Origin of the sequence: Lentzea kentuckyensis (genome assembly GCF_002150765.1) — a bacterium.
Classification (GTDB): domain Bacteria; phylum Actinomycetota; class Actinomycetes; order Mycobacteriales; family Pseudonocardiaceae; genus Lentzea; species Lentzea kentuckyensis.
In genome coordinates, this window is the sequence record NZ_MUYM01000003.1 from 1 (window position 1) to 168048 (window position 168048).

At 69.4% G+C, this 168048-nt stretch carries 96 protein-coding genes, 1 tRNA gene, 1 other RNA gene and 5 pseudogenes; 44 read left to right on the forward strand and 59 right to left on the reverse strand.

Annotated elements, in window-relative coordinates:
- Positions 1–48 precede the first annotated feature (48 nt).
- The 3 genes from B0F77_RS01985 to B0F77_RS01995 all read right to left on the reverse strand — a co-directional run bounded on the left by B0F77_RS01985 (position 49) and on the right by B0F77_RS01995 (position 3469).
- Positions 49–945, reverse strand: a complete 897-nt coding sequence (locus B0F77_RS01985; RefSeq protein WP_086661008.1) for a neutral zinc metallopeptidase — start codon at positions 943–945, stop codon at positions 49–51.
- A gap of 12 nt (positions 946–957) precedes the next feature.
- Positions 958–2160, reverse strand: a complete 1203-nt coding sequence (locus B0F77_RS01990; RefSeq protein ID WP_281252460.1) for a neutral zinc metallopeptidase — start codon at positions 2158–2160, stop codon at positions 958–960.
- A 187-nt stretch (positions 2161–2347) separates the two neighbouring features.
- On the reverse strand, positions 2348–3469 hold the full coding sequence (locus B0F77_RS01995; protein ID WP_281252461.1) for a neutral zinc metallopeptidase: 1122 nt from the start codon (positions 3467–3469) through the stop codon (positions 2348–2350).
- 207 nt (positions 3470–3676) lie between these two features.
- On the opposite strand from B0F77_RS01995, the gene B0F77_RS02000 reads away from it, so the two are divergent.
- Genes B0F77_RS02000 through nudC form a run of 4 tightly spaced genes read left to right on the forward strand, consistent with a single transcriptional unit; the run spans position 3677 to position 8937 of the window.
- Entirely contained in the window at positions 3677–5302 is a 1626-nt protein-coding gene (locus B0F77_RS02000; protein WP_086661010.1) for a DUF2207 domain-containing protein, read from the forward strand.
- 10 nt (positions 5303–5312) lie between these two features.
- Entirely contained in the window at positions 5313–6596 is a 1284-nt protein-coding gene (locus tag B0F77_RS02005; protein ID WP_086661011.1) for a M16 family metallopeptidase, read from the forward strand.
- The gene (locus tag B0F77_RS02010; protein ID WP_086661012.1) at positions 6593–7993 is read left to right on the forward strand and encodes a M16 family metallopeptidase; all 1401 of its coding nucleotides are present in this window, start codon (positions 6593–6595) and stop codon (positions 7991–7993) included. Before B0F77_RS02005 ends, B0F77_RS02010 begins: the two co-directional genes overlap by 4 nt.
- Entirely contained in the window at positions 7990–8937 is a 948-nt protein-coding gene (gene nudC, locus B0F77_RS02015) for an NAD(+) diphosphatase (RefSeq protein WP_086661013.1), read from the forward strand. Before B0F77_RS02010 ends, nudC begins: the two co-directional genes overlap by 4 nt.
- Before the next feature lie 18 nt (positions 8938–8955).
- On the opposite strand, the gene B0F77_RS02020 is transcribed toward nudC, so the two are convergent.
- Positions 8956–9951 (reverse strand): ArsR/SmtB family transcription factor, encoded by a 996-nt coding sequence (locus B0F77_RS02020; protein ID WP_086661014.1) that lies wholly within the window; start codon positions 9949–9951, stop codon positions 8956–8958.
- 136 nt (positions 9952–10087) lie between these two features.
- On the opposite strand from B0F77_RS02020, the gene B0F77_RS02025 reads away from it, so the two are divergent.
- Positions 10088–10480, forward strand: coding sequence for an SH3 domain-containing protein (locus B0F77_RS02025; RefSeq protein WP_143466525.1), 393 nt, complete (start codon positions 10088–10090; stop codon positions 10478–10480).
- A 90-nt stretch (positions 10481–10570) separates the two neighbouring features.
- Here the strand turns inward: B0F77_RS02025 and B0F77_RS50455 are convergent, their stop codons facing one another.
- The 3 genes and pseudogenes from B0F77_RS50455 to B0F77_RS50465 all read right to left on the reverse strand — a co-directional run.
- Positions 10571–10831, reverse strand: coding sequence for a hypothetical protein (locus tag B0F77_RS50455; protein WP_281252463.1), 261 nt, complete (start codon positions 10829–10831; stop codon positions 10571–10573).
- A gap of 69 nt (positions 10832–10900) precedes the next feature.
- Positions 10901–11023: pseudogene (locus B0F77_RS50460) on the reverse strand (FAD-dependent monooxygenase); the annotation flags it as partial.
- A 283-nt stretch (positions 11024–11306) separates the two neighbouring features.
- Positions 11307–11783: pseudogene (locus B0F77_RS50465) on the reverse strand (FAD-dependent monooxygenase); the annotation flags it as partial.
- Positions 11784–11830: 47 nt separating this feature from the next.
- On the opposite strand from B0F77_RS50465, the gene B0F77_RS02040 reads away from it, so the two are divergent.
- On the forward strand, positions 11831–12298 hold the full coding sequence (locus B0F77_RS02040; RefSeq protein WP_086661017.1) for a MarR family winged helix-turn-helix transcriptional regulator: 468 nt from the start codon (positions 11831–11833) through the stop codon (positions 12296–12298).
- Here B0F77_RS02040 and B0F77_RS02045 read toward each other — a convergent pair.
- Positions 12287–13306, reverse strand: a complete 1020-nt coding sequence (locus tag B0F77_RS02045; protein ID WP_143466526.1) for a DUF2399 domain-containing protein — start codon at positions 13304–13306, stop codon at positions 12287–12289. The genes B0F77_RS02040 and B0F77_RS02045 overlap by 12 nt on opposite strands.
- 54 nt (positions 13307–13360) lie before the next feature.
- On the opposite strand from B0F77_RS02045, the gene B0F77_RS02050 reads away from it, so the two are divergent.
- The 3 genes from B0F77_RS02050 to B0F77_RS02060 all read left to right on the forward strand — a co-directional run bounded on the left by B0F77_RS02050 (position 13361) and on the right by B0F77_RS02060 (position 15687).
- Entirely contained in the window at positions 13361–13978 is a 618-nt protein-coding gene (locus B0F77_RS02050) for a TetR/AcrR family transcriptional regulator (protein WP_086661019.1), read from the forward strand.
- The gene (locus B0F77_RS02055; RefSeq protein WP_086661020.1) at positions 13975–14715 is read left to right on the forward strand and encodes a maleylpyruvate isomerase family mycothiol-dependent enzyme; all 741 of its coding nucleotides are present in this window, start codon (positions 13975–13977) and stop codon (positions 14713–14715) included. The genes B0F77_RS02050 and B0F77_RS02055 overlap by 4 nt, the downstream gene beginning before the upstream one ends.
- Positions 14716–14793: 78 nt before the next feature.
- Entirely contained in the window at positions 14794–15687 is an 894-nt protein-coding gene (locus tag B0F77_RS02060) for a serine hydrolase (protein ID WP_086661021.1), read from the forward strand.
- A 62-nt stretch (positions 15688–15749) separates the two neighbouring features.
- Here B0F77_RS02060 and B0F77_RS02065 read toward each other — a convergent pair whose 3' ends face one another.
- Genes B0F77_RS02065 through B0F77_RS02075 form a run of 3 tightly spaced genes read right to left on the reverse strand, consistent with a single transcriptional unit; the run spans position 15750 to position 22437 of the window.
- Positions 15750–19778: a TIGR02680 family protein gene (locus B0F77_RS02065; RefSeq protein ID WP_086661022.1), complete on the reverse strand. Its 4029-nt coding sequence runs from the start codon at positions 19776–19778 to the stop codon at positions 15750–15752.
- A complete protein-coding gene (locus tag B0F77_RS02070) occupies positions 19775–20968 on the reverse strand; it encodes a TIGR02678 family protein (protein WP_086661023.1) in 1194 nt (397 codons plus the stop codon). Before B0F77_RS02070 ends, B0F77_RS02065 begins: the two co-directional genes overlap by 4 nt.
- On the reverse strand, positions 20965–22437 hold the full coding sequence (locus tag B0F77_RS02075) for a DUF2397 domain-containing protein (RefSeq protein ID WP_086661024.1): 1473 nt from the start codon (positions 22435–22437) through the stop codon (positions 20965–20967). The genes B0F77_RS02070 and B0F77_RS02075 overlap by 4 nt, the downstream gene beginning before the upstream one ends.
- Before the next feature lie 72 nt (positions 22438–22509).
- Here B0F77_RS02075 and B0F77_RS02080 point away from each other — a divergent pair, with 72 nt between their 5' ends.
- On the forward strand, positions 22510–23442 hold the full coding sequence (locus B0F77_RS02080) for a cobalamin biosynthesis protein (protein WP_086661025.1): 933 nt from the start codon (positions 22510–22512) through the stop codon (positions 23440–23442).
- On the opposite strand, the gene B0F77_RS02085 is transcribed toward B0F77_RS02080, so the two are convergent.
- From B0F77_RS02085 to B0F77_RS49585, 4 genes are read right to left on the reverse strand one after another with little or no spacing between them, the layout of a single operon-like run.
- Entirely contained in the window at positions 23350–24168 is an 819-nt protein-coding gene (locus B0F77_RS02085) for an SURF1 family cytochrome oxidase biogenesis protein (RefSeq protein ID WP_086661026.1), read from the reverse strand. The genes B0F77_RS02080 and B0F77_RS02085 overlap by 93 nt on opposite strands.
- A 4-nt stretch (positions 24169–24172) precedes the next feature.
- Entirely contained in the window at positions 24173–24721 is a 549-nt protein-coding gene (locus B0F77_RS02090) for a DUF1349 domain-containing protein (RefSeq protein WP_245847771.1), read from the reverse strand.
- Between the two features lie 5 nt (positions 24722–24726).
- Positions 24727–25458, reverse strand: coding sequence for a fructosamine kinase family protein (locus B0F77_RS02095; protein ID WP_245847772.1), 732 nt, complete (start codon positions 25456–25458; stop codon positions 24727–24729).
- The gene (locus tag B0F77_RS49585) at positions 25437–25895 is read right to left on the reverse strand and encodes a low molecular weight protein-tyrosine-phosphatase (protein ID WP_245847773.1); all 459 of its coding nucleotides are present in this window, start codon (positions 25893–25895) and stop codon (positions 25437–25439) included. The genes B0F77_RS02095 and B0F77_RS49585 overlap by 22 nt, the downstream gene beginning before the upstream one ends.
- 84 nt (positions 25896–25979) lie before the next feature.
- On the opposite strand from B0F77_RS49585, the gene B0F77_RS02100 reads away from it, so the two are divergent.
- From B0F77_RS02100 to B0F77_RS02115, 4 genes are read left to right on the forward strand one after another with little or no spacing between them, the layout of a single operon-like run.
- Positions 25980–26186, forward strand: a complete 207-nt coding sequence (locus B0F77_RS02100; protein WP_030472678.1) for a hypothetical protein — start codon at positions 25980–25982, stop codon at positions 26184–26186.
- A 36-nt stretch (positions 26187–26222) separates the two neighbouring features.
- A complete protein-coding gene (gene cobC / locus B0F77_RS02105; RefSeq protein WP_086661030.1) occupies positions 26223–27218 on the forward strand; it encodes an Rv2231c family histidinol phosphate aminotransferase CobC in 996 nt (331 codons plus the stop codon).
- Positions 27215–28036 carry a Nif3-like dinuclear metal center hexameric protein gene (locus B0F77_RS02110; protein WP_245847774.1) on the forward strand — a complete coding sequence of 274 codons (822 nt, stop codon included), beginning with the start codon at positions 27215–27217 and terminating at the stop codon, positions 28034–28036. Before cobC ends, B0F77_RS02110 begins: the two co-directional genes overlap by 4 nt.
- Positions 28033–28770, forward strand: coding sequence for a zinc ribbon domain-containing protein (locus B0F77_RS02115; RefSeq protein ID WP_086661031.1), 738 nt, complete (start codon positions 28033–28035; stop codon positions 28768–28770). Before B0F77_RS02110 ends, B0F77_RS02115 begins: the two co-directional genes overlap by 4 nt.
- On the opposite strand, the gene B0F77_RS02120 is transcribed toward B0F77_RS02115, so the two are convergent.
- The 27 genes and pseudogenes from B0F77_RS02120 to B0F77_RS50470 all read right to left on the reverse strand — a co-directional run bounded on the left by B0F77_RS02120 (position 28771) and on the right by B0F77_RS50470 (position 101049).
- The gene (locus B0F77_RS02120) at positions 28771–29298 is read right to left on the reverse strand and encodes an AfsR/SARP family transcriptional regulator (RefSeq protein WP_158102564.1); all 528 of its coding nucleotides are present in this window, start codon (positions 29296–29298) and stop codon (positions 28771–28773) included.
- Positions 29241–29618, reverse strand: a complete 378-nt coding sequence (locus B0F77_RS02125; RefSeq protein WP_086661033.1) for an AfsR/SARP family transcriptional regulator — start codon at positions 29616–29618, stop codon at positions 29241–29243. The genes B0F77_RS02120 and B0F77_RS02125 overlap by 58 nt, the downstream gene beginning before the upstream one ends.
- Positions 29619–29704: 86 nt before the next feature.
- On the reverse strand, positions 29705–30067 hold the full coding sequence (locus B0F77_RS02130; RefSeq protein ID WP_086661034.1) for a hypothetical protein: 363 nt from the start codon (positions 30065–30067) through the stop codon (positions 29705–29707).
- A gap of 127 nt (positions 30068–30194) precedes the next feature.
- Positions 30195–31142 (reverse strand): GNAT family N-acetyltransferase, encoded by a 948-nt coding sequence (locus B0F77_RS02135; RefSeq protein ID WP_086661035.1) that lies wholly within the window; start codon positions 31140–31142, stop codon positions 30195–30197.
- Positions 31143–31236: 94 nt separating this feature from the next.
- A complete protein-coding gene (locus B0F77_RS02140; RefSeq protein ID WP_086661036.1) occupies positions 31237–31497 on the reverse strand; it encodes a hypothetical protein in 261 nt (86 codons plus the stop codon).
- 28 nt (positions 31498–31525) lie between these two features.
- Positions 31526–32077, reverse strand: coding sequence for a hypothetical protein (locus B0F77_RS02145; RefSeq protein ID WP_086661037.1), 552 nt, complete (start codon positions 32075–32077; stop codon positions 31526–31528).
- Position 32078: 1 nt separating this feature from the next.
- The gene (locus tag B0F77_RS02150) at positions 32079–33149 is read right to left on the reverse strand and encodes a hypothetical protein (protein ID WP_086661038.1); all 1071 of its coding nucleotides are present in this window, start codon (positions 33147–33149) and stop codon (positions 32079–32081) included.
- A gap of 54 nt (positions 33150–33203) precedes the next feature.
- The gene (locus B0F77_RS02155) at positions 33204–33419 is read right to left on the reverse strand and encodes an MbtH family protein (protein WP_086661039.1); all 216 of its coding nucleotides are present in this window, start codon (positions 33417–33419) and stop codon (positions 33204–33206) included.
- Positions 33420–33476: 57 nt separating this feature from the next.
- Entirely contained in the window at positions 33477–33746 is a 270-nt protein-coding gene (locus B0F77_RS02160; RefSeq protein WP_086661040.1) for an acyl carrier protein, read from the reverse strand.
- An 11-nt stretch (positions 33747–33757) separates the two neighbouring features.
- A complete protein-coding gene (locus B0F77_RS02165; protein ID WP_086661041.1) occupies positions 33758–35377 on the reverse strand; it encodes an acyl-CoA dehydrogenase family protein in 1620 nt (539 codons plus the stop codon).
- Positions 35374–37044: an acyl-CoA dehydrogenase family protein gene (locus B0F77_RS02170; protein ID WP_086661042.1), complete on the reverse strand. Its 1671-nt coding sequence runs from the start codon at positions 37042–37044 to the stop codon at positions 35374–35376. Before B0F77_RS02170 ends, B0F77_RS02165 begins: the two co-directional genes overlap by 4 nt.
- Positions 37041–38762: a fatty acyl-AMP ligase gene (locus tag B0F77_RS02175; protein ID WP_086661043.1), complete on the reverse strand. Its 1722-nt coding sequence runs from the start codon at positions 38760–38762 to the stop codon at positions 37041–37043. Before B0F77_RS02175 ends, B0F77_RS02170 begins: the two co-directional genes overlap by 4 nt.
- 20 nt (positions 38763–38782) lie before the next feature.
- A complete protein-coding gene (locus B0F77_RS02180; protein ID WP_086661044.1) occupies positions 38783–40084 on the reverse strand; it encodes a condensation domain-containing protein in 1302 nt (433 codons plus the stop codon).
- Entirely contained in the window at positions 40077–40853 is a 777-nt protein-coding gene (locus B0F77_RS02185; RefSeq protein ID WP_086661045.1) for a thioesterase II family protein, read from the reverse strand. Before B0F77_RS02185 ends, B0F77_RS02180 begins: the two co-directional genes overlap by 8 nt.
- 67 nt (positions 40854–40920) lie before the next feature.
- Positions 40921–42378: an ArnT family glycosyltransferase gene (locus tag B0F77_RS02190; RefSeq protein WP_245847775.1), complete on the reverse strand. Its 1458-nt coding sequence runs from the start codon at positions 42376–42378 to the stop codon at positions 40921–40923.
- Positions 42375–43625 (reverse strand): MFS transporter, encoded by a 1251-nt coding sequence (locus B0F77_RS02195; protein WP_086661046.1) that lies wholly within the window; start codon positions 43623–43625, stop codon positions 42375–42377. The genes B0F77_RS02190 and B0F77_RS02195 overlap by 4 nt, the downstream gene beginning before the upstream one ends.
- Positions 43622–45073: an amino acid adenylation domain-containing protein gene (locus B0F77_RS02200; protein ID WP_158102565.1), complete on the reverse strand. Its 1452-nt coding sequence runs from the start codon at positions 45071–45073 to the stop codon at positions 43622–43624. The genes B0F77_RS02195 and B0F77_RS02200 overlap by 4 nt, the downstream gene beginning before the upstream one ends.
- Complete coding sequence (locus B0F77_RS02205; protein ID WP_086661048.1) at positions 45070–67899, reverse strand: non-ribosomal peptide synthetase; 22830 nt, start codon at positions 67897–67899, stop codon at positions 45070–45072. The genes B0F77_RS02200 and B0F77_RS02205 overlap by 4 nt, the downstream gene beginning before the upstream one ends.
- Positions 67896–70400, reverse strand: a complete 2505-nt coding sequence (locus B0F77_RS50810; protein ID WP_425435606.1) for a serine hydrolase domain-containing protein — start codon at positions 70398–70400, stop codon at positions 67896–67898. The genes B0F77_RS02205 and B0F77_RS50810 overlap by 4 nt, the downstream gene beginning before the upstream one ends.
- Positions 70374–71816 (reverse strand): annotated as a pseudogene (locus B0F77_RS50815) (amino acid adenylation domain-containing protein); the annotation flags it as partial. The gene B0F77_RS50810 and the pseudogene B0F77_RS50815, both read right to left, overlap by 27 nt.
- Positions 71793–91712: pseudogene (locus B0F77_RS02210) on the reverse strand (amino acid adenylation domain-containing protein); the annotation flags it as partial. The pseudogenes B0F77_RS50815 and B0F77_RS02210, both read right to left, overlap by 24 nt.
- 4 nt (positions 91713–91716) lie before the next feature.
- A complete protein-coding gene (locus B0F77_RS02215) occupies positions 91717–95277 on the reverse strand; it encodes a non-ribosomal peptide synthetase (RefSeq protein WP_158102566.1) in 3561 nt (1186 codons plus the stop codon).
- Between the two features lie 49 nt (positions 95278–95326).
- Entirely contained in the window at positions 95327–96310 is a 984-nt protein-coding gene (locus B0F77_RS02220) for a TauD/TfdA family dioxygenase (protein ID WP_086661051.1), read from the reverse strand.
- 25 nt (positions 96311–96335) lie between these two features.
- Entirely contained in the window at positions 96336–97274 is a 939-nt protein-coding gene (locus B0F77_RS02225; protein ID WP_086661052.1) for a TauD/TfdA family dioxygenase, read from the reverse strand.
- 77 nt (positions 97275–97351) lie between these two features.
- A complete protein-coding gene (locus tag B0F77_RS02230; protein WP_086661053.1) occupies positions 97352–97774 on the reverse strand; it encodes a FixH family protein in 423 nt (140 codons plus the stop codon).
- Between the two features lie 3 nt (positions 97775–97777).
- Positions 97778–99181 (reverse strand): hypothetical protein, encoded by a 1404-nt coding sequence (locus B0F77_RS02235; RefSeq protein ID WP_143466527.1) that lies wholly within the window; start codon positions 99179–99181, stop codon positions 97778–97780.
- Between the two features lie 47 nt (positions 99182–99228).
- Complete coding sequence (locus tag B0F77_RS50470) at positions 99229–101049, reverse strand: BTAD domain-containing putative transcriptional regulator (protein WP_086661055.1); 1821 nt, start codon at positions 101047–101049, stop codon at positions 99229–99231.
- Positions 101050–101350: 301 nt separating this feature from the next.
- Between B0F77_RS50470 and B0F77_RS02245 the strand changes: the two genes are divergently transcribed.
- Positions 101351–103150, forward strand: coding sequence for an AfsR/SARP family transcriptional regulator (locus tag B0F77_RS02245; RefSeq protein ID WP_086661056.1), 1800 nt, complete (start codon positions 101351–101353; stop codon positions 103148–103150).
- 176 nt (positions 103151–103326) lie between these two features.
- Positions 103327–103830 (forward strand): CAP domain-containing protein, encoded by a 504-nt coding sequence (locus B0F77_RS02250; protein WP_211293632.1) that lies wholly within the window; start codon positions 103327–103329, stop codon positions 103828–103830.
- A gap of 79 nt (positions 103831–103909) precedes the next feature.
- Here the strand turns inward: B0F77_RS02250 and B0F77_RS02255 are convergent, their stop codons facing one another.
- Entirely contained in the window at positions 103910–106678 is a 2769-nt protein-coding gene (locus B0F77_RS02255) for a tachylectin-related carbohydrate-binding protein (protein WP_158102568.1), read from the reverse strand.
- 263 nt (positions 106679–106941) lie between these two features.
- Here B0F77_RS02255 and B0F77_RS02260 point away from each other — a divergent pair, with 263 nt between their 5' ends.
- Together B0F77_RS02260 and B0F77_RS02265 are read left to right on the forward strand one after the other, a co-directional pair.
- Entirely contained in the window at positions 106942–116688 is a 9747-nt protein-coding gene (locus B0F77_RS02260) for a polymorphic toxin-type HINT domain-containing protein (RefSeq protein WP_086661059.1), read from the forward strand.
- Positions 116685–117197 carry a hypothetical protein gene (locus tag B0F77_RS02265; protein WP_143466529.1) on the forward strand — a complete coding sequence of 171 codons (513 nt, stop codon included), beginning with the start codon at positions 116685–116687 and terminating at the stop codon, positions 117195–117197. The genes B0F77_RS02260 and B0F77_RS02265 overlap by 4 nt, the downstream gene beginning before the upstream one ends.
- 46 nt (positions 117198–117243) lie before the next feature.
- Here the strand turns inward: B0F77_RS02265 and B0F77_RS47640 are convergent, their stop codons facing one another.
- Positions 117244–117408 (reverse strand): hypothetical protein, encoded by a 165-nt coding sequence (locus B0F77_RS47640; RefSeq protein ID WP_158102569.1) that lies wholly within the window; start codon positions 117406–117408, stop codon positions 117244–117246.
- Positions 117409–117840: 432 nt separating this feature from the next.
- A complete protein-coding gene (locus B0F77_RS02270) occupies positions 117841–121548 on the reverse strand; it encodes a 5'-nucleotidase C-terminal domain-containing protein (protein ID WP_086661061.1) in 3708 nt (1235 codons plus the stop codon).
- Positions 121549–122194: 646 nt separating this feature from the next.
- Here B0F77_RS02270 and B0F77_RS02275 point away from each other — a divergent pair.
- The 3 genes from B0F77_RS02275 to B0F77_RS02285 all read left to right on the forward strand — a co-directional run bounded on the left by B0F77_RS02275 (position 122195) and on the right by B0F77_RS02285 (position 127505).
- Positions 122195–125890 carry a YobI family P-loop NTPase gene (locus B0F77_RS02275; RefSeq protein WP_143466530.1) on the forward strand — a complete coding sequence of 1232 codons (3696 nt, stop codon included), beginning with the start codon at positions 122195–122197 and terminating at the stop codon, positions 125888–125890.
- A 366-nt stretch (positions 125891–126256) separates the two neighbouring features.
- Positions 126257–126976 carry a Shedu anti-phage system protein SduA domain-containing protein gene (locus B0F77_RS02280; RefSeq protein ID WP_086661063.1) on the forward strand — a complete coding sequence of 240 codons (720 nt, stop codon included), beginning with the start codon at positions 126257–126259 and terminating at the stop codon, positions 126974–126976.
- A 199-nt stretch (positions 126977–127175) separates the two neighbouring features.
- On the forward strand, positions 127176–127505 hold the full coding sequence (locus B0F77_RS02285) for a hypothetical protein (RefSeq protein ID WP_143466531.1): 330 nt from the start codon (positions 127176–127178) through the stop codon (positions 127503–127505).
- An 83-nt stretch (positions 127506–127588) separates the two neighbouring features.
- Here B0F77_RS02285 and B0F77_RS02290 read toward each other — a convergent pair whose 3' ends face one another.
- On the reverse strand, positions 127589–127936 hold the full coding sequence (locus B0F77_RS02290) for a Scr1 family TA system antitoxin-like transcriptional regulator (protein WP_143466532.1): 348 nt from the start codon (positions 127934–127936) through the stop codon (positions 127589–127591).
- A gap of 14 nt (positions 127937–127950) precedes the next feature.
- Here B0F77_RS02290 and B0F77_RS49600 point away from each other — a divergent pair.
- Positions 127951–128940: pseudogene (locus B0F77_RS49600) on the forward strand (cell division protein FtsK); the annotation flags it as partial.
- A gap of 368 nt (positions 128941–129308) precedes the next feature.
- The gene (locus tag B0F77_RS46900) at positions 129309–130427 is read left to right on the forward strand and encodes a recombinase family protein (protein ID WP_245847776.1); all 1119 of its coding nucleotides are present in this window, start codon (positions 129309–129311) and stop codon (positions 130425–130427) included.
- Here the strand turns inward: B0F77_RS46900 and B0F77_RS02305 are convergent.
- Positions 130406–130491 (reverse strand) — tRNA-Leu (locus tag B0F77_RS02305). The genes B0F77_RS46900 and B0F77_RS02305 overlap by 22 nt on opposite strands.
- A 65-nt stretch (positions 130492–130556) precedes the next feature.
- Between B0F77_RS02305 and B0F77_RS02310 the strand changes: the two genes are divergently transcribed.
- A complete protein-coding gene (locus B0F77_RS02310) occupies positions 130557–131624 on the forward strand; it encodes a bifunctional RNase H/acid phosphatase (RefSeq protein WP_086661098.1) in 1068 nt (355 codons plus the stop codon).
- On the opposite strand, the gene B0F77_RS02315 is transcribed toward B0F77_RS02310, so the two are convergent.
- Entirely contained in the window at positions 131617–132138 is a 522-nt protein-coding gene (locus B0F77_RS02315) for an NAD(P)H-dependent oxidoreductase (RefSeq protein WP_086661067.1), read from the reverse strand. The two genes, B0F77_RS02310 and B0F77_RS02315, sit on opposite strands and share 8 nt — an antisense overlap.
- A gap of 172 nt (positions 132139–132310) precedes the next feature.
- On the opposite strand from B0F77_RS02315, the gene rnpB reads away from it, so the two are divergent.
- An RNA gene (gene rnpB, locus B0F77_RS02320) (RNase P RNA component class A) lies at positions 132311–132693 on the forward strand.
- Between the two features lie 60 nt (positions 132694–132753).
- On the opposite strand, the gene B0F77_RS02325 is transcribed toward rnpB, so the two are convergent.
- The gene (locus tag B0F77_RS02325) at positions 132754–133953 is read right to left on the reverse strand and encodes a S8 family peptidase (protein ID WP_086661068.1); all 1200 of its coding nucleotides are present in this window, start codon (positions 133951–133953) and stop codon (positions 132754–132756) included.
- A 113-nt stretch (positions 133954–134066) separates the two neighbouring features.
- Between B0F77_RS02325 and B0F77_RS02330 the strand changes: the two genes are divergently transcribed.
- Both B0F77_RS02330 and B0F77_RS02335 read left to right on the forward strand, forming a co-directional pair.
- A complete protein-coding gene (locus tag B0F77_RS02330; protein ID WP_342746766.1) occupies positions 134067–135191 on the forward strand; it encodes a threonine synthase in 1125 nt (374 codons plus the stop codon).
- Positions 135192–135346: 155 nt separating this feature from the next.
- Complete coding sequence (locus tag B0F77_RS02335) at positions 135347–136921, forward strand: DUF6345 domain-containing protein (protein ID WP_086661070.1); 1575 nt, start codon at positions 135347–135349, stop codon at positions 136919–136921.
- Here B0F77_RS02335 and B0F77_RS02340 read toward each other — a convergent pair.
- Positions 136918–138402 carry an ABC transporter permease gene (locus B0F77_RS02340; RefSeq protein ID WP_086661071.1) on the reverse strand — a complete coding sequence of 495 codons (1485 nt, stop codon included), beginning with the start codon at positions 138400–138402 and terminating at the stop codon, positions 136918–136920. The two genes, B0F77_RS02335 and B0F77_RS02340, sit on opposite strands and share 4 nt — an antisense overlap.
- Before the next feature lie 39 nt (positions 138403–138441).
- On the reverse strand, positions 138442–138705 hold the full coding sequence (locus B0F77_RS02345; protein WP_245847777.1) for a hypothetical protein: 264 nt from the start codon (positions 138703–138705) through the stop codon (positions 138442–138444).
- A gap of 415 nt (positions 138706–139120) precedes the next feature.
- Here B0F77_RS02345 and B0F77_RS02350 point away from each other — a divergent pair, with 415 nt between their 5' ends.
- From B0F77_RS02350 to B0F77_RS02405, 12 genes are all read left to right on the forward strand, one after another.
- Entirely contained in the window at positions 139121–139399 is a 279-nt protein-coding gene (locus tag B0F77_RS02350; RefSeq protein ID WP_169730872.1) for a hypothetical protein, read from the forward strand.
- 3 nt (positions 139400–139402) lie between these two features.
- Complete coding sequence (locus B0F77_RS02355) at positions 139403–139870, forward strand: hypothetical protein (RefSeq protein WP_086661073.1); 468 nt, start codon at positions 139403–139405, stop codon at positions 139868–139870.
- On the forward strand, positions 139845–142709 hold the full coding sequence (locus B0F77_RS02360; protein WP_143466533.1) for an ATP-binding protein: 2865 nt from the start codon (positions 139845–139847) through the stop codon (positions 142707–142709). The genes B0F77_RS02355 and B0F77_RS02360 overlap by 26 nt, the downstream gene beginning before the upstream one ends.
- Positions 142706–144580, forward strand: coding sequence for a hypothetical protein (locus B0F77_RS02365; RefSeq protein WP_086661074.1), 1875 nt, complete (start codon positions 142706–142708; stop codon positions 144578–144580). The genes B0F77_RS02360 and B0F77_RS02365 overlap by 4 nt, the downstream gene beginning before the upstream one ends.
- Positions 144581–144592: 12 nt before the next feature.
- Positions 144593–145192, forward strand: a complete 600-nt coding sequence (locus B0F77_RS02370) for a hypothetical protein (RefSeq protein WP_086661075.1) — start codon at positions 144593–144595, stop codon at positions 145190–145192.
- 2 nt (positions 145193–145194) lie between these two features.
- Positions 145195–146193 carry a C40 family peptidase gene (locus tag B0F77_RS02375; RefSeq protein WP_169730873.1) on the forward strand — a complete coding sequence of 333 codons (999 nt, stop codon included), beginning with the start codon at positions 145195–145197 and terminating at the stop codon, positions 146191–146193.
- An 18-nt stretch (positions 146194–146211) separates the two neighbouring features.
- Positions 146212–146685 carry a hypothetical protein gene (locus B0F77_RS02380; protein ID WP_086661076.1) on the forward strand — a complete coding sequence of 158 codons (474 nt, stop codon included), beginning with the start codon at positions 146212–146214 and terminating at the stop codon, positions 146683–146685.
- Positions 146682–146876, forward strand: coding sequence for a hypothetical protein (locus B0F77_RS02385; protein WP_086661077.1), 195 nt, complete (start codon positions 146682–146684; stop codon positions 146874–146876). The genes B0F77_RS02380 and B0F77_RS02385 overlap by 4 nt, the downstream gene beginning before the upstream one ends.
- 34 nt (positions 146877–146910) lie before the next feature.
- Positions 146911–148308, forward strand: coding sequence for an RNB domain-containing ribonuclease (locus B0F77_RS02390; protein ID WP_086661078.1), 1398 nt, complete (start codon positions 146911–146913; stop codon positions 148306–148308).
- Between the two features lie 61 nt (positions 148309–148369).
- Positions 148370–149035, forward strand: a complete 666-nt coding sequence (npdG, locus tag B0F77_RS02395; RefSeq protein ID WP_086661079.1) for an NADPH-dependent F420 reductase — start codon at positions 148370–148372, stop codon at positions 149033–149035.
- Positions 149035–149796: a helical backbone metal receptor gene (locus B0F77_RS02400; protein ID WP_086661080.1), complete on the forward strand. Its 762-nt coding sequence runs from the start codon at positions 149035–149037 to the stop codon at positions 149794–149796. The genes npdG and B0F77_RS02400 overlap by 1 nt, the downstream gene beginning before the upstream one ends.
- A 50-nt stretch (positions 149797–149846) precedes the next feature.
- Positions 149847–150272 (forward strand): RICIN domain-containing protein, encoded by a 426-nt coding sequence (locus B0F77_RS02405; protein WP_086661081.1) that lies wholly within the window; start codon positions 149847–149849, stop codon positions 150270–150272.
- A 60-nt stretch (positions 150273–150332) separates the two neighbouring features.
- Here the strand turns inward: B0F77_RS02405 and pip are convergent, their stop codons facing one another.
- Both pip and panB read right to left on the reverse strand, forming a co-directional pair.
- Complete coding sequence (gene pip, locus B0F77_RS02410; RefSeq protein WP_086661082.1) at positions 150333–151274, reverse strand: prolyl aminopeptidase; 942 nt, start codon at positions 151272–151274, stop codon at positions 150333–150335.
- A 109-nt stretch (positions 151275–151383) separates the two neighbouring features.
- A complete protein-coding gene (gene panB, locus B0F77_RS02415; RefSeq protein ID WP_086661083.1) occupies positions 151384–152238 on the reverse strand; it encodes a 3-methyl-2-oxobutanoate hydroxymethyltransferase in 855 nt (284 codons plus the stop codon).
- A gap of 124 nt (positions 152239–152362) precedes the next feature.
- On the opposite strand from panB, the gene B0F77_RS02420 reads away from it, so the two are divergent.
- On the forward strand, positions 152363–152890 hold the full coding sequence (locus tag B0F77_RS02420) for a CAP domain-containing protein (protein WP_086661084.1): 528 nt from the start codon (positions 152363–152365) through the stop codon (positions 152888–152890).
- Between the two features lie 21 nt (positions 152891–152911).
- Here B0F77_RS02420 and B0F77_RS02425 read toward each other — a convergent pair whose 3' ends face one another.
- Genes B0F77_RS02425 through B0F77_RS02440 form a run of 4 tightly spaced genes read right to left on the reverse strand, consistent with a single transcriptional unit; the run spans position 152912 to position 157420 of the window.
- The gene (locus B0F77_RS02425) at positions 152912–153733 is read right to left on the reverse strand and encodes an alpha/beta fold hydrolase (RefSeq protein WP_158102570.1); all 822 of its coding nucleotides are present in this window, start codon (positions 153731–153733) and stop codon (positions 152912–152914) included.
- A gap of 16 nt (positions 153734–153749) precedes the next feature.
- Positions 153750–154397 carry a response regulator gene (locus B0F77_RS02430; RefSeq protein WP_086661086.1) on the reverse strand — a complete coding sequence of 216 codons (648 nt, stop codon included), beginning with the start codon at positions 154395–154397 and terminating at the stop codon, positions 153750–153752.
- 2 nt (positions 154398–154399) lie between these two features.
- The gene (locus tag B0F77_RS02435; protein WP_158102571.1) at positions 154400–155665 is read right to left on the reverse strand and encodes a sensor histidine kinase; all 1266 of its coding nucleotides are present in this window, start codon (positions 155663–155665) and stop codon (positions 154400–154402) included.
- Between the two features lie 42 nt (positions 155666–155707).
- Positions 155708–157420: an NAD+ synthase gene (locus B0F77_RS02440; RefSeq protein WP_086661088.1), complete on the reverse strand. Its 1713-nt coding sequence runs from the start codon at positions 157418–157420 to the stop codon at positions 155708–155710.
- A gap of 29 nt (positions 157421–157449) precedes the next feature.
- On the opposite strand from B0F77_RS02440, the gene B0F77_RS02445 reads away from it, so the two are divergent.
- Entirely contained in the window at positions 157450–159012 is a 1563-nt protein-coding gene (locus B0F77_RS02445; RefSeq protein WP_086661089.1) for an alpha/beta hydrolase, read from the forward strand.
- A 41-nt stretch (positions 159013–159053) separates the two neighbouring features.
- Entirely contained in the window at positions 159054–160535 is a 1482-nt protein-coding gene (locus B0F77_RS02450) for an alpha/beta hydrolase (protein WP_245847778.1), read from the forward strand.
- Here B0F77_RS02450 and B0F77_RS02455 read toward each other — a convergent pair.
- The gene (locus B0F77_RS02455) at positions 160490–162019 is read right to left on the reverse strand and encodes an MFS transporter (RefSeq protein WP_086661091.1); all 1530 of its coding nucleotides are present in this window, start codon (positions 162017–162019) and stop codon (positions 160490–160492) included. The two genes, B0F77_RS02450 and B0F77_RS02455, sit on opposite strands and share 46 nt — an antisense overlap.
- Positions 162019–162654: an LppX_LprAFG lipoprotein gene (locus tag B0F77_RS02460; protein WP_086661092.1), complete on the reverse strand. Its 636-nt coding sequence runs from the start codon at positions 162652–162654 to the stop codon at positions 162019–162021. Before B0F77_RS02460 ends, B0F77_RS02455 begins: the two co-directional genes overlap by 1 nt.
- A 41-nt stretch (positions 162655–162695) precedes the next feature.
- Between B0F77_RS02460 and glnA the strand changes: the two genes are divergently transcribed.
- Together glnA and B0F77_RS02470 are read left to right on the forward strand one after the other, a co-directional pair.
- Entirely contained in the window at positions 162696–164039 is a 1344-nt protein-coding gene (glnA, locus tag B0F77_RS02465) for a type I glutamate--ammonia ligase (RefSeq protein WP_086661093.1), read from the forward strand.
- 19 nt (positions 164040–164058) lie between these two features.
- A complete protein-coding gene (locus B0F77_RS02470) occupies positions 164059–167589 on the forward strand; it encodes an FkbM family methyltransferase (RefSeq protein ID WP_086661094.1) in 3531 nt (1176 codons plus the stop codon).
- The last annotated feature ends 459 nt before the right edge of the window (positions 167590–168048 follow it).

Here is a 168048-nt window from a genome sequence, read left to right on the forward strand (position 1 = left end):
CATGCGAAAAGCAGCTCGCCTTCGCAGCTCGCGTGCGGCGTCGCGTGGTTATGCGACCTGTTTTGCGTCTGCCGAGAAGGTGTTGCAGGCTGTTGTCGAGTTTGACTTGTAGCCTGCTGTTGCCCACTGTGCTTGGTTTGCGGATGAGCCGTGGGCGTTGTTTTCCGGCTTTTCTTCGATGGCGTACTGGAAGTCGTCCTGCGCCAGCCTTGCCAGGCTCGTGGTCACTGATCCTCGGCCTGCTGCGCTGGCCAGGAACATGCCCGCGAAGCAGTTTGCCTGGAGTTCGATTCTGCGCGACATTTCCAGGCCCGCTGGGGTCTTTTCACCTGCGTCGGTGATTTTCAGGTCGGCGGCTCGTAGCAGGCCGGTCAGGGCTTGTACGTGGTGGCCGTACTCGTGGGAGAGCGTGGCCAGGTGGGTTGCCGGGGCGTCGCCGCCGCCGTTGTCGCGCAGGCGGGCCGTGGGCATGTAGATCGTTCGGTTGCGGCCGCAGTAGTAGGCGACTGCGTGGTCGGATTCCGGGGCGGCGCCGCAGGGGCCGTCTTTCAGGTCTGGCGAGGCGTCCAGGGACGGCTTTTCGAACGGGAGGTTCGTTGCTGTCAGGAGGGGGCCCCAGGCTGCGTCGAGGCATTCGACGCCTGCTGTGTAGTAGGCGGCGAGTTGTTGGTCGGTGACGCCGAAGGGCGGCAGGGTGCAGGTTTGCTGGGGCAGGGAGGCCGGCTTTACCAGGAACGGGTGGTCTGCGAGGCGGTAGACGGCTCGCGGGCGGATCGGGGTGGTCGGCTCCGTTGTCGACGGGGACGGGGCCGGGCGGGAGCCTGCCAGGGCGTGGCCGGTGACGAGTCTGGGGCGGCTCAGTTGACCGATTCCTAGGACGAACGCGACCACCAGGACGAACACTCCCGCGAGTAGCACCGGGTTGTTCTTGGGTGGTTGGGTCACGTTCGCCCCTTTCTAGGAGACGGTGCCGGCGTCGGCTGCCCAGGTGTTGCAGGCCGAGGCCTGGTTCGTCTTGTAGCCCTGGTTCACCCAGTTCGCGTTGTTCTGCGGTGAGCCGTGGTCCTTGGTCGGGTAGATGTCGTAGTCGCCTCGGTTGCCTGCGTCGGACAGGGCGACCCTGATGACGTCGATGGGGATCGCTCCGTGCGACAACGGGGCCAGTGACATCCCGCCGAAGCAGGTTGCCTGTAGCTCCATCCGGCGGTTCAGGTCGAGGCCCTTCGGAGTATCCCACCCTCCGGCGTCGTACTGCGCGCGGTCCGAGGCTTTCAGCATTCCGGTGAGCCACTGGATGTGGTGGCCGTACTCGTGGGCCAGCTGGCCCAGGTACTTGCCGGGGTGGTTCGGGTTGTTCGGGTTGCGTTCGGCGGCGTAGGCGTTCGCCGTCCAGTAGATGCCGCCCTGGCAGTAGCGCGCGGTCTGGTCCGGGCGGACGGTGCCGCACGGGTATTGCGCGGTCTCGGTGATGATGTGCAGCTCAACGGGCTGGTACGGGAGGTTCGCGGCCTGCAGGGCCGGCTTCCACATGCTTTCGATGCACGGGAGCGCCGCGCGGAGGAACGTGTCCTGGCCCGCCGGGGAGTAGTCCATGGCGGGGAGCGGGCAGCCCGAGATCGTGTTCGCGCCGAAGCTCGGCTTCAGGAACGGGTGGTCCGCCAGTGCGTAGACGGCCTTCGCGCCTGCCTGGGTCTGGCCGGTGGAGGGGGTTTTGGACGACGACGGGCGCGATGGCGGGCCTGCTGTTGTCGTGGCCGGCTCGTCGGTGGTGGTGGGCAGGGTGAACGTGGGGCTTTGGGGCGTGTAGTTCGAGTAGCCCGTGTCCTTCGTCTTGTTGTTCAGGGTGGCCGCGAAGACGCCGACGGCGCCCAGGCCGAGGATCACCACGCCGCCCAGGATCAGCGCGACGATCGGGCCGTTGCTCTTCTTGCGCGGCTGCATCGGCGGGTACGGGCCGTAGCCGGGCTGGTAGCCGCCACCGCCGGGTGGGGCGCCCCAGGACGGTTGCGGCGGAGGCATGACCGGACCTGGTGGTGGCGGGCCGTACTGGCCGTACTGACCAGGGGGCGGGCCGTAGGACGGCGGCGGGCCCTGGGGTGGCATGCCGTAGGGAGGAGGCGGTGAGCCCTGTGCCGGCCGCTGCCCCAGTGGTGCGGGCATGGGCGGCGGGCCGACCGGGCGAGGTGGCGGCCAATTGCCCGGCGGCGGTGGTTGCGTCATCGCCTGAGGTCCCCCCATTGGTGAGCCTGGGTCGGGTACGAGCATATGCGGAGCGAGATCGCGTGTCCCCCGACCGGGCTAACGCGTCCCGTCCACGTCCATGAGACGCGCGGGCCGGGGGATCGGTTCACGAGACGTCGCCGGAGCTCGCCGCCCAGGTGTTGCAGGCCTTGATGTCGTTCTGCTTGTGGCCGTGCATCACCCAACGTTCGTTGTTCGGCGCGCTGCCGTGGTCCGGCCTGCGGTTGTAGTCACCGCGCTTGCTCGCGTCGGACAGGCCGGTGTTCACGACGTCCATCGGCACGACGTTCTTGTGCGAGAACGGCGCCAGCGTCATGCCGCCGAAGCAGGTGGCCTGCAGTTCCAGCCTGCGGTTGAGTTCGAGACCCTTGGGCGTGTCGAAGCCGCCGACGTCGTACTGGGCCTGGTCCGCGGCGCGCAGCAGGCCGGTCAGCCACTGGACGTGGTGGCCGTACTCGTGGCTGAGCTGGCCGAGGTACACGCCGGGGTGGCGGACCGTCGAGCCGCCCTCGTTCGAGTAGAAGTTGCCGGGCCAGTAGATGACGCCCTTGCAGAACATCGCGGTCGAGTTGGCCTGGCGCGAGCCGCACGGCGTCTGCGTGCTGCCGGTGAACACCTGCAGCTCGACCGGCTGGTACGGCAGGTTGGCCGCCTTCAACGCCGGTTGCCACGCCTTCTCGATGCACGGCAGCGCGGCCGAGAGGAACCGCTCCTCGCCCGCCGGGTTGTACTCCATCTTCGGCAACGGGCACGCGTCGAAGTCGTTCGCGCCGACGCCGGTGCCGAAGATCGGGTGGTCGGCGAGCTTGTAGACGGCCTTCGGGCCCACCGGGGTCGGCTGCGTGCTCGGCGTCCGGGTCGACGAGGTGCGCGTGGACGTCGTCGTGGTGGTCGTTGTCGTCGTGGTTGTGTAGGTGTAGGTCGGGCTGTACGTCGTGTAGTTCGAGTAGCCCGTGTCCTTCACCTTGTTGTTCAACGTCGCCGCGAACACACCGACGGCACCCAAACCGAGGATCACCACGCCGCCCAGCACCAGCGCCAGGATCGGGCCGCTGCTGCTCCTGCGGGACGGCGGCATCGCCGGGTACGGCGCGAAACCGGGCTGTGGCTGGTAGCCCCAGGTCGGCTGCGGCGGCGGCATCACCGGACGCGGCGGCGGCAGCGGTGCGCAACCAGGAGGCGGCATCGGCGGACGCAGGTGCGGAGGCGGGCCCATCGGCGGGCGCATGCCGGGCGGAGGAGGTCCTTGAGCTGGGCGGGGAGGCATCGGCGGCCGGTACGGCGGCGGTGCCGGCACGGGCGGCGGGCCAACCGGGCGTGGCGGCGGTCGATAACCGGGAACTCCGAGTGGTTGCGTCATCGCCGAAGATCCCCCAGATGGCGTCTGTACGAAAGTCCGCCGGAGCATATGAGGACTCCGCTATTGTCCGCAGCCGTGTTGAAGAACTGGGGAGTGGCGATCTTCGCCACCGCGGCGTTGACCTCTGCCATGGCTCTTGGCACGGCCGTCGGCGCGCTCGCGCAGCCGCTTCCCGGCACCGTCAGCACAGAGGTGCGGATGAAGCTGGAGCGCGACGCCAAGCTCACCGTCACCGAGACCGTCATCGTGCCGGACGGCAAGACCGTCAAGCGGACCGTCCCCTTGCGACTCGCGGTCGGCAACGATCTCGTGCGTCAGTACGAGGTCACCGACGCCAAGGTCGAGGGGACCGGCAGCGTCGACGTCAGCGGTGAGCAGTTCTCCGTGGTCCTCAATGGTGGGAAGGCCACGCTGACCTACGCGGTCGTCGGCGCGGTCGCCCCCGTCGGTGACGCGCTGGAGGTGCGCTGGCAGGTCGCGGGCGGCTGGGACACCGAACTCGACAAGGTCGCCGTCTCGTTCTCCGCGCCCGACTCACCGACGTCGGTGAACTGTCTCGCGGGCCCCGTCGGTTCGTCGCAGCCGTGCACCAGCGCGGACCTCGCGGACGGCAAAGGCGTGCGGGCGCAGGAGATCAAGCTCGCCGCGGGCGAGCGCGTCGACCTCGCGATCGGCCTGTCCGCCGGTGTCGTGCCGCCGAACGCGGTCGTGGTCGAGCAGTCCGGGCTGGCGGCCGCGTTCGCGCTGACCCCGGTGAGCGGCATCGCGCTCGGCGGGCTGCTGGTGTTGCTGCTCGGCGGTGTCGCGCTGCTCTGGTACCTGCGCGGCCGGGACGTCGCCGCGCTGTCCAGCGAGGTCGGCGCGGTCTCCGTGCTGGTGCGCGACCAGAGCGGCAGGGTCGCGTTCGCGTCGCCCGACGGCGTGCTGCCCGGCCAGGTCGGCACCGTCGTCGACGAGCACGTGGACGTCGTCGACGTGACGGCCACGGTGATCGACCTCGCGGTTCGCAACTACGTCTGGATCGCCGAGACGGACGGCCACGACTGGCGGATCGTGCGCCGCAACCCTGCCGATGCCTCGTTGTCCGGCTACGAGAAGGCCGTCTACACCGCACTGTTGCCCGACGGTGTGGACGCGGTGACCGTGTCCGAGCTGCGCGGCCGGGGGATCGACCTCGCGCGGGTCCGCGACGAACTGTACGCGGACGTCGTGGAGAAGCGCTGGTTCGTCCGCCGCCCGGACGCCGAGCGCAGCCTGTTCTGGTGGGCCGGCATCGTGATCGCGGTGCTGGGCGTGGCCGTCACGGTCGTGCTGGCGCTCACGATCGGCAACGCGCTGTTCGGGCTCGCCGTCGCGGTCGGTGGTGTCGCGCTCACGTTCGGCGCGCGGTCGATGCCCGCCCGCACCAAGCGCGGCAGCGAGTTGCTGGAGCACGTCCGCGGCCTGCGCGGGTACCTCCACGGCCTGACGCCGGACGACGTCCCCGAGGCCGACCGAGAGCTGGTGTTCTCGCGTTCGCTGCCGTACGCGGTGGTGCTCGGCGAGACCGAGCGCTGGCTCGCCACGTTCGGTCAGCAGGACCTTTACTGGTACGGCAACGCGTCCGACTTCCGGCGCAGCTTCCCCGCGTTCCTGGGGGCGCTCGACGGTGTGCTCGCCCAGGCGGGCCACCTGCGATCGCTCCGGGCGCCGAACCCGTAGGCTGGCGCACATGGCCTCACCCGAACTGCACAGGTTCACGTTGCCCAACGGCCTGCGGGTGGTGCTCGCCCCCGACGCCAGCGCACCGGTCGTCGGCGTCAGCGTGCACTACGACGTCGGCTTCCGCTCCGAGCCCGAGGGGCGCACCGGTTTCGCGCACCTCTTCGAACATCTGATGTTCCAGGGCAGCGAGAGCCTCGAGAAGCTGGCTCACTTCCGCCATGTGCAGTCGTCGGGCGGCACGTTCAACGGGTCCACACACCCGGACTACACGGACTACTACCAGGTGCTGCCCTCGGCGGCGCTGGAGCGGGCGCTGTTCCTCGAGGCGGACCGCATGCGCGCACCGAAGATCACCGAGGAGAACCTCCGCAACCAGATCGACGTGGTGAAGGAGGAGATCCGGCTCAACGTGCTGAACCGCCCGTACGGCGGGTTCCCCTGGATCCTGCTGCCGCCGGTGCTGTTCAAGACGTTCGCCAACGCGCACAACGGCTACGGCGACTTCGTGGACCTGGAGAGCGCCACGGTCGACGACTGCGCGGAGTTCTTCGACACCTACTACTCGCCGTCCAACGCCGTGCTGACGGTCGCCGGTGACCTCGACGTCGAGACCACGAAGACGTTGGTGGAGAAGCACTTCGGCGACGTGCCGGCGCGTCCGAAGCCGGAGCGCCCGTCGTTCGCGGAGCCCGCCCCGCAGGGCGAGGTGCGGCAGGAGCACGGCGACGCGCTGGCCCCGCTGCCCGCGATCGCGATCGGCTACCGCGTGCCGGACCCGGTCACCGACATCGACGGCTACCTCGCGTACCTGGTGCTGGCCGGCGTGCTGGCGGACGGCGACGGTTCGCGGCTGCAGCAGCGCCTGGTGCACCGCGAGGGCATCGTGATCGACCTGAACGCGGGCTGTGGCCTGTTCGGGCCGCTGGAGGCCCGCGACCCGGACACGTTCAGCATCACCGCGATCCACGCCGCCGAGGTCTCGGCGGACCAGGTCATCGCCGCGATCGACGAGGAACTGCAGAAGCTCGCGCAGGAGCCGCCGTCGGTCGAGGAGCTCGCGAAGGTCACCGCCCGCTGGGCGTCGACCATGCACAAGGAGCACGACCGGCTCACGAACCGCACGCTGGGCCTCGGCTCCGCGGAGCTGCTGTTCGGCCGGGCCGAGCTGATCTACGAACTGCCTGAGCGGATCGCTTCGGTGACCGTGGACGAGGTGTCCGCCGCGGCCAAGGCGCTGCGTCCGGACGCCCGCGCCCTTCTTCTCGTCAAGCCCACCGGAGGAGCCCAGTGACCGCGTCTGTTTCGGCGGCCAAGACCCACCGCACCGCCGAGGAGATCGGGCGCACCGAAGTGGGGCCGCGTCCGTTGCCGGAGCTGGGCTCGCAGAAGGCGGCCGCCGAGCTGTCCACTGTGGACACCGTGCTGCCGAACGGCCTGCGCGTCATCGCCGTGCGCCGCGCCACCGTGCCGATGGTCGAGCTGCGGCTGCGCGTTCCGTTCGCCGACCCGGCCGCGTCGAGCGTCGGTTCGGCGCACTCGGCGCAGGCGGAGATCCTCGCGAACACCGTGCTGACCGGTACCGCCACGCGTTCCCGCGTGCAGATCGACACCGAGCTGGCGCTGGTCGGCGGCGAGCTCGACGCCGTGGTCGACCCGGAGCGCCTGAGCTTCACCGGCAACGCCCTGGCCAGCGGCCTCGGCACCGTGCTGGACGTGCTGCGCGACGTGCTGACGTCCGCGTCGTACCCGGCGGACGAGGTGGAGCGCGAGCAGGCCCGCCTGGTCGAGCGCATCACGATCGCCCGGTCGCAGCCGAGCGTCATCGCGCGTGAGGCGTTGCAGAAGGTCCTGTACGGCGACCACCCGTACGCCAAGGAGATGCCGGAGGCCGACGAGGTCGCCGAGGTGTCCCGCGAAGACGTGGTCGCGTTGCACGCCAAGGCGTTGCTGCCGCGCGGCTCGGTCTTCGTGATCGTCGGCGACGTCGACCCGGCCGAGGCCGTGGCGCAGGTCGGCGAGGCGCTGGCCGAGTGGCAGGGCGAGGGCGAGGCCGTCCAGCTGCCACCGCTGCCGCCCGTGACCGGTGGCGACGTGCTGCTGGTGCACCGCGCCGGTGCCGTGCAGTCGCAGATCCGCCTTGCCGCACAGGCGATTCCGCGCACCGACGAGCGTTACCCGGCGCTGCAGCTCGCGAACCTGGTCTACGGCGGGTTCTTCTCGTCGCGGCTGGTCGAGAACATCCGCGAGGACAAGGGCTACACCTACAGCGCGCGCTCGCACCCCGAGTTCACCGTCCACGGCGCCACGCTGCTGGTCGACGCGGACACGGCTTCGGACGTGACGGCGGCGGCGCTGCTGGAGACCCGTTACGAGCTGGCGCGCCTCGGCATGGTCCCGCCGTCGGAGTCCGAAGTGGACGTCGCCCGCAGCTACGCGATCGGCACGCTGCTCACCACCACGTCCTCGCAGTCCGGCCTCGCGTCGTTCGTCGTCAACCTCGTCGCGCTCGGCCTGGGCATCGACTGGCTGGTGGCGCACCCGCAGCGGCTGCAGGCGGTCACGCCGGAGCAGGTCGCCGCGGCGGCGCTGGAGTTCTTCGCGCCGGGCAACTTCACCGGTGTGCTGGTGGGCGACGCCGAGCAGCTCAAGGCGAAGCTGTCGGCGTTGGGCGGGGTTGCGTTCCAGTGAGTTTCGACCTGGTCGGCCTGCCAGCGTTGTCGCGGTTCGCGATCGACCGGTGCGAGCCGTTGCGCGGCGACGAGGAGAAGCTCGCCGCGCTCTGGCCCAAGGCACGGATGATCGTCGTCGACACGCGGGGCCGCACGCTGGTGGCCGAGCGCGGCACGCGGATCGCCGACCGGCCCGCGACCGAGTTCGGCGACCAGCCGCCGGTGAACGCCGTCCTGCTGGGTGAGCAGGACGGCGTGGCGTACTTCGCCGTGCTGATGCCCGCCGAGGACGGCGAGCAGGTGCCGGCCAGCCGCGCGTGGGGTCCGCCGGAGCTCACGGACGAGGCGCAGTGGCTCGACCTGCGGCAGGCCGGTGCGACGCTGGACGACATGTCCGCAGGGCTCTTCACGACCGCGGCGGCGCTGTTCCAGTGGCACCGGCTCGGCAAGTACTGCGCCAAGTGCGGCGCGCGGACCGTGCTGGAGAAGTCCGGCTGGATCAGCGTCTGCTCGGGCTGCGAGCGCGAGGAGTACCCGCGTACCGACGCCGCGGTGATCTGCCTGGTGCACGACGGAGCGGACCAGGTGCTGGTGGCTCGCGGTCCGGAGTGGCCGGAGGGCCGGTTCTCCGTGCTGGCAGGGTTCGTCGAGGCCGGCGAGTCGCTGGAGGCCTGCGTCGCGCGGGAGATCCTGGAAGAGGTCGGGATCTCCGTGCGGGACATCCGGTACCTCGGGTCCCAGCCGTGGCCGTTCCCCCGGTCGTTGATGATCGGGTTCGAGGCCGTGGCCGATCCGGCGGAACCGCTGCGGCTCGCCGAGGGTGAGATCGCCGAGGCCAAGTGGGTCTCGCGGGACGACGTGCGGAAGGCGATCGAGGTGCCCGGCAGCGTTGCGGGGCTGGGGCTCGCCGGTGGCGCGTCGATCGCGTTCCGGATGCTGCAGAGCTGGGCGGCTTCGGCGTAGCCGGGTTGCGCGTCACGGTCACCGGATCCGAGGTTCGGACGAGGTGACCGCTGCCGCGCTCACCTCCTCGGCCGTCGGCATGCGTCCGGACACCAAGGCCTCGCCCAGCGTGGTCAGCGAGTGCACGGTCCGCTTGCCGTGCCTGGTCGTCCGGAGCAGGCCCGCGCCGCGCAGCACCCCGGTGTGCCGGCTCACCGACGCCGGTGACGTGCCGATGCGGCGGGCCAGTTCGCCGGTGCCGGTGCCGGTGCGGGCGCACTCCAGCACGGCGCGGCGGGTCGGGCCGAGCAACTCGTCCAGTCCGCTCGGCGCGGCTCCTGTCCAGCGGTCGGCGTCCGCGATCGGGTACACGAGCACCGGTGGCGGTCCGGGGTCGGCGAGCGTGTCCGGCCGGCGGCCGAAGTACGACGGCACCAGGCGCAACCCACGGCCGCGCAGGTGCAGGTCCAGATCGCGCGGAGTGTCGACCTCCAGCACGGAGCCGTCCCACCGGGCGTGCGGGCGCAGACCGGCGAGCAGCCCGTGCACGCCGGCGTCCACGAGGTCGCGGGCGCGGCGGGCGCGGTCGGCGTTGACGCTCTCCTGAACCACCCCGGCGTGCGGCTCGACGAGCACCGAGTGCAGGTGCCGCAGCACGTCGGCGAGCACGGCCGGTCCGCGCGGTCCGCCCAGCAGCTGCTCGACCCACGCGGGCAACGGTCTCAAACGCTCCAGCGCCACCGCCAGCCGGTGCGGTGGCGTCGCGCGCAGCGCCTCCAGCCCCGCCTCCAGTCCGTCGGCCGACTCCGGTGGCGTGAGCAGTTCCGACACCGGCACCAGCACGCGCAGCAGGCGCGGCGTCGGGTCGTGGCGGTCGAGCCGGTTTCGAACCGCGTTCATCCAGCCGTGGAATACCGGTGTGTGAACGCGGTCGCGTAAGCGGTAGCCGGCGAGCACCACCTCCCACAACGGGTCCGCGGTCGGCGCGACGGTCGTGCGCACGAGGTCGTCGGTCGTGAAATGAAAGCGCAGCAAGACATTCCCCCATTTCGAATCCCCTGAGCGCCATGATGGCCGCACCTTTTCGTTCTGGTGCAACACTCTTGAGAAGTTCACCCGTCGGGAGGAGAGTCGCTCCCTGCCAGGAGGAATTCCTACGAAGGGGGAGAACGTGCGAGGAATGGTGAAGCTGGCGGTGGTTGTCGCGGGGATGGCGCTTCCGGCCGTGCTGATCGCGGCTCCGGCGCAAGCGGCGGCGCCCAAGGGGGATGGCGTGTCGGTGCAGCACTACGCCTGCAACAGTTCGGTGGTGCCACCGAACCTGGACCCGATCTCGGCGATCACGGGTGCCAGCTCCGGCGCGCGCATTCGCACCGGCTCGTCCACGTCCTGCACGTCGGTCGGCTCGAGCGAGCCCTCCGACCGGCTGGACTACTACTGCTGGACGCTGGGCAACGACAACGCCACGTGGACCTATCTGCGGAACGTCCGCACCGGCAAGCGCGGCTGGACGCGTGACGACCTGCTGCCGGGTGGTGGCAGCAACTACCACTGCCCGCAGTAACACCCGCGGAAACGACCGGACGCCACGGCTTTACGGCCGTGGCGTCCCGTCCGCGTCTCGTTGACCGTCCTTTTGCGACAGATGGCTTGGTCAGGCGATCTGAGAGATGTAGCCGTCCGGACGGATGGTGGCCTCGGCACCGTTCAGCGCGATGGTGGTGCCCTTGCCGTCGGAGAGGTCCAGGTCTGGCACGAAAGTACCCGCCAGTGGATGGTCGCAGCCGGTCTCGTAACGGATGTCGGTGCCCTGGATCATCGCGGAGATGCGGGATCTGACCTCTGGCAGGTCGAGGAGATCGCTGAACAGGGTGTGGAGTTCACGTGACCGCGGGTCGGGGCGGGTGAGAGCCACCTGGGCCAGGGTGTTGCGCAGGACCCGATCGGCTACCGGGTGGCGTTCGGTGGTGTAGGAGTCGATCAGGTCGGTGTCGCCGGTGGCCAGTTTCCAGCCCAGGTTCAGGGCGTCCTGGAGACCCAGGTTGAGGCCCTGGCCGCCGAACGGAGAATGGACGTGGGCCGCGTCGCCGGCCAGCAGGACGTTGTCCTTGCGGTAGGTGGTGGCCTGGCGGGTGTTGTCGGTCCAGACCGGTGGCGGTGTGGACGGCGGTGATGCGGACGTCGTGGCCGCTGATCCGACGGAGGGCGGATTCGAGGATTTCCGGTGTCACGTCACGGGTGGTGGGCGGCCCGGCGTAGTCGATCAGCATGATGCGGCCCTGGAGCGGGCCTGAGGCGCAGATGCCGTTGGGGGTTCGATGCCAGCCGCGCGGCAGGTCGCCGTCGAGGTCGACGATCGCCTGGTAGCCGGTGAGCGTCGGGCCGGTGCCGGGGAAGTCGAAGCCGGCGAGCTTGCGGACGGTGCTGCGGCCGCCGTCGCAGCCGACGACGTAGTCGGAACCGAAGTCCAGGTCGGTGACTTCGACGCCGCGGTGGATCTGCACGCCGAGTTCGAGGGCGCGGGCTTCGAGGATTCGTTCCAGTGCTTGCTGGGACAGCATGACGAGCGGCAGACCGTCCAGTTTGAACAGTCCGGCGAAGTGGCCCGTGGCACCGGTAGGGCGCCAGGCGAGGCCGGCGGACTCCAGTTCGCTAGCGGCGTCGATGGCGGAGCCGAACCCGCGCATGGCGAGCATCTGGTAGGTGCGGCCGCTGATCATCTGGGCCTTGATGGTGTCGGCTTGGGTGGTGAGGCGTTCGAGCACGGTGGTGCGGACGCCCTGGAGAGCGAGTTCGGTGGCGAGCAGGAGTCCGACCGGGCCCGCGCCGACGACGGTGACGTCGGTGGAAGTTTTCATGCTCAACATTTGAGCGTGAAAACGTCGCACGGTCAAATCTGTTTTAGGATGGGCTGGTGACGGAGCCGATCTACTCGTGGCTGTACGTGCAGCAGGGCGTGGACGCCGTGAAGGCCGCGATGGGGCAGCGGATGGAGGCGGAGGCCGGGTGCTCGCTGCTGGAGCACGTGGCGCTCTACCAGCTGCGCCACAACGGCGGGCGGCTGCAGATGTCGGAGCTCGTGGAGTTGCTGGACGTCAGTCCGTCCGGCGTCACGCGCCTGATCGAACGACTGGTGAAGCGCGGGTGGGTGACGCGGGAGCAGCCGCCGGACAACCGGCGGCTGGTGTTCGCGGTGCTCACGGCCGAGGGTGAAGAGGCCTGCACCGGGACCACGGCGCGGGTGTACCGGGCGTCGCTGGCCGAGGAGTTCGCCGGGTTGCTGAACGACCGTGACCTCGCTGACCTGCGGCGGATCGGGCGCAAGCTGCTGGAGGGGCACGGGCGGTGGGACGTCAAGCGGTTCGCGCCCTCAGAGGAGTGACGGCAGCACGTGCTCCTCGGTGACCATCAGGCCCGTGGTGGCCATGGTGTCGGCGAGGTCCGGGTCCCAGCTCGCGGTTTCCGGGCGGATGTTGAGGGTCGGCAGCTCCACGCCGCGGGCGATCAGGGTGGCGACGGCCTCGCGGTAGTCGGCCGCTGACATGCGCCACGCCGTGCCGCCGGTCCAGGCGAGGACGTCGTTGGTGGTGCGGATGCCGTCGGGCGTGAAGTCGTTGTGGCAGCGGATGGCTCTGCCGTCGAGGTGGTGCCTGGCCTGGGGCGTGAGTCCGTTCGGGAGCACCATCAACGGTCCGGGCACGCCGGACTCGAGCAGGCGCGGGCTGCGGACGACGGTGATCTCCGCGGCGTCGAGGGTGTCGTTCAGCGTCAGGTAGCCCTGGGACGTCAGCACCGGGTCGCGGTACGCGTCGGGCAACACGCCGGAGCGTTCCCAGCTCGTGCCGGCCAGCGCCAGCGCCTTCCCGACGACGCGGGCGAGCGGGCGGCCGTCGTCGAGGTCGTTGCCGGCCAAGGCGAAGCGGGTCGTCCACCGCCTCGGTTCCTGTTGCAGGCGAGCGAGGATCTGCGCGGCCTGGTTCGCGATCATCGGCAGCGCGGGCTGCGGGATCTTGCCGTACCGGCGGACGTGCTCGATCCACTCGGCGGCCCAAGGTGCCTGCAGCAGGCCGTGCTCGCGCAACGCGAACTTCAGCACGGCGTCCGCGGTCGGCGCTTCCTCCGAAGAGGACATGCCGACCGGCTTGCCGTGCACGGATTCCAGCACCTCTGGCAGCGTGCTGCCGTGGGCGCGGAGGTGTTCGTCCAGGCGGGCCAGCGAGATCTGGCGGCGAGCCGGATGTGCCACCGGCTTGCGCAGCAGTTCACCGAGGGCGGTCGCGGTGCGCTCGTCCTCGACGCGGAAGCTGAACGCCGACCGGCCGCCGCCCTCCAGCGTCTCGCGCGCCAGGCGCCAGAACTCCTCCAGCTCGGGGCGGTCGTACTCGATCACGTCCCCCAATTTAGGCCTTGACAGAACGCGCTGGTGAGCGGACCGTACCTAACCATGAGCGTTCTGCCTAATCGTGATAGGCAAGCCGAACGGCGTGAGGCCACCCGAAGGGAAATAGTCGACGCCGCGTGGGAGATCGCGCGCCGCGACGGGCTGGGTGCCGTCACGTTGCGCGAGGTCGCGGCCATGATCGGGATGCGCTCACCGTCGTTGTACTCGCACTTCGACTCGAAGAACGCGATCTACGACGCGATGTTCGGCCAGGCCTGGACCCTCTACCTCGCCGAGGCGCGGGAGAACCAGGCGAAGCTGCCCGCGGCGCCGCGCGAAGCCGTGCTGGCGCTCGCCCAGCACTTCTTCGACTTCTCGCTCGCCGACGTCGCTCGCTACCAGCTGCTCAACCAGCGTTCCATCCCCGGCTTCGAACCCTCGGAAGCCTCCTACGCCCCGTCGGTCGAGGTGATCGGTCTGTTGCAGGACACGCTGCGCGGACTCGGGATCACCGACAGCGCCGACGTCGACCTCTTCCTGGCCATCTGCGGCGGTCTGCTCGACCGGCAGCTCGCGAACGAGCCCGGCGGCGACCGCTGGCTCCGTCAGCTGCCGCGCGTGATCGACATGTTCGCCGACGAGGTCGGTTTGCCAGGACCACCATTGAGGAGATCACGATGACCGCCGCACTGGACACGAAGCCCCGCACGTCCGCCCTCGACCGCGACACCGCGCTGAGACTCGCCGAAACCGAGTACCAACGGGTCGTCGCGCTGTTCGAAGGGCTCTCGGCGCAGGACTGGGCCAAGCCCACCGACTGCCCGGCGTGGGACGTGCGGGCGATGGCCGCGCACATGCTCGGCATGGCGGAGATGTCCGCGTCGATGCGGGAGAGCATGCGCCAGGTCAAGGCGGCGGAGAAGCGCGGCGGGGTGTTCATCGACGCGCTGACCGCACTTCAGGTGGTCGAACGCGCCGACATGTCGCCAACCGCCATCGCCGCCCGTTACGCCGAGGTGGCCCCTCGCGCGGTGAAGGGCCGGCGCCGCACGCCGTGGTTCGTGCGCCGGCAGAAGATGGGCGCCACGCAGGCGATCAACGGCCACGACGAGGCGTGGACGCTCGGCTTCCTCATCGATGTGATCATGACCCGCGACCCGTGGATGCACCGCGTCGACATCTCGCACGCCACCGGAGCTCCGCTGGTGCTGACCGCCGACCACGACGGCGTGCTCGTCGACGACGTGGTGCGGGAGTGGGCCACGCGGCACGGCCGCCCGTTCACGCTGCGCCTGACCGGGCCCGCCGGCGGGACGTGGGGCGAGGGCGGTCCGGAGCTGGAGTTCGACGCGGTCGAGTTCTGCCGCGCGCTGTCCGGCCGCGGGACCGCCCCGCTGGACACCGAAGTGCCCTTCTAGAGTCCACTCAGGCCGGTGGTGAAGGATCCGTCCCGAATACGGGGCATCCTCGGCGACACGTGAGACGTCTACTGGAACATGAAGAGAATTCGACTGCTCGCCGCAGGGGTCACGGCGGCGGTCACGGCAGCCTTTCTGGCGCCGCTGCCCGCGCATGCCGACCCTCGGGCTGAGATCGCAGCGGACGCCCAGGCGGCATTCGCCGTGTTCGACCGCAAGACCGGACGCACCACGATCGCCTGGGACGAACACAAGCAGTACCGTTCGGCGTCGGTCGTCAAGATCCTCATCGCGCTCGATTACCTGGAGAAGCGCGGTCCCGAGGCCGAGATCCCGCCGGCCGACCTGGTACGACTGGAGCCGATGCTGAGGTCGAGCGACGACAACGCGGCTTCGGAGCTCTGGGTCCAGGAGGGCTGGGAGAAGATCGTCGAACGCATGGTCGTGAAGCTGGGGCTCGAGGACACCGCACCGCCGGTCAACGTCGGATTCTGGGGCTACACGGCACTCAGCGCGGCTGACGTCGTCAAGATCTACCGCTATGTGCTCGACCAGGCACACCCGAAGTTCCGCGATTTCATCATGGGCAACCTGCACCAGGCGACGAAGTGCGCGACCGACGGCTTCGACCAGTCGTTCGGCCTGCCGAGCGTCGTTCACGGCGAGGTGGCCTTCAAACAGGGGTGGTCGCGGTTCGGTGACACGCCGCCCAGGCCGTGCGTCGAAAAGCCGAAGCCGCCGACCTACCCCGGTGTCGGCAAGGACGGCCCGGTGGGCGAGGGGCAGCGTTTGGCAGCTGATGTCGACCTGACGCGTCCGGCGATGCACACCACCGGCACCTACGGGCGCGACGACCGCAAGATCATGGTCGTGCTGACGCTGGAACCGGTGGGCACCACCTGGGACGTCTCCGCCGATCGGATCACCAGGCTCACGCGCGCCGTGCACCTGGCGGACCGCATCCTCGACTGATCCGCAGCCGGTCCCGCGCCCGCTGCCGATCAAGGACGAGTGGGCGCGGGACCGGTGCCCTTCTAGGGATCCACTCGGTCCAGCGCCGCGCCGTCCCACGTCGTCTGCGTGCACGCGACGCCACGGCCGTTCTTGGGCCGCAGCACGTCGAAGATGTGCATGCGCGGGATCTTGTCGGACACGCCCCAGCCACTCGGCCAGGTGATCACCCAGTCCATGTCGAGGTCGACCAGCAGGCCCAGCATGCGCGCGATGGTCGGGTCGTCGAGGCGTTCGAAGGCCTCGTCGAGCAGCACCAGGCGGAGCGGGTCGAACTCGTCGCTGACGGCGTCGTAGAAGCTCGCGGCGGCGGCGAACAGCGTCACGTACGAGATCAGCCGGGTCTCGCCGGACGAGAGCTGCCGGAGCCGCCGTTCGCGCGGGTTGCCGTCCGGGCCGGTGTCGGCGACGGTCACCGTGAACTGGTGCCACGTCCGGTAGTCGAGCGCCCGCGACAGGATCTCGGCGTAGCCACCGGTGTGCGTGTCGCGCTCGTTCTCGATCCGCTCGGTGAAGACGCGGCGCAGCGTGGCGTCCTGCTCGGGCGTGCGTTCGCCGAACGGAAGCCGGACGAGCGCAAGCGCTTGCCTCGTCTGGTCGTCGAGGGCGCTGGACGACTTCCAGGCCAGCTTGACGTGCACGCCCTGGCTGGACCGGGCCTGGCCGAGCACCTCGTTCATCCGCTTGGTGAGGCTCTCGGCGACGGTGATCTGGCCGCGCAGCCACTCGGCCAGGTCGCGGATCAGGTAGTCGGCGAAGATGCCCTGGTACTGCTCGTCGAGGAACCCGCGCTGCTCGGCCAGCTTCGTGGTGACCTGGCGGGCGGCCACGGCGACGGGCTTCGCGCCCTCCTCGCCGGTCACCGTCACGGTCAGCAGGCCCGCGTGTTGCTCGGCGGCGATGTCGTGGCTGCCGGCGAGGGAGGTCTGCAACGCCTGCAGCTTGGCGATCACGGTGGCCTCGGTGCCGCCACGGCGGTCGCCCGCGTCGGCGATGGCCTGCCGCACCAACGCTTCTTCGGGAGCTTCCGGGAACGCCGCTGCCAGCAGGCCAGGAGCTCGAACGGTCGCCTGGAAGTTCGCGGACGCGCGCGCCAGCGCCTCCTCGGCATCGGTGACCTGCGTGGAGTTGGTCTCCAGCAACGCTTCCAGCTTCGCCGCCTGCTCGCGCGCGGTCGTGATGCTCTCGCGCACGCCCTTGAGGTCCTCGCGCATCTTCTTGCGCGACTTCTCCAGCTGCGTGAGTTGCTCGCTGATCTCCTTGGCCTCGCCGCCGACCGCGTCGGTCAGCTCGGCCAGTGTGCCTGCCTGGGCCGCGTAGTCGACGCACCGGCTGTCGGCGTCGGCTTCCGCGGTCTGCCGGTCCGCGACGGCCTCGTGGTAGCGGTGCGAGGCGTCGGTGAGGTCGGAGATCGTGCCCTGGCAACGCCTTCGGACCGCGTCGCCGAGCAGATCGGCCGTCCGCTGGGCCTCGCTCGCCGCTGCCTGGGCCTGGCGCAGCGCTTCGGTGTCACTCGGCAGTCCGGCGTCGCCTGCCTGGCGGGTCAGTTCGGACCGTGCCGCTTCGAGGCGCGAGTTGGCGTTCTCCAGGGCCTCCCGCAGCTGGAACGTGCGCTGCTGGGACCGTGCCGCGGACTCCTCGGCGGCCTGGACGCGGCTGTGCTTGGCGATCAGCTCGCCGTCGCCGGGGAACGCCGCGACGTGCGCTTCCCAGGTGGCGACGTGCTCGTGGGCGCGGGCCAGTTCGTCCTCCGCGGCACCGAGCTGGGCGCGCAGGTCGGCCAGTTCCTCCTCCAGCGCGGTGATCCGGCGGCCACGGGCGGCTTCCCGCGCGCCGGCACCGATGAACTCGGCCTCGGGCTTGGTCCAGCGGCCGGTCAGCACGCCCGCGCGCCAGTCGCCGGTGGTGGTCATGTCGTCCAGCGACACCGCGCGCAGCAGGTCGGCGACGAACGTCTCCGGCACCGGCGAACCTTCGACGGCCGGCACCAGGAACTCGGCGAGCGACCGGCCGTCGACCGCGGGCCTCGGCACGGCCAGGATGTCGTTCAGTTCGGCGTTGGCAGGGGTCACCCAGGCGTCCAGCAGGCCGCTCGCCTGCAGCGCCGCCTCCAGTCCTGCCCGTTCCTCGTCGTTCAGCGACGGCGCGAAGTCCACCAGCCGGTAGAACGGCGCGCCGACGGCCGAATCGCGGTTCGCCGACGTGTACTGGCCCGGCACCGGCACCCGTTCGTTTCCCGAACGCAGGCCGATCAGCTCCTCGTCGAGCGTGTCGAGCCGTGCGCGCAGGTCGGTGCGCTGCTGCGTGAACGCGTGTGCGGCGTCGCGAGCGGCCTGCACCAGCGGGCCGACCCACTCGCGGGCCGTCGTGCTCAACGCCTTCGCGGCGGCCGGATCGGTGGTCTGGGGCAACGTCAGGGGGTGCGCGGGGCGTTCGTCGAGCAGCGGGCCGCTCGACGTCCACACCTCGACCTGCTCCAGCCAGGTCTGCACGACCTCGGCCAGTTCCTGCAGCTCCTGGTTGCGCAACGAGGTCGACTCGGTCGCGCCGAGCTGGGCGTCGCGGGCCTTCTGCCGCAACGACTCCACCTCGCGCTGCTGCGAGTCCAGCGCCAGTGCCTGTTCGTGCAGCGCCAGTGCCAGCGCACCTCGTTGGCGGGCAAGGGAAGCGATGCCCGAGGTCTGGTCGATCACCGACGACAGCGCGGTCAGCACGTCCTCGGTCGCGGCGGCGGGCGGCACGCGGCGTTCGATCGGCAGCGGGCCGGCCTCGGGGTCCGGCTTGGCGCGCACCGAATCCGTGGTCACGGTGGCCTCGGCGGCCGGGACCTGCGGCACGTCCGGTGCGAGGTCGGAGTCCATGCCGGCCAGGCGCAGGTTCTCGCGCAGCGGGTCGCTCAACGCATCGGCCGCTTGGAGATCCTCTGCCAGGCGCCTGAGGAGCCGCAGCACGTTGTCGACGGACGCGTCTTCCTGGGCCCGCTGGCGGTGGGCCGTTTCGAGCGCGGCGACAGCGCTGGATCGCTTCTCCGCCACCAGGTTCTCGCGCGTCTTGAGGTCCTGGAGGTCGCGGAACGCCGGCAGTTCCTTGAGCGCCGCGATGGTCTCCTCGGCCTGTTGCTCGCCGGTCTCCATGTCGACAAGTGCCTGCTCGGACGCCGAGCGCTCCATCCGCGTGACGTCCAGGTCCTGCGTGAGCTTCGACTGCTCGCGCCGCAGCTTCGTGACCGACTTCTCGGCGGCGTCGAGTCGTTCGGACGCGCTGCGCAGCCCGCCGAACGCGTAGTCGCTGTAGGTCTTGAGGAACGTGCCGAGCGCACTGTCTGCAGAGGACAGTCGCACGATGTTCTCGCGGATCGACTCCAGGTCGTCGAACGACGTCGCGAGCTGCTCGACCATCGCCTGGTCCAGCGGCGGCAGCGCGTCGCTGAGGATCTGCTCCAGCTGGCCTTCCAGCACCTTCAGGCCGACGTCCGGGTTGCGCAGCGTGCGCTGGAGGTGCAGCAGGTCCGGGTAGCGCGCGGCGGGCACGCCGTAGACGGCGTCGGCGATCTTCGCGCGGAACGCCTGTTCCTCGAACATGCAGTCCGCGCCGATGAGGTCACGCAGCTGCGCCGGGCCGTGCGGGACGCGTTCGGGGCCCGCGAGCTGGAGTTCCGTGCCGACGCGCATGGGCGTGACGAACCGCCACGAGTCCGTGATCGCCTGCGAGGTCTTCGACGCCTTCACGCCGAGGCCGCACGTCAGGTACTCGTTGCCACTGTGGTCGGCGGCTTCGCGGATCAGCTCGACCCACGCGTACCCGATGCGGTTCGGGCCGCCGTCGTAGTCGTCCAGCATCAGGCGCCGGATGCTGACCGTGTCGAAGCCCTTCGAGCCGAGCTGGCGCAGGTCGCCGTCCAGGCACAGCGGCAGCAACAGCTCCAGCGTGCGGGACTTGCCGGAACCGTTGGTGCCCTGGAAGATCGCGCGGCCACCGGAGAAGTCGAACGTCTGCTCGGTGTACTGCCAGATGTTGACCACGCCGCCGCGGTGCAGCCGCCACCTGCTCATGAAACGTTCTCCTCGTCGAACAGGGACCAGCTCGGTACTTCGGGCACCACAACGGGTTCCGGTTGTTCTCGTTCGGGATCGCCGTCGGGGGACGGCAGCCAGCGGTGCGCGGCCGCGCTGACCGACCACGCGCCTTCGTCGGTGCGCACCGCGAGACCCATGCGGCGCAACAACTCCGTCACCTCGGCGACCAGCCGGTCGAGGTCGTCGGTGAACTGCTTCGACCACGCGGCAGGGTAGTCCTCGACCAGACCGGCGCAGACCTCGCGGATGCGTTCGGTGGGGACGACGTGCCGGGCCGGCGGGTCCTCGTCCTCGCTGTCGAGCAGGTCGGGCAGGGCGAGCAACGTGATGCGCGCGACCGTGGAGACGCCGGGGAACGACAGGTCGGTCAGGAAGTCCTCGGGGTCGGCCGCCAGCACGCCCTCGACCCGGCACTCGGTGTAGAGGCCGAACGCCTGCTCCAGCAACGCGGTTTCCTTGCGCTGGTTGCGGCGCAGCCACTCCGCCTGCTCGTCCGGCAGGTCCGCGTACAGCACCAGCGGCGTCTCGACGAGCTTGCGCCGCACGGCGTGCTCGATGCCGCGCGGGCCGGGGCGGGCGGCCAGTTCGATGAGGTGGGCCGGGTCCTGGGCCTCGCCGACCGGGCCCGTGACGAGCTGGCCCAGCAGGTCCGTGTCGATCGTGATCAGGGCTTCCTGAGGGAGCAGGTCCTGGGCGACCGAACCCTCGGTTTCCTGGAGCACGCCAAGGGAGACGAGGTGGCGCAGGGCTGCTGTGAGCGCACGCCGTTCGGTGACGTCGTCCGGTGCGTCGATGCCTGCTTCCGCTGCGGCGGAACGGATGTCGGCGACCAGGCGGGACAGCAGCGTCTGGCGGCCGATGCCGGTGAGCACCGCGAGGGTGAGCGCGAGGTAGGCGTAGCCGCGCGGGGACATGCTGAGCACGCCGCGGGTGTCGTCGTTGCCGGGGCCGGACTTGTAGAGGCGCGCGAACCGTCGTTCCACCACGAGCCGGTAGCCGAGCAGGCCCGCGAACAGGTCCTGCAGCGTTGCCCGGTGCCGGTAGACGAGGCTGAGCAGCTCGCCGTCCGGGCCGTCACTGCGCAGGAGAGGCCTGCGCAGCAACGTTCGGGCGCAGCGCACCACGTTGGCGGCGTCGATGTCGGAGAGGTTGTCCAAGTGGTTCATTGCTTCAGGGCCACCGTCGCGTCGTGCAGGGTGAGCGTCCCGGCGGCCGACCTGATCTGCGTCGTCGTGCCGTGGGCGATCTCCAGTTTGAGGCCGCGCACGGGGTCGCTGGCCGATCCGCTGTCGTTCGGCGAGTCGCGCTGGGCCATCGCGAGCGTCAGCAGTTCGCAGAAGACCTCCAACGCGCCGTGCGTCAGCGTGGTGTTCTCCAGGTTTCCGGCCGCCTTGGTCAGTTCCGCGACGTGCCGCGCGCGGATCTCGTCCGCCTCACGGGCCTCCGCGAGCAGTGACTGCTCGGTCATCGGGTCGTCGAGGATCCTGCTCGGCCGGCCGCGTCCGCCCCGGTCACCTCTGCTGCGGACGCTGACCGTCACGTCGCAGACCGGGCCGTCGCGCCACGGCGTGCGTTCGTTGTCCGAGTCGTGTTCCGGCGCGGGGGAGAGGTGACGGGCGCTGTAGAGCCCGAACGCCGACGCGTAGATCTCGTGCGCTTCTTCTCTGGTCGAGTTGTCGAACCAGCCGGCGAGCTTGAGCAGCTCGGCGCGTCGTCCGGGGAGCAGGCCGCCGCCGGAGGTCGCTCTCTTGACGCTCGCCAGGAGGCTGCCGATCGCGCGGGCCGTGGCTTCTCTGAGCGCCGTGACCTGGCTCGGGCGGCCAGGGCGGTCGACGAACCAGTCCGTGAGCTCCTGCCAGTCCTCCGGCGTGCGGCCGCGGGCGCGTTCGACGTTGAGGCCGAGGTCGGTGCCGAGGAGCCGCAGGAGTTCGCTGCGGGCCCTGGTGAGTCCGGCGAGGGCCTCCGCGATCGGGGGCGTGTACTTCAGGACGTCCTCGACGACCCGCTGGATGTACTCGACCAGCAGGTTCCGGAAGCCCGCGATCTCCTCGGGCGCCAGGTGGTTCCTCGTGACGACCTGGCCGAGGTAGGCGTAGAAGTCGCGGACGGTCGCGGCGAGCTCGGCGTGCTGCAGGAACAGCGTGGTGACGCGTTCGGCGAGGAGTTCCTTGGTCTTGTCGCCTTCGTTGAGCAGCGCAACTGAGAGGCTGCCGCCCAGCTCGTTGAGGCCGCGTTCGATGGCGGGGAGCAGCTCGCGGGAGACCTCGCGGGCGCCTTCCGGGACCCGGAGCAGCTCGTCGACGTCTCGCTGGACGCGGACGGCGAGCTTGGAGACCTGGTACCGGACGCTGCCGTGCTGGAACTCGGCGATGCTGGCCGCGACGACCTCTCGGCGGCCCTGGACGAGGTTTCCCCACTCGACCAGCTGCTTGAGGCGGTTGATGACGTTCTCGATGCGGCTCTCGCCCTGTTCGACCTTGCCCTCACGCTCTTGGCCCGCGAGTGCGCCCGCGACCTCGCCCGCGCTGAGATCTGCCAGCAGCGTGGAGGTGAACAGCCGCATGATCGCCAGGTACGTGCGCTGGTGATCGCGCGCGTCCAGATAGGCGTACAGCTTCAGCCGCTTGTGCTCCACGAGCGGCCACCCTAATGCGCGCGCTGGTGTGATGCGGCGCTACCGTGCCTCCGACGAGCTGGGGAGGATGCCGTGGGCGCGGGTCGCGCGTTGGGGTTGTTGCTGGGCGTGGCGGCGGACGCGGTGTTCGGTGATCCACGCCGATTTCACCCGGTAGCGGCATTCGGCAGTTCAGCCGCGGCCCTGGAGAAGCGTATTTACGCCGACTCGCAGGCTGCCGGTGTCGCCTACACGGCCGTGTTGGTCGGTGGAACCGTGGCCGCTGGTGTCGCCGTGGAGCGCCTCGCTCGCCGGCACTGGCTGGCACAAACGGTCACCACGGCGCTGGCGACCTGGACGGTGCTCGGCGGCCACTCGCTGGCTACCGAGGGCACCTCGATGGGCCGCGAGCTCGACGCCGGTGACGTCGAGGCCGCGCGGGCCCGGCTGCCTCACCTGTGCGGCCGTGACGCTTCCCGCCTCGACACGTTCGGTCTGGCCCGCGCGACCGTGGAGTCCGTGGCCGAGAACACGTCGGACGCGGTCGTGGCGCCGTTGGTGTGGGGTGCGGCTTTCGGCGTTCCCGGCCTGTTGGGGTATCGCGCGGCCAACACCCTGGACGCGATGGTCGGACACAAGTCTGTGCGTTACCGGCGCTTCGGCTGGGCCTCGGCACGGTTGGACGATCTTCTGAACCTGCTGCCCTCGCGGCTGGCGGCGCTGCTGACCGTGGGCGGCGCACCGGTCGTGGGCGGGTCCGCCAGTCAGGCGCTGGAGACGTGGCGCCGGGACGCGTCCGCGCACCCGTCACCCAACGCCGGCCAGGTCGAGGCGGCGTTCGCGGGTGCGCTGGAGATCAGGCTGGGCGGCCGGACGGTGTACGCGCACGGCGTCGAGGAGCGGCCGGTGCTGGGCCACGGCCGCAACCCGGACTCAGGTCACGTGACGCGTGCCGTGGAGCTGTCCCGGGTCGTCGGCTTCGGCGCCGGCCTCATCAGCGCTTTCGTCGCTCTCTTCCGCAAGTAGCTCGGCGATCGACTTCTTGCGCTTGCTGCCCTCGTACAGCACGCCACCCGGCCGTGCCTCGCGGATGGTGAAGTACAGCCAGCCGCCGACCGCCATGACGCCGAACGCGATCCACTGCAGCGCGTAGGAGAAGAACGGCCCGGACTCGATCCGCGGGAGTGGCAACGTGTCGAGCGCACCCGGCTGGTTCTCGATCAGCTGGTAGTACCCGGGCTCGATGTTCGGGCCGACCGCGTTGTTGTTGATGGAGTAGATCTGCCTGCGGCCGTCCTGCTCGAAGGCCGGCTGGTCGTTCGACTCGTTCGGCCTGGCCAGCCCGATGAGGGTGACCTCTTCGGTGGGCGGTGCGGTGAAGTTCGGCGGCTTGATGCCGTTGACGGGCCGCACGTAGCCGCGGTCGATGAGGACGGTCTGGCCCGCTGTGGTCCTGAACGGCGTGATGACCTCGAAGGCGGCCTCGCCCTGGACGGTCCGCAGTCTGGCGAGCGCCTCGAGTTCGGGCAGGTAGCGGCCCTTGATCTCGACCTTCTGCCACTCGTCGTGCTGCACGCCGAACGGGACCGGGTCGCTCTTGAGCGACTTGGTGATGGCGGAGTTCTGCGCCTGGCGTTCGTCGTTGCGGCCGAACTGCCACGGGGACAGGAAGTAGATGCAGGCGCCCGCGAACACCCAGACGGCCAGGGTCAGCGCCAGCCAGCCCGGCTTGAGGAGGAACTTGAACCGCACGTCTTCACGGTAGTTGCGTGAGCTGGACCTCGTGGAACTGGGTCACGAACCCCTCACCCTCCGGGCTCGCCGCCATGATCCCGGCCTTGACCTCCCGCTCCGGCGGGAAGAACGCCTTGCGCAGCACGTCAGTGGGCTCCGCACCGTCGACCCCGTACCGCACCCACACCGCGTCGCCCTTGCGTTCCGCGCTGATCGTGAACCGCTCGAAAGGCGCGACGAGCGCCAGGTTCCAGTCCGAGAAACCCCTGGTCACGACCGTGCTGGCCTGCTGTTTGCCGTCGAACACCTCGACCCCGGCCTTGATCCAGTTCTCGCCGTCGATCAGCAGCCCGACGCCCGCGTGGTCGTACTGGGCCGCGTAGGCGCCGCTGAAGGTCGCGGTGATGGTGAAGTCGCCGGTCAGCGTCACGCCGAAGAGGTGACCGTTGTCGCGGATGATGCCGTTGCCGGTGAGGCGCCAGAAGTCGCTGTTGGGGTCGGCGTGCACGGTCAGGGGATCGGTCGACCACTTCCGCGGCTCGTTCAGCCACGTCCACCCGGTGAGGTCCATGGATCTCATCCTCGCAAAGCGGCGACCATCGCGGCCAAGACTTCTGATCGATATCCGCCGCCGAACAGCACGGTGTGCACGAGCAGCGGGAACAGTTGGTGCAGCGGCACGCGCGCCTGCCAGCCGTCGGCCAGTGGCGCGACCTCCTGGTAGGCGCCGAGGACGTGGTCGAGGAACGGGCAGCCGAAGAGCTGGAGCATGGCGAGATCGCTCTCTCGGTGTCCGCCGTGGGCCGCGGGGTCGATGAGCCACACCTGGCCGTCGGCGCCCCACAGCACGTTGCCGCTCCACAGGTCGCCGTGCAGCCGCGCGGGAGGTTCGGCGGGGCCGGCGAGCTCGGCGATTCGGGCGTGGATCTCGCTCACGTCGATGCCGGCGCGGCGTGCGTACGGCTCGATTCGCTGTGAGGCGAACCACTCGGGCCACGACGGCGCGGGCTCGTTGACCATCGGGGCCATGCCGATGGTCGCCTCGCGCGGGCCGCCGGGTGGTGGGGCGCCGAACGCGGGGGCGCCGGCGAGGTGCAGAGCGGCCAGACGGCGTCCGAAGGTCACGGCTGCCTGAAGATTCGGCATGCCGTGCGGGATCTCGTCGATCACCAACTTGCCCTCGGACGCCTCGTGCACGAACGGGATCGGCGGGCCGCCGTCCACGCGCAGCCAGCGCAGGCCGGCCGCTTCGGCGGCGGTCGCCTCGGGTGACTGGTGTTTCGTCCTCAGAGCTGTTCGCGGACCCACGCGATCAACCCCGGCATCGCCGCCTCCGTCATCGAAAGCACCTCGTCGAACCCGGCATCGTCGCCGTAGTACGGGTCCGGCACGTCCACGCCGTCGGCGTCCGGATCGAACGAACGGAGCAGCCGGACGCGGTCGGGATCGGCCATCCGGCGCAACGCGCGGGCGTGTCCGGAGTCCAGGGCCACCAGCAGATCCGCGTCCAGATGAAGGGAGGACACCTGCGCCGCCACGTGGTCGGTGGGATATCCGTTGGCCGCCAACGTCTTCAGTGCGCGCGGGTCTGCGGGGTCGCCGACGTGCCATCCACCGGTGCCGGCACTGGACACGGTGACGAAAGACGACAATCCTTCCCGGGACAGCCACTCTCTGAACACGAGCGCTGCCACGGGGGACCGGCAGATGTTGCCGGTGCAGACGAAGGTGACGTGGACCTGCATGTCGCGCAGCCTATGGGGTGCCGCCGCACGGTAACGCTCAACCGCTGTCGCAAGATGTACGGACAAACGACATGGAGGCCGCCCATGCAGACAGGTACTGACGTGCCCCCGCAACGGGAGATCATCGGGTGTACCGACGCCCTCGGGCGCCGTCGTGCGTTCGAGGTGTACCTCAACGAGAAGGGTCGCGTCTGCTTCCGCACCCCGCCCGGTGAGTCGGCGCAGCTCGACGCCTTCCAGCTGGACGAGCTGATCAGCCACCTCACCGAGCTCCGCCGCTACATGCAGTGACGCGGGGCTCTGCGCTGGTCGCCTAGAATCCGGGCGATGACCAGCCCAGACCTGCGCCACCACGGTGACGTCGACGCCGCACCAGGCCTTGCCGACTTCGCCGTCAACGTGCGGGTGCCGCACCCGCCCGATTGGCTGCGCGAACGGCTGGCCGCGGCGCTCGACGGCCTTGGAACCTATCCCTCGAAGCTGGCAGATGAGCGTGCCCGTGAGGCAGTCGCACGCCGTCACGGGCGCTCGCCGGACGAGGTTCTGCTGCTCAACGGTGCCGCTGAGGGCTTCGCGCTGCTGCCGAAGCTCGCGCCGCGCCGTGCCGCGATCGTGCATCCGGGCTTCACCGAGCCCGAAGTGGCCTTCCGCGACGCCGGAATTCCGGTGGAACACGTGCTGCTCGACGGCGACTTCAAGCTCAAAGACACGTACGTGGACGCCGATCTGACCGTCATCGGCAACCCGACGAACCCGACGTCGGTGCTGCACGAGGCCGTGAAGCTCAAGACGTTGCCCGGCCGGCTCGTCGTCGACGAGGCGTTCATGGACGCCGTGCCCGGTGAGCCCGAGTCGCTCGCGCACGACCCCGAGGTGCTCGTGCTGCGCAGCCTCACCAAGACGTGGGGCTTGGCCGGGCTGCGGGCCGGCTACTTCCTCGGCGACCCGGAGACGCTCCAAAGGCTGGCGCACGGCCGCCCGCACTGGCCCGTCGGCAGCCTGACGCTGGAAGCGATCACGGCCTGCTGCGAACCCGAGGCGCTCGAAGCCTCGAAGCGGTTCGCGAAAGAAGCGGAAGAGTACGCCGCGTTCGCCTTGGAGCAGCTCCAAGATCTGGTCGTGGTTCGGCCGAAAGCGCCGTTCCTGCTGATCAGGGCGCCGAGGGGCACGCGGGAGGCGTTGCGGGACAAGGGGATCGCGGTACGCCGCTGCGACACGTTCCCCGGACTCGACGACACGTATCTGCGCGTGGCGATCCGGCCGCCGCGGGAGTTCGCGGTGTTCGTGGACGCGCTGCGGGTAGTGATGGAGGAACTGGCTTGAAGCTCGCCGACGTGATCGCGGTGCTGGAGTCCGCGTATCCGCCGAAGACCGCCGAGAAGTGGGACGCGGTCGGCCTGGTCTGCGGTGACCCGGACGAGGAGGTCACCAGGGTCCTGGTCTGCGTGGACCCGACCTGGTCCACTGTGGACGAAGCGGTCGAGTCCGGGGCACAGCTGCTGCTCGCGCACCACCCGTTGCTCCTGAGAGGGGTCAACGGGGTTCCGGCCGACGACCCCAAGGGTGCGTTGGTGCACAAGCTGATTCGGAACCGCGCCGCCTTGTATTGCGCGCACACCAACGCCGACAGCGCGTCGCCGGGAGTGTCGGACGCGCTCGCGGACGCCATCGGGCTCATCGTCACCGGACCGTTGGAGATGTCGGACGACGACGTCGGCCTGGGTCGCATCGGCGAGCTGCCGGAGGCCGAACCGCTGCGGGTCTTCGCCCAGCGCGTGGCCGACGCGTTGCCCGGCACGGTGCAGGGCGTCCGGGCAGCCGGCGATCCGGAACGCCTGATCAAACGGGTCGCGGTGTGCGGCGGAGCGGGCGACAGCTTCCTCGGCACGGTGCGGCGCGCGGGCGTCGACGCCTACGTGACGGCCGATCTGCGCCACCACCCGGCGAGCGAGCACCTGGAGTCCGGCGGGCCCGCGTTGGTGGACGTGGCGCACTGGGCCAGCGAGTGGCCGTGGTGCGAGCAGGCGGCGGAGATCCTGCGGCAGGCCTTCGGCGGTAGGGTCGACGTACTCGTCTCCACCCGCCGGACCGATCCGTGGACAGTCGGTGCGACGAGCAAAGCAGTAGGAGGACTTGCGTGAAAGCCGATCCCGCAGTGCAGCGCAGGCTGCTCGACCTTGCCGAGGTCGACGCCGAACTGGCGCGTGTCACCCACCGTCGCCGCACGCTGCCCGAAATCGCGGAGATCGCCGAGGCCGAGCAGCAGGTCCGCGTGAAGCAGGACGCGCTGGTGGACGTCGAGACGACCCTCGGCGACCTCGACCGCGACGTGAAGCGCCAGGAAACCGAGATCGACCAGGTCCGCGCCCGCGAGGAGCGCGACCGCAAGCTGATGCAGTCCGGCTCGGTCGGCGCCAAGCAGCTCACCGACCTGGAGCACGAGCTCGCCACGCTCCAGCGCCGCCAGGGCGTCCTCGAGGACGACCTGCTGGAGCTGATGGAACGCCGCGAGGCCGTGGAGGCCAACGCGTCGTTCGCCCGCGTGGAGCTCGACAAGGCCCGCGCGACCCTGGAGGACGCCGCTGCCCGCCGTGACGCCGCTCTCGCCGACCTGGAGTCGACCGAGACCAGGCGCACCGCGGACCGCTCGGTGATGGCCAAGGGCTTCCCGGACGACCTGCTGAAGATCTACGACCGCCAGCGTGAGCAGCGCGGCATCGGTGCGGCGCCGTTCCAGTCGCGCCGATGCGGAGCGTGCCGGATCGAACTCGACCGCGGTGCGGTGTCGAAGCTGCAGGAAGCGGCGGCGGACGAGATCGTGCGCTGCGAGGAGTGCGGCGCCATTCTGGTCCGCGTCGCGCAACCGAAGGCCTGATCACCCGCCGGCCAGCTTGGCGGTCACCGTGTCGACCTGGGGCAGGCCGAACTGGCGGTAGAGCACCAGCGCGCGCTGCCAGTGCTCAGCGGCTCGGTCGTGCTCGCTCAAGGCGGCGTGGGCGTCACCGATGCCCTCGTGTGCTCGCGCGCGTTCGTGCAGTTCCGGCCCCGGCTCCAGGCCGAGCTCGGACACCAGCGCCTGCCGCGCCCGGCGGTAGGCCTCCAGGGCCTCGGACCGGCGTCCGGCCCGGTACAGCCCGGTCATCAGCAGCCCGTGCAACCGCTCCCGCAACGGATGCTCCCGCACCAGATCGGTCAGCTCACCGAGCACCGCCTCGTGCAGACCACAGGCGAGCTCGGCCTCGTACAGCGCCTCGACGGCGGCGAGGCGCTGTACGGCGAGTCCGCGTGCCCAGCCGGCGAGCACCGGCACCTCCACGTCCGCGAACGGGTCGCCCCGCCACAACGTCAGCGCGGCACGCAGCGACTCGATCGCGCGCTGCGGCTCCCGTTCCGAGGCCGCCACCCCCGCCTTGACCAGCGCCTCGAACCGCGCGGCGTCGACCTCGTCCTGCCCGGCCGCAGCCGGTAGCCGGTCTCGCTGAACGACAGCCGATCCGGGGTGTCCAGCGCACCGTGCAGCCGATGCAGCTGCAGCTGCAGCTTCTGCGCCGCCCGCGGGTCCGGCCGATCACCCCACAACGCGTCGGTCAGCACGTCCACCGGCACAGGCTGGTTCGCCCGCGCCAGCAACACCCCGAGCAGGGTCCGCTGCAGCCGGCCCGACAAGACCTCCACCCGGTCGTCGCACCGCACCTCCACCGGTCCCATCACGCGAAACTCCATGCGCCCCCCCACCATCCGGTCACGCTCTCCTCGGAGTCTCGCATCCGAGGAGAGCGCTTTCGGGCGTTCAGGACATCCGCGGCAGGTCAGGCCGTGTCGGTCGACCAACCGGAGCACCGGTCGATCCCGGGCTGGATGTTCACGCAGGCCTTGTAGTCGATCCGGGTCCCTTCGCTGTACGACTTGTCGTACTTGGCGCTCGAGTTGCACCCACCGCCCATGTCGTGTCGGTTCTCGGAGCCCCTGTTGATCCGGTACACGAGGTAGACGGGGTTGCCGTCGCAGCCCGTGTCGTACAGGCGGAAGATCTCGCCGTCCGATTGGAAGGTCGCCCTGGCCCCGGTGGTGCTGGCGCTGCTGTCCGCGTGCGCCGCCGGCATGGTCAGCATCGCGCCGCCGACGGCGAGCGCGAGCGACGCGCCGAGTGTGAGCGCTGCCTTCTTGATCATTATTGGACCGCCTCTGATTCGTTCGACGTCCTCCGGCTCCCCGGCCGGTGACATGAACAAGAATCTCGACGGCGCTTTCACCGGACTTTCGCGACGATGAAAGCGCCGACCCGGCGACCCGGCTCTGTCAGACGTCCAACGCCCAGCGCACGTACCTGATGTCAGGCACGAACCCGGTCCTCACGAAGACTTCGGGCGCCCCCACCGCACTCGCGGACTCGACGCGCAGGCTGGCCTGGTCGTATCCCTGCTCCTTCGCGGCCAGCAACGCGTGCGCCAGAAGCGCACTGCAAGCGCCCCGCCCCCGGTACTCCGGGACCGTTCCGATGACCATGAAGTGCGCGTCGCGGATGCCGGTGGCCTCCGTGTCCGCGTCCCAGGACATGGTGACCAGCAGGCTCACCGGCTTGTCCCCGTCCCGGACCAGGAAGCTGAGGCCCGGCCGGAACGTCTGGTTGGTGATCTTGTTCCGCCAGAGGTCCGAGGGCATCGGCACCGCTACCCCCGCGAACGACGCGTTCCGGGTGGCGCGGAAGTCCTCGTCGTTCTGCTCCGACCACGGCTCGACCCGCAGACCCGCGGGGAACGCGACCGGTCGGAGTTCGCGCAGTGGGTGCTCCATGCGCTGGTAGTAGCGACCCGGCGCGAAGCCGTGGGCGCCGAGGAGTTCGGCCACGCCGGCGATGTGCTCGGCCTTGTTGACGTCGATCGCGAGCTTCAGCGTCGGGTGGTGCAGTTCGTGCAGCACCTTCGCCGCCTCGATCCCGGCCCGCACGAGCGTCGTGCCGATGCCTCGGCGGCGGTAGGCGGGGTGGACGCCACCGTCCAGGAAGACCCGGTGGACCTCCTCGGCGGACGGCTTGTACTGGACCTTCATGTAGCCGACCATCGCGTCGCCGTCGAATGCCGCGAGGCTGCCGCGTTCCATGTCCGCGTACGGGTCGACGATCTCCGTGAGGGTGTCCTCGGCGGTGTAGTTCTCGCCGATCTTGTCCACGGTCTCGATCGCGTTGAGGAGGTCGGCCGACGACTGGGCGTCCTCGGCGGTGAGCGGACGCCACGTGAGTTCCTGCATGTGGGCGACCGTATTGGGCTCGGCGGCGGGCTGTCGCTCGATTAACGCCGAGAGGGGCCATCCACAACGGACAGACCCTCTCGTCAACGCGGTGTTACCTGTACCAAAGACCGATGGCGCCGATCTTGAGCGGCACGGCCCAGTGGCAGTCGTAGTCCCGTCCGAAGTAGATCTTCTCGCGTGCGACCGCCAGGGCGTTGCACTTCGCGCTGCCCCAGATGTCGTCGTTGTAGGTCTCGCCGCTGAACGTCCAGCCGCCGTCCAACAACACCGGCGCGGCGGACGCGGCCGTCGGTGCCAGCACTCCGAGCGCGAGAGCGGCCAGCGCTCCGGTCAACACCATGCTCTTCTTCATTTCCCCCAGCTTTCCTTCACTTTGTTCCTCAGTGCCAGGACCAGCGGCCTGGGCGGGGATTGCGGTGGCCGCGGATCAGCAGCAGCACGCTGACCGGGACCATCAGGATCAGTGGCAGCAACCCGAGCACCCAGGCCACCTCGATCGGCGGTCCGGGGCGTGGACCGACCGGGATCGAGACCTCGCCGCTGCCGTGCCCCTGCGGACCGTCCATTGTGAACTGGAACTTCCAGGTCCCCTCGTCCTCCAGCAGGAAGGTGTCGAGGCCCCAGCGGTCGCGCTGGCGCGGGTAGCGGGCCAGGTCGTCGCCGGGGGTGTTGGTGGCCTCGCCCGCGGGATTGACCATGAGCAGCTTGCCGCTGTGGTCGGCGATGCCGTCGGCCGGCAGGAAGGTGAAGTCCAGGGACTTGCCCGCCGACAACGGCCAGTCGCTGAACGAGACCTGCATCGTGTACGGACCGATGACCGCGGTTTCGGAGTGCACCGCCGGAACCGGGTCCACCGCGAAGGCCGGGGTGGCCGACAGCACGACCGCGGTCACCGCGCCCAGCAGGGCGGCGACGCGTTGGGAGAGACGCATGTCAGTTCACCTCCGCGCGGGGACCCAGGTTGCGCAACGGATGTGCGAACCACCAGCCGAGCCAGGCGGCCAGTGCCGCCAGCAGCACGCCGACCGCACCGGCGAACAGACCTGGTCTGCGGGTCATGTCGAACAGGTGGTCCTGCATGAGGTAGCTGAGCAGCAGCACCACGCCGGCCACCGCGCCCGCGGCGGGCATGACCACCTTGGGGGACAGCTTTCCCTTGCGGCCCATCGTCAGCGCCACGTCGAGGAGTACCGCGGCCACCGGCAGCAGCATCGGGTACATGATCGCCATCCTGGGCAGGCCGGACACGCCGTCGCGCAACGGCAGGCCGACGCTGCCCGCGTAGACCTCCGCGGCCCACGGCCCGAAGTACCAGTCCACGACGTGCAGCACGCCGAAGCACAGGCCGGTCAGGGTGACCCAGCCGGGACGGCGCACCACCCCGGCCACCAGCACCAGTGCCAGCACGTCGACCACGGTGATCGTCACCGACCTGGGCTGGGCCCAGAACAGCGCGAAGATCACGGTGGCCATGCTGGTGGCCACACTGACCACCAGGCCCCAGCGGCCCCACCGGTGTTCCCGCAGCCCGGCGAAGGCCAGGATCGTGCCCACGCAGATGCCGACGCCGCCGAGGGCCAGGCCGACGTGCGGGGGCGAGTTCAGCGTCACGTCGAAGCCGTAGATGGAGTGCCACCACAGGTCGCCCAGCCCGTATAGCAGTTCGATGGCCGAGCCGATCCCGGCCACCAGGAAGCCGACGGGAGCCCGGAAGGTGCCGAGCACGGTCACCGCGGCCGCGGCGCTTTCGGAGTCCTCGGTGCCGCGGCGTCTGTCCGCTGTGCGCCGCAGCACGATGTAGAGGCTGGTCAGCCCGGCGATCACCGGGGCTAAATAGATCAGCAGGTGGGAGGCTGTGAAGAAGGTGTCAGGGCCGACGTCGTCGTGCCACTGCACGTCCCACACCACCCCCAGGTTCTCGCAGAGGATCGCGACCAGCAGGATCCAGCTGCCGATCGCCTCCATCCGATCCGGGCGTTTGGCCGTGGTGCTCTCTTGCGCCATCACTCGTTCCCTCGGTAGGCGCCGTACATGATCAGCTCGGTGGAGCGGTTGCCGTCAGGAGGCGGCCTGCTGCTCCATCCGCTTGCGCAGGCTCAGCGGGCGCATGTCGGTCCACACCTCGCCGATGTGGTCCAGGCACTCCTGCTTGGTGCCGCGCTTGCCCTCGGCGCGCCAGCCGGCGGGCAGCTCGCGGTGCTCCAGCCAGATCGAGTACTGCTCCTCGTCGTTGAGCACGACCAGGTAGGTGAAGGGGTCGTTCTCGGTGGTCATCTTCTTACCTCCACAGTGGACGGTGTTGTTACTTTCCCGCGGTTTTCTATAGGGCTTCTATACGGTTGCGCGCTCGGTCAGCCGTTCCTGCAGCAGTGCGGTGAGCGCGTCGACGGTGGGGTAGTCCCACGCCAGGGTGGGCTCCAGCTCCAGGCCGTACTCGTCCTCGATCGCGCCGCACAACGTCAGCGCGTACATCGAGTCGAGGCCGTACTCGACCAGCTTCACGTCCGGCTTGATCTCCTCCGCCGGGCGTTCCAGGTAGAAGGCGACCTTGTCCAGCAGCCAGCCGCGCAGTGCGGCCTCGTCCGGGTTCTGGGTGCTCATGGCAGGTCCTTTCAGCTGAGGTGACGGCCGGTGAGGTCGAAGGCCCGGCCGGAGTGCTGGCGCGCCAGCAGTTCGGCGAACAGGCCGTCCCCGCCTTCGGTTTCGTGGCCGAGGCGGGTGGCGATGCGGCCGAGGACGGCGGGTAGCCAGTCCACGTCGCCGGACTGGTGCCGGTGCACGCCCAGACAGGCCGCCGCGGCCAGCAGCAGGGCGTAGCGGCGGGCCACGTCGAACGCGACCGGTTCGGCCAGCGGGGTCCGGTTGAGCGGGGACAGCGCCAGGCAGTCCGCGCGCAGCTCGTGCAGCTGTCCCAGCAGGAAATCGGCCAGGTCCTTGTCCACATCGGACAGAAGTGCGGGCAGGGTGGCCAGCAACGGGTCCTCGGGCCCGGCCAGGATCTCCAGGCCGGTGAAGTCCAGCTCCGGCAACGCTCCGCCCAACTGGAACAGCGCGTCCGGCGCGGGTGCGGAGTCCAGCCAGCGCCGGGCCAGCCGGGGCAGCTGCGGGATGATCGTCGCCTGGCAGACGGTCGCACCGGAGTGCGCCAGCGACGCCAGCGGCAGGTCACGCAGATGCTTCTGGAAGATCGCGTACGGGCCCTCGCGCAGGAACGACCGCGCGCCCAGCACCACGGACAGCCCGTCCAGCAGGTCCTGGGTGAGTTCGGGCACCAGGAACTTGGCCGCCGCGGTGTACACGCTGGTCTGCCGGGGCAGCAGGTGCAGCGCGCGGCAGGCCACCGTGCTCAGGCAGTCCGCGACGAGCAGGTCGGCATAGGCGTTGACCAGGGTTGCCTTGGCGTGCGGAAGATCGGCGACCCGTCGGCCGTAGAGCTTGCGCTCCAGGGCGAACCGGGTGACGGTGCGCAGCTGGGTGTCCAGGGCGCCGATGACCGCGTTGGTGAGCGTGGCCTTGGTGACCTGGAAGGCGCGCAGCACGGTTTCCAGCGCGCCGCCGGGGTTGCCGAGCACGGTGGACTCGGGCAGCGGGCAGTCGTGGAACTCCACCCCGCCGAGCCGGATCGCGCGCATCCCGCTGGTGCGGAAACGCGGCAGGAAGCGCACGTGCTCTCGGGGCAGCGCGGCCATGTCCACCAGCAGCAGGGAATGGCTGCGGCTGCCGGGTTCCGCGCTGGTGCGGGCGAGCACGGTGGCGGCGTGCGCGGCGGAGATGTTGTTGATGACCTCCTTGCGCCCGTTGAGCACCAGCCCGCGGCCGGTGCTTTCGGCGCGCAGGGCCGAGCGCACCAGGTCGTGCCCGGTGGCGAGTTCGGTGTAGGCGCCCGCGCTCTGTCCGCCGCGCAGCAGGACCTCGGCCAGCCACTTCTGCTGTTCCGCCGAACCGGAGGTCCACACCGGCACCGAGGCGATCAGGTTGATCGCGCCGTGGCCCAGGCCCAGCGCGGCGTCCCGGCGGAACAGCGGCCGCAACGCCAGCGCGAGCTCGTCGGCCTGGGTCAGCCTGCCGCCGAGGGACTGCGGCACGAACTCCGCGCCGAAGCCGTTGGCCTCCAGCAGGGCGATGCCGGCGGGCAGCAGCTCGCCGCGTTCGTCGGCGTCGAGGAAGGCCGCGTAGCCCAGCGGGTTGTCCGGGTCGTCAGGGTTGCCGAGGAGGTGTTCCAGGTCGCTCACGCGGACTCCTCGGGCAGCAGGGAGAACGGCGTTCCGGCGGCGTGCTGCTCGAACACCAGTCGGGCCAGCCGCTCGTACACCTCGTCGGCCCCGGCGACCTCCGGCCGTCCGGGACGCAACCGGTGCAGCACCCGCAGCAACACGGCCTCCAGCCACAGCGCATCCGTCCACAGTGAACTGTTCGCCAGGAACAGCTGCACAGCAGCGGCCCCGGCGTAACAAGCGGCGTAGTGCTCGGCCAGGGTGAACGCGGCGGCGGGCACCTCCACCGCGGTGGGCCGGTGCGCGGCCATGCCGGCCACCACCCGTTCCAACTCGGTGAGCAGTTCGCGGGCCAGCTCAGCGGCCCGGCCGGTCAGTCGCTCGACCGCGGCGGGCAACGCCTGCACCGGACTGGCGCCGGTGCGGGACAACAGGGTCAGCCGGTCGCGGTCGAAGGTCGGCAGCTCGGCGGAGAGGTCCGCGGCGGTGGCGAGACCCTCGGTGTTCACCCTGCCGGTGCGGTGACCGCGGACCAGGTTCGGGAACTGGTTGATCAGCGAGTGCAGGTTGACCACGGTGTTGCCGTCGAAGATGCCGACGATCCGGTGGTCGCGCTGGATCTTCTGGAACCGGCCCTCGCCGAAGACGTGCCCGGTGAGCAGTGCGCGGGAGCCGAGCACCTTGGCCAGCTTGGTGAGCAGACCGTCCACTGTGGTCGGTGCGAGATACTTGACCACGGCGGAGGACACCGACAGCTCGGCGGTGAGGCTGTGCACGCCGCGTGCGGCGACCAGGGTCAGCGCCTCGGTGAGCAGCAGGTCGGCGTAGCTGGTGGCCAGCAGCCGGCGGGACTGCGGGAGATCGGCGACCAGTCGGTCGTAGTTGCGACGGGTGGTGGCGTATGAGACCGCGAGGCGCAGGCCCGCGTCGGCCGCGCCCAGGGAGAGCGAGGCGCACATCGTGCGGGTGAGCTGGAGGCTGCGCACGACGGTCTCCACCCCGTGCCCGGCCTGGCCGACCAGGGCGTCGGCGGGCACGTCTGCCCCGGTGAAGTCGATGCCGCTGATGTCCGCGCCGCGGATGCCGTGCAGCTTGGGCGCGGGCAGGGTGCGGAACGTGCCGGGCGCCAGCGTTCGTTTGTCCACCAGCAGAACGCTGTGGCTGCGCGGGCCGTCGGCGGGGTCGGTGCGGACCAGCAGGCAGAGCAACTGGCCGCGGGTGGCGTTGTTGATCAGCCACTTCTCCCCGGTGATCCGGTAGCCGGTCGCGGTGGGCTCGGCCTGGACCTCGCCGGCCAGCAGGTCGCTGCCGTGGTCGCGTTCGGTGAGGCCCCAGGACACCACTCCGCCGTCCAGGATTCGTGCGGCCAGCGCCTGTGCCTGCGCCGGGCTGCCCGCCACCCACACCGACACCGCTCCGAGGAACGTCTTGCCGTGCGCGATGGCGGTGGTGAGATCACGACGTGCCACCACCCGCATCAGGGCGAGCGAGTCCGGGTACGCACGCAGCGCACCACCGTGTTCCGCCGGCACGTAATGCGCGGGCAGGCCGAGGACGTCGAGCTCCCGGCAGATCTCGCCGGGGAACTCCTCGCGTTCGTCCAGGGCGGCGATCCGCTGGTGGGAGAACAGCCGGCCGGGATCGTCCGGATCGCCGAGCGCCCGGTCCAGCTCTGCCGCCTTCATACCGTGGCTCCGGTGCGGTAACGGCGGACCAGTTCGGGGTCGAGCTCCTCGTACAACGGGGTCAGCTCGTCCTTGACGAACAGCTCGCGCATCAACCCGCGACGCACCTTCCCGCTGGTGGTCCGGCGGACCTGGCCGGGGCGCAGGAACACGATGTTGGCCACCCGCAGACCGAGGTCGGTGGACAGCTCGCCGCGGATCCGCCCGGCCAGTTCCGGCAGGTCCAGGTCGCGGCCGCGCAGTTCGTGCATCACCACGATGGTCTCCTGCGGCGCGGGCACGGAGCAGACGCTGCCCTGCAGGCCGCGGAAGCCCTCGTGCAGCCTGGCCACGGAACGTTCGATGTCGTGCGGGTACAGGTTGCGGCCGCGGATGATCAGCACGTCCTTGATCCGGCCGGTCACGAACAGCTCGCCCTCGTGCAGCACACCCAGGTCGCCGGTGCGCAGGAACCCGTCCCGGCCGTCGGTGGTGGTGCCGCGGAACGCGTGTTCGGTGGCCTCGTCGTTGCCCCAGTACCCGGCGGCCACACTGGCCCCGCGCACCCAGATCTCGCCGATCCGGCCGTCTGGCAACACTTCCCGGGTGTCCGGGTCGACCACCAGTACGTCCAGCTCCAGCGGCCGGCCGCTGCTCACCAGCACCGGTCCCTCCGCCGCGGGGGTGAAGATCTTCTGCTCCAACGCCGCCGCGTCGACGTGATGCTCCACATAGGACTGGGCGAGGGTGGCGGTGACCAGCAGGGTGGCCTCGGCCATGCCGTAACAGGGTTTGAACGCCTCGGCGCGGAACCCGGCGGGAGCGAAGCGTTCGGCGAAGCGGCTCAGCGTGGCCGCGTTCACCGGTTCCGAACCGTTGAGCGCGTGCCGCCAGCGGGACAGGTCGAGCCGGGCGAGCTGCTCCTCGGTGACGTTGCGGGTGCACAGGTCGTAGGCGAAGTTCGGCGCGGAGGTGCCGGTGACCTGGTACTCGGTCATCAGCTCCAGCCAGCGGTGCGGGCGCCGCAGGAAGTCTGTGGGGGACAACAACACCGTCGTGCAGCCCAGGTGCAGCGGCAACAACAACACGCCGATCAGGCCCATGTCGTGGTGCATCGGCAGCCAGCTGCACATCCGGTCGGAGATCACCAGACCGAACGAGCGCTGGATCAGGTGCAGGTTGTGCGCGAGTGCGCCGTGCGTGACGATCACGCCCTTGGGTTCGCTGGTGGAACCCGAGGTGTACTGCAGGAAGGCCACCGCGTCGTCGCTCGGCCGTGCCGGGGTCCAGTCGACGTCCCCGAGTTCCAGCTCGTCGGTGGCGGTCGCGGGCAGCTCGGCCAGACCGGACTCGGCCAGTTCGGCGCGCACCGCGTCCAGGTGGCGGGCGTCGGTGAGGGCGAGCACCACCCCGGCGTCGTGCGCGATGCCGAGCGAACGGCCGTCCTGCCGCTGGTTGGTCGGCGCGGGCGCGGGTACGGCGGTGACTCCGGCGTGGAAACAGGCCAGGACGGCGACCGCGAAGTCCAAACCGGACGGATAGCGCAGCAGCACCCGGTCGCCGGGACCACAGCGTTCCAGCAGCCACACCGCGAGCGCACGCACGTCGCGGTCCAGTTCGGCGTAGGTGAGCGTGGTCGCGACCTGTTCGCGGCCCTGGTCCCGGACGAAGACCAGCGCCTCCTTGTCCGGCAGGTCCTGGGCGTTGCGCCACAGCCGGCTGACGATGTCGGTGAACATCTGGTTCCTCCCCACCGGCTTCACCACAGCCGGGCCTTGGCGACCGGGCCGTCCGGGGCGGCGACCGCGGCGGTGAGCGCGGACAGGTAGTGCCCGGCCAACCGGTTGATGGTCTCGTGGTCGAAGAGCTCGGCGTCGTAACGGAAATCGGCCACGAAGCTGTCGCGGTGCTGCATCACGTCCACGGTCAGGTCCAGCTGACCTTCCTGCTGCGGCAGGGGATACGGCCGCAGTTCCAGGCCGCCGAACTCGGTGCTGTCCTCGGCGCGGGTGCTGTCGAGCAACGGTCGCAGAGCCGGGTCCAGATGGGCGGTGGCCAGCAGGTTGAAGGTGATCCGGCACAACGCGCCACCGGCACCGACCCGTGCGGCCAGCAGCGAGAACGGGTAGCCGGCCGCACCCACCCCTGCCCGCACCTGCCCGGCCACGGCCAGCGCGGCCTCGCGGAAGGTGGTCTCGGCGGTGAAGCGGGCGCGGAAGAGCAGGGTGTTGACGAAGTTGCCGACCACGTCCCGGTCCCGGTTGCCGGAGCGGGTGGTGGTCGGGCAGCCGAGCAGGAAGTCGCGCCGGCGGGTGGTCCGGAAGAGCAGGCCCTGGAAGGAACCGAGCAGGACCGCGAACGGCGTGACGCCTGATTCCCTGGCCAGTTCCCGGATTCTGGTGGTGACCTCGGGCGGCACCACGACCCGGCAGGTGCTGCCGGTGAAGGCGGGGCGCTCGGCGCGAGGCCGATCGGTGAGCAGTTCGGCGGCGGCGGAACCGCGGCAGACGTCCTGCCAGTGCGCGGCGAGCTCGGCGCCGCGCGGTCCGTCGATCAGGTCGCGTTCCCGCTGGACGTGCCCGGCGTAGTCGCCGCGCGGGGCAGGCAGCGGCGTGCCGGTGAGCAGGTGCAGCAGATCGCGCAGCAGCAGGTAGGCCGAGGTGGCGTCGGTGACGATGTGGTGGGCCACGATCAACAGCACCGCGTCGCCGGGCGAGCGGCGGAGCAGGACGACCCGGAACGCGCCCTGGTCCAGCCGCAGCGGTTCGGTGAGCGCGTTGCGGACCTCGGTGGCGAGCTTGTCCTCGTCCGCACCGGGCAGGTCCCGGATCACCAGTGCGACCCGGGATTCCTCGCCCAGCACGCGGATTCCGTCACGGAACGTGGAACGCAGCAGTTCGTGCCGCGCGGCCAGCCCGATCACGGCGTCAGCCAGCGTCTGTTCGTCCACTGTGGAGAGAACGCGGACGGCGACGCCGGTGTTGTGCGCGGCGCTGTCCGGGGCCAGGCGGTGCAGGAACCACAGCGCCTCCTGGGCGTGCGCCAGGGGCAGCTCACGCACGGCCCACCGCCGCGCGGCGGGTGATCTGGTGCAGCCGCACGTCCTCGCGGAGGTGACCGGTCAGGTAGCGGACCAGCTCGGCCTCGTGGTCCTCCAGGTAGAAGTGGTCACCGGGGAAGTTGCGCAGCTCGAACCGGCTGGTGGTCAGCTCGGCCCAGGCCCGCACGGACTCCGGAGCGCAGTCGGCGTCCTCGTCGCCCACGCAGGCCACGATCGGGCTGCGCACCTTGGCGGGGTTCTCCGGGTGATAGGTCTCGATCAACCGGAAGTCCGCGCGCAGCACGGGAAGCACCAGCTCGCGCAGGTCGGGGTTGGCCAGGGCGGCGTTGGCCGACGAGCCCAGTGCGGTGGTCTCGGCCAGCAGCGTGGCGTCGTCGGCCAGGTAGGTGGAGGTGCGGCGGGTCCGGTGCGGAGCCGACCGGCCGGAGACGAACAGGCGCAGCGGGGCGATCCCGTGCCGTTCGGCCAGGCGCAGCGCGACCTCGTAGGCCACCGCGGAACCCATGCTGTGGCCGAAGAAGGCCAGCGGCAGGTCCAGGAACGGCGTCAGCGCGTCGGCGGCCGCGTCCGCCAGTTCGGTCATGGTCTCGGCAAAGGGTTCACCGAAACGGCTGTGCCGCCCCGGATAGCAGGCGGTGAGCAGCTCGAAGCCGGCGGGCAGGTGGCCGGGCCAGCCGCGGAACAGCGCCGGGGTGCCGCCCGCGTGCGGGAAGCACACCAGGCGCAGTTCGGTGCCCTCACCGCGGCCGTGCCGTTGGTACCACGTCATCCTTCGCTCCTCCTGACTCCGCGAGCATGCTCACGAAGCGATCTATATTCCGGCCATATGGGGCCGGTCAGAACCCGATCTGCTCCAGGTGCCGCAGCCGTGGCCACAGCTGCGACCAGGGCCGGACCGGGTCGCTGAGCAGCGACAACGGCTGGGTGGCGTGCTTGGGGTGTTTGATCAGCCCGAGCGGGTCGGTGTAGACGCCGACCTGGCGCACCTGCCGGAACTCCGCGCTGAGGAAATCGGGCACCTCGCCCACGTACAGCACCCGCCGAGTGCCTTCCGGTGGCGCGCCGAAGTACCAGGAACCGCGGAAGTAGCAGTACACCGGCGGGAGGTTCTGGCCGAACTGCTCCAGCGCCCCGGCGTACCCGGACGACCCGGCCATCAGCACCAGATCATCCTTTTCGGACGGTGAGAGCCGCGCGTACGCGTCGGTGACGGCGGGTACGACCGCCGGGAAGTCGTCGCTGACGTTGTTCATCACGTAGGTGTCGGGTGCCGGTCCGGTCGGCGGGAACGGAAGCAGACCGCGGATGATCAGCAGTGCGGACACCGCGAACGCCGGTGCCGTGGTGGTCCAGCGCCATCGCGGGCTGACGGCGGCGGCCGCCCAGCAGACCGGGAAGATCCCGGCCACGTAGTAGGGCTGCTGGCCGAGCGCGAGCAGTCCGGTGATCAGCACCACGGCGGTCCAGCCGAGATAGCGGTGCGGCCCCTGGAACAGCCGGATCACGCCGAGCACGAACAGGATTCCGCCGACCAGTCCCGCGTAGACGACCACGAACGCCAGGAACCCGACCCTGCCGCCACGACCACCGGCCTCCTCGGCCAGCACAGCGCCCATCTCCAGCTGTGGCCAGCCGTGGTGGGCTTGCCACCACAGTCCGGGCAGCACGGACAGCAGCGCGATCCCCGCGCCCGCCCACAACATCGGGCGGCGCACCAACTCCCGTGGCCCGGAGATCAGCACGCCGATCAACACCGCCAGCCACAGGAACACGATCAGGAACTTGGCTTGCAGCGCCACCGCCGTGACGACACCGATGGCCAGCAACAGACGGTCGTCGCGAGTGCGGTTCCAGCGCACCAGCAACCAGAGCGCGACCGTCCACAGTGCCCAGTCGAGCGACGTCGTGTCGAGGTGGTGGCCGTCGGCGACGATCAGCGGAGAGATCGCGTAGCAGGCAGCGGCGACCAGCTGTGCCCTCGTGCCGCCGCCGAGCTCACGGGCGATCAGCGCGGTGACCAGCACTCCCGCGGTGACCGCGATGGTGGACGGCAGGCGCAGCACGATCAGCGAGTGCGGGGCGATGCTGTCGGCGAGGTGCGCCAGCAGCGGGACGAGCGGTGGTTGGTCGGCATAGCCCCAGTCCAGGTGCCGGCCCGCGCTGAGGAAGTACAGCTCGTCGTCGGTGTAGCCGAAACCCGCGCTGGTGACGAGGAACAGCAGGAAGACCGCGCCGCCCAGGACGGCGAGCGGACGGCGAGCGAGTGGTGTTCTGACGAGAACTGGTGCGGTCATGACCCGATGTCCACCTTCGGCGGGGCACCGCGCATCGCCCGGTTGCTCGCCGCCGCGATCGTCAGCAGCAGCACCGCGCCGCCGAGCAGTGAGCCGGTCCAGCCGATCCCGGCGTGGTCGAGCAGGTAGCCGCCGATCGGGCCCGCCGCGGCGTTCGCGCCGGAGCAGAGGAACCGCGCGGCCCCGTTCACCCGGCCCTGCAGGTGTTCCGGGGTGTTCTGCACCTGGAACGTCCAGCCCGCCACGTTGAGCACGCCACCCACCAGCGAGTTGCCGGCGAAGATCGCGGCCAGCAGCACGGGGTCGCGGACGAAGGCGATCGCGGGGATCAGCAACGTCCAGGTGCCGTAGCCGAGGATCCAGGTGGTGCGCATGTTCACCCGGCGGATCCACCACGGCGCGAGCAGGGCACCGGCGAAGCCGCCGACACCGCCGACCGCGGTGATCACACCGACCAGCGCGGGGGAGTTGTTGTTGCTGTGGATGATCAGCAGTACGGTCAGGAACACGACCTGGAAGATGAAGTTGCTGCCGGCGAACAGTCCGATGAGGACCCGGGCGAACTTCTCCTGCCAGGCCCAGCGGATGCCTTCGCCGATCTCGACGTGCAGCCTGCGCCTGGGCTGGGTCTGCTCGGTGCGGAACCCACGGCGGATGAACAGCACCAGCACCACCGCGACCAGGTCCGCGATGGCGGAGAAGGCGAACGGCAGCCAGCGGGTCAGGGTGAACAGCGCGCTGCCGATGGGCTGGCCGATCAGGCCGATGGCCGAACCGCGGGCCTCGTTCTGGGACAGCGCGGTCGGCAACTGCTCGCGGCTGACCACGTTGCGCACGGCTGCGCGTTCGGCCAGGTCGTAGAAGATGCCGCGGGTGGACTCCAGGAAGGCGGCCACCATCAGGTGCGGGATCCACACCGCGTCGAAGTACACCGCCACCGCGACGCTGGCGATGGCGAACGCGCCGATGATGTCGCAGGTCAGCATCAGCTTGCGGCGGTCCCACCGGTCCACCAGCGCGCCGGCGGGCAGTTGGATGAGCAGGGTGGCCAGCTGGGAGGCGAAGGCCACCCAGCCGGTCAGCACCGCCGAGCCGGTCTCCCACAGCGCGAGCAGCGGGAACGCCACCATGCCGACGGTGGCGGCGAAGTGGGACATGCCGGCGCCGAGCCAGAGCCGGACGAAGTCCCGGTTCTTGCGCAGTGGCACCGGTTCGGTGGTGGTCTCGGAGTCGGTCGGGGTGCTCATCGAGCAGCTCCTCGGCGGGCGGTGCGCGGATCGGGCAGGGCGGAGCGGTCGAGTTTCCCGCTGGTGTTCAAGGGAATTCGGGCGATGGCCAGGAACGTGCCTGGCACCATGTAGTCCGGCAGCGCGGCAGCCAGGTGCGCGCGAATACCGGCCACGTCGGGGCGGCGGCCGGGCGCGGGTACCAGGTAGCCGATCAGGCGCTGGTCGCCGGGTTCGGGTTCGCGAACCGCGGCCACCGCGTCGGCCAGGTCGGGGTGCTCGCGCAGCCGGGCCTCGATCTCACCGAGTTCGATGCGGTGGCCGCGGATCTTGACCTGGGTGTCCGCGCGGCCCAGGAACTCCAGGCCGTGCGCGGTGTGCCGGACCAGGTCGCCGGTGCGGTACCGCCGGGCGCCGGGCTCGCCGTCCGGATCGGGCACGAACCGTTCGGCGGTCAGCGCCGGACGGCCGAGGTAGCCGCGGGCCAGGCCGTGGCCGCCGATGTAAAGCTCACCGTCGACCACGTACAGGCTGGTGTTGGCCAGCGGGCCGCCCAGCGAGACCTGCTCGGTCCGCGACGGCACCGGCCAGTGTGCGGACCAGACCGTGGTCTCGGTCGGACCGTACACATTGGACAGCAGCTTGAGTCGTGCGCGCAGCTGGGTTGCCAGCGCGACCGGCAGTGCCTCACCGCCGACCAGTCCGATGGCGCCCGGCTCGTCGAACCCGGCGGTCAGCAGCAGCCGCCAGCCGGAGGGGGTGGCCTGCACGTGGGTCAGCCCGTGCGTCCGGATCAGTTCGAGCAGCGCCACCGGGTCCTTGGCCTCGGCGTCGGTGGCCAGGGCCAGCTCGCCGCCGCTGGTCAGCGGCAGGTACAGCTCGACCGCGGAGATGTCGAAGGACACCGAGGTCGAGGCCAGCCACCGACCGCCGCCCACGCCGACGTCGGCCCCCATCGAGCCGATCAGGTTGGCCAGCGCGCCGTGGCTGATCATCACTCCCTTGGGTTTCCCGGTGGAACCCGAGGTGTAGATGACGTAGGCCAGCTGGTCGGGGCTCAGTTCGGGCAGCGGTTCGTCCGAGTGCTCGACGGCGTCCATGCGCACCACGTGCCCGGTGAAGGAATCCGGGATCCGCGGGGCCAGTTCGCCGTGGGTGAGCAGGATCCGCGCGCCGCTGTCGCTGAGCATGTGCGCCAGCCGCGCCGGCGGCAGGTTCGCGTCCAGCGGCAGGTAGGCGGTGCCGGCCAGCCACACGCCGAGCAAAGCGGGCAGCAGGTCCGGTCCTCGGCGCAGGCAGACCGCGACCGGGACGTCCGCCTCCGCGCCGAGGTGGCGCAGGTGGCGGGCGATCTGCTGCGCCCGTTCGGTCAGCTCGCGGTAGCGCAGGCGCACGTCGCCGGTGCGCACCGCGATCTCGTCCGGTCGCGCGGCGGCCTGGCTCGCTATCAGCTCAGGAACGAGCGTCAACGGGATCCCTCTTCTCCGGTGGTGGTTTCGCGCAGCAAGGTCGCGAGCAGTTCGGTGCATTCGTCGGCCAGCTCCCGCAGCCGTTCGACCTCCTGCGCCCGGAACGTCCAGTACAGCTGTCCACTGTGGACTTCGAGTGACAGCGGTGCCTCGTCGTGGCCGAGCGCGACCTGCGGTGCTGGCTGGTCAGCGAGTTCCGGGAGCTGGTCTCGAAGCAGGCCGTAGTCGCCGGGGCTCGGTTCCGCGGCGAGCTGGCGGCGCACCGCGCGCAGCATCGCGGCCGGGTCCCGGCGGCGGGGCAGCCACAGGGAAACCGGGCGGCTGGTCAGCAGCGGGCCCACCAGCCGTTGTCCGTCGCGCGGGTCGTGCGTGACGTCGACGGTGAGCCGGTCGCCGCCGGTCCAGGCGGTGATCGGGCCCGCCAGGGCGGCCAGCAACAGGTCCTGCTGACCGGCGAACGGCACGTCCGGCGTGGTGACGTGGGTTTCCGCCGGTCCGGCGGTGATCGGCAACGGCGGGCCGTCGACCCGGCCGAGCCAGTGGTGTGCCTCGTCCAGCAGTTCGGGCTGGGCCGCCCGTTCCGCCTGTCGCCGCAGGATCGCGTGCACCGAACCCGCCGGAGGTAGCTGAACGGGTTCGCCATCGGACAACTGCTGGTAGGCGGTGGCCAGGTCGGCCCGCAGCACCGGCCAGGACGCGCGGTCCACGGCGAACCGGCGGACCCGCACCACGTTGCCGAGGTCCGCCTCCAGGACGGGACCGTCGGCCGGCAGCCGCAGGGCGTCGTGGTGGGCGATCACCGCCTGCACGGCCTGATCGAACAGGCCGGGATCCACCGGCGCGGGCAGTGGCACCTCGAGGAGGTCGACGGCCGAGTCCTGCGGCAGCTGCGGTTCGGCCAGTGATGCCAGCTCGGCCAACGTGCTGGACTGGTAGACCATCCACATCGACAACGGCAGTCCGCGCTGCTGCGCCAGGGCGAGCAACCGGGCCGCGCGCAGGGAATCCCCGCCCAGGGCGAAGAAGTTGTCCTGCACGCCGATCTGCTCGACTCCCAGCACTTCCCGCCACAGCTCGGCCACTCGCTGCTCGGCCGGGGTGCGCGGCGGTTCCGGCGCGACGTCGGCGAACGCGGCGCGGTCCGGTGAGGGCAGCGCGCGGTGGTCGAGTTTGCCGTTGGCGGTCAACGGGATCCGGTCCACCGTCAGGATCGCCGAGGGCACCATGTACTCGGGCAGCCCGCCGGCCAGGTGCTCGCGCACCTTGACCGCGTCCGGTGCGGCACCGGACGTCGTGACGAGGTAGGCCACCAGCGTGTTGGCCCTGGCCAGCACCACGGCCTCGCGGACCTCCGGGTATTCCAGCAGCCGTGCCTGGATCTCGCCCAGCTCCACCCGGTAGCCGCGGATCTTGACCTGGTCGTCCTTGCGGCCCAACGTGTCCAGGCTCCCGTCGGGCAACCACCGGCCGAGGTCGCCGGAGCGGTAGATCCGCGATCCCGGTTCGCCGTAAGGGTTCGGCAGGAACTTCTCGGCGGTGAGTGCGGGCTGGTCGAGGTAACCGCGAGCCAGTCCGGCGCCGGAGATGTAGACCTCGCCGGGCACCCCGATCGGGACCAGGTCGCCGTGCGCGTCCAGCACGTGCATGGCGGTGTTCGGGATGGATTCGCCCAGCGGTAGCAGTTCGCTGGTCAACGCGTCCACCGGCTGGCCGGAGTTGCCGATGGTGATCTCGGTCGGGCCGTACTCGGTGGCCAGCGGGGTGCCGGTGCCGGCCAGCTCGCGCCAGCGCCGCACGAGGCTGAGCGGGAAGGCGTCGCCGGCGGCGATCACCAGTCCGGCCAGGTCGTGAGCCTGCTGCGGGGTGAGCTGGTGGGTGAGCAGTTCCAGGTGCGCCGGGGTCAGCTTGACGAAGCTGTACGGCCCCCGTGCGGCCAGCGCGCTGCCGAGTTCGGCGGTGTCCAGGCCGGCCGGCAGCAGGTGCGTGGTCTGGCCGGTGAGCAGCGGCGCGAACAGGTTCGGGATGCCCAGGTCGAAGGAGATCGGCGAGAACACCGCCGACCCGCCCGTGCCCCGTGCCGCGTACGACTCGGTGGTCCACAGCAGGTAGTTCAGAAGGCTGCCGTGGGTGGCCATCACGCCCTTGGGACGGCCGGTGGAGCCGGAGGTGTGGATGACGTAGGCGAGCTGGTCGCCGTCGATCCGCCGTGCGGGTGCGGTGTCCGGCAGCGCGGTCAGCGGCTCGGTGTCCAGAGCGATCCTCATACCCTGGTACCCGGCCGGAATCCGGTCGTGCAGCGCGGATTCGGTGAGCAGCACACCGGTTTCGGTGTCGCCCAGCAGCACCGCGATCCGCTCGGCCGGCATGGCCTCGTCCAGCGGCAGGTAAGCCGCGCCGGCCTGCCAGACGCCGAGCAGGGCCGGCAGCAGGTCCGAGCCGCGCCGCAGCAGCACGCCGACCAGCGACTCCGGTCCCGCGCCGAGCTGCTGGAGCCGGTGCGCGATCCGGTTGGCCCTGGTCAGCAACTCGCGGTAGGTGAGCTGGTCCGTGCCGCTGGTGACCGCCACCGCGTCCGGGGTGGCCTTGGCCTGCTCGGCGATCAGGTCGACGACAGTCTGTTGTGGACGGTCTACCGCCGGTCCGGTGCCTTGTGCGAGCAGGGGTTCGGTGTGCAGGACCGTGCGGACCGCGCCGTGCGGATCGGCGACCATGGCCGTCAGCACCTGCCGGTACAGCTCGGCGAGCCGGTCGGCGCCCTCGCGGCTGAGCGCGGCGGTGGACGTGCCGAGCACCAGGTCCTCCCCGCTGGCCAGTACGTTCAGCGCGAAGTCGTTCACGCCGGAGCCGAGTCCGGCGGCGGTGTCCACGCTCTGCTCGTCGACCTGGTGGAAGTCCAGGTAGTCGAACAGCACGGTGATCAGCCGCTCGGCCTCGGCCGACCGCTGGATCTCCGGCATCGGGAACCGGCGGTGCGCCCAGATCTCCGCCTCGCCCTCGAACGCCTGCCGCACCAGGTCGAGCCAGCTGCGCGCGGAGCGGTCGTGGGGCAGCGGCAGGGTGTTGAGGTGCATGCCCAGCACCCGTTCACCGCCTTCGGCTTCGAGCCGGCCGTGCAGCACGAGTCCACTGTGGAACCCGGGTTCCGGTGTGATCGTGCTGAGCACGTGCAGGTGTGCCGCCAGCAGCACCGACTTCAGCGAGGTCCGGGCGGTCCGGGCCAGATCACGCAGGCCGTCGGCCAGATCGCCGAACGTCACCCGCACCGAGTACGGCTCGTCGCCGGTTCCGGCCCAGGCCTCGGGCAGCGTGAACGGCACGTGCTCGTCGACCACCCGCTGCCAGTGCCCGCGGTCCTCTGCACTGTCCAGTGAGGACAGTTCGGCGGCGATGAAGTCCGCGTACCGCACGCCCGGCGTCGGCAACGGTTCAGCGCCACGGTAGGCCGACAGCAGCTCCATGAGCAGCGTGGTCACGGTCCAGCCGTCAGTGACGGCGTGGTGATGGGTGAAGGTGAGCCGCCAGGCATCGGGTTCCAGGTGTACGGCCAGCCGGACCAGCGGCGGACGTTCCAGGTCGAACACGGCCTGGTTCTCCGCTCGCAGGAACTCCTTGGCCGCCTCATGCTGTTCTTCGGCGTTGAGGCCGCGCAGGTCGTGCACGGTCAGCGGCACGCTGACGCCGTCGTGCACCAACTGCACCGGACCGCGGAACCCGGTGAGGCGCACCGAGGTCCGCAGCACCTCGTGCCGGGCGGTGACCAGGTCGAGCGCGGCGCGGAACGCGGTGACGTCGAACGGTTTCGTGTCCGGGATCCGGAAGCTGCCGACGTTGTGGTACTTGGCCAGGTCCGGCGCGGCCAGGCTTTCCACCACCATGCCGGTCTGCACCTGGGACAGCGGGTAGGCATCGGTCAGACCGGCGGGCAGCGCGGCCCGATCCTCCGGGTCGAGCAACGCGAACGGCTCGACCGGGACGAACTCCGCGGCCGGTCGCCCACCGGCGTGCTCGGCCAGTTCGGCGATGGTGCGGTGCCGGTACAGCTCGCGGATGCCGATGTCGAGGTCCGCCGCCCGCAGCGCCGCGGACAGCCGGACCGCGCGGATGGAGTCCCCGCCCAGTTCGAAGAAGCTGTCGTGCACGCCGGCCCTGGTCAGCCCGAGCACCTCGCACCAGATCGCGGCGATCCGCTGTTCCAACGGGTTGCGCGGCGCGACCTGTCCGCTGAGCTGGACGTCGGGTGCCGGTAGTGCGCGTTGGTCGACCTTTCCGTTGGGGGTCAGCGGTAGTTCGGTCAGTGGCACGATCGCGGCGGGGATCATGTAGTCCGGCAGCGACTTGGCGAGTTCGGCGCGCAGGTCTTTTTGTTCGTCGGTGACCACGTAGGCGACGAGCACACCGTCGACTGCTCGTACGAAGGCTTCCCTGGTGAGTGCGGCCAGTGCGGTCTGCACCTCACCGAGCTCGACCCGATAACCGCGGATCTTGACCTGCGAGTCCAGCCGTCCCAGGAAGTCGAGCGTGCCGTCCTCGTGCAGGTACGCCAGGTCGCCGGTGCGGTAACGCCGTGCCCCTGGCCGGTGCGGGTCGGGTACGAACCGCTCGGCCGTGAGCGCGGGCTGGTTGAGGTAACCCCAGGCCACGCCGACGCCGCCGATGTGCAGTTCACCCAGCGCGCCAACGGGAACCAGGTTACCGGCGCCGTCCAGGACCACCGCCGAGGTGTTCGGGATCGGTCGCCCGATGGGCACCGTGCCGTCGTGGGTGTCCGTGATCGGGTGGATCACGTTGGCGATGGTGGCCTCGGTGGGGCCGAACTCGTTGATCAGCCGGTCCGGTCCGAGGATGTCCAGCCAGCGCGCGGAGGTGGCGGGCGGCAATGCCTCGCCGCCGACCACGTAGGTTCCGGCCAGTTCGTTGAGCTGGGCCGCGGACAGCTGGTGGGACAACAGGTCCAGGTGCGCCGGGGTCAGCTTGATGAAGCTGAACGGACCGGCGGCCGTGAACGCCTCGCCGAGCTCGGCCGGTTCCGCGTCGACCAGGTGCACCGGCTGGCCGGTGATCAGCGGCAGGAACAGGTTGGTGGCGGGCAGGTCGAACGCGATCGAGGAGAACAGCGGAGCCCCGCCGACCGCGCGCCGGGTGTAGGCGTCGGCAGCCCAGCGGAGGTAGTTGACCAGACCGCCGTGCTCGACCATGACGCCCTTGGGACGGCCGGTGGAGCCGGAGGTGTAGATGACGTAGGCCAGGTCCGCTGCGCCAACTCCGGTTTCCGGTGCCGTCACCGGCTGCTCGGGCAGCCCAGCTGGGTCGACCAGGATTCCCGGGTAGCCGGGCAGTTCGAGGTCGGTCACGACGATCGCCGCAGCCGCGTCGGCGAGCTGGTAGCGCAACCGGTCCACGGGCGCGCCGGGGTCCAGTGGCAGATAGGCAGCACCGGCCTTGAGGATGCCCAGCAACGTGGGCACCAGGTCCAGGCCGCGATCGAGCAGCACGCCGACCGGCGCGTCCGGCCCCGCGCCCAGTGAACGCAGGTGGTGGGCGAGCCGGTTGGCCCGCTGGTCGAGTTCGCGGAAGGTCAGCACGACCTCACCGCAGACCACCGCGGACGCCTCCGGGCCGGCGGCGACCGAAGCGGCGAAGAGGTCCAGCACCGTGCCGACCGGCCAGTCCACAGTGGATCCGATGCCGGTCTCGGTGATCAGCGCGCGCTGTGCGGCCGGCAGCACCGCCAGGTCCGTTCTGGCGGCCATGGCTTCCAGGACCGCGCGGTAGTGCGCGGCCAGGCGATCGGCGGCCGGGCGGGACATGTGCTGAGCCGAGGTGGCCAGCACGATCCGGTCCGGGCTCGCGGTGACGTTGAGCGCGAACTCGTTGGTGCCGGTGCCGACCGCCGCCGTGGTGTCCACCAGGCCGGTGTCGACCTGGTGGAAGTCCTGGTAGTCGAACAGGACCGCGAGCAGCCGGTCGACCGAGGCCAGCCGCTGGATCGCGGGCAGCGGGTGCCGGCGGTGCGACCAGACCGCGGCTTCCGCGGCGAAGGCCTGCGACACCAGCTCCTGCCAGGTGCGGGCCGAGCGGTCGTGCGGCAGCGGGACGGTGTTGAGGTGCATGCCCAACACCCGTTCGCCGCCGGGAACTTCCAGACGGCCGTGCAGCACGAAGCCGCTGTGGAAGGCCGGTTCCGGGGTGAGGGCGCTGAGCACGTGCAGGTGCGCGGCCAGCAGCACGCTCTTCAGCGACGTCCGGGACTCGCGGGCCAACGCGCGCAGGTCGTCGGCGAGGTCGGAGAAGGGCACGGACACGTGGTAGCCGCCCGCCGGAGCCTCGGCATCGGCCCAGGCGGTGGGCAGCGTGAACGGCGTGTGCTCGGTGACCACCCGCTGCCAGAACTCAACGTCCTCCTCACTGTCCAGTGAGGACAGCTCGGCGGCGATGAAGTCCGCGTAACGCACCGGAACAGCGGGCGCGGCGTGAGTGCGGCCGTCGCGCAGGGCGCGATAAGCCCCGAGCAGCTCCATCAGCAGGGAGTTCAGGCTCCAGCCGTCGGTCGTGGCGTGCGTTTCGGTGACGGTGAGCCGCCAGGCCGACTCCGACTCCAGGTGCACGGCCACCCGCAGTGCCGGAGCGACGTCCACCGCGACGGGGTTGACCCGCTCGGCCGCCAGGAACTCCTGACCAGCCAGAACCTGGGCGGCCCCGTCCAGCGAACGCAGGTCGTGCACGGCGAGAGGGACCTCGACCTCAGCGTGCACCAGCTGCAGCGGGCGGTCGAAACCGTCCAGGTGCAGGGAGGTGCGCAGCAGGTCGTGCCGTTCAACGAGCTGAGCCACCGCGGCGCGGAATGCGGTCTCGGAGAACGGCTGGTCGTCGGGCAGCCGGAAGGAGTTGACGTTGTGGTAGGTGGAGCCGTCCACAGAGGACAACATCTCCACCAGCATGCCGGTCTGCACCTGGGACAGCGGGTAGGCGTCCACGAGACCGGCGGGCAGGGCGGCGCGTTCGGCAGAGGTGAGCAGCGCGAACGGAGCCACCGGCGCGAACTCGGTCACGCTGCCCGTCTCCAGTGCGGCCAGGGCGGCGATGGTGCGGTGGGTGAAGACGTCCCGCACGGTCAGGCCGAACCCGGCCGCGCGCAGGGCGCCGACCAGGCTGACCACTCGGATCGAGTCACCGCCCAGGTCGAAGAAGCTGTCCTCGACGCCGACCTCGGCGAAGCCCAGGACCTCGGCCCACACCGCGGCCATCCGCGTCTCGGCGGGGGTCCGCGGGGCGAGCCCTCCACCGGCGAACGCCGTGCGGTCCGGGGCGGGCAGGGCGCGGTGGTCCAGCTTGCCGTTGGGGGTCAACGGCAACCGGTCCAACAGCACGAACGCCGACGGCACCAGGTACTCCGGCAGCCTGGCAGCCAGCTGGTCCCGCAACGCCACCACGTCGAGGTCCGTGCCGACCGGGTAAGCGACCAACTGGTCGTCGCGGACGATCACGGCAGCGGAACGGACGCCGGACAGCGCGGTGAGCGCGGCCTGGACCTCGCCCAGTTCCACCCGATAGCCGCGGATCTTGACCTGGTTGTCGGCGCGGCCGACGAAGTCGAGCACCCCGTCCGCACGGCGCACGGCCAGGTCGCCGCTGCGGTACAGCCGGGAACCGGGCGGGCCGAACGGGTCCGGCACGAACCGCTCGGCGGTCAGCGCCGGTCGGTTCAGGTAGCCGCGGGCCAGCCCGACGCCACCGACGTGGATCTCGCCCGGCGCGCCGACCGGCACCAGGCCGCCGTGCGCGTCCAGCAGGTGCAGTTGCTGCCCCTGCAACGGCAGGCCGATCGGGCTGCCCGCCGAGTCGAGGTCGATCGACGTGATGCGGTGGTGGGTCGAGGTGATCGCGGTTTCGGTGATGCCGTAGGTGTTGACCAGCGCGGGCCGGTCGAGGCCCAGCCGGTCGGCCCACGGTCGCAGCTCGGCGGCGTCCAGCTTCTCGCCGCCGAAGGTGAGCAGCCGCAACGACAAGCCGGCCAGCCGGGGATCGCCCTCCGCGGCCAGCGAGGTGAGCGCGCGCAGGGTCATCGCGGTCTGTTCCAGCACGGTGACCTGCTCGGCCACCAGCAGTTCCACCAGGTCCTCGGGGGAACGGGCGGTGTCCGCGGGCACCACGACCAACCGTGCGCCGTGCAGCAGCGCGCCCCACATCTCCCACACCGACACGTCGAAGGCGTAGGAGTGGAACAGCGCCCACACGTCCTCTGCGGTGAACTCGAAGATCTCGCGGTTGCGGTCGAACAGCGCCAGCACGGCCGCGTGGCTGAGACTCACACCCTTCGGCGTGCCGGTGGAGCCGGACGTGTAGATCACGTAGACCAGCCGGTCCGGATCGGCAGGGACACCCGTGGCGTGCACCGGCTGGGCGGCGATCGCAGGGCGTTCGTCGTCCAACACCACGACACGTCCATTGTGGACGCCAAGGATCAGGCCGGCGTTGGCAGCATCGGTGACCACCAGGGACGCGGCGGTGTCGGTCAGCAGCAGGGCCAGGCGGTCCGGCGGGTTGACCGGGTCCAGTGGCACGTAGGCCGCGCCCGTCTTGAGGATCGCCAGCAGGGTCGGCACCAGGTCAGGACCGCGATCGAGACAGACCCCGACGATGCGCTCCGGTCCCGCGCCGAGCGCGCGCAGGTGGTGCGCGAGCTGGTTGGCGCGGGCGTCCAGCTGGGCGTACGTCAGCTGAACGTCGCCCGCGGTGACCGCGATGGCAGCCGGGAACTCCGCGGCACGCCGCTCGAAGACCTCGTGCAGCCCGGAAACAGGCAGGTCACCGGTGGGACCGTTCCACTGCCGCAGCAGGAGTTCCTGCTCGCCGTCGGGCAACAGAGCTGCGGTGGCATCGCCCTGAGGATCGGCCACCATCGCGCTCAGCACAGCCCGGTAGAGCGACGCGAGCCGGTCGGCGTTGGCCTGGCTCAGCACGTCCGAGCCGGCGTTCAGGATCACGTGACCGCCGGTGGCGGTGATGTCGAGCGCGAACTCGTTGGGGGAGCTGTGGAACTCACCGCCGTGGTCGACCAGTCCGGTGTCCACCTGGTGGAAGTCCAGGTACTCGAACAACACGCTGATCAACCGGTCGGTGCCCGCCGCGCGCTGGATCGCGGGCAGCGGGTGGCGGCGGTGCGTCCACAGCGCGGTCTCGGTGGCGAAGGTCTGCTCTACGAGCTCCAGCCACGTGCGGGCGGTGCGCTTGTGCGGCAACGGAACGGTGTTGAGGTGCATGCCCAGCACGCGTTCACCGCCGGGCGCCTCGATCCGGCCGTGCACCACCAGACCGGTGTGGAAGGCCGGTTCGCTGGTGAGCAGGCTCATCGTCTTCAGGTGCGCGGCCAGCAGCACGCTGTTGAACGACGCCCCTGCCGCACCGGCGAGCGCGCGCAGACCTGGCTCCAGGTCGGCGAACGGAGCCTGGGCGCGGACCGGCGTGCGCGGGCCGGGAGCGGCCCAGGCGGCGGGCAGCGTGAACGGCTCGTGCTCGGTGACGACCTCGCGCCAGAAGCCGGTGTCCGCCGGGTCGGCCAGCGAGGCCAGTTCGGCGGCGACGAAGTCGGCGAACCGGACCTCGGGGTGGCTGAACTCCGGCAGGTCCAGGCCGTCGCGCAGACAGCGGTAGAGCTCCAGCAGCTCGACCAGCAGCGAGTGGTAGCTCCAGCCCTCGGTGGTGGCGTGGTTGCTGGTGAACGTCAACCGCCAGGCCGAATCCGACTCGAGGTGCACGGTGAGTCGCATCAGCGGGGCCGTCGTCAGGTCGAACAGCCGCCGCTTCTCCTCAGCCAGGTAGGTCAGGGCGGCGGTTTGCTGCTCTTCGGCGTCCAACGAACGCATGTCGTGCACCAGCACCGGAAGCGCACCATCGGCGTGCACCAGCTGAAGGGGCTGCGAGTAGCCCTCGAGGTGCATGGAGGTGCGCAGGATCTCGTGCCGCTGCGCCACCACCCGTGCGGCTTCCCGCAGCGCGTCCTGGTCGAACGGCTGATCGTCGGGCACCCGGAACGAGTTGATGTTGTGGTAGGCCGCACCGTCCACTGAGGACAGCGCCTCGACCAGCATGCCGGTCTGCACCTGGGACAGCGGGTAGGCGTCCACCACGTCCGCGGGCAGCGACGAACGGTCGGCCGCACTGATCATCGAGAACGGCGCGGCGGTGCGGAACGGAGCGGCAGGGGCCTGTTCGAACGCCTGCGCTGCCAGGGCGCGCACCGTGCGCAGCTGGTAGATCTCCCGGATGCCCAGGTCCAGGCCCTGTTCGCGGAGTGCGCCGGCGAGCCGGACCGCGCGCATGGAGTCGCCGCCCAGGTCGAAGAAGCTGTCGGTCACACCGACCTCGGCCAGGTCCAGCACGCTCGCCCACACCGCGGCGATCCGCTGTTCCAGCTCGGTCTCCGGAGCGACCCGGTCCACGCTGGTGCGGGCCGCGCGGTCCGGGGCGGGCAAGGCGCGTTGGTCGACCTTTCCGTTGGCGGTCAGCGGAATCGCGTCCAGCTGTACGAAAGCCGAGGGCACCATGTACTCGGGCAGCCGGGCGGCCAGTCCCGCGCGCAGCTCTGCGGTGTCCACCTGCGCGCCGGTCAGGTAGGCGACCAGGGTGTCCTCGCGCAGCGCGACCACCGCGTCGGTGACTCCCGGCCAGCCGGTCAGCACGGCCTGGATCTCGCCCAGCTCGACCCGGTAGCCGCGGATCTTGACCTGGTTGTCCATCCGCCCCAACGACTCCAGGCTCCCGTCGGGAAGGAGTCGGCCCAGGTCGCCGGTGCGGTAACGGCGGCTGCCCGCCGGACCGTGCGGGTCGGGCAGGAAGCGTTCGGCGGTGAGTGCGGGCTGGCCGAGGTAACCGCGGGCCAGGCCGGCACCGGAGATGTAGACCTCGCCGGGCACGCCGACCGGCGCTGGTTCGCCGTACGCGTCCAGGACGTGCATGGCGGAGTTGGGGATCGACTCGCCCAGCGGGATCAGGTCGGTGCCGGGCAGGTCGTCGATGCGCTGGCCCGAGTTGCCGATGGTGATCTCGGTAGGGCCGTACTCGGTGGCGAGCGGCGTGCCGTTCCCGGCCAGTTCGCGCCAGCGGTGGACGAGGCTGGTCGGGAACGCGTCGCCCGCGGCGATCACCAGTCCGGCCAGGTCGTGGGCCTGTGCGGCGGTGAGCTGGTGGGTGAGCAGGTCCAGGTGGCCGGGGGTGAGCTTGATGAAGCTGTGCGGCGCGGTGGCGGCTAGCTGCGCGCCCAGTTCGGCGGTGTCCAGGTCCTGCGGCAGCAGGGTGGCGGTCTGGCCGGACAGCAACGGGGCGAACAGGTTGGGGATGCCCAGGTCGAACGCGATCGAGGAGAACAGCGGAGCACCGCCGTCGCCCGCGGCCGCGTAGGCCTCGACCGTCCACAAGAGATAGTTGAGCAGGCCGCGGTGGGTGGCCATCACGCCCTTGGGACGGCCGGTCGAGCCCGAGGTGTAGATGACGTAGGCCAGGTTGTCCGGCTCGGTCACCCGCGTCGGTGCGGTGGTGGGCAGTTCGCTGAGGTCGATTTCGCTCAGCAGCACCAGATCGCCGGCCAGGCGGTCGGCGTGCCGGGGCGCGGTGAGCACCACCGGGTTGCCGGTGTCGGCCAGCATCAGCGCGAGCCGCTCGGTGGGCACGCTCGGGTCCAACGGCAGGTAGCCCGCGCCGGTCTTCCACACACCGAGCAGCGCGGGCACCAGGTCGAGATCGCGGTCCAGGCAGACGCCGACCAGCGTTTCCTGGCCGGCGCCCAGACCGCGCAGGTGGTGCGCGATCCGGTTGGCCCGCTGGTCCAGTTCGCGGTAGCTCAGCACCTCGGTGCCGAACCGGACCGCGACCGCCTCCGGGGTGGAAAGGGCCTGGGCCTCGATCAGGTCGAGCACGGTGGCGTGGGGCAGCTCGGCGGTGTCGCCGGTGCCCGCGGCCAGGACGCGGTCGCGGTCGGGCAACGGGCTCGCGGTGGCGTCGCCGAACGGATCGACGGCCATCGCGGTCAGCACCGCGAGGTAGATCCCGGCCAACCGGTCCAGGTGCTCCCGCGCGAGCTGGTCGCTGCCGCCGGTCAGGGTGATGGCCCCGCCGACTGCGATCACGTTGAGCGCGAACTCGTTGGCGGTGCGGCCGACGCCCGCCGCGAGGTCGGTGACCGCGGCGTCGAGCTGGTGGAAGTCCAGGTAGTCGAACAGCACGTTGAGCAGTCGCCCGCCGCCCGCTGCCCGCTGGATCTCCGGCAGCGGGAAGCGGCGGTGCGGCCAGACCCGGCTCTCCGCGGCGAACGTCTGCTCGACCAGCTCCAGCCAGGTGCGGGCGGTGCCGGTGTGCGGGAACGGCAGGGTGTTGAGGTGCATGCCCAGCACCCGGTCCCCGCCCTCGGTCTCCAGCCGGCCGTGCAGCACCAGCCCGCTGTGGAACGCGGAGTCGTGCGTGAGCAGGCTCAACGCCTTGAGGTGACCGGCCAGCAGCACGCTCTTCAACGACGTTCCGGCTCGTTCGGCCAGTGCGCGCAGACCGTCCAGCTGCTCGGTCAGGTCGACCCGCACGTGGTTCAGTTCGCGCGGACCCGGTGCGCCCCAGCCGGAAGGAAGGGTGAGCGGGGCGTGCGTGGCGACCACCTCATGCCAGAACTCGCGGTCCTCCGCGCTGTCCACAGCGGACAGCTCGGCGGCCACGTAGTCGGCGTAACGCACCGGCAGCTCGACATCGGGCAGTTCGGTGCCGTCGCGCAGCGCACGGTAGGTGTCCAGCAACTCGCCGAGCAGCGAGGTGAGGCTCCAGCCCTCGGTCACCGCGTGGCAGTGGGTGAAGGTCAGCAACCAGCCGGTGTCGCCGGTGAGGTGCACCGCGATCCGCAGCAGCGGCGCGGTTTCCGGTTCGAACAGGGCAGACCGCTCGGTGCGCTGGAACTCCAGCCCGGCCTCGTGCTGGGCGGCCTGGTCCAACTGACGCAGGTCGTGCAGCGTCACCGGGATGGTGCCCTCGGCGTGCACCAGTTGCAGCGGCCGGGAGTAGCCGGTCAGGTGCAGCGAGGTGCGCAGGACATCGTGGTGCCCTGCCACGACACGGGCTGCTTCACGCAGTACGGCCAGGTCGAACGGCCGCTCGTCGGGGACCTGGAAGGAGTTCAGGTTGTGGTAGGCGCCGCCGTCTCCGGACAGCATCTCGACCAGCATGCCGGTCTGCACCTGGGTGAGCGGATAGGCGTCCGCCACCCCGGCCGGCAGCTGCTCGCGGTCCACTGTGGACAGCAGCGCGAACGGCTCGACAGTCGGGACGACCTCGGCGGCGCCGGGATCGCCGGCCAGCAGCGCGGCGATGGTGCGGTGGGCGAACACCTCGCGGATGCCGCTGCCGAACCCGGCCGCGCGCAACGCGCCGACCAGCTGGATCGCCCGGATCGAGTCACCGCCGAGGGTGAAGAAGCTGTCCTCGACGCCGATCTGCGCCACCGGCAGGCCCAGGACCTCGGCCCAGGCTGCGGCCATCCGCTGCTCGGCCGGGGTGCGCGGGGCGACCCGCTCGGTGGTGGCGAACGCGGCACGGTCTGGTGCGGGCAGCGCGCGGCGGTCCACCTTGCCGTTGGAGGTCAACGGAATCTGCGGCAGCAGCACGAACGCGGTGGGCACCGAGTACTCGGGCAGTCCGGCTGCGGTGTGCGCCCGCAGTTCGTCCGCGTCCGGTGCGTCCGGTGCGACGAGGTAGGCGACGAGCGCGGGCTCGCCGGTGGCGTCCGGGCGGGCCAGCACCACGGCCTCGCGGACCGCGGGGTGGCTGAGCAGCCGTGCCTCGATCTCGCCGGGCTCGACCCGGAATCCTCGGATCTTGACCTGGGTGTCGGTGCGGCCGACGAAGTCCAGAACTCCGTCCGCACGGCGCACGGCCAGGTCACCGGTGCGGTACAACCGCGAGCCGGGCGCGCCGAAGGGGTCGGGCAGGAACCGCTCGGCGGTCAGCGCCGGTCGGCCCAGGTAGCCCTGCGCCACACCGACACCACCGATGTGCAGCTCACCGGGCATGCCGAACGGCACCAACGAACCGTTGTGGTCCAGCAGATGTGTCTGCTGCCCGGCCATCGGCACACCGATCGGGCTGCGGCCGGGGTCGGCGAGGTCGGCCGGGGTGATCCGGCGGAAGGTGGAGTTCACCGTGGTCTCGGTGATGCCGTACACGTTGAACAGCTCGGGCCGGTCCAGGCCCAGCCGCTCCGCCCACGGCCGCAACTCGGTCACGGCCAGCTTCTCGCCGCCGAAGTACACCCGGCGCAACGCCAGTTGATCCAGCTCGACACCGTTCTCGCCGACCAGTTGGGCCAGTGCGCTCAAGGTCTTCGGGGTCTGGTCGAGCTGGGTCACCTGTTCGCGCACCAGCAGGTCGAGCAGGTCAGCGGGGGAACGGGTGGCCTCCGCGGGCACCACGACCAAGCGGGCGCCGTGCAGCAGCGCGCCCCACATCTCCCAGACCGACGTGTCGAACGCGTAGGTGTGGAACATCGTCCACACCTCGCCCGGGCCCAGGTCGAACCCGGTGGCGGGGCTGAACATCCGCAGCACGTTGCCGTGGCTGACCGGCACGCCCTTGGGACGGCCGGTGGAGCCGGAGGTGTAGATGACGTACGCCAGGTCGTCCTCGGTGGCGCCGCTGACCGGGTCGGTGTCCGGGGCGGTGGCCAGCGCGGGGTCGTCGTCCAGCACCAGGACCGCGCCGTCGTGCACCTCGCGCACCACGTCCAGGTACGCGGCTTCGGTGACCACAGTGGACAGTCTGGTGTCGGCCAGGATCTCCTGAAGGCGTCGCACCGGGTTCGTCGGGTCGAGCGGCACGTAGGCCGCGCCCGCCTTGAGAATGCCGATCAGGCCGGGCACCAGGTGCGCGCTCCTGCCGACGCTCAGGCCGACCAGGTCGCCGCGGCTGACACCGGTGGCGCGCAGGCGATGTGCGATCCGGTTCGCCTCGGCGTTCAGCTCGCCGTAGTTCAGCGTGCGCTCGCCGACGGTCAGCGCCGGGGCCTGCGAGGGCAGGCCGGCGAAGATGTCGTGCAGGGTGCCGGACACCGGTGCGACGGTGGGACCGGCGGCCGCGGCCAGCAGGGCGGCCCGCTCGGTCGCGGGCAGGGCGATCGCGGTGGCGTCACCGTCTGGGTCCGCGGCCATCGCGGTGAGCACGGCCCGGTACAGCTCGCCGAGCCGTTCCAGGTTCGCCCGGCTGAGCACCGCCGTGACGCCGGTCAGGTTGACCTGGCCCGGTTTCGCGCTGATGCTGAGCCCGAACTCGGTGGGCGCGTCGTGGTAGGTCAGCCCCAGGTCGACGCTGTCGCGGTCCACCTGGTGGAAGTCCTGGTAGTCGAACATGGCGTGGATGAGCCGGCCGCCACCGGCCGCGCGCTGGATCGCGGGCAGCGGGTAACGGCGGTGCCCCCACGCGGCGGCCTCGCGGCCGAAGACCTGGGCCACCAGCTCGTGCCAGGTCCGGGCGCCGGTCTCGGCGGGGAAGGGCACCGTGTTGAGGTGCATGCCGAGCACGTGCTCGCCGCCCTCGGCCTCCAGCCGTCCGTGCAGCACGAGTCCACTGTGGATGGACGGTTCCGGGCTGAGCGAGCGCAGCACGGTGAGGTGCGCGGCCAGCAACACGGTCTTCAGGCCGGTGCCGGCGCGTGCTGCCAGGGCACGCAGACCAGGAGCCAGTTCGCCGAACCGCACCTGGACGTGGTTGGCCACGCCCTCCTCGGCCGGATCGCCGCCCCAGCCCTCTGGCAGCTCGAACGGCACGTGCGTGTCGACGACGTCCTGCCAGAACGCCTGGTCGGCCGGATTGGCCAGCGAGTTCAGTTCGGCGGCGACGAAGTCGGCGTAGCGGACCGCGTTCACCGGGCGGGACAGCGGGGACTGGCCGTCGCGCAGGCGCTGGTAGTCGGCCAGCAGTTCCATCAGCAGGGTGTGGTAGCTCCAGCCCTCGGTGATGGCGTGGCTCTGGGTGAAGGTGAGTCGCCAGGAGGTCGCCGACTCGACGTGCGCGGTGACGCGCAGCAGCGGCGCGGTGCTCAGCTCGAACACCAGTCCGCGTTCGGCGGCCACGAACTCCTGGCCCAGCCGCAGCTGTTCCTCGTCGTTCAGGTGGCTGACGTCGTGCCACGTCAACGGGATCCGCACGGACTCGTGCACCAGCTGCAGCGGCTGGGAGTAGCCCTCCAGGTGCATCGAGGTGCGCAGGATGTCGTGCCGGGTGGCGGCCAGGTCGAGCGCGACGCGCAGCGCGGCCGGGTCGAACGGCCGTTCGTCGGGGATCCGGAACGTGTTGACGTTGTGGTAGGTGTTGCGCTCCGGCGAGGCCAGCTGCTCCACGAGCATGCCGGTCTGCACCTGGGACAGCGGGTAGGCGTCCACCACGTCCGCCGGCAGCCGCTCGCGATCCACTGTGGACACCAGTGCGAACGGCGCGACCGGTTCGGCGGCCTGGACCGGGCCGTCCTGCGTGGCGGCACGGGCGGCCAGGGCGGCCACCGTGCGCAGCTCGAAGATCTCCCGGATGCCCAGGTCGAACCCGGCCTGCCGGAGCGCACCGGACAGGCGCACCGCGCGGATGGAGTCCCCGCCCAGGTCGAAGAAGCCGTCGGTGACGCTGACGTCGGCGAGGCCCAGGACCTCCGCCCAGATCGCGGCGATCCGCTCCTCCACTGGGTTGCGCGGCGCCACCTGGCCGGTGGTCGTGAAGGCCTCGCGGTCCGGTGCGGGCAGGGCGCGGTGGTCGAGCTTGCCGTTGGGGGTCAACGGGATCTCGTCGATGACCACGAAGGCGGCCGGGACCATGTAGTCCGGCAGCACCTCGCCCAGGAACGCGCGCAGCACGGCCGCTTCCGGGGCTTCTGGCGCGCGCAGGTAGGCCACCAATTGGCGTTCACCGGTCGCGTCGGCGCGGGCGATGACCACCGCGTCGGCCACGGCAGGGTGCTCGCGCAACCGGGCCTGGATCTCACCCAGTTCGATCCGGTAGCCGCGGATCTTGACCTGGTTGTCCAGCCGCCCCAGTGATTCCAGGCTGCCGTCCGGCAGGTGCTTCGCCAGGTCGCCACTGCGGTACAGGCGCGCGCCGGGCGGGCCGAACGGGTCGGGCAGGAACCGTTCGGCGGTCAGCTCCGGCCGGTTCAGGTAACCGCGGGCGACCGCCGGGCCGCCCACGTGGATCTCGCCCGGGATGCCGTCGGGCACCAGCGCGCCACGCGGGTCCAGCAGGTGAATGGTCGAGTCCGGCAGCGGGTGGCCGACGAAGCTGCGCGCCGGTGAGGCCAGGTCTTCCCCGGTGAGCAGGTGGAAGCTGGAGTGCACCGTGGTCTCGGTGATGCCGTACATGTTGACCAGTGCGGGCCGCTCGACGCCGAGCCGGTCGGTCCACGGGGTCAGTTCGGCGATGTCCAGTCGTTCGCCGGCGAAGATCACCGACCGCAGCCGCAACCGGTCGATCCGCGGGTCGCCCGCCGCGGCCAGCGCGGTGAGCGAGCGGAACGCGGTCGGGGTCTGGCAGAGCACGGTCGCGCCGTGCTCGACCATCAGGTCCAGGAAGTCCTCCGGTGAGCGGGTCACCTCGCCCGGCACGACGACGATCCGCGCCCCGTGCAGCAGCGCGCCCCACATCTCCCACACCGAGACGTCGAAGGCGTAGGAGTGGAACAGCGTCCACACGTCCGACTGTCCGAAGTGGACCTGGTCGGCGGCGGTGGTGAACAGCCGGGCCACGTTGGCGTGGGTGAGCGCCACGCCCTTGGGCCGGCCGGTGGAGCCGGAGGTGTAGATGACGTAGATCAGGTTGTCCGGACCGGCCAGCGGCGCCGGATCGGTGACCGGCTGGGCGGCGAGCTCGGTGCGCAGAGTGTCCAGCAGCAGCACCTGGCCCTGGTGTTCGGCGGGCAGCCGGTCGGTCAGGTTGGTGGTCGTGAGAACCAGCGGTGCGGCGGTGTCGGTGAGGATGTGCGCGAGCCGGTCCACCGGGTTGGCCGGGTCCAGCGGGACGTAGGCGGCGCCTGCCTTGAGGATGCCGAGCAGCGCGGGCAGCAGGTCCGGGCCGCGGTCGAGGCAGACCCCGACCAGGGTTTCCGGACCGGCGCCCAGGGAACGCAGGTGGTGGGCGAGCTGGTTGGCGCGGGTGTTGAGCTCCCGGTAGGTCAGCGTCTCCCCGCCCGCGATCACCGCGACGGCGTCGGGGGTTTCCGCGACCTGCTCCTGGAACAGCTCGTGCACGCACAGCTCGACCGGCACGGTCACGGTGCGCCCGTGCGCGCTGAGCAGCCGCGTCTCCTCGGCGAACGGCAGGTGCGCGGCGGTGGGATCACCGTCGGCGTCCTCGGCCATCGCGGTCAGGACCGCCAGGTACATCTCGCCCAGCCGGTCCAGTTCGGTGCGGCTGAAGGTGTCCGCGCGAGCGGTGAGCGTGACGTGTCCGCCGGACGCCACCACGTGCAGCGGGAACTCGGTGAACCCCGAGCCCAGCGTCGCGCCCGCCTCGATCAGACCGGCGTCGACCTGGTGGAAGTCCTGGTAGTCGAACATGGCGCTGAGCAGCCGGTCTCCGGTGCCCGCTGCCCGCTGCACGGCGGGCAGCGGGTAGCGGCGGTGGCCCCAGACCTCGGTTTCCGTGGCGTACACCTGGGCGATGAGCGCCTGCCAGGTGCGTGCGGTGCGCTGCACCGGGAACGGCAGGGTGTTGAGGTGCATGCCCAGCACCCGGTCGCCGCCCTCCGCCTCCAACCGGCCGTGGCAGACCAGACCGGTGTGGAAGGCCGGTTCGGCGGTGAGCTGACCGAGCACGGTCGTGTGTGCGGCCAGCAGCACCGACTTGAGCGACGTGTCCGCGCCGAGCTCGCGCAGCCGCGGTTCCAGATCGGCGTAACGCACCTGGATCCGGTGGTGTCCCTCGGCGTCCTCGCCCCAGGCGGGCAGGACCAGTGGCACGTGGGTGTCCACCACCTGTTGCCAGTAGTCGCGGTCCTCCTCGCTGTCCACACTGGACAGTTCGGCGGCCACCACGTCGGCGAACCGCGCTCCGGCGGGTTCGGCCGGAGCGGGCAGGCCGTCGCGCAGCGCGTGGTAGGTGCGCAACAGGGCCATCAGCAGGGTGTTGAGGCTCCAGCCGTCGGTGATCGCGTGCGCCTCGGTGACGCTGAGCCGCCAGGCACTCGGCTCCAGGTGCACGGTGAGTCGCAGCAAGGGTGCGGTGGTCAGCTCGAACAGCGCGGTGCCCTGCTCGGCGGCGAACGTCAGCAGGCGCTCGTGGTGGTCCTCGACCTCGCGCAGGTCGTGCACGGACACGGGGATCTCGGCGTGCGCGTGCACCAGTTGGAGGGGCTTGGAGTAGCCGGTGAGGTGCATGGAGGTGCGCAGCAGGTCGTGCTGGGCGGTCACCTCGGCCACCGCGGCCCGGAACGCGGCCTCGTCGAACGGGCGCTCGTCGGGAACCCGGAAGGAGTTGACGTTGTGGTACGCGGCCCGGCCGGTGCCGGACAGCATCTCCACCAGCATGCCGGTCTGCACCTGGGTGAGCGGGTACGCGTCGACCACGTCCGCCGGCAGTGCCTCGCGGTCCGTAGTGGACAAAAGCGCGAACGGCTCGACCGGGACGAACTCGACGGGAGCGGTGCGGGTGGTGGCGGCGGAGGCCAGGGCGGCGACCGTGCGGTGTGCGAACACGTCCCGCATGCCCAGGTCGTAACCCGCGGTGCGCAGCTTGGCGGCCAGTCGGACCGCGCGCAGCGAGTCACCGCCGAGGTCGAAGAAGCTGTCCAGCACGCCGACCCCGGTCAGCTCCAGAACCGCACCGAACAGCTCGGCGATCCGGGCCTCGTCCGGGGTGCGCGGCGCCAGGTGCACGGCCGTGCCGAAGGCCGTTCGGTCCGGGGCGGGCAGAGCGCGGCGGTCGAGCTTGCCGTTGGGGCTGAGCGGAATCCGGTCCAACGGCACGATCGCGGCCGGCACCAGGTAGTCGGGCAGCCGGTCGCGCAGGGCCTCGCGCAGTGCGGCCGGCCGCACCTCGCCGGTGATGTAACCGATGAGCTGGTCGGCGCGGACCACCACGACCGCGCCGTCGACACCTGGCTGCTCGCGCAGTACCGCGGCCACCTCGCCGGGTTCGATCCGCAGGCCGCGCAGCTTGACCTGGTCGTCGGCGCGGCCCAGGAAGTCCACCGCGCCGGTGGGCAGCCAGCGGGCCAGGTCACCGGTGGCGTACATCCGGCCAGGCTCGAACGGGTGCGGCAGGAACTTCTCCGCCGTGAGCGCTGGCCTGTTCAGGTAACCCGTGGCCAGGCCGTCGCCGGCGATGAACAGCTGGCCGGGCACGCCGACCGGTACCGGCTCGAAGCGCTCGTCCAGGATCAGCACCCGCAGGTTGTCCACCGGGAAGCCGATCGGCACGCGAGCGGATCCGGCCAGCGTTGCCGCCGTGACCTCGCCCGCGGTGACGTCGATGGCGGCCTCTGCCGGCCCGTACTGGTTGAACAGCTGGACGTCCATTGTGGACAGCACGCGAGCGGCCAGATCGGCGGGCAACGCCTCGCCGCCGCTGAGCACGATCCGCAACGAGGGGCAGGCCGCGGCGTCCGGTTCGTCCAGGAACGCGGTGAGCATGGACGGCACGAAGTGCACCAGCGTGACGCCCTCGGCCGCGATCAACGCGCGCAGGTACCGCGGGTCGCGGTGGCCACCGGGCTCGGCCAGCACCAGCCGGGCACCGGTGATCGCGGGCCAGAAGAACTCCCACACCGCCACGTCGAAACCGGCGGCGGTCTTCTGCAACAGCACGTCGTCGCTGGTGAGCTGGAACATCCGCTGCATGCCGTGCAGGCGGTTCACGATGCCGCGCTGGGTGTTCAGCACGCCCTTGGGACGGCCGGTGGAGCCGGAGGTGTAGATCAGGTAGGCACCGTCCTGCGGCGTGGCACCGGTTTCCGGGTCGTTCGTGGGCTCGTCGGACCAGGAGGGCGTGTCCAGGAAGAGCGTGCGGGCGCCGGTCTCCGGCAGGTCGAGGTGGCTCTGGGTGAGCAGGATCGGGGCGGCGGAGTCGGTGAGCAGGTAGGCCAGACGCTCGGCCGGGTAGTCCGGGTCCAGCGGGACGTAGGCGGCGCCGGACTTCACCACGGCGTGCAGGGCGATGGCCAGTTCCAGCGACCGTTCCGCGCAGACCGCGACCAGGGTGCCCGGCCCGGCGCCGAGGGAGCGCAGGTGGTGGGCGAGCTGGTTGGCGCGGACGTTCAGCTCGGCGAAGGTCAGGCTCTGCCCGGCGGAGGTGACCGCGAGCGCGTCCGGCGTGCGGGCGACCTGGGCCGACACCAGTTCCGCCAGGGTGTGCGGGGCGGGCAGGTCGATGGCGGTGCGGTTGAAGTCGTGCAGCACCAGCGCGCGCTCGGCCGGGTCGAGCAGCGAGACTTCGCTCAGCCTTCGGTCCGGAGTGGACACCAGGTGTGCCAGCAGGGTCCGGTAGTGGCCGGACATCCGCTCGACGGTCGCCGCGGTGAACAGCGCGGGCGGGAAGGTGAACTGGGCGGACAGACCGCCGTCGGCGTTCTCACGCAGTTCCAGGGTGAGGTCGAACTTCGCGATCCGGTTGCCGGTGAGCGACTCCACCACCAGGCCGGGCAGGTTGAACGCCGTGGACCGGTCCTCGTGCAGGATGAAGTCGGCCTGGAACAACGGGGTGCGGGACTGGTCGCGCTCCGGCGCCAGTTCGTCCACCAGCCGCGCGAACGGCACCGCCTGGTGGTCGAAAGCGCCCAGCAGCGCGGACTTGGTGCCGGAGAGCAGGTCCGCCAGCGTGGGGTCGCCCTGCCAGGAACCGCGCACCACCAGGGTGTTGATGCCGTAACCGAAGACGGCCTGCAGTTCGGGACGGGCGCGGCCGGAGAGGGTGACGCCGACCGGGATGTCCGTGCTGCCCGCGTGCCGGGCCAGCAGCAGCTGGTAGGCGCTGAGCAGCACGGTGAACAGAGTGCTGTCCTGAGCCGTGGCCAGGTTCCGCGCGGCGGCAGCGAGTTCGGCCGGGATGGTGAACTCGACCGCTTCGCCGTGCCAGGAGCGCACGGCCGGGCGCGGGTGGTCGGTCGGCAGGTCGAGCGGGGTGAGGTCGGCCAGGCGGTCGCGCCAGTAGTCCAGTTCCGCGGCCAGCACCTCGCCGGTGACGTGGTTCCGTTGCCACGCGGCGAAATCCGCGTACTGCAGACCGGGTGCGGGCAGGGCGTCCGCGCGGTTCTCGTGGTGTGCACGGTAAAGCTCGCTCAGCTCGGCACCGAACAGGCGGACCGAGTGCGCGTCGACGGCGATGTGGTGGAACGTCACGGCGAGCACGTGCTCGTCCGCGCCGTGCCGGACCAGCAACATCCGCACCGGCCACTGGGTGTGCAGGTCGAACGGCTGGGCCACCTCGTGTTCGACCAGCCGCCGCAGCTCGGTCTCGTCGTCGGCGGCGAGCACCCGCAGTTCGGCCTCGGCGGGAGCGTCCACCAGCTGCACCGGGTCCTCGTCCACCAGCGCGTAGCGGGTGCGCAGGACCTCGTGCCGGGCCAGCAGCCCGGTCAGCGCGGCGCGCAACGCGGACTCGTCCAGCGTTCCGCGTAGCCGCAACACCAGCGGGACCAGGTATTCCGGGCTGTCCGGGTCGAGCGTGTGCAGCAACCACATCTGCTGCTGCCCGAACGAGAGCACCAGCGGCCGGTCCCGGTCCGCGCGCGGGATCTCCTGGCGCCGGCCGGTCGCGCGCCCGGCGAGCCGTCGCCGCAGCAGTTCCGCCCGCAGGTCCGGCGTCCTGGTGTCCTCGGCGGTCATGCTCCGTGCTCCCTTGTGGTGGTTGTGGCGTCGTCGACGGCGCGCTGGAAGAGGGTGGTGAGCCGGGCCTGGCTGGGCCAGACCGCGGCGATCACGCGGGTCACCAGCTCGCGCCCGCTGCTGGCGTTGGTGAGCAGGACCGCGCCGAGCCCGGCGTGCACCCGCAGGCCCGCCATGGCCTGGTAGCCGGTGGCCTGGCCGCCGTGACCGAACTCGAGGTCGGCGCCGGAGTCGTCGAGAATCGCGCTCCAGCCGTACGGCCGCCCGGACTGCGCGGTGAGCATCTCCCTGGCCAGGTCCTGCCGCAGCACCGCGTCCGGGTGCCCGAGGTAGGCGTGCCGGATGGCGATCATCAACCGGGCCAGGTCCGCCGCGGTGGTCCACAGACCACCGGCCGCGGCCGCCGGGTTGACCTCGTACCCGCCGGACAACGGTGTGCCGTCGGCGTCGTGCGCGCGGGCCACCGTTGCCGGGTCCGGGTTCACGAAGGTGCTCGTGGTCATGTCCAGCGGCTCGAACAGCTCGCGCCGCATCAGTTCCGCGAAGTCCAGGCCGGTGTGCTCGGTCAGGACCTGTTGCAACAGCACGAAGTGCGCCGAGTTGACCCGGAACACCTCGCCGGGCGGGTGCTCCAGCCGCAGCGGTTCGTCGTCCTCCGGCACGGCCAGGCCGGCGGTGTGCGCGAGCAGCTGGCGGATGGTCACCGGGAACTGGGTCAGTTCGCGGTCCAGGTCCAGCTCGCCGCGTTCGGCCAGGCGCAGCACCGCGACCGTGGTGGCGGTCTTGCTCAGCGACCCCGCGGCGAACAACGTGTCCGGCGTGACCGGGGTCTGGTCGTCCGCGGCGAGGGTGCCGTGCGCGAGGACACCGGCCAGTTCGCCGTCCCGGATCAGCGCGAGCGCGGCGCCGGGCACGGCGTGCTGGGTCATCGCCTCGGTGACCACTGTGGACAGCTGCGTGAGCGTGCGGTCGTCGCTGGAGGTGTGCTCGCCGAGGGCCTCGGCCAGCAGATCGAGGTGTGCCTGGGCAAGTTCCTGGCCTGCACCGGTCCAGCGCAGGTAGAGCCGGCCCTCGTGCAGGGCGGCCCAGACGTCCAGCGGGTGTTCCGGGGTGTGGTCCGCGGTGGTCGGGTGGAACACCAGCGGGTTCGGCTGGGTGTCCGGAGTGGACAGATCGGCGCCGAACGCCACCTGCGGGCGTGGCAGATCGGCCAGATCGGCGGCCAGGTCCGGGTCCGGGGCGTGGTGACGCAGCAGGCCGTAGTCCTCGGGGTTGCCGAGGGCGGCCAGCTGACGCCGTGCCGACCGCAGTACCGAAGGCAGATCCCGGTTGGGCAGCCAGAGCGACACCGGGTGGCTGGCGCGCAGCGGGCCGACCGTCCGGCTCAGCTCCGGGTTGGCGGCGCGGGGATCGGTGCTGACCTCCACGTCGATCCGGTCGCCCCCTGCCCAGCGGGTGAGGGTGCGGCCCAACGTGATGAGCAGCAGTTCCTCTGGCCGTTGGGTGGCCAGCAGGGCGGCGGTGTGCTCCGGAGACAGGGTGACGGTGGCCTGCTGGTCACTTTCCGGGAGATCGATGCCGGGAGTGCGGGTGAGCCAGTGGTGAGCGCTGTCCGCGAGGTCCTCGGCCGCGGCCCGCTCGGCGGCACGAGTGGACCACTGGTGCAGCGGGACGGGGATCGGCGGGAGGGCGACGGGACGGGCCTCCGACAGCTGGCGGTAGGCGGTGTTGAGGTCGGTGATCAGGACGGGGAGCGACTCCGGGTCGAGTGCCAGGGTCGAGGTGGTGAGCCAGAGTTCTGGCTGGGCCGCGCCGACCTGACCGGAGTCCTGGTGGCCTGTGCCGAAGTGGACGAGGGTGGCGCGGAGCATCGGGCCCGTTGCCGGGTCGATGGCCTGGCGGTCTGCCTCGACGGCTGCGGTGACGACCGTGGCGCGGTCCTCGGTGGGGGACACCTGGAGCGCGCGGAACGGAACGTCGCCGGTCGCCGCGAACATGATCTGGGTCGCGGTCACCCGCTGCCGCAGGGCTTCGTGGTGGTCGACGACCGCCGTCAGCGCCTCGGCCAGCAGCTCTGGATCCGGTTGGCCGGACAACGCGAGCCTGGTGCTGCGGACCTGGTGCCCCTCGGCCAGCTGGCGGAGTTGGTCCGTGGTGAGCGGCATCTCCGTCGCGGTGGTCCTCGGTGCGGCCAAAGCGGCGAGTTCCGCCAGGTCGGTGGCCTGGTAGATCATCCACATCGCCATCGGCAGACCGGCCTGCTGAGCGGTGGCCAGCAGGCGGGCGGCGCGGATGGAGTCACCGCCCAGCGCGAAGAAGTTGTCGCTCGCGCTGATCTCGTTGACCTGCAGCAGTTCGCTCCAGATCGCGGCCAGCCGGTGCTCGGCCGGGGTGCGCGGCTGGACACCGGGCACGCTCGCGTAGGCGGCGCGGTCCGGGGCCGGCAGGGCGCGGCGGTCCAGCTTTCCGTTGCGGGTCAGCGGGATCCGCTCGATCGGCACGAACGCGGCCGGGATCATGTACTCCGGCAGGGTTTCTGCCAGGTGGGCACGCAACTCCTCCGTCGGCACCGCTTCGCCGACCAGGTACGCGACCAGCGTGGTGTCCCTGGCCAGGACCACGGCCTCGCTGATCACCGGATGGGCGAGCAGACGGGACTGGATCTCACCCAGTTCGACGCGGTGGCCGCGGATCTTGACCTGGTGGTCGGCGCGGCCCAGGAAGTCCAGGCTGCCGTCGAGCAGGCGGCGGCCGAGGTCGCCGGTGCGGTAGATGCGGGAACCCGGTGCGCCGCAGGGGTTCGGCAGGAACTTCTCGGCGGTCAGCGCGGGCTGGCCGAGATAGCCGCGGGCCAGGCCGGTGCCGGAGATGAACACCTCGCCCGGTACACCGGCCGGGACGAGCTCGCCGGTCGGGCCGAAGACGTGCATGGCCGTGTTCGGGATGGAAGCGCCCAGGGGCAACAGATCCGTGGCCGGCAGGTCGGTGACCAGCTGACCGGAGTTGCCGATGGTGATCTCCGTCGGGCCGTACTCGGTGGCCAGCGCGGTTCCGTCGCCCGCCAGCTCACGCCAGCGGCGGACCAGGCTCACCGGGAACTCGTCACCCGCGGCGATCACCAGTCCGGCCAGGTCGTGCGCCTGCTGCGGGGTGAGCTGGTGGGTGAGCAGGTCGAGGTGGGCCGGGGTCAGCTTGACGAAGGCGTACCGGCCTCCGGCGGCGAGTTCGGCACCCAGGTCGGCGGTGTCGAGGTCAGGGGCCAGCAGATGCGTTGCCTGACCGGAGATGAGCGGGGTGAACAGGTTCGGGATGCCCAGGTCGAAGGAGATGGGGGAGAACACCGCGGAACCGCCCTCGCCGTGCGCGGCGTAGGCGTCGACCGTCCACCGCAGGTAGTTGGCGAGGCCGCGGTGCGTCGCCATGACGCCCTTGGGCAGGCCAGTGGAACCGGAGGTGTAGATGACGTAGGCCAGCTGGTCCGGATCGGTGTTCCGCTGGGGACGGTGTTCGTCTTGGTCAGCGAAGTCGGCCGTGGTGAGCACCACCTCGGCGCCGGCGTCGCGGATCATGTGCTCGCGGCGGTCGGCGGGCAGCGACGGGTCGAGCGGCAGGTAGGCCGCACCCGCCTTCCACACGCCGAGCAGTGCGGGCAACAGGTCCAGGCCTCGCGCCAGGGCCACACCCACGATCGATTCCTCGGTGACGCCCTGGGTCTGGAGGTGGTGGCCGACCTGGTTGGCGCGCTCGTCGAGTTCGCGGTAGGTCAGCGTGCCCTCGTGGGTGCGCACCGCTTCCGCGTTCGGGGTGGCCGCGGCCTGGGCCTCGAACAACTCCAGCGTGCTGGTGGGAACGTCCACCGCGTCGGCTGTTTCGGTGTCGGCCCAGGTCCGCACGGGGGCGTGCGGGTCAGCGGCCATGGCAGCGAGCGTGTCCCGGTAAAGGGCGGCGAGTTGGTCCGCGGCCGCGCGGCTGAGCACCTCGGTCGAGGTGACCAGGGCGAGGCCGGTGCCGGTGGCCAGCACGTTGAGCGCGAAGTCGTTCACGCCGGAGCCGAGTCCGGCGCCGCTGTCCACTGTGGATTCGCCCACCAGGTGGAAGTCCAGGTAGTCGAACAACACCGTGATCAACCGCTCGGCCTCGGCCGCGCGCTGGATGGCGGGCATCGGGTAGCGGCGGTGACCCCAGATCTCCGCCTCGGCCGCGTGTGCCTGGCGGACGAGGTCGAGCCAGCTGCGGGCCGTGCGATCGTGCGGCAGCGGCAGGGTGTTGAGGTGCATGCCCAGCACCCGGTCACCGCCGGCGGCTTCGAGTCGGCCGTGCAGCACGAGTCCACTGTGGAACTTCAGTTCCGGCGTGATCGTGCTGAGCACGTGCAGGTGTGCGGCCAGCAGCACGGACTTCAGTGACGTCCGTGCCGTGCGAGCCAGGTCGCGCAGGTCGGCTCCCAGATCGGCGAACGAGACCCTGGCGGTGTAGGTGTCCAGGTGGCTGCCGCTCGGGTCGGCCCAGGCGGCGGGCAGGGTGAACGGGGCGTGCGCGTCGGTGATGTCCTGCCAGAACGCCTGGTCCTCCTTGCGGTCCAGGCAGGCCAGCTCGGCGGCCACGAAGTCCGCGTACCGAACCTCGGGAGCCGCGGGAGCCGGACGCTGGTGGTAGGCGTCCAGCAGCTCGCCGAGCAGGGTGTGCAGCGTCCAACCGTCGGTGATCGCGTGGCAGTGGGTGAAGGTGAGCCGCCAGGCGTCGTCGGACTCGAGGTGCACCGCGATCCGCAGCAACGGCGCAGCGGTCAGCTCGAACGGCCGCGCGTTCTCCGCGGCCAGGAACTCCTCGGCCTGCCCTTGGGTTTCCTGCCCGCGCAGGTCGTGCACGGTGACCGGGACGTTCACGGTCGCGTGCACCAGCTGCAGCGGCTGCGAGTACCCGGCCAGGTGGAAGCTGGTGCGCAGGATGTCGTGCCGCGCCAGCACCGAGTCCACCGCGGCCTGGAACCTCGGCGCGTCGAACGGCGTCTGGTCGGGCACGCGGAACGAACCGACGTTGTGGTAGCTGTTGCGCCCGCCGCCGGCCAGCACCTCGACCAGCATGCCGGTCTGCACCTGCGAGATCGGGTAGGCGTCGGTGATGCCGGCTGGCAACGCGGCCCGGTCCTCGGCGCTGATCAACGCGAACGGCCTGGTCGGGGTCCAGACCTCCGCCTGCTCGGCCCCGGCAGCCAGTTCGGCCAGCCCGGCCACCGTGGGCTCGCGATAGATCTCGCGCAGCCCGAGGTCGATCCCGTTGTCCTTCAGTGCAGCCGACAACCGCAGCGCGCGGATGGAGTCCCCGCCCAGGGCGAAGAAGTTGTCCAGCACCCCGACCTCGGCGTACCCGAGCACCTCGGCCCAGATCGCGGCGATCCGCTGCTCCAACGGGTTGCGCGGGGTGATCCGACCGGCGATCCGGACGTCGGGTGCCGGCAGTGCGCGTTGGTCGACCTTTCCGTTGGGGGTCAAAGGCAGTTCGGTCAGCGGCACGATCGCGGCCGGGATCATGTAGTCCGGCAACGACTTGGCGAGTTCGGCGCGCAGGTCTTTTTGCTCGTCGGTGACCACGTAGGCGACGAGTGCGCCGTCGACCGCGCGTACGAAGGCTTCCCTGGTGAGTGCGGCCAGTGCGGTCTGCACCTCGCCAAGTTCGACCCGGTAGCCGCGGATCTTGACCTGGGAGTCGATGCGGCCCAGGAAGTCCAGCACTCCGTCGACCTCCCGCCTCGCGAGGTCACCGGTGCGGTAACGCCGTGCCCCCGGCCGGTGCGGGTCGGGTACGAGCCGCTCGGCCGTGAGCGCGGGCTGGTTGAGGTAACCCCGGGCCACGCCGACGCCACCGATCTGCAACTCACCCAAGGCCCCCAACGGAACCAGGTCGCCGGTGACGGCGGTGACCTGCGCCGAGGTGTTCGGGATCGGTCGCCCGATGGGCACCGTGCCGTCGTGGGTGTCCGTGATCGGGTGGATCACGTTGGCGATGGTGGCCTCGGTGGGACCGAACTCGTTGATCAGCCGGTCCGGCCCGAGGATGCCCAGCCAGCGCGCGGCGGTGGCGGGCGGCAATGCCTCGCCGCCGACCACGTAGGTCCCGGCCAGCTCGGTGATTTCGGTGTCGGACAACTGGTGGGTGAGCAGGTCCAGGTGTGCCGGGGTCAGCTTGATGAAGCTGAACGGTCCTGCGGCCACCAGTTCCTGGCCGAGGTCGGCAGGGCTCGCGTCGATCAGGTGCACCGGCTGGCCGGTGATCAGGGGGAGCAGCAGGTTGGTGATGGGCAGGTCGAACGCGAGGGAGGAGAACAGCGGCGCACCACCGGTGGCGCGGGTGGTGTAGACGCCGGCGGCCCAGCGCAGGTAGTTGACCAGGCCGTCGTGCTGGACCTGGACGCCCTTGGGACGGCCGGTGGAGCCGGAGGTGTAGATGACGTAGACCAGGTTGGCCGGGTCGAGTGAGACCTCTGGTGCGGTTGCCGAGTGCGCCGGGATAGAGGCCGGGTTCACCACCGCGCCGGAGAAGCCCGGCTGTTCGGTGTCCGTGACCAGGATCGGGGCGGCAGCGTCGGCCAGTTGGTAGGCGCGGCGTTCGGCGGGCGCGGACGGGTCGAGCGGCAGGTAAGCCGCCCCGGAACGGAGGATGCCGAGCAGCGCCGGGACCAGTGCCGGGCCGCGGTCCAGCAGCAGGCCGACCGGGACGTCCGGGCCCGCGCCCAGGGAACGCAGGTGGTGGGCGAGGTGGTTCGCCTGCTCGTCGAGCTCGCGGAAGGTCAGCGTGACCTCGCCGGAGAACACGGCGGGCGCGTCCGGGGTGGACGCGATCGCAGCCTCGATCAGATCGAGCACGGTGGCAGGTGCGGCCGGCTGATCAGTACCGATCCCGTTGGCCAGGTGCGCGGACTTCTCACCCTCGGCCAGCGGGATCACCGTCGCGTCACCGTGCGGGTCGGCCGCCATCGCGGTCAGCACAGCGCGGTACAGCCCGATCAGCCGCGGGCTGGCCTCGCGGGACAGCACGTCGGTGAAGGTTCCGATGCTCAGGTGGCCAGGTGTGGCGGTGACGTTGAACGCGAACTCGTCCGCGCCGGCACCGACGCCGGCCGCGGTGTCCACCGAGTCGTCGACCTGGTGGAAGTCCTGGTAGTCGAACATCACCTGGATCAGCCGTTCGCCGCCGGCCTCGCGCTGGATCTCCGGCAGCGGGAAGCGGCGGTGGCCCCACAGTTCGGTTTCGGTGGCCGCCACCTGGCGGACCAGCTCGGCCCAGCTGCCGGTGGCCCTGGTGTGCGGGAACGGCACGGTGTTGAGGTGCATGCCCAGCACCCGGTCACCGCCGGCGGCTTCGAGGCGGCCGTGCAGGACGAGTCCACTGTGGAAGGACGTTTCCGGGGTGAGCGCGCCGAGCACGGTCTGGTGCGCGGCGAGCAGCACGCTCTTGATCGGAGCCTCGGCTGCGGCGGCCAGCGCGCGGAGCTGCGGAGCCAGATCCGGGAAGGGAACCACGAGGTGGTGCCGCTCCCGGACCGAGGGAGTGCCCCAGTTCGGCGGCACGAACGGGAGGTGCGTGCCGACCACTCGCTGCCAGAACTCGCGGTCCTCACGACTGTCCAAAGAAGACAGCTCGGCGGCCACGAAGTCGGCGTAGCGCACCGACGGAGCCGGAAGAACCGGGGCCGGGGTGCCGTCGCGGTGGGCGCGGTAGCGGTCCAGGACCTCCATCAGCAGGGTGTTCAGGCTCCAGCCGTCGGTGATCACGTGGCTCTGCGTGCAGGTGAGTCGCCAGGCTGAGTCCGACTCCAGGTGCACCGCGATCCGCAGCAGTGGTGCGGTGGCCAGGTCGAACAGCGCAGCCCGTTCAACCATCAGGAACCTGCGGCCGGCCTCCTGCTGCGCTTCGGCGTCCAGGGCACGAAGGTCGTGCACGGTGAACGGGATCTGAGCGGAGGCGTGCACCAGCTGGAGCGGTTCGCCGGTGAGGCGGATCGACGTGCGCAGGATTTCGTGCCTGGCCGTCACTTCGTCCAACGCGGTGCGGAAGGCCTGAGCGTGGAACGGCTTCGCGTCGGGGATCCGGAACGAGCCGACCATGTGGTAGGCGTGTTCGCCGCCGGACGACAGCTGCTCGGCGAGCATGCCCGCCTGCACCTGGGACAACGGGTAGGCGTCCACGACGTCGTCCGGCAGGCTCGACCGGTCCGCGACCAACGCGAAGGGTGCGATCGGCGCGTGCTCGGCAGAGGCAACAGGCGTGAGCGCGCACAGGGCGGCGATGGTGCGGTGGGCGAAGATGTCGCGGATGCTCAGCGCGAACCCGGCCGCGCGCAGGGCGCCGGCCAGGCGGACCGCGCGCATGGAGTCGCCGCCGAGGTCGAAGAAGCTGTCCTCGACCCCGACCTCGGACAGGCCCAGGACCTCGGTCCAGACCGCGGCCATCCGTGCTTCCACCGGAGTGCGCGGCGCGATCCCGGCACCACCGGCGAAGGCGGCGCGGTCCGGGGCGGGCAGGGCGCGGTGGTCGAGCTTGCCGTTGGTGGTCAACGGAATGCGGTCCAGGTGCACGAACGCGGCCGGGACCAGGTACTCGGGCAGCCGGGTGGCCAGGTGCGCGCGCAGCTCGGCGAGGTCGATGTCCTCGGCGGGCACCACGTACGCGACCAGGGTGAGCACGCCGTCCGCGCCGGGGTGGGCCAGCACCACGGCCTCGCGGACCGCGGGGTGCTCGGCTAGCACGGCCTGCACCTCGGCGGGTTCCACCCGGTAACCGCGGATCTTGACCTGGGTGTCGATGCGGCCCAGGAACTCCACGATCCCGTCCGGCCGCCGCACGGCCAGGTCACCGGTGCGGTAGTGCCGGGCACCGCCCGCCGACGGCAGGAACCTTTCCGCGGTCAGCTCCGGCCTGCCCAGGTAACCGCGGGCCACGCTCGCCCCGCCCAGGTACACCTCGCCGGGCACGCCCAGCGGGACGGGGTTGCCGTGCGGGTCGAGCAGTCGCAGGGTCAGGTCCGGCAGCGCACGGCCGATCGGGCTCGTCGTCCGGTCCAGATCGGCCGCAACGAGACGGTGGTGGGTCGCGTGCACGGTTTCGGTGGGGCCGTACATGTTCACCAGCTCCGGGCGCAGGCCGAAGCGGTCGGTCCACGCCGCCAGCTCGGCCACGTCCAGACGTTCGCCGGCGAGGATCACCGAGCGCAGCGCGAGTTCAACCACCCTCGGGTCCTCGTCAGCGGCCAGGCTGACCAGCGTGCGGAACGCGGACGGGGTCTGGCAGAGCACGGTCACCTGGTGCCGCACCAACAGGTCCAGGAAGTCGGCGGGTGAACGGGTCAGCTCGGCCGGAACGACGACGAGCGTGCCGCCACGCAGCAGCGCGCCCCACATCTCCCACACCGAGACGTCGAAGGCGTAGGAGTGGAACATCGTCCACACCTCGTCCGGCCCGAAGTCGAAGAGGCTGTCGGTGCCGGTGAACAGGCGCGTCACGTTCGCGTGGGTGAGCGCGACGCCCTTGGGACGGCCGGTGGAGCCGGACGTGTGGATGACGTACATCAGGTCGTCCACGCTGCCCAGCGGTTCAACGTCGTCCGAACGTTCTGCCAGTTCCGCGTCCAACTCCACCAGGTGTCCACTGTGGATCGTGCGCAGCATCGAGACGTGTGCCGTGGTCGTGAGCACGATCGGAGTGCCAGTGCCGGTGAGGATCTGTGCCAGGCGCTCGGCCGGGTTGGCCGGTTCCAGCGGCACGTACGCCGCGCCGGACTTGAGCACACCCAGGATCGCGGGCACCAGCTCAGACCCGCGGTCCAGGCACACGCCGACCAGCGTTTCCGGTCCGGCACCCAGCGAACGCAGGTGGTGAGCGATCCGGTTGGCCTCCGCGTCGAGCTCGGCATAGCTGAGCCGGTGCTCGCCGAACACCACCGCGGTCGCGTCCGGGGTGGACTGGACCTGCTGCTGGAACAGCTCGTGCAGCCGCAGCGGGACCGGCACCTCGACCGGGGCGGGTTCGGCCAGCAACTCCAGTTCGGAAGTCGGCAGCACGGACGCGGTCGGGTCGCCCAGCGGGTCGGCGGCCATCACCTCCAGCACGTGCCGGTACAACGTGGCCAGCCGGTCGGCGTGCTCCTGGTCCAGCACGCCAGGCGCCGCGTTCAGAGTGATCACGCCGCCGGAAACGTTGACGTGCAGACCGAACTCGGTGCGGCCGTCGCTGAGCGTGGCGCCCGCGTCGACAGCGTCCCGGTCGAGCTGGTGGAAGTCCTGGTAGTCGAACATCACCTGGAGCAGGCCGGGTGTGCCCGCGGCGCGCTGGATCGCGGGCAGCGGGTAACGGCGGTGCGCCCACAGGTCGAGTTCGGTGGCGAACGTCTGCTCCACCAGTTCCAGCCAGCTGCGCGCGGTGCGCCGGTGCGGCATCGGCACGGTGTTGAGATGCATGCCCAGCACCCGATCGCCGCCAGAGGCTTCCAGGCGGCCGTGCAATACAAGTCCACTGTGGAACGACGACTCGGACGTGAGCAGGCTGAACACCTTCAGGTGCGCGGCCAGCAGCACGCTCTTCACCGACGTCTTGGCCACGCCGGCCAGAGCACGCAGCGGCTCGTCCAGGTCGGCGTAGCCGGCGCGGGCGATCACCCCGTCGCCACCGGCCCACGCGTCGGGCAGGCGGAGCGGGCTGTGCTCGTCCACCACAGACTGCCAGAACTCCTGGTCCTCCGAACTGTCCACAGAAGACAACTCGGCGGCCACGAAGTCGGCGTAACGCACCGGGATCGGGGTCAGCGTGCCACCGCGATAGGCGGTGACCAGTTCCATGACCAGCGTGTTCAGGCTCCAGCCGTCGGTGATCGCGTGCGGCTGGGTGAGAGTGAGGCGCCAGGCGTTGCCGGACTCCAGGTGCACCGCGATCCGCAGCAACGGCGCGGCGGACAGCTCGAACAGCCCGGCACGCTCGGCGGCGAAGTAGGCCTCACCGAGTTCGCGCAGCCGCGCGGGCGAGTGGTCGCGGACGTCGTGCACCACGACCGGGATCTCGGCGTGTGCGTGCACCAGCTGGAGCGGCTGGGAGAAGCCGTCGAGGTGCAGCGAGCTGCGCAGGATCTCGTGCCGCTCGCTCAGCACCGCCACCGCGGCGCGGAAAGCCGCCTCGTCGAACGGCTGGTCGTCGGTCAGCCGGAACGAGTTGACGTTGTGGTACAGCGGCTGCTCGGCCGAGAGCATCTCGACCAGCATGCCGGTCTGCACCTGTGACAACGGGTAGGCGTCCACCACGTCGGCGGGCAAGTCAGCACGGTCCACTGGGGACAGCAGAGCGAACGGCTCCACCGGATCGGCGGTCGCGGTACCGGTCGCGGTGGCCAACGCAGCGATCGTGCGGTGCTCGAACACCTCGCGAATGCCCAGCGGGAACCCGGCGGCTCGCAAAGCGGCGGACAGCCGGACCGCGCGCATGGAGTCGCCGCCCAGCTCGAAGAAGCTGTCCTCGACCCCGACCGATGCCACGTCCAGCACCTCGGCCCAGATCGCGGCGATCCGGGCCTCCACCGGGTTGCGCGGAGCCAGCCCGCCGGTGGCGCGTTCCGGGTCGGGCAGGGCACGGCGGTCCAGCTTGCCGCTGGTGTTCAACGGGAGCCGGTCCAGTCGCACGAACGCGGCCGGAATCATGTACTCGGGCAACGTCTCGGCCAGGTGTGCTCGCAGCACGGCCGGGGTTTCGCCGGAGCCGGTGACGTACGCGACGAGTTGCTCGGTGCCGCGGGCGATCACGACCGCCTCGGCGACCGACGGGTGGGCCAGCAGGCGGGCCTCGATCTCGGCCGGCTCGATGCGGTGGCCGCGGATCTTGACCTGGTTGTCCATCCGTCCCAGGAACTCCAGCGTGCCGTCCACCTCGCGGCGCACCAGGTCGCCGGTGCGGTAGAGGCGGGAACCGGGCTGTCCCAACGGGTCCGGCACGAAGCGTTCGGCGGTGAGCGCGGGCCGGTTCAGGTAACCGCGGGCCAGACCCGCGCCGCCCAGGCACAGCTCGCCGGCCAGCCCGGCAGGCAGCAACGCGCCGGACGGGTCGAGCACGTGCACCTGGGTGTTGACCAGCGGCGCACCCAACGACATGTGTGCCGGGTCGGCCGGGATGTCGTAACTGGTGGACCAGATGGTGGTTTCGGTCGGACCGTAGACGTTGACCAGCTCGCGAACGAGAGGTCGCAGGCGCTGAGCCAGCTCCACCGGTACCGCCTCGCCACCGATCAGCGCGGTCACCCCGGGCAGGTCGGCGTCGGCGGCCAGCAGCAGCCGCCAGCCGGAGGGGGTGGCCTGCACGTGGTCCACGCCGTGCTCGGTGATCAACGCGAGCAGCGCGGCCGGGTCCTTGGCCTGGCCGTCGGCGGCCAGCACCACGCGACCGCCGGTGAGCAGCGGCAGGAACAACTCCAGGCCGGAGATGTCGAACGAGATCGACGTCGCGGCCAGCCACACCCCGGCGGGGGCGAGCCGATCACGGAAGGCGCCCAACAGGTTCCGCAGCGCGCCGTGGCTGATCATCACGCCCTTGGGGCGGCCGGTGGAACCGGAGGTGTGCAGCACGTAGGCCAGCGCATCCGGGTCCTGAACACGCGCGGGCGCGGTGTCCGGGTGATCACCGAGGCCGGACAGCCAGGACTCGGTGATCACGATGGAGGCCTGGGCGTCCTCGACGATGTCGCGCAGCCGGGCCTCCGGCGTACCGGGATCCAACGGCAGGTAGGCCGCGCCCGCCTTCCACACCGCGAGCATGGCGGGCAGCAGGTCGAGCGTCCTGGGCAGGTTGACCGCGACCAACGTTTCCGCGCCCGCACCAAGGGAGAGCAGGTGGTGCGCGATGCGGTTGGCCCGCCGGTCGAGTTCGGCGTAACTCAACCCGTCGGAGCCCGCCACCACCGCGACGGCGTTCGGCGTCAGCCGCGCCTGGTCCTCGACCAGATCCAGCGTGAGGTCCGCCGGCCAGGCGATCTCGGGTCCGGCGGCCAGGGTGAGCTGACGGTCCAGTTCGCCGGCGGGCAGGGCCTCGGCCGGACCGTGCGGGTCGGCGGCCATCGCGGTGAGCACCGCGGTGTAGAGCGAGCCGAGTGCGGCAAGGCGTTCCGGCGAGATCACGTCGGTGAAGGTGGACAGTTCGAAGCCGTCCGGGCCCGCGATCACGTTGAGCGCGAACTCGTTCACCGCGGCGGCACCGGTGTCCAGACCGGGGTCGGCCTCGCCGTCCACCGAGTCGTCGACCTGGTGGAAGTCCAGGTACTCGAACAACATCGAGACGAGCCGGTCCGTCCCGGCAAGCCGCTGGATCGCGGGCAGCGGGTAACGGCGGTGCGTCCAGACCTCGGTCTCCGCTTCCAGGACCTGGGACACCAGCTCCGCCCACGTGCGAGCGCTCCGGTGATACGGGAGCGGCACGGTGTTCAGGTGCATGCCGAGAACTTGCTCGCCCCCCGAGGCTTCCAGGCGGCCGTGCACCACCAGTCCACTGTGGAAGGACGGCTCGGTCGTGAGCAGGCTGAGCACCTTCAGATGCGCGGCCAGCAACACGCTCTTCAACGCCGTGCCCGAAAGAGAGGCAAGGGAACGCAGGTCAGGGGCCAGCTCGCGCAACGGCACCTGGACCCGGTGCGGCGTGCGCGGACCGGCGGCTCCCCACTGCGCGGGCAGGGTGACCGGCTCGTGGCTGTCGACCACGCTGGTCCAGAAGGCCTCGTCTTCCTTGTCGGCCAGTGAGTCCAGCTCGGCGGCCACGAAGTCCGCGTACCGCACCGAAGCCGGCTGCCAGGCGGGAACCGGCTGCCCGTCACGGAACGTCCGGTAGGCCCCGAGCAGCTCCATGAGCAGGGTGTTCAGGCTCCAGCCGTCGGTGATGGCGTGACTCTGGGTGAAGGTGATGCGCCAGGCGCTGTCGGACTCCAGATGCACCGCGATCCGCAGCAGCGGGGCGGCGGACAGGTCGAACAGGGTGGCGCTCTCCTCGGTGAGGAACGCCATCCCGGCCGCGCGCTGGGCGCTCTCGGCCAACCCGCGCAGGTCGTGCACGGACACCGGGATCTCGGCGTGCGCGTGCACCAGCTGGACCGGCTGGGAGAAGCCGTCCAGGTGCAACGACGTGCGCAACACGTCGTGGCGCGCGGTCACCAGGTCCAGAGCCTGGCGCAGCGCGGGCAACGAGAACGGCTGCTCGTCGGGGATCCGGAACGAACCGACGTTGTGGTAGGCCGCCGAAGCGAGCATCTCCACCACCATGCCGGTCTGCACCTGCGACAGCGGGTACGCGTCCACGACCCCGTCGGGCAGCGCTGAGCGATCCACAGTGGACAGCAGTGCGAACGGTTCGACGGCGGTCGCCGAAGCCGCGGGCTCCTCCTGCTCCGCCACCAGATCCGCGAGCTCGGCCAGCGTCCGGAACCGGAAGACGTCCTGGATGCCCAGGTCGAACCCGGCGCTGCGGAAGGCACCGATCAGGCGGACCGCGCGGATCGAGTCGCCACCCATGTCGAAGAAGTTGTGCGCGACACTGACCTGGTCGGCGTCCTGGCCGAGCACGTTCGCCCAGATCCGGGCCATCTCCCGCTCGGTCGCGGTGCGCGGGGCGATGTGCGCGGCGGTGGTCAGCGCGGTGCGGTCCGGTGCCGGCAGGGCGCGCTGGTCGAGCTTGCCGTTGGCGGTCAACGGAATTCGCTCGATGGTCGTGAACGCGCTGGGCACCATGTAGTCCGGCAGCGTCGCCCCCAGGTGCTCGCGCAGCTCCTCGAGGGACGGCGCGGACTCGGCGACCAGGTACGCCACCAGCTGGCGGCCGTGCTCGGACTCGTAGGTGGTGACCACGGCTTCACCGACCGCGGGGTGTTCGGTGAGGCGGGCCTGGATCTCGCCCAGCTCGATCCGGTAGCCGCGGATCTTGACCTGGGTGTCGATGCGGCCCAGGAACTCCAGCGCGCCGTCCGGACGGCGGCGGGTGGCGTCACCGCTGCGGTACAGGCGAGTGCCGGCCGGCCCGTGCGGGTTCGGCGTGAACTTCTCCGCGGTCAACGCCGGCTGCCCGAGGTAACCGCGGGCGAGGCCCAGTCCGCCGAGGTGCAGTTCGCCCGGCACGCCGAGCGCCACCGGCTCACCGGTGTGGTCCAGCACGTGCGCGGTGGTGTTCGGCAACGGCCGGCCCAGCGGCACGACGCCGTCGTGCGGTTCGCCGACGGGGTGGATGGTGGCGCCGATGGACGTCTCGGTCGGGCCGTACTCGTTGATCAACCGGTCCCGGCCGAGCAGCGCCAGCCAGTGGTTGGCGGTAGCCGGCGGCAGAGCTTCACCCGCCACCAGCACGATCCCGGCCAACGCGCGGGCCTGCTCGTCGGAAAGCTGGTGGGTCAACAGGTCCAGGTGTCCGGGGGTGAGCTTGATGAAGCTGTACGGCGCCCCGGCCAGCAGCCGCGCGCCCAGTTCGGTGAGGTCCAGGTCCTCCGGCAACAACTCGGTGGTGCGGCCGGTCATCAGCGGCACGAACAGGTTGGTGGCGGGCAGGTCGAACGCGATCGAGGAGAACAGCGGTGCGCCACCCTCCGAACGCACCAGGTCCTCCGCGGCCCAGCGCAGGTGGTTGGCCAGGCCCTGGTGGCTGATCATCACGCCCTTGGGGCGGCCGGTGGAGCCGGAGGTGTAGATGACGTAGGCCAGGTGAGCCGGGTCGGTGGCTCGCGAGGGCGTGGTGTCCGGGTGGTCGAGATCGGTCTGGTCCAGCAGCACCCTGGTGCCCTTGAAGGACGCGGACCGGGAGAGGTGGCGGGACTCGGTGAGCAGCACCGCCGCGCCACCGTCGGCCAGCGACAACGCCAGGCGTTCGGCCGGGGCGGACGGGTCGAGCGGCACATAGGCCGCGCCGGCCTTCCAGACGCCGAGAAGTGCGGCCACGAGGTCGAGTCCGCGGTCCAGACACACGCCGACGAGCACGTCCGGTCCCGCGCCGAGGGAAAGCAGGTGGTGGGCGATCCGGTTGGCGCGCCGGTCCAGTTCGGCATAGGAAAGCGTTGCGGCACCGAACCGAACGGCGACCGCGTCCGGCTCGGCGGCGACCTGCGCCTCGATCAGGTCCAGCACGGTGTGCGTGCCGGTGAACTCGCGATCCGTGGCGTTCCAGCGGATCAGCAGCCGGGCACGTTCCTCCTGCGGCAGCGGGGCACCGGTGGCGTCACCGCGCGGGTCCGCGGCCATCGCCTCCAGCACGAACCGGTACATCCCGGCCAGCCGGGATGCGTTGCGGCGACTGATCGCGCTGGTGTACGAGGCCAGTTCCAGGTTGCCGCCGACCGCGATGACGTTGAGCGCGAACTCGTTCACCGCCGCGGTCAGGTCCGCGCCCAGGTCCGTGCCGGCGTCGGCGGTCAGGTCGACGACCTCGCCGTCGACCTGGTGGAAGTCCAGGTAGCTGAACAGAACGGTGAGCAGCCGGTCGCCGCCCGCGACGCGCTGGATCTCCGGCAACGGGTAACGCCGGTGTGCCCAGATCTCCTGCTCGGCGGCGAACGCCTGGCGGGCCAGCTCGGCCCAGGTGTCCGCGCCGCGGGTGTGCGGCAGCGGCAGGCTGTTGAGGTGCATGCCCAGCACGCGGTCTCCGCCGGGCACGTCCAGGCGGCCGTGGCAGACGAGTCCGCTGTGGAACGCCTCTTCGTTGCTGAGCGCGGACATCACCTTGAGGTGGGCGGCCAGCAGCACGCTCTTGAACGACGTGCCCGCGGTGGTCGCCACCCGGCGCAGCCCCGGCTCCAGGTCGGCGAACGGCACCCGGACCACGTGCCGTTCGGCCTGGCCCTTCGCGCCCCAGGAGGCCGGGAGGGTGAGCGGGGCGTGCCCGGTGACCAGGCCCTGCCAGAACTCCCGCTCGTCCGCACTGTCCACAGCGGACAGCTCGGCGGCGATGAAGTCGGCGTAACGAGCGGTGGGCGCGGTGTGCTCTGGCAACGGGTCGTTGTCGCGGAAGCAGCGGTAGGCGTCCAGCAGCTCGACCAGCAGGGTGTGGTAGCTCCACCCCTCGGTGACCGCGTGCGAGTGGGTGAAGGTGAGCCGCCAGGCCGCGTCGGACTCCAGGTGGACGGCGATGCGCACCAGCGGTGCACTCGTCAGCTCGAAGCCACGGGCCCGTTCAGCGGTGGCGAACTCACGTCCGGCCCGCTGCTTCTCCGCCTGGCTGAGCGCGCGCAGGTCGTGCAGCAGCACCGGGATCTGGGCCTGGGCGTGGACCAGCTGCAGCGGCCGGGAGAAGCCGTCCAGGTGCATGGACGTGCGCAGCACGTCGTGCCGCGCGGTGACCAGGTCCACGGCCTGGCAGAGCGCGGGCATCGAGAACGGCTGCTCGTCCGGGATCCGGAAGGAGTTCAGGTTGTGGTAGGCAACACCGTCCACTGAGGACAAGGTCTCCACCAGCATGCCGGTCTGCACCTGGGACAGCGGGTAGGCGTCCACGACACCGGTGGGCAACGCGGCCCGGTCGTCGGCGTTGATCAGCGCGAACGGCTCGACCGGCGTGAACTCCTCGGCGGGAGCGTCCTCGGTGACCGGGTGCGCGCACAGCTCGGCGATGCTGCGCCACTGGTAGAGGTCCTTGACGCGGTAGCCGAACCCGGCCGCGCGCATGGCGGCGACCAGGCGCAGGGCGCGCATCGAGTCACCGCCGAGGTCGAAGAAGCTGTCGGTGACGCCGACCCGCGGCACACCCAGCACCTCGGCCCAGACCTCGGCCAGCCTGGTCTCCTCGGTGGTGCGCGGGGCCACCTGCGCGGAGCTGGTGAGCGCGCCGCGGTCCGGGGCGGGCAGGGCACGGTGGTCGACCTTGCCGTTGGCGGTCAACGGGATCCGGTCCAGCACCAGCAGGGCGGCCGGGATCATGTATGCGGGCAGGACCGCGGCCAGGTGGGCGCGCACGTCGTCCACCTCGATCGCAGGACCGACCAGGTAGGCGACCAGTGCCTCACCGCGCACCAGCACCACGGCCTCGCGGACGCCGGGGTGTTCGGTGAGGCGGGCCTGGATCTCGCCCAGTTCGATGCGGTAGCCGCGGATCTTGACCTGGTCGTCCTTGCGGCCCAGGAAGTCCAGTGGTCCGGCCGCGGTCCGGCGGGCCAGGTCGCCGGTGCGGTAGAGCCGGGAACCCGGCGCACCGAACGGATTCGGCACGAACTTCTCAGCGGTCAGCGCCGGACGGTTCAGGTAGCCGCGGGCCAGGCCGTCGCCGCCGATGGCCAGTTCGCCGGGCACGTCCAGCCCGACGAGCTGCTGGAACGGATCCAGCACGTGCATCGACGTGTTGGCGATCGGCGCGCCGAGCTGGGTGAGATCAGCGGGGAGAGCAGCGATCGGGTGCCCGGCGTTGGCCACCGTTGCCTCGGTGGGGCCGTACTCGTTGATCAACCGGTCCGGACCGAGCACCCGCAGCCAGTACGCGGCGGTCGCGGCGGGCAGGGCCTCGCCACCGACCAGGATCCGGGCGGCCAGGGAGGCGTTGTCCGACTCGGAGAGCTGGTGCGCCAACAGGTCCAGGTGCCCAGGGGTGAGCTTGAGCAGGCTGAACGGCCCGGCCTCGGCCAGCGCCTGGCCCAGCTCGGCCGGCTCAGCGGTGATCAGGTGCACCGGCTGACCGGTGACCAGCGGCACGTAGATGTTGGTGGCGGGCAGGTCGAACGCGATCGCGGAGAACAGCGGGGAGCCGCTCTCTCCGTGGCGGCCGTACTGCTCCACGGTCCAGTGCAGGTAGTTCGCCAGGCCGAGGTGGGTGACCATGACGCCCTTGGGACGGCCGGTGGAACCCGAGGTGTAGATGACGTAGGCCAGCGTGTCCGGGTCGATGTCCTGCTGCGGCGCGGATTCCGGGTGACCTGAGTGGTCGGTCGAGTCGAGCAGCAGCACCCGGCCCTGGTAGCTGGCCGGTACGGCGGACGTGGTGGCGGACTCGGCGAGCACGATCGGCGCGGCTGTGTCGGCCAGTTGGAAGCCGATCCGCTCGGCCGGGGTGTCCGCCTCGATCGGCAGGTAGGCCGCACCGGACTTGAGGACGCCCAGCAGTGCGGGCAGCAGCAACGGACCGCGGCTCAGGCACACGCCGATCACGGTGTCCGGGCCCGCGCCCAGGGACTGCAGCTGGTGCGCCAGCTGGTTGGCCTGGCGGTCCAGTTCGGCGAAGGTCAACGTGGACTCGCCCGCGTGCACCGCGATGGCGTCCGGGGTGACCGCGACCTGCACCTCGATCATGTCGAGCACGCTGGCGGCCGGCCAGACCTGTGATCCGGCCTGACCGGCGGCAACGAGCGTCGCGTGCTCGCCCTCGGGCAGCACCGAGCCGGTGGCCTCGCCGCCGGTGATCATGGCGGTGAGCACGGCGCGGTACAGCGCGGACAACCGGTCCACGGCGGCGGGCGTGAGCGCGCCGGTGAGCACGATCCGTCCCGGACCGGCGATGGCCTTGAGGGTGAACTCGCTGGCGCCCGCGCCGACCGAACCGTCCAGGTCGACCGAGCCGTCGACCTGGTGGAAGTCCTGGTAGTCGAACAGCACGGAGAGCAGCCGCTCGGTTCCGGCCAGCCGCTGGATCGCGGGCAGCGGGTACCGGCGGTGCGCCCACACCTGCGCCTCGACGGCGTGCGTGCGCGCGATCAGCTCGGCGAAGTCCCGGGCGTCGGGCACGGCGGGGAACGGCACGGTGTTGAGGTGCATGCCGTGCACCCGCTCGCCACCGGTGCGGGAAAGCCGGCCGTGCACAACTAGTCCACTGTGGATGGTGGTATCGGTGCTGAGCTGGCTGAGGACCTTGAGGTGGGCGGCCAGCAGCACGGTCTTGAGCGAGGTGCCGGTGGCCAGTGCGCGAAGGTCTTCGGTCAGGTCGGAGATGTCGACCGTGACGCGCACGTCCTCCGCTGCCGGCGCGGCCCAGCCGTCGGGCAGGGTGAACGGGGTGTGGTCGCTGACCACGCGCTGCCAGAACTCGCGATGCTCCGCACTGTCCACGGCAGACAGTTCGGCGGCGATGAAGTCGGCGTAACGGACCTCGGGCGCCGTGTGTTCGGGTGCGGGAAGGCCGTCGCGATGCGTTCGGTACAGCTCAAGAAGCTCCACCAGCAGCGTGGACAGACTCCAGCCGTCGGTGATCGCGTGGCTCTGGGTGAGGGTGAGTCGCCAGGCGGTGGCCGACTCCACGTGCACCGCGAACCTCAGCAACGGCGCGGTTTCCAGGTCGAACAGGCGGGCCCGCTCGGCCTCCAGGAAGGCCGGGGTCAACGCCCCGCTGTGGATCGTGAGCTCGGCTTCGGCGGTGGCGTGCACCAGCTGGAGCGGGACCTGGTAGCCGGTGAGCGCGATCGACGTGCGCAGGGCCTCGTGCCGGGCGATGACGTCGTCGACCGCGGCGCGCAGCGCGGTGGCGGAGAACGGCTGGTCGTCGGGAACGCGGAAGGAGTTGACGTCGTGGTAGACGTTGCCCTCGTCCGCCACCAGCATCTCGACCAGCATTCCGGCCTGGACCTGGGACAGCGGGTAAGCGTCGGCCAGACCCGCCGGCAGCGCCTCGCGGTCCGATGTGGACAGCAGGGCGAACGGCGCCACAGCAGGGGTTTCCACGCTGAGCGGGCTGGCGTGGTGGGCCAGGTCGGCCAGGGTGCGGTGGGTGAAGACGTCCCGGACCGCGAGGTCCAGCCCGGCGGTGCGCAGGGCGGCGGTGAACGCGACCGCGCGGATCGAGTCGCCGCCGAGGTCGAAGAAGCCGTCGGTGACGCCGATCTCGTCGGCGGGCCGGTCCAGGACCTCGGCCAGCGCGCGAACCACGACCTGCTCGGTCTCGGTGCGGGCGGAGACCTGGCCGGTGGCGGCGAAGGCGGTGCGGTCCGGTGCGGGCAGGGCGCGCTGGTCCAGCTTTCCGCTGGTGGTCAACGGAACGGCGGGCAACGCGACGATCGCCGCGGGCACCATGTAGTCCGGCAGGGCTTCGGCCAGGTGCGCGCGCAACGGCGCGGCGTCGAACGAGCCAGTGGGAACCACGTACGCCACCAGTTGCTCGGCGCGCACGACCACAACGGCCTCACGCACCTCCGGGCGTTCCGCCAGGCGGGCCTGGATCTCGCCCAGCTCGACCCGGTAGCCGCGGATCTTGACCTGGGTGTCCTTGCGGCCCAGGAAGTCCACGCAACCGTCGGCCCGGCGGCGGGCCAGGTCTCCGCTGCGGTACAGCCGGGAACCCGGTGCGCCGTGCGGGTCTGGCACGAACCGTTCGGCGGTGAGCGCGGGCTGACCGAGGTAACCACGGGCCAGGCAGCCGCCGATGGTGATCTCGCCGGTCACGCCGGTGGGCACCAGTTCGCCCTGCTCGTCCAGCAGATGCAGCGGGATGCCGGGGAACGGCAGGCCGATCGGGCTGCCCGCGCCGTCCAGGTCGGCCTCGGTGATCCGGTGGTACGTGGTGGTCACCGTGGTTTCGGTGATGCCGTAGGTGTTGTACAGCGCGGTGCGGTCAAGCGGCCGGCCACTCGTCCAGCGGCGCAGTTCGGACTGCTCCACGGCCTCGCCGCCCAGGGTGATCACCCGCAGGCTGAGCCGGTCGATCCGCGGATCTCCCTCCGCGGCCAGCCGGGCCAGACCGCGGAACGCCATCGGCGTCTGCTCCAGCAACGTGACCCGTTGCGCCACCAGCAGATCGAGCAGGTCCTCGGGGGAACGGGCGGCCTCGCCGGGGATGAGCACCAGCCGGGCGCCGTGGGTGAGCGCGCCCCAGATCTCCCAGACGGAGACGTCGAACGAGTAGGCGTGGAACTGCGCCCAGGCGTCCTCGGCGGTGAACCGGAACGGCGCGTCGGCGGCGGAGAACAGTCCGGTCACCGCGGCGTGCGTGACCGCGACGCCCTTGGGAAGGCCGGTGGAGCCGGAGGTGTGGATGACGTAGGCCAGGTTGTCCGGCCCGGCCAACGGCAGCGGGTTGGTGGTGGGCTGCCCGGTGATCGTCGGAGCGACCACGGTGGTGCCGGGGTACTCGCCCTCGGTGGCGACGACCAGTTGCGTGCCGCTGTCGGCGAGCAGGTGCGCGACGCGGGCAGCGGGCAGACCAGGAGGCAACGGGAGGTAGGCGGCCCCGGACTTGAGCACGGCGAGCAGCGCGACCACGAGGTCCGTGCCCCGGTCCAGGCTGACGCCGACCAGGACCTCCGGACCCGCACCCAGTCCGCGCAGGTGGTGGGCGAGCTGGTTGGCCCTGGTGTTCAGCTCGGCGTAGGTCAGCTCGGAGCCGTTGTCCCACAGGGCGATCGCGTCGGGAGTGGCGGCGGCGTGGGACTCGACGAGCTCGTGCACGCAGCCGCCGGCGAGGGTGGCCGGGGTGTTGAACCCGAGCAGTTCCGCACGTTCGGCCGGCGCCAGAACGTCCACAACGGACAGACGACGGTCCGGGTCGGCCGTGACCGCGTGCAGCAGACGCTGGAAATGGCCGGCGGTGCGCTCGACGGTCGCGCGGTCGAACAGCGCGGTGGCGTAGGTGAGCTGGCCGGTGAGGCCGCCGCCGGTGGTCTCCTGGAGTTCCAGGGACAGGTCGAACTTGGCGATCCGGTTGCCGGAGTAGGCGGTGACATCGAGGCCGGGCAGGTCGAACGCGGTGGACCGGTCCTCGTGCAGCACGAAGTCGACCTGGTACAGCGGGGTGCGGGACAGGTCGCGCTCGGGCGCCAGTTCGTCCACCAGGCGCGCGAACGGCACCTCCTGGTGGTCGAAGGCGCTCAGCAGCGTGCCCCTGGTGTGCTCCAGCAGCCCGCGGAAGGTGAGGTCCCCGGTCCACGCGGCGCGGACGACCAGGGTGTTGATGCCGTACCCGACCAGCTCCTGCAACTCCGGGCGGCTGCGGCCGGACACCGTGACGCCGACCGGGATGTCGGTGCTGCCGGTGAGCCGGGCGAGCAGGGCCTGGAAGGCGGCCAGCAGCACGGTGTAGGTGGTGGTGCCCGTGGCCGTGGCCAGCGCGCGGACCTGGTCGGCCAGTTCGGCGGAGAGCGTCAACGGAACGAGGTCGCCCCGCCAGTCCCGCACCGCGGGGCGAGGCCGGTCCAACGGGAGCGGCAGCGGTTCCAGGCCGGAGAGCTGGGACCGCCAGTAGTCGAGCTGGGTGCGCAGGGTGTCGCCGGTGAGGTGATCGGTCTCCCACGCGGCGAAGTCGGCGTACTGCACCGCGAGCGGTGTGGCGGACTCGCCCCGGTAACCGCGGCTCAGCTCGCCGGCGATCAACCGGATGGACCACGCGTCGCAGGCGATGTGGTGGAAGGCGATCACCAGCACGTGCTCGTCAGCGGCCCGGCGCAGCAGCCGGGCGCGGAACGGCCAGCGCGCGGCCAGGTCGAACGGCTGGGCCAGCTCGGCTTCGACAGCTCGGCGAACGTCCTCATCGGACTGTCCACTGAGGTCGATCAACGGCAGCTCGACCGGAGCGACCGGGTCGATCACCTGGTGCGGCGCGGTACCGGCGAGTTCGTAGCGGGTGCGCAGAACCTCGTGCCGGTCCACCACCTGCTGCCAGGCCGCCTGCAACCTGAGCACGTCCAGCTCGCCGCGCAGGGCGAGCACCAGCGGCACCACGTACTCGGCGCTGTCGGGTTCCAGGCTCTGCAGGAACCACATCTGCTGCTGGCCGGACGACAGGGCCAGCTGGCGGGAGCGGTCGGCCTGGCCGATCCGGGTGCGACGGCCGGTCGCGCGTCCGGCGAGGCGGCGGCGCAGCAGGTCCGCGCGCAGGTCGGCCGCGCCGGTTCCCAGCTGATCGTCCACGCTCATGTGCTCAGTGCTCCCCAGTCGTGATGGCGTCCCGCAGCTCTGCCTCGGAGAGCTGCTCGATCTCGGCGCGGATGGCGTCCTCCACCGCCGCGGCGAGGCCGTGGATGGTGCGTTGTTCGAAGACCGTCCGCACGGACAGGTCGAGGTCGAACTCCTCCTGCAACCGCGCGGTCATCCGGATGGCCAGCACCGAGTGGCCACCCAGGTCGAAGAAGCTGTCGTGCACGCTGATCCGCTCGATGCCGAGGACCTCGGTCCAGACCGAGGCGATGACCTCTTCCGCGGGCGTGCTCGGCGGCACGAACTCATCGGCCGCGGCGGCCGGGGCGGGCAACGCGCGTTGGTCGAGCTTTCCGTTGGCGGTCAACGGAATGGCGTCGATCGACTGGAACACCGCCGGCACCATGTACTCCGGCAGCCGGGTGCGCAGCTCGTCGGCATCGGCCTCACCGACCACGTAGGCGGTCAGCGCGTTCTCGCCACTTTCGGTGGGGCGCAGCAGGACCACCGCGTCCCGCACCGAGGGCTGGGCCAGCAGTGCGGCCCGCACCTCACCCAGCTCGACCCGGTAACCGCGGATCTTGACCTGGTCGTCGGCACGGCCGAGGAAGTCCACCGCCCCACCGGGCAGGCGGCGGGCCACGTCGCCGGTCCGGTACAGCCGGGAACCCGGTACGCCGTACGGGTTCGGCACGAACTTCTCGGCGGTCAGACCGGGACGACCCAGGTAACCGCGGCCGACACCGGTGCCGCCCAGGTACAACTCACCCGGCACACCGGCGGGCACCGGCTGCAGGTCGCCGTCCAGCACGTAGGCCGTGGTGTTCGGCAACGGCTGTCCGATCGGCACACTGCGCTGTTGCGGCACGGTGATCGGGTGTGTGGTCGCGCCGATGGCGGTCTCGGTGGGGCCGTACTCGTTGATCAACCGGTCCGGGCCGAGCAGTTCGAGCCAGTGGTTGGCGGTCGCGGGCGGCAGCGCCTCACCGGCGACCAGCACGACGTCGGCGAGCGCACGGGACTGGTCGGCGTCGAGCTGATGCGTCAGCAGATCCAGGTGGCCAGGGGTGAGCTTGATGAAGCTGTAGGGCGCGCCGGCGAGCAGGGCGCTGCCGAGCTTGGTCAGGTCCAGGTCGTCGGGCAGGAGGTGGGTCGTGCGGCCGGTCATCAGCGGCACGAACAGGTTGGTGGCCGGCAGGTCGAACGCCACCGAGGAGAACAACGGCGCGCCACCAGGCCCGCGCACCAGGTCCTGGGCCGCCCAGTGCAGGTGGTTGGCCAGGCCGCGCTGGGTGATCGCGACACCCTTGGGACGGCCGGTGGAGCCGGAGGTGTAGATGACGTAGGCCAGCTGGTCCAGGTCGCGCGCGCGTTCGGGAGCGGTGTCCGGGTAGGCGGTGAGGTCGAACTGGTCGCTGGTGGTGATCACGATCGGTGCGGCACTGTCCGCGACGGTGTGTGCGATCCGTTCGGCGGGATTCGCCGGATCCATTGGCAAATATGCGGATCCCGACTTCCACGCGGCCAGCATCGCGGTCACCAGGTCGACGCCGCGGGGCAGGCACACCCCGACCAGCACGTCCGGACCCGCACCCAGCGAGCGCAGGTGGTGGGCCAGGCGGTTGGCGCGCGCGTCCAGTTCGGCGTAGCTGACCTGTTCCGCGCCGGAGACCAGTGCGATCGCCGACGGGTTCTCGGCCACGCGCGCCTCGAACTCGTCCAGCACCGACGTCTGCGGGAACGCGCGCTCCGGCCCACCGGCGAGCAGTTCGTCCCGCTCACCGGCCGGCAGCAGATCCACAGTGGACAAACGGCGGGCCGGGTCCGCGGTGACCGAGCCGATCAGGCGCTGGAAGTGTCCCGCCAGCCGTTCGATCGTGGCGTGCTCGAACAACGCGGTGGCGTACTCGAACACACCGGTCCAGCTGCCGTCGGACTCCGGGCGCACGTACAGGGTCAGGTCGGTCTTGGCCACCCGCCGGGCCCGCACGAAGGCCGCGCCGTCGGACCGGTCGGGCAGACCGCCGATGTAGCGCTCGTCACCGAAGTTGAAGGCCACCTGGTACAGCGGCGTGCGGGAGAGGTCCCGCTCCGGCCGCAACAGCTCGACCAGGTGCTCGAAGCACACGTCCTGGTGCGCGAAGGCCGCGCGGGCGGAGTCGCGGACCACGTCCACCGCCTCGGTGAACGGCGCGTCGGCGTCCAGCTGGCAGCGCAGCACCAGCGAGTTGAGGAAGAAACCCACCATCGGCTCGGTTTCCGGCCGGTCGCGGCCAGCCACCGGCACGCCGAGGGTGACGTCCCACTGGCCGCTGTGCCGGGCCAGCAGGGTGCAGAACGCGGCGAGCGCCGTCATGAACGGCGTCGCGCCCTGGCCACGGCCCAGCGCGGTGAGCCGGTCGGCGACGTGGGCGGGCACGGTGAAGGGCACCAGGCCACCGCGGGCGTCCCGCTCGGCCGGGCGCTGGTGGTCGGTGGACAACTCGAGCGGGGTGGCGCCGTCCAGCGTCCGCTGCCAGAAGTCGAGGTGTGCGCCCAGCCGGTCCTTGTCCCGGTGGGTGCGCTGCCAGGTGGCGAAGTCGGCGTACTGCACCGCCAGTTCGGGCAACGACGGGGTGCGTCCGGCGGTCAGGTCGGCGCAGACCTGGTGGAACTCCTGCTCCAGCACCGCGGCCGACCAGCCGTCCGCGGCGATGTGGTGGACGGTGATCAGCAGCTGCTGGCGGCCGTCCGGCTCGCGCAGCAGCAGAGCCCGCCACAACCTGCCCTCGGCCAGGTCGAACCCGGCGTCCAGCTGCTCGCGGAAGCGTTCCTCGATCTCGTCCAGCCGGGCCTCGACCATCCGAAGTTCCACGGTGGACGGTGCGCGGACGATCTGCCGCGGCTCGCCGTCCACCGTGACGTAACGGGTGCGCAGCGACTCGTGGCGGGCCTCCAGCACCGTCAACGCCTCCCGCACCACACTGGGGGAGAGCTCGCCGGGCAGTCGGATGTGCAGTGGCAGCACCCATTCCGCGCTCTCCGGGTGCAGGTCGGCCATGAACCACACCCGGCGCTGCCCGAACGACAGCGGCAGCGCGTGCTCGCGGCTCACCGGCTCGATCGGCGATAGCTCGCCCGCCGCCGCGTCCACCAGCTCGGCCTGCCGCGTCACCGTGGTCGCGGTGTACAGCTCCGCCAGCGGCACCTCGCGCCCGGTGACCACGCGCAGCCGTTCCACCAGGGTGGTCAGCAGCAACGAGTGGCCGCCCAGGTGGAAGAAGTCGTCGTCCGCGCCGATGTCGGTGGCGTCCAGCAGATCCGCCCACACCGCGGCCACCGCTCGTTCGGTGTCCGTGCGCGGCTCGACGTACTCCGGACGGTCGGAGTCCAGCAGCAGCAGGGGTTCCGGCTCTTCCACCGGACCCAGCCGCTCCACCGAGCCGTCGTTGCGGAAGCGGGCCAGCTCCCCGGTGCCGACCCCGTTCACGTGCAGCTCGCCCAGCACACCCGGAGGCACCGGCGAACCGAACTCGTCGAGCACGGCCACGGTGGCGTCCTCGGGCGCAAGCGAATCCTGATACACGGGTGCTCCTGGCGGCTTGGAGGTGAACGGGGTCGGACGGGGGAGTGGGTCAGGACAGGACGTAGCCGTTGCCGGGGCGGTACCCACGGGTGCGGCGGTTGTCCAGGTGCACGAAGGTGCGGTGCAGCCAGCGGTCCTGGCCGTCGTAGCGAGGTTCGAACGCGCTGCGGCCGTGCAGGGAGATCCGGTTGTCCACGAAGGCCATCTCGCCGGACTGCAGCACCAGCGAGGTCGACACCGCGAGCAGCGCGTCACGCAACGCGTCCAGCGCGGCCCGGCCCTCGGGGTCCAGCGGTTCGGTGGCGGCGAAGTCCACCACGACGTTCGGGTCGGCGGTGTCGCCGCCGAGCACCGGATGCGGTTCGGTGGCCGCGTCCGAGTGGAAGGACGGCGGGGCCGCGGTGACGAACCGGGGACGGGCCAGCACCTCGACCACCTCTGCCGGAAGCAGCGGCAGGGCGCGCCGGATCGAGGAGACCAGGGTGCCTGCGGTGCCGCTGTGGTCGTTGCGCAGGCAGAGCAGACCGACGAAGTCCGGGCGGTGCGGGTGGAAGGCGTTCTCCACGTGCATCTCCAACGGCACCGAGCCGGCGTTGCTCTGGGAGCTCTCCCGACCGGGCACCGGCACCACGTTCTGCACCAGCGCGCCGGACTTCTCCTGCCGGTAAGCCAGGATCTCGCCCAGCAGCAACGCGAGCAGCGCGGCCACCGCGGCCGGGCGGGTGGCGTTGCGCTCCACCGACTCCGGCACGTTCGGCGTGGGCGGCAGCAGCGAGGTGTCGATCGGCAGGTTGCCGATCAGCAACACCCCGTCGGTGCCGGGGTCGTGCCGGAACCGGCTCGCCGTCTCCCGCAGGCGCGCGGGCAGCAGGCAGGCCAGGCGACGGGCCGCCGCCACCCAGGCGGGGTCGTCGACCAGGCCGGGCGCGGTGCTCGCCAGCTGTTCGGCCAGCACGCCGAACTCCGCGCGTTCCAGGTCGGTGAGCGTGATGCTGAGCCCGCTCGCCGCTGGTGCGGTCAACACTTCGGTCATCGCGGATCCGTGTCCTCTCTCGTTGTCAGTCCGACATCGCGACGAGCACACGGCGCTTGCCGGTGAACGGCCGCCGTCCGTGCCCGAGCAGGACGTTGTCGATCAGCAGCAGGTCGCCGACCCGCCAGTCGACGTCCACCGCCGCCTCCAGACCGCGATCGCGGACCTGGATCACGTACTCCTCGGGGATGGGCGTGCCGTCGGCGAAGGAGACCCACTGCGGGAAGTCCTCGACGGGCAGCACCTTCGCCAGTTCCGCGGCGGTCTCGTCGCCGAGCGTCGCCGGGTGCCACTGGTCGGACTGGTTGAACCAGACCTCGTCCCCGGTCACCGGGTGCTTGAGCGTGGCCGGCCGGACCTGGGAAACCTTGAGATTGCCGCGCTTCCACTCCCAGGTGGCGCCCGAGTTGCCCAGGAACTCCTCCACGACGGCCTTGTCGTCGGTCTCGAAGGTGTCCATCCAGCTCTTGCCGAGGCCGTAGCCGTCGTGCAGGTTCTGGGTGTAGCGCACGCCGCCGGAGAAGGCCTCCTGCACCTCGGGGTCGAGGGACTCGAGCCACAGCCGGGCGTCCACCACCGGGGTCGCGCCACCGGTCTCGGCGGCCACCGCGCAGAAGAACAGCAGCCGGGACGGCCACTGGTGGGCGTAGGAAAGCTCGTTGTGCATGGAGATCGTGTACTCGGGCGGGTACTCGGTCGAGGTGTAGACGTTCTTCCCGACCTTGGTGCGCGGGGAGTTGCCGTGCACGTACGCGAGCCGGTTGGGCAGCAGGTGGTCCATCACCTCGCCGAGAGTGTCCTCGGTGACGTGGAAACCCCGGAACACCAAGCCCTTCTCCTTGATCAGGAGGGCGTCCAGGTCGCTCGCGCCGGCGAGGTGGGCGGCCAGCCCCGCGGCGCTCGCCTCTGCCCCGACCGAGTCGGGGGTGATCTCCAGCGGCCGCCACTCGTGCCGGTTGTCCATTGTGGCCGTTCCCTCCAGGCAGGCGGATTCGTCGTGCGACCACCGTGCCGGGAACGGCTATATTTCTTCGATATAGCTCAACCGGCGGACACCGGCACCGTTACCGTCGTCAGCTCCGTGCCTTCTTTTCCGTGCAGCCGCACCGAGAGCTCCCACACTCCGGACATCGGGAACAACTCACCGGTGGCGTGAAATTGGCCAGGGCCAACGCTTTCGGCTTTCAGCTGCGAAGTGGCGTGGCCCATTCGGGGCATCGCCGCTTCCAACGCCAGCCGGTCCACCTCCACCGGTCCGTGGTCACGCCGGAAGACCTCGACGTCGACTGTGTTGTCGCCGGTGGCCCAGCGCTGCAGGCGCAGCGCCACGGTGTAGCTCGCCGAGTTCGCGGTCAGTCGTTGACGTGCCGGATCAGGTGCGGAGAACGCCACGTAACCGACCACCACAGCGGCCACCGCCAGTGCGCTCACCAGGACGATGGTGACGATCTTCTTGCGCGGCAAGGCTCAGCGCTCCTCGGGGGCCACGTCGATGAACAGCGGCACGGTGTGCACCCGGAAGCCGCGCATGTACTGGATCCACACCGGATAACGCCCGGCGGCGGGGAAAGTGTAGGCAAAGCGCAGCACCGGACCGTACTGGGCCACCGTGTCGTCCGGCAACCGTGCGCCCGGAACACTTTGCGCGGCCATGGAATCCTGCTCGTGCACGTGTCCGAACAGGTCGCTGCGGGTGTCGCGCACCACCAGATGTCCGGCCATGCCCAGCCAGGGCTGCAGATCGTGCACCGGCCGTCCGTTCGCGCGCACCTCCAGCTCGATGCCGGTGGGTTGTCCAGCGACGGGTTTCCCGGGGTTCAGCCGCAGCACCGTCTCGGTGTCGTCCGGTGGCGGAGGCGGTTCGGGGTGTGCCTCGCCGGTGACCTGGAAGCTGCCGGTGACCAGCTGGCCGCCGGAGTCGGCGCGTTCCAGCTCGGTGTTCACCAGGTAGCGGCCGGGACGGTCCACAGTCAGCCGCAGCTGCAACACCCCTGGACTCAGGCGAACCGGGTGCAGGTGCCGGAAGAATCCGCAGTCCGCACTGGTGATCACGGTGTGCGCCAGGGCCGCGTGGTGCGAGACCAGGTCGTCCGCGAGCCGCCCGGTGGCGCCGTCGGTCAGCGTCAGCGTCAGGGTGAACTCCTGGCCTGCCACCGGTTGCGCGGGGCCGGTGGTCAGCGTCTGGTTGAGGTACGGCCGGCCGCCGGCGGCGAACCCGTCCTCCGGCCGGTTCGGGATCGTCGGTGGCGCGCCCTCCGGCAACGCCGGTTGCACCGAGGAGGACAGCAACGCCGCGGTCAGCGCCACGGTCAGGGTGACCACCGCGGCCAGTCCACCCGCCGTACCAAGGCTGCGCCGCCGGGTGGCCGCGGCCAGCAACGCCAGCGCGAGCAGCACTCCGGCCAGGGCGAATCCGGAGTAGGAAACCTTCTCCCACAACGCCGAAGTCGGCACCATCACCCGGAACGGCAGCACCGCGCGCTCGTCGCCGGCACGCAGTTCGAGTTCCCACGGGCCGGCGCGGTCGACCCGCAGCCGTGCCGTGTAGACCCCAGGCCGGTCCTCCAGCTTCACCGAGCCGGTGTACGGCGTGGGATCAGGACTTTCCACCGCGGTGGCGGCCAGCGAGATCTCCACGGGACGGACCGGATCGTGCGCCACGACGTCGACCACCAACGGACCGGGCACGGTCTCGGTGCGCCGCAAGACGATGGTGAGTTCGTTGCCCGCGAACGACTGCGCGAGCTGCACGTCCGCGGTGTTGCTGATGCCGTGCGCGGCCGCGACCTGTGCGGTGCACAGGGCCATCACCGCCACCAGCAGCAACATGATCGGCAGCCGGAAGGACCGGACCCCACCCGCGGTTCGCACCCGGTGAGAGTCCGGTCCGGCCATATACCGCCGCTATATCCGCCGGTCTAGACCGCGGCCGGGGCCGGGTACAGCCCACGCCTGGGCGCGGCCAGCTGCGCGCCGAGGTGCCGTTCCTGCGCGAAAGCCCGCACCAGCGGGTGGAACCGGTAGTGCACGCACCCGGTCGCGTCCACCGAGACCGCCTCGGTCATCCGCGCGTCCACCAGCGACTCCAGCAGGTCCTCCACCTCGGCCACCGGTTCGTTCAGGGCAGCCGCCGCCACCCTGGCCGGGAACTCCCGCGTCTCCAGCAGGCTCAGCCGCACCAGTCCGCGCCGGGCGACCTGCGACAGCCGGGCGTAGCTGCCGGCCAGGCTGGTGCGGACGTCCATGTCTCCCAGGCACAACTCGGCGAGCCGGGAACGTTCGTCCTCCAGTCGCCGGGCCAGCACCGAGATCGGCCAGTGCGGTTTGTCCACCAGCCGGGCCGCAGCGATGCGCACCGCCATCGGCAACCGCCCGCACAGCTCCGCGATCCGCCGTGCGGCCACCTCCTCCGCGGCCACCCGCGCCTCGCCCACCACGGCGGTGAACAGCGCCAACGCGGACTCCGCGTCCAGTGGACCGAGGTCGAGCACGCAGCCGACCTCGGCGGTCACCGGGGCGCTGCGGCTGGTGATCACCACCCGGCAGTTGCGGCCGCCGGGCAACAGTGGCCGGACCTGCTGCCAGCCGGCCGCGTTGTCCAGCAGCACCAGGATTCGCCGGTCGCCGATCAGGCTGCGGTACAGGTTCACCCGCTCGGACAACGTGTCCGGCACCTGCTCGGAGGTGGCGCCGAGCGCGGTGAGGAACCACCGCAGCACCTCGGCCGGTTCAGCCGGGATGCCGGAGTCACCGCCGAGGTCGACGAAGAGCTGGCCGTCCGGGAAGTTCGCGTGCGCCTCGTGCGCGGCGCGCACCGCGAGCGCGGTCTTCCCACACCCCGGCATGCCGCGGACCAGTGCCACCGCCCGGCGGTGCCCGGCCTCGCCGGGGCTGGTGCGCAGCAGGTCCCGCAGCTGTCGCAACTGCGGATCCCGCCCGGCCAGTTCGGGCACGTCGGCGGGCAGCATGGCCGGCGGCACCGGCCCGGCGGACGCGACCTGGCGCAGCGCGGCCGCCCCCGTGAGCACGTCCTGCTGTGCCTGGCGCAGCAGGGAACCGGGGTCCACACCCAGTTCACCGGCCAGGATGCGCCGGCCGTCCTCGAACACTGCCAGCGCGTCCGCCTGCCGATCGCAGCGGAACAGCGCGATCATCAACTGAGCGCGCGACCGTTCCCGCAACGGGTGGTCGGTGACCAGCCCGGTCAGCTCCGAGACCAGGCGTTCGTGCCGGCCCAGCGCGAGTTCGGCCTCTGCCAGGTTCTCCAGCGCGGCGAGCCGTTCTTCCTCCAGGCGCACGCCTTCCGCGCCGCGCAGGAACTCGGTCACCCCGGCCAACGCAGGTCCGCGCCAGCAGCCCAGGGCGGCCCGCAGTGCCGCCGTCGCGGATTCCGCTTCACCGCGTTCCAGCGCTTGCGCGCCCATGGCGGCGTGCGTGCGGAACTGGCTAACGTCGGAGGCCACGCCGTTGTCCCGCAGCAGGTAGCCGGGCCTTTTGCGGACCAGGTCCACCCGGTGGCCGAGATATTTTCGCAATCTCGACACGTAGGTGTGGATCTGGGCGTTCACGGTTTTCGGGGGATTTTCTCCCCACAACAATTCGGTGAGTCGGTCATCAGAAAGCACATGACCGCTGGAAAGAAGCAGGGCGGCGAGAACGGTTCTCTGTTTTGCGCCGTCGAGTGAGATCTCGGCCGAGCCGTCCCAGACGCTCACCGGTCCGAGGATCCGGAATTCCACTGTAGATGCCCCCCAGGCACTGTGCAGGCGAGTTGGCCCGATGTGGGCCGCATCACCTGATGTGGAAAGAACTGGTAACTGGTATTAAAAGGCTGGTCTTGGCCCCTGACCAAAACGTCGCCTTGTGTCCCTTCTGTCCAGTTTCGCGCATGCTTCGCGAAGTACCCACACACTTTGCGCTCTCGGTTGGGCTACGCTGGCGTAAGAAACATTCAACAAGCTTGCGCAGACCTTGAATTCGCAGGTACGAGGGTCTGTGTAATAGCGGTAATACGGACGTCATGGGCAACTTGGGGGCAAGATGTCGGTGGAGTTCCATCTGCTCGGTGACGTGGGGGCACGCGCCGGTGGAGGGGATCTCGACCTCGGTCACGCCAGGCAGTGGAGCGTGCTGGTCGCGTTGTTGGTCGAGGCCAACCGCACCGTTCCGAGCGAACTGCTGCTGGACCGGGTATGGGGGCAGACGCGGCCGCACCGCGCGCTCAGCACGCTCTACAGCTACGTGTCCCGGCTTCGCCGTGCGCTGGCCGAAGTCGGCACCGAGGTGACCATCGGCCGCCGGACCGGCGGCTACGTGATCACCGTGGACCCGGCGGCGGTCGACCTGCACCACTTCCGCGACCTGACCGCTCTTGCCCGCACCGCACCGGATCCCGAGGCGCTGGCCCTGTTCGACGAGGCGCTGGCGCTGTGGCGCGGCCGTCCGTTCGGCGGCCTGAACCAGCCCTGGCTGACCGAGGTGCGCGAACGCCTGGACCGCGAACGGCTCACCGCGGAAATGGACCGCAACGACATCCGGCTGCGCTGCGGCGACCATCAGGCCCTGCTCGCCTCGCTGTCCGAACAGAGCGCCCGGCATCCGTTGGACGAACGCCTTGCGGGGCAACACATGCTCGCGCTGTACCGGGCCGGGCGCCAACAGGACGCGCTGGAGCGCTTTGGTCGCACCAGGTTCGGCCTGGCGAGCGAACTCGGCCTGGATCCCGGCCCCGCGCTCGACCAACTGCACCACCGCATCCTCAGCAGCGACCCCGAACTCGCCCCGGCCTCCACCACGATCACCGCCACACCACCGCGCGCCGATCTGCCACCGTTGCCCGCCCTGTTCACCGGCCGGTGCGCCGAACTGACCCGCCTGCGCGAGGCCGGCCCGCTGATCGCGGTGGACGGCATGGCCGGCGTCGGCAAGACCGCGCTGGCGCTGACTTTGGCGCACCAACTCTGCTCAAGGCACCCGGACGGCCGCCTGTTCCTCGACCTGCACGCGCACACCCCGGGCCGCAGCGCGCGCACCGCCAGCGAAGTGCTGGGCCGACTGCTGGTCGCCCTCGGCGTGCCAGAGGACCGGCTCCCCGTCGAGGACGCCGACCGCGCCGCGCTGTGGCGGGAACGCATACACGGTCGCCGTTTCCTGGTGGTGCTCGACAACGTGGAGGGCGGCGCCCAGGTTCGCCCACTCCTGCCGGTGCCGCAGGGCAACCTCGTCCTGATCACCAGCCGCCGCCGGCTGACCAGCCTGGACGACGCCGCCCTGCTCACCCTGAACCCCTTGCCCGACAACGACGCCCACTGCCTGTTCGCCCGCCTGCTCGGTGACGACCGCGCCACCGCCGAACCAACCGCGGTCTCCGACGTCGTGCACCTGTGCGGCAACCTGCCGCTGGCCCTGCGCATCGCCGCCGCCCGGCTGCGCCACCGTCCACAGTGGAGCGTCGAACACCTGGCCGCGCGTCTGGCCGATCCGTGCACCCGGCTGGCCGAACTGGAGGCCGAGGACCACGGCGTGGCCGCGGCCTTCGACCTGTCCTACCGCACTTTGAATGCCGACCAGCAGCGCGTGTTCCGGTTGCTGGGGCAGGCATCCGCGCCCGACCTCGGCTCCGCGGGCATGGCGGCCCTGGCCGGCCTGTCCGCCGCTCGGGCCGAGCGGTTGCTGGAAGATCTGGTGGACGTGCACTTGGTGGACGAGCACGCCGAGGGCCGTTACCGCTGCACCGAACTGTTGCGCGCGTACGCCGTACAGCTGGGCTGTCAGGAGGCCGACCTGCCCGCGCAGGCCGCGCGTGGCGACCGCGAGGACGTTCTGGCGACTTCGCGGTGACCGGTCACTCGGCCGGTGGCGTTGTGTCGTGGGACATCCGGCCGTACGTGCAGGTGCTGCTCCTTGGGAACCGCCGAACGTGCCCGTCCAATGGTCGTGGCCCTGCCGCCGTTCGCGCGGTTTCGATTGCTCCTTCCTGAGGTATCGACACCAATCTCGGTAATTACCATTTTCCGTTGACCTGTCCCATGGTGGAAAGTTCAAGGAGATATATTTTGTCGCGATTAGCCGCATTGGTGTGCACGACTGCGCTGCTCGCCTGCGTTGCACCGCAGGCAAGTGCAGCCCCGGACTTCCGGGAAGAGGTGGTCGCGCTCACCAACGCCGAACGCGCCAAGGCCGGCTGCGGTGCGCTGAAGCGCCACGAGTCCTTGGACCAGGCAGCGCAGGGGCACAGCGCGGACATGGCGGAGAAGAACTACTTCAGCCACACCGGGCAGGACGGCAGCAGCCCGTTCGACCGGATCGAGCGCGCGGGCTATCCGAAAAACACCGGTCAGGCCGAGAACATCGCCGCCGGGTACCCGAGCCCGAGTGAGGTTGTGACCGGCTGGATGAACTCCGCGGGGCACAAAAAGAACATGCTGAACTGCTCGTACAAATCCATCGGTGTGGGATACGCCCACAATGAGGGCGCGCAGTGGCGGCATTACTGGGTGCAGACTTTCGGCACCCGCTGACGGGACGCCACGTGTGATCGAAGGAAAGAAGGGGCTGCCCTGGTGAGCAGCCCCTTCTCCAGGTGGAACTCAGCGCGTGTTACCCGATGCGCTGCTTGGTCGCCGTGGAGGGAGCGTCCTTACTGGACAGTTCCACGGACTTGTCGGCGTTGGCGGGCATGGCCTGCGACTGGTCCGACGAGTAGGGCGGAGAGTCGATCAGGTAGTAGTTGCCGTTGCCGTCGATGGCGAAGATCCGCTGCTCGTTCGTGTTGCTGGCCGCGAACGACACGTCGAACGGTGACGTGATGAGCGTGTCCGCCCAGACCCGCCAGGTGGTGGAGCCGGGTGCGGTCTGGCCGCCGCGGTGAATGCTGCCGCTCGAGTCGCGGGCGACGATCTCCACCACGTTGAACTTGTTCAGCAGCGCTTCCGGCGTGCCGGTGAACGTGAGCGCGCCGCTGATGTCGGTCCAGCCGGTGAAGCCGGACGCGCCTTCCTTCTGGGTGTAGAGCTTGTTGTTGTCGGCGTCGCGGGCGACCAGCTGCACCTTGCCGTCGGCGAACACGACCGCGGCCGGAGCACCGGCGCCCTTGATGCCGGCGGCGACGCGCTGCGGCTTGAGCTCACCGTTGACGAACCGCTTGACCGCCACCGTGCCGGTGGGGTTGACGTAGGCGATCTCGAAGCCGTCACCGGAGGCGACGACCGTCATGTCACCGGTCATGTTGTAGTCGTGGTCCGCGACAGCCTTGCGCCACGGCTTGAACTCGCCGTTGATCCCGAACTGCTCGGAGTACCACAGCTTGTTCTTGTCGTCGACGGCGAACGAGGTGAGGACCTTGTTCGTGCCGCGCACCAGGGTCGGCGAGCTGCTGAGCGCGCCGTTGACGTCCTTCTGCGTCCACTGGATGACGGAAGTCGGTTCGGTGAAGGACTTCACCTGGGCGTTGGTGCCGCGTGCCTGCACGACGATCTTGTTGTCCTCGCGTTGCGCGATGGTCGCGCGGCCGGTGAAACCGGTGCTGGACAACGCGTTGACGGCGAGCAACTCGCTGTTCGACACCTGCTGGTAGAGGTTGCGCAGGGTGCCGTTCTCGTCGGAGTAGGCGATCTCGAACCGCTGCTTCTGCGCGTTGTAGATCATCTCCGGCTTGTCCAGCGACGGAGCCGGTGTCTGCGGCGGGGTGATCGTCTCCGGAGTCGTCAGCTTGCAGGAGTCGACGTCCATCATCAGGCCCTGCAGGTCCTGCCACCAGGCGATGTACTCCTTCCAGGAGCCCTCGCCGCTGTTGGTGAACTCCTTCTTCGTGTTGTCGAAGCGGTACCAGAAGACGTCCTGGCCGGCGCGCCCGATGATCACGTCACCACCAGGGGACAGGATCTGCGTGTAGCCCTTCCAGCCCCAGCCGACGTTGCGCGCGTAGTCGATCCAGCGGCGGTTCTTCCAGTCGTAGTGGAACCGGTAGAGCGTGCCGTCCTGAATGTTCGGATCGCGTGCGTAGAGCACGCCGTCACCCGCGGCGAAGACCTGGTCGAACCGGCCCCAGCCGTCGTCGATGATCTGCTGGGTCCAGGTGTTCGCGGCATCGTTGTAGATGCTGAACTCCAGCTGCCCGGTGTGGCCCACGCTGTAGAAGTGGTTGTTGCTGTCGACCGTGATCCGGTTGAAGAACCGGGGGTCGTCCCAGCCGGTCCACCCGGTCGCGATCCGCTTGCTGATGCCGTTGTTGTCCCAGCCGACGCCGTCGATCCAGCGGTGCCGGTGCACTTCACCGTCAGGGCGGATGTAGTACTTGTAGCCGTCCGCCCCGGCCATCATTCGCAGGCCGTTCCAGCCGTTGCCGATCCGTGCGCCGAGGGTCCAGCTGGTGATGCCGGTCGCGGCCTCCTGGTAGGAACGCTGGAAGAGGCCGCCGTCGGACGTGACGCCCCACATGTTCGCACCGGGCTTGCACACCACGTCGGGCGAGTAGTCGCTCGTCTTGCAGGTGTCGATCGCGGGCGCGATCTCGTTGACGTCGCCCCAGGTGCTGATCTTCTGCTTCTCGTTGCCGCCCGCGTTGTTCTGAGGTGCGTCACGCGCGGGGTTCCAGCGGTACCACCAGGTCTCGCCACCGGGGAAGGTGCCGTAGACGATGTCGCCGCCAGGCGAGGTGAGCTGCTTGTAGCCGTTCCAGCCCCAGCCCCAGTCCCTGGCGTGCTGCTTGAACGTGCCGGTGGCGTCGTCGTACACGAAGCGGTAGAGCACGCCCTTGTTTTGGAGCGCGGCGGGATCCCGGGCGTAGAGCACACCGTCGCCGGCCGCGAAGACCTGGTCGTACTTGCCCCAGCCGCCCTCGATGACCTTTGTGGACATCTGCTTGGTGGTCTCGTTGTACTTGTGCTGCTTGAGACTGCCGCTGTCGTCCACGGTGTAGATCGTGTTGTTGCTGTCCACCGTGATCCGGTAGCGGAACTGGGGCAGGTTCCAGCCGCCCCAGCCGGTGGCGATCAGTTCGCTGATGCCGTTGTTCGCCCAGCCGACACCCTCGATCCACTGGTGCCTGCGCAGTTCACCGTTGTTGGTGGGGAACCAGAGATAACCGTTGGGGCCGCTGATGAAGCGGTGGTCCCAGCCGTTGCCGACGTGGCTGTCGGCGGTCCACTGGTTGTAGCCGTCCGCTGGGGTCTGCTGCTTGCGCAGGCGGAACACCGGGGAGTTCGTGATGCTGACGAACACGTTCCCCTCGGTCTTGCACTGGATCGACTCGACCGCGTTGGCGACGTTGCCGCCACTGGACAGGACCGGCAGGCCGACGATCCCGATGATCGCGGCGAGCGAGATCTGCGCCAGGCGTCTCAACGGCCGGCGCGAGGGTCTTTTCATGGCTGGTAGCCCCCCAACATCCGGACACGCCTGAGCCCGCGCTGTGCGCGCGTCCGGTAGTAGCTGACATCCCCCAGAGGATGCTGACGAACGGTTTGTACCAGACGTTTTCGCCGGAACGGAATGTCTGCGGGTGAACCCGACAAAGTTCGGTTTCGTTACACAAAGTGACCAGCCGCACATGTCTTGTGAAGTCGGCGTTTAGGACTTTATGCTGCGCTCCGCCTGTACGTTCGGGCCTACTGCCTGGGGGAAGATCAAATATGGCCGGCCGGAGAGCCGGGCGTTTTCGCGCGCCCAAATACCTCGTGCCCCTGCTGGGGTTGTTGCTGACGGTCACGCTCGTCATCGGCGTGGCGGGGCCTGGATTCACCGCGCTGATGCCGTGGTTCGACGGTGGCGCCAGGGAGTTGGCGGAGCAGCTCGAGAAGGCTCGCGGCCTGGCCTCCACCCAGGACGCGGGTACCGCTGACGGCCTGCCCTCCGAAGTGGACAGCCGCGAAGGCAACCTCGGGATGCCGGAGTCGGAGCAGTCGAAGCACGCGCGCCCGAAGTTCCAGAAGCCGGGTGACGGGGCGCGCAACGTGGCCTCGGTCGCGCAGGGGCCGACCAACCGGACCGGGTTCGACGCGAAGACGAGTGTCCCGAACGAACGGTCGCGAAACGAGACGACGTACCGCAACGCCGACGGCACGCTGACCACGGAGTTCAGCGAGTCGGCCGTCAACTACCGGAAACCGGACGGCAGCTGGGCGCCGATCGACCCCTCGCTGGTGCCGGAGAACGGCCGGTGGCGCAACAAGGCCGACGGGGTCGGGCTGAACCTGGCCGGTCGAGCCGATGCTCCCGACCTGGTGACGATCAAGCTCGACGACGCGCACGAGTTCGGCTACGGACTCGGTGGCGCGCGCGGCACCGCGGGTGTGCAGAGCGGTACGACGGTGACGTACGCCGGTGTCGCCGACCACACGGACCTGAAGGTCGAGTCGGTTCCGGGCGGTGCCAAGGAAGTTCTCGTCCTGCACGATCGGGCAGCGGCTCGGGTGTGGAACTTCCCGTTGCGGCTCAAGGGCTTGACCGCGAAGGTCGTCGAGGGCTCGGTCGTCCTCAGCGACGGCAGCGGCCGTGAGCGGCTGAGCATCCCGCCGGGCTTCATGACCGACTCCGCGTCGCGCACGCAGGACGCCGCTCCGGCTCAGTCCTACGGCGTGCGGTACGAGATCACCGACAACGGCCGCAACCTGCGGATGTCGCTGGACGCGGCGTGGCTGGACGACCCGGCCCGCGTGTACCCGGTCGTCGTCGACCCGACGGTGTTCGAGGGCAAGGCGGAGGCGCGGCAGATCCGGCCGGGTGCCTCGCCGATCACCAACCCCAGCGACCTCATCGTCGGCAACGGTCACACCGCGCTGGTGAGGTTCCCGTCGGTCGGTTCCGTGCTGCGCAACCACGTGATCTTCAGCGCGTCGATGCAGCTGGTGAACTACGACTCGACGACGTGTGCGCCCCAGCCGATCGTGGTGAAGTCGGTCGCGGGTGACTGGACGTCGGGCGGCAACGCCGGTCCGTCGCTGGGTGGCCCGGTTGGCGGCGGCGTTTTCTCGCACGGGTTCATGTCGGTGGGGCAGACGCGTTCGGCGTGTCCGGCCGCTCCGGAACTGCTCTACCTCGACAGCGCGGTGCCGCTGGTGCAGGGGTGGGCCAACGGTGGTGCGAACAACGGGTTCGCGTTGCAGGCCGGTAACCAGGGCAGCGGCAGCCAGTGGAAGAAGATCGTCGGTATCGGGACGGCGAACCCGCCCAAGCTGTACGTGACGCACAGCCCGTACAACGCCCAGTACCGGATCGACCAGCCGATTCCGGCGCCGCCGTTGACCAGTCAGCAGGACGGCAAGATCAAGGTGTGGGTGCGCAACAACGGCGCCAACGCCTGGGATCCCGGCAACTACGACCTGGCGTACAAGGTTTTCAACGCCGACACGCAGGCGCTGGTCGCGATCAACCGCGCCGCCGGTCTTCCCGGCACCGTGCCGGTCGGTGGTGAGGTGACGCTCGACGCCACCATCGGGAAGTTGCCGTACGGCCGGTACATCTTCGATTTCACGATGCGGCACGGGACGACGACGTTCACCGACGAGCAGGTGGCGCCGGCGCGGGTGACGTTGGAGGTCTTCAACGTTCCGCCCGTGGTGACCGAGCAGTACCCGCCGGCGGGGCAGAGCGTGGAGACGCTGCGGCCGCAGTTGTGGGCCAAGGGCGAGGACCACGAGAACGACAACTTGAACTACAAGTTCCAGATCTGTGAGAAGGACGAGGCCGGTAACCCGGTCGCGTGTTTCGACTCCGGGTACGTCGCGCCGGTGTACTGGACGGTGCCGGAGAACAAGCTGCGCTGGGACCGGGTGTACTACTGGCGTGCGTACGTCCACGACGGCACGTCGGAGAGCGAGGCGCTGGGGTTCTCGGCGCTGATCACGTCGGTGCCGCAGCCGGAGATCACCTCCCGGATGGGCAACGCCCCCTACACCGGCAACGGGCTGGGTTTCGACCCGATCGCCGGTAACTACACGACCGCGGCGATCGACGCGGCCGCCGCGACCGCAGGCCCAGAACTCAACGTCGCCCGCACGTACAACAGCCTCGACCCGCGGGCGAAGCTGACGTTCGGCAGCGGATGGACGACCCGCTACGACATGCGGGTCGTGCCGGACGACGACGGTTCCGGCAACGTGGTGCTCACCTACCCGGACGGCCAGCAGGTCCGGTTCGGCAAGAACCCCGACAACACCTTCACCCCGCCGCCCGGTCGTGCCGCGACGCTGATCCGCGGTGCGTCGGACTGGCAGCTGGTCGACAAGGACCGCACGGTCTACGGCTTCGGCAACGACGGCAGCCTGATGTCCATCAAGGACAGTGCCGGTCGGTTGGTGGAGCTCGAGTACACCGGCGGGCAGCTGTCGAAGGCGGTGAGCCGGACCAGCAACCGTTCGCTGTTCTTCACGTGGAACGCGGCGAAGACGCACGTGGAGTACGTGCGCACCGAGCAGGTCGACGGTGCCGCGCTCGAATGGAAGTACGTCTACGACGCCGACCAGTTGCGAGAGGTGTGCGACCCGACGGGGAAGTGCACCCGTTACAACTACGAGAAGGGCTCGCACTACCGCAGCACGATCCTGGACTCCCGTCCCGACTCCTACTGGCGCCTCGGCGAGGCGACCGGGGAGAGCGCGGGCAGCCAGATCAGCGTGAAGCTGGGCAAGGACACCGCGAAGTTCACGGGTGTCGCGGACAACAACCGCCAGCAGACCGGCGCCCTGAACAGCAGTGACGACCGGGCGGTGCGCCTGGGCGACGGCAGCCACGTCGCGTTGCCGGAGAAGTCCGTCAACAAGCACCGTGATCTGGCGGTCGAGCTGTGGTTCAAGACCACCTCGGCCGGCCCGCTGGTGGGCTATCAGGACAAGGCTGTCGGTGAGATGCCCGGCCGCGGCGTGCCGATGCTGTACGTGGGCTCGGACGGCAAGGTGCGTGGCCAGTTCTGGCACGGCGCGATCGACCCGATCACCTCGACCGGGACGGTGACCGACAACAACTGGCACCACGTCGTCCTGTCCGGCTCGGTCGCCAGCCAGACGTTGTTCCTGGACGGCAAGCAGGTCGGTACCCGCACGGGCCCGATCGACCACGCGCTGCTGCAGTTCGCGCAGGTGGGTTCGGCGAACACCACTGGCACGTACCCCGGGATCTCCTCTGGGCGCACGAACTTCTCCGGCTTCGTCGACGAGGTCGCGTTCTACGCCCGTCCGCTCGGGCTGAGCCAGGTCGCGACGCACTACGCCGCACAGGCCGCCGGTGACCAGATCACCGAGGTGTCGTTGCCGAGCCTGACCCGCACGGCGGCGCGGATCAGCTACGACGCGGTGCACGACCGGATGCGCGAGTACGTCGACAGCGACGGCGGCCGCTGGCAGCTCGGTGTGCCCACGGTCGGTGGCAACGAGGAGAACATCATCCGTTCGGTGCGGGTGGTGGATCCGGGCGGCCGTCCGCAGTACTACGACTTCGACGGACTGAAGGGCCGGATCCTGCGGCAGGTCACGCCGATCGGCGCGACCGTGCGTCCGGAGGACATGATCGGCCGTGACTGCACCACCAACGCGGACGGCATCGCCCAATGTGACGGTCTCGTGGTGGCGTTGGGTGTCCGGCTCTTCGGTTACGACGAGTCCGGGTTCCAGCAGACCGTCCGGGACGAGATCGGCAACTCCGCCACCCTCGTCCACGACGACCGCGGCAACCTGATCCGCAAGGTCAGCTGCCGCGAGGAGAACAACTGCCAGACCACCTACTACACCTACCAGGCGCCGACCGCGGATCCCACGGACCCGCGCACGGACAAGCTCCTCGAGACGCGGGACGCCCGCTCGTCCGGTCCGGCCGACAACACCTACCTGACGGCGTCGCGCTACACCGATTTCGGTGACCTGGAACAGGAAACGAACCCGGACGGCGGGTCGACGTTCCACCGCTACACCGACGGCACCTCCAACGCCTACGGCAGCACCACGGCGAAGGAACCGGCCCGGCTGTTGAAGTCGACCTCGGATCCGCGTGGTGCGACGACGGTGAACACCTACTACGCCAACGGTGATCTGGCGGAGACGAAGTCGCCGTCCGGTCTGCGCACGGTGTTCACCTACGACGTGCTGGGGCGCAAGAAGACCGCGACGGAGTACTCCGACGCGGTGCCGCAGGGCGCGACCACGTCGTACAAGTACGACAAGCTCGGCCGCGTCACCGAGGTGACCTACCCGGCCACCAAGAACGCGGTCACCGGCCAGACCCACGTCGAGACCGCGAAGACCGAGTACGACGCGGACGGCAACACCACCGTCGCCGAGCTCGTGGACTCCGCGGATTCGGGCAACCCGCGCCGGTCGACGTTCGAGTTCGACGAGTTCGGCCGCATGGTCAAGACCGTCGGCCCGGAGGGCAACGAAGCCTCGTTCGGCTACGACGTGTTCGGCAACCGCACCTGGGCGATCGACGCCAACGGCGCCAAGACCAGCTACACCTACACCGCCCGCAACAAGATCGCGCAGGTCCGCCTGTCCGGCTACCACGGCAAGGCGATCACCCCTGGTGCCACCGGGTTCGAGCCGCTGGACCCGGACGAACCGCTGCCGGACCTGGTGCTGGAGTCGAACCAGTACGACCACACCGGCAAGCTGGCCGTGCAGGTCGACGCGATGGGTCGACGTACCGAGTACTCCTACTACGCCGACGGCCTGGTCAAGGAGATCAGGGCCAAGGCGGACAGCAAGATCGGCACGCCGTCGATCCCGATCCAGCAGAACACCTACGACGCCGCGGGCAACCTGACCCGCCAGATCGGCATGGGCGGCAAGGTCGTCGCGCACGAGGTCGACGCGACGGGTCGCCTGAAGTCGACCATCCAGGAACCGGACACGCTGCGCCGTCGCATCGACTACACCTACGACCTGAGCGGCAACATCACGCAGGTCGTCAGGTCCGGAGCGCACTCCAACAGCGGTCAGTTCACCGCGTCGTTCAGCGAGATCGTCGACTTCGAGTACGACGCCTACGGACGCCAGACCAAGGAAACGTTGCGCGGCGGCGGCAACGGCCTGATCATCACGCGCAAGAAGTACGACCAGCGTGACCTCGTCACCTCCGTGATCGCCCCGCGGGGCAACGTTTCCGGCGCCGTCGAAGCCGACCACACCACGGAGTACAAGTACGACGAACGCGGCCGCACCACCTCCTCCATCTCTCCGCCGGTCACGACCGAGGAGTACGGCAAGGCGCCCTCGGTCACCAGGCCGACGGCGACCACGGGCTACAACGCCTTCGGTGACGCCACGGAGATCCGGAACCCGGCCGGTGGCGTCATGAAGATCGCCTACGACAAGGCCGGCCGCTCCGTGCGCACCGAGTCCCCGTCGTACCAGGCACCGGGCTCGTCCACGCCGACCGTGGGTGTCGTCTCCGTCGAGTACGACGCGATGGGCCACGCGGTCAAGACGACCGACCCGGCCGGCGCGTCCATCTGGATGTACTACGACCAGCGCGGACGCATGGTCGAGAAGCGCGACCCCGACCCGGACGCGCGCACCACCCCCGGTGGGTCGTGGCGGTACTCCTACACCCACAACGGCGACCTGCTGTCCACAGAGGACCCGACCGGCGGCACGACGCTGAGCACCTACGACCAGTTCGGTCGCCCGGTGACCCAGAGCGTGCTGGAGACCAAGCCCCAGCCGGCGGCGTTCGAGACCAAGCTGACCTACGACGCCAAGGGCAACCTGGAAACCGTCACGTCGCCGAAGAACGACGTCACCCGCTTCGGCTACGACACGCTGGGCCAGAAGACCAGCGTGACCGACCCGGCAGGCGTGGTGGCCCAACTGGGCTACGACTCGTTCGGCAACCAGGTCTACACCCGCGACGCCCAGGGCCGTGCCTCCTACCGCAAGCTGGACCAGGCGGGCAACAACGTCCAGGACGTCAACCTGGCCCCCAACGGTCAGATCCTGCGTTCCGCGAAGTACACCTACGACATCGCGGGCAACATGCTCACGGCGACCGACCCCCTGGGCAAGGTCACGAAGAGCACCTACGACGCCCTCGGCCAGCGCACCACGCTGGAAGAACCGGTGTCGGCCACCGAGTCCATCACCACGTCCTACGGCTACGACACTTCCGGGCGTCGCACCCGTGTGACGGACGGCCGCGGCAACGCGACCTTCTACACCTACAACGCACTGGGCAAGCCGGAGTCGGTCATCGAACCGTCGACGGCGACCCACCCGAACGCCGCCGACCGCACCTTCACGACGGCGTACGACGCCACCGGCAAGCCGACCGTCATGACGGCTCCTGGTGGTGTGACCCGGACTCGTGAGTACGACGGCCTCGGCCGTCTGCGCAAGGAGACCGGCGCGGGAGCGGCAGCGTCCACTTCGGAGCGTCAGGTCAGCTACGACCTGGTGGGCCGGCCGACGTCGGTGTCGGCACCGGGTGGCAGCAACACCTACTCCTACAACACCCGCGGTCTGCTGACCTCGGCCACCGGCCCGTCCGGCGACGCCTCGTTCGGCTACGACGAGGCCGGTCGCCTGACGACCCGCACCGACGCGGCGGGCACGTCGTCGTTCAGCTACGTCAACGGCCGGTTGAACTCCGCCCAGGACGGTGTGTCCGGCGCGCTCGTCGCGTTCGGCTACAACGCCGCGGGCATGGTCGAGACGATGAACTACGGCGCAGGCCGGGTTCGCACCTTCGGCTACGACGACCTGGGTCGCGAGACCTCGGACGTCACGAAGAACTCGACCGGAGCGGTCCTCGCCTCCGTCGGCTACGAGTACGACCTCGCGGACCGGCTGAAGAAGAAGACCACCGCCGGCACGGCCGGTGCGGGTGAGCAGACCTACGGCTACGACGACCTCGGCCGGATGACGTCGTGGACCTCCGGCGGGGTCACGACCGAGTACGGCTGGGACAAGTCCGGCAACCGCATCCGCAACGGCGCCAAGACCTCGACCTTCGACGAACGCAACCGCGTTCTCTCGGACGGGGACTACACCTACAAGTACTCGGCGCGTGGCACCCGCGAATCCCGCACCTCTTCGGGCTTCGAGGAGAAGTTCGAGTTCGACGCCTTCGACCGCCTGGTCAAGGTCGGCTCCGCCACGTACACGTACGACGGTCTCGACCGTGCGGTCAGCCGCGGTTCCAAGGTGTTCAAGTACTCGGGCCCCGACCAGGACCCGGTCTCGGACTCCGACACCGTGTTCGGCCGCGGCGTGGGCGGCGAGCTGCTGTCCCTGTCCTCGGGCGCCGACAAGCGCTTGTTGTTGTCCGACAAGCACGGCGACGTGGTCGGCGGCCTCGACGCGTCGGCCGCGACGTTGAAGGACTCGGCGGCGTACGACCCGTGGGGCAAGGTCACCGCTTCGTCTGGTGCGAAGCGCGCGGTCGGCTTCCAGGGCGACTGGACCGACCCGGACAGCGGCCACGTCAACATGGGCGCCCGCTGGTACGAACCCTCGTCCGGTGCGTTCGTCTCGCGTGACTCCGTCGACCAGGGCGGCCCGGGCTCCGGCGGCTTCAACCGCTACGCCTACGGCGTCGGCTCGCCGGTCAACGGCTTCGACCCCAACGGCCACAACTGGTTCAGCGACGCCGTGTCCTGGGTGGGCGACAACATCTCCACCGTCGGCCACACCGCTCTGGACGTCGCCGGCCTGGTGCCGGGCCTCGGCGAGATCGCGGACGGTATCAACGCCGTCTGGTACCTCGCCGAGGGCAACTACACCGACGCGGCCCTCTCGGCGGCGGGCATGATCCCGTTCGGCGGCTGGGGCGCGACGGCGGCGAAGTGGGGCAACCGCGGCCTCGACGCCGTGCGTCGTGGCGACAACGTCCCGACCCCGCGCACCCCGGACGCACCGCACCCGAGGCGCCCGGACGGCCCGAACGCGGGCAAGGGCCCGGACGGCATGCCGATGAAGAAGGTCGACACGCCCAACGCGTCGAAGTCCTTGCCAGACCCGAGAAAGCTGGCGGCCGAGGCCGCCGCCAAACGGGCCGCGGCGGCAGCAGCGGCCTACCAGGCAGCGGTACGTCGCACGGTGGCGGCGAAGGCAGCTGTGGCTCGGGCCGTGAAGTCCAACCCGATCCCCACGCTCAAGGCGGCGCTGAAGCCGCGCATCGCCAACGCCAAGAACATCATCTCGGCGATGCCGAACGCACCGGCCCGCATCGTCCAGACCGCGGTCACGAACGTCCAGGACCTCAACAAGGTCTACGAGACGATCAAGACCGCCATCCTGGGCGTGGGCAAGGAGGTCGTGAAGGAAGCGGCCCAGGCCCAGGTCGCGGAAACCCTCGCCACGATGGGCGTCCCTTACGCCGAGGACATCCTCGACCTGGCCGGCGGCGGTCGTAAGAAGAAACGGACCGGCGACAAGGGCAAGGAGGCCAAGCAGGAGGCGTCAGGTGGTGCGGGTTGCCGAACCTCCTACGACTCCAACAGCTTCTCCGGCGAGACCCTGGTGCTGCTGGCTTCCGGTAAGCGCAAGCCGATCGCATCCATGTCGATCGGGGACGTCGTCATGGCGACCGACCCGACCACTGGCATCGCGGCGGCCAAGACGGTCACCGACGTCCGCTCGCACGTCGCTGACCGGAAGCTTTACGAGATCACGGTGTCCGCGGACTCCGGCAACGGCTCCCTCGTCGCCACCGACGAACACCCGTTCTGGGTCGACAGCGAGAACAAGTGGATCCACGCCGAGGACCTGAAGCCGGGCTACACCTTCACCACGGCGGACGGCCGACCGGCGACGGTCACGGGCACGCGTTCGTTCTCGGACGCACGCCGCGTCTACAACCTGACCGTTGACGGCCTGCACACGTACTTCGTGGCTGCGGGTGCGGTAAGCCTGCTCACTCACAACAGCGACGCGGACCACTACCCGCTGCTCGGCCAGGGCTGCCCGATCAACCCGGTGCCCAAGGGGCCGGAGGGTGGCAAGGCCGCGCCTCGCGAGATGGGTGCGGGACCGGCTGACTGGGATGCCGATCGCGACCTGACTTCGCGGCTCTGGGAGGCCACGGGCTGGCTGAAGAGCTTCGGAATCAGTCATCCAGGCGGAGGAAAGCAGCGTTCGTACGTCGCTGGTGTCAGGCGCTCGGACGGTGCGATCGCGCTGTCGACGTCAGGCAGCCTTCAAGGGTTCAACGGCAATGCCTCGTGCGGTGTCTCGCACTGTGCGGAGGGCAATGTCGTGCACCTGCTCGGAGGCGATGCGAGGAATGTCGTCATGACGGTCGCCTACCAGTTCAAGAGGAACGACGCGGGGCTGTACGTCCGGAACGTCAGCCCTGTGTGCCACCTGTGCCAGGAGCAGTACCCGCCGTCGAACTTCGGCCCGGGGGTCTACGGTGAGAGGGGCGGCAACTGGCAGCGGAAAGGCCTTGGGTGAGTTCTGACCTGGTTGAACTGGAGATCCTTCGCCACGACTGGGCTGCCATGACCTGTGGCTGTGGCAGCTCGGCGCAGCACCTCCAGGAAGATCTGCTTGACCTGGCCGGTGCAGGAAAGGCAACGAACCTTTCAGAGCACCTGCTGCCTGCGGGCGAGGTGCTGGTGGAGGTGTCGCTGCCGGCTCTGAGGGTGCTCCTGGCGATCATCGCGAGTGATCCGCCGGGGGCCGCTCGGCTCGAGTGCTACTGGCTGGTCACGGGTCTGGTCGGCAACAACGTCTCTCGAGGAGAGGGCGACCTGATGCCGGCCATGCGCGCGGCGGCACGGGAAGCGCTGTGGGTGTTCTACGCGGAAGTCTTGTCGGGACGGAGCGCGGGCATGGCCGGCTACGCGTTCGAGATCCTCTACCTGCTCGAGGAGGACGAGGATCGCCTGGAGGACCTGCGCAACGTGGCTGATCGCCGGTTGCCCAATGACATTCACTCCGGCGGGTACAAGCACGAGTGACGAAGAATCGGCGGGGTCACCTTTCACCGGGTGGCCCCGTCTTCGCTCAGGCCGTGTGCTGTTCGGCGCGGTCGTTCGCCGGGAGGAACTGGCGCGATCTCGCTATGACCGGTGTGGCCCAGAACCGCACCCAATACCCGGCCGCGTGTGCCCGCGACACGATGCCGTGGAGTTTCTCCCGCTCGGACACCGGCATGACGCGCGTGCTCACTCGTAGCGTCAAGCGCACCGGTTGTTAGGGCCGGACGGGCGGTCAGCGCAGAGCTAATCGAACTGCCAGCGTCCAACCTGGCGTTCGCGGCCAATTTGCAGACGGCGGTGGGCTCGCTGCAGGACGTGGCGGCGATCATCAAGGCGGGCAATCCGGACAGAATGGCGAGGCTCTGCGGAGAACTCGGGACAGAGCTGAAGTACGACAAAGCGTAAGAGGCCGTCTATGCGACGACCTCTCCGCGTGTTGTTAACGCTCGTGTCCGAGGAGCACGCTAAGCACACGCTTCGACGTGAGGTGAGCCCGTCCCGCGTGTACTCGGGGCTGGGACTGGGACTGGGGCAGCGGGACGGCCGGAACCTCACATCTGCCTGCTCCTCCTTGCGGTCGAGAGCGACCGTGTCCGCATCAGTACCGGTCCCGGCACGCGGATCACGGCACCACCACCGGGCAGGCGGTGGCGCCGCTCGTCGCGCAGCTGACGCGGCCGACGATCGCCGGGCTGATCGGCGAGTTCGCGGCGATGTGGTCGGCCAGCACCTGGTCCATGATGCCCCTGGTGGTCACGCGGCTGGAGAAGTTCGGGTAACCGTCGCCGCCGTTGGACATGAAGTCGTTCTCCGCCAACGAGTACGTCGCCGCAGCTGTCAGGTCCACCGCCGCGCCGGTGCACGACCCGTCTGCGGCCTGCCGCACCGCGGACACCACGCGTGACCCGGCGGGAGCCGAGATGTCGTAGGTGAAGCAAAGTCCGGACACCTCGGGGAAGCGGCCATTGGCGCCCGGCATCTGTGAGACACCGTTCTCCAGCATGCTCTTGAGCTCGGCGCCGTTGACGGTCAGCGTCGTCACGATGTTGCCGAACGGCAGCACACCCAGCACCTGGCCGCGCGTGATCGGGTACGGCGGCGGGGTGAAGGCCGGGCAGAAGTCGTTCGGGTTGTCCGTCGTCGGGCACGTCAGGTCGGCGCGCAGGCCGCCGGAGTTCGTGATGGCGAACTCCACGCCGTACGTGAGCCGCATCGCGTCGGTGACCGTGTTGCCCACCAACGACTCGCATGTGCGCCCCGCGCCGTTGCCGCACGCGTCGGCGCGCGGGATGACGCGGGTGGCGCTGCCGATCACCGTGCTGAGGACCGGTGCGAGCTGCGCGTTGAGATCGTTGATGCGGCCCTGGATCGCGGGATCGGCGGTGATACCGATGTCCCACGGCTTGTGGAAGTCCGCGGTCTTGTAGACGACCTGCTTGGAGCGCGTGTCGACGACCAGGCGTACGCGGGTGAACCGGAGACCTTTGCTGCGGTTCTCCGTCACCAGCACGCCGTTCGAGCGCGTTGCGGCAACCTGGAAGTCGGTGTGGTCGCCCAGAACGGCGTCCACGTTGGACACGTTGTCGGCCAGGTTCACCACCGGACCGGTCGGGGAGGTGATCGTGCCCGCCGTCGCGCCGAGGTGGCCGAGTGCCACGATCGCGTTGACACCACGGGACTTCAGCCGTGCGGCCTCCGCGTTCACGGCGGCTGTCGAGTTGGTCAGCTGGAACGGGGCGATCGCGCCGGGCGCGGTCAGCTCCAGCAGGTCGTCGTTGGAGAAGCCGACGATGCCGAGCTTGACGCCGCCGAAGGTGTCCACCACGGCCGACGGGGCCCACTCGCGCGGGGTCCTGCCCGCCGAGTCCACGATGTTGGCGGAGAGGAACCTGTACTGCGCCAACGGGATCAGGGTTTCGCGCAGGTACGCCTGGCCCTTGTCGAAGTTGTGGTTGCCGAGCCCGTCGAAGGTGAAGCCCATGGCGTTCATCAGCTCGATGGTCGGTTTGTCGCCGAAGAACGCGGAGATCGGCGGGGTCGCGCCCACCGAGTCGCCGCCGGCGACGGTGATCGAGCCGTTGGTGGCCTCCGCGCGGTACACGTCGAACCACGGCTTCAAGAACGCCGAACCGCCGATGCCGAACATCGGGTCGGCACCGCCCGGAACCGTGTCGGCGGCCTCGCTCAGCGGCACCAGCTGGCCGTGGTAGTCGCTGATGTTCAGCACGGTCAGCTCTCTCAGCGAGCCGGGCTGCGGCAGCAGCGAGTACAGGACGCGGCCGCGCGCGTTCAGCGGGCCGGGCACGCCGAGCAGCAGCGCCATGGTCGGTGCCAGGTCGATCGCCCGGACACCGGCCAGCGGGCTCTGCTTGCGGATACCAGGACCCGATGCGATGAAGACGGCGTGCATGTTCACGCCGTGCGCCAAGTCCACCAGGTCCGGGAGGTAGCCGTGCTGACCGAAGAACTGACTGAACGCGATCAGCTGGCCCGGAGTCGCGGCGTCGAACTGGTACGGCGGGCGGGTCACCACGACCACGTCGCCGGAACGTGACGGGTGCAGTGAGTCGGAGCCGTCTACGTTGCGCAGCTCCTCCTTCTTCATCACCTTCAGCACGACCTGCTTGCCGTTGTGCGTCAGGCCGCTGAAGGCGTTGATGATGTGGGTGCGCACGGCCTCGTAGTCGGCCGCGGGCACCACGCCGCCCGGATCGCGGCCGGCGAGCGAGATGTAGATCTGTGCGGTCCCACCGGCGTAGCAGGCCTTCGCCTTCGTTGCACCACTCGCCGCGGCCCGGCAGTTGCCGGACTGCTCGGCGCCCTGCAAGCCCGCGTCGGCGAGCACCTTGCCCGCGTTGAGCGCGTACCACTGCGGCGCGAACCCGTGGTCGCTGGCCGCCATCGTCGTCGGGTTGCCGCCCATCAACGCGCGGGCGTGCGCGAGTTTGGCGTCCGCCTCGTGGTAGGCCGCACGGAGGTAGCCCTCGCGGATCGACAGACGGTCGTCCTTCACGCCGTCGCCGTTGACGTCGTCGAAGTACGGGTTCGCCGCACCGTCCATGTCGGTCGGGACGGTGAGCCCGAGGAACTGGTGCGAGAACTCGTCGGTCACCGGGTAGCCGACCTGTGCGAGCTGGGTGTCCGGCTGCAGCGTGCCCAGCACGTACTGAAGCACCGCGTCGCCGTGGGCCTTCTCCAGGTTCAGCCCCTGCTGGACGTAGGTGTCCTCGTCGATGATCCGCGCCTCCAGCGGCGCGAAGTCCGCGGCCACCGCGGTCGGCACGTTCTCGGCGAGGTACTTCTCCAGCCGGTCCTCCCCGGCGCCACCCGCGGGCAGCGCGTTGCACGCCGCCGTGCCGCAGGTGGCGATCAGACGCTCGACCGAGGTGAAGTACAGCTTGAACGACGACAGGTCGGACGCGAGGCCGATCAGCTTCGTGTAGAAGCCCGCCGCCTGCCCGGCGCGTGCGCCGATCAGCCCGTCCGCGCCGCGCAGCTTGACCTCCTTGAAGTCGCCCTGCGTCAACGCCACGGCCTGCGAGGCGTCTTTGCCCGCGTTCGCCGGAGTCATCAGCACGCGGTCGTACGCCGCGGCCCCGTCCACGTTCGCGTCGAACACGTAGATGTCGTAGGTCCGCGTCGGGTTCTGCGCCGCGGACGTCGTCACGATGGTCACGCTGGTCTGCTTCGGCGGTGCCGCGGGATCACCGGCGGGCACGTTCGTCCAGCCGTCGGCCGGGCTGAACGCCGCGACCTGGTACGACAACCCGAACGCCGCCGCGCCCGCCTGCTCGTCCGGCACCACCGGTGCCGTCAACACGCCGCGCGTGGAGAAGAAGTTGGCGAAGTCCACGGTCGGGCCCGCGATCTTCGCGGCCGCACCGCCCACCCAGTCGATCTGCGCGACCTTCTTGCCCGCCCGTTCGGCGCTGGCGGCCAGGGTGTCCGCCTGCAGCACCCCGGTACCGGAGAACGACGTGCGGTTGCTGAAGTTCGGCTCGCCGGTCCGGTGGAACGTGTTGTTCGTCGAACCGTGTTCACCGGGGTAGGTGCCCGTGGCCATCGTGTACCAGCCAACGCCCGTGTTGGGCGGGAAAGCCTGGACCATGCCGTTCGCACCCTTGACGCCGTCGGCCATCAACTTCGCGTACGTGGGCATGGCGCCCGCGGCCGCGTACTTGTCGACCAGATCGGGCCGCATGCCGTCCGAGGCGAAGAACACGGCCCGCGCCGCGGCTCCGACGACGGGCGCCGCCGTGGCGGTGACGGGAGGGGACACGGCCACCAGCGGAACGACAGAGGCCAGAGCGACTAGGCGGGTGCGGAGCATGGCAGATCCCTCCAGGTGCCTGCCCCGACCCGCCCAAAGCTTAGGTCCGTTCGCGCGGTCTCACCTACGGCCGAACGACCCTGTTATCCCCGACAGCAGCACCCCTCAGAGGTGAGGCCAGCTCCGTGATGGCCGGCTGGTTCGGAGGCGAAGCGCTGAATGTAGGGATCGTCTACAACGCAATGGGCCGGATGCTCGATGTGAGCATCCGGCCCATTGGTAGGGATGAAGCAAGTGTCCGAGAAGCGACTTGCTCTCTATCCCTACGCCTCGACTTCGGCTGAGGACGGTCGTTGACTTGTCCTGTCGTCCCATGATGCGTACGCGGTTTGGGACGGGTCGGCGGGACAGCCAGAACCTGGCATCTATCAGGGGCAACAACTCTGATTGGCGAGTGTGGGACAAGCCGGGAGACCTGTCCCACACTCGCACGGCTGGCTGTAGGTTCCGGCTCTTCAGGCGTCGTCTTGGGCAGGACAGGACATGCTGGTTGGCAACGTGTCGAACTGGTGTTCGTTCGTCCGGCGAGCCGCAGGCAGGATCGAGGCGCGACGGAGCACACTGGACGGGTTCAGGTGCTGGTCGACGTCGAGCGTCCACTTTCTACGGACGCCCACGCAGCACCCCGTAGGCGCTGGGGTTCAACATGGGCACTGTTGAGAACGAAGGCCAAGCCGTCGATGCTTCGGCGGCCGGAGTGAGTGCCGAAGCATCGACGCAGGTCGGCAAGCCGCCTCTGATTCCGAGTTCGCCCACGCTTAAATCTCTGGCCTCTCGCTACGACGAGGAGCAGCACTCCGTTTACCTGAGACACCTACAGGACGCGGTGAAGGAGTCGCGGAATCTCAACATCGCGCTCACTGGCCGGTATGGGACGGGCAAATCGAGTGTGCTAGACGAGTTCGAGGCGAAGAATCAGCGTAAGACTATTCGCATCGCGATCTCCACTCTTGGGCCGACTGCTGATGAAGCGTCGCTCACGAACCAGATCCAGAAAGAACTGGTCAAGCAACTCCTCTACCGAGGGGCTCCGCGGGAGTTTCGCTTCTCGCGGTTCAACCGTATCGTCCCTCTGTCACGAACCCGAGCAGTCCTTGAAGCGATCGGTGTTGTTGTCTTAGTTGCCGTAGCGCTTGCCCTGCTCGGTTGGCTGCCAACTGTAGCCGCCGCTGGGTCTAGTCACTATTGGCTGGTTCGGGGCTTGGCAGTGGTTGCTGTCGCTGCTCCCGTAGTGGGCGCTCTTGCGCTGTTGAGGGTGTTCCTCCATCGCTTCAACATCTCTGATGTCTCGGCGGCTGGAACTGCAGTTAAGTTCGCTCCGCGAGTGTCAGCCTACTTCGACGAGTACGTGGAAGACATCGTTTACATATTCGATACGGTGGCGCCAAGATATGTTATTTTCGAAGATCTCGATCGTTTCGATGATCCTCACATCTTCGAGGCGCTTCGTGAGCTTAACACCTTGCTAAACCAGACGCCTGCACGTCGAAAGAAAAACAGGCGCGTCCGGTTCATCTACGCCATCAAGGACAGCTTGTTTGAACGACTGGGAGAGCTTGGCGAGGATTCGAAAGACGATGCGGTAGCTGCAGAAACCGTGCGGGCCAATCGCACGAAGTTCTTCGACGTTGTCATCCCGATCGTGCCATTTATCTCACACCGGAATGCGCGTGAGCTCCTCGACGGGCTGATGAAAGAGGCGGGTATCAATGGCGTGGACCGGCGACTCGTCGCTCTCGTCGCTCGACATGCAACGGATATGCGGTTGTTGCAGAACATCTGCAACGAGTACCTCGTATTCGCCCAGAGGCTGCTTACCACTACCAAGATCGCTCCCGGTGTAGGCGCAACTAACCTGTTCGCGCTCGTCGTCTATAAGAACTTTCATCTCAAGGACTTCGAGAACATCGCCCGCCGCGAGAGCAACCTAGACGAGCTGTACGAGCTACGTCGGAAGCTGGTGCGGACATCTGTCGACAGATGCGAGCAAGAAAAGCGTGATCTCCGCACCAATCCGCGCAGAGGTGTGCGGTTATCATTGACGGCCAAACAGGCCGGTGCGCAGCTGGTCCGTGCTGCAAAGGTAGTCACCATTGTGACTGGCCAGCCCAAGCGGCAATATCTGTTTATCGTCGGCGGGAATGAGTACACCCAGGAAGCCGTGACTCTTCGAGGGTTCTGGGCCTCCGTCGCCCAGGTGGGGGAGATTGCGCTCTATGCTCATCCCGAAGGGAACGATGCTGCCAGGCAGCATTTGATCACCTTCAATCGTGATCAACTGAACACCATGTTTCCCAACTCGATGAGCAAAGAGCGGTGGGCTGCGCTCGAAGAGGAAGCGATTCAGGAGACCTTGGATCAGCTAGATCGCGACATTGCACTCCTCCGCGGCGCGGACTTCAGCGATCTTGTCGAGAATAACCAGTTCACCCTCGAACTGGAATCTGGTCCGGCGACCTTTCTCACTCTTGTGCACGCCACGCTTAAGTCTAAGCTTGCATGCGCCATGGTCGCGCAAGGGTTCCTAGACAGGAACTTTGCCCTCTATGCCGCACAGTTCTACGGGGACTTCACCGGTGTTGACGTGGCCAACTTTATCGTGCAGCACGTCGAAACCAATACGATGGATATCGACTATACCTTCAGTGGTAGTACCGCCATCGCGAACCTCCTCTCGGAAACAGAAGACGACTTCTGTCGCACGGTCAGCGCATACAACATCCAGATTCTCGATTATCTCTTGGAACAGCGCGATGATCGGGCGGATGATGTGGCAGATACGGTCGCATCGAACTTCGGTGAGCAAGCGAAGTCCTTTTTGAGCGCTTACTTCAACTCGGGCAAGCACCGTTCACGGTTCGCTGGTCTGCTGGCTAAACGTCCCTGGCGGTTGGTGTTCACGCAGCTGGTTCGCGATACCGAGATCCCTGCGGACATTCGCCCTGAGCTGGTGAGTGCTGCGCTCCAGGAGGCAGTTAGTAGCCGTGCTTACGACCTGGGGAACGAAGTTATCAAGTTCATCGTCGACAACTACCTCGACATGGACGTGTTCACAGCTATGGGCGATGACGCGACCGCGGAGAAGCTCGTCCTGCTGATTAGAGAAGTGAGCACGACGCTCCCGAAGCTAGCGGGCATAACGGACGCTGTTCGGAAGACGGTTGTCCGCGAGAAGCTGTACGATCTCACCGCAGATAACCTCCGAGCGGCACTTGGGGTAGCTGGCGAAGTAAGCTTCGACAGAACGCGTGAGAACTCGGACGTCTACGAACTCTGCCTCGATAATCCAGACGCATATCTGACCGCGATGGAGGACGATGGCCCCACTGACTACACCGTCCTCACGGAGCAGGCGCTCACCGAAGTTCTCAAGCATGCAGCTTCATCCTGGGAACCAGAACAAGTTCGGCGGCTGGTAGCCAGTGCCTCGCCTAGCAGTCGACTTGTGAACCTCGGCGTGGTGCCTCCCTCCAGCTGGCCGGACCTTGCGGCCCATCACCTCTTCAAAGCCACTGCGGAGAATGTCTGGGCCTACATCGAGAATATCGGAGCCATCGATGCAAGTCTTGCCGGCTTGCTCAGACAGTCAGGGCGTATAGACCTTGACGGTGCGCCCGACGAGATAACTAAGCAAGTTGCCGTCAAAGTGCTCAACGCGCGGGAGGTGATCGCTGAGGCGAGCATTCGGGTTAGCTTGGTCGTGAGCCTGGAACTGAGCGTGTACATCAGTGCCTCGGAGGTTCAGGCTGAATCTGGCGATCTCTTGGCGTTGCTGCTTGAACACGACGTGGTGAAAGGCTCGATCGAAGTCTTCACCCAGTTCAGTGCCGCAGGCTGGACGACTCTTGAGCCGGCGATCGCAAAGTCGAGCGCATTCGTCGAGTTTATGACGCCTGAACTGGTCAGCAGCTTCGTCTCTGAGCTGCTGACCAGCGGTTTGGTGCCAGAGCCGGTGAAGGACAAAGTCATGAACGGCCTGGCAGAGTACGTCGCGGACGACGACTTTGAGACGCTGTCGGCTGCAGGCAGGCGCGCTCTTGCGGGCAGACAAGTCCTTCCTGTGGGGCAGGTCAAACGGATCGCCGCCGCTACCGAGGACAAGGATCTCGTGGTTCGGCTACTGCTTTTGTTCTCGCCGCTACCGCCAGCCATAGAGATCGTGAATGCTCTGGCCCCGCTCGGCGAGCCATATAGTTTTCTGTCGAGCCACGCGAAGTTGGGTTTTGTAATTTCCGGCGATGAAGCTCACCGGACGATCTTCGATCATCTCAAAGCAGCTGGCGTTGTGAGGCTCACGAAGAAGCGCCTCAGGGAAGCGTACAGCGTAAAGATAATTACATAGATCCACTGAAGGGTGGGCGGCAGGAACGGCTAGTCGTCGGCACGTTGTTTGCTGAGAATCATTTGCGTGAGCACTTCACTCTTCCTTGCTGTAGACGGTTCCAGCGCCGGCGTCAACATCATTTAGGGCGAGTAGGTCAAAGGTGAGCGTTCTGAAGCCTCGACCCAGGCAGCGCATGCCATCGATCCCTGGCGGCAAGTCTGGTTCTGCCAGCGCCTTCGATCGCAGCGCGCTGTAGCTGCGGCTACAGGCCGACTCGCCGATGAATGCTGGATGACGAAATCTGGCAGGGCGATAACCTATGATGCTCAGGTTTTGTCAGGGCGAATAGCGCGACCATAGGTTGAACGTAAGGAGCGTTAGGTTGTGAGCAGGGTCGACGATTGTCTTGTCGGCAATTTTTCCAACCGTACGGAGCAAGTCCACCACGAGTTCTGGCGCGCCGGGCATGGAATGCGCTGCGTCGACGCGAATTATTCGGTTGACGACGCGTGTGCGGAGGTTGATGCCTATCGAGCCACGCTGGCTTCAGCGACAACAGAGAAGCCCATGCAGGAGTTTCTTTCCGTGCATCCTCGGATGTTGCTCGGTGAGATCGCCTTCGGGTGCCGATGGGTGATCTCGCAAAAGAATTTGGCAAATAATGGGGTTCCGGACTTTTTGACTGCTCGTGTCAACAGTCTGGGAATTCCGTGGACAATAGTTGAACTCAAGACCCCCAGTGTCGAGAATCTCTTCACTACCAAAAATGTGCCAGGGCGACATCTGGCCGCAGCTATTCAGCAAATCAAAGACTATCGTCGGTGGCTGTATCAGAATCACGACATGGCGACTCGCTATCCAAGTCAAGGCGGTCTCGGATTGATTGGCATCAGCGATAAGGCTGACGGAGTCGTGTACATTGGAAGGGAAGATCAGCGAACCCCATTGGACAGCGAGAGGCTAGCGCAGATCAACTGGGATGAGCGTATCGAAGTGCGCTCTTACGACTCGCTAATTCGTGAAGCGCAGTGGCGTATCGATGCATACCGCAAGCATGGGGCGGATTCCAATTCTGAATGCCCATATTCGAGCGAATTGGGTTAAAGGGTAACTACACTCCCTTGGGTTGAACACGCCTCAAGTAGCATTCCTGACGCCACCTGGCGCGACAGCAATTGAGGTCGTGCTATAGGTCTGCGGATACCGGTCGACCATTGATCTGTGCGATCATGATTCGAACCAGTTGATTCCGGGCGCCGGCCAGTTCAAGTGCGAGATTGTCAAGTGTCTTACGATCGGCTGGGTGGCGAACCTGCGTCTTGTAATGAAGAAGCTCCCAACCCTGGCTAGGATCGTCATTGACCCACATCGCGTGAACCACGGTGTGACGCTTCGTAAGGAGCTGAGCGGCAAGCTCAATGGCTGGCCGAAATGCTTCGCGGTAGACCGGAGCTACATCCTCGATAGCTCGTCGAGCCGCCCGGAGAGGCTCTCCCGGCTTGGCCAGGATGGTGAAAGCGTTGCCGCCGTCCTGTACCGCGCTAACGCTGGCAAGGATAAGTTCCAGATCACCAGCCGCGATCGTCACGCGCCCGACGGCCGCAAGGACGTCCTCTGGCAGTCCATACACTGACTCTCCTAGGGGTCATCGCCGTGAAGCGAGTGGTCGCAGGCTATCAAAATACAATGCGTCCACATGGATAGCATGCCTGCAGGCTAACCGGAAACGGTTTTAGTACCCACAACCCTCTGTGCATCCACGCTGATGGCCTGGAGTAGGTGCAAGGCTTCGACGATATGCTCGATCGAGTCCTCGACGGACAAAGCGTCTTCCGCAAGTCGGTCGAAGATTAGTGCGTACGGCTCCCGTGCTTCCTTGTCTTCGAGCCATATGGAGCTATGAGGATTCTCGATGTAGACGATGTCGTCGAACCTGTCTTCGCGAAACGTCAGGATGCTGAACGAACTTGCCGTGGCCAAACGGCCCGCAGAGTGGCGCGCGACTTGTATTTCGACGTTCGTGCACTGAGCCAGGTCGATGAGCCATACCAGCTGATCGATCACCACAGGCGTATTGCCGGTCGCCGTACAGCTTCGCGAGGGCCACCGTGCGGGGCCTGGTGGTCGCTGCACGCGGCTGGCGGCGGTGGGTGCGGGTGCACGACTATCGCGAAGCTGCGGAGCAGTCCGAGAAGCTGGCGGACAAGTTCGCGGAGATCCGCGGACTCACGTTGTTCCGATGGAAGATCACCGGTGTTGCTCTCGCGGTTTCCGTTGTCTCCCTTGCCATCCTCGATCTCATCTACGGCCATCGGGTGCTGTGGATCGCCGGCGTCGTCGCCTCGGCGGCGTTGGCGATCCTCGGCAGGCAGAAGGACGGGAGCCCCGGACGGAAGGCAGCACTCGCCGGACCGCGCTCGCTCGCGTGGACGATGGACCCGCAGATCCTGGTGGACGCGTTCCGTGACGCGAAGCTGATCGGCAAAGACGAGAGCTTGCGCCTCGTCGAGCGAGCGAAGCATCAGGGCGGGGGATGGGCGGTCACCGTTGACCTTCCTGCAACACGCAAGGCTGCCGATGTCGTCAAGCACCGGGAAGACCTGGCGTCTGCGCTGGCGGTGGATGAGATCCAGCTCAACGTCGAGCGCGTACGCGGCAACGGTGGACATGCTGGACGCGTCGCGATGTGGGTTGCCGATGAGGACCCGTACGCCAAGCCGCCGATTCCGACGCCGTTGCTGGTGGTCGAGCGATGGGATGCGTGGAGGCCGGTGCCGTTCGGGACGGACGCACGCGGCAGGCGGATCACGCTGCCGTTGGTGTGGACGTCGCTTCTGATCGGCGCGCTTCCTCGTCAGGGTAAGACGATGGCCGAACGGTTGGCGGCCGCGGGCTTGATCTTGGACCCGCACGTGCGGCTGTACGTCGCGGACTTCAAGAACGGGAAGGACTGGAAGGCCGCTGAGAAGGTGGCACACCGGTTCATGACGGGCGACGACGCCGAGCACGTGCTCGCGTTCCTGGACTACGGCAACGCCGAGAAGCTGATCGAGCCGTTGGGCGGAGTGATCGTTGACGAGTTCTTCGACGTCGGACAGTCCCGGTCGGTGCCGTGGGAACGACGTCCCGAGGCGTCTCGTCTGCTGGCTGCGCTGAAGGACCCGAACCGGGGCTGGAACGCGATTGTCGTGGGTGAGGGAACTCGGTGCTGGTTCGGCAACCAGTTCTCGTTGGTCGCTCCGAAGTTCGCCGCCTACGGCGTTGATCTGTGGGTTCCGGAACTCGGTGCCAAGTACGACTCGCGCAATCCCTCGCACAAGATGCTGATGAGCATGTTGGGCGGCATCAGGGAGGGCGAGCGCCTTACGGCTACAACGTTGTGGATGGCGGTCCGCATCCGAACCCGAGAAAGGCGGCTGAAGGGGGCCGTCTGCGAGTGCTGGCGATCGACGAGCCGAGCGCGGAGGTCGTGCGCCGGATCTTCGCCCAGTACCTGACCGGTGAGATAGGCGATCGAGCCATCGCGAACAGTCTCAATCGAGACGGCATTCCGTGCCCGTCAGCACGGCGCCCGGACCAGAATCGGCACCGGCTCGCCGACGGGTGGCAGGGCAGCACCGTTCGAGCGATTCTCGACAACCCCCGATACACGGGCTTCGCGTTCTTTGGACGATGGACTCGACAAGAGATGCTGCTCGATCCCGATGACGTCGGCGCGGGGCACGTGGTCCGCTTTCGTCGGTCTGCCCCCGACCGCGTGGTGCGTTCCAGGAAGCAGGCACACCCGCACATCGTCACGGTCGAGGAGTTCGTCCAGTCGCAGTTGTTGCGGCGGTCGCGAGCGGCCGGAGGGTTCTCGGCTGGAAAGAAGCTGGTGCGTGGGGCGAAGCGAACCAAGCGGGTCTACCCCCTTCGCGGTCGTGTGAAGTGCGGGTATTGCACGCGCCGTATGGAAGGAACGCCCACCGGTCGCAAGACCTACTACCGATGCGCACTTCGGACGATGGTCCCAGGGGCGCCCGCGCTGAACGGGCATCCGACGAACGTCTACCTCCCCGAAGACGCTGCGCTCGACCGAATCAATGAGTGGCTTGATCGGCTCTTCGCTCCCGAGAACGTCGACAGCACGGTTTCAGCACTGGCGGCTTCTCAAGACGGTGAGAAAGTCGGTTCGGGAGATCAGGTGGCAGCACGAAAGCGGCTCGCCGACGCCGAAGCGAAGCTACGCAGATTCCAGGACGCCATCGCGGCCGGTGTCAATCCTGAGGCGCTCGTTGGGGCGATCAACGAAGCGGAGGAGAAGCGCGCTGCGGCAGAAGCCGAGCTGGACGGCATGCCGAAGCGCGGAGGTCGACGGAGCGTGGCGGCGATCTACGCGATGATCGACGCGCTCGGCAATGTGAGAGCTATGACACGTCGTGGCGAGCCCGATGAGCTGCAAAAACTGTACGAGAAGCTCGGGCTTGAGACCGTCTACAACGCCGAAGGGCGGACGCTCGATGCGAGCATCCGCCCTGACGTTAGGGATAAAGCTGGTGTCCGAGAGGGGACTTGAACCCCTACGCCCTTTCGGGCACTAGCACCTCAAGCTAGCGCGTCTGCCATTCCGCCACCCAGACTGATGGGGCAAGAATACATGGCCCTCAGCGGCCCCTGAACGCGGGGCTACGATCGCCCGGTGAAGGTGATCGTCGAGGCCGACGGAGGGTCGCGGGGCAATCCCGGGCCGGCCGGGTACGGCGCGGTTGTGCGGGACAGGCTCAGCGGCGAGACCCTGGCAGAGCGCAAGGGGTTCATCGGCGTGGCGACCAACAACGTCGCCGAGTACCAGGGGCTCATCGCGGGGCTGCGGGCCGCGCAGGAGCTCGGGGCCCAGGCCGTCGACGTGCGGATGGACTCCAAGCTGGTCGTCGAGCAGATGTCCGGGCGCTGGAAGATCAAGCACCCGTCGATGCAGCCTCTCGCGCGGGAGGCGCAGGAGCTGGCGCGCGCCTTCGGGGCGATCACGTACGAGTGGATTCCCCGGGAACGCAACCGGCAGGCGGACCGGCTGGCCAACGAGGCCATGGACAACGAAAAAGCCGGCAAGCAGGAGAAGGCCGAGGGCGCCAAGCAGCCGCACTGGAGTGGCGCGGTGGGCGAACCCACGCGGTTGATCCTGTTGCGGCACGGGCAGACCAAGCTGTCGGTCGATCGCCGCTACTCCGGGCGGGGCGACCACCCGCTCACCGAGGTCGGGTTGGAGCAGGCGGAGAAGGCCGCGGCCAGGTTGTCCAAAGTGGATGGCATCGCGGGCATCATCTCGTCACCGCTGGGCAGGGCGCAGCAGACCGCCGAGAAGCTCGCCGAGAAGACGGGCCTCGAGGTCGTCACCCATCAGGGGCTCATCGAGACCGACTTCGGCACGTGGGAAGGGCTGACCTTCGCGGAGGCGGCGAAGCAGGACCCGGAGATCCACCGGCGGTGGCTCGGCGACACGAGCGTGCAGCCGCCGAACGGCGAGAGCTTCGACGAGGTCCACGCACGGGTGCGCAAGGCGCGGACGGAGATCATCGCCCGGTACGGCGGCAAGACGCTGGTGCTGGTGAGTCACGTCACGCCGATCAAGACGCTGCTGCGGCAGGCGCTCGACGTCGGGCCGCAGTTCCTGTTCCGGATGCACCTCGATCTGACCGGTGTGTCGATCGCGGAGTTCTACCCGGACGGACACGCGTCGGTGAAGCTCGTGAACGACACCTCACACCTCAGCTGACCTTCCGCAGGCGCGGGGTCAGCGCTGAGGTGAACCGGTCGGCGGCCGCGTTCAGGGCCGCGGCCGCGCCGGGCGAGCCCACGTTCCGGTCCAGCACGAACTCGCCGCGCACCACCTGGTCGGCGCCCTTCGCGGCGAGCAGCGGGTACAGCGCGTAGTCCATCGCCACCAGGAAGCCCTGGCTGCCGCCCGTCGCCAACGGCAGCACTGCGCGCCCACGCAGCGCCTTCTTCGGCAGCAGGTCGAGCAACGCCTTCACCAGACCGCTGTACGCGGCGCGGTACACCGGTGAGGCGACCACGACGCCGTCAGCCGAGAGCACACCGCTCACGGCGGCGCTGATCTCAGGGTCTCGCAGGTCTTCGGTGAGCAGCGACAACGTCGGCAACGCGCGCACGTCGAGCAACGACACGTGGTGCCCTGCGGCTTGCAGAACCGCGGACACGTGGGAAACCACCAAACCGGTCGGCGCGGCGGGGGACGGCGCGCCGGAGATGATCAGTAGGTCGGACATGACAATGCACTCCCTGAGGTCGCGGGTATGAGCAACTCAGCGGAGGCAACACAGGCTGGCTGCCACGCGGCCGTAGTCGACGTGGCGACGTCGTGTCATGGGTGTGAGTCAAGCAACGTCCGGACCAGTGAACAACCGTTCTCAGCGGCTGGGATATCCTGGTGGGCGCGGATGAGTCGGCAGGGCGGCCGCGGCGGGTCACACCGTCGAGGAAAGTCCGGACTCCACAGGGCAGGGTGGTTGTTAACGGCAACCAGGGGCGACCCTCGGGACAGTGCCACAGAAAGCAGACCGCCCCGGCGAAAGCCGAGGTAAGGGTGAAACGGTGGTGTAAGAGACCACCAGCACCCCAGGTGACTGGGGTGGCTAGGTAAACCCCACCCGGAGCAAGGCCAAGAGGGCACGCAAGTGCCTGCGTGAGCGTTCGAGGGCTGCCCGCCCGATGCTCACGGGTAGGCCGCTAGAGCCTGCCGGCAACGGCAGGCCCAGATGGATGGCCGCCAAGTGGGACGCGAGTCCCATGAACAGGATCCGGCTTACATGCCGGCTCATCCGCCCTCCACGAAGAACGGTGCCCAGGCGGAGATCCGCTTGGGCACCGTCACGTGAAGACGATCAGAACGTCGCGACGTTCAGCAGTCGCTCGTGCGTGCCGTCGGGGTCGGTCGCGGAGTTCCAGTTCGTGGTTCCGGCCGACTGCAGAGCGGACTTCACGGCCGACGGAGACGCGCTCGGGTGGGTCGACTTGTACAGCGCCGCCGCGCCCGCGACGTGCGGGCTGGCCATCGACGTGCCCGAGATCGTGTTGTAGCCGCCGCCCTTCCAGGTCGACAGGATGCACACGCCGGGCGCGATGATGTCCACGTCGGCGCCGTAGTTGGAGAAGTCGGCGAAGGTGTCGTCGACGTCCGCACGGCACGTCGACGCGGCGCCGCCACCCGGCTGGCCGTTGAAGTCGGCCAGCGCGCTCACCGTGATGACCTCCTCGTAGGTGGCCGGCACGAAGGTCGCCGAGTTCGCCGCGCTGTTGCCCGCGGCCACGACGTAGGTCACGCCGGCGGACACCGAACGGCAGATCGCCTCGTGCATCGCGTCCTTGTTGGACCCGCAGGCGCTGTCGCTGCCGGAACCGCCGAGGCTCATGTTCGCGACCTCGATCTCGTTCGCGTGCGCGGTCACGTAGTCGATGCCGCAGATGATCGCCGAGAACGAGCCGCTGCCCTGGTTGTTGAGCACGCGGACCGGCCAGATGCGGGCGCCGGGAGCGACGCCGACGACGCCAGTGGAGTTGTCGAGCGCGCCGATGGTGCCGGCGACGTGGGTGCCGTGACCGTTGCCGTCGTCAGCGCTGCGGCCGGTGGAGCAGTTCTTCGCTCCCGCGGTGTTGACGTTGAGGTCCGGGTGGTCGAGGTCGACGCCGGTGTCGATCACGGCGACGTCCACGTTCACGCGTTCGTCGGTCCCGTTGATCCGGGCGGTCGGACTCTGTTCGGCGTCGATGCGGTCGATGCCGGTCGGCAGGGTCTGCGCGGCGATCGACGCCACGCCGTCCGGCTGCACGAGCGCCACCCGTGGGTCGCGGGCGAGGCGTGCGGCCGTGGCGGCCGTCATGCGGCCCGAGTAGCCGCGCACCGCGGACTCGTACACGTTGTCGACGGTGACGCCGAGCAGGTTGGTCACGCTCGACACGCTGGTGCCGTCCTTCAGCAGCACGATGTATCCGCTGGTCGCGGTGTCGGCGTTGGCTGGAGCGGCGGGAACTGCGGCGGCGAGCAGAGAAGCTGCGAACAGGGCCTTGACTGTGAGTCGTCGCATGGGCTCTCCTCAAGGGGCTGAGCAGGGATCACGATGCTCTCACCCGAACGGTGTGAAGCGTTAGTACTTTCGGGTGTAAATCTGCGAGCGGGTTCGCCGGTATTGATGGAGCTGTGCTCTCCCATTTGGAATGCGCCCGCTGCGGCCTGCGCCATGACGCCGACCAGGTCCAGAACCTCTGCCGTGAGTGCGCGTCACCGCTGCTGGCCCGCTACGACCTCGCCCGCGTCCGCCGGCCCACCGACGAAAACTCGCTGTGGCGGTACCGGGACGTCCTCCCGGTCCGCAACCCCGATCCCGCGTTCAGCCTCGGCGAGGGCATGACCCCGCTCGTGCCGCTGCCCGCGCTGAGCCGGGCGCTGGACGCGAACATCCTGATGAAGGACGAGTCGCTCGTCCCGACCGGCTCGTTCAAGGCCCGCGGCGCCGCTGTCGGGGTGGCGCGGGCCAGGGAGCTCGGCATCGAGGGCATCAAGATGCCGACCAACGGCAACGCGGGCGCCGCCTGGGCCCTCTACGCGGCCCGCGCGGGTATGCGCAGCGTCATCGCGATGCCGGAGGACGCGCCGCTGATCACTCGCGAGGAGGTCGAGGCGAGCGGCGCCGAGCTGCGGATCGTGCCCGGCACCATCGCCGACGCCGCCAAGGCCATCAAGGACGTCGATCTCTTCGATGCCTCAACGCTCAAAGAGCCTTATCGCATCGAGGGCAAGAAGACGATGGGCTACGAGATCGTCGAACAGCTCGGCTGGCGCGTTCCGGACGTGATCATCTACCCGACCGGCGGCGGGGTCGGGCTGATCGGGATCCACAAGGCCCTCGACGAAATGCGCGAACTCGGCTGGATAGAAGGACCTCTGCCGCGTCTCGTGGCAGTGCAGTCGACCGGCTGCGCGCCGATCGTGCGTGCCTACGAAGAGGGCGCGGCCGAATCGACCTTCTGGGACAACGCCTTCACGAGCGCGTTCGGGATCAACGTGCCGAAGCCGTTGGGAGACTTCATCATCCTGCGGGCCATCAGCGAAACCAATGGCACCGCAATAGCAGTCGCTGATGAGCAGATCCAGAAAGATCGAGTGGAGTGCGCGCGACGAGAAGGCGTGTTCCTCTGCCCGGAAGGCGCCGCCACGATCAGCGCCGTCCGGAAACTCCGGGAAACCGGTTGGCTCCAAGCGGATGACGAGGTCGTCGTGCTGAACACCGGAGCAGGCATCAAGTACCCAACTGTCCGCCTCTAGGTACCCGCAATCCCTGGGAGTGTTACAGAATTTCGGCCGTTCGAGTGGTGCCGCCGTCGCAACAGGCCACTCTCGGTATCACGGCTCACGACGCCCAATCCTCCTGTCAGACGGCCGGCCCCTGCAGCCGGTCGTCCCCAAGGGAGGGAAGAGACATGCAACGCAAGCTGACCGTGGTGCTGGCCCTGTCCAGCCTGGTCACCGCCGGAGCCGTCGGGGTCGCGACCGCGGACGCGACGGAGCTGCCGGTCTACGGGGTGAAGAGCTCCGGTCTCGACCAGGAGCAGGCCCAGAAGCTGCAGAGAGCCTTCGGGCTCAAGGACGTCCAGAGATCCGAGTTCGGCGCGGTGAGCTTCGCCGACGAGCAGCGCTACCAGTTCGTGCCCACCGTCGACAAAGGACAGGGCAAGCCGGACGAGGACGGCGAGCCCACGACGCTGACCGCACTCGACCTCGACGCGCTCAAGAGGATCAAGGCCATCCCCACCGACGAGGCGGCGAAGCGGGCACAGGAAGGCCTGAGGGCAGCGGGCGTGCTGCCGGACAACGCGACGCCCACCGCGCAGTACACGACGTTCGAGCTGTCCGACCCCAACGGGCGCAGCGCGGTCACGGCGAACCTCGACACGGCGGTGTCGTACACGTTCCAGCTCGGCGGCATCCCCCTGGAAGGTGAGGGCGCGAACATCCGCGTGTCCTTCGACGCGCAGGGCGTGACGTCGGTCAGCCACGCCGCTCGCACCTACGGCCAGGCGGGCTCGGTCAAGGTGTACGACCTCGCCACCGGCGCACAGCTGTGTTCGAAGTTCCTCGGCTCGCAGGCGAGGGCCGACTACGTGTACGTGGCACCGTCGCTGGAGGACAAGGTCGACCGGATCGAGCCCTCGTTCCGGTGCACCGGAGGCAACGCCGACACCGGCACCGCGCAGGCCATCACCCTGCCCGCGGCGGTCGGAGCCGAGCTGCCCCAGCCGACCGAGCCGCAGCCGCCGCGCGAACAAACCCTGCAGGCCCAGGAGATCCGCGAGGTCGGCATGGAGGGCACCGGCAACTGCTCCGGCCTGCCCAACACCGTGGCCAACGTCAACAGCTTCGACGCCGAGGCCGGTGCCCACGGCATCAACCGGAACTTCAAGTGGCTCGACGGCAACGCGTGGGAGAGCGACTTCAAGGACCCGGCGTTCGCCGGCGGCGACGACACCCACTGGGCCGACGACGTCGACCTGACCTACTGGCAGGGTCACGGTTCCGGCACCGGCTTCTACTTCACCGGCTGCTCCAACCACAACGACACCAAGCTCGCCAACACCGACGCGCGCTGGGGCCAGAACGACGTCGAGTGGATGAGCCTCTTCACCTGCCAGATCCTCGAGGACGTCACCGGCGGCCAGACGTGGGCGCAGCGCTGGGGCCAGGCCTTCCGCGGCCTGCACCAGATCAACAGCTTCACCACGGTCAGCTACAACTCGTCCAACCACGGCGGCAAGTTCGGGCACTACATGTGGCGCAACCCGTTCCTGTGGTGGAACAAGCCGATGAAGGTCCGCGACGCGTGGGCGCAGGCCAGCATCGACACGCAGCCGGCCTCCGTGCGGTGGGCCACGATGGGCGTCTACAAGTACAACACCGGTGAGTACGTCAACATCGACGACTACTTCCACGGCAAGGGCCCCGTCGGCCCCGACCTGCTCCCGAGCGGCTGGTTCTGGCGGATCTCCGGCGCCTCCTAACCGAGGTCCCGCGCCCTCAACCGCACCATCCCGAGTGAACCGAGGACAACAGCCACCGCCGCGAGCCCGAACAGGGGCGCGGCGGTGAGCTGTTCCCCGGTCAGCACGCGTGGCAGGAAGTGGAACGGTGACATCAGGTTCGCCACCTCGTAGGGGATCCCCAGCGACGGCCCCACGATCTCACCGAACATGTTGACCGCCAGCCACACCACGAACGAGATCGCCGCCGCCGCGCGTGGCACGAACCCCACCGCGAGCATCGCCACGGCACCGACGACCAACGCCGGCGGCACCTGCAGCAACGCCGCTGTCAGCACCTGGAGATCACCACGCCCTGCGGCAAGTCCGGCGGCCGTCATCATCACCAGAGTGCCCGTCACCGCCACCGCGAGATGCCCCGCGGTCCACCGCATCCGGCCCATCGCGGTGGACAGCAGCAGCTCCGCCCGCCCGCTCGTCTCGTCCGCGCGGATCCGCAGCACCGCGAGCACCGGGAACAACGCCGCCGTCCCGCCCAGGCTGACCAGCACCATCCACAGCAACGTGTCCCCGATCTCGCCGGACCCGTAGCGCCGCAGGAACTCCCGCATCACCGGCGCGGCGCCGTCGATCGTGCCGTGCATCCCCGCCGCCACAGGGCCCATCGTGGCTCCGGCCAGTGCGAACGCCACCGTCCACCCGATCAGCTGCGTCCGGTGCACCCGCCACGGCAGGCCCACCTCCCCACCGGCGGGCCCCGGCCGCGCGGCGACCACGCCCGCCCCGAAGTCGCGGCGCAGGTTCAGCCAGAACGCGAGGACCGTCAACCCCGCGGCGGCCAGCACGGGCACCACGAGCACCCATCCCGACACCAGGGCGAGGTGGCTCCACCCGGTGGGCGAGAACCAGCGCAGCCACAGCACCCCGCTGCCGTCCGCCGCGAACCGCACCCCGTACGTCACGCCCAGCACACCGCACGCGATCAGCCGAGCCGTCGACGAACGCTCGGTGAGCTGCGCCGCCACCCCGGCCACGGCCGCGAACACCAGACCCGGCGCGGCCACCGCGGCCCCGAACCGGATCCCGCCGATCATCGCCACCAGCACACCGGTCAGCAGACTCGCGCCCATCGCCAGGCCGATCGCGGTGGCCAGCGGCGCGAGCCGGGAGACCGGCGTCGAGCGCAGCAGCTCCTGGCGGCCGGACTCCTCCTCGGCCCTGGTGTGCCGCACCACCGTCAGCACCGCCATCAACGCGGTCAGCGTGAACGCGACGTCGGCGATCTTCCACATGATCAGGCCGGGCAACGTCGGCGCGATGAGCTGTCCGGTGAACGCGGTCAGTGCCGCGTTGCCCGCCACGTCACGGGCGAAGGCGAGCGCCGCCTCCTGAGTGGGGAACATCCGGCCGTACTGGGCGGTGACGCTGAGAACCACACCTGCGATGAGCGCGACCCACGCCCCCAGCACCACGCGGTCACGACGCAGCAGGAACCGTAACATGGTTCAGAAGCTACACATCATTCACAAGTTTGTGAAGACTCACCGCTTGGCCGGGCGCCCCGAAGGCATCCTCAACACCGGTCGGAACGGCTCCCCGGCGTTGTAGAGCTCCTCCAACTCCGTCACGTAGGCGAGCACCGCCGGATTCACGATGTCGGCCAGCGACCGCACCCCCGCCTGAGGCTCGTAAGAAGCCAGATAGGTGGCCGCCGCACGCGCGCGCTCCAGCACGGACCGGTCGAAGTTGATCGTCCGCTGGACCCGGCGCCGGGATTGCGGAGGCTCCCCGGTAGGCTCGATCACGCCTGGAGCACTAGGGGAGGCTGTGATTCCGTCCACACTTCCGTCCGGCACGAGGTCAGGTTCGAGCATCGGCGAATCTCCTCGGAGTCGTCGCTCCGGACCGTACCCGCGGCGGGGTCGCGAACCGGCCGATCTGGGCGTTCACATGGGTGGACACGTGCGCATGTTTGAGACGCACGCACTGTGTGTGACCAGGGCGTTCGCAGTCGGGTGAACATTGCCAGCGACGGAGAGAATCTTGGTCCTGGTGTTCCCCACTGACGTCTCCTCAGTGATGATGTGTCGGCCAGATTAGACGTAATCTTTCCCAGAGGGAACGGCCAGATGATCTACCGCCCGCTCCAACAGCTTCACACGTCGTGACGAACTCGTGTTCTACTCGTAGCGCAAGCCCGAGCGCACTCTGGAGTACCAAATGACCGCCATGGACCTGGTGACACTCGCTCAGCAGCAGCCGCAGGCCCCGGGCACAAGCAACGTCCGCGACTGGATCCTGGGCAACATCGTCCCGCTGCTCCTGCTGACCGTCGCGCTACTGCTGCTCTGGCTCGGAGGTGGCAAAGGTGACAACGCGGGTGTCATGCGCCGCCTCGGCGGTGTGATCGTCGCGCTGGCCATCATCGGGCTCGCGGTCACGACCGACGCGGGCAAGAACATCGGCCAGTGGCTCGCCGGTTTGTTCGTCGGAGGCTGACACGTGCGGGTCCGCACTGACGACGAGGTCTACCGGGTCGACGCCGTCTGGCTCGGCCCGCCCAAAGCGACTTTTCCCTGGCGCGCGCGATACGTCGCGTGGGGCGTCGGGATCGTCGTTTTCCTCGTCGTACTCACGATCGAGCGCCAGATGGGCATCGGGTTCGGGTTCTTCTCGACCGCGTGGGCCCTCGTCGCGACGATCATCCTCACGCGCTTCATCACCCAGCGGATCAGTCACGAACGGCCGCTCACGGCCGTGGCGTCGATGTGGGTCCGCGAGCTCACCGCACCTCGAGAGCGCACGGCAAGCACCGGCGGAGCGGCCAGTGCCGCCCGGATCCGGGTCAGTCCGCAGCGGCCTCGTCCCAAGTTGAGCAAGAAACAACGGGCGAGACAGCAGGCCCAACGCCGGACGTCAGCCAGCCGTAAGAAGGAGGTTCGCGGTGTTCGGACGCCGGCGAGACCGTGACCGTCGCTCCGCCCAGCACATCGCCCAGCACGCCGCCGCGGACCCGCGCGAGCGTGACCGGGCCGCGTATTCGAAGCGCGGCCGTCGCCTGCCCGGCGAACAGGCCGTGCCGAGCTACACGCCGTCGATCGCCGCGCGCAGCATCGACGGTCACCTGCTGCGCACCGGCCAGGAGGTCTACGCCTGGTACCGGCTCGCGCCGCAACGCTGGTCGTTCCGCAGCGACTCGCAGCGCCAGGACCTGATCGCCGCGATCGCGGGCCAGTACGCCGAGCTGCAGGGCCGCTGGATGCACCTGCGGGTCACCACGCGGCCGTACCCGATCCGCATGTGGGCCGAGGCGCACGTGCACAACGCCGTCAAGCGCCTGCCGGACACCCCCGGCACGCTGTCGTTCGACGACTACATGATCGGCGAACAGCAGCAGCTCATGGGCCGCTCGATGGCCGAGAAAGAGGTCTACCTGGGCGTCCAGGTGCAGACCCGCAACATGATGGACCGCGCCGTCGAACGCGCCGCTCCCGTGCTGCGCAAGGTCTTCCCGGACGCCGTCGACGCCGAACTGGTCGCGCTCGACTCCGAGGTCGAGCACCTCGACCAGGTGATCGGGTCCGCGGGTCTCGAAGGCCGTCCCGCGACGGCCGAGGAGATGTCCTGGCTGATGCACAGGTCGTGCTCGCTGGGCCTGCCCGCGCCGCGCAACCTGCCCGCCGTGCCGGGCGCTGCCTGGGAACCGGAGGACCTGGCGTCGTTCACCGACGCCGCGGACTTCCACCAGGAGCCGTACTCGCCGACGGTGACCGTGCGCGGTCGCACCGGCTCGAACGCGGGCATCAAGCGGCACGTCGCGGTGCTCACCGTCGGGCTGATGCACGGCCTGCAGATCCCCGAGGTCGACGACCCGTGGGTGCAGCGCGCCGACCGGCTCCCCGCGAGTGTCGAGTGGTCCGCTCGTATTTACGTGCGCAGGCCGGAAGAAGTCTCGGGCGAGCTGTCGCGGCAGATGAGCAAGGTGCGCTCGCAGGTCCGCCACTACACCGACGAGCACGAGCTGGAACCGCCGCAGTCGCTGGCCCGCCAGGCCGGTCGCGTGCTGGAGATCGACGACGAGATGACGTCGGGCTTCACCGCTCTCGGCACCCGGGTGCGCAGCTGGTGGCGGCTCGCGGTCAGCGGTCCGACCGAGCGTGAGGCGCTCCGGCTCGCCCAGTCGCTGCTGGAGCTGTACAAGCCGAAGATCGCGATCGACCACCCCGAGGCCCAGTACGCGATCGCCCGCGAGTTCATTCCGGGCGAACCGCTGTCGAACAGCGCGTACCTGCGCCGCGGCAGCGTGTTGTGGGCCGCGAGTGCGGTGCCCACCGCCACGGCCGAGGTAGGCGACCGGCGCGGCATCCTGCTCGGCGAGACCGTCACGGCCACCCGCCGCCCGGTCGCGTGGGACCCGTGGATGGCGCAGGAACTCCGGGACGCCTCGGGTCTGACGGCGATGGTCGCGGGTCTGGGTGCCGGTAAGTCGTTCCTCGGCGGCGGCATGGTCTACAAGACGCTGCGGGCCGGCGCGCACTGGACGTTGCTCGACCCGTCCGGACCGCTGTCGGCACTCTGCGACCTGCCGGAGCTGCGGCCGTACGCGCGGCCGATCAACCTGCTCAACGCCCAGCCCGGCATCCTCAACCCGTACCGGGTGGTCGCCGAGCCGATGATCGAGCACTTCCTCGACGAGGACGACCCCGAACGGGCCTGGCGCCGCGAGAAGGCACTGGCGGCGGCGACCCGTCGTCGTCTGGTGCTGGACGTGCTCACGGGTCTGCTGCCGTTCGAGGTCGCGCGCCTGCCGCAGACGCGCATCGTGCTGCTGCGTGCCGTCCGCACGGTCGGTGGCCGCTTCGACGCCCACCCCGGTCTCGTCTTCGAGGCGCTGCGCCGGGACGCGTCCGAACACCACGAGCACGCCGTCGTGGTCGCGGACTTCCTCGACGAGATGCGCGAGCGCATGTCGTTGCTGATCCCCGAGGAGAACGACGACCCGTACAACGAGCAGCGCGACGACCGGCTCACCGTCCTCACGATGGCGGGCCTGAACCTGCCCAAGGACGGCGTCGGCCGCGAGCACTGGACGGACGCCGAATCGCTCGGCGTCGAGATGCTGAACCTCGCCGCCTGGCTCACCCAGCGGTCGATCTACGACCGGCCGAAGGACCAGCGCAAGGGCGTCTGGATCGACGAGGCGTTCTTCCTCTCGGAGGTCCCGACCGGTCGCGTGCTGATGAACCGCTTCGCACGTGACTCGCGAAAGTGGAACGTCCGTGTGCTGCTCTCGTCCCAGATCCCCGCCGACTTCCTGAGGATCCAGGGCTTCGTGGCACTGCTCGACTCGGTCTTCGTCGGCCGGCTCGACGACGACCAGGCCCAGGCAGATGCGTTGCGGCTGCTCAAGGTTCCGATCGGAGCCGGGTACGAGCAGGTCGTCGCGTCGCTCGGCCGCCGCCCCGGTGGCGAGCGCACCGCGACCGAACGCGACCGCGCGCCGCGGCAGTTCATCTTCGGTGACGGCGCCGGTGGCGTGGAGCGGATCCGCATCGACTTCAGCGGCCCGCACCTCGAACACCTGCGCAACGCCCTCGACACGACGCCCGATGCCAAGCGCGGCAACGCGAACGGCAACGGTGAGCTCGTGCCGACGGACGAGCACGCGGCTGCCCAGCCGCCCGCCTACGTGCCCGACGAGATCGACGACGAACTGGCGGCGGACATGGAACTCGGACTGACGGAGGACGAGGCCCACCTGGTGGGCCACGGTGACGGCACCAACCGCCACCACGGCGGCGCCGCATGACGGCGCTGACGATCGTGCTCGCGATCGCCGCCTTGCTCTGGGCAAGGCGGCGGTTCGGCCCAAAAATATTCTATTCGGGCACGTCAGCGAAGTCCCGCTCGGTCATGGCGGTGTCCGTGATCCTGGCGCTGCAGGTGGTGATCGGCGCGCCGGCACACGCGCAGGCCTGTGGCGACCCGCCGAACCCCGAACGTCCCGGCGCGGGCATGGTCGGCGCGCTCGACCCGCCGGTCGGCAACGGCCTGCCGGGTTCGCCGTACCTCGACTACGGCTACGCGGGCATGGTCTGGCACTACTACCAGTCCAGCTGCACCATCCCGAACGCCAGCGCCACGCTCGACACGTGGGCGGGCAACGAGTTGTTCAGCGTCGGCAAGAACATCGTCGGCGCCACGAACGCGTTGCACTACACGGTGATGGGCCGCGGTCTGCTGGTGCCGCTGGACGACGCCGTGAAGAACGGCGTGCAGAAGGTCTACGACAACGTCTACCTGCGCTGGTTCGGACTGGTCGCGCTGATCCTCGCGATCCTGATGTTCCGGCAGATCTGGACCGGCGACTTCGCCACGATCTCCAAACGCGGGCTCTGGGCGTTGGCGGGGATGTGGCTGGCAACGTCCACATTGGCGTTGCCACAGTTCTACAACCTCCTCGACAACACGCTGGTCTCGAAGACTTCCGAGATCCAGGCGGGGTTCATCGAGGCACCGGAAGAGCAAGGCACACTTCACGTTCTGCCGACGAAACTGCACGACGCGGTCGTCTACCAGAGCTGGCTGCGCGGTGCGTTCGGCACACCTGAGGCACCGCAGGCCGCCGAGTACGGCCCGCGCATCCTCAAGGCCCAGGCCTGGACGACGGCGGAGATCGCCGAGCACAAGGACGCGGACCAGGCGGCGCTGACCGCGAAGAAGGCCGAGTGGAAGGCCCTGGAAGGTCAGCTCGGCACCGCGAAGGGCTACTTCGACGGCACCGACGGCAGCCGCACCGGCGCCGGTTTCCTGTCACTGCTGCAGGCCATCGCGTTCTCGCTGTTCCAGTTGTTCGCGAAGGCCGCGGTGCTGCTGGCCCAGCTGCTGCTGCGAATTCTGACGCTGGCCGGACCGCTCATCGGTCTCGTCGCGTTGCTGCACCACGACCTGCTGCGCAAGGTCGCGCGGGCGGCCGCCGTGACGGTGTTCAACGTGCTGGTGCTCGCGGTGCTCGCGGGTGTCCACGCGTTGCTGCTGCAGGCGATCTTCAACGCGACCGGGCTTTCGTTGCTCACCAGGACATTGCTCGGCCTGATGCTGACACTGGTCTGCTTCGTCATCGGAAAACCGTTGCGCCGCATGTGGCAGATGGTCGAGATGTCGGTCGGTTCCGCGGGCAACGTGCTGCCGATGAGCGGTGGCATCTGGTCGAAGATGGTGGGCAGGAAGAAGCCGACCGGCCCGACGCCGCAGGACGAGTTCTGGGACTCCGTGCGGGACAACGACATCGACGGCGAACAGGTCCCGCAGCGCGGCCGTGGCCGGGTGCGCCCGGAGGCCTCCAGCCCGGTCATGGCGACGGCGCAACGGCTCGACCGCGACTCCCAGCCAGGACAGATCGTCAGCGGCGGGGACGGCTACGGCGTGCGTGCGGGTGCGCTGCCAGGGGGATCGGGCCCGGCGGCGTTGCCGGTCGGCCGGTCGCGCGTGGTCGACAGCCCGCCCGTCACGGACCGGCAGTGGGACCGGGTCGACGACTCGGTGCTCGTGCCGTCGCGTTCCAACGGTTATCAGGGGCCGGTGCAGGAACCTCGCCGGGCCGAGACGGAAGTGGTGGCGGGACGTCCGGTGCACGTGATCTACCGACCTTCGCGCGGTTTCGAAGTCAGGGACAACTGAAGGGAGGCGTAGGTGCCGATCCGTACCAACCGCGGCCGTGCCGCGGTCTACCGCAGGCTGTGGGGCTGGCCGCTGCGCTCCCCGCGCCACCTGGCCGCCTCGATCGTCATCTTCGTGGTGCTGGTCGTCGCGCTCGGCGTGGTGATCCCGAGGGTGCTCGACCGCAAGCCCGCCGGGCAGACGACCGCGGGCGGGACGCCGACGTCGTCGCAGGGCACCCAGGTCGGGCAGCTGCCGTCCAGCGGGGTGTCGCTGCCGACCAAGCTGCCGCCGCCCACCAACGCCGCCTCCGCCGCGCCGCCCGCCGCCGACGCGCAGCTGGTCGCCGAGCTGTGGGCGGAGAACTGGATCAAGCCGCCGCCCGACAACGACGTCAACAAGTGGCTCGCGCAGCTCCGCCCGTACACGACGGAGGAGTTCCTCGCGCAGATGGCGACCATTGATCCGAAGAACGTGCCGGACAAGATCACCGAGAAGGTCGCACCCAAGCGGTCGACCGTCTCTTCCGCCGACTTCCAGGTGGGGACGGACATCGGCAAGGTCGTCATCACGTTGATCAAACTCTCGCCCAGCAACGAGTGGCGGGTCAACGGCTACACGAAGGCGGACTGACGATGCGGTGGATGCTGCTGCTCGGAGCCCTCGGCGCGGTCGTCGTGATCGCGGTGGCGACCTCCGGCGTGACGCAGGTGGTCAGCAACTCCACGAACCCCGCCGGCCAGAACTTCGTGCGGATGAGCTGCAACGCGGCCATCGGACCGTGGGACGCGGGCGGCGGCGACAAGGGCCGGCACGACGCGTCGCGCCTCAACGACGAGCAGCGCAACATCGTGGCGCGCATCATCTCCATCGGCCAGGAGCGCAAGCTGCCGCCGCTCGCGTGGCAGATCGCGATCCAGGCCGGCATGACCGAGTCGGGCCTGCGCCCGTTGAACTACGGCGACCGCGACTCGCTCGGCATCTTCCAGATGCGTCCGTCGATGGGCTGGGGCTCGCCGGCAGAGGTGACCGACCCGACGTACGCGATCAACAAGTTCTACGACGTGTTGCAGAAGGTGCCGGACTGGGAGAACAAGCGGCCCGGCGACTCCGCGCAGGCGGTGGAACGGTCGGCTTTCCCCGACCGCTACCACAACTGGGAGGCCATGGCGGCGTTCCTGCTGGGTGAGCTGGGCCAGATCACCGACCCGGCCGGCTGCGGTGCGGGCGCCGGCCAGTTCCTGTTGGCGTCGAACGCGGCGGGCATCGCGATCCAGTTCACCAGGGAACAGCTCGGCGAGCCGTACCTGTGGGGCGGCAACGGCCCGGACGCGTGGGACTGCTCCGGCATCCTGGTGAAGGCGTTCGCGGCGGCCGGCGTGAAGATCCCGCGGGTGGCGAACGACCAGTACGAGCAGGGCGGCGCCCATCTGCCGGTGCGCGAGGCCCAGGCCGGAGACCTGCTCTTCTGGGCCTACAACACAGCGGATCCGCGATCTGTCCACCACGTCGGCATGTACCTCGGCAACGACGAGTACATCCATGCCCCCCAGACGGGTGACGTCGTGAAGATCTCCAAGATCAACTGGAATTATCAAGAGTTGATGCCGCTGGCCGTCCGGCCGGGCGTGTAGATCGCGGGGAGGCGCTGCATGTTCAACCACGACCCCATCCCGAGGCCTTCCGGACCGCCCGCGTCGAGCACACCAGTGCGTGACTACATGGCGGCTGGTGCTCCGGGTGTGTCCGCCGATTACGTGGTCATCCCGCGTGCGCTGGCGGAAGCGATGCCGTTGCCATGGCAGCAGCACCTGACACACCTGCTGGCCGAGTTCCACCGCACCTACGGCCACCTCAAGTGGCCGATCTACCGGGTGGTGCCGTCCCGCTACGAGAAACTCGCCGACCTCGACGAGGAACAGCTTGCCGAGGTCGGCGCCATCATGGAGATCGACTCCGACGGGTCGCTGGTCTACCGTGACCGGTCCGGACGCAAGATCGAGAACGCCGAGGACCGGACCGTTCTGGTCTCGTGTTTGGATCCGATCCCCTCGGAGTACGCCAACGCCAACCAGTCGACGCCGCCGCGGGGATTCCCGGCGCCTTTGGGAGGCGAACGAGTATGAGCGACACCAGTGGTTGGTACTACTGCCTCACCCACCAGACGGTCGAGCAGGGCAAGGGCTGCAAAGGCGGTGACCGGATGGGGCCCTATCCGGACCAGGCCACGGCAGCTCGGGCTTTGGAGATCGCCCGCGAAAAGACTCGCGCTGCCGACGAGTCGGACAAGAAGTGGCGCGGCGACGACGAGGACTGAACGTCTGAGTCCTTAGTCTGTGCGGGTGGCTGCAATGGTGATCCGCACGGGCCGTGCTGACCTGGCCTTCGACGGCTTGCGTGACGAGTTCGGACTGCGGTCCGCGTTCCCCGCCGCCGTGCTGGCCGAGGCTGAGGCGGCGGTCTCCCGTTCGTTCGGAGACCGCCCCGACCTCACCTCCATCCCGCTGGTGACGATCGACCCACCCGGTGCGAAGGACCTGGACCAGGCCCTTTGTGTGCAGCGGACGGCGGACGGCTTCGTCGTGCACTACGCGATCGCCGACCTCGGCGCGTTCGTGACGCCCGGCGGCGCGTTGGACGCTGAGGTACGTCAGCGCGGTCAGACCATCTACCTGCCCGACGGCAACGTGCCGCTGCATCCGACCGTGTTGTCCGAGGGCGCGGCCTCTCTCTTGCCGGGCGTGACGCGGCCTTCGGTGCTGTGGACCTTCACCTGCTCGGCTGACGGCGTACCCGTCTCGGTCGAGGTGCGGCGGGCTCTGGTGCGTTCGCAGGCCCAGTTCGACTACGCCTCGGTGCAGGCGAGTTTCGACGCCGGCAACCCGCACCCGTCCGTGGCGGCGCTGGCCGAGTTCGGCCCGCTGCGGCGCGCGCTGGCCCGTGAGCGCGGGGCGATCGAACTCCAGCTGCCCGAGCAGGAGATCGAGTCCAACGGCTCCGGCTGGAAGCTCGTCACCCGGCCCCGCGCGCTCGTCGACGCGTGGAACGCCGAGATCTCGCTGATGACCGGCATGGCTGCCGCGTCGATCATGCTCGAGGCCCGCTGCGGCATCCTCCGCACGCTGCCGAATCCGGACGCGCAGGCCGTGGCGACGCTGCGGAAGTCCGCTGCGGCGCTGCAGGTGCCGTGGCCGGCGGACGTCTCGCCCGGTGCTTTCCTGGCCGGTTTGGATGCCTCGACCCCTGAGGCGTTGGCGTTGTTCACCGATGCCACACGGTTGTTGCGCGGCGCGGGCTACACGGCGTTCAACGGGTCCGTTCCCGAGGTTGTGACGCACGCGGGTGTGGCCGCGCCGTACACACACGTGACGGCACCACTGCGTCGCCTGGTCGACCGCTTCGCCACCGAGGTCTGTTTGGCGATCACGGCCGGCGAGGAGCTGCCCTCCTGGCTGGCTGAGGCGTTGCCGCAGCTCCCGTCGTTGATGGGCGCCTCGGACTCGCTGGCCTCGAAGGTGGACCGGGCCGCGCTGGACCAGGTCGAGGCCTGGGTGCTGGCCGGACGCGTGGGGCAGGAGTTCGAGGCCGTCGTGCTGCGGTCCGGTGACAACGACGCCGAGGTGTTCATCGCGGACCCGCCGGTGCTGGCCAAGTGCGCCGGCAAACGCTTGCCGGAAGGCGAGAGGATTCGAGTCCGGTTGGACGAAGCCGACCCCGCCGAGCGGCGCGTCCGGTTCACGGCGGTGTGAGCATCGAGCGCAAGGTCACGTTGCACAGCCCGCACTCGGCGAGCCGTGTGAAGATGCACGGGTGACAGACATTCGTGACCTCACCGTCGGCGTCCTGGGCGGAACCGGAGCCCAGGGCAAGGGCCTCGCGATCCGCTGGGCCAAGGCGGGCCTCAAGGTGATCATCGGGTCCCGCAGCGCCGAGCGGGCCGAGCTGGCGGCCAAGGAGATCGTCGAGGTCGCCGGCGGCGACGTGCGGGGTGCGGACAACTCCGACTGCGCGGCCGACTCCGACATCGTGCTGGTCGCGGTGCCGTGGGACGGTCACGGCGACCTGCTCGCGTCGTTGCGCGACCAGTTGGCCGGGAAGATCGTCATCGACTGCGTCAACCCGCTCGGGTTCGACAAGCAGGGGCCGTTCGCGCTGCCGGTCACCGAAGGCAGTGCCGCCCAGCAGGCCGAACTGCTGCTGCCGGAGTCGCGCGTCACCGCCGCGTTCCACCACGTGTCAGCCGTGCTGCTCGCCGACCTGAACGTGCCCGAAGTGGACATGGACGTGCTGGTCCTGGGCGACGACCGCGAGGCCACCGACACCGTGCGCGAACTGGCCGAGCTGGTGCCGGGCTTCCGCGGCGTCTACGGCGGCCGGTTGCGCAACGCCCACCAGGTCGAGGCGTTCACCGCGAACCTCATCGCGATCAACCGCCGTTACAAGACCCACGCGGGCCTGAAGATCACAGGAGTCTGATGCTTCCCGTCGACGACCTCGGTGAGCCGGTGCCGGTCGACCAGCCCCGGCGCGTGGTCAGCCTGGTGCCGTCGATCACCGAGGCCGTCGCGGTCAGCGTGCACGCATGTCTCGTGGGTGCCACGGACTACTGCACCCATCCGTCCGATTTGGACGTTCAACGGGTCGGCGGCTCCAAGTACCCGGACGTCGCCAAGGTCATGGACCTCGATCCGGACCTCGTCATCGCGAACTCCGAGGAAAACCGCGCCGAGGACGTCGACCGGTTGCGCGCCAACGGCATCAGGGTCTGGGTGACCGAGGCGCCCGCGACCGTGCCGATGGCGCTGAAGTCGTTGCGCCGCCTGTTCGCCACGGCCTGGGACCTCGAACCCGGCTGGCTCACCCAGGCCGAAGACCTGTGGCGTGAGACGAAACCGGCGAAGCTCACCGCGTTGATCCCGGTCTGGCGGCGTCCGTGGGTCGTCGTCGGTCGCGATACTTTCGCCACCGATGTGTTGCGGCGCCTGGGAATCGAGAACGTCTACGCCTCACACGAGGAGCGCTACCCGCGGCCGAGCCTCGAAGAGCTCAACGACAAGCGCCCTGACCTGGTGATCCTGCCCGACGAGCCGTACGTGTTCACCCACGAAGACGGCCCGGAAAGCTTCCCCGGGCTGCCCTATGCGCTGGTCAACGGCCGACACCTGACGTGGTACGGCCCGTCGCTGGTGGAAGCGCGAGCGAGCCTCGAACGAGCCCTGGACTACGGCCAGGGTTGACAACCACAGGTGGATTCGCGAAACCCGGAGCGCTGCCAAGATCCTCGCCCATGGGGAAACTAGCCGCGATCATCGCCACCGCCGCCGCCGTCACGACCCTGACCGCCGTCCCGGCCTCGGCCGAGCCGGTCGTCATGTACCAGCTGTCCGGCACCAGCCGCTGTCTCGCCGACACCGGCACCAACGTGGTTCTGCAGCCCTGCACCAGGACGTCCGACGCGCAGCGCTGGATCGTGCCGATCACCGACAACGTGGACTGGCCGCACAACATCGCCACCGACAAGTGCCTCGGCGCCACCGCCGCCGGTGACGTCCTCGGCCAGGCCTGCAGCTCCGGCAGCACCCGCTGGCGCCGCGTCCCGACCACCGGCTCGTCGTTCCAGTTCCGCAACGCGGCCAACGGAAAGTGCCTGACCGCGTCGGTGACCGTCGCGACGTGCACGACGTCGAGCGCGAAGTGGGTCGGCCTGCGCTAATGCTGCACCTGCAAGTTGGTTGTAGTTACGAGCCGATGTAATCGNNCCGACAAAGCACTACTAGTCGCGGAACCGATCCGTAGCTGCCAGCAATGCGGCCAGGATGCCGGGCTCGTCGTACGCGTGCCCGGCATCCGGCACGATCACCAGTTCCGAACCCGGCCACGCCTTGTGCAGGTCCCATGCGGAGATCGCGGGCGTGGCGACGTCGTACCGCCCCTGCACGATCACGCCGGGGATGTCCGCCAGCCGGGCGGCGTCCCTGATCAGCTGCCCCTCCTCGAACCACCCGTTGTTCACGAAGTAGTGGTTCTCGATCCGCGCGAACGCCAGCGCGTACTCCGGCACGGCGAACTCCGCCACCAGCTCGGGCCGGGGGAGCAGCGTCACCGTCGCGCCCTCCCAGGTGCTCCACGCGACGGCGGCCGGTCCGTGCACCTCGGGGTCGGGGTCGGCCAGCAACTTCGCGTACAGCTCGACGGGATCACCGTCGAGTCCGGCGATCGGCGTCGTGAACCTCTCCCACAGGTCCGGGAAGAGATTCGCCGCCCCGCCGCGGTAGTACCAGTCCACTTCGGACGAACGCAGCGTGAAGATCCCGCGCAGCACCAGCTCCGCGACACGATCCGGGTGCTTCTCGGCGTAGGCCAGCGCCAGCGTCGAACCCCAGGAGCCGCCGAACACCTGCCACCGCGAGATCCCCAGCGACTCCCGCAGCCGTTCCATGTCCGCGACGAGGTGCCAGGTCGTGTTCAACGACAGATCGCCCGACGTCGAAGCGTGCGGCAGCGACCGCCCGCACCCGCGCTGGTCGAAGAGGATGATCCGGTAGGCGGACGGGTCGAACAGCCGGCGGTGCGACGGCGAGCAGCCGCCGCCGGGGCCACCGTGCAGGAAGACGACGGGCTTGCCGTCGGGATTTCCGCACTCCTCCCAGAAGACGAGGTTGCCGTCGCCGGTGTCCAGGTGGCCTGACGCGTGAGGCTCGATCTCCGGGTACATGGGCCTATCGTCGGACACAGGGCGCGGATCACGTAAGGAGATGTCGACCACTGGGACGTTCATGCCAGCGGGCCCAGACCCGGAGGTCTGGGCCCGCTGCGAAACCGAACTAGTGGAAGGTGTGCTCGGGACCGGGGAACTGGTGCCCGCGCACCTCGTTCGCGAACTCGGTGGCCGCGCCCAGCATGATGTTGCCGATGTCCGCGTAGCGCTTGACGAACCGGGGCGCCTTGCCGCGGTTCAGGCCCATCATGTCCTGCCAGACGAGCACCTGCGCGTCGGTGTCCGGACCGGCGCCGATGCCGACGGTCGGGATGACCAGGTCGTGCGTGATCTGCTTCGCGACCTCGGCGGTCACCATCTCCAGCACGACCGCGAACGCGCCCGCTTCCTGCACCGCGAGAGCGTCCTGGACCACCTGGTCGTGGTTCTCGTGACGGCCCTGCACGCGGTAGCCGCCGAGCTGGTGCTCGGACTGCGGGGTGAAGCCGATGTGCGCCATGACCGGGATGCCCGCGGCCGTGATCGCGCGGATGTGCGGCGCGAAGTAGGCGCCACCCTCCAGCTTGACCGCGTGCGCCTGGCCTTCCTTCATGAAGCGGATCGCCGTCGCCACAGCCTGCTCGACCGACACCTGGTAGGAGCCGAACGGCAGGTCAGCGACCACGAGAGTGCGCTTGACCGAGCGCGTCACCGCGCGTACGAGCGGCACGAGCTCGTCCACCGTGACCGGCAGCGAGGTGTCGTGGCCGTAGACGGTGTTCGACGCGGAGTCGCCGACCAGCAGAACGGGGATACCGGCCTCGTCGAAGATCGAGGCGGTGTACGTGTCGTACGCGGTGAGCATGGGCCACGGCTCGCCGCGTTCCTTCATCTCACGCAGGTGATGAACACGAACGCGCTTGGCGGGCGCCTTCTGGCCCGCTCCGCTGCCGTAAGGCGCAGAAACTTCGGCATTGGTCATCGTCGACCGTTCCTTTCCTCGAGGCCCGCCTTCGCAGGTCCCCGGGCGCTTGTGCACGGTTGCCGAAGACCAGGGTGACACCGTTAGCCGGAAACGGCAGGGAGATGCGGTTACCGTCACACACATGCCGGGAAGTCATCTGCCGCGGAGACGTACCGACTCGGCCGGCCTGTTCCGGCCGAGTCCAGGACGGATCGACTCGGCGCCTGCTCTCGAACCGGACGTCCCAGACGTCCCGGACGTCGTGCGGCCGGCGCTGAGGAGCCAGGCCATCCAGTCCGATCACGAGGACAACGTGCTCAGGCTGGTGAACGATGTCCGCAAGAAGGCCGGTCTGTCGCCGTTGAGCAGCGACGAACGGTTGCGCGCCGCCGCCAGGAAGCACAGCAAGGACATGGCCGCGCGGAACTTCTGCACCCACGTCAACCCGGACGGTGTGACCCCGTCGCAGCGCATGAGCGCGGCCGGCTACCCAAGTCCCGGTGGGGAAAACGTGGCGTGCGGGCAGAGCAACCCGCACGCGGTGATGACCGCCTGGATGAACAGTCCTCCGCATCGCGCGAACATCCTCAACGCGGAGTTCAGGACCCTGGGAGTAGGCGTCGATCTGGGCAGAGGCGGTCCGTACTGGACCCAGAACTTCGGGTACTGAGCCTCACAGACCTCTGGGGCCTCACAGCCCTCTGAGCGCCTCCCGGACGGCCATCACCACGGCGTCCGGCCGGTCCATCTGCACCATGTGCCGGCTGCCAGGCACCGGGACGTTGCGCCCCCACGGCACGAGGGCGGCCAACGCCCTGTGTTCCGGCCACACCTTTCGTCCTGCCGTGAGCACGAGCCACGGCACCCGTGGCAGCTCACGACGCTTGCGCAGCCGTTCCAGCGTCGCCACCTGACCGGGGTACGACGCGAGCTCCCACAGCGCCGCCCGCCCCACGCCGGGCCGCCGGTAGACGAGTTCGACCAGGTCAGCGGGTGCGGGATCGGTGACACCCAGCGTCGACACCGCGGTCAGCAGGTTGCGCACCGCGTGCCCGTACCGCCGGCTGATCCGCGCGCCGAGCCAACGGCTGCCGAACGCCCGCATGCCCTGCGCGATCAACGCCGCCGGGTCGAACGAAGCTCCCGCTCCCGGCGTCTCGGTGTCCGGATCGAGCAGCACGACCCCGTCGACCCGATGCGGCCGCAGCCGGGCATAGGCCTCGACGTGCATGGCCGCGATCGAGTGCCCGACCAGCACCGCCCGCGGAATCCCGCGCAGCACCGCGTCCAGCACGGCCACCTCCCGCGCGAGCGACGGACCGCGCCGGGCCGGCCCGCTCATCCCGAGCCCCGGCCGGTCGAACACGATCACCCGTGCCAGCGGTGCCAGCAGCCGCACGGTCCGGTCCCAGTCGAACCAGGCCCCGCCCAGCGCCGAGCTGAGCACGACCACCGGCAGGTCAGGCCGCCCGGAGGTGATGACGTGCACCCGGCCGGCCGAGGTGGGGATCATGGTCGACGGCACGGGCTCAGCGGTCCAGGTAGGCGAGCACGGCCTGGACCCTGCGGTCGCCGGCGCCGTCCTCGCTGTTCAGGCCGAGCTTGAGGAACACGTTGCCGACGTGCTTGTGCACCGCGCCCGCGCTGATCACCAGCTGCTCGCCGATGGCGGCGTTCGACAGGCCCTGCGCCATCAGCCCGAGCACCTCGCGCTCCCGTGGTGACAACACGCTGAGCGCGTCGTCCGCCCTGCGCCGCACCAGAAGTTGCGACACGACCTCGGGGTCGAGCGCCGTGCCGCCCTGCGCAACCCGGTGCAGCGAGTCGAGGAAGTCCGCGACCTTGCCGACGCGTTCCTTGAGCAGATAGCCGACACCGCCGTTGGTGCCCGCGAGCAGTTCGTGCGCGTAACTCTGCTCGACCCACGCGCTGAGGACGAGCACGGCCAGTTTCGGGTGTCGCCGTCGGGCCTCCACGGCCGCTTTGAGCCCCTCGTCCGTGAACGTCGGTGGCATCCGCACGTCGACAACGGCGATGTCCGGCTCATGTTCCGCGACGGCCGCGAGGAAGTCGTCCGGGTTGTCCGCGGCCGCGACTACGTCCAGGCCTTCGTTGCGCAACAACAACGTCAGCCCCTCGCGGAGCAGAGCGTCGTCTTCGGCGATCACGATGCGCATGGTCACTTCCCCATTGGTAGCACGACGGTGAGCACGGTCGGGCCGCCCTCGGGACTGCTGATGGCCGCGGTGCCGTCCAACGCCGCCACCCTGCCGCGAATGCCGTCCAACCCCGTCCCCCGCTTCTCGTCAGCGCCACCCTTGCCGTCGTCGTGGACCACGACCGTGAGCCTCGACCCGTCCGTTCCCAGCCTGACCATGGCGCGCCGGGCCCCGCTGTGCTTGGCCACGTTCGTGAGCGCCTCGGCCACCGCGAAGTACGCCGCCGCCTCCACCGCCGCCGGCAACCGTCCGAGCTGGTCGGCTTCGAGGACGCAGGGGACCGGACACCTGGCCGCAAGCGCTTGGATCGCTCCGTCCAGTCCCAGATCTTCCAGCACCGGCGGATGGATGCTGCGCACGACGTTTCTCAGTTCTTCGAGGGCGTCCCCTGCCGCGTCTTGGGCGCGGAGCAGGGCTTGCAGGGCGTTGTCGGGGTTCTGTTTGAGGGTTCGTTCGGCGATGCCGAGCATCATCACCACGCCTACCAGCTTGTTCTGGGTGCCGTCGTGGAGGTTCCGCTCGATCCGCCTCAACTCCGCGCCGTGTGCTTGCAGGGCTGCTGCACGGGTGGCGACGACCTCGGCCAGGCGTTTTTCCAGTGATGCTTTGGGGGGTGACAGGAGTTTTTGTGCCCACTTGGCGTCCAGGGCCGCCAGGTTCGGGAGTTGGCTGACGATCAGGGTCAGGACGATCGCGATCGGGACGCTGAGCAGGGCTTTCGGCCAGGAGTCGACGTGGACGCCGAACGAGTTTTCGAAGCCGCCTGGGATGGCCCACCAGATCAGGGGGACGAACGGCTGCTGGATCAGCGCGCCGGGGACGCCGATGGCGATTGCTCCGAACACGGTGCCGAAGAGGGCGTGGGTGAGCAGCCAGATTCCGTCTCTGCGGCTGTCCGGGTCGGACAGGATTTGCTGGGCTCGGTGCAGCCACGGGCCGTCCAGCTGTTTGGGCGGTGGGACGTCCATGCCGGTGAAGCTGGCCAGGCGGCGGCGGTCTGCGTCGATGATTTGGCGGATTGGCGGGGTGGTTATGGGCAGCAGCGGCAGGATTACTACGGATAGGAGCAGCACACCTAGGGCCAGCCATGACGCTGTTGCCGTCAGCAGGCCGGTCGCCAGGTAGATCAGCGCTGCCCAGATCCGTTTCATGGTGGGAAACGTAGCTGGTGGGGTGGGTGGGCGCGGTGGAGCAGGCTCTACTCCTTCGGAGGGGTCCAGCGCCACCCGCCGGTTGCTCGTCTTCGCCTTCGCTGGCTGGCCTTCGGCCTAGCCTTCGCGCCAGCCGTTGGTGATCGGTAGGCGGCGGTCGCGGCCGAACGCCTTGTTCGAGATTTTGGTGCCCGGCGGGTACTGGCGGCGCTTGTACTCGGCCTTGTCCACCATCCGCAGCACGCGGTCCACCAAGTCTGGCTCGAAACCGGCGGCGAGTAGGTCGTCATAGCCGCGATCGCCCTCGACGTAGTCGTCCAGCAGGTCGTCGAGGAGTTCGTAGTCCGGCAGCGAGTCGGTGTCGACCTGGCCGGGGCGCAGTTCGGCCGACGGGGGCTTGCTGATCGAGTTCTCGGGGATCGGTGGGGTTTCGCCGCGCTTTTCGGCTTCGGCGTTGCGCCAGCGGGCCAGGTCCCAGACCAGGGTTTTCAGGACGTCCTTGATCGGGGCGTAGCCGCCTACCGCGTCGCCGTAGATCGTTGAGTAGCCGACGGCCAGTTCGGACTTGTTGCCGGTCGCCAGGACCAGGTGGCCGTGCTGGTTGGACAGTGCCATCAGGAGCATGCCTCGGCACCTGGCCTGGATGTTCTCCTCGGCCAGGCCGGTCAGCGACAGTTGGCCTACGTAGGTCGACACCATGTCGCCGATGGGCTCGGTGGTGAAGTGCAGGCCGGTGCGCTGGGCCATGTCTGAGGCGTCCGAACGGGAGTGTTCGGACGAGTAGGTGGACGGCATTGAGACGCCGTAGACCGAGTCGGCGCCCAGGGCGTCTACGGCCAGTGCGGCTACTACGGCCGAGTCGATGCCGCCGGACAGACCGAGCACGACGGAGCGGAAGCCGTTCTTGTGCACGTAGTCGCGGAGGCCGGTCACCAGGGCGTGCCAGACTTCTGCCTCGTCGGACAGTGGCTCGAAGACGCGTGGTGCTGGCAGCGGTTCGTAGGCGGGGATCGCGTCGGAGAGGAACACTCGGCGCACGTAGAACTCGCCGATCTGGCCCTGCTCGTAGGAGCCGTCAGCTGGCAGGTCGAAGTCCACGAACATCAGGTGCTCTACGAACTGTGGGGCGCGGCCGATCAGTTGGCCGTCGGGGCCCACGACCAGTGAGTCGCCGTCGAACACCAGCTCGTCCTGGCCGCCTACCAGGTTGCAGTAGGCCAGCGGAGCGCCGGCTTCTGCGGCGCGGCGGACTACCAGGGGGAGGCGTTGGTCGTCCTTTTTGCGCTCGTACGGGGAGGCGTTGGGGGAGACGACGAGGTCTACGCCCGCGTCACCGAGGGCGGTGATCGGGCCGCCGTCCTGCCACAGGTCCTCGCAGATCACCATGCCCACCTCGACGCCGTTGATGCGCACGATGTCCAGGGAGGAGCCCGGCTTGAAGTACCGGCGTTCGTCGAACACGCCGTAGTTCGGGAGGTGGTGCTTGCTCTGTCGCGCTACGACACGCCCGCCGTGCAGCACTGCGGCCGCGTTGCGCGGGCCCACGGAGTCGTGTTCCAGGTAGCCGACGTACGCCGCGATGTCGCCGAGGCCGGCTTCGTGCAAAGTGGAAGCCAGTGCTTCCAGTGCTGAGGCGGAGGCGCGGGCGAAGGACGTGCGGATCGCCAGGTCCTCGACCGGGTAGCCGGTCAGCACCATCTCGGGGAACACCACGAGGTGCGCGCCGCCTTCGCGGGCCTTGCGCGTCCACTCCACGACCAACGAAGCGTTGCCCTCAAGGTCACCGACAGTGGCGTTGACCTGGGCGAGCGCGATCCGAAGCTGCGGCATGCGCTCATCATCTCCCATACCATCGGGCTGTGGTCCGTCTCTTGAGCGTGTTGCTCGTCATTCCCCTTGTCGCGTCCTGCACCTCGATCATCGAGGGGGCGGCCAAGCCGGGCGTCTCCCTCGAGAAGGCAGGACCGGCCGGCACAGTCCCCGCGGGGCTGGAGAAGTTCTACGGCCAGCAGCTCGGCTGGCAGGACTGCGCGCCGTTCGCCACCACCGGGTCGAGCCGGGCTGCGTACGGGAGCAAGCGCGACGTCGAGTGCACCCGGCTGCAGGTTCCGCTCGACTACTCGAAGCCGGACGGCGACACGATCACCATCGGCGTGCTGCGGTACAAGGCGACCGGGCAGAGGATCGGTTCGTTGCTGATCAACCCCGGCGGGCCCGGCGCCTCCGGCATGGCGGCGGCCGCGGGCATGGTGTCGGACTACCGCAAGACCGAGCTCGGGAAGCGGTTCGATCTTGTCGGGTTCGACCCGCGGGGCATCGGCGCGAGCGACCCGGCGGTGAAATGTCTGACCGGACCGGAGCGCGATGCCGATCGTTTGGACCTTGACATCGACACGAGTCCGGCCGGACTGGCCCAAACGGAGCAAGAGAACAAGGCGTATGCCGAGAAGTGTGCCGCCGGTACAAAATTCGGGGCATCAATGCTCGCCAACTTGGGCACGCGGGACGTAGTTAAGGACATGGATGTCCTTCGCTCTGCGCTCGGCGACGCGAAGCTGAGCTATGTCGGCTACTCGTACGGCACCCGCATAGGCACCGAGTACGCCGAGACCTTCCCCCAGAACGTGCGCGCACTCATCCTCGACGGTGCCGTCGACCCGACCCAGGACCAGCTCGCGTCGCTGGTCGCCCAGGCCGCCGGCTTCCAGAAGGCGTTCGACGAGTTCGTGAAGTGGTGCCGTGAGAAGGGCGACTGCCCGCTTGGTGACGACGCCAACGCGAGCTTCCGCCAGCTCACCACCCCGTTGATCCAGAAGCCGGTCAACGTCGGCGACCGCAAGCTCTCCTACAACGACGCGATCACCGCCGCGATCCAGGCGTTGTACTCGGAGCAGTTGTGGCCGCTGCTGCTGGACGGCCTCAAGGAGCTGAAGAACGGCCGTGGCCGCGTGTTGATGACCCTCGCCGACGCGTACCTCGACCGTGATGACCAGGGCAACTACTCGACGATCACGGATGCGTTCAACGCCGTGCACTGCGTCGACGACCAACGGCTGACGGACAAGAACGCGCTGTTGGACGCCGCGAAGAAGTACAAGGAGGCGGCGCCGTTCCTCGACGACGGCAACCCTCCGGGCGCGACGCTCGACGCGTGCGCCTTCTGGCCGGCCCCGGTCACCGCGCGCACGGGCCCGCCCAAGGCCGACGGCATCCCGCCGCTGCTGGTCATCTCCACGACCGGTGACCCGGCGACGCCGTACGACGCCGGTGTGAACCTGGCCAAAGCGCTCAACTCGCGGCTGCTCACGTACGAAGGCGTCCAGCACACGGTCTTCCTGCAGGGCGTGGCGTGCGTGGACGACGCCGGCGTGAAGTACCTGATCGACCAGACATTGCCCGCTGACGGAACCCGGTGCGCCTAATGACGAAGAGGCGATCCCGAGTCACTGCGGCATTGTTCGCCTTGATCGTTCTGCTCAGCACGTCCACGTCCTTCGCGCACATCGACGGCTCACCCGTCGCCGCGCGCAAGGGCCTGGCGCGCTTCTACGAGCAGGCGTTGTCGTGGGGTGCGTGCCAGCCGTACGCGACTGATGCGAAGAGCAAGACCTCGTTCGAGCGCGAAGGCATCCAATGCGCGCGTCTGCAGGTCCCGCTCGACTACGAGAACCCGGACGCGGGGACGATTTCGATCGGACTGTTACGCCGGCCCGCCGTCGAACAAGGGCGACGGGTCGGTGCCCTGGTGGTGAACCCCGGCGGTCCCGGTGGTTCGGGCATGGCGCACGTCGCGAACATGCAGCCGAACAACCCGGTCAGCAAGCGGTTCGACGTGGTGGGCTTCGACCCGCGCGGTGTCGGCGCGAGCCAGCCTCGCGTGCAGTGCCTGACCGACGCGGAACGCGACGCGCAACGCCTGCGCCCCAAGGGTGAGACGGCGAACGCGGTGGAGACCGAGAACAGGTTCTTCGTCGAGAAGTGCACGGAACGCAGCGGCATCAAACTGCTCCGCAACGTCGGTACCCGTGACGTCGTGCGGGACGTGGACGTGCTGCGGGGCGCGTTGGGGGAGAACAAGCTGAGCTACCTCGGCTACTCCTACGGCACGCGCATCGGCACGTTGTACGCCGAGATGTTCCCGCGCAACGTGCGCGCGATGGTGCTCGACGGCGCGGTGGAGGTCAACAGCGACAAGGTGGCCGCGTCGGCACGTCAGGCGCAGGGCTTCGAGGAGTCGTTCCAGCGGTTCGCGGGCTGGTGCGCTCAGCGCGACTGTCCCATCGGGAGAGACTCGAGCACCGCCGAGTCCAAGTTCCGGCAGATGATCGAGCCGCTGAAGAAGGCACCGCTGCAGGTCGGCGACCGCAAGCTCTCCCACTCGGACGCGAACACCGCCCTCATCCAGGCGATGTACTCGGACCGGCTGTGGGAGACGGCGCTGAAGGGCCTGCAGGAACTGCGGCAGAACAAGGGCACCACCCTGCTGCAGCTCGCGGACCAGTACCTCGGCCGCGCCCCGGACGGCACCTACAGCCGCATCCAGGACGCGTTCGTGGCCATCCGCTGCGTCGACGAGCCACCGATCAAGGACCGCGCCACCCTGGAGTCCAACCGTCGGAGGCTGTTGGAACTCCTGGGCAACGACACGATCCCCACCGACGAGACCGCGCTCGGCCCGTGCGCGTTCTGGCCTGCCCCGCACACGTCGGAACCGCATCCGCCGAACGTGAACGGACTGCCGCAGGTGCTGGTGATCTCGACGACCGGTGACCCGGCGACGCCCTACCAGTCCGGCGTGGACCTCGCGCAGGCACTTGGTGCGCGGTTGCTGACGTACAACGGAAACCAGCACACGGCGTTCCTGGCCAACAACGGCTGTGTGGACGGCGTGGGCACGAACTACTTGGTGGACCTGAGACTGCCGGAGACCGATTCGGCCTGCTGACGAGTCGAGTTCGGCCCCTTTCCGGGCAGGAGGACCGAACCCAGCGCACCGAGCGCGCAAATCACCGCCGTGATCAGGAAGATCTCGTGGTACTCGGTGAGGAGCGCCTCGGTGAGCCTGCGCTGGTACTCGGCGAGCTGCTGCTCGTAGACGGCTTTCTCGACGCCGAACGGCAGCGGCGTGTTCAGGCCTGCCGTGAGCTCGCGCAACCGGTGGAGTCCCCAGGCGGACAACGCCGCGACGCCCACGAGCATGCCCGTCATGCGTGCGACGACGACGAACGCCGACGCCACGCCGTGCCGCACTGACGGCACAACACGCAGCACGGCACCAGACAGCGGCGCGATGACCAGACCCAGCCCGAACCCGGCGATGGCCAGGTCACGCGTGAGAACGAACCCGGAGACGTCAGCCGGCCACTGCGCGATGAACACGTACGACACCGACGCGACCGCGAGCCCGCCGAAGGACACCCAGCGGTCGCCGAACCGCGACGCCAGGAATCCACCCAGTACAGCGCCCACGGGCAGTGCGATCAGAAATCGCGTCAGCAACGTCGCAGCAGCAGCGGAGTCACGACGCAACACGGTCTGCGCGAACAACTCCACGTCGACCAGCGTCACCAGCAACGCCGCACCGGCCGCGAACGACACCCCGAGCACGGCCCAGAACGGCCGCCACCGCACACCTTCTGGATCGATGAGCCGCACCGCGGCACGGCGTTCCCACCAGAAGAAGGCCGCCAACACCACGAGGGCCGCCGCCAGTACCGGCCAGCCCCACGACGGCAGCAGGGACTCCTCGGGCTTCGGGTTGTACAGCCCGACCACCAGCAGCGACAACGCGACGGCGAGCAACACCCCGCCCACGACGTCGATGCGAACCTCACGCCGTGTGTTCGGCACGGTCCGTTGCACGATCACCATCGCGATGACCGCCAACGGCACGTTCACCCAGAACACCCAACGCCAGCTCTGCGGCTCCCACGCCTCGAACAACGGCAACGCGTTGAACAGCGACGCAACGCCGATGCCGTACAGAGTGCCGAGGACAGACCCCAGCTCCTGTGCGGCACCGACGGTCCCGAGCGCGGTCGACCGCTTGTGCTCTTCCCACAGGTCCGCGACCAGGGCCATCGTGACCGGCAGCAACGCGCCACCGGCCAGGCCCTGCACCACACGTCCGGTCACGAGCAGCGGCGGATCCGCGGCCAGCGCCGTGATCACCGAGCCGACCAGGAACCCGAGCAGCGACACCTGCAGCACGAACCGGCGTCCCAGCCGGTCCGACAGCTGACCCAGCAACGGCATGCCCGCGACGTACCCGAGCAGGTAGCCGGTGACGATCGGCGTCGCCTGTTCCAGGTCGTTCACCGCGATGCCGAGGTCGCGCACCATGTCCGTGAGAACGCCGACGACGACGTACGCGTCGAGCGCTCCCAGCAGGACAGCCGCGCCGGACGCGGCAAGAGCGACTTTGCGCATTACGCGGGTGCCGTCACCGTGACGGGCTTGTCGAAGTCGGTCAGTCCGATGTCGACCTTCTGGCCACCGGGCAGCTCGAACAACGCGCTCTTGAGCTTGTTGTCCTTGTCGATGGAGAACGTGCTCTTCACGTCGGCGGAGATGCCGGGCACCAGACCCGCGGCGACGTCCTTCGGCACGGTCGCCTCGACCACGGAGACGTCACCGGACGACTTGGTCTTGGCGTCCTTCGCGCTGGCCAGGACCTTGGCCACGCCCTTCTCCGGGTTCAGGATCGCGGACGGGTCGTAGACCTGGCCGGCGAACGCCGCCGGCAGCTTCGTGAAGCCGCCCGTCGGGCCCTTGAAGTGCAGGTTTCCGCCGGTCAGCACGTACTCGATGGACAGCAGCTGCCCGCCGAACGTCACCTTCGCGGTGCCCTTGGAGTCACCGGCCGAGGTGAGGTCGCCGTCGGCCTCCTTCACCGGCACGTCCGGCAGTTCACCGTCCACCTTGATGGTGAAGTGGACCGTCTTGACCGAGCGCATCGACTCGGCAGACTTCGAGAGCAACGTCGCACCATCGGGGAGTTCTCCACCGGACGTGCAGCTCGTGAGCAGGGCGAGTGCGCAAACCAACAACCAACGGGCGGACATGCGTTGATCGTAGAGAGTCCCCAGCCCTTAAGCTGCGCCCTATGGACCGCCAGCAGGAGTTCGTGCTCCGCACGCTCGAGGAACGCGACATCCGGTTCGTCCGGCTCTGGTTCACCGACGTCCTGGGCTTCTTGAAGTCCGTGGCGGTCGCGCCGGCCGAGCTCGAGGGCGCCTTCAGCGAGGGCATCGGGTTCGACGGCTCCGCGATCGAGGGCTTCGCCCGCGTCTACGAGTCGGACATGGTCGCGAAGCCGGACCCGTCCACCTTCCAGGTGCTGCCTTGGCAGACGCCGGACGGCAGCAACTACTCGGCGCGCATGTACTGCGACATCACCATGCCCGACGGCTCGCCGTCGTGGGCCGACCCGCGGCACGTGCTGCGCAGGACCCTGTCGAAGGCCAGCGAGGCGGGGTTCACCTGCTACGTGCACCCGGAGATCGAGTTCTTCCTGCTCAAGGACCTGCCCGGCGACGGCAACGAGCCCATCCCCGCGGACAACGGCGGCTTCTTCGACCAGACCTCGCACGAGACCGCCACGCACTTCCGCCGCCACGCCATCGAGGCGCTGGAGGCGATGGGCATCTCCGTCGAGTTCAGCCACCACGAGGGCGCGCCCGGTCAGCAGGAGATCGACCTGCGCTACGCCGACGCGCTGACCATGGCGGACAACGTCATGACGTTCCGCTACGTGGTGAAGGAGGTCGCGATCACGCAGGGCGTGCGCGCCTCGTTCATGCCCAAGCCGTTCTCCGAACAGCCGGGGTCCGGCATGCACACGCACTTCTCGCTGTTCGAGGGCGACCGCAACGCCTTCTACGACGAGGAAGACCCGTACCAGCTCTCCGACATCGGCAAGCAGTTCGTCGCGGGCATTCTCAAGCACGCGCGTGAGATCTCCGGCGTCACCAACCAGTGGGTCAACTCGTACAAGAGGCTGATCGTCGGCGGTGAAGCCCCCACGGCCGTGTGCTGGGGTCACGCGAACCGCTCCGCATTGGTCCGCGTGCCGATGTACTCGCCGGGCAAGTCGTCGTCGCGCCGGGTCGAGGTCCGCTCGGTCGACTCCGCCTGCAACCCGTACCTCGCCTACTCGGTGATCCTGGCCGCCGGCCTCAAGGGCATCGAGAAGGGCTACGAGCTGCCGCCGCCCGCCGAGGACGACGTGTGGTCGCTGACCGACCGCGAACGCCGTGCCGCCGGCTACGCGAACCTGCCGCAGAACCTCGGCGAGGCGCTCACCGAGATGGAGAACTCGGAGCTGCTCCCCGAGGCGTTGGGCGAGCACGTCTACGACTTCTTCCTGCGCAACAAGAGGACGGAGTGGGACGCGTACCGTCGAAGCGTCACTCCGTACGAGTTGCGCACTCTTCTTCCCGTGCTGTGAGGCCGATACGTTGCTCTCCGTGACAGAGGTACCCGAGTTCCAGCCGACGATCTGCGCGTGCACGGTCGCCACGGCGGCGGAACTGCCCGCGGTCAAGGTCCTGTCCAGCTCCTTCCTCGCCGAGCACCCCGAGGGCCGGTTCGTCGCGCTGATCGTCGACGCGCAGCCGGAGCACGCGGGACCGGGGCTGATCACACCGCTGGAGATCGGCGTGTCCGAGGTCGAGCTGCACGTGCTCGCGACCTCGCTGGACGCCGACGCGCTGAAGGCCGCGATCCTGCCGCGGCTGCTCGAGGCATTGCTGTCGCAGGGCATGCCCGTGCTGTACCTCGACCCGTGGGTCCAGGTCTTCGGGTCGCTCACGAAGCTCGTGCTGGAGGCGCTGCGCAACGCACCGGTGGCGCTGCTGCCGCGCACGTTGCGGCCGTTGCCGTCCGACGGACTGCAGCCGGGCCCCGCTGAACTGCACGAACTGGGTGCGTTCGACCCCGGTTTCATCGCGGTCGCTGAGGGCGCCGAACCCTATTTGGGTTCGCTGGACATGCCGGCGATCGTGCCGCATTTCGTCGTGCGCGACGCACGGGTCGGTTTGTCGGTGTGGAACGTCGCGGACCGGCCGCTGCACCGCACCGAGTCCGGCTCGTTGGCCGTTGTCGGCCAGGACCTGCTGACCGTGCACTTCCGCGGGTTCGACCCACGCCGGCCGTGGCTGCTGTCCGCCGATTTCGCGGAACGGCCGCGCGTGCTGCTCTCCGAGCACGCCGAAGTCGCCGAACTGTGCACCGCCTACCGCGCTGAGCTGGTGCGATGCGGCTGGAGCGTGCAGCCGGTGCCGTACCGCTTCGACTCCCTGGTCGACGGGACGCAGATCCCGTCCGAGCTGCGCGCCGACTACCGGGCCGCGTCGCCGACGCCCATGCCGGCGTTCGGTGAGGACGGTGGTGGTGGGTTCCTCATCTGGGCGTGCGAGCCGACGGAGCACGGTGGCACACGCTGGGCCGACGCGGTGTGGCGTGCTGACTCGTCGTTGCAGGAGCAGTTCCCGGCGCCGTTCGGTGCGGACGCCGACGCCTGGCGTGAGTGGTGTGCCGGCGTGGGCGTGGCCTCCGGGCGGTTGCCCGCACCGGCCGTGCCGCAGCCACGGGAAGAGGGACCGGCGCTGCTCGACCAGCTCGGCGTGTCCGTCGTGGGCTCGGGGCCGTTGGCGGAGCTGATGCTCGCCGCGGCGCGGGCGTCCGGGCTGCCGGTGTCGACTTCCGCTGGTTATCCCGTTGTCGTTCGGACTTCCGCCGCGGACGAGGTGCCCGCTGGACGGTTCGTCGCGGAGGTGGCGTTGGACGCCACTGCTGCGGACGACCGCACGGGCGTGAACGAACTTTGGCTCTCGTCTGACGTGTCGCGAGCCGCTGCCGAACGCATCGGCGGGCCCATCGTGCGTGTGGTGCCCGTGCCGGTGCACGACGTCGGCGCGCGTGAGCACTCGACCGGCGAGGTGGTGGTGTTCGCGGCGATCGCGGACCACTCTCTCGACCGGCCCGGCAACGTGCTGGGTGCGGTGTCGGCGTTCTTGAGCGCGTTCCCGGACCGTTCGGACGTCGAACTGCGGATCGCGGTGTCCGGCGCGTTCGAACACCCGGAGGCCGCCGAGCGACTGCGCCTGGCCACGGCCTCTGACCAGCGGATCTCGTTGGTCGAGGACGAGGACGTGTGCCTGACGGCCGACGCCGTGGTGTCGCTGCACCGCGGTGGGGCGGACGACCGGATCGCGTTGCGCCTGGCCACGCTGGCCGTGCGCGGCGTGCCCGTGGTGGCGTCCGACCACGGTGCCGTTGCGGAGCTGTTCGGCAAGACGGCTGTTCTCGTGCCGTGTCACCAGGGTGCCGAACCGGACGTGCAGGCGGCCGCGAAGCTGCTGCGCTCGTTGGCCGACGACCTGCCCACCGCGGCTGCTTTGGGTGCCGCGGGACGTGAGCACGTGTTGTCGGTGCGGTCGGTCACGCGCGTGAGCGAGATCCTTCGCGAACGCGTCGAGCATTCGTACCGGGGATGGCGGGCCCGCCGGCCGAAGCCGAAGCCCGAGGTCGACCCGATGCTCGCGCTGCAGTCGGCCAAGCACGCGTTACTACGTCAGCCCAACGTGGACGGCCCTCATCGGACGCCGATGGCCCCCGCGTTGCGCAAGGTCGTGTTGCGCGCGTTGGACCACTACGACAACCACATGCGCCAGGTGCTGCACACCCTGATCGACGGGGTCGAGCGCACGGTGTCCGAGCTGGTCAACCGGCAGGACGCGCTGAAGGCCGGGGTCGGCGCCGGCGAACTGGAACTGCTGCGCGCCGAGGTCGAGCAGGTCGCGGAACGACAGTCGCACTTCGGTGACCAGCTGGTCGGCGTCGACGACGGGGTCGTGCGCGTGCGCGCGGACATGGCCGGTCAGGGACGCAGGCTGCGGGACATCGAGGACGCGGTCATCGGTGAGGCGACCAAGCGCGCGAAGGCGACGGACGTCCTGGCCGAGCGGATCGACAAACTGACCGTGGCGCTCGATCGGACGTTGGACCGCATCGACACGTTGGAGTCCAAGGTCGTCGAGGTGTTCCGCGAGCGCGACTCGCGGTTGGACTCCGCTATCCGTGCCGCCTCTCACGCGCAACAGACCGCGGACGCGTTGCGGCGCGTGGTGGTGCGTCAGCACGAGGCTTCGGGTGACGCGCCTGAGGTGCGTTCGTCGTTGGTGTTGTGCGACGCGGGCATGATGCGGCTGCCTTCAGACGACGCGTTCATGCTTCCGCTGTTGTCGTCCAACGGCGTGTGGGAGCCAGACCTCGCGGCACAGCTCGACTCGGTGCTGGAGCCGGACGGGATCTTCCTCGATGTCGGCGCGTACGTCGGGTATCACTCGATCAGGGTGTTGTCGCGGCTCGGCCTGATGGGTGCGGTCGTCGCCGTCGAACCGGATGCTTCCGCCGCGGCACTGTTGAGGCACAACGTCTCGGCGAACCTGCCTGCTGCTGTTGCCGCCCGTCTGACCGTGATCGAGGGTGCGGCGTGGGAGAGCGCCGGTGAACTGGCCGTCGCACCGACGTTGACCGGTGGTGTGTCGGTGTCGCCGCTGGCCGCGGATGCCGCTGACGATGTCGCACGGGTGAAGTCGGTGCGCCTGGACAAGGAGCTCGAAGAGATCTCCTTGGTGCAGGGCATGAAGCTTTCCGTCGTGCGGGTGGACACGCCTGGACGTGGGCACCGCGCGCTGGCCGGCCTCGTCCGGCTGTTGCGTCGCGACAGGCCACAGGTGTTCCTCGAGTTCTCGGCGACCGCGACGGCGGACTTCGGTGACGATCCGGTGACGGTCCTCAAGGAGTTCGGCGTCTGGGGCTACGACCTGGTGCCGTTGGCGACCGGTCAGGCGGCCTCGGCGGACCAGATCGTGAAGGCGATGGAGGGACTTCGTTCCATCACCTTGTGGCTCCGGCCGCGTCCGGTTGGGGCCAAGCCGGCTGCTCCGTCTCCGTCCGTGCCGATCAAGCAACCCGCTGACCAGGCGATTTGACTTTGATCCTCCCCATCAGTAACTTTCTCCAAGTCGCAAGCGAGACCCCGGAACGAGCGGTTGACACCGCGGATCGGGCCGGGTAAAGTCTCACGGCGTCAAACCCCCAGAAGTAAATAAGCGGCCTAACGTGCTGTCCGGGATCTGAAAATGACCCCGATTTGACACCGGGAAAGCCACTCAGATAACTTCTGAACCAAGCAAAAACTGAATGCGAAGCGAGTTTGCGCCGCGAAGAAGCCACAGTGTTCGACAAAACCGGCTGATTTGACAAAGCGAAAACGAACTGGCTAAGCTTTCAACACAAGCCCCGAGAGAAAGCCTCCGGAAACGGAGACTGGAACCGGTGAGCGCGTGTTCTTTGAGAACTCAACAGCGTGCCGAAACACAGCCAGTAATATATGAATTACCTCCTCGTCGAGGTAATTCCTTTGAGTAGATAGATTGATGCCAGACATA

What these genes read in the sequence shown, in the direction of transcription:
- B0F77_RS02135 (WP_086661035.1), bottom strand. Translation starts at nt 31,142, where the DNA reads ATGCAGGAACTCACGTGGCGTCCGCTCACCGCCGAGGACGCCCAGTCG.
- B0F77_RS02065 (WP_086661022.1), bottom strand. Translation starts at nt 19,778, where the DNA reads ATGAGCAGGTGGCGGCTGCACCGCGGCGGCGTGGTCAACATCTGGCAG.
- B0F77_RS02270 (WP_086661061.1), bottom strand. Translation starts at nt 121,548, where the DNA reads ATGCTCCGCACCCGCCTAGTCGCTCTGGCCTCTGTCGTTCCGCTGGTG.
- B0F77_RS02100 (WP_030472678.1), top strand. Translation starts at nt 25,980, where the DNA reads ATGCAGACAGGTACTGACGTGCCCCCGCAACGGGAGATCATCGGGTGT.
- B0F77_RS02060 (WP_086661021.1), top strand. Translation starts at nt 14,794, where the DNA reads ATGAAGAGAATTCGACTGCTCGCCGCAGGGGTCACGGCGGCGGTCACG.
- B0F77_RS02420 (WP_086661084.1), top strand. Translation starts at nt 152,363, where the DNA reads ATGCCGGGAAGTCATCTGCCGCGGAGACGTACCGACTCGGCCGGCCTG.
- B0F77_RS02335 (WP_086661070.1), top strand. Translation starts at nt 135,347, where the DNA reads ATGCAACGCAAGCTGACCGTGGTGCTGGCCCTGTCCAGCCTGGTCACC.
- B0F77_RS02175 (WP_086661043.1), bottom strand. Translation starts at nt 38,762, where the DNA reads ATGTTCACCGACATCGTCAGCCGGCTGTGGCGCAACGCCCAGGACCTG.
- B0F77_RS02145 (WP_086661037.1), bottom strand. Translation starts at nt 32,077, where the DNA reads ATGCGTCTCTCCCAACGCGTCGCCGCCCTGCTGGGCGCGGTGACCGCG.
- B0F77_RS02405 (WP_086661081.1), top strand. Translation starts at nt 149,847, where the DNA reads ATGGGGAAACTAGCCGCGATCATCGCCACCGCCGCCGCCGTCACGACC.
- B0F77_RS02380 (WP_086661076.1), top strand. Translation starts at nt 146,212, where the DNA reads ATGTTCAACCACGACCCCATCCCGAGGCCTTCCGGACCGCCCGCGTCG.
- B0F77_RS02195 (WP_086661046.1), bottom strand. Translation starts at nt 43,625, where the DNA reads ATGAGCACCCCGACCGACTCCGAGACCACCACCGAACCGGTGCCACTG.
- B0F77_RS01995 (WP_281252461.1), bottom strand. Translation starts at nt 3,469, where the DNA reads ATGCGCCCGCCGATGGGCCCGCCTCCGCACCTGCGTCCGCCGATGCCG.
- B0F77_RS02130 (WP_086661034.1), bottom strand. Translation starts at nt 30,067, where the DNA reads ATGATCAAGAAGGCAGCGCTCACACTCGGCGCGTCGCTCGCGCTCGCC.
- B0F77_RS02185 (WP_086661045.1), bottom strand. Translation starts at nt 40,853, where the DNA reads ATGACGTGGTACCAACGGCACGGCCGCGGTGAGGGCACCGAACTGCGC.
- B0F77_RS02070 (WP_086661023.1), bottom strand. Translation starts at nt 20,968, where the DNA reads ATGAACCACTTGGACAACCTCTCCGACATCGACGCCGCCAACGTGGTG.
- panB (WP_086661083.1), bottom strand. Translation starts at nt 152,238, where the DNA reads ATGACCAATGCCGAAGTTTCTGCGCCTTACGGCAGCGGAGCGGGCCAG.
- B0F77_RS02460 (WP_086661092.1), bottom strand. Translation starts at nt 162,654, where the DNA reads ATGTCCGCCCGTTGGTTGTTGGTTTGCGCACTCGCCCTGCTCACGAGC.
- B0F77_RS02055 (WP_086661020.1), top strand. Translation starts at nt 13,975, where the DNA reads ATGACCGCCGCACTGGACACGAAGCCCCGCACGTCCGCCCTCGACCGC.
- B0F77_RS02150 (WP_086661038.1), bottom strand. Translation starts at nt 33,149, where the DNA reads ATGGCGCAAGAGAGCACCACGGCCAAACGCCCGGATCGGATGGAGGCG.
- B0F77_RS02385 (WP_086661077.1), top strand. Translation starts at nt 146,682, where the DNA reads ATGAGCGACACCAGTGGTTGGTACTACTGCCTCACCCACCAGACGGTC.
- B0F77_RS02190 (WP_245847775.1), bottom strand. Translation starts at nt 42,378, where the DNA reads ATGACCGCACCAGTTCTCGTCAGAACACCACTCGCTCGCCGTCCGCTC.
- B0F77_RS02350 (WP_169730872.1), top strand. Translation starts at nt 139,121, where the DNA reads ATGACCGCCATGGACCTGGTGACACTCGCTCAGCAGCAGCCGCAGGCC.
- B0F77_RS02205 (WP_086661048.1), bottom strand. Translation starts at nt 67,899, where the DNA reads ATGACCGCCGAGGACACCAGGACGCCGGACCTGCGGGCGGAACTGCTG.
- B0F77_RS02340 (WP_086661071.1), bottom strand. Translation starts at nt 138,402, where the DNA reads ATGTTACGGTTCCTGCTGCGTCGTGACCGCGTGGTGCTGGGGGCGTGG.
- glnA (WP_086661093.1), top strand. Translation starts at nt 162,696, where the DNA reads ATGGACCGCCAGCAGGAGTTCGTGCTCCGCACGCTCGAGGAACGCGAC.
- B0F77_RS02375 (WP_169730873.1), top strand. Translation starts at nt 145,195, where the DNA reads ATGCGGTGGATGCTGCTGCTCGGAGCCCTCGGCGCGGTCGTCGTGATC.
- B0F77_RS02225 (WP_086661052.1), bottom strand. Translation starts at nt 97,274, where the DNA reads ATGGACAACCGGCACGAGTGGCGGCCGCTGGAGATCACCCCCGACTCG.
- B0F77_RS02430 (WP_086661086.1), bottom strand. Translation starts at nt 154,397, where the DNA reads ATGCGCATCGTGATCGCCGAAGACGACGCTCTGCTCCGCGAGGGGCTG.
- pip (WP_086661082.1), bottom strand. Translation starts at nt 151,274, where the DNA reads ATGTACCCGGAGATCGAGCCTCACGCGTCAGGCCACCTGGACACCGGC.
- B0F77_RS02365 (WP_086661074.1), top strand. Translation starts at nt 142,706, where the DNA reads ATGACGGCGCTGACGATCGTGCTCGCGATCGCCGCCTTGCTCTGGGCA.
- B0F77_RS02315 (WP_086661067.1), bottom strand. Translation starts at nt 132,138, where the DNA reads ATGTCCGACCTACTGATCATCTCCGGCGCGCCGTCCCCCGCCGCGCCG.
- B0F77_RS02155 (WP_086661039.1), bottom strand. Translation starts at nt 33,419, where the DNA reads ATGACCACCGAGAACGACCCCTTCACCTACCTGGTCGTGCTCAACGAC.
- B0F77_RS02455 (WP_086661091.1), bottom strand. Translation starts at nt 162,019, where the DNA reads ATGCGCAAAGTCGCTCTTGCCGCGTCCGGCGCGGCTGTCCTGCTGGGA.
- B0F77_RS02255 (WP_158102568.1), bottom strand. Translation starts at nt 106,678, where the DNA reads ATGAAAAGACCCTCGCGCCGGCCGTTGAGACGCCTGGCGCAGATCTCG.
- B0F77_RS02245 (WP_086661056.1), top strand. Translation starts at nt 101,351, where the DNA reads ATGTCGGTGGAGTTCCATCTGCTCGGTGACGTGGGGGCACGCGCCGGT.
- B0F77_RS02440 (WP_086661088.1), bottom strand. Translation starts at nt 157,420, where the DNA reads ATGCCGCAGCTTCGGATCGCGCTCGCCCAGGTCAACGCCACTGTCGGT.
- B0F77_RS02425 (WP_158102570.1), bottom strand. Translation starts at nt 153,733, where the DNA reads ATGATCCCCACCTCGGCCGGCCGGGTGCACGTCATCACCTCCGGGCGG.
- B0F77_RS02140 (WP_086661036.1), bottom strand. Translation starts at nt 31,497, where the DNA reads ATGAAGAAGAGCATGGTGTTGACCGGAGCGCTGGCCGCTCTCGCGCTC.
- B0F77_RS01990 (WP_281252460.1), bottom strand. Translation starts at nt 2,160, where the DNA reads ATGCCCGCACCACTGGGGCAGCGGCCGGCACAGGGCTCACCGCCTCCT.
- B0F77_RS02400 (WP_086661080.1), top strand. Translation starts at nt 149,035, where the DNA reads ATGCTTCCCGTCGACGACCTCGGTGAGCCGGTGCCGGTCGACCAGCCC.
- B0F77_RS02325 (WP_086661068.1), bottom strand. Translation starts at nt 133,953, where the DNA reads ATGCGACGACTCACAGTCAAGGCCCTGTTCGCAGCTTCTCTGCTCGCC.
- B0F77_RS02170 (WP_086661042.1), bottom strand. Translation starts at nt 37,044, where the DNA reads ATGAAGGCGGCAGAGCTGGACCGGGCGCTCGGCGATCCGGACGATCCC.
- B0F77_RS02390 (WP_086661078.1), top strand. Translation starts at nt 146,911, where the DNA reads ATGGTGATCCGCACGGGCCGTGCTGACCTGGCCTTCGACGGCTTGCGT.
- B0F77_RS02005 (WP_086661011.1), top strand. Translation starts at nt 5,313, where the DNA reads ATGGCCTCACCCGAACTGCACAGGTTCACGTTGCCCAACGGCCTGCGG.
- cobC (WP_086661030.1), top strand. Translation starts at nt 26,223, where the DNA reads ATGACCAGCCCAGACCTGCGCCACCACGGTGACGTCGACGCCGCACCA.
- B0F77_RS02125 (WP_086661033.1), bottom strand. Translation starts at nt 29,618, where the DNA reads ATGGAGTTTCGCGTGATGGGACCGGTGGAGGTGCGGTGCGACGACCGG.
- B0F77_RS02220 (WP_086661051.1), bottom strand. Translation starts at nt 96,310, where the DNA reads ATGACCGAAGTGTTGACCGCACCAGCGGCGAGCGGGCTCAGCATCACG.
- B0F77_RS02160 (WP_086661040.1), bottom strand. Translation starts at nt 33,746, where the DNA reads ATGAGCACCCAGAACCCGGACGAGGCCGCACTGCGCGGCTGGCTGCTG.
- B0F77_RS02090 (WP_245847771.1), bottom strand. Translation starts at nt 24,721, where the DNA reads ATGGACCTCACCGGGTGGACGTGGCTGAACGAGCCGCGGAAGTGGTCG.
- B0F77_RS02275 (WP_143466530.1), top strand. Translation starts at nt 122,195, where the DNA reads ATGGGCACTGTTGAGAACGAAGGCCAAGCCGTCGATGCTTCGGCGGCC.
- B0F77_RS02260 (WP_086661059.1), top strand. Translation starts at nt 106,942, where the DNA reads ATGGCCGGCCGGAGAGCCGGGCGTTTTCGCGCGCCCAAATACCTCGTG.
- B0F77_RS02050 (WP_086661019.1), top strand. Translation starts at nt 13,361, where the DNA reads ATGAGCGTTCTGCCTAATCGTGATAGGCAAGCCGAACGGCGTGAGGCC.
- B0F77_RS49585 (WP_245847773.1), bottom strand. Translation starts at nt 25,895, where the DNA reads ATGCAGGTCCACGTCACCTTCGTCTGCACCGGCAACATCTGCCGGTCC.